This is a genomic window from Pseudomonas sp. IPO3747 (assembly GCF_013385245.1).
Lineage (GTDB): Bacteria > Pseudomonadota > Gammaproteobacteria > Pseudomonadales > Pseudomonadaceae > Aquipseudomonas > Aquipseudomonas edaphica.
The window spans coordinates 1-230,686 of record NZ_JACAQL010000025.1 but is presented as its reverse complement, the minus strand read 5'-3'; the positions used below and the strand labels follow the sequence as shown (position 1 = coordinate 230,686).

Here is a 230,686-nt window from a genome sequence, read left to right as displayed (position 1 = left end):
CTGACGGGGGAGTGGAAGATGAGTTTTTAACCGCGCCGATCGGTAAATTTCAGGCAAAAAAAAGGGGAGCACCTGCCCCCCCGAGGATTAAGCGGTAGTGTCGAAGGCTGGGTCAGCCTTCGATTTCAATCAGGATTTCGCCAGGGTTGACCCGGTCGCCCTTGGCCACGTGAACGGCAGTTACCTTGCCGGCAATCGCTGCCTGCACTTCGGTTTCCATCTTCATGGCTTCGGTAATCAGCACGGCCTGGCCCGCTTTGACCACGTCGCCTTCCTTGACCAATACGTCGACGATGTTGCCCGGCATCGCCGTGCTGACATGGCCCGGCTCGGTCGCGTGCTTGCGCTTGCTGCCGCCACTGCTGACAAACTCATTGAGCGGTTCGAACACCACTTCTTCGGGCATGCCGTCGATGGACAGGTAGAAGTGCCGTTTGCCCTCGGCTTTCACGCCAACACCGGTGATATCCACGCGGTAGCTTTCGCCGTGCACGTCGATGACGAACTCGGTCGGCACGCCTTCACCACCGGCACGCGCCACGCCGCCGGCTTCAGGGATCGGCAACAGCACTTCAGGCGCCAGGGTGCCGGCGTCGCGCTCTTCGAGGAACTTGCGGCCGATATCCGGGAACATGGCGTAGGTCAGCACGTCTTCTTCGGACTTGGCCAATGCGCCGATTTCGCCGCGCAACTTGGTCATCTCCGGCTTGAGCAGGTCGGCTGGGCGATGATCGATCACCTCTTCGCTGCCAATGGCCTGGCGACGCAGCTTCTCGTTCACGGTGCCCGGCGCCTTGCCGTAGCCGCCTTGCAGGTAGAGCTTCACTTCGTTGGTGATGGTTTTGTAGCGCTCGCCGGCCAGCACGTTGAAGAACGCCTGGGTGCCGACGATCTGCGAGGTCGGCGTGACCAGCGGCGGGAAGCCAAGGTCTTCACGCACACGCGGGATTTCGGCCAGCACTTCGCTCATGCGGTTGAGTGCGCCCTGCTCTTTCAACTGGTTGGCCAGGTTGGAAATCATCCCGCCCGGCACCTGGTTGACTTGCACGCGGGTGTCGACGGCAGTGAATTCGCTTTCGAACTGGTGGTACTTCTTGCGCACGGCGTAGAAGTACAGGCCAATTTCCTGCAGCAGTTCCAGGCTCAGGCCAGTGTCGAATTCGCTGCCTTTAAGGGCGGCGACCATCGACTCGGTGCCCGGGTGGCTGGTGCCCCAAGCGAAACTGGAAATGGCGGTGTCGATATGGTCGGCACCGTTTTCGATCGCCTTGAGTTGGCACATCGCAGCCAGGCCGGCGGTGTCATGCGAGTGGATAAAGATCGGCAGGCTTTGCTCGGCTTTCAATGCCTTGACCAGCTCGCCGGTGGCGTACGGAGTCAGCAGCCCGGCCATGTCCTTGATCGCTACCGAGTCACAACCCATGGCTTCCATTTGCTTGGCTTGGGCCACAAAAGCGTCAATGGTGTGCACCGGGCTGGTGGTGTAGGCGATGGTGCCCTGGGCATGTTTGCCGGCAGCTTTGACCGCTTCGATAGCCACGCGCAGGTTACGCACGTCGTTCATGGCGTCGAAAATGCGGAACACGTCGATGCCATTCACAGCAGCCTTGGCGACGAAGGCTTTGACCACGTCGTCGCTGTAGTGGCGGTAGCCCAGCAGGTTCTGGCCACGCAGCAGCATTTGCAGGCGTGTGTTAGGCAACGCGGCGCGCAGTTTGCGCAGGCGCTCCCACGGGTCTTCTTTCAAAAAGCGCACGCAAGCGTCGAAGGTCGCGCCACCCCAGACTTCCAGGGACCAGTAGCCGACTTTATCGAGCTTGTCGCAGATCGGCAGCATATCGTCGGTGCGCATGCGGGTCGCCAGCAACGATTGGTGTGCGTCGCGCAGGATGGTGTCGGTGACAAAAATCTTTTTGCTCATTGTTATATTCCTCACAGGCCTGCGTGGGCGGCGATGGCGGCGGCGATGGCCAGGGCCAGCTCTTCGGGTTTGCGCTTGATCGAGTAGTTGGTCAGCTCAGGGTGGCTTTCCACGAAACTGGTGTTGAACTGGCCGCTGCGGAATTCCGGGTTGCGCAGGATTTCCTGGTAGTAGGCGGCGGTGGTCTTCACGCCTTGCAGGCGCATGTCGTCCAGGGCACGCAGGCCGCGGTCCATGGCTTCTTCCCAAGTCAACGCCCACACCACCAGTTTCAGGCACATGGAGTCGTAGAACGGCGGGATGGTGTAGCCGGTGTAGATCGCCGTGTCGGTCCGCACGCCGGGACCGCCGGGCGCGTAGTAACGGGTGATCTTGCCGAAACTTGGCAGGAAGTTGTTCTTGGGGTCTTCGGCGTTGATGCGGAACTGCAACGCGAAACCACGGTGCTGAATGTCTTCCTGTTTCACCGACAGCGGCAGGCCCGAGGCGATGCGGATCTGTTCACGCACAATATCGATGCCGGTGATTTCTTCGGTGATGGTGTGTTCCACCTGCACGCGGGTGTTCATTTCCATGAAGTACACCTCGCCCTCGGCGAGCAGGAACTCCACGGTGCCGGCGTTCTCGTAACCCACGGCCTTGGCCGCGCGTACCGACAGGTCGCCGATATAAGCGCGCTGTTCAGGCGTCAGTTGCGGGCTTGGGGCGATTTCAATGAGCTTCTGGTTGCGACGCTGGATCGAGCAATCGCGCTCGAACAGATGCACCACGTTGCCAAAGCTGTCACCGAGAATCTGCGCCTCGATATGCTTGGGATTGACGATGCATTTTTCCAGGAACACTTCCGCCGAACCGAAGGCCTTGGTGGCCTCGGAAATAACACGGGGGAAGGCTTGTTCAAGTTCTTCACGACTGTTGCAGCGACGGATGCCGCGACCGCCACCACCGGAGGTGGCCTTGAGCATCACCGGGTAACCAATGCGGTCGCCTTCGGTGAGGGCTTCGGCGATATCAGCCACGTTGCCTTCGGTGCCTGGCGTGACCGGCACACCAGCCTTGATCATGCTGCGGCGCGCTTCGGTCTTGTCGCCCATGCGGCGGATCACTTCGGCCGACGGGCCGATGAACTTGATCCCGCGTTCGGCGCAAATGTCTGCCAGCTCGGCGTTTTCCGACAGGAACCCGTAGCCTGGGTGCAAGGCGTCACAACCGGTTTCCACGGCCAGGTTCACCAGCTTACGCGGGTTCAGGTAACCGGCCAGCGGCTCGGCACCAATGCTGTGGGCTTCGTCGGCACGTTTAACGTGCAACGCGTGGCGGTCGGCGTCCGAGTAAACCGCGACCGAGCGAATGCCCATCTCGGCGCAGGCACGCACGATTCGTACGGCAATTTCACCACGGTTGGCGATCAGGATCTTTTTTATCACTTGGAAATTCCCTTGAGCCGATTGCTGCGTTCTACGACCCGTTGGATCCGGGTCGGCGCGTGACCAAATGTTTCATGACAGTCGCGAGACACACACTAGGCGCAAAGGAGGATTAACAAAAATCAATAATTATTGGGTTGTGTATAAGTAAAGACTTATAGTTGGACGGACGGCCTTGGGCGAGAGGATTTAAATAATGCGTAAGTCATTGATGCGTATGACATTGCGTCAATTGCAGATTTTCAATGAAGTGTGTGATTTGCGCTCCTACAGCCGCGCGGCCGAGGAAATGTCTCTCACGCAACCCGCCGTCAGCCTGCAAATTCGCCAGCTTGAAGAGCTGATCGGCCAGCCGCTGTTCGATTACGTCGGCAAAAAGCTCTACATGACTGAAGCCGCCGAGGCCTTGCAGCGCGCCAGCCGGGATATTTTCGGGCGCCTGGAAAACCTCGATATGCAGCTGTCGGACATGCAGGGCTCGCTGCAAGGCCAACTGAAACTGGCGGTGGAATCCAGCGCCAAGTACTTCGTGCCGCACCTGTTCGCGGCCTTTAAACGCCAGCACCCGGAGGTGCAGTTGCACCTCACGGTGGTCAACCGCGCCCAGGTGATTCGCAGGCTGTCGGACAACCGCGACGACCTGGTGATCATGTCCATGGTGCCCCAGGACATGGGCCTGGAATTCCTGCCGTTCCTGAACAACCCGATTGTTGCCGTGGCGCCGCTCGATCACCCGTTAAGCCTGCAAGGGCCGCTGCGCCTTCAAGACCTGGAACCCTACACGCTGCTCATCCGCGAACCAGGTTCCGGCACGCGACTGGCCTGCGAGGAGTACTTCAAGGAAAAACGCGTGCACTTCACCCAAACAGTGGAAGTAGCCTCGGCCGAGGCGCAGCGCGAGTGCGTGAATGCAGGGTTGGGCGTGGCGTTGCTGACGCGCCACGCAGTCAACCTGGAGCTGGCCACCGGCGGGCTCAAGGAGCTGCCGGTAGAAGAGCTGCCGCTGTACCGCAGTTGGTGCCTGGTGCAAGCCAAGGCCAAGCGCCTGTCACCGGTGGCCCATGCGTTCCTGGGCTTTATCCGCAGCGAACGCGTACAGATCAGCGCGCTGGCTGAGCGTTTCGCTGGGCAGCCGCGGGTGCCTGCCAGTGGAGTTCCGGGTAGTCACTGATGCTCTGGAGCAGCTGGCGCTCCTCGCAGCGGTCTTCGATTGCGCGACGGAACGCCATGCGGCGCTGGTCTTCTTGCTGACGACGGGTTTTGACGGTGCTGCTGTCTTCGTAGTGCCGGGCCATTTCGAGTCTCCCAATGCGAGTACGGGGAGTACAGGATGGCCTTGGGCGATGACGGTTTGGCGGCGCGAGGGTTACAGGACGATGAATCTTCTGAAATAAGCGCAAAACCAAGGTGGGAGCTGGCTTGCCTGCGATAGCGGTGGGTCAGCCGACATATCCGGCGACTGATACCCAGCCATCGCAGGCAAGCCAGCTCCCACATTTGACCGAGGGCGACCTCGAATCAGTCGTCGAGGGCTTTGACGGACTTGGGTGACAACCGCAGGCTGCGCAAGCTGCGCTTCACGCTCTTGAGGTGGTTGACCAGGCTCGGCCCGCGCGCCATGGCCACGCCCATCGCCAACACGTCGATCACCACCAGATGCGCAATACGCGAGGTCAGCGGCGTGTAGATCTCAGTGTCTTCGTGCACGTCGATCGCCAGGTTGACCGTGGACAGCTCTGCCAACGGCGTCTGGCTCGGGCACAGGGTGATCAACGAAGCGCCGCTTTCACGCACCAGGTTGGCGGTGATCAGCAGGTCTTTGGAGCGTCCGGACTGGGAAATGCAGATGGCCACGTCGGTCGGCTTCAAGGTCACCGCCGACATTGCCTGCATGTGCGGGTCGCTGTAGGCCGCGGCAGTGAGCAGCAGGCGGAAGAATTTGTGCTGGGCATCAGCGGCGACGGCTCCCGAAGCACCAAACCCATAAAACTCCACGCGCTGGGCTTGGGACATGGCGGTCACGGCCTTTTGCAGCTCAACCGGATCGAGCTTCTCACGCACTTCCATCAGCGTGTGCAAGGTGGTGTCGAAGATTTTCAGGCTGTAGTCGGCGACGGAGTCGTCTTCATGAATCGCAAACTGCCCGAAGCTCGCACCGGCCGCCAGGCTTTGCGCCAGCTTGAGTTTCAAATCCTGGAACCCGGAACAACCGATGGCACGGCAAAAGCGCACGATGGTCGGCTCACTGATGCCCACGCTGTGGGCCAGGTCGGCCATGGAACTGTGCATCACGGCCGCAGGATCAAGCAGCACGTGATCGGCAACCTTGAGTTCCGATTTGCGTAACAGGTGGCGCGACTGGGCGATATGTTGCAACAGGTTCAAAGGGCAGGACTCTTGTTATTGGCAGACGCCAGGGATGTAGCAAGCTTGTAGTTATACTACAAGAATTACCGTTTTGCCCGCCCGATGCATCACTAAATCGCCCTGATGCCCTTTGAATCAGCGGGCAGCCGCCTTGTAGCCACAGGGGCGGCGTAGCGGTCTTTAAGGAAAGTCTGCATTTTTTCGTAATAAATCTGCCAACCCTTCAGCAGCCATCGGCCGACTGATCAAGTAACCCTGCACTTCATCGCAGCGTTCGCCGCGCAGGAAATCCAGCTGCTGCTGGTCTTCCACACCTTCGGCCACCACCTTGAGCGCCAGCCCGTGGGCCATGGCGATGATTGCGCGAGTGATGGCCGCATCTTCCCGGCCCTGACCAAGCCCCCGGATAAAAGTCTGGTCGATCTTCACGTAATCCACGGGGATGCGCTTGAGGTAGCTGAGGGACGAATACCCGGTGCCGAAGTCATCGATGGCCAACTTCACGCCCAAATCGCGCAATTGCTGGAAGGTGGCAATGATGTGCTCAACGCTGTCGAGCAGTTGGCTCTCGGTCAGCTCCAGCTCCAGGTATTGCGGGTCCAGGCCGGTTTCTTCCAGCACCTGGCGCACCAGGCTGACCAACTTGCCCTGGCGCAGTTGATGCACCGAAAGGTTCACCGACACGCGAATCGGCGCCAGCCCTTGGCGCTGCCATTCGCACGCCTGCCAGCACGCCTGACGCAGCACGAATTCGCCCAGCGGCACGATCAAGCCGGTTTCTTCGGCCAGACCAATAAAGTCCCCCGGCGGCACCATGCCCCACTGCGGGTGCTCCCAGCGCACCAGCGCCTCAGCGGCGTTCAGCTTGCCCGTGGCCAGGCACAGTTTCGGTTGGTAGAACACCGTGAGCTGGCGCTCGTCGATGGCCTTGCGCAGGTGGTTTTCCAGCTGCAAACGCTCCAGCGTGCTGGCTTGCAGGCTGTCGGTGTAGAACTGGAAATTATTGCCGCCCAAATGCTTGGCGTGCTGCATGGCCATGTTGGATTGGCTGACCAGCGCAGAAATTTCCCGCGCATTATCCGGCAGCAAGCTGACGCCCATGGAGGCACTGACCACCAGCTCATGCCCCTCCACCGTCACCGGCACCCGCAATTTGGCGAGCAGCCGCGTGGCCACCCGTGCCAGGCTCGACAGGCTGCCGTAGGCATCGAACAGCACGGCAAACTCATCACCGGACAGGCGTGCGATGGTGTCGGCTTCGGGCAAGGCATTGATCAGACGACGGGCCATTTTCTGCAACAGTTGGTCGGCGACTTCATGGCCGAGGCTGTCGTTGAGCAGCTTGAAGCGGTCCAGGTTGATATGCAGCAGCGCCAGGCTGCGCCCGCCTTGGCGCACCCGCGCATGGGCCTCACGCAGGCGTTCGCGAAACAGCGAACGGTTGGCCAGGCCCGTCAGCTCGTCGTAGTGAGTGAGGTAGCGCATGCGCTCCTCGGATTCACGCCGCGCGGACAAATCGGCGAAGAAGCCCACAATATGGCTGACTTTTCCCCGAGCATCGCGCACCACATTCAATTGCAGCCACTGCGGGTACAGCTCGCCGTTCTTGCGCGTTTCCACCAACTCGCCCTGCCAGGTGCCATGGCTGAGCAGGGCCTGGCGGATCACCGGGAAGTGACGGCGGGCGTCACGGCTGCTGGGCAGTTCGACGACATTGCGGCCGATCATGTCGTCGATTTCAAAGCCGGTGACGCGACTGAAGGCCTGGTTGACGGCGATCAGCACGTACTCAGGGTCAAGAATCACGATGCCTTCGCTGGCCGCTTCGAACACCGTCGAGGCCAGGCGTTGCTGTTCCTCCAGTGCCTTGTCGGCGCTGATGTCGCGGCGCGTGCCGAGCATGCGCGTGACGCGGCCGCCGGGCGTGCGCTCCACGGCGCGGCCACGGTCTTCGATCCACACCCAATGGCCGTCGCCATGGCGCACGCGGTATTCCACCTGGTAATCGTCGCTGCGCCCTTTGAGGTGCTCCACCAACGCACGCTTGAGCAGCGGCAGGTCTTCGGGGTGCAGGCGCGGCTTGAGGTGGCTGAGCATCGCCGTGACGTACTCCGGCTCCAGGCCAAACAACTCTTTGAGCTGGGTGTGATGCACCTCGTCGGTTTGCAGGTTCCAGTCCCACAGGCCCAACTCACTGGCTTGCAGGGCCATGGCCAGGCGCGCTTCACTTTTATTCAGGGCCAGGCTGGCGGCGTCCAGTTCCTGGCTGCGTTGCGTCACGCGGTCTTGCAGGCCGATCTGCGCGTCGCGTAATTCCTGTTCGGCCTGGCGACGTTGGCCGACTTCGCGCACCAGTTCCTGATTCAACTGCTCGCTGCGTTGCTGCGCTTGCTGAAGATGCTCGATCAGCGCCTGGTTCTGGAAGCGCCGCAACAAACCGCGCTGGATCAGGCGGTTGACCTGCCACGCCACCAGGCTCAGGGACGCCAGCAAGATCAGGCCGAGCACGCCCCAGCCTTGCTGCTGCGAGGCGCCGTTCCAAAACAGATAGACGATGGGCGGCACCAGGCACGGCACCGCAAAGGACAGGAACGCCGGCAAGCTCACGGCATAGGCCACGCTGGCTGACAACGTCGCGGCGCCAATCAGGCCGAATACCCAGGCCTGCTGCATAAAGCTATTGGCCGGCACCAGGGCAATGGCGGCGGTGGCCAGGGTCAGCCCGCTGACCGCCGAGCCGAGCATGAACATGCGCCGCCAGATCGGCTGGGCCTGGCGACTGGGCATCGCCGAATCAAAGGCCGCCACCTGGATGACGCGCAGGGCTACCAGGGCGAGCAGCCAGACCAGCCAGATGCTGTCCAACAGGTATTGCTTGGGGTTCCACAGCAACCAGGCGCAGACCAGGCCGTTGACCAGCATCAGTAACGTCGGCAGCAAGGAGCCTTGATACAACAGGCGAGTGCGTTCGACCGCCATCTCGGTTGCGTAATGTTTACGGATGACCTGCGCAGGCGCCACCGAGGGGCCAAACAGGTCGGGACTGAGGGTCATAGGCAGTGTTCTTATAATGGTGAGCCCGAAACGTGGACGGAGCATACACAAGCAAGCGCTTGGGCCAAACTGCTCCAAGTCATAAAAACCACACGGTTTTTACACACAACCTTCGTGGCCAAAGCGCTTGAGCTAGACCCTGCGCGGGCTGTGAGCCATGACTTACCGGTCATCACCGCCAGCAGAATGTTTGCGCGGCCAGGATCACCCGGAATGTTTTGTATCGACCACCCGGCATTGGGATTTGCCCGACTCCCCGCAGCACCCTAGAATGCGCCGATGCGCGATGATCTCTCCCTTTTGCTGAACTCCCTCAACGATGCCCAACGCCAGGCTGTTGCAGCCCCCGTTGGCCGTCAGTTGGTCCTGGCCGGTGCTGGCTCCGGTAAAACCCGAGTGCTGGTGCACCGTATCGCCTGGTTGATCCAGGTCGAAAACGCGTCCCCGCATTCCATCCTGTCGGTGACCTTCACCAACAAGGCCGCTGCCGAGATGCGCCACCGCATCGAGCAGTTGATGGGCATCAGCCCGGCCGGCATGTGGGTGGGCACGTTCCACGGCTTGGCGCACCGCCTGTTGCGGGCGCACTGGCAGGAAGCCGGGTTGAGCCAGACCTTCCAGATTCTCGACAGCGACGACCAGCAACGCCTGGTCAAGCGGGTGATCCGCGAGCTGGGCCTGGACGAGCAACGCTGGCCGGCGCGCCAGGCGCAATGGTTTATCAACGGTCAGAAAGACGAAGGCCTGCGCCCGCAACATATCCAGGCCAGCGGCGATTTGTTCCTGGCCACCATGCGCAGCATTTATGAAGCCTACGAGGCCGCCTGCGTGCGCGCCGGTGTGATCGACTTCTCCGAGCTGCTGCTGCGCGCCCTCGACCTGTGGCGCGACAATCCAGGCTTGCTGGCCCATTACCAGAAACGCTTCCGACACATTCTGGTGGACGAGTTCCAGGACACCAACGCCGTGCAGTACGCCTGGTTGCGCCTGCTGGCCAAGGGCGGCGACAGCCTGATGGTGGTGGGCGACGACGACCAGTCGATCTACGGCTGGCGCGGCGCAAAAATCGAGAACATCTACCAGTATTCCGACGACTTCCCGGACGCGATCACCATCCGCCTGGAACAGAATTACCGCTCCACCGCCGGCATCCTCAAGGCCGCCAACGCCTTGATCGCCAACAACACCGGGCGCATGGGCAAAGAGTTGTGGACCGACGGCGGCGAAGGCGAAGCGATCAACCTGTACGCCGCGTTCAATGAACACGACGAAGCGCGCTACGTGGTGGAAACCATCGAAAGCGCGCTGAAAACCGGCCTGGCGCGCAGCGATATCGCGATTTTGTACCGTTCCAACGCCCAATCGCGGGTGCTGGAAGAAGCCTTGCTGCGCGAGCGCATTCCGTACCGCATCTATGGTGGCCAGCGTTTCTTTGAACGGGCCGAAATCAAGAACGCCATGGCCTACCTGCGCTTGCTGGAAGGCCGTGGCAACGATGCGGCGCTGGAGCGGGTGATCAACATCCCGGCGCGTGGCATCGGTGAGAAAACCGTTGAAGCGATTCGCGACCACGCCCGCCACGCCGATGTGTCGATGTGGGAATCCATGCGCTTGCTGATCGCCAACAAGGGCCTGACCGGCCGCGCCGCCGGGGCATTGGGCGTGTTTGTCGAGCTGATCGAGAACCTGGCGGCCAAATGCGCGGAAATGCCGCTGCACTTGATGACCCAGACCGTGATCGAGCAGTCCGGCCTGATCGCCTATCACGAAGCGGAAAAAGGCGAAAAAGGCCAGGCCCGGGTAGAAAACCTTGAGGAACTGGTCAGCGCGGCCCGCGCATTCGAAAACACCGAGGAAGACGAAGAGCTGACGCCGCTTGCCGCCTTCCTCGGCCATGCGTCGCTGGAAGCCGGTGATACCCAGGCCGATGAGCATGAAGACAGCATCCAGCTGATGACCTTGCACAGCGCCAAGGGCCTGGAATTTCCGTATGTGTTCCTGGTAGGCATGGAAGAAGGCCTGTTCCCACACAAGATGAGCCTGGAAGAGCCCGGCCGCCTTGAGGAAGAACGCCGCCTGGCCTACGTGGGCATCACCCGCGCCATGCAGAACCTGGTGATGACCTACGCCGAGACCCGACGCCTGTACGGCAGCGAGACCTACAACAAGGTGTCGCGCTTCGTACGTGAAGTGCCGAAGGGGCTGATCCAGGAAGTGCGCTTGTCCAACAGCGTCAGCCGACCGTTCGGCGGCGGCCAGCAGCAGAACTCCAGCAGCATGTTCGCCGGTTCCGAGATTCCGGAAACACCCTTCAGCCTTGGCCAGCAGGTCAAACATGCGATCTTCGGTGAGGGTGTGATCCTTAACTTCGAGGGTGCCGGCGCCCAGGCGCGGGTACAGGTGAACTTCGCCGAAGGCAGCAAGTGGCTGATGATGGGCTATGCAAAGCTCGAAGCCATCTGACAATCGCTTGTGGCGAGGGAGCTTGCTCCCGCTGGAACACGAAGCGCTCCGATTTTGCGCCGTGCCAATCTATCAGGCTGCGTTTGCCAGTCAGGGGCTGCTTCGCAGCCCAGCGGGAGCAAGCTCCCTCACCACATAAGCCAATATGATGAAACTTCGCGTTACATGAAGGTTGATGGCCCGCCCTTGTTTTTACCAAGCGCGGGCCAATATCTGAGATAAGTCCTACGGGCCATTCTGAATCGGTCTTACGCAAAAGCCCGAAACATTATGTCGCTAGCCACTGTCACGACACCTGTGCAACATGGCGCGCGTGCAATCCACAAATGGGAATTCCCTTTATGAAACGTTTTCTTAGCATCGCCATGGCGTTGTGCATCGGCCTGACGATGAGCCTCGACGCCAACGCCAAGCGCTTCGGTGGCGGCAAAAGCATGGGCTCGGCTCCGACTCACCAGACCAGCCAAATGGCTCCTTCCGCCGGTGGCATGGGCGGCGCAGCTGCGACCGCTGGTGCAGCCGGTGCCGCTGGCGCTGCTGCCAAGGCCGGCGGTGCTTCGCGCTGGTTAGGCCCTCTGGCCGGTATCGCCGCCGGTGGCCTGCTCGCTTCCATGTTCATGGGCGGCGGCTTCCAGGGCATGCAGATCTTCGACATCCTGATCCTGGCGGTCATCGCGTTTGTGATCTTCCGCTTTATCGCCGCCCGTCGACGCAAGCAGCAGGAGCACCTGGCGCCAGCCGGCGCGCCGATGCAGCGTGAAGTGTTCGAGCAAAAACCAGCCATGGGTTCGATCTTCGGTGGTTCGGCTGCGCCTGCCGCCGCCCGCCCGGTGATCAATGCACCGGCCTGGTTCAACGAAGAACGTTTCGTCGAAGCGGCCCGCAGCCACTTCCAGTCCCTGCAGCAGCACTGGGACGCCAACGAAATGGACAAGATCGCCGAGTTCGTGACCCCGCAACTGCTGGAGTTCCTCAAGCGCGAACGCGCCGAAATCGGTGATGCGTTCCAGTCGACTTACATCGACGACCTGCGCGTGCAGCTGGACGGTGTGGATGATCGCGCCGACAAGACCATCGCCACCCTGACCTTCAGCGGTGTGTCGAAGACCTCGCGTTTCGACCAGGGTGAAGTGTTCAGCGAAAGCTGGAACATGGAACGCCCGCAAGGCGAGAACCAGCCTTGGCTGGTCGCAGGTATCCGCCAGAACGGCTGATAACCCTACGCTTGAGCACTTGGTAATAAAAACCCCGGACATGTTCCGGGGTTTTCTATTTCGCGGTTGCACTTATAGCGAGCTACTGTATAAAACGCCCTATTAACCGCGCCAACTAGCAAGAGGATCCCGGCCGTGGAAGAAATCATCGAACAATTGCGTGAAGCCAACGAACCGGTCCCGGTTCCTCTGGAGCTGCCTGACGAAGACCAGATTGTGGAAATCGAAGAACAACTGTTCATCGACATCCCGTTTGTATTCCGTGAATTCCTGCTGACCGTCAGCGACGTGGTGTACGGCAGCCTGGAACCGGTGACCGTCACCGACCCGCAGTCCCACACCTACCTGCCGGACGTTGCCGCCAACGCCTGGGACGCCGGTGTTGACCGCAGCATGATCCCGATCTGCCAGGACGGCGATGACTACTACTGCGTCGAAGAGGACGGCACCGTGGTGCTGTGGTCCGGCGAAGAAGAACTGGTCACCGAAGAAACCTGGGAATCGGTGTGGCACTGGGCGCGGGACGTCTGGCTGGAAAGCTGACGCTTTTTGTGGCGAGGGAGCTTGCTCCCGCTGGGCTGCGAAGCAGCCCCAACCAGGGCAACGCGTTTTTCCAGGTGTGGCGAGGTGACTGTTTTAGGGCTGCTGCGCACCCCAGCGGGAGCAAGCTCCCTCGCCACAATGACATCAGTGCTCTGGCGTATCTTTGTGGTTATCCAGGGTCTCCAGCAAGGCGACCTGCATCCGCGTATGCACGCGGATGAACCACCGCCAGAGCACCGCCGCCACCGCCGCCGTGACCACGGCAATCAGCACCAGCAACTTGTTGGTCGGCAAAATACTCGCCGACAAGGCTGCCAATAGCAGGAAGATCACCAACAGCGACAGGATCGGGATCACCTCCGCGATCACCCGTCGCACACGCTGGGTATGCCGCCCGGCCATCTCCGGTTTCACACTCATCTCCGCCAGCAACATCGACAGCGCCTTGAGCTTGCGGTACGCCGCAATCAGAAACGGCAGCGACAGCAGCAACGCCCCACCCCAGATCAATGCCTTCTGCCAGCTCGGATCACTGATCCAGCCTTCCAGGTACCCGCCAATGCTCGCCGCGAAGAAGCTGCCGGCAAAGAAGATCGCGATCACCAGTGCCAGGTTCACGCCCACTTGCAGGATGATCTTGCGAATCATCGACGCCAGCATCGCGCCCTCACCTTGAGGCTGAATACTGCGCAACCATTCGCCATACAGGCCGAACACCCGGCTCATGCGCTTGGACATTACCGCGGCAATCTTTAACGACAATGGGTCAGCGCCGCGAATCAGGTACGGCGTGAGCAGCGTGGTGATCGCCGAAACCGCCACCGCCACTGGATAGAGGAAGTCACTGGTCACCTGCAAGGTCATCCCCAGCGCGGCGATGATGAAGGAAAACTCGCCAATCTGTGACAGCCCCATACCCACACGCAGTGAGGTACGGCCATCATTGCCGGCAATAAACGCCCCCAGGCCGCAGGACAGCATCTTGCCCAGCACTACTGCCACGGTAATCACCGCGATGGGCCAGGCGTACTGCAGCAGGATCTGCGGGTCGATCATCAAGCCGATGGCGACAAAGAAGATCGCGCTGAACATGTCGCGAACCGGCTCTATCAGGCGTTCAATTTTAATCAACTGGCGAGATTCTGCCATGATCGCGCCGATCAGGAACGCGCCCAGCACCATGCTGTATTCGAGTTTGACCACCAGCAAGCAAAAGCCGAAACACAGGCCCAACACGGTGATCAGCAGCATCTCGTTACTTTCAAACTTGGCCACATAGGCCAACAGGCGCGGCACCAGCAAAATGCCGATGACCAACGCCACGATCATGAACAGCGACAGCTTGCCAACCGTAGAGAACACCTCACCGGAACTCACCGTGCCGCTGACGGCGATGCTCGACAGCAAGGCGATGATGCCGATGCCCAGGATGTCCTCGACGATCAGCACGCCAAAAATCAGTTGGGCAAAACGCTGGTTCTTCATCTTCAGGTCATTGAGCGCCTTGACGATGATGGTGGTCGAGGAAATCGCCAGGATCGCGCCGAGGAACAGCGAGTCCATGGTGTTCCAGTCGAACCAGCGGCCGATCTCGTAGCCGATCCAGATCATCAGGATGATTTCCAGGAAGGCCGCGATAAACGCCGTGGCGCCGACCTTGAACAACTTGCGCAGGCTGAACTCCAGGCCCAGGCAGAACATCAGGAAGATCACCCCCAGCTCAGCCAGGGTCTTGATGGTGTCTTCGTCGTGGATCAGGCCGAACGGTGGCGTGTGAGGGCCAATGATGAACCCCGCGACGATATACCCCAGCACCACCGGCTGCTTGAGGCGGTGGAACAGGATGGTGACAACCCCTGCCACCAGCATGATCACGGCCAAGTCCTGGATAAAGCTGATGGCGTGCATGGCGAGGGGCTCCTTGAGGGGTACTGGCGCTTTTCCCACTTCCACACGCGCCCTTGAACAGTCGCTAAGCGCGGAAGGAAAAGTCTGCCTTGATCGTAAGAAATGCCCTGGGATGGGCTTTTGAAGGTTAACACCACGACTTCCGGCAGAAAGCCGGTGCAATATATGGAAACAGATCGGCGTTCGCGTGACGGCAAGCCGCCCACTGGCGTCCCGTTAGGGAGAGCGCTGTAAAGATTCCAGCACCCGTAGAGGTGTCCCCCAACCAATGCCTACAACCCGTGAGTGTGCTATGGAACCCGGAAACGCCCAGCTGTCGATGACGGTATTGATGACCCCTGACATGGCCAACTTCTCAGGCAATGTGCACGGCGGCACCCTGCTCAAATACCTCGACGAAGTGGCCTACGCCTGCGCGAGCCGTTACGCGGGCCGTTATGTGGTCACGCTGTCGGTCGACCAGGTGATTTTTCGCGAGCCGATCCATGTCGGCGAGCTGGTGACCTTCCTGGCCTCGGTCAACTACACCGGCAACACATCGATGGAAGTGGGCATCAAGGTGGTGACCGAAAACATCCGCGAGCGCTCGGTGCGCCATACCAACAGCTGCTTCTTCACCATGGTGGCCGTGGACGACCAGCGCAAACCCGCCGCCGTACCGCCGCTGCAGCCACAGAACAGCGAAGACAAGCGCCGCTTTGTGCAGGCGCAGCAGCGTCGGCAGATTCGTCAGGAGCTGGAGAAGCGTTATCGGGAAATCAAGGCAGACGGGCCATAAATCCCGAGCTGTAAACCCAATCGAATGTGGGAGCTGGCTTGCCTGCGATGAGGGCCTGACAGTCGACATCTTTGTCGCCTGACACACCGCTATCGCAGGCAAGCCAGCTCCCACATTGGGTTTTGTGTGCTTACAGGCCGATGGGTGTTGCCTCAAAGCGTACGCGAGGATGCGCGATACGATCCTGAGCCCGTACCAGCTCCAGCTCGTAACTGGCGCAGGCCTGGGTTTCCAGCAGCACTTCATGCACCGCTGCGGCGGTGAATTCGAAGGCCGCCAACAGGCTGTCACCCAACAGCACACGCGCCAGGAATAACCCCGACGTCAGGTCGCCCACGCCCACCGGCTGACGCGGGAACGCCAGCAACGGCCGGCGTAAGTGCCAGCTGCCGTCTGCTGTGACCAGCAGCATCTCGAAACCCTCCGGCAGCTTGCCCGGATAATCCAAGTGTTTGACCAATACCGCCTTCGGCCCACGGGCCAGCAGCGCCTTGGCCATCGCCAGGCAATCGAACAGCGATTGCGGCTTGCGCCCGGCGAAGCTGTCCAGCTCCAGTTGGTTGGGGCACAGGAAATCCGCCATGGCCGCCGCCTCGTCCAGCAGGAAATCGCTGACTTCCTGGGGCACGATGCAGCCTTTTTCCGGATGGCCCATGACTGGGTCGCACAGGTACAGGGCCTTGGGGTTGATGGCCTTGATACGGGCCACGCCGGTAAGAATCGCTCGGCCCTGGTCGGCACTGCCCAAGTAGCCGGACAGTACCGCATCGCAGTTGCCCAACTCGCCAATCGCGGCAATGCCTTCTACCAACGCCGGAATTTGCTGCGGCGCCAGCACTTCGCCCGCCCACTGGCCATACTGAGTGTGATTGGAGAACTGCACCGTGTTCAGCGGCCAGACGTTCACCCCGACCCGCTGCATGGGGAACACGGCGGCGCTGTTTCCGGCGTGGCCAAAGACCACATGAGACTGGATCGCAAGCAGATGAGGTGTGCGTTTCATGCGGGAGATTTCCGTAAAGCCGTTTGAATTCTGGCCGCGCAGTATGCGACTAAACCCAGCCTGTACGACAGACCAGAGACACAGTTAAGCTGCTCTCACTTTGTTGGAGTTCATCGCATGCTGACCCTGGGAAATATCTTCGTGTTGATGCTGTTGGCGACCGGTGCCGCCTGGGTGTGGCACAACCACGGCCTGCGTGAACGGGCGCTGGAGCGGGTCAAGCAGCATTGCGCCAAACTGGATATCGAACTGCTCGACGGCGCAGTGGCGTTAAAACGCATCGGTTTTGTGAAAGATGCCAATGGTCGACGGCGTCTGGCACGCATTTACAACTTTGAGTTCACCGTGACCGGCGAAGCCCGCCACCCCGGGACTATCACTCAGTTTGGCGCCCACAGCGCGCAGATCGAATTGGCGCCCTACCCGTTCGAGATCAAGACACCGCAGCCCAGCGCCGAAGTCATCGAGCTGAGCCAATGGCGCCAGGACCACGCCAGCAAGACCCGTCACTGACGGCACGCGGCCAGCGCGCTCTGTAGCCCAGCCACGTCCTGTGGCTGGCTGAAGATCAATTCAATACGTGAATCGCGGCGCCACTCGCTGGGTTGCCAGGCAAGTGGACCATTATCCACAGCGTTAGCGGACATCCAGGTATCGCCGCTGTGGATAACCAGCTTGGCGCGGCGCCATTCAAGGCCAGAAAGCCAGCTGTGCAGGCGCGCAATGTCGAACGACTGGCTTGGATGCCAGCGCCAACCGATACTCCAGCCACCTTCCTGGGCCTGACTCAGGCAAATGGGCAACGCAGGATCAACCCAGACGGCCGGCATCTGTACCACACCTTTGGGCACCTCGAAGTTATCCACAGCTGCGCCAGCCTGTGCATCCAGGCCGGGCAATTGCTTGAGCGGCAACTGCGCCTGGCGTGTCCAGTAAATCGGGCAAGCAGGCAGTTGCTGTTCTATGGCCTGGCGCTGTGCGGCATCCAACGATTCATCTTTGTTCAACACCAACAAACCGGCGCTGGCCAGCGCTTCCTGCTGCGCTTGCGGCAATGCTTTGCCCGCTGCCAATGCTTGGGCATCCAATACCAACACACACGGCTGAACTGCGAGTACGCCCTGCCATGGCGCCTCGCGCAACTGCTTGAGCAACTGCGCCGGATGCCCCAGGCCCGAGGGCTCGATAAACAGCCGATCCGGCTTGGCCTTACGCAACAGGCGGCCAAGCCCTACCTGGAACGGTGCACCATTCACACAGCACAAACAGCCTCCGGCCACTTCGCCCAGCGCAATGCCGTCGTCGTCCTGTGTTAGCAAGGCAGCGTCCAGGCCGATTTGCCCGAACTCATTGATCAACACGGCCCAGCGCTCGTTGGCCGGGCGTTGGGCCAACAGGTGTTTGATCAGGCTGGTCTTGCCGGCGCCCAAAGGCCCGGCAATCACGTGGGTAGGAATGTTCTGCAGCATGGGGCTTCATTCAGGCCGGGTAGAGCGCTTGATCCTACGCGGTTATGCGAGCCAATCCAGCGTCAGGATCAACCGGCGCTCGTCGGCCTTGAGCGCGGGTGAGCGATGGATCAAGCCATGGTTCTCGTTGCCGTGCCATTTTGTGCCCTTGAGCAAAGCCACTTCACCGCAGTGGACCTGCTCGATACGCTCGGTAGGTTCCGCGTCGGGCTGGCTGAGTTTACGCCGGTCCATCACGCCTTCGCGCAGCCACTGGCTGCCGATGCCGGCGTAGGTGGTGATCAGTCGAACCGGCACATGGTCGACGTGAAAACGCGGGCACATGGCCTTGTCCAACAGCCGCAAACGCACGCCAATCCTCTTGGCACCGAGCAGGCAAGCAAACGCGCTGACCAGCCAGGACACATCGGCGATAAAGCCTTCGTAACCTTCAAGATCACGGCAACTGGAGGCCAAACCCTGCAAATTGGGCACAGCCTCCTCATTGTCGAGCTCAATCACCAAGGAATCCGCCAACGGCTCATTGAGCGCCACCAGCAAGGCGCCAAATTCGGCGATATGCAGGGGCAACTGGCGCTGCCACAGCGCCAGGTTGACGTCGTTTTCGAGGATGTCCGACAGCGCCAGCGGGGTTTCACCACGGGTTTGCCGGATCACCGGGCGTAAGGGGATTACCGGGGCCAGCATCAGGCTACCTGCTCATACCAAGGGCCAAAAGGGTCGGCCAACTGGCGCCAGCCTTCGACGCCCTGGGCCATTTCTTCATCGTTAAGCAAGCACGCGTCCAGCTCGGCGCGCATCTGCGCGAAGTCGATGTTTTGCCCGATAAACACCAGTTCCTGACGGCAGTCGCCGGTGCTCAATTGCCAGTTGCCCATGATCGCCGCTACGCTTTCTTCGTCCTGCGGCCACTGGCTTTTCGGCACAAAACGCCACCAGCGCCCGGCAAAACCATGGCGCATCAAGCCACCGGCCTGGGACCAACTGCCGGCATCCTGATGCTTGCTCGCCAGCCAGAAAAAGCCCTTGGAGCGCAGCAGTTTGCCGTTCACCCACGGGCGATCGATAAAGTCGAAGAAACGCTGCGGATGAAACGGGCGACGCGCGCGGTAAGCGGTGGAGGCGATGCCATATTCTTCGGTTTCCGGCACGTGCTCACCGCGCAACTCCTGCAACCAGCCCGGCGCTTGCGCTGCGCGTTCGAAGTCGAACCGGCCGGTGTTGAGGATCTTGTTCAGCGGCACTTCGCCCATCACCATCGGGATGATTTCCGCCTGGGCATTGAGGCGCTCAAGGATGGCCATCAACTCCTCGCGTTCGCGGCTACTGATCAGGTCGATCTTGCTGATCAGGATCACGTCGGCGAATTCGATCTGCTCGATGAGCAAATCGGTGATGGAGCGCTCGTCGTCTTCGCCCAGGGTTTCACCCCGGGAAGCGAGGCTTTCGGCAGCTTGGTAATCGAGCAGGAAATTCATGCCGTCGACCACGGTGACCATGGTGTCCAGGCGTGCGATATCGGCCAGGCTTTGCTCGTTTTCATCACGGAACGTGAAGGTTTCGGCCACGGGCAGCGGCTCGGAAATGCCGGTGGACTCGATCAACAGGTAATCGAAGCGCCCTTCCTTGGCGAGCTTTGTGACTTCTTCCAGCAAGTCTTCACGCAAGGTGCAGCAGATGCAGCCGTTGCTCATCTCCACCAGTTTTTCTTCGGAGCGATTCAGCGTGACGTCGCGCTGAACCTCACTGCCGTCGATATTGATTTCACTCATGTCGTTGACGATCACCGCCACCCGCAGGTTTTCGCGGTTGCGCAGAACGTAGTTGAGCAGCGTGCTTTTACCAGCGCCGAGAAAGCCGGACAGCACGGTAACGGGAAGGCGATTAGTCATCAGGTAATCCTCATCAGGGTTGGCCGGTCAAATCGCCCGTTTATGGCGTTCGCGCAGCTCTTCACGTTCTTTGGCTTCGATAGACAGGGTGGCAGTGGGGCGCAGCAGCAGGCGTTGCAGGCCGATGGGCTCGCCGGTTTCGCGACACCAGCCATATTCGCCGCGGGCCAGCAGTTCGAGGGCATCGTCGATCTTGTCCAAGAGCTTTTTTTCACGCTCCAGCAGGCGCAGCTGCCACTGGCGCTGCTCTTCGGCGCTGCCGATATCGGCCAGGTCGCTGTTGGTTTCCTGCTCGCGCAGCACCAGGAATTCAGCCTCGATACGCGCCTGCAGTTCGTAGCGCTGCGTCAGCAGCAGCGCTCGGAAGAAGCCTTGCTGAACGTCATTCATGTAATCGGCGGGCAGTTGGGCCAGGAGCTCTTGTTCAGTCATGGGAAGCGGTTCACGGGTCAGGCTGTTTTTTAATGTTATAGTATAACAACACAAATAAGCCAATCCCGGCTTGCTCGCCACGACGAAGGGCGCAATGCTGGAACACTTTCTTGCCCGAGAGGCACTATGAAATATCTGGTGTATGCCCTGTTATTGGGCGTGGCAGGATCTGCCTGCGCGCAAACGCCGAGCCCGTTGGCGAGCTGCACGCGCAGCGCTAATTTGCTGGCCTGCGTAGACCCGCTGGGCAATGCCTACAGCGTGGCGACGGTTGGCAGCACTACGTATTTGCGCGGTTTTGAAGTGATCGGCAAACGCTATTGGGCACAGACCAGCAGTCGCTATGGGCAGCTGACGTTCTTTACCGGGTTGGCGTCCGATGGTGAGGCGTGGGTCGGCTACGCGCGCCGCGTGGGCTGGACCACCATCAACCGGTTTTCCAGTTCGGGTGGCGCCAGCGCCAAGTTCACGTGCAGCCGTATAGCCGGCTGTTAGACCTGGCCGCTCTTCTGTTCCTGAACCCAGGCCATGTAGCTGTTCATCGGCGGGTTCTTCTCGAAGTATTTTTTCAGGCCGTCGAACAGGCCATCCGCCACGGCTTGTTGATGACGCGCCGTCACCAGCCGCTGGGCGTCCCGAGTGTTGGAGATAAACCCGGTTTCCACCAGGATCGACGGCACGTCAGGTGATTTGAGCACCGCAAACCCGGCTTGCTCCACGCGCTTCTGGTGCAACGTGGTGATGCTTTGCAGGCTGCCCAACACCGAGCTGCCCAGTTGCAGGCTGGAGGCGATGGTGGCGTTCATCGACATATCGAGAATTACCCCGGCGAGCATCGGGTCCTTGTCCTTGAGGTTGAGCAATGTCGTGGCGCCCAACAGGTCGGCGCCGTTTTCGCGCTGCGCCATGAAGCGCGCGGTGGCGGAGGTGGCACCGCCTTCGGACAACGCATACACCGAAGCCCCGGAGGCGGTGAGGCGCGGCGCGGCGTCGGCATGCACCGAGATAAACATATCGGCCTTGTGCTGACGAGCGATGTCCACGCGCTTGCGCAGCGGCACGAAGAAGTCGTCGTTGCGCACCAGCTTCACGTCAAAGCCCTTCTCGCGCTTCAAGCGTTTGGCCAGCAGTTGGGCGATGGACAGCACCACATCCTTTTCGCGCTGGCCCTTGGAGCCGATGGCGCCAGGGTCTTTGCCGCCGTGGCCAGGGTCGACCACCACGATGATGTCGCGCTTGGGGTGCGCTTTATCTACTGGAGCCACCAGCGGCGCCGGCTGCGCAGCAATCTGGCGCGGCGCGTGGGTGGCGTTGGTCAGGTCGAGTACCAGGCGATGGCCTTGACCATCCTGTGGCGGCAATAAAAAGCTGTTGAGCTGCATCGGCGAGGCCAGGTCCAGCACGATGCGCGTATCGCTCTTGCCGAAATGCCCCGAACGAATCGAAGTAATCCCACTGTCCTTCAGCGCCAACTGCGAAAAATCACCACTGAGCCCGGCGCCGCTCAGGTCGATGATCACGCGCTCCGGCGACGTCAGGGAGAAGGTCTTGTATTGCACCGGGCCGCTGAGGTCGAACACCAGCCGCAGTTTGTCGTCGGAGCGCCACAAGCGCGCATTACGAATCTGTGTGGCGAACGCCCCCAATGGAAAGGTGAACAGAGGGCTGACCAGCAGCAGATTGAGAAGCTGACGTCTGTGCATGAAAAACACCGCAAATAAAGGAGCGTCCCTGCTCGACATGACTGAAGAAAGACTGGAGCAGAAAAATCATCGTCGACTTAATCGTTATAATATAACATGTCTTTTTATTGCCAACGATGGACCTGCTCATGAATGCGCTGACTTTGCCGGATATCGCCGCGCAGGCTTCACGGCAAGCCTTGCCACTCGACTGGGTGGGGATGTGCGGCATCGCCCTGCCAATCCTCATCGACGGCCAACGCCTGACTGCCACCGCCGATGCAGGCGTAAGCCTGGACGATGGCGAGGCCCGTGGCATTCATATGTCGCGCCTGTACCTGGCCTTGGAAATGCTCGACCAGCAGCTTCTTACACCTGCACTTCTGCGTAATGTACTGCAGCGCTTTCTCGAGAGTCATGAAGGATTATCTAAGAACGCCTACTTGCGCATTCACACGGATTTGTTACTCAAACGCCCGGCGCTGGTCAGCCCGCTGGCCGGTTGGAAAGGCTACCCGGTGTGCATCGAAGCGCGTCTGGAAAACCAGATGTTCCACGTGGAACTAAAAATTGACGTTACTTATTCCTCAACCTGCCCATGCTCAGCTGCGCTCGCCAGGCAGTTGATTCAGCAGCAATTTCTTCAGGACTTCGCCAACAAGCCGGTGCAGCACGAAGACGTATTGACCTGGCTCGGCAGCGCCAACGGCATCGTGGCCACGCCTCACAGCCAGCGCAGCAGCGCCCAACTGTCGATCCAACTGGACGCCAGCCAGAACACGCTGCCGCTCACAGACCTGATCGACACCGTCGAAGCCGCCCTCGGCACCGCCGTGCAAACCGCTGTAAAACGGGCGGACGAACAAGCCTTCGCCTTGGCCAATGGGCAGAACCTGATGTTCTGCGAAGACGCCGCCCGCCGCCTGAACCTCGCCTTGAAACGCTCGGATGCCGTCAAAGCCTTCCACCTGAAAGTGATCCACGCCGAAAGCCTGCACGCGCACGATGCCGTGGCTGAAAGCCGCTGGACGAGAGACTCTGCATGATCACCTGCAACGCTTTGCGCTGGGGCGCCCCCGGGCAACCACTCACCCCTGCGCTGGATCTGCGCCTGGAAAAAGGCAGCCTCACCGGCATCATTGGCGCCAACGGCACGGGCAAGAGCAGCCTGCTCAAAGTCATCGCTGGGCTGCAAAAGCCGTTGGCGGGCAACGTCAGCGTGGATGTTCCACGTCGTGGCGGCTTATCGTTCCTGCCACAGCAGCAACACCTGGACCGGCAGTTTCCGATCAGCCTGCAAGAGTTGGTCGCGGCCGGTTTCTGGGGTACCAAACTCAGCCCGGAACAACGCAGCCAGCGTCTGCACGCAGTGCTGGAAGACTGGTGCCTCAGCGGCCTGGAGCATCGACCGTTGATGGCGTTGTCTGGCGGCGAACTGCAGCGCGCGCTGCTGGCACGCATGAGCCTGGCTGAAGCGCCAGTATTGCTGCTCGACGAGCCCCACGCCGCCCTCGACGAAGAAGGCCAGGCGCTGTGCTGGAACCATGTGCACGCCTGGCACGATGAAGGCCGCACGGTGGTGATCGTTTGTCATGACCTTGCCTCCGTGCGCCACCACACTCAGCAAGTAGTGCAAATCAAAAGCTCTGGCTGCGTGTTCGGCCCCAGTAAAGAACTGATCCGCCCGCAACCTCACATGCAGGTGGCCTGATGCACTTCGCCGCCCACCTGTGGATGCCCTTTCAAGATTTCGTTTTCATGCGCCGTGCCCTGATTGGAGGGCTGGTGCTTGCCTGCAGCACCGCGCCGCTGGGTGTGTTTTTGATTCTGCGGCGCATGAGCCTGATCGGTGACGCCGTCGCCCACGGCATCCTGCCCGGTGCCGCACTGGGCTTCTGGTTCGCCGGCATCAGCCTGCCGGCGCTGACCATCGGTGGCCTCGGCGCTGGGCTGAGCATGGCCGGATTGTCGGCGTGGATCACCCGCCGCACCGGCCTGCGTGAAGATGCCAGCCTCGCGGCCATCTACCCCATTTCGCTCGCCGCGGGTGTGCTGATCCTGGGCATCGCCGGCAAGCGCCTGGACCTCTTGCACCTGCTATTTGGCTCCGCCCTGGCGGTGGATGAAAACACCCTCACCGGCATGCTCTGGGTCTCGGGTTTCAGCCTGATTGCCATGGGGCTGATCTACAAACCGCTGCTGCTGGACACCCTCGACCCGCTGTTTCTGCAAACCGTAAGCCGCCTTGGCCCGCTCGCCCACGGGTTATTCCTGACCCTGGTGGTGCTGAACCTGGTGATCGGCTTCCAGGCTATCGGCGCGTTGATGGTGGTGGGTTTGATGATGTTGCCGGCGATTGCTTCACGCTTCTGGAGCCGGCGCCTGCCGGTGTTGATTGCAGTATCGGCGGTGCTGGGATGCCTGTCGGTGTGGCTTGGTTTGCTGCTGTCGTTCTACTACTCACTGCCCAGCGGCCCGGCCATCGTGCTGGTGGCTGGCGGCGGGTATCTGCTGTCCGTGGTTTTCGGCCCGGTGCACGGCTTGCTGCGCCGCCCGCCCTCTCTTACATCCCAATGAGGTGTTTCCCGATGCGCGCTTTACTCGTGCTGTTCAGTCTTCTGCTGCCCTTGTCGATGGCCCAGGCCGCCGACAAACTCCAAGTGGTCACCAGTTTCAGTATTCTCGATGACATCACCCACCAGATCGGTGGCGACCACATCCAGATCAGCAACATGGTCGGCCCTGACTCCGACGCCCACACCTATGAGCCGACGCCGGACGATGCCAAAGCCTTGCTCAAGGCCAAGGTCATCATCAAGAACGGCCTGGGCTTCGAACCCTGGCTGGACCGCCTGGTCACCAGCACCGAAACCAAAGCTACTGTGGTCACCGCCAGCAAAGGCGTGATTTCCCACACCATGGAAGAAGACGGCGAAACCATTCCGGACCCGCACGCCTGGCACAACCTGGCCAACGCCGAAATCTATGTGAACAACATCACCAAGGCACTGGTGGCGGCCGACCCGGCCAACAAGGCTGACTACCTGAGCAACAGCCAGGCCTACCTGAAACAGATCTACCGCTTGCTGGCCGAAGCCAAGACCAAGTTCGGCGCGCTGCCAGCCGGCAACCGTCGCATCGTCACCTCCCATGACGCCTTTGGTTACCTGGGCCAGGCCTATGGCATTCAGTTCCTGGCACCACAAGGTCTGTCGACCGAACGCGAACCTTCGGCCGCCGAAGTCGCCGCGCTGATCACCCAGATCCGCAAAGACAAAGTCAAAGCTGTGTTCATGGAAAACATCAAGGACTCGCGCCTGCTCAAGCAGATCGCTGACGAAAGCGGCGCGCAAATCGGCGGCACGCTGTACTCCGACGCCCTCGCCGCCGAAGGCCCGGCCAGCACGTTCACCGGGCTGTTCGAGTACAACCTCAACACCCTGTGCGCCGCCCTGAGCAAGCCATGACCCTGAGCATGCTCGACCTGGAAGAGGCTGCCCTTGGCAGCCGCTTTCCACTCGAACCCGTGCTCGACGCCCTGCCGTGGAACAGCGATGGCCTGATCGCAGCCATCGCCCAGCAACACGGCAGCGGCGATGTGCTGATGCTGGCCTGGATGAATCGCCAGGCGCTCACCGAAACCCTGGCCAACGGGCACGTCTGCTACTGGTCACGCTCGCGCCAGCGACTGTGGCGCAAAGGCGAAAGCTCCGGCCACTGGCAACAGTTGATTGAGGCGCGCCTGGATTGCGACGGCGACGCCGTGCTGCTGATCGTCGACCAGCTAGGCCCGGCCTGTCACACCGGGCGGCCGACCTGTTTCTACAACGCCATTGTGGGCGACCACGTTCACATTATTACGGAGCCTGTTGCATGATCCGCAAAAACCCCTCCGGCGACCTGCCGGTGATTGCCGAGTCGGCCTACGTCGACAAGACCGCGATCATCTGCGGCAAGGTCATCATCGGCGAGAACGTGTTCGTCGGCCCCTACGCCGTGATCCGCGCCGACGAAGTCGACGCCACCGGCGACATGGACCCGATCACCATCGGCGCCAATTCCAATATCCAGGACGGCGTGGTGATCCACTCCAAATCCGGTGCGGCGGTGACGATTGGCGAGTTTACGTCTATTGCGCATCGCTCCATCGTCCACGGCCCGTGCACCGTGGGCGACCGCGTTTTCATCGGCTTCAACAGCGTGCTGTTCAACTGCGCCGTCGGCGATGGCTGTGTGGTACGCCACAACTCGGTGGTCGATGGGCGCGACTTGCCCGCCGCCTTCTACGTGCCCTCCACCACCCGCATCGGCCCCAATACCGACTTGTCGCAATTCCCGCCGGTGAGCGTCAGCGCCTCGGAGTTTTCCGAAGACGTCGCGCGTACCAACGTCGACCTGGTACGTGGTTACAAAGCCCTGCAAAACGAGTTCTGAACCATGAGCCGCCTGCTGATCCGCAACGCCCGCCTCGTCAATGAAGGCCAGGAATTCGACGCCGATGTGCTGGTCGCCAATGGCCGCATCGAGAAGATTGCCGGCAGCCTTGAAGGCTACAACGAGCCAGTGGAAATCGACGCCCAAGGCCAATGGCTGCTGCCGGGCATGATCGACGACCAGGTACACTTTCGCGAACCCGGCGCGCCGGACAAAGGCAGCTTCTACAGCGAATCCCGCGCGGCAGTGGCCGGTGGCATCACCAGCTTCATGGATATGCCCAACACCAACCCGGCCACGCTGAATCTGGAAGCACTGGCCGATAAAAAGCGTCGCGCTGCGCTGCATTCGGTCGCCAACTACGGCTTTCACTTTGGCGTGAGCAACGACAACCTCGACGTCGTCGCCGCCCTCGACCCACGTGAAGTGGCCGGGGTCAAAGTGTTCATGGGCGCCTCCACCGGCAATATGCTGGTGGACGACCCACGGATTCTGGAGCGGCTGTTTGCGCAAGTGCCGACCATCCTGCTCGCCCACTGCGAACACACGCCGAGCATCCTGGCCAATGAGCAACGCCTGCGCGAGCGTTTCGGCGAGCACATCCCGGCGGTCGCCCACCCGCTGATCCGCGATGCCGAAGCCTGTTATCGCTCGTCGTCCCTTGCCGTGGAATTGGCCAAGCGCCATGGCACGCGCCTGCATGTGCTGCACCTGACCAGTGCCCGCGAACTGGCATTGTTCGAAGACAAACCCTTGGCCGAAAAGCGCATCACTGCCGAAGTCTGCCTGCACCACCTGCTGTTCGATGACCGCGACTACCATCGCCTCGGCCACCAGATTAAATGCAACCCGGCGATCAAGACCCGCGCCGACCGCGACGCGTTGCGCCTGGCCTTGTTGAGTGATCGTCTGGATGTGATTGGCACTGACCATGCGCCGCATACCTGGGCGCAAAAACAGTTGGGCTATCGTGAAGCGCCGTCCGGGTTGCCGCTGGTGCAGCACGCGTTGCCGGCGTTATTGGAATTGGTCATCGACGGGCATTTACCCCTGGCCACGCTGGTGGCAAAAACCAGTCACCGGGTGGCCGATTTATTCGCCATCCCGGACCGTGGTTACTTGCGTGAAGGCTATTGGGCCGACCTGGTGCTGATCAAACCCGAGCCCGAAGGCAAACCGGTGAGCAGCCAGCCGATCCTCGCCCGCTGTGGCTGGACACCCTTCGCCGAACGCAGCTTTCGCCACAGCGTGAGCACCACGCTGGTGTCTGGCCACCTGGCGTGGCACAACGGCCAGGTGGTCGACAGCTGCCAGGGCTTGCCCTTGCATTTTCTGCGCTGACCGACGCCAGCGGGCTTGCCCTAATACCATTCAGTCAAGAAGGCTGAAGGGTAAAAAGTAACCTGTGGCGAGGGAGCTTGCTCCCGTTGGACTGCGCAGCAGTCCCATGCTTTTAAAGCAAAGAGCAGGGGCCTCTTCGCGGCCCAGCGGGAGCGAGCTCCCTCGCCACAGAGAAGGTGGCAACCTTCAATAGTTGTGCACCTGTGCTGCGATCAAGCCAACTCCCACAGCTTAAGCGCGGGGTTTTACCGTACCGCAATCGTTGCCCAGCCACTGGGCGTGGGTGTCCAGACTGCCCTTCTGCTGGACGCCGGTGGCATTGAAAGTACCGTTTACCTTGGTAGTGAATTCCTGTTGGCTTTGGAAGGTTGCAACGCCAGTGCCCTGGGCTTTCGGGCAGCTGAAACGGAATTTCCATTGGTTGCCGGTCTTGTCAGTCACTTCTTGCTTGCAGCCCGATTGCGGGTCGGTCAGCGGGATAGAATCAGAGGCGACCTGGGCAGGCGTCAGGCATACCTGCACGCCTTTACCGGCCATGGTGATGCCCTGTTTTTCCAGCATCGCACGCTGCTCAGGGGTCATCTGTTGCTTGAGCTGACCGAGGATCAGCGACAGGTCCGGCAAGTCCTGGTTATCGACTTTCATATTGCTGGTGGTCAATTCCCACAAGCCCGGCGCCAGCATCTGCGCCTGAGCCGCCACGGGCAGCGTCAATCCAACAACCATGGCCAAACCAAGCAGACGAGCATTCATCGAGTAACTCCTGGGTAATTGTGGGCGTTAGACGCCGCAAAGCCGCCAGTGTTGCACGGCAAATAAAATAGCGACATTCGCTGTGGAACATGGTCTGTTAGGCACTCGATTGCCTGGAGTAATGTAGTTCATGGATTTTTTTGGCCCGCACCTGCTCGCCTACTTCATTGCCACGCTGCACTTTCTCGGCACGCTGGCCGCGATCCACGCGGTGCTGACGGTCAGGACCGCCCAAGGCTCGATCGCCTGGGCCTTGTCGCTGATGTTCATGCCTTACCTGACGCTGATCCCATACCTGATCTTCGGCCGCAGCACCTTCGACGCGTACATCCAGGCACGTCGGCAGGCCAACCAGGAAATGCACACCGCCATCACCGAGCTGAACTGGCGCCCCTGGGTCGATGAAGCCCTGGCCGCGCGCAACTCCAGCGCCTACGGTTCCTTGCGCGCCATGCCCAAACTGGGACGCATGCCGTGCCTGGCCAATAATGAAGTGCGTTTGCTGATCAATGGTGAGGCCACTTTCAGCGCGATTTTCGACGCCATTCGCAATGCCAAAACTGCGGTGCTGTTCCAGTTTTTCATCATTCATGACGACGAGCTTGGCAGACAGCTGCATGCACTGCTGAAGGAAAAAGCTGCCGAAGGTGTAGACATTCACGTGCTCTACGACCGCATCGGCAGCCACGCCCTGCCCCACCGTTATGTGCAATCGCTGCGCGACGCTGGGGTCAAAGTCAAAGCGTTCGCCACCCGCAGCGGCTGGCTCAACCGTTTCCAGGTCAACTTTCGCAACCATCGCAAAATCGTGGTGGTGGACGGCATTACCGGCTTTGTCGGCGGGCACAACGTCGGCGATGAATACCTGGGCAAAAAGCCGCCGCTGGCACCGTGGCGCGACACCCATGTGCAGGTCACCGGCCCAGTGGTGGCGTGCCTGCAGGAGTCGTTTGCCGAAGACTGGTTCTGGGCGGCGCGCGAATTGCCACCGCTGATTTTGCCGGACACTTACCCCGAAGACGGCGTGCTCTGCCAATTACTCGCCAGCGGCCCGGCTGATCCGTATGAAACGTGTTCGCTGTTTTTTGTCGAAGCCATTCATGCGGCCACCGAGCGCGTGTGGATCACCAGCCCGTATTTCATCCCCGATGAAGCAGTGTTCTCGGCCTTGCGCCTGGCCGTGCTGCGCGGAGTCGACGTGCGCCTGTTACTGCCATCGCGCCCAGACCATCGCATCGTCTACGCCGCGTCCAGCCTTTATGCGATCGAAGCGGTACGCGCAGGCGTGCGGGTGTTCCGCTACAAGCCAGGCTTTTTGCATCAGAAGGTCGTGTTGGTGGACAGCGAAATCAGCGCCATCGGCAGTGCGAACATGGACAACCGTTCGTTCCGGCTGAATTTTGAAGTGATGTTGCTGACGGTGGACGAGGCGTTTGCCAGCGAAGTGGAGCAGATGCTGCTGGACGACTTCGCCCTTGCCCATGAAGTCAGCCAGGAAGAAAGCCGCGAGACTCGGCGCCTGCAACAGCTGGGCATGCGCGTGGCGCGGCTTATTTCACCCATCCTCTAAGCAACAACACCATACAACTGTGGGAGCTGGCTTGCCTGCGATGGCGGTGTGTCAGGCAACTATCCAGTCCTGATACACCGCCATCGCAGGCAAGCCAGCTCCCACAGTTTTAGATCTTCAGTGCGTCTGAATCAGCGGTAAATATCTTCCCGCGTCCACGGCAGTTCATGGCTGCCATCGGCGTGAGGCTTCACCGCCAATATCTGATGCAAATTGATCCAGCCCCGCGCAAACGCATACGCGCAACCGGCCAGGTACAGCCGCCAGATCCGCAATGCCTGCTCCGGCACCATCTTCGCCGCCGCTTCGAGGTTGTCTTCCAGGCGCTCGCTCCAGTGGTCCAGGGTGCGCGCGTAGTGCAGGCGCAGGCTTTCGACGTCGACCACCTCCAGCCCGACTTCGCTGATTTCGGCAGTCATCATCGCCAGGTGCGGCAGCTCGCCGTTGGGGAATACGTAACGCTCGATAAACTCCCCGGCGCCACGCCCCACAGGTCGACCGTCGGTGTGCTTGGCGGTGATGCCGTGGTTCATCACCAGGCCGCCTTCGCGTACCGCGCCAAACAGCGTCTTGCAATACTCCGCCAGGTTGGCGTGGCCGACGTGCTCGAACATGCCCACGCTCACTACTTTGTCGAAGCGACCGTCTTGCGGCAGGTCGCGATAGTCGAGCAGTTGCAGGTCGACCTGATCTTCCAGCCCTTCAGCCTTAACCCGTTCCCGAGCCAGCGCCAGCTGCTCCTTGCTCAAGGTAATGCCAAACACTTTGACTCCGAACTCGCGCGCCGCAAACCGCGCCAGGCCGCCCCAGCCACAGCCTACATCGAGCAAATACTCACCCGGCTGCAGCCGCAACTTGCGGCACAGATGGCGAAATTTATCTTGTTGGGCCTGGTCGATGGATTCGCTGCCGGTTTCGAAATACCCGCAGGAATACGCCATGTCCTGGTCCAGCCATAGCTGGTAGAACTCGTTGGACAGGTCGTAATGGTAGGAAATAGCCGCTGCGTCTGTAGCCTTGTCGTGGATCGAGCGCACCGGATGACTCCCCTCGTCGTCGTCGATCAGGGCGTGACTCAACTCGTCACATACCCGGATAACCTCGGAGATGGAGCCTTCCAGTTCCAACTTGCCCTCGACGAAGGCTTCGCCCAAAGCATCGAGCGTTGGATGAGTCAGCTTGGACACGACCGTGGGGTCCTTCACCACGATGGTCACACTGGGCTCGGGGCCCAAGTTGAATTCATGGCCGTCCCAGAGTCGAAGACGCAGCGGTAGCTGAAGATTCTGTAAGGCCGGTGGAAGTTGCGCGAGCATGAGTAGTCCCCCCTTGTTTCAGACGTCTGGAATGAGGGTAGACCATCAGAAGACAAAGTAGGAGGCTATCGATTTAATAGCCTTCTTCTATGGGGCTCGGCGCTCGAGCAAACCGTCCTGAATCCACTGTTTCAGCCATGTCACCGCCTGCAGTGGCGCACCCTCTGCATAAGTGACTACCAGCGCTTCGCACAGTTCTGAAAAATTCCAGCCGGTGGTCACCATTCCCGCCAAGGCACTGGCTTCCGCTGGCTCCAGGCTGCGGTAATGGCATACGTTCTGGTGGCGCCATACCAGGCAAATCTGCGCCAGCTCCAACGCGTGGCTGTCGGGAAAGTCCGACTCATCCTTGCTCGCCCGCCAGATTGCCACGGTATTGAAGTGACACAGCATCTGCTGCACCGAAGGTGCCAGGTTCACCTGCAACCCAGGCCAGTCTTCAGGCGCCAATTGCGCCATATCAGCAAGGGCCAGCGGCTCACCCTGCGGGGCATCAAACGCCAGGGTAAACGCCCATTCCAACCGCGCCAGCTCAGCCAGCGGCGCGCTCTGCTCAGCCACCAGGTGCTCAACGATAAACGCCGGGAACCGCTCCCCCAGCCAGCGCAGGCTGTAATGGGCGGAGGGATATCGGCGCAAATAGGCTTCTGTCAGTAATGCGAACTCATCATCGCCGAGCCAATACCAAATGGCACCGAAGTCATGGCGCAGTACTTCCTGCAAGCGCGACAGGTAGGCGTTGTGATAAATCGCCAGGCCCGTGTCCACATCCAGGGTCGGCCCACCCAGCAAGGTCGCGGCGAAGCCGCTGTTGGCGGCTGAGTCTTCAGATAACAAGTGCTGCTCAAAAGCCAACTGCCAATCGGTCAAGCGCATAACGACCTCCGGGCCAAGGCGGTCGCGCCCAGTTCACGGGCCTTGCTCAACTCGGTGAGCAGTTCTTCGAACGGTGGGAAATGGTCATCGCGTTCCAGCAAGGTCGACACCGGCCCCAGATGCTCAAGCGTCTGCTGATAAAGCGCCCAAACCGGGTCGCACACTGGATGGTCATGGGTATCGACCACATAGTCGCCGTAGTCCATATGCCCGGCCAAATGCAGCTGGCGGATACTCTCGGGCGGCAAACTACGGATAAAGGTCCAGGCATCAAACCCGTGGTTGCGCGAGCTGACATACACGTTGTTCACGTCCAGCAGCAGCTGGCACCCGGTCAGATGGGCCAGGGCATTGAGGAATTCCCACTCAGTAAATTCATCGGCCTTGGAGCGCACATAGCTGGAGACGTTTTCCAGTACCAATGGGCGCTGCAACACATCCTGCACTTGGCGCACGCGGGCAGCCACGTGGTAAAGGCTTTCTTCGGTGTAAGGCAGCGGCAGCAAATCGTGCAACTGATGGGCACTGCCGCGGCTCCAGCACAGGTGATCGGAGATCCACGCGGGCTGAATGCGCTCGGCAAGTTGTTTGATTTGTTTCAGGTAATCGCTATCGAGGGCATGCGGCCCACCGATGGACAGGGACACACCGTGCATCACCAGGGGATAACGCTCGGCTATCGCGTCCAGGTAGTACAAGGCTTTACCGCCCTGGACCAGATAATTCTCGGAGATCACTTCGAACCAATCCACGGCCGGCGACTGTTCAAGGATCTGCTGGTAGTACTCACTGCGTAAACCCAGGCCGTAACCCAGACTTGTAAGGGAAGCGGACATCACACACTCCTGGGCAAAGTGCCCGCAGCGGCGGGGGGCGTCCGCTGCGGTTGCACCCGTTGCCGGTTATTCGCCGACTTTGCCACCAGCCTTGGTGCAAGCGTCTGCACTGGCCATAGCCTTGAAGCCCTGACCTTTGCACGAACCTTGACCTTTGCAAGCGTGGTCCTTGGTTTTGCAATCGTTCTGGCCTTTGCAAGCGTTGATGCCGTAGCAGTGCACAGCGGTGTCAGCGGCTTGAGCCTGAGTGACAACACCAGCAAACATGGTAGCGGCGGCCATTGCGAGGGCGGCACCAGCAGCAGCGGATTTAAAGTTCATTTTTGTATTCCTCATGATCGGTAGTGGAATCGGTCTGAACGGATTGTTCAGTCTCGACATACCACTAGAGTGAGGTCCATCACTGGCGTTACAGCTGTGTGCAAATATTTCTGAAAATTATTCATCCAGCTTCAAAAGCGGCTCCTGGAAGCGTAGCAAACGCCCGGCATTACCCAATACCAGCAGGGTGCTGAGGTTATGCAACACCGCCGCGATCATTGCGCCTGCTGCGCCCAGCCAGCCAAAAGCAGCAAACACCACGATGGCCAGCGTCCAGCCCAGGCCGATGATCACGTTGACCTGCAACGTATGTCGGCACTGGCGGCTCAAGCGCACACAGGTGCCAAGGCGACGCAGATCGCTGCCGATCAACACCACGTCCGCCGATGCCAGGGCGATGTCCGCCCCGCCGGCGCCCATGGCGACACCGACCACACCCGCCTTGAGCGCCAGGGAATCGTTAATGCCATCACCGACGACCATCGGCCGGAAACCGCTGCCAATTTCCCCCAGCACGCGGTTGAGCTTGTCCTCCGGCAAAGCCTGCGCTTCGACGTCGCTGATACCTACGTCGAGCGCCAGGCTGTCGGCCACGCTCTGGCGGTCGCCGGTCAGCAGCAGTTGGCGGCCCAGGCCGAGGTCGCGCAGCTCTTGCAGCGCTTGGCGTGCTTCCGGCTTGACGCTGTCCGCCAGCAACAGCCAGGCCAGGAACTGCCCGTTCAAGGCCAGCCCGGCAATCGGGCCGTCATGGTTCGGGACTGTCGTCGTGACAATACCCAACTGCTCGAACAACTCCGGTCGCCCCAGCGCCGCCTCGCCCTGCCCGGTTTGCGCCACGACGCCAAGCCCCTGGCGTTCGTGAATATCCGTCAGCACCAGCATTTGCTCTTGCGTGGCCAAACCGGCCAGCGCACGGCTGACCGGGTGACTGCTGGCCGAACCCAGGCTGGCGGCAAGATTCAACAACACTTGCCGATCCGGCGCTGTGGTTTCAATGGACTGCAAACGCAGCGTGCCGAAGGTCAGCGTGCCGGTCTTGTCGACCACCAACGAGGTCAGGTCCGCCAACTCCTCCAGAAACGCCGAGCTGCGAATCAAAATCCCATGGCGCGCCGCCACCGCAATCCCGGCAATCGCTGTGGCCGGCGCCGACAACACCAGGGCACACGGGCACGCCGCCACCAACACCGCCAACATTGCCTGAGCGTCATTGGTGACAAACCAGGTCACCGCCGCCAGCAGCAATACCAGCACCATATAGCTGCCGGCGTAACGCTCCAGCAGCCGCGTGATCGGTGGCTTGGAGCGTTCAGCGTTTTGCATCAGGGCGATGACCTTGCCCAAGGTCGATTCATCGCCGGTGCGGGTCACCTGCAAGCGCAGCAACCCATCCAGGTTGATCGCACCGCCAAACACCTGCACACCGACGCTCGCTTCCAGCGGCACCGACTCACCGGTGATAGGCGCCGTGTCCAGGCTCGCCTGGCCCGACAGCACCACGCCGTCGGCGGGCACGCGATCACCGGCGCGCACTTCGACAATGTCGCCGGTGTTCAGCGTGCCGTTATCCACTTCAATAATGCTGCCATCGGCCTGCACCAACCGCGCATGGCTGCGGGTCAGTTTGCCCAGGGCGTGAATCGCTTCCTGAGAGCCGATCACGCTGCGCTCTTCCAGCACATGGCCGAAGATCATGATGATCGGCAACAACGCGGCGGTCAGCAGATCACCGGTGGCCCAGGCACCCAGCATCGCCAGGGCGATCAATTGGTCGGTGATGCCATGCAGGCTGGGGTAACGCAGGCTGTACCAGGCCGAGCGCATCACCGGCACGGCCACCAGCAAGGACGCCACGCCGAGGAGTAATTGGCTGACACCGGTCTGGTCCGGCGCGAGCCAGCGCCAGACCAGGCCGAGCACAAGTAAACCCAGAGCCAGCATGGCCAGGGTCAATTGCCGGGCAGCGCTGCGCTGCTCGGCGGAGGTCAACATGGGTGCGCTCATTGCTCGGCTCCCTGAATGATCAAGCGGGAGTCGTCTTTAGGGTCGACGGTGGTCACAGAACCTGCCTGGCCCAGAATCTTCGGCAAGCGCTCGCGATAAAGACGCAGCAACAAGCCAGGGTCTTTGACTTGAGCCAGGCTGGCGACGGTCGCGGTTTGCGCCTGGGCGTTGGCCAAGCGTTCACTGGCCTGGGCGTGGGCAACCTGCACCAGCCGATCGGCTTCCTGGTTGGCGGTCTGGGTGAGCTTTTCCGCTTCGGTGCGCGCATTGGCCACGGCTTTGTCGGCCTGCTGGCTGGCCGTCAGCACGGCGTTAAAAGCATTGACGGCCGGGCCTGGCAGACTTGATTGCACGTCGACGCGAGTGACTTCGATGCCCAAGCCCAACCCCGTCGAAGCCAGCTCCGCCAGGCGTTTATTGATGCCTTGCACAAGATCACCGCGCAGCCGCTCACGGCGCTCGGCGGCGCCGTTGTCGGTGCCGATCAGTTCAGGGCGCGCCACCAGAATCGTGTCCAGGTCGCGCGCGGCGGTCAGGGCCACCGCGCTGCGCGTCACCAGCCGATCCAGGGCCGGCAGCACATGCTCGCCCTGCAACACAAACGCGTAAGGCTCGGTGACCTTATAAAACACCCGCACATCCAACTGCACCACGCCGGCATCGCCCGTCAGCAAATAACCGGAGCCAGCCAGCGCGTCACTCAAGGGCGTGGCAAAACTGGCCACGCGGTCGGCCTGGATCGCCGCCTCGGAGCGCAACAAGTTCTCCACTCGCCGCTCGATCACACGGTCCGCCGCCGGCAACAGCACCACTTGCTCGAAGGGCTGCGGCCACGCAAGCAAAAGCCCGGCGTTCTGGATGCGGTCAAGCGCGCCGAAGTGCAACACCACGGCGCGGTTCTGCGGGTCGATCTGGCGCACATTCGAAAACGCCCAGGCCAACGCCGCCAATACCGTCACCGCGTACAACGCCAGGAAGGTCAGACGCCCGGCCTGGATCCACGGGCTGTCCGGGCCGTCACGCTCGGTCATGGCTGAACGTCCTTAGGCCCGTCTACCAGTGCACGGAACGGCGCAGCATCGGTGCGCAGGATGATCTTGGTGCCCGGCGTGACCACCGTGCCCAAGGTATCGAGCGAACGCAGCAGGTTGTACAGCTGCGGGTTGCCTGCATAGGCACGCCCGTAAATCTGCGCTGCCTCAACCCGCGACTGGGCTTCGATATCAGCGGCCTTCACCGTGGCATCGGCCTGCACGATGCGCGCATCACGCTCGGCAGCGGAGCGAATCTGCGCCGCTTCACGCTTGCCCACGGCGGTGCGTTCAGTGGCGATGGTTTCGCGCTCGGCACGCATGCGGTCGACGGTGGCGGTCAGGGTGACGGAAGGCAACGTCAGGCGCTCGACACCCACTTGCGCCACGCGCACGCCATAGGTAGTGAGCAATTGTTGATCAATCTGTTGGCGCAGCTGTGCTTCAAAATCAGCAATGCGCACCTGGCTGGCGTCGGTGTTGATCAGGCTGGACAGGTCGAAGCTGGCAGCGGTGGTTTCCAGCGCCGAGCCGACGAAGGTGCGAATCTGCCGCGCCGCTTCATCAGGCTGGTTCTGCACCGCACGCATAAAGCGCTGCACATTGTCGGCATCGCCTTGCACCTGCCACGCCACGTAGGCCTGCACGATGATGCGCAGGCCATCGCGGGTGCCCACATCCTGCAAACCGCTGGAGGTGGTGCGCAGGCGCAAGTCCACCGGGATCGCCGCTTCGAACGGCGCCGGCCAGCGCCAGCCCAGGCCCGGCTCCAGCAGTACCCGCGCCGGGTTGCCGAAGCGGGTAATCACCGTGGCTTCACCGGAGCGCACCTGCACCAGGCTCGCCGCAGCAACGGCAAACAACACCAGCAATACCGCCCAGGCCATGCGCCGCCATGGGAATGGGCCAGCAGCCTGTTCGTCGCCATGATGGTGATGGTGGTGGCCATGATGATGGTGATGACCGTGATCGTGAGAATGAGCGCTCAACAGACAGACTCCTTATTGAACGGCTTTACGCGGCGCCATCGGGTCGGCCGGCAAAGTAAAAGAACGCAGATCGATCGTCGGCGCGCCATCGGCGCCCAGGCGGTGATCCAGAATAAGCAGCTTGGCGTGGGCCAGGCCTTGGCTGAGTTGGCCCAGGTACTGTTCCAGCACAAAGGCACGACCCGCAGTGGCGTAGGCTTTTTGTTCGGCGGTAAAACGCAGGTCGGCCGCCTGGGCACCCGCGTTCACTTCACGGGCAGTGGCCACCGCCTGATCGCGAGCAGTGCTGGCTTGCAACAACGCCTGGTTGGTTTGCTCGCTGGCAGCCCCGCGTTCGCGGGAGATCAGCGCCTGGGCGCCAATTTGTGCCGCCTGCACACCGTGATAAGCGTTGGCAGCACCGGCTGGTGGGTGAATCGCTTCTACGACCGTGGCCAAAATCTCCACGCCGCTGTCGAGCTTTTGCAGGTCTGCCTGCACGGCGCGACCCACTTCATCGGCGAGGCTGGTGCGTTGCTCACCGAGCAATTCGTCGAGGGTACGCGAAGCAAAGTCATGCACAAGGATGCGGCTGGCGGTGCTGCGAATCAGCGTCGGTATATCCGCGCTGTTATAGGTGGCGGCCAGCGCGGCCTTGTCCGTCAGGCCGATGCGGTAGACGAAACGCACATCCATATTGACGATCTGGAAGCTCTGCTTGTCGCCGCTGCTGCTGGCGATCACTTGGGACTTGTCATTCACATGGCTGGCGTCCCACAAACGATTGGCGATGAGCGGCGCCGGGCCTTCCGCCGAGGCCAACTCCGGTGCGGCGGCCTCGCTGACGCTGGTCGCCAGTTCATGCACCACGCCGTTTTCCACGCTCAGCACGCGCCCCAATGGCCAAGGCAACCCGGCATGCAAGCCTGGCCCGAAGACTTCCACGGGTTTGCCGAAGCGCTCATAAATCCCACGGCCTTGCAGGGGCACTTCGTGCACGCCGGTCAGCGCCCAGCCTACCGCCAGCACCACCAGCAGCACCGGCAAAAACGCCCGACGCATGTAGGTAAACGCCCAGATCTGACGCAGATCGATGCCAAAGCGGTTGTGCAATTCGTGCTGCAACGCCAGCAAAGGTTGTGGTGGCCAACGCAGCAGGCCCGCGATAAAGCTTTGCGCCATCAAGCGCGGTTCGAGGCGCGGCTGGCGCGGGCTGAACAGTGACAGCACGCCCCTTAGCAGAAACTCCAGCGCCACCAGCGCGGGCAACAGCCCCGTCAACACAGCCAGACGCAGCGGCCACACGGATTCGGCACCGGCAAACAGCAGGCAGATCGCACTAACCACCAGGCTGATAATCGCCACGCGGCTCAACTGCGCCAGCTGTGACGCTTCCGGCCATTGCGCGGCGGTTTCCTGGGCCAAGCGGCGCTCGAACACCAGCAAGCCAAAGGCCAACGCCAGGGCCACCGCCGCGCCGATGCTCGCCGATTGCCCCACCGCCGCGGCGGGCAAGGCCAGGTTCCAGAATTCGATGATGCTGATCAGCGCCAGCAACGACCAGCCGCACAGCCACAGCACCGGCGCGCCGATCTGTGCCAGCACGCCGCTGCCAAACCGATTGATCGCCCGTACAAGCGCGCCAACCTCTTCGTCGGGAGCTTCGATCAGTTCAGCCGTGGGCGTTTCCAGCGCCTGGGCGCGCCAATCCGCCACCCACCACGCCGACTGCAACCCGGCCACCAGCACCAGCAAGGCCGACGCGCAATTGATCAACACCACCGGCCAGATCGACAGCGGCGCAAACAGTGCCACGAACAGCGCCAGCACCCAACCGGCCAAGGCCAGGGCCGTCAGGCTGATGCCCGCCTGGCGCAATCGGCGGGCATGGAACAACCCTTGTTGAAAACGCGGAAGGCCTTCAACCGAAGCGCCGTCAGCTTCCAGATCCACTTGCATCCACTTAACGTCCGCTACACACAATTGGTTACGATATAACACGGAGCGTGAAATTTTTGTCCGAAAACAGCGCAAATCCCCGGTGGGAGCGGGCTTGCTCTCGATAAAGGTCTGCCAGTTTTTAATGGTTGGAATGATGTACCGCCATCGCAGCATAGGTATCTACACAACTTTGAAGGCCGCCACTTTCTCCTGTGGCGAGCAGGCTTGTCGAATCGTCGCACCGCCTGCGTTGGGCTGCGAAGCAGCCCCAGTGAAGGCACTGCAATTTTCCTGAAAGTACTCAGTGTCTGGGTTTGGGGCCGCTTCGCAGCCCAACGCAGGGCAAGCCTGCTCGCCACAACGGCTCACCTGCCACAGATTTCGTGTCAACCGGCTGTGTAGATACCTATGCCCATCGCAGGTAAGCCAGCTCCCACATTTATTCTGTGGTGCTCTCTGGAAAGTGATTAAACCCCCAGAAACACAAGCCATCACTGGTGCAGGCACAGATTAATCGGCACACTCCAAAACAGTTTTTCGCGGGCCCATGGACAAGGAAGCGTCATGATTTCGATCTACCAGCTAAAACCGCGTTTTCAGAACCTGCTGCGCCCTCTTGTGCAGCGTCTCTACGACAATGGCACCACCGCCAACCAGATTACCGTGCTGGCCGGCGTCGTTTCCTTGCTGGTCGGCCTGCTGATCGCCAGCTTTGCCCAACACCTCTGGCTGTTTGCGCTGATCCCGCTGTGGATGATCCTGCGCATGGCCCTCAATGCCATCGACGGCATGCTCGCGCGCGACTTCGGCCAGCAATCACGCCTGGGCGCCTACCTCAATGAACTGTGTGACGTGATCGCCGACAGCGCCTTGATCCTGCCCTTTGCGCTGATTCCGGGCGTGAGCCTGGCGCCGGTGCTGCTGGTGGCGTTGCTCGCCGTGTTCAGCGAATACGCCGGTGTACTGGGGCCGATGGTGGGTGCCTCACGGCGCTATGACGGGCCGATGGGCAAAAGTGATCGTGCGTTCGTGCTCGGTGTGCTCGCCACTGGCGTGGCGTTGGGCTGGCTCGGCGCGGGCTGGGTCGATGCGGTGATGTGGCTGGTCGCTGCCCTGCTCGCCTACACCTTGGTCAACCGGGTGCGTCAGGGCCTCAAAGAACAACAAGAAACCTCTCCGATTGCATAAGGATTTTTGCGATGCGCGAACAGCAAGAGCACACCTTCAGTACCCATGATGACGTCGAGCTTTTTTATCGGCACTGGCCGGCCACTGCGCCTGCGGGCGACGAGCCGCGCAAGGCGATCCTGCTGTTCCATCGCGGCCATGAGCATTCGGGCCGTATTGCCCACCTGGTCGATGAACTCGACCTGCCGCAATTCGATTTCTTTGCCTGGGACGCCCGTGGCCACGGCCAATCGCCGGGCGCCCGCGGTGACAGCCCAAGCTTCGCCACCAGCGCCCGCGACGTGCAGACCTTCTGCGAACACATCGGCGCCACTTACGGCATAGAAGAACAAAACTTCGCCGTTATCGCCCAAAGCGTCGGCGCGGTGATCGCGGCCACTTGGGTACACGACTACGCGCCAAAAATCCGCGCACTGGTGCTCGCCTCCCCGGCGTTCAAGGTCAAGCTGTACGTGCCCTTTGCCCGGCCTGGGCTGGCGTTGATGCGCAAGTTTCGCGGCAACTTTTTCGTCAACAGCTACGTCAAGGCCAAGTTCCTCAGCCATGACCCTGAGCGCGTCGCGTCCTACGACAGCGACCCGCTGATCACCAAAGCGATTTCGGTGAATGTGCTGCTCGGTTTGTACGAAGCCGCCGACCGGGTAGTCGCCGATGCCCAGGCGATCCAGGTGCCGACGCAATTGCTCATCTCCGGCTCCGACTTCGTGGTGCACCGCAAACCCCAGCAGCAATTTTTCGACCGGCTTGGCAGCCTGAAAAAAGAGCTGCACATCCTGCCCGGTTTTTTCCACGACACCCTCGGCGAGCGCGACCGCGCCACGGCCGTAAGCAGCGCTCGACGTTTTATCCTGCAGAACTTCGCCCATCCGCTGGACCGCGCGGCCCTGCTCGACGCCGACAAACTCGGCGCCACGTGCGCCGAATCCGAAGCCCTCGCCGCGCCGCTGCCGCGTAATTCCCTGCGCGACCTGTACTGGCGCATCACCCGCGCCAGCATGGGCCTGGGCAAGAACCTGTCGGACGGGGTGAAACTGGGTTTCGACACCGGCTTCGACTCCGGCAGCACCCTGGACTACGTGTACCGCAACACGCCCACCGGCAAGGGCGGCTTGGGGCGGATGATCGACACCAACTACCTCAACTCCATCGGCTGGCGCGGCATTCGCCAGCGCAAGCTGAACGTCGAGGAACTGCTACGGCTGGCCATGGCCAGGTTGCGCGATGAACATCGCGAGGTGCGCATCGTCGATATCGCCGCCGGCCACGGGCGCTACATTCTTGAAGCCTTGCAAGGCGTTTCGCCGCTGCCGGAATCAATCCTGTTGCGCGACTACAGCGACATCAACGTGCGTGACGGCGGCGCGCTGATTCGTGAAAAAGGTTTGGGGGATATCGCGCAGTTCGTCAAAGGCGATGCATTTGATAGAGCTGACTTGGCGTCACTGGCGCCCAAGCCGACCCTGGCAGTGGTGTCCGGCCTGTATGAGCTGTTTGCCGATAACGGCATGGTCGGCGGTTCGCTGGCCGGTCTTGCCGAAGCGGTGGAGCCCGGCGGGTACCTGGTCTATACCGGCCAGCCGTGGCACCCGCAACTGGAATTGATCGCCCGCGCGTTGACCAGCCATCGCCAGGGCCAGGCCTGGGTAATGCGCCGTCGCAGCCAGGCAGAGATGGATCAATTGGTCGAGGCGGCGGGCTTTCGCAAAATCACCCAGCGTGTGGATGAGTGGGGCATTTTCACCGTGTCCCTGGCACAGAAGATCTGAGCATGCGCGAACCCGGTTTATTAAAACCCGCAGTCCTGTGGCTACTGCTGTTGGCGCCGCTGTTTTTCAGCACCTACGGCTTTGCCACCTGGGTCACCAGCCAGCGCAGCGATGTGGGCACGCTGGTGTTCGGCTGGGAAACCCATATGCCGTTCTGGGCCTGGACCATCGTGCCCTACTGGTCCATTGACCTGCTGTACGGGTTTTCACTGCTACTGCCCAATACTCGCCATGAGCTGAAACAACACGCGTTGCGCCTGCTCAGTGCGCAGGTCATTGCCGTGAGCTGCTTTTTGATCTGGCCGCTGCGTTTCACCTTTGAACGGCCGGAGCTGGATGGCGTATTCGGCTGGCTGTTTGCAGTGCTGGCCGGGTTCGACAAACCCTTTAACCAGGCGCCGTCGCTGCATATCGCGCTGCTGGTGATTTTGTGGGTCATGTATCAGCGCCACACCCAAGGGTTTTGGCGTTGGCTGGTGCATGGCTGGTTTGCGTTGATCGGTATTTCGGTGCTGACCACTTATCAACATCACTTTATCGACTTACCCACAGGCGCCCTGGCCGGTTGGTTGTGTGTGTGGCTGTGGCCGGTGGAACATCCAAGCCCGCTGTTGAATGCACGGCTGACGCGGGACACAAAACGATGGCGACTGGGCATGCGCTACGGCCTCGGCGCTTTAGTGCTGGTAATCCTGGCCTTGGTGCTGCGCGGCGGGTGGTTGTGGCTGCTTTGGCCAGCGGTTTCCTTGGGTTTGATCAAGGCGAACTACTTTGTACTCGGCGCGTCGGGCTTCCAGAAGCGCAAAGACGGCCGGCTCACTCCTGCCGCGCGCTGGCTGTATGCACCGTATTTGGCGGCCGCGTGGATAAATTCCAGGCTGTGGACACGTAAACATCCACAGCCTGACCAAATTGTGGATAACGTCTGGCTTGGTCGAATTCCCGCCAACGGCGAGCAAGGTTCCTTCAAGGCTATCGTCGATCTGTGCGCCGAATTGCCGATTAATCCACAGGGCCGCGCCTATGAATGCGTGCCCGTGCTGGACCTGATTGCCCCGTCTCCCGCCGAGTGCCAGCAAGCCGCCGAAGCCATTGAACGCCTGCGTTCAAACGGCCCGTTGCTGGTGTGCTGCGCCCTCGGCTACTCGCGCAGCGCCACCGCCGTCGCCGCGTGGCTGCTGCACAGCGGACGCGCCGCAACGGTCGACGAGGCACTGGCTATTATTCGTACAGCACGGGCCGAAGTGGTCCTGCATCCTGCTCACCGTAAAGCGTTGGAGGGTTTGCCCCATGCCCGCTGATATGGAACTTCAGGTCGTTGCCAGCCTGCTGCGCCGTGGCCGTTCGCTGGATCAGTTATCCACAGGCCTGACCGTGGCTGGCGTGTTATTTGGCCTCGCACAGTTGCTGTTGGCCAGCGTTTCGACCCTGTGCCTGCTGCTCAGCCTGTGGATGATTATTCTTGGCTTGCTGCAAAAGTACTGGGCCTTGCGCGTGGCCTTCGACGCCGACCTGTTCGCCCTGCTGGCCCGCGACACCGAGCGCACGGCCGATCTCGACCAAGCCTTGCAGACCCTCGGCCTGCAATCGCCCAAACGCGCCGGCCGGCCCTGGATCGAACGTCGTCGCGGCGCGCTCAAACTGCTGCGTAAACAAGCCTGGTTGCTGGGCGCGCAAGCGCTGCTGACCCTGGCCGTCATCCTCGCCAGCCCTTGGCTACCTTTCGCCGGATAAGGAATTCCCATGTTCGAACCCGTGGTCGCCACCCTGATTACCTCGATGGCCCGCACCGTCACCGGCGCCCGCAGCCTGTGGCTGGGCTGCGCACCGGTGCCGGTGCAGCGCATCTACTTCGCCAACCACAGCAGCCACGGTGATTTCGTCTTGTTATGGGCGTCATTACCGCAGAACCTGCGCAAATTCACGCGCCCGGTGGCCGGCAGTGATTACTGGAACCAAAGCGCACTGCGCCGCTACATCATCAACCGCGTGTTCAACGGCGTGTTGATCGACCGCGAGCGCAAAGACCCTGTGGATAACCCCTTGCAGCCGATGTTGGCCGCGCTGGAAGGCGGCGATTCCTTGATCATCTTTCCCGAAGGCACGCGCAACCTGGAGGACGGTTTGCTGCCGTTCAAAAGTGGCCTGTATCACCTGGCAAAAAGTTACCCACAGGCCGAATTGATTCCGGTGTGGATCGCCAACCTCAACCGGGTCATGCCCAAGGGCCGCGTACTGCCGCTGCCGTTGCTGTGCACCACCAGTTTTGGCGCGCCGCTGCAATTGGAAGACGGTGAAGACAAAACCGCCTTCCTCGCCCGCACCCGCGACGCCCTGCTTGCCCTCGCCCCGGAGCATGTCTGACATGGATAGCCAAACCCTGATGCTGTTCGGCGGAATCGGCGCGATCCTGGTGCTCGCCTCGCTGATCGGCCTGATCCTCAAACTGCGCACCCGTGGCACACCGAATGCGGTGGTCGACAACCTTAACGCCCGCATCAATGCCTGGTGGGTGATGGTGGTGGTGATCGGTATCGCCTTCTGGCTCGGCACCGGCGCGGTGATCCTGCTGTTCTACGCGGTGTCGTTCTACGCCCTGCGCGAATTTCTCACCCTCACGCCCACCCGCCGCAGCGATTACCCAGCGCTGGTGGCGGCGTTCTATCTGGCGCTGCCGCTGCAATACCTGCTGATCTACGCCGACTGGTACGGGCTGTTCTCGATCTTTATCCCCGTGTACGTGTTCCTGCTGCTGCCGATCCTCGCCTCACTGGGCGGCGACAGCACGCACTTTCTGGAGCGTGCGTCGAAGGTGCAATGGGGCCTGATGATCGCGGTGTTCTGCGTGTCGTTCGTGCCCGCCCTGCTGACGCTCGACATTCCCGGCTACGAAGGCCGCAACCTGTTGCTGATCGCTTACCTGGTGATCGTGGTGCAGCTGTCGGACGTGCTGCAGTACGTGTGCGGCAAGCTGTTCGGCAAACACAAGATCGCGCCCAACCTGTCGCCGTCCAAAACCGTGGAAGGCTTTGTCGGCGGGATTCTGCTGTCGTCCCTGATCGGCGCGGCGCTGTGGTGGACCACGCCGTTCAACCCGTGGCAGTCATTCCTGATCGCGCTGCTGATCAACCTGCTGGGCTTCGCCGGCGGCATCGTGATGTCGGCGATCAAGCGCGACCGGGGCGTGAAGGATTGGGGGCACATGATCGAAGGCCACGGCGGGATGCTGGACCGCCTGGATTCGGTGTGCTTTGCCGCGCCGATTTTCTTCCACCTTGTGCGCTACTGGTGGACCTGAGGAACACGCTCTCTTAAGCCCAACACAGATCAATTGTGGGAGCTGGCTTGCCTGCGATAGCGGAGTGTCAGCCAGCATCACTTTTTGGTGTGCCACCGCCATCGCAGGCAAGCCAGCTCCCACAGGGTTTTGTGGTGTATTGGGAGGCCCCCGCTCAATCCGAAACCTTGCTTCGCGGCCAACCTTTCGATCGGTTTTGCGGTACGCCTCACCTTTGTGCAACACACCTGAGCACGCTGACCACTTCACGTCATCTTTTGTATCAAAGACGCGTGTAAGATAGGCCGCACTTTGCCAGGGATGCTCACCATGTTCGATTCGTTGAAAGCGATCAGCCGCCGAATTCTCGGTGCTTTACTGACTGTGGTGAGTGCCATCTTTGGCCAATGGCAGCCGCCCGCCTGGCTGCGAGCCACGGGCCGTGGCGTGGGGAACCTGGGCAGTAAAGCCCGCGCCTATCCGCGCCAGGCGGGTGCCGGGGTCTTGGGCCTGGTGCTGCTGGCCGCTGCTGGTTTCTACGGCTGGCACTGGTATTCGAATTTGCCGCAGCCCCACACCGTGGGTTATTCGCTGCATAAGCCGAACCTGACCGATTACACCCAGCAGCCTCCGGTTGTGGATAACTTGCAGGTGCGCTTTGCCGAGTCCGTGGCTCCGCTGGCGGCCATTGGCAAGCCGGTCACTGAAGGCATTACCCTTAAACCCGCTGTAGCCGGTGCCTGGCGTTGGTCTGACGACCGCACGTTATTGTTCGTGCCGGAAAAAGACTGGCCTGTGGATGCCCATTACACGCTCGACCTGGCCAAGAAACAGCTGCTGGCTGACGGCGTGCTGCTCAGCCAATACAGCAGCCAGTTCTCCACCCAACCGTTCCGCGCCACCCTGGCGCAAAACGAGCTGTACCAAGACCCGTCCAACCCCACACTGAAACAGCTGGTGGCGACCTTCCACTTTTCCCACCCGGTGGATGAAGACAACCTGCGCAAGCGCGTCTCGGTAACCCTCGGCAAAGGCCTGGCCTACCGCGACGCCCAGCTGCCCAACCGCCCGGAAATCACCTTCGACGACCTCAAGCTCAATGCTTACGTGCGCTCCGCCGCCCTGGCCACGCCACTGGAAAGCACGCCGGTCAGCGCCAAGCTCGATGAAGGCATCAAAGCCCGTGACGGCGGCAATGCCAGCAACGCGCCACTGGTGGCGGAAGTCACCGTGCCCGGCCGTTATCGCCTGACGTTTACCGGTGCCGAAGTCAGCTTTGTCGACAACGAGCGCGGCGAACCGGAACCGGTGTTGATGTTCAGCAGCTCCAGCGCCGTGGCCGATGACACCATCGCCGGTAAGGTCCAGGCCTGGCTGCTGCCGGCCAAGGCTGAAGACGACACGCGCCCTTACACCAGCAACGACATCGACGACGCGATGCTGGCGCGCAGCACCAAGGTCAGCCTGACCCACGTGCCCAGCGTCGAGCCGCTGAACACCCTGCATGCGTTCAAGTTCAAGGCTCCGGCCGGCCGCGCGCTGTATGTACGCGTGCCCGCCAACCTGGAAGCCATTGGCGGTTATCTGGCGAAAAACCCTACCGCTTCGCTGATCAGCATGCCGGCGTACCCACGCACCTTGCAGTTCCTGTCGGACGGCGCGCTGCTGAGCCTCAACGGCGAAAAACGCCTGGGTTTCATGGCCCGTGGCGTGCCCGGTGCCCATGTGGAAATCGCCCGCCTGCTGCCCAACCAGTTGCAGCATTTGGTCGACCAAAGCAGCGGCAGCTTCGCCCGGCCGAATTTCGGCAATGAATACTTCGACCGCATGGTTGAGCGTCAGTCGCTGGATATTGCGTTGTCGTCCAATGACCCGGCGAAAACCGTCTACGACAACGTCGACCTCAGCCACTACCTCACTGCCAATGGCGGCCGTCGCGGTATTTTCGTGCTCAAGCTGAGCCCGCAGGATGACCCGGCCGAGCGCACGTTCGAGTACGAACGCAACAGCACCAGCGACCTGCGTTTTATCGTGGTTACCGACCTTGGCATCATCGCCAAGCGCTCCAGCGACGGCAGCCACGATGTGTTTGTGCAGTCCATCGGCAACGGCTCGCCGGTCGCCGATGCACAAGTCGATATCATGGGTCGCAACGGTCTGCCGGTCGCCAGCGGCCGCACTGATGCCGAAGGCCACGCGCATTTCGCCAAGCTGGATGAACTGCGCCGTGAGAAAACGCCGCTGATGTATGTAGTCACGCGCGGCAATGACCAGTCGTTCCTGCCGATTGCCCGTCAGTCCCAGCAGTTGGACTTTTCACGCTTCGATGTAGGCGGTTTGGAAGAAGACGGCGCGATTAATCGCCTCAGCGCGTATATGTTCACCGACCGTGGCCTGTACCGCCCGGGCGAGACCGCGCACCTGGGCATGATCGTGCGCAGCGGCGACTGGAAAGGTGCCTTGCAAGGCCTGCCGGTTGAACTGCAAATCACCGACCCGCGCGGCCTGGAAGTGATTCGCCAGCCGCTCAAACTGTCCACCAGCGGCTTTGAAACCTTTGATTTCCCCAGCAGTGAAGTCGCTCCCGCCGGTGAGTACACCGCGACGTTGCAACTGATTGGCCAGAAAAATACCCGCACCGACCTGGGCAGTGTCAGCTTCAAGGTCCGCGACTTCGAGCCGGACCGCATGAAGGTCAGCCTGAGCCTGCACGACACGCCGGTGTTGGGCTGGATTCCACCGGACCAGGTGGTGGCCAAAGTCACCGCGATGCACTTGTTCGGCGCGCCGGCAGCCGGCCGACGCGTCACGGCGAAGATGTCCCTGAGCCCGACGCTCGCGGCCTTTGACCGTTACCCCGATTACCGCTTCCGCCTCAACGACGCCCTGGAAGAAGCCAGCACCGAAGACCTGGCTGAAACCACCGTCGACGACAACGGCCAGGCCGTACTCGACCTCAACCTGCAACGCTTTGCCAGCAGCACCTATCGCCTGCAGGTGATGACCCAGGTGTTCGAGGCCGAAGGTGGCCGCAACGTGGCGGCGCAAAGTGCGCTGCTGGTGTCGTCCGCGCCTTATCTGGTCGGTGTGAAAAGTCAGGACTCGCTGTCGTACGTCGCCAAGGACGCCCCGCGTCAGGTGCAATGGCTGGCCGTCGCGCCGGACCTCACGCCGATGGCAGTGGATGGCCTGACCAGTGAAGTGGTCGAACACCGTTACGTATCGGTACTGGTGAAACAGTCCAACGGCACCTACAAATACGAGTCGCGCATCAAGAACATCAGCCAGCCGGCCTCACCGCTGACGATGACCAAGGACGGCGCCAAGCAGACCCTGAACACCGGCACGCCGGGTGATTTCACCCTGCAGGTCAAAGACGCCAATGGCCGCCTGCTCAACCAGATCGACTACAGCGTGGCCGGGCGCGGCAACACCTCGCGCTCGCTGGAGCGCAACGCCGAGCTGCAACTGCGCCTGGATAAACGCAGCTATGCCACCGGTGATGAGATAGCGATCAGCATCCGCGCGCCTTACACCGGTGCCGGCTTGATCACCATCGAGCGTGACAAGGTTTACACCCAACAGTGGTTCAAGGCCGACAGCACCAACAGCGTGCAACATATCCGCGTGCCTGCCGGGCTTGAGGGCAATGCCTACGTCAACGTGCAGTTTGTGCGCGACATGGGTTCGCCTGAGGTCTATATGAGCCCGCTGTCCTACGGCGTGGTGCCGTTCAGCATCAACCTGGATGCACGGCGCATGGCGCTCAAGGTTGAAGGCCCGGAGAAGATCGAGCCGGGGCAGACCCTGGATATCAAGGTAACTGCCGACCGCCCAGGCCGCGCGGTGGTTTACGCGGTGGACGAAGGCATCCTGCAAGTGGCGCGTTACCAGACGCCCGACCCGTTGGGCTTCTTCTTCCAGAAACGCGCATTGGAGGTTGGCACCAGTCAGATCCTTGACCTGATCCTGCCGGAATTCAGCCGCCTGCTCAGTGGCGCAGCGCCCGGTGGTGACACCGAAGGCGCGCTGGCCAACCACCTCAACCCGTTCAAGCGTAAACACCAGCCGCCCGTGGCCTGGTGGTCCGGGTTGGTTGACCTGCCGGCCGGTGAAACCGTGCTGCATTACCAGGTGCCGGACAGCTTCAACGGCAAGCTGCACCTGTTTGCGGTGGCAGTGGACAGTGACAGCGTGGGCGTCAGCGAGGCCAATACCGAAGTGCGCGGGCCGATTGTGATCACGCCGAACGTGCCGGCCTTTGTGGCGCCGGGGGACGTGTTCAATGTGAGCGCCGGGGTGTTCAGTAACCTCGACGCGGCAGCGGACGTGAAGTTTGAAGTGCAGACCAGCGACGGGCTAAACGTGCAGGGCGACAAAGGCAGTACCCTGTCGCTGCAACCGCGCAAGGAAGGCACTGCCGAGTTCAAGATCAAGGTCGGTGAAACCCTCGGCTCCGCGGACCTGCGTTTTGTCGCGGTACTGCCGAACGGCAAACGTATCCAGGTCGCAGAAACCACGTCGATCCGCCCACTGAGCGAGCATCGCGTGGCCTTGAGCCTGGGCCGGTTCGACAGCGCCAGCAAAGAGCTGAAACCGACGCGTGAGCTGTTCAGCCAATTGCGCGATGTGCAACTGGGTGTGGCTGCCTCGCCGCTGGTATGGGCCAACGGCCTCAAGCATTACCTGGATGACTATGGCTACGCCTGCACCGAGCAATTGGTGTCCAAGGCCATGCCGGCGTTGATCTGGGGCGGTACCGCACCAGAAGCCGAACAAGCCTTCAGCGGCGCGGTGCGCATGCTGCGCCAGCGCCAGAACTCGGCCGGTGGCTTTGGTTTGTGGGCCGCCAACCCGGACGTGGCGCCGTATGCCAGCCTGTACGCCACCGACTTCCTGATCGAAGCCAAGGAACGCGGGCTGCCGGTGCCGGAAGACCTGCTGGCGCGCTCCAACGCCTACCTGACCGACTTGGCCAATGGCCCAAGCGAAGGTCTGTCGGAATTGCGCAACCGTGCCTACGCCAGTTACCTCTTGAGCCGTCAGGGAATTCTGGTGAGTGGCGCCTTGAGCGACATTCGCGAGCGCTACGAGAGCTACTTCAAAGATACCTGGCAAAACGACCTGGGCGCCGCTTACCTGGCGGCCAGTTACAAGCTGCTCAAGCAGGATCGTCAGGCCGATACCCTGTTCCGCAAAATCCCGTGGCGTTCGCTGGTGGATAAGTGGGACAGCGACGGCCTGTATTACGACCCGCTGGTACACGACGCCGAGCACTTGCACCTGCTGGCGCGCCACTTCCCCGAGTTGCTTGACGATGTACCGACGGCGCTGCTGGATAAACTCGGCAAGCGCCTGAACGAACAGCGTTACAACTCGCTGTCGGCCGCCCTGCTGCTGCGCGCCCTGGACAATTATGGCCAGCGCGCCCAGAGCGACATGACCCTCAAGGCGACCGCCTGGCTGGGCGACAAGCAACAGCAATTGCTGGAGATGGCCGGCCAGCCACCGCGCGCCGCCGTGCCGGGTAAAACGCAGAAGCTGGTGATGGAAAAAACCGACGGACCGGCCGCCTTCTACATGCTCAGCGAAGCCGGTTTCGACAAGGGCGCCAAGCTCAAGCCCATTAACAATGGCCTGGAGATCATCCACGAATACCTCGACCTCAAAGGCGAGCCAGTGAGCAAAGTCGCGGTGGGCGACGAGTTCCTGGTGCGCCTGCGCCTGCGCGCCACCGACCGCGACCAAGTGCAGCAAGTGGCCGTGGTCGATCTGCTGCCCGGTGGCGTCGAGCCTGTGTATAACTTGCCGCCGGAGCCGGAAGCGGCCGCCAGCAACGAAGAAAGTGAAAGTGAAGGCGACGATTCCGAGTACGTGGAAACCGCAGACGGTGACGAAGCCGATACCTGGCAGGCGCCGATCGGCGAAACCGAGCTGAGCAACTGGCAGCCGGACTACGTGGACGTGCGCGATGATCGGGTGGTGTTGTACGGCACCGCGCTGCGTGATGTAGGCACTTTCGTGTACCGCGTGCGCGCCACCAACGCAGGGACGTTCAATACGCCACCGGCCTACGCCGAAGGCATGTACGAAACCACCCTGCAAGGGCGCGGCAAAGTAGGCCAGCTTGAAATTACCAAGCCTTAAACGCCTGACGCCGCTGCTTGCAGCGGCGCTGCTCGTTACAGGCACGCTGGCGGGGCTGCGATGGTGGCCCCATGCCCCGCTGGAACAGGCCGTCACCTCGTCCCGCGTGGTGTTGGCCGATGACGGCTCGCTGCTGCGCATGACCTTGGCGCAGGACGGGCAATATCGCCTGTGGCTGCCGCTGGAGCGCATGTCGCCGTCACTGGTCGAGGCCTTGCTGCTAAAGGAAGACCGCAATTTCTATTGGCACCCGGGCATCAACCCCCCGGCGTTGCTGCGCGCGGCCATGGCCACCTACAGCGGCGGCCAGCGTCAGGGCGGCTCGACCTTGAGCATGCAGCTGGCGCGGCGGCTGTGGGACCTCAACACCCGCCAAGTGCCGGGCAAATTGCAGCAGATGGCCCTGGCGCTGTGGCTGGAAGCGCGCTACAGCAAGCACGATATCCTTGAGGCTTACCTGAACCTGGCGCCCATGGGTGGCAATATCGAGGGCGCCGAAGCGGCCAGCCGGATTTACTTTGGCAAGTCGGCGGCGCAGTTGTCGTTGTCCGAAGCCTTGGCGCTGGCGGTGATCCCGCAGCAACCGGGGCGACGCGCGCGCTTCGGGCCGTCGCTGCAACATGCGCGGCTGCGCTTGATGGCCGACTGGCGCGAAACTTATCCACAGGACCCGCGTAACGACAGTTTGCTCGACTTGCCTCTGGAGGCGCGCAACCGCCAGCAGATACCGTTTCTGGCACCGCACTTGAGCGAACAGCTGCTGGCGTCGCAACCCGGCAACGAACTCAACTCAACCCTCAACCTGCCTTTGCAGCAACTGCTCGAACGCTTGATCACAGGCTTTATTGCCGAGCGGCGCAGTACCGGTGTGGAAAACGCCACGGCCATCCTTGTGGACAGCCGCGACCAGAGCGTCAAGGCGCTGGTAGGTTCGGCGGATTACTTATCCACAGGCATCCACGGGCAGGTCAACGGCGTGTTGTCGCGGCGCTCGCCGGGGTCGACGCTCAAGCCGTTTCTGTATGGGTTGGCGCTGGATCAGGGGGTTATCCACCCCATGAGCATCCTCAAGGATTTACCCAGTAACTTCGGCTACTTCCAGCCGGAAAATTTCGACGGCAGTTTTGTCGGGCCACTGACAGCGCGGGATGCGTTGATCCGTAGTCGCAATATTCCGGCGGTGTGGCTCGCCAGCCAAGTGCAGTCGCCCTCGCTGTATGGCTTGCTGCAACGCGCCGGTATCAAAGGCTTGCGTGGGGAAAGCCACTACGGTTTGGCCCTGGCCTTGGGCGGCGGCGATATGACGCCGGAGGAACTGGCCCGCCTGTATGTGATGCTGGCAGGTGACGGGCATTTGCGGCCTTTGCGCTATTTGCAGGAACAGCCGCAAACCACCGGCGCGCAACTGCTCACGCCCCAAGCAGCCTTTATGGTGCGCGACATGCTGCGCCGCAACCCACGCCCGGATGGCCTGCCCGCCCGCCACTGGCGCACCGCGTGGAAAACCGGCACCTCATGGGGCTTTCACGATGCCTGGAGCGCGGGCCTGGTGGGGCCGTATGTGCTGGTGGTGTGGGTGGGTAATTTTGATGGGCGGCCGAACCCGACGTTTATCGGCGCCAAAACCGCCGCGCCGCTGTTCTTCCGTATCGCCGACGCCCTGCCGCTGGCCTTGCCCAACGTGGTGATCAAGCCCGACAAGCCGCCCGCCGGGCTGGTGCGCATCGACGTGTGCGCGGCCTCCGGCGAATTGCCCAACCGCTGGTGCCCGCAAACCCGCAAGACCTGGTACATCCCCGGCGTGTCGCCAATTCGCGTGTCCAACCTGCACCGCCCGGTACTGATCGATACCCGCACCGGCAAGGCCGCGTGCCCGCCGTTCGACCCGCAATACACCCGCGAAGAAGTCTTCGAATTCTGGCCCAGCGACGTGCAGCGCCTGTACCGCGCCGCCGGCCTGCCCCGGCGCACGCCGCCGAACGTGATGAAAAATTGCCAGCCCAACCGCATCAGCGACCAAAGCGAAGCGCCGCAAATTCGCTCGCCGCTGACCCAAGTGAGCTACCAGTTGCGCCTGTCCCAGCCGCAGGAAAGCATTCCGCTCAATGCCAACGCGGCCAGTGATGCGACCACGCTGTACTGGTTTGCCGACCAGACCCTGATCGGCCAAGGCCCGCCGCAAACCACCTTGAACTGGCGGCCGGGCAAGTCGGGCGAGTATCGGTTGCGGGTCAGTGATGATCAGGGCCGCAGTGCGAGCCGCGGGCTTAAAGTGGAGTTTGTGCCCTGATCACAGATCCCCTGTGGGAGCGGGCTTGCCCGCGATAGCGGTGGGTCAGCCAACATCACTGCTGGCTGGGCCGACGTCTTCGCGGGCAAGCCCGCTCCACACAGTTAATCTCCTGTGCGACTCGCTGATCAGGCGTCTTCGTCGCCGAAGCTGGCTTTGCCCACACGCTTGGCGTAATGGTTGTACGCCGCGCCGAGCTTTCTCTGCTCGAAGATCGAGAACACCAGGGTGCCCAGCAGGATCAGCATCCACACCAGAAACAACTTCATCGTATCCACATGGGCAACGAACAGCAGCAGGGTCACTACGCCGCCAATCACCATGCCCAAGCCCATCCATGCCCCCAGTACGCGCCCCACGGCCAGGCGCATACCTTTGGGCAAGACCAGCCGCGTGGCCATCATGACGACGATAAGGGCCAGAAAGAAACCAAACGCGGCCATGAACGGAATCTGAAAGCCGCCCTCGCGGTACAGCCAGGCGAGCAACTGATAGAACGGACCCCGTTCGGCCATCTGTGGATAAGTATCGGGGCCGGGCAAATGCAGTTGAGCGAAATGCGCAGGGGTCATGGCCATGACGCCAACCCCGAGCAGCGCAATCACCGCGCCATAAAAACCACCGGCGCGCCATAAAGGCGCCAGCACTCGGCGGTTTTCCACATCGTCGGTCAATGCCACGCCAAACACCGCCTTCGGGTGTTTGCCCTGTGAGATTACCGTCAGGCCTTCACGCTCACCGGCGTCGCCAATCAGCATCACGTCCAGATCCTGGACCAACAGGATTTCACCCTGGCGGCGGGAACTGCCCAGCAGTTCGTACTCGTCTGGCGATTTATTGCCAAACAGGTCAATCCCTTCGGCAATCACGCGGACCTCACCGCTGGCGTCCTGCAGCCGGAAGTCATGACAGCGCGCCTCACCCAACACTCGGCTCCAACTCCAATCGCCATCCTTGTCTTTGGTCCCCTCTTCGACAATCAACACGTAACCCACGCACAGCTTACCGTAGACCGGCGACAGCATGGTCTGGTCGGCAACCACCTTACCGCGCACTTCCACCAGGCCCATGGCCAGCGAACGAATCTGACTGGTAGCCAGGCGCTGCTCGGTTTTGTAGAAACTGGGGCCAAAGCTGACCAGCAAACCGACCAGAATGCCCACGGGGAAAAACAGCGCGATCAGGATGTTTGGCGCGTAAACCATCAAGGCGATAAAGCCGGCCAGGACCACCAGCGCCAGCGCGGTTTTCCACTTTGGCTTTTTCACCACAACGCCCGCCTGGGTGGTTTTCATGCCCCCGGCACCTCTAGCTTCACGCCGTCGTAGCGGGTTTCTTCGGCGCTGATGGCCAACAGCGGAATGCGCTGATAGCTGAGCATCCGCGCAAAGAACAGGTCGGGGAACACTGCGATGGCGATGTTGTAGAGGTTCACCGACTCATTGAAGAACTCACGCCGGTCGGCAATGCGCTCCTCCACGGCCGAGATAGCTTGTTGCAACTCGACCATGTTCGGCCCCGAAATCAGCGCCGGATAACTCTCCGCCACCGCAATCACCGACTTGAGCGCCGCGTTGAGTTGGTTGGAGGCATCAACCTTATCGTTGAGGCTGCTGGCGTTCAGGTATTGAGTGCGCGCATCACTCAAACGCGTGAACAGCGCGTTCTCATGGTTCATGGCGGTCTGCACCACGCGCATCAGGTCGGGGATCTGATCGGCCCGTTGCTTGAGCAGCACGTCGATGTTGGTGAAAGCTTTATCCACATCGTTGCGCCGCATCACCAGGCCGTTGTAGACGCCGACCATCCAGCCGACCAGGCCGACGACAATGATCAGCACGACGATACCGGCGATTAGCAGTTCTATGTTCATGGTGAAGGCATTCCCTGGCTGAGTTATCCACAGGGGAGCATTCTAGGGCTAAAGCGCAGTGAGGCGCCCGGACTTAGCGCACAGAACCGACAAGCGCGTCGTTCAAGGTTAGAAACGTCTGTGCAAATCAGGAAAGATCAACTGTGCAAACCACACAGGCAGTCCCGGAAAAATCGACCGTGATTTTGCTGAAGAGGCTTCAACTACCCCCAAATCAATGAGTTTTCTGAGTTGCTCACTGGCGACTCGGTCGTGCAGGCCGGAAAACGTCTTGAAGTCGGCTCGAAGAATCTCGCCTTGGGTCAGCAAGATATGGATCGCTTTGGCCATTTCTTGCTTCACGCCTGCCTGGATAAATCGCGGCTCAAGCCCGACAACCCGTTCCAGCCGGTGCCGCAAGGACACAAGGTCCATGGCTTGCTCGACATAGTCCATTTGATCGATGCAAACCTGCAGCATGAATTCCACAAAGCCAAACAAACCCGCTTGGGTGAGTTGACCCCGACCATCCAGATCGCCTCGGCGAGGCTGATCCGCTGCGCGCAGATGGGCATAGTATTCATCCTGCTTACGCGCCAACCCTCTGGACAGTGACCACAGTGGGGAAGCAAGCCCAAGCCGCATCAGTTGCAGATGGGTCATCATGCGTACAACCCGGCCATTACCATCTTCAAAGGGGTGCACGAAAGCAAGGCGATGATGGTAAGCCAGCGAGCCAAGGATTCGCGGGGTCAGGTCAGGTTGTCTGCCATAGACCTGCTGAAGCCGAGTGAGCATGGGCGTTACAGCTTCCCAGGCTGGCGCAGCATGGTCACCCACCAGAACATTTCGCTGCGCAGCGTCACGCAGTTGGCCAGGCACCAGCAGGTGCCCGTCACCCAGCCGCAAATCTTCATCACTCGCCTCGCGGAAAAGGCGGCGATGAACAACAGATACCAGCTCTGGCGCGAAGAAAAGATCCCAAGGGGCGTCCCTGGATTGGGGCCGTCGCAAGGCTCTCTCCAACAATTCCTGAACACCAATATGACTTTCGGCAAGAGCTCGGAGCTCCTTGGGGTCACGCCTGGGCACGCGAGCCGACAACGTGACCGGCTCCGTAAACTGGCCCTCGATCAGGTTGCTGTAATAGCTACTGGTGATCCGCATCAAACCGCCTATGCGGTCGGCCGTTTGCCTGGGCAAGAGCCCTGTCAGCTTTCCAGCGCGAAAACCGAGGGACTCTGCCGTACGCACTGTCGACGCAGGAAACCCCGGAGAAGGCCAAATAGGCTCAAGCCAATGGTTTCCAGAGATAAATTCCTGCGCCATTACGGTTACCTTTTTCCGATTTTTTTTCCGATATCTTTTTTCACAATGATCAATATTAGCTGGGCTTGTTCGGGTTTTAACACCCATATTTAGATTTTTATTTCCGATATTTTTCCCTATTTTTCAATCTAGAAAAAATCTGCATTTAATGCCATACGTATTTCCTCATCCGGTACGAGTTCGATATAGCTGGATTTCCCGCCGCCGGTCGCACCCGACAGCCAGCCCCATTCGAAGCCCAGCGTAGTACGCCCGACATCGTCAGTGCCGACAGTGCCACGGGACCAGCCGGCAAGGATCTCTCCTTGCGTGGTCAGGCACTGGTACAGAAGCTCGATGGAATTTGGGCCTGTCACGCGCCCGACTTGCTGACCCAGGTGGATTCGGCCGCCTTGGTAAGTGCCGGTAATAGCGTCACCCTCGACCAGGTAGTGAAATACCGTATCGGAGCCGGAAAGCCCGTGGGTGTTGTTTGCGACAGCGAACCTGCGATTGTTCAAACGCTCGCTGATCGTTGAAAAGGAAGGTTGCTTCAAAAACGATTCCTTTCGTAGGAAGGGTGCATTTCGACTGCAAACTGGAGACCCCAAGTGATTTTAGAGAATTAAAACTGTCGCTAAAAGGGTGCGTGTTCCGGGGCCTACAGCACTTTTCGGAGGAAGCGCAAAACTGTCGCAATCACTCGAAATTCGAGTTTTGAGACATGCTCTAGAGAATTAAAACTGTCGCAGCCAAGGCTCACGCAGCTTTGCGGCATTTCCGCTTGCTATTGCACCCTTGATTTTTTGTACTTCTTCTAAGTTCAAGGCTCGACTCGATGGTGGGCTGTAGTAGTCAACAATTCCCGCACAAAGAATTGAGTTTTCTTCCGCAATCTCCAACGGTGCGAAGCTGTTGTGCTGATGCGGCCCTGTCCAGTTGTAACGCTGAATGAGATATACGCTCCACAACGACCTATTCGCTTCGAAAAAAGAGGTCAATGGTATTGGATAGTCCTGCATTGCTGGTTGACTAGTGGACTGAGCGGTTAATTCATTTATCTAATGGTAACGATATACTGTGCGTCCAATGTCATGGATTGGTTATGCGCATGGCCCGATAGCCATTGATCACGCCGAGAATACCAGCGGCCAACTCGTGCTTTTCCAGCAGGCGACGGAAGTTGAGGATGGTAGTTTCATCTGGGATCCGCTCCAGGCTCAGACCGGAAAACTGGCGCAAGATCGTCGTCTCGTACAGCGCTTCTTCCATCGCAGGATCGCTGTAACCGAACCGGTTCTGCATGAGATGAACCCGCAGCGTCGCCATCAAAGGATAGGCCGGACGACCACCTTCGCCCTTCGGGTAATGAGGTTAGATCAGGGCAATCAAGCCCTTCCAGGGTACGACCCGATCCATCTCGATCAGGAACAATTCCTTGCGGGTCTGCTTACGCTTACCGGCATACTCGGCATCGGCGAAGGTCATTTGTTTCATTGAAAAGCTCGGCGATTGGTGTCCGGGGATTTTGCCAAATCATGAAGTCTTTTTCAGGATTTCCTTAGCTATTACCGCAGTGCTGATTGTATCTGTTGGAATAAAAGTACAATTGGGAAGTCTACGAGATAATTAACCTGATTGAGTACTTTATCATGTGTGGATAATTAGATTGCGATCAGGATCATGCATAGAATGGATTAAAGTCTACTTATTTTTGGCTTCGATCTCGGAGAAATTGTTAAACCTGAAAATCAGTAATTGGAGCGTGGGAATAACTTAATTGCAGGGAAGTTGCTAATTTTCAGGTCGGGATGCTTCGAGGTATTGCTGAGTTGTACGAGAGTGTCGTGTTGGCAAGTTACATCGCCATCAGCCCAGCGCTTGATATCACTCAATTTTGGCGACCTGATGCCCGTACTCAATATATTCTTGGTTGTGTATAGGCTGATCTTAGCTTTGTCACCATCATGACTTTCTATCTGAATTAGCGTGTTGTTGATCAACAAGCCTTCTGAAAGAAACTTTTGAGTGATCTCACCTTCTTTACGCTCACCGTCAAACTCACTTAATACGATGACCGGATTTCCTGAATATGTCTCATATTCCATACACTGCCTTGCCATGTGCCTTATGGTTCGATAAGTATCGGAGGACCCCGTCTTGCTAATGAAACTGCCGTCTAAGGATGATTTGCTGTTTTTCAAGTCGCTGACGGTTATGGCGCATCCGCTAAGTGATATAGACAATAATATTGTAGTCAGGGCCAAGTATTTCAATTTGTGCTCCATTATTCTGGTAAATGTCCTACGCATGATTAGGGCTAAAATTGCGTTCTCTTTCAGACGGAATTGTGATTTGGGATATCAACAATAACCATGAGCCCACCTTCTGCAGACGTACTTAGTAAAACACTGCTGTTGTGTTGCTGCGCAACCGCTTTGACTATTGCAAGCCCCAATCCACTCCCGCTTTGTATCTGATTGGGATCACGAAAAAATCTGTCGAACACCCGCTCCTTCAATTCAACCATGATTCCGGGCCCTGCATCTGAGATACGCAATTGAATGGATTTTTCTAACGATCGTACCTCTACTTCAACCCGCCCGCCTTCAGGACTGTACTTCACAGCATTTTCAATTAAGTTATCGATCAGCGACATCAGGCGTTCCCTGACACCTGTAATCCAGACTTCATCATGAGAGTAGAATTCAAGCTCAATTCGGCTCTCAGCAGCTAGCGGTGCCAACTCAGCCATTCGCTCTTGTATGAGCGTCGTCAGCGGCACAGGCTCCATAGCAGTGTCAATGCGCGCTTCACTATGCATCAGCAGCAGCAACTGATTGACGAGACGAGCAGCACGGCTATTGCTACGAATAATCCCTGCAAGCAATTCCTGTCGACTAACGTTGCTTACATCGGACTGCAAAGCTTCAACATTGACTCGCATTGCAGCCAGGGGAGTACGCAGTTCGTGAGCGGCATCTGCAATGAAAGTCCGTTCCCTTTCAGTGCTTTCTCGTACCCTGGCAAGGAATATATTAATCGCGTCGACTATTTGGCGAAGCTCCTTGTGCTTTGGAACTGCTTTTAAGGGAGAAAGATCTTCTGGTGTTCGTAAGGAAACTTCATTTGCCACCTTGTTCCAGGGACGCATTGCAATGCGGATTGACAGCCACGCAGGAAACAAAAGAAAAGGAATGCATACCAGTAGCGGTAATATGTAGTATCCGCGCGAGTTCAGGTATATGAAAAACTTCCAACCGCCAGCAGGAGTGAGCAGTGTCACCTCTGTGTCGGATCTCTTAGACTTCAGAGTACGACTAGTCCAGGTGCGGCCGTTACTCTGAACACTCTGAATCATCCCATAACCGGTGTTTGTCACTCCTACTGGAGCGCCATCAGATGAATAAATTATCTCTTTATTCTTCCGAACGATTAGGCTGATTGACATTTTTGGGTCTTCACCTCCGCCATAGCCTTCCCGCAATGCCTTGCTGAATGTTTCCAGCACATCGGTTAGATCGTGCGGGCGATCCCCCATACGATCCACCAATATCAGGATGGTTTCATAGGTTTGGTTGCCTGATAGCATTGGAGGGCTGCGTAAGTTATTCCATAAAATGTAGGTCAGAAAAATACACCAAAGCAGCGTGAGTAATAGCATCTGGGCGAACATAATTCGCCGTATGAGCGTTGGAATTCTCAGATAGCGCCAAAAATTACGCATCAATCTGCCCCCTTCTGAATGGGTACGGTTTCAATGACAAACCCCACACCTCTCACCGTTCGCACATAGCCGTCACCAATTTTGCGACGCAAATTTCCCATATGTACATCGAGCGCATTACTCATATTTTCTTTTGCACCGAAGATCCTTTCTTCCAGAAAGCTACGGGTCAGAACACGGTCAGAACGCAACATTAACGTTTCAAGCAGCGCGTATTCACTTGCCGTCAAATCAACATGACTTTCGCTCACTGTCACGCGACGAGTCGACACATGGAGAGATAGCCCTCGAATCTCTATCACCTCATTCTGAAAACCGTAACTGCGCCGCACAAGTGCTCTCACCCTGGCCAATAACTCAGCGAGAACAAAAGGTTTGACGAGATAGTCGTCTGCACCGGCATCCAGCCCAGTCAAGCGATCTTGCAGAGTGCCCCGAGCAGTCAGGATGATGACGGGGATCCCCTTGAGCTGGTGACGCAGACGCGCCATCAGGCTCATGCCATCACCGTCGGGCAGGCCGAGGTCGAGCAATACAAGTTCTGGCACGCATAGATCGAGTTGATGCAGAGCATCCACTTTACGGCGAACCCATATGACATCTAATCCTTGGTCTGTAAGGGCAATACGTACGCCATTGCCGAGATCGATGTCGTCTTCGATTAGGAGAATTTTCACAATAGTGATTTTATCAACAGTGAATGAAGAACGTCTGAAGAAAAAAACGGTGTCAGTAAATCTATCAGGTTTGCAGAACTGGTAGTAGCTTCAGTATTTCTTCATTTTTGGCTCATGAGAACTTCAGGGTTGGCATTCAAACTGAGCGTTCTGGCGTTTAAAACCGCTTGTATCGTAGCCAGTTGAACCCACAAGGACTTCCTTAATGAGAAGCATCGAACTGAGTCATAAGTTTCCCCATTCACTTTCGGGGCATACCCTGGAAAAATTTTTGTCAGGATTTGTCCTCGCGTTATTGGCAACCCCAATACTGGCAGCAGAACAGAAACAGGGCAACGAGTTGACCCTAGGAGGAAGCGTAGATGTTGCGCCACGTTATTCTGGTTCGGATCAAAGCCGAATCACGACGGCCCTAGTGATTGATTACTCTATGGTAAATGGTTTCTTCGTCAGCTCCACGCGTGGTATCGGTTACGGTAACAACATCGGCAAATTTGATTACAGCGCTGCGCTGAGTTATCGCGCAGGCAGAAAGGATCGTGACGTGGATAGCGATTCGCTCAGCTACGGTAGCGACTACTTGCGAGGTATGGGTGACGTTAAGGGCTCAGCTATCGGTTTGCCTGGCCTAGGATACGAGGTGACCGACTGGCTTAATTTGCAATTGCAGGCTGAAGTGCCGATTTCTCAGCGAAGCAATGGTGAGGCCCTGCATTTAAGTATTGCCAGCCCGCTCTATACGTCATCGAAAAACGCTGTGACGCTGGCGCTGACCAGTAGTTGGGGGACCAGCAAGTACATGCAGACTTACTACGGGGTAAGTGCATCACAGTCGGCCGCATCGGGGGTTACTCGATATGATGTCAAGTCTGGAATTTATTCCTATTCACTGAATATGGACTGGATGCACAAGCTTAATCAAGACTGGAGCTTAGTTGCGGCAGCAGGTTTTACGCAGTTGGCTGGCGATGCACGAAATAGTCCAATTGTTCAACGAAAAACATCGCCCACTGGCAGCCTGAAGGTGACATATAGCTTCTGATCGTTGTTCGGCGTGTGCTTCTAGGTAGCTTGTGGCTATGCACTGTCAATAAATACAAATTCGCCTCGCCCCAGTTCAGATGATGGGGCGCTACTCAACTCACCAAATCGCCTTGATTATGCCATGTCACTCAGAGCTATGTTATTAACTATGCTTAGTTTGAGGAGCAATAAATGAATTTAAAACTGACTGGGAAAGTGGCTCTAGTTGACTGAGCGGTTAATTCATTTATCTAATGATAACGATATACTGTGCGTCCAATGTCATGGATTGGTTATGCGCATGGCCCGACCGACTTCCCCCTTCGCTTTAATGCCTTATGATCTCATCGCCCTGCAAGGTTGGTTGCGTATGAGTACGCTGGAACAGAGCCTCGCCCAGCGAGCGCGCATCCTGCTTCTACTGGCTAACGGATTGACGCCCAAGGCCGTCAGCGAGCAGTTGCAAGTCACGCCGCCGACGGTATTCAAGTGGCGAAAACGTTATCTGGAGGCGGGAATCAAAGGGTTGAGCGATCTGCCGCGCAGCGGCCAGCCACTCAAACTTGGGCCCGATAAAATCAACGAAATCCTGACACTGACCACCCGGCGTGTACCCCAGGAAGCCACTCACTGGAGCGTCCGTTTGATGGCCAAGTATGCGCGGGTCACCACGTGGCAGGTTCGGCAGGTCTGGGCCGCTTCCGACCTCAAACCCCATCGTCTGAAGACCTTCAAAATCAGCAACGATCCTCATTTCGCCGACAAGGTAGTCGACGTGGTCGGGCTCTATCTGAACCCACCGGATAATGCCCTGGTGTTGTCGGTTGACGAGAAAACCCAGATCCAGGCGTTGGATCGCACCCAACCGATGCTCCCGCTACGCCTAGGTCAAGTTGAACGCCGGACGCATGATTACAAGCGCCATGGTACGGCGAGTCTGTACGCGGCTTTCGACATCATGACCGGCCAAGTAATCGGACGGATTACCCAGCGCCATCGAGCCAAGGAGTTTCTGGCTTTTCTGCAACAGATTGAAAGCAGCACGCCAGCGGGACTGGATCTGCATGTGATTCTAGATAACAGTTCGACCCACAAAACGGCTGCAATCAAGCAGTGGCTGGAAAAGCATCCGCGTTTCAAATTGCACTTCACACCAACCAGCGCCTCTTGGCTGAACGCCGTGGAAGGCTGGTTTGCACAACTGGAAAGACGAGCGCTATACCGGGGTGCCTTCACCAGCGTCGCCGACCTAAAGGTGGCTATCCGTCAATTTATCGAGTCTCATAATGAGCATTCAGCCAAGCCGTTCAAGTGGAATAAAACGGCTGAGGCCATCATTAGCTCGGTACATAAAGCGAAGCTGAGCGTGATAAAAAATAAATTAATGGATTAACCGCCCAGTCCACTAGGCTTGGATAGAATCAGTCGAAGTCACAGTCCAAATGGCTATGAAATGAGTGTCCAAGTATTCATGAAATGAGCATCCAAATGCTCATGGAGTCCTTATTCCACTCTCATTAATGGCTTCCAGCCACTAAATTACCTTCCGACCCGCTTTCTCCCGTGATAAAAGCCAATCACAACCACAGAACGCTCGGACTGCCTTACGCCATCCGGGGCAGGCTTTCCAACAGGACGGAGAACCAAGATGCATTTGAAGCGGATCAGGGCGTCAAATTTTCGGGCATTTGGAGACGGTACGGTTGCCCCCTCACTTGATTGGGATCTTGCCCCCGGACTCAACATCCTTGTCGGGGAAAACGATTCCGGCAAAACGTCTGTAATCGACGCGATTCGCTACGTGCTGTGGACAACCAGCTACGAGTTCATTCGCCTCTTCGAAACCGACTTTCACATCACGGGCACAGCACGAGCTCGCTCCCTGTTCATTGAAGCCACTCTTGTGGACCTAGACCCCGCGCAAGAGGCCTCGGTTCTCGAATGGATGACCCACGAAGCAGACGGATCTCATAGTTTGATCGTCTATCTGCAGGCGCGTTGGATACCTCCGAAGGCCAACAAACCTGGACGGGTCGAGGCAATCACCTGCTCGGGCCCGAACGGCACGGGGCCAGAGATCGGCACGGCGGTTCGCGAGCTCATCCGAGCCACCTACTTGCGCCCCCTTCGAGATGCCGAAGCCGAGCTACGCCCTGGTCGCCAGTCTCGGCTGTCCCAAATTTTGGGCGCTCATAAGCGAATTGATGGGCAGGAGCAAAATGACTTCGACCTAGCGGCTCCAGCTACCGTCCCCAGCAACCTGGTCGGGCTGATGGCGTTTGCTCAGCACCACCTAGGCGAGCATCAGGTCATCAGAGATGTCCAGGACGACATCAACGACAACTACCTGAACAAGTTCGCGTTTGCCGGCGATGCCCTATCCTCACGTATCCAGATCGCTCCGCAGTTGGGCCTGCAGCCCATTCTGGAACGCTTCGAATTGGCGCTGCTGCCATCCTCCACCATCGATCCAGGTGAACGGTGCATTCGGGGACTCGGCTATAACAACGCTCTGTTCATGGCGACCGAACTGGTTCTGCTGAGGGAAGGTGATGAACTCGGACTGCTGCTGATCGAGGAGCCCGAGGCCCATCTCCATCCGCAACTGCAGGAGCGCGTTCAGCAGCTCCTTGAACGTACCTCCAAGGCGGCGGAGCCAGATAGCCGCCCTGTTCAGATCATCATGACTACCCACAGCCCATCTCTGGCGGCGGGTGCGGACATCGCAAGCCTGACCTTGGTAAACCGTGCCCACCTATTCAGCCTAGCTCACGGGAAGACCAAACTGCTGAAAAGCGATTACGAGTTTTTGAGGCGCTTTATCGATGCCACCAAAGCGAATCTGTTCTTCGCTCGCGGCGTTGCGATTGTGGAAGGGCCAGCAGAAGCGCTGCTGCTGCCCGCTCTGGCTGCAGCTTCAGGATACTCGTTCAACGAACACGGCATTTCTTGCATTAACGTCGGCGGAGTTGGGCTTTATCACTACGCGCGAATCTTGCAGCCGATTGATGGCTCGGCGATTCCAATTCCTGTTGCCTGCATCACGGATCGTGACATCGTTCCCAATGAGGCCACCTACATATCTCCTCCCAAGAACAACCGTAAACGATTCGAAAAAGACTACACACCAGAGGAAGTCGAGGCACTGGTCAAAACGAAGGTCGACCGCGCCCAGGGTGGTAGCACAATTGTCTGCGTATCCAACAACTGGACGCTGGAATTCGATCTCGCCCTTCATGGATGTGCCCAGTTGATGCATGATGCAATTCACCTGGCGAAGAAGGCTGATTCGAGGGGTGAACGGCTGACGGAGGACGACGAGAAGAAAACGATCGTCGAGGCAGGCGAGCGTTGGAAAGAACTCTCGAACGCCGGACACTCGCCAGTGGAGCTGGCGTCACTCATCTACCAGCCGCTCGTTGAAAAAGAGGCATCAAAAGCGATCACCGCCCAATACGCTGCTCACCTGATTTCAACAGGCGACTATGGGAAAGGCGATGAGCTGTTCAATAAGCTGCCGCCTTACCTACAGCAGGCGTTACGGCATCTGACTGGCAGGGCTGAGCCATGACAGTCCCTGTGATCAATGCTGCCGATCTTGCGGCTCTACGCGAACTGACACCCGACTTGAACTTCGATGATCAAGAGCGGCGTGCCGTATTGCTGGAGAACCAGTCTCGTGACATCAACGCCGCGCCAGGCAGTGGCAAGACCACGGTACTAGCCGCGAAGCTCCTGATGCTGAGCCGCAGATGGACGTCAAGCCGCGCAGGCGTTTGTGTGCTCAGTCATACCAATGTCGCCCGTGATGAGATTCAACATCGGCTAGGTACAAGTCATGACGGGAGTCGCCTGCTCACGCATCCCCACTTCATCGGGACGATTCACGCCATGGTGAATCAGTTTCTGGCTCTGCCCTACCTGCGAAGCAATGGGATGACTGTCGATGTGATCGACAACGATATCTTTGCTCGCCGGGCATTGGCGTTAGCCCAAGCTAATTTTGGCTTGAAGCTTTACATGCAAAAGAATGCGAGCGTCGCGCCCATGCTAGAGGGGCTGGTCTACAAAGGTGCCTCTCTGGACCTCGCCAGCGAGTTTGGCTCGCTTCCTAAACCAGGCGCGAAAACCCTTCCGACAATCGTCAGTATCAAAGAAAAACTCTCCGCTGAAGGGGTTTTCCGGCACGCGGACATGTTCGCGTACGCAGAACGTTTGTTGACCCTTTTCCCTAAGGTTCGCACCCAGCTGTCCCGACGGTTCCCTATCGTCTTCATCGACGAAATGCAGGACACGTCCTGGGAGCAAGAGCGTTTGTTGCAGCTGATGTTCGATGAGACCGTCACCATTCAGCGCTTCGGCGACATCAACCAACGAATCCTTGGAAGCTCGGAAGGCGCGGAAAACCTGACTTTCCCTCGAGGCGACGTACTTCCGATCTCCTCTAGCAAGCGCTTCGGTCCCCACATCGCTAAGTCCGTGTCTAGAGCCCAGCTGGCAGGTACCGCTATTACCGGAGAGGGCGAAGACCGTCACGCGTCTATGCTGATCGTCTATAGCACCGGACGAGTGCAGGAAGTGATCTCGACGTTTGGAGATCATGTACTAGACCGGTTCAGCGATACCGATCTGGCTAGTGGAAAAGTCAAAGCCCTTTGCGCTCGCAAACAGGGGGATGCCGTAACACAGTTAGCAGGCCGAACTCTCTTAGACTACTGGCCGGCCTCGGGTGGCGACCAATCACCCGGACTCAAGCTTGTGCGAATCTGGGCGCTGCTCGGGGGGCCCAAGCCTGCTGTAAACGCATCATTTTCATCAAGATTTGAGGAGATCCGCAGAGCACTATTTCTGGTACTACGCGCAGCCAAGGCAGAGATTGTCGAAGGCTTAAAAACCGATCATCAGCTAATTCGAAAACTCCGTGATGCTGATGGAGATGTTTCAGCCTTCCGGCTACTGATTCGTGATCTGTGCATGGCAAACGTGAGCGATGCGGATGAAGCTAGGCGTATCCGTATCGTGAATTCTTTATACGTCAGACTGCGTCCGTTGCTACCTAATCACATGACGCCACAGATATTCGCCGCGCTCCCGGTTTTTGAGCGATCAGAGGCCATGGCTATTCAAGGAGCCCACCGGTCCATGTGCTCTATCGAAAAAAATGGTCGCAGCTTAGGTATTCATATCGGTACCCTCGCCTCGATGAAAGGCGAAACGCATCTGGCGACCCTCGTCATGGAGTCACTAGGCCATCCAAGTCGTCGCTTCGACCTGGAGCTAGCATTGCCCATCATCGCTGGGATTGGCACTCGCTCCGGGAAAATGCCTGAGACTCAGCTTTCTCAATTTCGAAACCTGTATGTCGGTATGTCGCGACCTACCAGCTTTCTATGCTTGGCAGTCAACGCAGAACGGGTTTCGGACGAGTGTAAAACGGCATTGGCCGATCAAGGGTGGGCCATCACCCATTTGCTTTAGCAGGACAAGGAGTACAGCCTTCGAGAGCGAGGGCATCCTGACAGGCATTGAGCCATTAGCACTTCATCGTCCAGAACTGATCGAGCCGTGTCGAGTACGGCTGGCTCATCATCTCCCTATGCATACCTCAGTTGGGAGCAACCAATACGTAGGCAAAGCGCATCGTGCCTCTGCCCCAGCGCCGTTGGTGGTGTTCATTTCCTGCAAGAACTGATCGCAGACAACCGTCTGACTGGTCGCGAGCCGGTATTCTGCAAACTCGTCTGGTTGGCGTAGGTCGTTCAGCACGATCTCTGCCTTCCTGGGGGCACAAAAGCTAGTGATACTATCGGTGATCGCCCGATTTGTTCACGAATGGGTATGTTCCAGCATGAACAGAATCTGAATCGGTCGGACTCAGCCTATCAGGCTGCGGGCACGGGCGTGATAGCCTGCTGGCCTACAAAAAGCTCCCTGTAACCACGCAAAAAGTATTTGTTCGGCTCCTTCTTCTTGACGTCCTCCGAATGCTCTCGCGACAAGTTGGCCAGAAGGCCGCAGTTGATGAGAAACGCGTTTGCTCGGGGAATGCGCTTTTCGGGCACGCCTGTCTTTTCGCAGATCGTTTCGAACGACGCCATCGTGTATGGCGTTTTGTTATCCCGGGCGAAAGCAAAATAAAGGAATAGTTTGAGCGCATCGAGTTCGCAAACCGACCGCTTCTGGAACAACTGGAAGGGCTCGATCAGCGTCTGTTTCAGCGGAATGTACAGTGCCCTAGCCGGCAGCTTGCACCAATTGCCGCTGAAGTCGTAGCCGGTAATCAGGTACCGACATTTCCGGCCTTGTTTCTCACTCGTGATCCGGCCAGCCTTCACCAAACCCTCCAGACCTGCTGCGACCAGCTGCCGACTTAGATTGGCGATCCGCATCAGATCGCTGTACGTAATGTCTGCAACCAGTTTGCAGCCATCAGTCCGCCAGTCCTCTTCTGCGACAGTCATCAGTGCGATGTACAGCTGCAACGCTGCGATGGCTGAGGAACGCGACACATTGCTCGTGTTAGCCCACCCGAAGTCTCGCAGTCCCCCTGCCTTAATCCAAAGTGCTGGCATCTTCACCCAGGGAAGAATTCTCATTTGCCTAATCCTTGTTGCAAACCGATGACGATGATCGCAGCGAAGATTGCAAAAGACAGAACGAGCGGTACTAGTTTGTCTGCCTTAGATGCGAGTCTTTCCAGTGCTTCTACAGCTTTGCGAAAGTTATTCATTTTGGTAGATCTCAAAATGGCTTCTGATGAGACCTTTCTACCGAATTCGGAACAGCTCTCTCTAGATATAGGTGACACGTCTTTTCAAAAAAAATACAAAAAAATACTTTAAAATCATAAAGTTGCTAGAGAAAATCAAAGTCTTCTGTGATGTTGAATTGGTTCACGAACGATGATTTTTTAGCTTTTCATCCCCAAATATTGTTGGCGTCGGCGCCGAATTGACACAGTTGCCGAAATATCACTGACCCGGGCAGACTCCTTGCGAACCACTACTTTTACTGGATTTGTGTTGACTTGAGGGTGGGTATCCCACGTAAGCACGTGGATCAATTCAGCGTTGGCGTTAACAGCTTACTCTCATATGGGACGTGGTGGCATTTGGCCGTGCGTTAGAAAACCTATGAATTCTCAAACGTAAATCGCCGAGCTCCGGCTTTTAGCTGAATGCCAGGAGCGCCTCGTAGCATGGCGACCAAGGAAAGGAACAGGAACTGTGACCCCCAGAGATCCGCTAAAAACACAGCGCAATCGTCGGATTGCTGAGCTCACAGCACAGATAAACCAACTCAAGGAAGAGGTTCTAGAGATTACCGGTTACCGGAACGAACATTCATTGAATGCCACGTATGGCGGGAAGCACGCCGATTACATCGACATTAAACACGAAGTCATCGACTCACCGGGGCAGTTCATCGCGCTCTATCTCCGCGGTTTCCTCAATTATCTCTATGAGCTCGGACCTGTAGCACGGCCGGGCAATACTTATTTCGATGCCCATGCGCATATCAAGCACTCAAAAGTGGTGCGGACTTGGTTCAAATTGTTCCTCACCCGAACATACCTACGTCAATTTGATGCCCTCGCCCGCAAGCGACCGGAAGTAGAGGACGCTGAAATTTGGTTAGGTCAGAAAAATGCGTCCTACGGCATTCTGGTTACCCCCCGGTTCAAGAATGGAGCTTGGGAGAATGATAAGAGCGAGATTCGGCATTTCAAGCCGAATTACTGGACCATCGGCCACATCCTGCAGACCGGTTTCGTGATACCCGACGAGAAAGACTGCATTGAGTTTTCATCCGTCGATCAATACCTGAAGTTCTTCCGCCAGACCTTGGTTCGTAACTCTGGGTCAGAGCACGAAATGGCCATAGCAAAGCGCTATTGCGAATTCGTGTCCAATAGCGAACATCCGCTGGACGTACCGCTGCTGATTCCGGAGTTGCGCTACGGAGGAAAATCGGCGCGCCATGAGCACCGCTTGGATTTCACTATTATTGATCCCTTCACTTTGTCAAAGGTCGGATTCGAACTTTCGCCTTGGTCAACTCACGGCAGGCTAGAGGGAACCAGCGGCAAGACCCAGAAGCAAATAAATGAAGAAGCTCAGGCGAACTTCGAGAAGGAAATGCGCAAGCTCAAGGCCTACTTCCGCAAACAGGGAATCCCTATCATCGTCTACACAGATTCAGACCTGAAGGACTACGATGCCATCTTCGACGAAATGGCCGCATACTTGTCCACGACCCGAAAAGCCAAGCAGTTGGAGTTCCATGCAATGGAAGACTTCCTGGCTTTCAAACCCAGTCGCTAGCGACTGTGTCAACGTGTCGAACGCACCTCAAGTCGATTAAAACACCTTGACTTTAGGTTTTTCCAGGTACTGCAAGTGTCCACGATCCATGGAATGTGGACACCTACCTTGTTTCCGGTGATTCAGAGTTTGAGCTAAGTGGTTGCCCGATCGCAGCTGGCAAACCGGTAAACTGGATGACCAACCAAGCTACCGAACACGTACATTGAAGAAATTGTGAACACGGAGGCGCTACCCATGAAACTCTCGGACTTCGCGATTTATTTGGGAACAGGTGAGCCTATGTCAGGTTGTTCTTTGCCTCTAGAGGCAGCAACGGATCTGGCTAAGACGCGATGTCCCGATCACCCCTTCTGCTTGGTTTCGGACTGGATACTCTTTGACGTCACGATGACGCCTGAGCAGATAGAGGCCGTTCACTCAGCTGGGCAAGAGCCTTCAGCTGTCTATGCGCGCAAAGTTGTTTTGGACAGTAGAGGTAGATTTCAGGAAGGCGACTGGGTAGTGAGCACTTTAAAGGTTTGGTGCGAGTACGAAGGGCTTTTTTGTACACGTAACACGCTCTACATACTTTTAGGAAATGGACGCCGACATTCGCTTACGCTCACAGACTATTTATCACTTATCTGAAAGCGGCCTGCCCGGCCCACATGGTCATGGACTGATGGGCTAGTAGCCTGTCCGGTTTTGTGGCGGCAAGTCCATGTTGTTTGAACGCTACTGCCCAACGCGCGTAACGATCTGATTTCATCACATAGAAAAGACCCAAGCCGTTTTACACATGACAAAGGAATCGCTATTTGGGCTTCGTCGGCTTGGGCGGTGCTACCGTATCGATGTAGTCGAAGAATGCACTCGCTTGCTCCTCTGCCGACAGTTGAACTAATGAGGTGGACCGCCGTTTTTTGGATAGTTGGGGATCTGTCTGAACGAGAACGTCCACAGACTTTTGAGCCGCTCGTTCGTGCTCAGTCGGCGCTGAATCGAACACCTTAGAAATGGCACTGTAAGCGTCTGCCAAAGTCACCTTGTATGACTCAGAACGGTATAAGCAGTCCTTCAGAAAGCCGTAGGACGGCTGATAATCCATGGCCTGACCTCATCCGGCGTCATGAAAAGCCTCGTTTATCGCGTTGAGCAAAGTAGCCCTTATAGGCGCGTCACCCTCTCACCTACCAATCCTCAAATACCCGAAAGTCATTCTCTCGGGCATTTGAGCATCCGGTAAAAAAACTTGTAACTCAGTTCACCTTGAACCGTCCCACCAGCCCCTGCTGTTGCTCGGCCAAGCGGGCTAACTCGCGGCTGGTGACGGCGGTTTGTTCAGCACCGGCGCTGACCTGGATAACCAGAGTGTTGATGTCGTTTACGTTGCGGTGGATCTCCTCGGCAACCTGACTCTGTTGTTCTGCCGCCGAGGCGACCTGTATGTTGCTGTCGCTGATGGTCGCGATGCCCTCGGCTATTTCTTCTAGCAACTCCCCTGCGCGCACTACGTTGCTCGCGCCTTCTTGAGCCTTCCCTAGAGTTTCCTGCATGGAAGTGGCGGCACGGTCGGAGCCGGATTGCAGATTGGCGATCATCTTCTGGATACTGACGGTGGAATCCTGAGTCTTTTTGGCCAGATTCCGCACCTCATCGGCGACCACGGCAAATCCACGACCCTGCTCACCGGCACGGGCAGCCTCAATGGCAGCGTTCAAAGCTAGCAGATTGGTTTGCTCTGCTACACCACGAATCACATCCAAAACCGAGGAGATGGAATAGCTTTCACCCTTGAGCTCCTCAATGATTCGGGATGTTTGTTCGGCCTGAACCTCAAGCCCTTTGATCAAGCTGATGGTGTTCTCGATTTCAGCCTTGCCCTGCATAGTGCTGGCATTAACGCGCTGCGACATCTCTGCGGCGTCGGTAGTGCTGCGCGCCACGTCTTTGACCGTGGCGCTCATCTCGCTGATGGCAGTGACCACCTGATCGGTGCCTTGACGCTGCTGGACGACGTTATTGCTAGTTTGCAGGGCCACAGCCGAAGACTGCTCGGCGGCGGTCGCGACCTGCGCCGTGGCACTCCCGATCTCACGGATCACTTCACCGATCTGTATGGCCATGTTATCCAGGTTACGCGAGATCTCGCCAAACTCGTCTCTGCCGGTGTAACGGGTTCTGGCAGTTAGGTCACGCGTGGATAGCGAAATAAGGGTGCGGTTCACGTCGACCACAGCGATTTTGATATTGCGAATAATCACCGAAGCGAGCCACAGCACCGCAATCAACATCAGAATGACGGTGGCTATTGCGACATACAGACTGCGCTGGGCATCGGTACGCGCGACATTGGCTAGGCTCACGACCGTCTGGCCCAGTTCAGCCTCGACCTGAGCCATCATGTCGATACGGCTGGTGGAAAGGTTGAACCAGTCTTCGGGTTTGATATTAAGCGGATCGCCTAGAGGCGTATCAAATCCGAGTTTTTGCAGGCGAGCTACATCGACGGATGCGGGCTGTTGTAGAACCGCATCCAGCTTATTTTTGAACACGGCAGGAGCCCAGCGTTGAAAGGCCTCGAAATAGCCGGAGAACTCGCCCATGTTGCGGCTGAAACGTGACAACAGCGGCGCATCAAAACGGTTTTGGTTGAATGCCAGGCCAAGCAGTACACGCTCTCGACCAGAGCGCTCTTTCATGTCTACGAACTGATTGAGTGAACTCAGCCCACGCAGGATTTCCGGATCCTCAATGCTGGTTTCCAGTGAGTAAGAGAAGCCGATCAAATTTTTGATAAGATCGGTGAATCGGGTGCCGGACTCGCCGTTATTGATTGCGAGCGTGTCCACCTGCTGACGCAGTCCGGCCAAACCATCAATTGCGCGCAGCATCTTGTCAGGCGCGATAAGACCCTCGGTCGATTGCGCATGCATCGCGCTCACCGCACGGTCGGTTTCTTGGCGTAAGACTTTCAACTTGTCCTGCATCGTCTTACCACCGCTGCCCAGAAACACGCCGCTTGCGCCGCGCTCACGCTGGATAGTGGTTACTACGTCACTGAGTTTCTGCGCGGTGCCGGTAGCGGTGACCGCTCGGTTCATCTCGCTCAGTGTCTCTCGTTTGTCAGCTACAAAAATCCCGGCGAAGACCAGAAAGCCCAACAGGGGAAACATCAAAATAAGCAGTAGCTTTGTACTCAAAGGAGCATTTCTAAGCATGGCAGGCCTCAGGGCTTGAAGATGTTGTTTAAAGCTATCCAAGGCGAACGTTCTATGAAGTCGACGTCTGATAGAACCCAGGATGGTTCAGTAGTAGCCTGCCGTAGCCAGTTTTTTCTCCGTTCGGAATGTTTCGGCTGAAACCAGCAAAGCTTTACCTGTAGCTAAGCAGGCGCCCAGCTATGTGGTAGCAGTCGCTCGATCTCGCTGGCCCGCTGCGTCGGCAGCTGCGTCAGCACATCCTTGAGATAAGCATACGGATCATGCCCGTTCATACGTGCCGACTGGATCAGGCTCATGATCGCCGCCGCCCGTTTGCCGCTGCGCAGCGACCCAGCAAACAACCAGTTCGACCGCCCAAGCGCCCACGGCCGGATCAAGTTCTCGATCTGGTTGTTGTCGATGGGCACAGCACCATCGTCCAGGTAGCGCGTCAGCGCTACCCAGCGTTTAAGGCTGTAATCCAGGGCCTTGGCCGTAGCAGAGCCCTCGGGCACAAGTTCGCGTTGGGCCAGCATCCACTCATGCAGTTTTTCAGCGATGGGCACCGCCGTTTCCTGGCGTAATCGCCAACGGTCTTCGTCGCTCATTTCCTTAGCGTGTCGCTCGACTTCGTACAGCCCGCCAATCGAGTGAAGCGCCTGCTCAGCCAACTGGCTTTTATTCGCGACGTGCAGGTCGAAGACTTTGCGGCGCGCGTGGCCCGGCGGTTGGCAAAGAGGTAGGCGCAGTGCGGCTTCGCCGCACCGAACACGGCAACCACCCGGGCCAGTGCAGTGTCAGTGCCGGCTCGCATGTCCATGGGCTGGGTGGCGAGCCAGATGGAGTCGATACGAATCATTGGGCCAGGCCACGGATAAAACACGCGCAGCCGTCCGGATCTGAGGCTGGCCATTTTACGGTGACGGATTTATCGCCCAGAACCAGTGAGATGATCACCGTCTCTTCTGTTGCGCGCTTGGGTGCAGCTTGTACGGGGATGAAGGCCGGCAGAGTTGCGGGTGATTGATCCCGGTAAATCGGTAGCCACTTGCGGATCACGTTGGCGTTGATGCCGTGATGGATGGCTACGCTGGAAATCGTCGCTCCAGGTTGCAAGCATTCCTGGACGACCTGGGCTTTAAATGGTTTGGGGTAAGAGCTGCGTTGGCGCATGGAAATCCTGGCGATAAGGGTGATCGCGTCCGCTTAAAATACGCGGACACCATCGCCCTAAATACTGGAGTTCGGTAGGTGTGATCGCCATCCGCTTACATGGCACTCTGTCGGCGCCGATGCCGAGGTGACACAGTTGCCGGCATTTCACTGCCACAGCCTGACTTCTCGTGAATCACTGTCTGCTGGATTTTTGCAGGTTTGGAGATTGGGCAGTCTTACGTCGGCAACTGGATCAATCTGGGGGCAGCGCCAACACATCGCCCTCATCGAAGGGATCGCTTGGTGACTTTGGCGGAGCATTACAGAATGGTGACATGCGGCAGATATCCGAAGTCTTCAGATTAAAATCCTGCCCGTAAAAACAAAAAACCGCCGCTGGTAGCGACGGTTATTAGATTGTGTGGCCTAGTAAACGATAACCACATCGATTATGCACAGCTAGAACGTTCGCGCGCTTGCTTAGCGAGCTTATCTTTCTTTTCTGCGCGCTCATGCTCTCGATCGTTCAGAAAGTCGCGAAGGTGGCTCTGGTGATACTCACTGGCAATGGCTGCTGCTTCAAATACAGGATCCAACACATACTCATCGACAGGCTTCGCCTTCTTCGAGTAAACCGATTTACCACCAACGTAAAGGGTTATAGCCATGAATTTGATCCTTGGAGAATGAAATCAAGATCTCTCCGCCGTAAATATTCGACTGCCGACTCCTGGATGCGTTCAATGCATTCCAAGATGTCATCGTAAGCCTGCTCAAGGGAATCATCGAAAGGCATGGTTCCGTCGATGATTATAACGATTGGCCTAATTTTCGCCATCTCCCCGTGCATTTTGCCGAGGAACGGCGCTTTAGGGGGTGGCGTGAGTACCTTTGCTATCGGAAGCCAGGGGCGGGGCGTGACACGGAAGCACATGAACCATTTAACCTGGTCCCACATCTTATCGAGAGCGTGCAGTTCCATATCTTCATCCCAAGGCAGCGCCGCCACCACCGCCCCCTCTGACCAGGCAATACCAGCTGCTGAGCCGATAAGAGGCAGCGTAATCTTGCTATCCGGGTGATGATCCATAAACCCTGCCTGAGAAACTAAAGATAGGCTATTCATGGCACCCGCACGCTGTGCACCTATCGCAACCCTGATAGTGTGCCCCTCTATCGCTTCACTGAACCATCGGCCGCGATAATTGGCCAACTGTGCGATTATCCCCGCCTGCAAAACGTTTGTGGCATCGCTGATAACGTCCGGATATGTCGTCAGTTCCCGACGAAGCTGATGGTGCACTTGATTTCGCGAGCGCCGGACCTCTTCATAAATTTCGTCGATAGGTGCGTCGAAATCGAGCAGACCAAGTCGGCATCGAAGCGGTATTTTAATAATTCGACCCACTGCCCGGGTGTGGATTTCGCCGGTACCCGAAACGATCGCATTAATCACAGACCCTAGCCAATGCTTGGCCTTGCTTGCTGCAGCCGTCGGGACGTTTGGGCTAATCCCTAGCGCGATTGTCGTTGTTCCGGGGTAAATCAATCTCTCCTCATCGAATGGCCACGCAGGCAAATTCGACATAAGTCCGCCATCGAAAAAACTACCCGATACATTTCGGTCGAGGTTTTCCGTACCGCGCCTGAACTTGAGCGGCCAAGGACTGAATATAACGGGAAGGCAGATAGACGCAGCTACCGCATCGGCAACAGGCGTATCGGGGGTCCGCTCAAAACAGAACAACTCAAGACATTCTCCAAGGATATTCGTGGAGATGATTTTAAGAGGCAGCCCTCCGTTGTCCTTAAGGTCACGGAAAGTGATGTTGTGCTTTTCGACTCCTAGCTTCTTTCTGATTGCACCATCTATAAGGCGGCGAACCTCCCCTACGGTCGAAATTCCGCCCGACACCCACCGAAGAGCTACGCCAAGAGCTATAACGCCCAACGTGGAAAGGCCGGCGACAAATTGCGCGATAGTTGGACAGGTCGCCAGCAAAATGAAAAACAGAGCCAAGGCACCGTAGAACCAATAGATGTTCGGTTTGCCGCCAAGGTAGGGGGCGATCATCTTGAGGTAGAAGGTTTTAAAACTGCGGATATGAGCTGGCAATGACCTGCCAATTGTCAGAATTCGCCAAGCTTTTTTGGAAAAAATATCTGTAGCTCGATGAATACCAAGCTCAGGCGTTATGGTCTGGAAAAGGTGCTTTTCTTCATCAGGATCTACAAGCTCCTTTCCCGTATAGCCAGATGCGATGAGTGCCGCGATCATCGATCCGGCGGATGTGCCAGCTACACCCTTGATTTCTAAATCAAGATCATTTATCGCCAGTAAAGCCCCAGCATGCACGACACCTTTGGCTCCTCCGCCCTGAAAAGCGAGAAATACAGGATGTCTACTTTCCATAGTGATGACCTTGGCGTTATTCGAATGATGGTTGATGCTTATGAAATAGGAGGAGGCTAACCGACCGTCATGAGAAAAATAGTGGCGCAGAGTTAACTAGTTTAAATTCAGCCAGATCAAGAAGCAGAATTGTATTCTACGCAGTGGCAATCTGCTATAGATTTACCGATATGAACCCCATGTGGGCATCAAGGATACGATGCCATCGGAGTGCTTCCTCATAAAAATTGCGGTGAACAAATGCAAGAGCTGACAGTGCTTGATACGCCCGCCACCCGGCTTCAAGGGATGGAGCTTTCAGATGGCTGGATTGTAGAGGAGCTGATTGCTTGTGGCAGAGGCGGCACGCACGCCGATTGCTCTGGTGGCACATACTCAGTCGCCTACCGAGTCCGAAAAGGAAACTCGGTTGCATTTCTCAAAGCTCTGGATCTCGACAGCGTTATCACAGATGACGGCGATGATGATTTCGTCGATAGCATCAACCGTGCAACCCAAGCATTCGGAGACGAAAGACAGCTAAATGAGCTGTGTGCCAAGAGTAGGATGCGCCAAGTCGTTACCATACTCGGCCATGGGACTGTGAAGGTTGATCGCAAGCCAGAAGACCATGTTCCACGAGTGGCATACCTGATTTTGGAGCTGGCGGATGGCGGTGATGTTCGTAGCCACATCACTCAAACTTCAAACACAGATTACGCTAAAAAATTTAGCTACCTTAAAGATGTGCTTTTGGGAATTGGGCAGCTTCACAATGAAGAAATCAGCCATCAAGACCTCAAACCATCGAATGTAATGGTCTTTAGCCAGTTCGGTGCAAAGGTCGGCGACCTAGGTCGCGCAACGATTAAAGGATACGGCAGAGGCGCCTTTGAACAGGACAGCATTGCAGGAGACTACGGTTACGCGCCACCCGAGCAGCTGTACGGGCACGTCCCTACCGAGTGGATTGACCGCAGGCAGCGGGCCGACCTTTATCAATTCGGCTCGCTCGTCTGCTTCCTCGTTTTAGGGTTCACGGTCAATGCCTTGATTAAAGAAAGACTTCCAGCGGCAGTTGGTCCCAAACACTGGTTTCCCGATCAAGCGGGAGGAAGCAGCTATACGCAAGCACTTCCTTACCTGGAATCTGCGTTCTACGAAGGTTTGCAGGATTGCAAAATGACCTTGCCTGCATGGGCAGCAGATAAGGTTGTCTCACTTATCAGTCAGTGCTCAAATCCAGATTACTCGAAGCGCGGAGCCAAGCAACTGCTCGGAAACGCAGGGCTGGGGCTGGGATTAAATCGTTTCATTAGTGCGCTGGAGAACTTGAGAACAGAGGCAAAGAAGCAAGCGATCCTTGAAGGAAGAAGGCAGAGCATATGAGCTTTGGCAAGGAAGAAGCGGACAGGAAAGTTATTCCAATTTGGGACAAATCCAGGCTGGCCTCAGCCCTAGAGGAAAACTCGGCCATCAAACCCGTGGCTCACCGGACGTCAAATTTTTCAGAATCTAGCAGGCTGATCAATGAGCTCGCCAGGTCCTCACTTGTTGGTACGGCAGTAGAGTTGTTGAGCTCGGCAACGCTGGAGAACAATTACGAAGGCCTCAACGTAGCGTCCAGGCGGATTATTGAAGACGGCAGCCTCCCCAAGTCCGTTCTTAGTATGGCTAGGAGAGTATTGGATCAGACTGAGATGGAGTCACCGGTAACCGAACCGAAGATCCGTATCGCTTCACTTCGAAATAGTCTTCGTACAAGCCCGCGCAATACTTTGGCATGGGTAGACCTAGCGCGGGAGTACCTTTCCCTAGGTCAAACCAAACCCGCAGAGCGCGCCATGACTGTGGCTTTGAATCTCGCTCCAAGCCATCGTTGGGTATCCCGTGTTGCTTCAACGTTGTTTATCCACCTTGAAGAGTACGAAAAGTCCCATTTTTTGCTCGCAAAACACCCTGCCTTAAGAAGTGACCCATGGATTGCTTCCGCCGAGCTATCGGTAGCTCAATTGATGGGTAAAACAAGCCGGAATTTGTCCGCCGCGCGCCGAATACAGGAACAAGGTTTACACCCTCGCCATACTACTGAGCTCGCGAGCTCATTGGGTACGCTAGAAATTGAAAGCGGCGCAATGAAACGAGGGAAAATGTATTTACGAAATTCGCTGCTGTACCCCAATCGAAATACACTGGCTCAAGCAGTTTGGGCAGAGCAACGACATGACATCAAATACGCCTCGCACACTCAAGTGCAAAGCCTGGAGATCGCTTACGAGGCCAAAGCGAGGGAAAGCTTCATCCAAGGTGAAGCAGATTCAGCGATAAGCCACGCTCTGGACTGGTTAGAAGCGGAGCCTTTTTCAAGCAAGCCTCCTGTACTGGCCAGCTATATCGCATCATTAGATGATAGGTATGAGCAAATGCTCCAGATCACCACGAGAGGGCTGATCGCAAACCCGGGCAACTCAATCTTAAAGCTCAACCGAGCCTATGCAGAGCTCGCTCTTATAACGCCACTCCAACCGACCTCCAAGGACGTCGCAAAAATAACCGAGTGGACATCACTTTTCGACAGTGCGCTTAAAGAGGGCGGCGCCAATCACGCCCAGGCTCTCGCGAATTACGGCATGTTGTGCTATCGGATGGGCGCTTTGGAGCAAGGTAGAAAATATTATGAGGCTGCAGAAAAGGTTTGTCAGTCAGACAGTTACCACGATCCAGTTCTCTGCACTATCTACCATGCACGTGAAGCGATACTTGCTAAAGCGGAATGGGCCTCGATGGTGCTGGTGCGAGCCCAAGCTGTAACTCTGAAGATTAGCGACGTGGGAAAACTAGAAGGAACAGACAGCCTAAGCAAGATTATTCGCTTACATGAAAATCCAGATGGTTACCGAGAAATTTTCAAGCTGCCGGTCGAAAACCATCAGGCTACAGGAGAGCCTTCGGGACATCTTAAGTTTGCTGACTCTATCTACCATGGCTTGAGCTTCCATCTCCCTGAAGGATTCGAGCGTATTTGATAAAAGTAAATCGCCTCTAGGGGAGCAAGTAAACCAGGGATCTGAAAGCGGCCTGCCGCGGCCCACATGGTCATGGACTGATAGGCTCGTAGCCTGTCCGGTTTTGTGGCGGCAAGTCCATGTTGTTTGAACGCTACTGCCCAACGCGCGTAACGATCTGATTTCATCACATAGAAAAGACCCAAGCCGTTTTACACATGACTAAGGAATCGCTATTTGGGCTTCGTCGGCTTGGGCGGTGCTACCGTATCGATGTAGTCGAAGAATGCACTCGCTTGCTCCTCTGCCGACAGTTGAACTAATGAGGTGGACCGACGTTTTTTGGATAGTTGGGGATCTGTCTGAACGAGAACGTCCACAGACTTCTGAGCCGCTCGTTCGTGCTCAGTCAGCGCTGAATCGAAGACCTTAGAAATGACACGCTGATGACGGTCATCACGCGTAAACTTCACAACGTTCGACTTCATCGGCTCGGGCACATCAAACGGGCATACCAAATGCAGCTGCGCTTTCTTAGGCCGCCCGCCTATTGCCAAGTATTGCAATTCCTCCACCTGACCGGCGCCTACTGTGTAGGCGGTAGACCGGTACGCGTTAAGGATGTCTATAACATTCACCGACTGCCGACCCGCGCTGCGGCATTCCACATATGCAAGCTTCAAAAGCAGCGTTACCAATCGCTTGATCCCAAAAGTACAACGGTATACCTCCTCAGCAAGCTCAACGATGTCCGCGCTAATGTAACCATTGCTCACCCGCAGGCATTCAGCGATGTAATCTATCCAATCCTGGCTATTGGGCTCTTCCGGTAACATCAGTCGAGGAGCAGCAAGCAGCCGCTGAGTATCTTCGCTGTTTCGCTTAAGAAGCTTGTGGGCCAGACTGTAGTTGCACACGAAAACCATGGGTGGGCCAATCGCTGCCATGGTCAACAGGATATCAGTCACCATTGCGGCCCCAGACCCCGTGCTGATGTGTTGCATCTCCTCCAGTATCGTGAGAGAGACCCCATGCTTGTTAGCCGCTCGTCGCGACTCCTTTAGAAGTATGGCAACAGTGCTCATGCGAAGCTTCGGGTTATCTCCAAAAACAAAGTTCTCAAGAAGAGCTTTGCCGCTCGCCTTACCTCTAGCACTCGCATACCAATGCGACAGCAGGGGCACGGTGCCTTGGTAAAGATCGCACGACAGCTCTGTTGGCTGCGGTAGTACCTTGCGCAACGCCGCAATGGTTTGGCTTTTTCCAATCCCGGCCAACCCCGTTAAGCACAGGGGGGATACTTCGACCTCTGGTGGGTTGAATACCCTCGCTGAGTATTGGGCCTCGCTCGAGAAGAGCTGCTGGCTGTGTAATGACGCCCTGCCCACCATCTCTTTGATGAATGCCAGGGAAAACTGATTGGGGATAAAAATTTGTTTAAGCGTACTTTCCAACAGCTCAGCTGCAATCAGAGGATCGAGGGATTCCAGTCCCGCTGCAGGCTCTGGTCTTACGGTGACCTTGGTACGGATCTTTTCTGAGTCCAGGCAATCACTGAACCGGGTGTCGGTTAGAGTGTTCATCCGGTTTTACCTGTTAAGCGATCATAGTCGTCTGAATCTCGCCGCGCCGACGAGTCTTTTGGAGGACGCCCCGGTTTTCGACTACCGCCGAATGCGTCCTCCCCTGTGTTCTGCTTGAACTTGTCCCACATATGCTGGTTCGTGGCTGGGGTTTCGTCGCGAAGCACAGCCTTACCTTCGTGTCTCATTTGATCAATGACTTGGAGATCCCGTAGCGAAATATCCCCGAACCCCTCACGGGTCCTTTGAGAGCGGAGGAAGTCGAGCTCATAGAGCGTGCCGTTTACCTCAATCCATATGTGCCGTACGCACATTGTGAGGGTGTAGGCTGATGTAGAAATCACGCCGTTCTTCGCTACCCGATCAAATACACCTGTCTCGACCAGCGATTGAGATCTGTACTTACGCCCGTAAAAGTACACCGCATCCTTCTGGATTGTGGCTGGTCTTTCCGCCAGGAACTTCCTGACAGCAGTATCGGGATGCATCGTTTGGCCTGAGTTTCTGGCGCGCTTGTCCCAGTACTGAAAGATCGCAACCGGTGTAGGCTTAACTCCCGCCAGTACCAGCTCCTCATCCATTCGACGACTGGCGTCTGACACACGATTATCCAGTAGTACCTGTACGATTTCTCGTTTCGCCATCTGTACGAAATTCAGCGTGCTGTGGAAATAGCTGGGTTGATCCCATGTTTTCTTGTCTCTCGGGTGGGATGACTCCACCGTCGCTTTGGATTGTCCAGAGAACACAGGAGTATTCTCAAAGGTGCCTAGCCAACTGATTTCGGGCTCCACGTCGTAGTTAGCTCCCGGACCGCGATCGAATACGAGCGCCCCAGATAGCCCCTGACTTGGCCAATCATCCGACTCAATGGTAATCCCGAATAGCTCACAATATTTGACCTTATCGCTAGCCATCGAATACAGGCACATTCTGTAGGCGTCCATGCTTTCCTTTCCATCAGCGAAACCGATGCCCAAGATTAGTCCCGAGAGTCCACACACGGCTCGAACGACGCAAAAGCTATCGACCGCGCTACCCTCCGTTACTCCGGAAAGCTTCTCGGAGATGTAATAGCCATCAAATTCGACACGCTGATTCACGTTGAGCAGTCGATCCGCGAAGCTTCCCAGAGATCCCGAGATAGCACGCGTCTTGTGCGTCCCTCTAACCCCAATGGATCGCTGCTTAGGATTGATCGACTGTTCAATCTGATATCGGACTTGGGAAAACGTGGGAAAAGGTTCACCGTTGGGATGAATGAACCTGATGCCATCGCTACCTTTCTTCGCCACACACCCAAACACCTTGGTAAGAATTTCCGCATAAATGGTGTTTGCAGTTTTGTAGGGAGAACGGTAAGCGATATATCCGGAAAGAATCTTTTCTTTCATCGCTTGGTCGGACCGAAAGCCCCAGCTCTTACCATGTAGCGATGGGCGCCCTAATTTGCGGACGTATGACGGATTATCTCGATTCCACCCACCAATACGATGCAGCGGCGGCATCAGCGCCCATTTGTTGTGGCCGAACACGATGTAGGTATAGAACCAGAGCCGTAGGCGAGCAGCATTTTGCTCAGGCTTGTGAGCCTTGGCGTGTGCATTGATGATGGCGTCTGGGCTGTCACTGGAGAGTATTTCGGCGAGTCTTAAGACCAGATCAGAAATGGCAGCGAAACGACGGTTGACCTTCTGATCATAGCTTTCCTTGGAAGACACACGTCGGCTCTCTCGATGCGATATGGAAATGCCTCCAACAGGCTCAAGCCATGGGGGAGTATTGTCTGTTATACCGACCTCGAGTATCAGTCCATCCTCAAGCGCGTCTTCAAATTCGATTCGCGTCAGCGTAATGAGAAGTGAGGCAAGCTCATGATTGCCGTCATAAAACTCAACCAGGCGGACTCGGTTGGTACTGCCGTCACTGTGGAGGAAGTGGTAGATCTTCCCCCTTTCCAGAGACAAAAAACCCTCAGGCGCGATCAGTCTAGCGCCCGAGATCACGACGCTATCCCCTGAAAAAGTGATGCGTATATCTGAAGAAGATCACCTCCTTCCATGTCGAGAGGCTGATCGATGAGTATTGGTTTTAAGAAGTTGACCAGGAGCTTGCGTTGCCAGATGTCCTGGTAGATTTTCGCAATGAATTGATCCCGACTCGCCCAGCATTTCGCGTATCTGATCGCAACGTACGCTACAGGCTCGCCGGCAAAAGCTGCTTCCTGGACCGAAGAGCTAAAGTCATCTAGCAAATTAGGACATAGCGACAACGGCAGCTCGTGGGTCATGAATAGCAGGTCCAAATTGGCAATCACTGTAGGGGACAGCTCATCCATGGACATCTGCACAGTTCTGACGCCAGCGCTGGCGTAGTAGAGCTTTTCCAACTCGGTTCGAAGGGAAGCGTGCGCGCGATCTTTCTTTTGCTGCACCGGGGTTTTTGCAGCCGTGATCCGACGTTCACCGAATGCCGCTTTGCTGTCCTTCACCGTCCAGTTGATCGCATATGGAATGCCTTCCTGGTCCTTCAGATACAACAGAAGGTCTCCTTGGTAGGGGAACGGCATTTTCACCCGCCGCCCATCGGCCAAGTCCACACCGATCTCGTGATGCTTAAATCCCAACTCCTTGGCTATCTCTACCGTCCCAGTGACTGGACAGAGGAAGTGGCCCTTCGTGAGTGGATGACCGCGGAGCGGATGCCCGGAGCTCAACGGCCACAGCATTTTCTGCTCGTGAAGGTCGATCAAATCGGGATGGTAGAGCGCTAACTGACTAAAGACCTTTTCTGGAGTCGAAAGAGCATGTATTGCGCGGCCCAGCCTTCGACTATTGAGCCGGCTTATGCGAGATCCCTTTGGTGCCTCCCGGGGAATTGCTAACGTCGCCGGGATGTACGTGTCGCCCCATTCGAACCGACCTTGTCGGCTCATTATGAGCTCCATTCTTTTCTGCGGTGTCATACAGATAGTCCAATTTCTATAGGGCACCACTCAGTCATAAAAGCTGGGGATAAAATCAATGACTTACGTGGAGCCCTTGCCGTTCGGGCACGAGTACATCAGCGCTTCTGTGGATAAAGCGCATTTCTTGTGGATGAACGAATCCTTGCGAGGCTTGACGCCTCACAACCAGAAATAGAGAATGGAATGGTCAGCCGGTTAAATCTGACTTATCCACAGGGACTCAAGGTCGCACTTGAGTCCCTGTCTCTAATTAGTTCGTAACGTAGAAATTTAATAGTTAATCATCGGTAGCCTCGGTGATTCCGCCATTGCTTACCCCATAGTCAGTTATCACTCTACCTTCTCTGGGTTTAAACGCGCATAGAAGAAGCATATTACCGTTAGGACGGCGACAGTGACAACAGATAGCGTTGTTCCCGTCGGTGGGTGTTCGTGGGCTATAAGAGGTTAATCGACAAGCTCTCATAATCATTTCTTACTTAAAATATCCAGTTATACGATTTGGAAATTAAAAGCCTAATTAAGAATTTTGGAATACCACTGTTATAAAAATAAATCTCCCTCCGTGTAGAAGCATTTCCTAGTCTTAATGCTCTATCGAGGATGGACTAATGAGCATCTGCATTTCAACAGCGCCCACAGAAGTGCTCAAATGGTTTGAAGATGAAACCTTCTACAGCCTTTGCAGCCGCCAGCACTGCTGGTTGGGGCATATGGATACGCCGGCAACGCTAGAGTGGCTCTATGGCCCTAACTACCGCTCAGTAACTCACGATTTCCCTGGCAATCTCGATGCGCTAAGCAGCCGTCTTACAGATTGCTGGGGCGACGTAGAGTCCATAATCTATGGACACACCATCTTCCCGTTATTTCGCCCATTCCAGTGCCAGACACAGATCCAAAGTGTAGAGACGTTGATGAGAGGTCCATCAGTCGGCTCACTGAAATATCGTTTAGGGTTGCTAACAGGCCGATTCGGGGCTGAGCACCCCTTGAAAGGATGTTCCATCTGCATGGGCCGAGATCTGAGTCTACATGGCGTAGCTTACTGGCATAGGAGCCATCAATATCCAGGAGTGCTTTTGTGCCCAATACACCATTCGCCTCTGCTGGTAAGTGCAATCAATCGCCCATGGTCAGGGCGCTTTCGCTGGGTCCTTCCGGAAGAGCAATATCTGGAACCCTATACATCAGTCCTTCAATCGAACAGTGCAGCGCGGTCTATTGGAGGCGCTGTTTTGGATCTGGCATCCCTCCCATTATCGAGACGTTTTGAACCATCCATAGTCTGCACCGTGTATCGAGGCTTTATAGATAGACCTGCGCATAACCTATCAACTTTTTTGGAACACACTAACTTACTGCAGCCGTATTCACCGTTCACATCACTCCCTACTACTAATAAGCAAGCGAAGATGTTCATCTCGCAAATGTTAAGAGCCCCACGTGGCCACCACCATCCATTGAAGCACTTGACGTTAATAACTTTCCTTTTCGACAGCTTCGCTGAATTCGTAAGTGCGTATGATCGCATGGTAATTTCGCACGATGAGCAACCCCATTTCAGAGTTAGTGCTAATAAGCGCCTCAAAACAACGCGAGTTTTAACATCCCCGAATCGCCAGACTATAGCTCGCAAGCCAAAAAAGCTAAAACCTCCTATACGGGCTAGCATAGTTCGGCTCTTGTTAACAGGATTACCAAAGCAGGATATTTGCTATAAATTCGATATCACTATCTGTACGCTAAATCGGATTATCCGAGAAGAAGAAGGCCTAAAGTATAAAAGGAAAGAAATTGAGCTGGAGTTAAATCTACAAGCGTATCAATCAGCGTGGACAAATGCAGTCTCTTTAAATAAAGATGCTAGTGCCAAAAAAATACGATGTGTTATTCCTGAAACCTATGCTTGGCTATATAGAAATGATCGAGAATGGCTGAATACGCAAATCCGCAAATTGCCGTCAGGGCGTTGCGGAAACAATTCTAGATTGAATTGGGATGAGCGTGACGTGTCGCTTGTCTCTCTGGTCGAGACCGTCTTAAAAGAAAGCGCTCAAAAACCGGATGGAGCACATATTAAAATGAATGATATTTATCGTTTGGTGCCTATATTGTATCGATCCCTCGAGATAAAGGACCGCTATCCGAAGACTAGAGCATTAATCCGCGAAATTATTTGTGGACGATATTAGTTCTTATAAACTCCGCTTACTCTGATGTTTGACGTTCAAAATTATGCATCGCTATAAACAAGCGGTTTTTTTGGGGCGGGAAAGTCGCAGCACGTATACCTTGCCTTTTTTCTACGGGCGAGACTATCTAAACTTTCAGATTCCGCAAAATCTTTAAACGGATACGGACAAGACCAATACCCCATGCCATGCGCTTCATCCTCTTGTACAAACTGAAGCGACTCGAATCCACCAGAGTTATAAGTATGCCAAAGAGAGTCTATAGGACGAAAGCTAGCGCTGGCTGCTCTCAGGCTATTCAGAAAATGATCGAAGCTGTCAAAATAAACTATTACCATGTCAAAATAAGAGAAGCTCAGCACATTGACCATCAGTCCGTTATTTTGGGACTTGGCACAGCTCATCGAATGTATGCGCTTATCGAGCCATTCTAGGTCACTTTCAAGTTGATCGATACGTTCAGACGTTGTAGATCTAAGTTGAATCAGTCTTTCTATTAAAACGCAAATGGCTTTTTCAATTGGAATATGGAATGAGCATTGATAGAAACCCACTACGAAAGAGGCCAATTTAGCATCCACTTCATCAACACCGGTGTCTGCAACTACCTCATTCAGATATCTGCCATTGCAGCCACTCCACATTACTTCCAGCCCATGATTATCGACCGAAAAATGTTCACCACAAAATGGACAGTTGTGAACCAGCTTGGTTGAATGCTTTGTACAAACATTCACATCGCTGTGCAAGGGACGGCGCCAGTACGAATAGCCCAATGACTTTATGTCGTCTGATAAACAATCAGGGCAGAACGAGTGTGAAAGCGCGCTGCTCTCAATTACATATCTAGAATTGGTGTAGCTGGCTAGCGAATATGAAATGTCATGATCATCCTTGAAAACTGAGTTCATTGGATAGTTAGTATGCTCATGCAGAAGCCGATTAAACCCATGACATCCTGACCAGCCAAGGATGGAAGCAATCTTTCTAACATCCTTGGTTAGGATATTCCCATTGGCTAACGAGGAAAGCTCATGTTTTCCGAAATTCAGGTACAGAGTCCGCGCTACGTATGAACGCAAAGACTCACCACGCTGGATTCTGAGACGCATCGAATCCCCAGTGATTGGCATTTCTTTCACCACGACACAACCGACGATCAAGAAATGTCGAGAGGCTACCTAGCCTGGCAGCCCCATCGACAGTTTTAATTCGCAAGCGACAGCTTTAATTCACAAAGACCACAAGGGCCTCCAGGGTATGGCCTATTACTCCACCGTCACCGACTTCGCCAGGTTACGCGGCTGGTCAACGTCAGTGCCCTTGAGCACAGCAACGTAATACGACAGCAGCTGCAACGGGATGGTGTAGAGGATCGGCGACAGGGTGTCGTGGATGTGCGGCATGTTGATGACGTGAGTGCCTTCGGCGTTGGTCATGCCGGCCTTTTCATCGGCAAACACGATTAGCTGACCACCACGCGCGCGTACTTCCTGCAGGTTGGATTTGAGCTTTTCCAGCAGTTCGTTGTTCGGCGCGACGGTGACCACCGGCATGTCGTCATCCACCAGGGCCAAGGGGCCGTGTTTGAGCTCGCCGGCCGGGTAGGCTTCGGCGTGGATGTACGAGATTTCCTTGAGCTTGAGTGAGCCTTCCATCGCTACCGGGTATTGCGCGCCACGGCCGAGGAACAGGGTGTGGTTTTTGTCGGCGAACAGTTCGGCGACTTTTTCCACGGTGCTGTCCATGGCCAGGGCTTCGCCCAGACGGGCCGGCAGGCGGCGCAGTTCTTCGACCAATGTGGCTTCGACGCCTTCGGCGAGGGTGCCGCGCACCTGGCCCAGGGACAGGGTCAGCAGCAACAGGCCAACAAGTTGGGTGGTAAAGGCTTTGGTGGACGCCACGCCGATTTCGCGACCGGCCTGGGTCAACAGGGTCAGGTCGGACTCGCGCACCAGCGAGCTGATGCTGACGTTGCAGATCGCCAGGCTGCCAAGGAAGCCGAGTTCTTTGGCATTACGCAGCGCGGCCAGGGTGTCGGCCGTTTCGCCGGACTGGGAGATGGTCACGAACAGGGTGTCGGGCTGCACCACCACCTTGCGGTAGCGGAACTCGCTGGCGACTTCGACCTGGCACGGGATGCCGGCCAGTTCTTCGAGCCAGTAACGGGCAACCATACCGGCGTGGTAGCTGGTGCCGCAGGCGACGATCTGCACATTGCGCACTTTGGCGAACAGCTCGGCGGCTTGTGGGCCGAAGGCGTTGACCAGCACTTGGTTCTGGCTCAGGCGGCCTTCCAGGGTGCGTTGCACCACAGACGGTTGCTCGTGGATTTCCTTGAGCATGAAGTGGCGGAATTCACCTTTATCAGCGGCCTCGGCACCGTCGCGGTATTGCACAGCTTCGCGCTCGACCGGCACGCCGTTGACGTCCCAGATCTGCACACTTTCACGGCGAATATCGGCGATATCGCCTTCTTCGAGGTACATGAAGCGGTCGGTAACCTGGCGCAGCGCCAATTGGTCGGAGGCAAGGAAGTTTTCGCCCAGGCCCAGGCCAATCACCAACGGGCTGCCACTGCGCGCAGCCACCACGCGGTCGGGTTGGCTGGCGCAGACCACGGCCAGGCCGTAGGCGCCGTGCAGTTCTTTGACCGTAGCCTTGAGCGCGACGGTCAGGTCGCCGAGGTCCTTGAGCTTGTGGTTGAGCAGATGGGCGATGACTTCGGTGTCGGTGTCCGAGGTGAACTCGTAGCCCAGGCCCTTGAGCTGTTCGCGCAGCACTTCGTGGTTTTCGATAATGCCGTTGTGCACCACGGCCAGGTCGCCGGAGAAATGCGGGTGAGCGTTACGTTCGCACGGTGCACCGTGGGTGGCCCAACGGGTGTGGGCGATGCCAAGACGACCCACCAGCGGCTCGCCGAGCAAAGCTTGTTCCAGCTCGCTGACTTTGCCTGGGCGGCGCATGCGCTCGAGCTTGCCGGCGTTGGTAAATACGGCTACGCCAGCGCTGTCATAGCCGCGGTATTCCAGACGTTTGAGGCCTTCAAGCAGGATGGCGGTGACGTTGCGTTCAGCGACTGCGCCTACAATTCCACACATGGTGTATCTCCTAGATGATTGCCGCGCATATCAGCGTAATGCCGCGGGCTTGGATCTGGTCGCGGGCCTCAAGCGGCAGGCGATCATCGGTAATAAGGGTATGGACGCTGCTCCAGGGCAGCTCCAGGTTGGGGATCTTGCGGCCGATCTTGTCGGATTCGACCATCACCACCACTTCACGGGCGACCTCGGCCATTACACGGCTCAGGCCCAGCAGTTCGTTGAAGGTGGTGGTGCCACGTTCCAGATCGATGCCGTCGGCGCCGATAAACAACTGATCAAAATCATAGGAACGCAGCACTTGTTCGGCGACCTGGCCCTGGAATGAATCCGAATGCGGGTCCCAGGTGCCGCCGGTCATCAATAACACCGGCTCATGTTCCAGCTCGCTCAGCGCGCGGGCCACGTGCAGGGAGTTGGTCATCACCACCAGGCCCGGCTGGTGGCCGAGCTCCGGGATCATGGCGGCGGTGGTGCTGCCGCTGTCGATGATGATGCGCGCGTGTTCACGCAAGCGCATGACGGCCGCCCGGGCGATGGCGCGCTTGTAGGCCGAGATGGGCTGGGCAGCGTCGCCGACCAGTTCCTGGGGCATGGTGATCGCGCCACCGTAGCGGCGCAGCAGCAGGCCATTGCTTTCGAGGGCGGCGAGGTCCTTGCGGATGGTCACTTCCGAAGTTTCGAAACGTTTGGCCAATTCGTCCACGCTGACTTCGCCCTGTTCATTGAGCAGGGTCAGAATGTTGTGGCGTCGTTGGGGTGTATTTCGTTTCGACATGGTAGTGATAAGTTTCGTTTCGAAAGATAACGAAGACAATCAAAACCTATTGGCGAAAGATCGTCAAGCGGCAAGCTGTAATTTTTACGCTGATTTTTACTAACACCACTCAACCAATGTGGGAGCTGCCTTGCCTGCGATGGCGGAGTGTCAGGCAACATTCATCGTGAATGCCAGACCGCTATCGCAGGCAAGGCAGCTCCCACAGGAGATAGCATTAGCTGGTGAGGTTGTGGATAACTCAGGTCTTTTTGATTTTGACCGGGCGTTTCCAGCCGTCGATGTTGCGCTGGCGGGCGCGGGCAACAGCCAGTTGGGACTTATCCACATCCTGGTTGATGGTCGAACCTGCCGCAGTGTTTGAACCATCCCCAATGGTGACCGGCGCAATCAGCGAGTTGTTGGAGCCGATAAATACATCCTCACCAATGGTGGTCTGGTACTTGTTGGCGCCATCGTAGTTGCAGGTGATCGCACCGGCGCCGATGTTGCTGCGCGCGCCGATCACCGCATCGCCGAGGTAGGCCAAGTGACCGGCCTTGGCGTCGTCGCCCATTTTCGCGTTCTTGAGTTCAACGAAGTTGCCGACGTGCGCACGGGCACCCAGCACACTGCCCGGACGAAGGCGCGCAAACGGACCGGCATCACTACCCTCGCCCATCACTGCACCCTCAAGATGGCTGTTGGCCTTGACCACCACGCCTTTGCGCAAGGTGCTGTCCTTGATTACGCAGTTAGGGCCAATTACCACGTTATCTTCGATGATCACACGACCCTCGAGGATTACGTTGATGTCGATCAGCACGTCGCGGCCCACGCTGACTTCACCGCGCACGTCGAAACGCGCCGGATCACGCAGGGTTACGCCCTGGGCCATCAGGCGGCGACCTTCACGCAGTTGGTAGTGGCGCTCAAGCTCGGCAAGCTGCTTGCGGTCGTTGGCGCCCTGCACTTCCATCGGGTCATGGGGCTGCTCGGTGGCAACCAGCAGGCCGTCACTGACGGCCATCTCAATGACGTCGGTGAGGTAGTACTCGCCCTGGGCATTGTTGTTGGACAAGCGGCTCATCCAGTCCGCCAGCATGTTGGCCGGCACGGCGAGAATGCCGGTGTTGCCTTCAGTTATCGCGCGTTGGGCTTCGCTGGCGTCTTTGTGCTCGACGATGGCCGCAACCTTGCCGCTCGCATCGCGCACGATGCGGCCGTAGCCGGTTGGGTCATCCAGCTCAACGGTGAGCAGGCCCACCTGGCCAGGTAGCACTTGCTTGAGCAGGCGTTGCAGGGTTTCGACTTCGATCAGCGGTACGTCGCCGTAGAGGATCAGTACGGTGTCGGCGCTGATGAACGGTACGGCCTGCGCAGTCGCGTGGCCGGTGCCCAGTTGTTTGTCCTGCAACACGAAATTCAGGTCATCCGCGGCCAGGCGTTCACGCACCACGTCGGCGCCGTGGCCGATCACCACGTGAATACGCTGGGGGTCCAGTTGCCGGGCGCTATGGATAACATGACCGAGCATGGAATTGCCTGCGACCGGATGCAGAACCTTGGGCAGAGCCGAACGCATGCGGGTGCCCTGGCCTGCGGCGAGAATGACGATTTCAAGAGACATGAATGGCTACCAATCCTGGGCGGTCCGACTTCAGACCAGAGAAGTGTTTTGCTGAAAAAGAAAAAGGGTAGCCGAGGCTACCCTTTTTAATCAATCGCGCTAGAAGTATTGCGGCTAGGCCGCTTACTTCTTGCGGATCTGCTGGAGCGTGCGCAGCTGGGCTGCAGCCTCGGCCAGACGTACAGCAGCAGCGCTGTAGTCGAAGTCCGCACCCTTTTCGTTCAGGGCCTTCTCGGCAGCCTTGACGGCTTCCTGAGCGGAGGCTTCATCCAGGTCGCCAGCACGTTGCACGGTGTCGGCAAGTACCTTGACCATGTTCGGCTGAACCTCGAGGAAACCGCCGGAGATGTAAAACACCTCACGTTCCCCGCCTTGCTTGGTCAGAGTGATCGGACCTGGCTTCAAGCTGGTGATCAACGGTGCGTGACCCATGGCGATACCAAGATCACCCAGATCGCCGTGTGCAATCACCATTTCTACCAGACCGGAGAAGATTTCCCCTTCCGCGCTGACGATATCGCAATGGACTGTCATAGCCATCTGATTGCCTCAACCTGATGAGCGCCCGTTTCCGGGCGCCGAGATTACAGTTTCTTGGCTTTCTCGATCGCTTCTTCGATGCCGCCGACCATGTAGAACGCTTGTTCTGGCAGGTGGTCGTAGTCACCGTTGAGGATGCCTTTGAAGCCAGCAATGGTGTCTTTCAGGGAAACGTATTTACCCGAAGCACCGGTGAAGACTTCAGCCACGAAGAACGGCTGCGACAAGAAACGCTGGATCTTACGAGCACGGTTTACCAACTGCTTGTCGGCTTCCGACAGCTCGTCCATACCCAGGATCGCAATGATGTCCTTCAGTTCTTTGTAACGCTGCAGCACGTACTGAACGCCGCGAGCGGTGTCGTAGTGCTCCTGGCCGATCACGTTCGGGTCCAGCTGGCGCGAAGTCGAGTCGAGTGGATCGACCGCTGGGTAGATACCCAGGGAAGCGATGTCACGGGACAGAACGACGGTGGCGTCCAAGTGGGCGAAGGTGGTCGCAGGCGACGGGTCAGTCAAGTCATCCGCAGGTACGTATACCGCTTGGATCGAGGTGATCGAACCTTCTTTGGTCGAAGTGATACGTTCTTGCAGAACGCCCATCTCTTCGGCCAGGGTCGGCTGGTAACCTACTGCGGAAGGCATACGGCCCAGCAGTGCGGATACTTCAGTACCGGCCAAGGTGTAACGGTAGATGTTGTCGACGAACAGCAGAACGTCGTTACCTTCGTCACGGAACTTCTCGGCCATGGTCAGGCCAGTCAGTGCTACGCGCAGACGGTTACCCGGCGGCTCGTTCATCTGACCGTAAACCAGTGCCACTTTGTCCAGAACGTTGGAGTCCTTCATCTCGTGGTAGAAGTCGTTACCCTCACGAGTACGCTCACCCACACCGGCGAACACGGAATAACCGCTGTGCTCGATGGCGATGTTACGGATCAGTTCCATCATGTTTACGGTTTTGCCTACACCGGCACCACCGAACAGACCGACTTTACCGCCTTTGGCGAACGGGCAAACCAGGTCGATAACCTTGATACCGGTTTCGAGCAGATCGTTGCCGCCAGCTTGTTCGGCGAACGAAGGTGCTGGACGGTGAATGCCCCAGCGCTCTTCGGTGTCGATCGGGCCAGCTTCGTCAATCGGGTTGCCCAGTACGTCCATGATCCGGCCCAGGGTCGCTTTACCGACCGGTACGGAGATGGCAGCGCCAGTGTCGACAACGTCCAGACCGCGCTTCAAGCCTTCGGTGGAACCCATCGCAATGGTACGAACCACGCCGTCGCCCAGCTGCTGCTGAACTTCCAGAGTGGTTTCCGCGCCTTGTACTTTCAGCGCGTTGTAGATGCTCGGTACGCTGTCGCGTGGGAATTCCACGTCGATAACGGCGCCGATGATTTGAACGATACGTCCGCTACTCATAGCTGGATCCTCTGAATATTTGAACCGTTAAACCGCGGCAGCGCCGCCGACGATTTCCGAGATCTCTTGGGTGATCGCAGCCTGACGCGCCTTGTTGTAGATCAGCTGCAAATCGCTGATCAGATCACCGGCGTTATCGGTAGCGTTTTTCATCGCGATCATCCGCGCCGCTTGTTCAGCTGCGTTGTTCTCGACCACCGCCTGGTACACCTGCGACTCCACGTAGCGCACCATCAAGCCGTCAAGCAGCTCTTTGGCGTCTGGTTCGTAGAGGTAGTCCCAGTGGTGCTTGAGTTCCTGATCCGGAGTCGCCACCAGTGGAATCAATTGCTCCACGGTTGGCTGCTGGGTCATGGTGTTGATGAACTTGTTGGATACCACGGACAGGCGGTCAATCCGGCCTTCCAGGTACGCATCCAGCATCACCTTCACACTGCCGATCAAATCATTGATCGACGGCTCTTCACCCAGGTGGCTGATAGCTGCAACGACGTTACCGCCGAAGTTGCGGAAAAAGGCCGCACCCTTGCTACCAACTACACACAGATCGATCTCGACGCCCTTTTCGCGGTTTACCGCCATGTCCTTGACCAGGGCCTTGAACAGGTTGGTATTCAGACCACCGCACAAACCACGGTCACTGCTCACTACTACATAACCCACACGCTTAACTTCGCGGTCGATCATGAACGGGTGGCGGTATTCCGGGTTGGCGTTAGCCAAATGCCCAATTACCTGGCGGATACGCTCCGCATAAGGACGGCTAGCAGCCATGCGCATTTGTGCCTTGCGCATTTTGCTGACCGCCACTTTTTCCATGGCGCTGGTAATCTTTTGCGTGCTTTTGATGCTCGCAATCTTACTGCGAATCTCTTTTGCGCCTGCCATGTAACACCTATCAGGTTAGCAAGCGGGAGCCTTGCGGCTCCCGCTGCGGCTTACCAGGTTTGGGTGGCCTTGAACTTCTCGATACCGGCTTTCATGCCAGCGTCGATTTCGTCATTGAAGTCACCCTTCACGTTGATCTTGGCCAACAAGTCGGCGTGATCGCGGTTGAAGTAAGCAATCAGCGCTTGTTCAAAGCTGCCGACCTTGGTGATTTCGACGTCAGTCAGGAACCCACGCTCAGCGGCATACAGCGACAACGCCATGTCAGCGATCGACATTGGGGCGTATTGCTTCTGCTTCATCAGCTCGGTAACGCGCTGACCATGCTCAAGTTGCTTACGGGTCGCTTCGTCCAGGTCAGAAGCGAACTGGGCGAATGCCGCCAGTTCACGGTACTGAGCCAGAGCGGTACGGATACCACCGGAGAGCTTCTTGATGATCTTGGTCTGAGCGGCACCACCCACACGGGATACCGAAACACCGGCGTTCACAGCAGGACGGATCCCGGAGTTGAACATGGCCGATTCCAGGAAGATCTGACCGTCGGTGATGGAAATCACGTTGGTCGGAACGAACGCGGAAACGTCGCCAGCCTGGGTTTCGATGATCGGCAGTGCGGTCAGGGAACCGGTTTTGCCGGTCACTGCGCCGTTGGTGAACTTCTCTACGTATTCTTCCGAAACGCGGGATGCGCGCTCCAGCAGACGGGAGTGGAGATAGAACACGTCGCCTGGGTAAGCTTCACGGCCTGGTGGACGGCGCAGCAGCAGGGAAATCTGGCGGTAAGCCACTGCTTGCTTGGACAGATCGTCATAAACGATCAGCGCGTCTTCACCGCGGTCGCGGAAGAATTCACCCATGGTGCAACCGGAGTACGGTGCCAGGAATTGCAGCGCAGGAGATTCCGAAGCACTGGCAGCCACGATGATCGTGTTGGCCAGGGCGCCGTTTTCTTCCAGCTTGCGAACCACGTTGGCGATGGTCGATTGCTTCTGACCAATGGCTACGTAGACGCAGAAAATGCCGCTGTCTTTCTGGTTGATGATCGCGTCGATCGCCAGAGCGGTTTTACCGATCTGACGGTCACCGATGATCAGCTCACGCTGGCCACGGCCGACTGGGATCATGGCATCGACAGCCTTGTAGCCAGTCTGTACAGGCTGGTCTACCGACTTACGCCAGATCACGCCTGGAGCAACTTTCTCGACCGCGTCGGTCTCGGTGTTGCCCAGTGGACCTTTACCGTCAACAGGGTTACCCAGTGCGTCGACTACGCGACCCAGCAGTTCCTTACCAACCGGAACTTCCAGGATGCGGCCTGTGCACTTGGCGCTCATGCCTTCAGCCAGACTGGTGTACGCGCCCAATACAACGGCACCTACGGAGTCTTGCTCCAGGTTGAGGGCCATACCGTAGACGCCGCCCGGAAACTCGATCATCTCGCCGTACATGACGTCGGCCAGACCGTGAATCCGCACGATGCCGTCAGATACGCTGACGACAGTGCCTTCGTTACGGGCTTGGGAGGTCACATCGAGCTTGTCGATGCGGCCCTTGATAATTTCACTTATTTCGGAAGGATTGAGTTGCTGCATTGCTCTGCTGCCCCTTCAAACTCAAGATTTCAATGCTTCGGCAAGTTTCGCGATTTTGCCGCGAATCGAGCCATCGATAACCAGGTCGCCGGCACGGATAACAACACCACCAATCAGGGATGCGTCCTCCGAAGCTTGCAGGCGCACTTCCCGATTGAGTCGTGCACTGAGAACCTTGGCGAGTTTGTCTTGCTGTTCTTGGTTCAATGCAAAAGCACTGGTCACTTCAACGTCTACCGATTTCTCTTCTTCGGCCTTGTACAGGTCGAACAGAGCGGCGATCTCCGGCAAAAGCGGGAGACGGTCGTTTTCGGCAACGACGTGGATGAAGTTCTGTACCTTCACATCAAACTTGTCGCCGCACACTTCAATAAAAGTGGCGGCCTTGTCTGCGCTCGTCAGTCGCGGGGCCTTGAGCACGCGCTGCATGGTGTCGTCTTGCGACACTGCTGCAGCCAGGCCGAGCATGGCTGACCAAGAGGCCAGCTGCTGGTGGGCCTGGGCGTGCTCGAAGGCTGCCTTAGCGTAAGGTCGGGCCAACGTGGTCAATTCTGCCATGATCGCCCTCGCTTAGATTTCAGCAGCCAGTTTGTTAACCAGCTCCGCGTGCGCGTTTTGATCGATTGTGGCACCCAGGATCTTCTCAGCACCGCCGACGGCCAGAGCACCCAGTTGGGCACGCAGCGCATCTTTGACACTGTTCAATTCCTGCTCGATCTCGGCCTGAGCCTGAACCTTCACACGGTCAGCGTCGATACGGGCTTTTTCAACAGCCTCTTCAACAATCTGATTACCGCGTTTCTTGGCTTGCTCAATGATTTCAGCTGCCTGTGCCTTAGCATCGCGCAGTTGATGGCCCGCTTTCTCTTGGGCCAACTCCAGGTCGCGAGCTGCACGGGTGGCAGCGTCCAGTCCATCCGCGATCTTCTTCTGACGTTCGTGCAAAGCTGCGATGACCGGAGGCCATACGAACTTCATGCAGAAAACGACAAAAATCAAGAACGCTAAGGACTGACCAATAATGGTTGCATTAATGTTCACGCCAATACCTCGCTCGTTCGTTGCACAACACACCAATCACTCGAAAAAACGAGTGATTAACCGGCGAGTTGACCAACGAAGGGGTTCGCGAAGGTGAAGAACAGAGCGATACCAACACCGATCATGGTCACGGCGTCGAGCAGACCGGCAACGATGAACATTTTAACCTGCAGCATTGGGACCATTTCTGGCTGACGCGCTGCGCCTTCCAGGAACTTGCCGCCCAGCAGGCCGAAACCAATGGCAGTACCCAGGGCGCCCAGGCCGATCAACAGTGCAACAGCGATAGCGGTTAGACCAACTACAGTTTCCATCTTTCCTCCCGACTTTTACGTCGTATGGTTTAGGTTTTTTAGATTTTAAAGCGGTAAAACAAATCGTTTCATAGCCCTGGTGGGCCACCTTCCCGTTTCACCGGGAAGGACATCAGACTAGTCGAGACCGGTCTTAATGGTTCTCTTCGTGCGCCATCGACAGGTAGACGATGGTCAGCATCATGAAGATGAAGGCCTGCAGGGTGATGATCAGGATGTGGAACACAGCCCACGCCCACTGCAGAACAATGCCCAGGCCGCTAAGCCAGAGCAGACCACTGCCGAACATCACAGCGATCAGAATGAACACCAGCTCGCCGGCATACATGTTGCCGAACAGTCGCAGAGCCAGGGAGATAGGCTTGGCGATCAGGGTGACGAACTCCAGCAGGAAGTTCACCGGGATCAGCAGGGCTTGAACGAAAATGTTCTTGCTGCCGAACGGGTGCAGGGTCAGTTCGCCGATGAAGCCGCCGATGCCCTTGATCTTGATGCTGTAGAAAATGATCAACGCGAATACCGACAAGGCCATGCCCAGGGTAGCGTTAGGGTCAGTGGTCGATACGGCACGGAATGGAATATGCGGATCGCCGCTGATCGCCATGGCGAGCTGAGGAATCCAGTCAACCGGGATCAGGTCGACGGCGTTCATCAGGAACACCCAGACGAAGATGGTCAGTGCCAGCGGTGCAATCACCGGGCTACGGCCATGGAAGCTGTCTTTCACGCTGCCATCGACGAATTCGACCAATACTTCAACGAAGTTCTGCAAAGCACCTGGCTGACCGGAAGTCGCCTTTTTTGCCGCCATGCGGAAAATCAGGACGAAGATCAGACCCAATGCGACCGACCAGCCCAGAGTATCCAGGTGGAAAGCCCAGAAACCCATTTCTTTGGCTTCTGCTGCGGTGTGGGCGAAGCCCCAGCCGCCGTTGGGAAGCTGACCGAAGGTCAGGTTCTGCAAGTGGTGCTGGATATAGCCCGAAGCGGTTGTTTCTGCCATGGTTGCCTCAAACGCCCTAAGGTTTCGAAAGTCTTGTTTTCATTAGCAGGGGAGCGAACCAGCTGACCAGTTGGGTCAACACGAAGACGCCGAATACAGCCAGCGGCGCCAATGGCTTCACACCTGCAAAGGTCAGTGCAAACAGCACTGCCGTCAAAATCAGTTTCCCCGCCTCGCCGGCATAAAATGACCGGACGATAGCCTGGGCTGCTCGGGCGCCGGAAAACCGAAAGGCCCTGTGAGCAAAATACATATTGGGCAGCAAGGCTATCAGGCCTCCGCAGAGTCCTGAATATCCGGCTACGACTCCATGCCAGTACCAAAGCGCCAACGCGGCGATCAGTAGAATGACAAATTGAGCCAATAAAACCGGGAAAACGGCCAAGCGATGGAACGGCAACGTGTTTGGCGTGCGGGTTTCCATCACTTTTGCTCCTCAATGGTCGGCTGCCGAGAATCAATAACTTGGCATAATTTGTGCCGACAAAATGCGCGCAGAGTATAGGGGCGGTTCAGCCCCTATTCAACTGTCGGGTAGTGTTTTCCGATCGCGCGCTACATAAGCAAATGTTTCAGCGGATGTGGGCAAGGACGCCCTGAAGCTCGTCAAGCGAGTTATATCCGATAACCAATTGCCCTTTGCCCTTCTTGCCGTGGCGAATTTGTACCGCAGAGCCCAGCCGCTCGGCCAGGCGCTGCTCGAGGCGTGCGATATCCGGATCAGGTTTGGCGGTTTCGACCGGTGCAGGTTTGCCGCTCAGCCACTGGCGAACCAGCGCCTCAGTCTGACGCACCGTGAGCCCTCGTGCGACAACGTGTCGCGCCCCTTCAACCTGTTGATTTTCCGGCAAACCGAGCAAAGCACGGGCATGACCCATTTCCAGGTCGCCGTGGGACAACATGGTCTTGATGACTTCCGGCAACGCGATCAGACGCAGCAAGTTGGACACCGTGACGCGGGATTTACCCACCGCGTCGGCCACTTGTTGCTGGGTCAGCTGGAATTCCTGCTGCAAACGCTGCAACGCGATCGCTTCTTCAACCGGGTTGAGGTCTTCACGCTGGATGTTTTCGATCAACGCCATGGCGATGGCGGTTTCATCCGGTACATCGCGCACCATCGCCGGGATGGTTTCCTTTCCGGCCTGCTGGCTTGCGCGCCAGCGGCGTTCGCCGGCGATGATTTCAAACCGACCGCCGCCGATCGGGCGCACCACAATCGGCTGCATCACGCCCTGGGCCTTGATCGAGTTGGCCAGTTCTTCCAGCGCCTGGGGGTCCATATCGCGGCGTGGCTGGTATTTGCCGCGCTGGATCAAGTCCAGCGGCAAATGTTGCAGCTCGCGCTCGTCGGCCTGTACCGCTTGTTCTTCAAGCGAAGTGACAGTCGGACCACTCAACAGTGCATCCAGTCCACGTCCGAGACCTCGTTTCTTGACGGCCATGGGGATTCCTTAAGTTGGCTGGGCTGCAGCGGTGCGTGAGTTGTGGCGTTGACGGCGAACCATCTCGCCGGCCAGTGCCAGGTAGGCAATGGCGCCACGCGATGATTTGTCGTACGCCAGCGCGGGCATGCCGTAGCTTGGCGCTTCGGCCAGGCGGATGTTGCGTGGGATCACGGTGTCGTACAACTGATCACCAAAGTGTTCCTTGAGCTGTGCCGACACATCGTTCATCAGGCTCAGGCGCGGATCGAACATCGTACGCAGCAGACCCTCGATCTGCAGGTTCGGGTTCAGCAGCTCAGCGATTCGCTTGATGTTATCCACAAGGTCGCTCAAGCCTTCCAGTGCGTAATACTCGCACTGCATGGGGATAATCACCCCATCGGCGGCAACCAATGCGTTGAGCGTGAGCATCGACAGCGACGGTGGGCAGTCGATCAAAATGTAATCGTAATTCTCGCGGATCGGCGCCAAGGCGCTGCGCAGACGGCTTTCTTTCATCTGCATTTCGAGCAGCACCACTTCCGCCGCGGTCAAATCGCGGTTGGCCGGCAGCAGTTGATAACCACCGTGCTCGGAGTAGTGCATGGCCTGGGCCAGGTCACACTCGCCGATCAGCAAGTCGTAGACCGAATTTTCCAGGCCGTGTTTATCCACACCGCTACCCATGGTGGCGTTGCCCTGTGGATCGAGATCGATCAACAGCACCCGACGCTTGGTGGCGACCAGGGATGCTGCGAGGTTGATGCAGGTGGTGGTTTTGCCCACGCCACCTTTCTGGTTCGCTATCGCGAATACCTTAGCCATTCTTGCTTGTGTTCCCAATCATGCCGTGCGGCGCAGTATCAGCAGATGGCGTTGGCCTTGGCAACCGGGTACGGCCAAGGCGTGTTCGCTATCGAGGTGGAAGTCTGTCGGCAATGCTAACAGCTCGTCGCTTGGATGAACGCCCTTCATTGCCAGCCAGCGGGTGTCGCGGTCGCCCAGGTGGCGCGTCCAATTGCTGAAGTTCTCCATGCTGCTGAATGCCCGGGAAACAATTCCATTGAAAGGCAGTTCAGGTGTGAACTCTTCGACCCGACTGTGGATAACTTGCAGGTTTTCCAGCTTGAGCTCGAGTTTTACCTGGGTCAGGAAGCGGGTTTTCTTGCCGTTGCTGTCCAGGCACGTCACTTGCGACTCGGGAAACAGGATCGCCAGCGGAATGCCTGGCATTCCACCGCCACTGCCCACGTCAAGCCAACGGCCGTTTTCGATAAACGGCATCACGCTCAAACTGTCGAGCAAATGACGCGAAACCATTTCGTCGGGGTTACGCACCGCAGTCAGGTTGTAAGCCTTGTTCCATTTGATCAACAGGGCCAGGTAGCCGAGCAGTAATTCGTGCTGGGCTGCGGTCAGGTCCACGCCTAACTGGCGCGCACCTGTGGATAATTCTTCGGCGTGTTGCGAGGTGACCAACGAACTCAAGCGCTTTGCTCCAACTGACGGCCCGCGCCGCGTTTTTTCAAATGAATCATCAACAGCGAAATCGCTGCCGGAGTGACGCCGGGAATACGTGAAGCCTGACCAAGAGTCTCCGGCCGAGTTATCCCCAGCTTGCTTTGGATTTCTTTCGACAACCCCGAAATCCCGGTGTAATCGATATCCACAGGCAGCTTGGTGTCTTCACTGGCGCGCAGGCGAGCGATCTCATCCTGCTGGCGGTCAATGTAACCGGCGTATTTGGTCTTGATCTCGACCTGCTCGGCAACCTGTGGGTCTTCTGCGCCCTGGCCTGTCACTTCGACCAAGCCAGCGTAGTCGATTTCCGGACGGGACAGCAGGTTCAGCAGGTTGTATTCGTGGGTCAGCGGCGTACCGAATTTTTCCGCAATCGCATCGCCCTGCTCCGTGCCTGGGCGAACCCAGGTACTTTTCAGACGTTGCTCTTCGAGCGTGATGCTTTCGCGTTTTTTGCAGAAGGCTGCCCAACGCGCGTCATCGACCAGGCCCAGCTCGCGACCTTTTTCGGTCAGGCGCAGGTCGGCGTTGTCTTCGCGCAGGATCAAACGGTATTCCGCCCGGGACGTGAACATCCGATACGGTTCCTGGGTGCCCAGGGTAATCAGGTCATCGACCAATACGCCGATGTACGCTTCATCGCGACGCGGGCACCAGCTGTCTTTGCCCTGCGCGCGCAGTGCTGCGTTGGTCCCGGCCAGCAAACCTTGGGCGCCGGCTTCTTCGTAACCGGTGGTGCCATTGATTTGGCCAGCGAAAAACAGACCGGCAATGACTTTGGTTTCGAGGCTGTACTTCAGATCACGCGGGTCGAAGTAGTCGTACTCGATGGCGTAGCCCGGACGCACGATGTGGGCGTTTTCCATGCCGCGAATCGACTGCACGATCTGAATTTGCACGTCGAACGGCAAGGACGTGGAAATCCCGTTCGGGTACAGCTCATGGGTGGTCAAGCCTTCGGGCTCGATGAAGACCTGGTGGCTTTCCTTGTCGGCAAAGCGATGGATCTTGTCTTCGATCGAAGGGCAATAACGCGGGCCAATGCCTTCAATCACCCCGGAATACATCGGCGAACGGTCGAGGTTCGCGGCAATGATCTCGTGGGTGCGGGCGTTGGTGTGGGTAATCCAGCAGCTCACCTGTTTCGGGTGCTGCTCTTTGGAACCCATGAACGACATGACCGGGATTGGTGTATCACCGGCTTGTTCGGTCATCACCGAGAAATCCACAGAACGCCCGTCGATACGCGGCGGGGTACCTGTTTTCAAGCGACCGACTCGCAGTGGTAACTCGCGCAGGCGTTTTGCCAGGGCAATCGATGGCGGATCACCGGCGCGACCGCCGGAATAGTTCTGCATACCGATGTGGATAAGTCCGCCCAGGAATGTGCCGGTGGTCAACACCACGGATTCTGCGAAGAAACGCAGGCCCATCTGGGTGACAACGCCCTTCACCACGTCCTGTTCGACGATCAGGTCATCGGCAGCCTGTTGAAATATCCACAGGTTCGGCTGGTTTTCCAGGGTTTCACGTACCGCAGCCTTGTACAGGATGCGGTCTGCCTGTGCCCGAGTAGCACGTACGGCCGGGCCTTTGCGGCTGTTGAGCACGCGAAATTGAATACCACCTCTGTCGGTAGCCATGGCCATGACACCGCCAAGGGCATCAATTTCTTTAACCAGATGGCTTTTGCCGATCCCACCGATGGCGGGGTTGCAACTCATGGCACCGAGGGTTTCCACGTTGTGCGTCAACAACAGGGTTTTAACGCCCATGCGTGCTGACGCCAGTGCTGCCTCGGTACCGGCATGACCGCCGCCGATGACGATCACTTCAAAACGGGAAGGGAAATCCACCACGCACCTCGTGCCTGCTTATGTAGGTAATCAGGAATTGTTTGTTGAAAGAGTTTTAGAGCTATGGCGGCAAGTATAGGGACTTAGCCCTTCCTAAAGAACCCTTTGCACAAAATTTAACCAGCTGTGGATGAATCACAGACAATAGAAATTAAAAAAGAAGAAATTTATAAGATCTTTGTTTTTATGTTTATTTCTACTGAGCCTACTTTCTGTGGATAGATCTCTACAAGCCTCTATTTACGTCGTGTACAGAGATTCAAAAGTCTGTGGTCATGTGCCAATGAGGCCCTTGGATAAGTGCTTTAAGCCTGTGGATTAAAGGGGTGGTTATCCACAGAGGGGGTTTTGCTCAGGTTTCAAGCCCTGTTATCAACTGGGCACAGGTGCGGTTATTCACAGGGCTTAATCCATAGAAAATGGCTTGCATGGCCAAATCTCGCCCACGCAAAAGCCACCTGCCTTTTAGGTAATGAGTCAAAAATGGGAATTGAATGCCCTGAGGCGGGCGAAACAGGCAGGCGCGAATGGCCTGCCTGTGGACAACGAAGGGTTATTTACCGATGCAGAAGCTGGAAAAGATCCTTCCGAGCAGATCATCGGAGCTGAAAGCGCCGGTAATCTCACCCAACAGCTGCTGCGCCTGGCGTAAATCCTCAGCCAGCAGCTCGCCAGCCCCCGCCAAGGTCAACTGAGCCCGACCGTGCTCCAACGCCGCGCTGGCATGGCGCAGCGCTTCCAGGTGCCTGCGGCGTGCGCTGAAGCTGCTTTCGGAAGTCTGCTCATAGCCCATGCAGGCTTTGAGGTGGTCGCGCAGCAATTCCAACCCATCGCCCGCTGACTTTGCGCTCAGGCTGATGGTCACGTGGCCATCGTCGCTGGTCTCCATGGCAATGGCTTCACCAGTCAAATCGGCCTTGTTGCGGATCAAGGTGACTTTGGCCGGGTCTGGCCGTTGCTCGAGAAATTCCGGCCACAGGGCAAATGGATCCGCAGCCTCTGGCGCAGTGGCATCCACCACCAGCAATACGCGGTCCGCTTCACTGATCGCCTTGAGCGCACGTTCCACGCCGATCTTTTCCACCTGGTCGTCGGTATCGCGCAAGCCGGCGGTGTCGACCACGTGCAGCGGCATACCATCGATGTGGATATGTTCGCGCAAAATGTCCCGGGTGGTGCCGGCAATCTCGGTGACGATCGCAGCTTCACGGCCAGCCAGCGCATTGAGCAGGCTGGACTTGCCGGCATTGGGTCGCCCGGCAATCACTACCGTCATGCCGTCACGCAGCAAAGCACCCTGCCCGGCTTCGCGCAGGACGGTGGATAACTCATCGCGAACTTTATCCAGCATCGCCAGGACGTGGCCATCAGCGAGGAAGTCGATTTCTTCCTCTGGGAAGTCAATCGCAGCCTCAACGTAGATACGCAGACTGATCAACTGTTCGGTCAAGTTATGCACACGCAGGGAAAAAGCGCCCTGCAGTGAGCGCAACGCATTGCGCGCCGCCTGTGCAGAACTGGCCTCGATCAAATCCGCAATCGCCTCGGCCTGGGCCAGGTCCAGTTTGTCGTTAAGGAATGCCCGCTCGCTGAATTCGCCTGGGCGCGCCAGACGGCAGCCCAATTGCAGGCAACGCTGCAGCAACATATCCAGCACTACCGGGCCACCATGGCCCTGCAGTTCCAGCACGTCTTCGCCGGTGAACGAGTTAGGGCCGGGGAAATACAGCACCAGCCCCTCATCCAATACTGTTTCATCAGCATCCAGGAACGGCCCGTAATGGGCATATCGGGGTTTCAACTCACGGCCGCTGATGGCCTGGGCCGCCACGCTGGCCAGCGGCCCGGAAATTCTAACGATACCAACACCGCCGCGACCTTGAGCGGTAGCGACAGCAGCGATGGTTTCACGAGGAGCGCTCATCAGCAGGTTCCAGAACAAAAGTGACAGAAAGCAAAACGCCCCACTAGGGGGCGTCTTGAGTGGTTATCCACAGAGTAAATTACGCCGCAGCTTTTTTGGTAGCCGCTTCGATTTTACGTGTGATGTACCACTGTTGAGAGATCGACAACACGTTGTTGACCACCCAGTACAGAACCAGACCGGCTGGGAACCACAGGAAGAAGAAGGTGAAGATGATTGGCATCATCTTCATGACCTTGGCCTGCATCGGGTCCGGCGGAGTCGGGTTCAGACGCTGCTGGATAAACATGGTCGCGCCCATGATGATCGGCAGAATAAAGAACGGGTCTTTAATCGACAGGTCAGTTATCCACAGAATGAACGGTGCCTGGCGCATTTCGACGCTTTCCAGGAGAACCCAGTACAGCGACAGGAATACCGGCATCTGCACCAGAATCGGCAAGCAACCACCCAGCGGGTTGATCTTCTCTTTCTTGTACAGCTCCATCATGGCCTGCGACATTTTCTGCCGGTCGTCACCATGTTGCTCTTTCAGAGCGGCCAGTTTCGGCGCAACGGCACGCATGCGCGCCATCGACTTATAGCTGGCTGCCGACAGAGGGAAGAAAATCCCTTTGATCAGCATGGTCAGGAAGATGATCGAGAAGCCCCAGTTACCCACAATGCTGTGGATATGTTGCAGCAGCCAGAAAATAGGCTGGGCAATGAACCACAGAATGCCGTAATCCACAGTCAGTTCCAGACCTGGGGACAACTCTTTGAGCACAGCCTGGCTTTTCGGGCCGGCGTACAGGGTAGTGCTGGTTTCAGCCTTGGCACCTGGAGCGACGGTCAACGCCGGGCCAGTAAAACCAATGATGTAGTTGCCTTGGCTGTCTTTGCGGGTTTGAACCAGGTTGGCTTCACCCTTGTTCGGGATCCATGCGGTCACGAAGTAGTGTTGCAACCAGGCAACCCAGCCACCTTGGACGGTTTCTTTCAGCGCGCCCTTGTCGATATCTTTCATCGACACTTTTTTGTACGGCTCGCTACTTGTCCACAGGGCGGCGCCCAGGTAAGTCGCAGTGCCGGTGGCGGTGCTGGAAGAAGGATCGGCGCTGTTGTCACGCTTGAGCTGGGCAAACAGGTTGCCCGTCCATGGCTTGGCGCTTTCGTTGTCGATCAGGTAAGTGACCTTCAAGTCGTACAAACCACGGGTGAAGCTGAAACGCTTGATGTAGTTGACGCCGTCGAGGCTGAATTTCAGGTCGACATTCAACTGGTTCTGGCCATCAGCCAGTTGATAAGTCTTCTGTTCGGTCGAATAAACCGGACGACCGGTAGCACGAGCATCAGGACCGTCAGTGCCGGTCAGGCCGCTTTGCGCCAGATAAATACGTTCACCACCGTTATCGAACAGTTGGAACGGAACATCTGGATGGTCTTGGCGACGTGGATACAGCGGCAGTTTCAACTGCGCGATATCACCACCTTGTGGGTCGATAGCCAGGTCGAGCACATCCGTTTTCACGTGGATGAGATCTTTATTGGTGACCACTGGCGTTTCTAGAGGGGCGCTTGTCTCGCCATTCGCGCTGGGAACATCGGCACTCGCGGACGCATTGTTACCCAGCGGGGTGTCCGGAATAGCCGGCGCAGCCTGATTGGTAGCAACATTCTGAGTCGGCAGGGCAGCCTGGCCGTAGTCCTGGTTCCACTTAAGAACCATGACGTAGGACACGATTGCCAGGGCGACGATCAGGATCGTGCGTTTAATATCCATGATTACTCGGCCATCGAAGAAGAACGGGAGGTAGGGATAGGTGGAACCGGGTCGAAACCACCGGGATTCCACGGATGACAGCGGCCTAAACGACGAAAGGCCAGCCAGCCACCGCGCAGAAGACCATGATTTTCTATGGCCTCTAACGCGTAGCAGGAACAACTGGGGTAGAAACGACAGTGGTCGGCCATCAGAGGACTAATGGCATAACGGTAAAACTGGATCGGAACGAGTGCCAGTTTACGCATTGGTGCTGTCTACCCCTACAGTTTCGGTGCTGACTGCTGGTGCTGGCTTGTTGGTACGCGCCAAACGTTTCCAGAGCTTGCCGAAATGCTGAATCAATTCGGGGTTTTCTACATCCCCCAAGCCTTTGCGCGCGACGATAACAATATCCCAACCAACCAGAGTGTCCTGGTGGAGGCGAAACGATTCGCGCATCAGACGCTTGAGGCGATTGCGCTCAACGGAGAGCTTTACGCTCTTCTTGCCGATCACCAACCCGAGACGGGGGTGATCCAGATCGTTGTTACGCGCAAGGAGCAGGAGATTTTTCCCCGGAACCTTGCCGGTGGGGGAGTCAAAGACTGCCTTGAAATGCCGGGGGGTTAGCAGACGCTTTTCCCGACTGAAGTCCTGACTCACCACCAGTACCGGATTATCAAACTGCCAGACGCGCACGACCTTTGGCGCGGCGACGCGACAGGACAGCACGGCCGTTCTTGGTAGCCATGCGAGCACGGAAGCCGTGAGTACGGGCGCGTTTGATGGTGCTTGGTTGGAAAGTACGTTTCATGGCGTTGTTACCTGGTTCGTCCACAACGGGCCGGAATGGCCCCCGTTTTAAGAGACCGGCGATTCTAGAGAAAGCAAGCCTCTAGGTCAATTTCCAACCAGCTTTTCCTTCAATTAGATCTTCTACAGGTAATCGGTCCTTTTCTGTCGGCCGGGCTTTCACGAGCAATGCCATAGATATAAAAATAAAGAAGGAAGTTATTTAAAGCTTTTCTGTAAAGCTTATAAAAGCTAGGCAGGCGATCATCTGTGGATAACTGCCTTGAGGCCATATTCCACCTGCTGTACAGAGAATGACAAGTACGGGGGAAAACGGTGCTCTGCCTGTGCTGCGCTGTCGGATAAGCTGTGGGTGGAATGGGTTGTTATCCACAGGCCAGTTACCCACAGACTTTCGACCCCACTTGTGCAACGAGCTTAGGTGCGCTTATCCACAGAGCTTATGCACAGACCATTGGTCGGCTTTTTTGCACTTAACACGTTGATTTTGGCTGCTCTGTGAGCAACCTACATGTGGATAAGTGGGCGTCTGGCCGCTACAATGGCGGCTGTTTTTGCCTCACCGGCTTTCAACTTAGGGGATATCCGTGTCAGTGGAACTTTGGCAGCAGTGCGTGGAGCTTTTGCGCGAAGAGCTGCCTGCCCAGCAATTCAACACCTGGATCCGTCCGCTACAGGTCGAAGCCGAAGGCGACGAGTTGCGTGTCTACGCGCCGAATCGTTTTGTTCTCGACTGGGTCAACGAAAAATACCTGAGCCGCGTTCTCGAATTGCTCGATGAACACGGCAACGGCATCGCGCCCGTGCTTTCCTTATTAATAGGCAGCAAACGCAGCTCTGCACCTCGCGCTGCGCCGAATGCGCCGCTGGCTGCTGCTGCGTCGCAAGCCCAAGCAGCACCGGCACCTGTTAATAACTCGCCGGCGCCCGTGGCCCAGGCGCCGTCGAAATCCTCGTCGCAGAAAAACGCGCCTATAAATGAAGAACCGTCGCGTGACAGCTTTGACCCGATGGCAGGCGCCAGCTCCCAGCAAGCACCGGTTCGCGCTGAGCAGCGCACCGTGCAGGTGGAAGGTGCGCTCAAGCACACCAGTTACCTGAACCGCACCTTTACCTTTGAGAACTTCGTCGAAGGTAAATCCAACCAGTTGGCCCGCGCGGCCGCCTGGCAGGTTGCCGATAACCCCAAGCATGGTTACAACCCGCTCTTCCTTTATGGTGGCGTTGGCTTGGGTAAGACCCACTTGATGCATGCTGTGGGTAACCATCTATTAAAGAAGAACCCGAATGCCAAGGTTGTGTACCTGCACTCGGAGCGCTTCGTGGCTGACATGGTCAAGGCCTTGCAGCTCAACGCAATCAACGAATTCAAGCGTTTCTACCGTTCTGTGGACGCTTTGCTGATCGATGACATTCAATTTTTCGCTCGCAAGGAACGTTCCCAGGAAGAGTTTTTCCACACCTTCAACGCGCTGCTCGAAGGCGGCCAACAGGTCATCCTGACCAGTGACCGTTACCCGAAGGAAATCGAAGGCCTGGAAGAACGCTTGAAGTCACGCTTTGGCTGGGGCCTTACCGTTGCGGTAGAACCGCCGGAGCTGGAAACCCGCGTGGCGATCCTGATGAAAAAGGCCGACCAGGCAAAAGTCGACCTGCCCCACGATGCAGCCTTCTTTATCGCCCAACGCATTCGTTCCAACGTGCGTGAGCTGGAAGGCGCGCTCAAGCGGGTCATTGCACACTCGCACTTTATGGGCCGCGACATCACCATCGAGTTGATTCGCGAATCCCTGAAAGACCTGTTGGCTCTGCAAGACAAGCTGGTGAGTGTGGATAACATTCAGCGCACCGTGGCTGAGTACTACAAGATCAAGATTTCAGACCTGCTGTCCAAGCGCCGTTCGCGCTCGGTGGCACGTCCACGTCAGGTGGCGATGGCGCTCTCCAAAGAGCTGACCAACCACAGCCTGCCGGAAATCGGTGATGTGTTTGGCGGTCGCGACCACACCACGGTCTTGCACGCGTGCCGCAAGATCAATGAACTTAAGGAATCCGACGCGGATATTCGCGAGGACTACAAGAACCTGCTGCGTACACTGACTACCTGATGACACCAGCGCAGCTTATTAAGGCAAGGGACTAGACCATGCATTTCACCATTCAACGCGAAGCCCTGTTGAAACCCCTGCAACTGGTCGCAGGCGTCGTCGAGCGCCGACAGACCTTGCCGGTGCTTTCCAACGTATTGCTGGTGGTCGAAGGCCAGCAATTGTCCTTGACCGGTACCGACCTGGAAGTCGAACTGGTGGGTCGTGTGCAGCTGGAAGAACCGGCTGAGCCCGGCGAAATCACTGTGCCGGCACGTAAGCTGATGGACATCTGCAAGAGCCTGCCCAACGATGCGCTGATCGACATCAAGGTTGATGAGCAGAAGTTGGTGGTCAAGGCCGGTCGCAGCCGTTTCACGCTGTCGACCTTGCCAGCCAATGAATTCCCTACCGTCGAAGAAGGCCCAGGTTCGCTGACCTGCAGCCTGGACCAAAGCAAGCTGCGCCGTTTGATCGAGCGCACCAGCTTCGCCATGGCCCAGCAGGACGTGCGTTACTACCTCAACGGCATGTTGCTGGAGGTCGCTGAAGGCGTTATCCGTGCAGTGGCTACCGACGGTCACCGCTTGGCCATGTGCTCGATGCGTGCTGACATCGGCCAGCCGGACCGTCACCAGGTCATCGTGCCGCGTAAAGGTATTCTGGAACTGGCGCGTCTGCTCACCGAGCCGGATGGCAATGTCAGCATCGTCCTGGGTCAGCACCACATCCGCGCCACCACCGGCGAATTCACCTTCACGTCCAAGCTGGTTGACGGCAAATTCCCGGATTACGAGCGTGTGCTGCCAAAAGGTGGCGACAAGCTGGTGATCGGCGATCGTCAGGCGCTGCGTGAAGCGTTCAGCCGTACCGCGATTCTGTCTAACGAAAAGTACCGTGGTATTCGTCTGCAACTGGCCAACGGTCAGCTGAAGATCCAGGCCAATAACCCGGAGCAGGAAGAAGCGGAAGAAGAAGTCGGCGTTGACTACAATGGCGGCTCGCTGGAGATCGGCTTTAACGTGAGCTACCTGCTGGACGTACTGGGCGTGATGACCACCGAGCAGGTTCGCCTGATTCTGTCGGACTCCAACAGCAGTGCCCTGGTGCAAGAATCCGACAACGACGACTCGGCTTACGTTGTTATGCCGATGCGCCTGTAATCATGCTCAGCAGAAGCTAGATGTCCCTCAGTCGCGTCTCGGTCACCGCGGTGCGCAATCTGCACCCGGTGACCTTCTCCCCTTCCCCCCGCATCAATATCCTTTACGGCGCCAACGGCAGCGGCAAAACCAGCGTGCTGGAAGCCGTCCATTTGCTTGGGCTTGCCCGTTCCTTTCGTAGTGCTCGCTTGTTGCCGGTGATTCAATACGAACAACTGGCTTGCACCGTGTTTGGCCAGGTTGAACTGGCAGAAGGTGGGCACAGCGCCCTGGGGATATCTCGAGATCGCGGCGGTGATTTCCAGATTCGCATTGACGGGCAAAATGCTCGCAGTGCTGCACAGTTGGCAGAAATCCTGCCGCTGCAACTGATCAACCCAGACAGCTTTCGCCTTTTGGAAGGTGCGCCGAAAATCCGCAGGCAGTTCCTCGATTGGGGAGTGTTCCACGTGGAACCGCGCTTCATGGCCACTTGGCAGCGCCTGCAGAAGGCCCTGCGGCAGCGGAACTCATGGCTGCGGCATGGTACACTTGACGCCGCTTCGCAAGCGGCCTGGGACCGGGAACTGTGCCTGGCCAGTGACGAAATAGATGAATACCGCCGCGCCTATATCAAAGCCTTGAAACCAGTCTTTGAGCAGACCTTGAGTGAGTTGTTGGATCTCGAGGGCCTGACGCTGAGCTACTACCGTGGTTGGGATAAAGAACGTGAGCTGAGCGCAGTGCTCGCCACGTCCTTGCAGCGGGATCAGCAAATTGGCCATACCCAGGCAGGCCCACAACGTGCTGACTTGCGCCTTAGATTAGGCGCACACAATGCCGCGGATATTTTGTCCCGCGGTCAGCAAAAGTTGGTGGTGTGTGCACTGCGTATTGCCCAAGGGCATTTGGTTAGCCAAGCCCGGCGCGGTCAGTGTATTTATCTGGTGGATGACTTGCCGTCCGAACTCGACGAGCAGCACCGCCGCGCGTTATGCCGCTTGTTGGAAGACTTACGCTGCCAGGTGTTTATCACCTGTGTAGACCACGAATTATTGAGGGAAGGCTGGCAGACGGAAACGCCAGTCGCTTTGTTCCACGTGGAACAGGGCCGTATCACCCAGACCCACGACCATCGGGAGTGAAGGCATGAGCGAAGAAAACACGTACGACTCGACCAGCATTAAAGTGCTGAAAGGTTTGGATGCCGTACGCAAACGTCCCGGTATGTACATCGGCGACACCGATGATGGTAGCGGTCTGCACCACATGGTGTTCGAGGTGGTCGACAACTCCATCGACGAAGCTTTGGCCGGTCACTGCGACGACATCAGCATTATCATCCACCCGGATGAGTCCATCACCGTGCGCGACAACGGTCGCGGTATTCCGGTCGATGTGCACAAAGAAGAAGGCGTATCGGCGGCAGAGGTCATCATGACCGTGCTTCACGCCGGCGGTAAGTTCGACGACAACTCCTATAAAGTCTCCGGCGGTTTGCACGGTGTAGGTGTGTCGGTGGTGAACGCTCTGTCCGAAGAGCTGATCCTGACTGTTCGCCGTAGCGGCAAGATCTGGGAACAGACCTACGTGCATGGTGTTCCACAAGAACCGATGAAAATCGTTGGCGACAGTGAATCCACCGGTACGCAGATCCATTTCAAGCCTTCGGCAGAAACCTTCAAGAATATTCACTTCAGCTGGGACATCCTGGCCAAGCGTATTCGTGAACTGTCGTTCCTTAACTCCGGTGTGGGTATCGTCCTCAAGGACGAGCGCAGCGGCAAGGAAGAGTTGTTCAAGTACGAAGGCGGCTTGCGTGCGTTCGTTGAATACCTGAACACCAACAAGACTGCGGTCAACCAGGTGTTCCACTTCAACATCCAGCGTGAAGACGGCATCGGCGTTGAAATCGCCCTGCAGTGGAACGACAGCTTCAACGAGAACCTGTTGTGCTTCACCAACAACATTCCACAGCGCGACGGCGGTACTCACTTGGTGGGTTTCCGTTCCGCACTGACGCGTAACCTGAACACCTACATCGAAGCGGAAGGCTTGGCCAAGAAGCACAAAGTGGCCACTACCGGTGACGATGCGCGTGAAGGCCTGACGGCGATTATCTCGGTGAAAGTGCCGGATCCAAAGTTCAGTTCCCAGACCAAAGACAAGCTGGTGTCTTCCGAAGTGAAGACCGCAGTGGAACAGGAGATGGGCAAGTACTTCTCCGACTTCCTGCTGGAAAACCCGAACGAAGCCAAGCTGGTCGTCGGCAAGATGATCGACGCGGCGCGTGCCCGTGAAGCGGCGCGTAAAGCCCGTGAGATGACCCGCCGTAAAGGCGCGTTGGATATCGCCGGCCTGCCGGGCAAACTGGCTGACTGCCAGGAGAAGGACCCTGCCCTCTCCGAACTGTACCTGGTGGAAGGTGACTCTGCTGGCGGTTCCGCCAAGCAGGGTCGTAACCGTCGCACCCAGGCTATCCTGCCGTTGAAGGGTAAGATCCTCAACGTCGAGAAGGCCCGCTTCGACAAGATGATTTCCTCTCAGGAAGTCGGCACCTTGATCACGGCGTTGGGCTGCGGTATTGGCCGCGATGAGTACAACATCGACAAACTGCGTTACCACAACATCATCATCATGACCGATGCTGACGTCGACGGTTCGCACATCCGTACCCTGCTGCTGACCTTCTTCTTCCGTCAGTTGCCGGAGCTGATCGAGCGTGGCTACATCTACATCGCTCAGCCGCCGTTGTACAAAGTGAAAAAGGGCAAGCAAGAGCAGTACATCAAAGACGACGACGCCATGGAAGAGTACATGACGCAGTCGGCCCTGGAAGATGCCAGCCTGCACTTGAACGACGAAGCCCCGGGCATTTCCGGTGAGGCGCTGGAGCGTTTGGTTAACGACTTCCGCATGGTAATGAAGACCCTCAAGCGTCTGTCGCGCCTGTACCCTCAGGAGCTGACCGAGCACTTCATCTACCTGCCTTCCGTGAGCCTGGAGCAGTTGGGCGATCACGCCCACATGCAGAATTGGCTGGCTCAGTACGAAGTACGTCTGCGCACCGTCGAGAAGTCTGGCCTGGTTTACAAAGCCAGCTTGCGTGAAGACCGTGAACGTAACGTGTGGCTGCCGGAGGTTGAACTGATCTCCCACGGCCTGTCGAACTACGTCACCTTCAACCGCGACTTCTTCGGCAGCAACGACTACAAGACCGTGGTTACCCTCGGCGCGCAATTGAGCACCCTGTTGGACGACGGTGCTTACATCCAGCGTGGCGAGCGTAAGAAAGCGGTCAAGGAGTTCAAGGAAGCCCTGGACTGGTTGATGGCTGAAAGCACCAAGCGCCACACCATCCAGCGATACAAAGGTCTGGGCGAGATGAACCCGGATCAACTGTGGGAAACCACCATGGATCCTGCTCAGCGTCGCATGCTGCGCGTGACCATCGAAGACGCCATTGGCGCAGACCAGATCTTCAACACCCTGATGGGTGATGCGGTCGAGCCTCGCCGTGACTTCATCGAGAGCAACGCCTTGGCGGTGTCCAACCTGGACTTCTGATCAGGCTACCCGCTAAAACAAAAAGGCCAACGCTAAGCGTTGGCCTTTTTTATTGGGTGAAACTTAAGCGTTTTACAATTGCTCCACGTGGAACATCAGCGTTTTTAACCTTGGGCAGCCGCCACACTCTCCAACCGATAGCCGTACCCGTAGATGGTCAGCAGCTGCCAACCCCGGTCGGCGGTCAGCCCCAGCTTGTTACGCAGCCGATAAATATGTGTATCCAGTGGCCGTGAGGAGACCATTTCTTCATGGCTCCAAAACCGCTCATACAGGTATTCCCGAGACAGTGGCCGAGCCAGGTTGGCGAACAAGCAACTGGCCAGGCGGTATTCACGCTCAGTGAGATTGATCGGCTTACCCGCGCGCGTCACCGTCAGTTCGGCATCATCAAAGGTCAGGTCGTTGAAACTCTGCACCTCATTAGTCGCTGGCTTTTGCAGCCCATGGCGGCGTAGCACGGCGTTGACCCGAGCCTTGAGTTCGTTTGGCCGAAACGGCTTGCTGACGTAATCATCCGCCCCGCTGTTGAGTGCGGTGACGATATCGCTCTCGGCATCGCGGCTGGTCAACATGATTACGGCGGGTGGTGAGTCCATGTGCTCGCGGGTCCAGCGCAACAATGCGATGCCTGTGATGTCCGGCAGTTGCCAGTCGAGGATCAACAGGTCAAAGGTTTCGCGGCGCAGTTGGCGCAGCAGGTCTTCACCGCGTTCGAAGAAATGCAGGGACCAGGGTTGCTCTGCGGTGCTGGGGATCTGTCGCAGCGTCTGTTCAACCCGACGCAATTCAGCGGGTTCGTCGTCCAGTATTGCGACACGCATGGGTGGGTCCTTTCTACAAAAAATACGACAGCCGACGGTCTGTTCAATCGCGTAGGTAATGCACAGATGCCTGTGGTTGAATCTGAATAATTATGGCCAGACTCAATGCTCACAGGATCTATCGGTACGCTGATATCAAAGGGCCGTAAACCCGTTTAAAGTCTTGCGTACCTACCAGGCGAAAGATACCGGCTCCTACCCTTGAGGAAAAGGATCAGCCGACACATGCGCTGCCGTAGACCTGTATGTGCTGAGGTCAGATGCCGTCTGAAACTACTCGGGTGATGAGCTCCATGACCTGTTCTGCCTATCGATTATGCTGTGCCCTACCCGCGTTACTGGCCCTGGTCATCAGTACAGCTCAGGCTGCAACGCCCTATCGCCCTGCTTATATTGACGAGCCGTTCCTGTGCCGTGCGCACCCGTTGCCAGCAGTTGTGCAGCATTTGACGGGTGAAGCCTGGAAGCTCGATGCCAAAGGCGGGGCGCAGCATCTACTGGAAGGGATGAGCATTGATGAGCAAGAAGGCGTGAAGACTTCGACATCGGCTTTCGTCAGCCTGCGCCTGGGTGATGGTTCCAGTGTGGTGCTGCCCTCCAGTTCACAGGTGCGTCTGCACCTGGTGCAAAAACAGGCGATTCCCCAGGTCATTCTGGAACAGGGCCAGGTCGAGACCTATGTGATCAAACGGGCCAGTGACTACGACCGTTTTCAGATCGTGACGCCCGTCGGCGTTCTGGGCGTGCGTGGCACGCACTTTCGCGTGCGCAATGACGGCGAGCAATCCGTGCTGGAGGTGCTGAATGGCCAGGTAGCGGTTAACCGTGCAGCAGGCAGCGCCGCAGCCGAAGTGAAGGTGGACGCACGCCAAGGTCTGCTGATCAGACAACAAGGTGAACTCAAGCCCGTGGCGCTTTTGCCCGCACCTGTATTAATCGGCCAGGATGGCCAAAAAGGTCAGTCGCCAGTCTGGAGCCTGTACCTGCGGCCATTACCCGGTGCACAGCGCTACCGCGCCCAAGTCGCGACCGACTCAGCCTTTATGAACATCAAGCAGGAAAACTTTTCCAGTGAGCCGAAAATGCGCTTCACTGGGCTCAAAGCATCGTTTTACCACGTGCGTTTGTCCGCCTACGACGCGCTGGGCCTGGAGGGAGAAACCGGGGTCTATGACATTTTCTATTACCCACCCGCCACTCAGGCACAGGCCAGTGGTGGTTAACCCATGATGCTTTGGCGCAAGGCCGAGAAACGCCAGCCCACTCATGCCCAGCGCTTGTTCCACGGCCTGGTGCGCGAGTGGTTGTGGATAGGTTTGCTGTTATTGCCAATGACGGCCTACCTCTCGTTGAGCCCGGGCCTGGCGCTGAACAACCCGCTGTATGACAGCCTCAGGCGCCTGGCGCCGTTGCCGGTAGACCCGCGCATCGTGCTGGTGACCATTGACGATCCTAGCCTGAAAGAGTTGGGTCGCTGGCCCTGGCCGCGCAGTTTGCACGCCGACCTGATCGACCGCCTGAGCGCCGCGCAGCCAGCGGCCATCCTCTTCGATGTGATCTTCAGTGAGCCCGGTGTGCCTGCCAACGACCAACGCCTCGCAGCCGCCGTGTGCAACGCCGGCAACGTGGTACTGCCGTTGCTGCGTGAGGAAGCGGCGAACTACAGCACGCCGGACGCGCAAATGTTGCCGCTGCTCAAGTGTGCTAAAGGTCTCGGGCATATCAATGTTGAAGCCGACAGTGACGGCGTGGTGCGCAGCCTGTTTATGCGTGAAGGTCCACCCGGTGACACCACGCCGCAGTTGGCGTGGGTGGCCTATGCATTGAGCGGCCAGGCCTCTGAGATGCCAGGGGAACCCCAGCAACCGATTAACCCGTCCTGGCACCGGGAGCACGCCATTCGGATCCCGTTCATCGCTGCCGACACCCGCTTTCCTACGGTCTCCTACGCCAGCGTTATACGCGGTGAGGTCGAACCTGAACGGCTGCGGGGTCGGCTTATTCTGGTAGGCGCCACTGCGTCCGGCATGGGCGATCGTTTCGTCACCCCACTCTCCTCGACTGTCGGCACCACGGCGGGTGTTGAGATCCAGGCCAACGTGCTCAACGGCCTGCTGCAAGGGCGCAGCATCGTTGATCTACCCGGCGCGGTGTCGGCCTTGATGGCGACTGCCTGGGTGGCATTGTTACTGGGCCTGTTGTTGTATCGCCCACGCTACGCGCTCTGGATGACCCTGGGCTGCATGGCCACCGCATTGCTCGGCGCGTGGGTGTTGCTGCGCCAGGGCCACTGGTGGTCACCGGCCGCGTGCCTGATTGGTTTGCTGCTCAGCTACCTGATATGGAATTGGCGGCGCCTCAGCGTGATCCTGGCCTACTTCGGCTGGGAGCTTGCGCGGCTGGATAACGAACCCAAAGTACTGCCCGAGCGTCGTCGTGCGCCCGCGAGCAAGGGCGATGTGCTGCAAGCGCGGATCTTTGCCCTGGAACAAGCGGTAAGCCGTACACGCGATACCCGGCGGTTTATGGCCGACGGTCTGGAGTGCCTACCGGTGGCGACGCTGATTACCGATCCCAAAGGCAGCATCCTGCTGGCCAACCGGATTGCACGTGAGGTGTTCAGTAATGAGTTGGTCAACCAAAACCTCCTCGAACAACTCGGCGACCTGGGTTATCCGCCGCTGCACAATGGCGTGCGCCCTGCTCTCTCAGCGCTGGAACTCGTTGAGTTTCGCGACATCCATCAGCGCAGCCTGCGCATTGAGCTTGCCCCTTTGCTGCCGGCTGAAGGCGACGTCGCCCTCGGCTGGCTGATGAGCCTCACAGACTTGAGCAAAGAGCGCGAAGCGCAGCAGCACCGCGAAACCATGCTGCGCTTCCTGTCCCATGACCTGCGTGCGCCACACTCGGCGATCCTGGCGCTGCTGGATGTGCATGGCGGTGAGTCGCCGGTGTTTGCTCAGATCGAGCAACAGGTCAGGCGCGCGCTGAGCCTGACTGAATCCTTCGTACAACTGGCCAAAGCTGAGGCCGATGGCTACCAGTTTCAGCCCACGCTGTTTGCCATGCTGGTTATGGATGCTTTCGATCAAGTGGCGGTCATTGGCCAACTTAAAGGCATCCACCTGGTTCATGATCTGGACGAAGCCGATGAAGGCATGGTGTACGCCGATCAATCGCTGCTGACCCGAGCGTTGTTCAACGTGCTGGAGAATGCGATCAAGTATTCCCCTTCCGGTACTACCGTCACCTTGAGCCACGGCAGCGCGCAAGGATGGCTGGAATGCCGCATCAGCGATCAAGGACCCGGTATTGCGCCAGAGGATTTGCCCGAGCTATTCAGCCAATACCGACGCTTCGATTCGGCCCAAGGCAGTGAAGGTTTGGGGTTGGGGTTGACCATGGTCAAAGCTGTAGTGGAGCGCCATGGCGGTCGCATTCAGTGTGAAAGCGAGGTGGGTAAGGGTTCGACTTTCAGCCTGCAACTGCCGTTACTCGAGGATTGAAAAACGTACTTTTTCACGGTGCATAAAAAACCGGTCACAAGGACCGGTTTTTTTATGCGGGAAAAACTTATGCACGTTTTTCGCGATTTTATGAGCTTTGGAAATATGTAAGTAAATCAGCTTGTTATGAGGAAAAAACACCATTTCGCCAACAAACCGTACACAGGTTATCCACAGATCACTAAATCGCAGGTGTCTCGACTACAACCGGCTCTGGAGGCAGCGAACCCATGGCCCGTTGCTGCGCTTCATTCCACGCCTGTGCGCGGTCATTGAGTGCGGCAATGGCGCGTGGCCCTTCACCTTCGGCGTACATGGGCTCGCCAATGACCACAGTGATAGTGCCTTCACGCTTGGCCCACCCGGTCTTCGGCCAGAACTTGCCGGCGTTATGCGCAATCGGCAGCACGGGCAGATGGGCGTTGACCGCTAATGCAGTACCGCCGCGCGAGAACTTGCCCACGGTGCCAAACGGCACACGCGTACCTTCCGGGAAGATCAGCACCCAAACACCATCCTTGAGCAGCTCGTCACCCTTCTTGGCCACGTGTTTGAGCGCCGCCTTGGGGTTGTCACGGTCGATGGCGATCGGCCGCAGCATGGCCATCGCCCAGCCGAAGAACGGCACGTACAGCAGCTCACGCTTAAGCACCTGGCTCAGAGGCGAGAAGTACGCGGACAGGAAGAACGTTTCCCACGTGCTCTGGTGATTCGACAGAATCACGCAGGGCTGGTCCGGGACGTTTTCAGCGCCCTTGATCTCGAAACGGATGCCCAGGAATACCTTGGTCAGCCACAACGCACAGCGGCACCAATAGACGTTGATAAAACGATAACGCGCCTTGAACGGCAGGAACGGCGCGATAAAAAAGCTCAGGGTGCACCACAGAAACGAACTGGTGCCCAGCAGCAGGTAAAAGAAGAAGGTTCTGATGGCCTGCAAAATCGACATGGCAGCATTTACCGTTGCGGGACATGGCCCGCCTGCTAAAAGCACACTCCCGAGCAATCCTTGTTCAGGAAGTCGAGGGCGGCTAGTTGTTAATAAGTTCTGCGGCAACCGCCGCCAGATCGTCAAAAATCAGAGTGCCCACCGGCAGGTTTTTCGCCTGGGTCTTTTCGCCTTTCCCGGTCTTAACCAAAACTGGCTGAGAGTCGACGGCTTTGGCCGCCTCCAGGTCACCGAGGCTGTCCCCGACGAACCATAGCCCAGCTAACGGCACCTTGTAATGTTCTGCAATGGTTTTCAACATGCCAGGCTTGGGTTTGCGGCACTCGCAGCCCTCATCCGGCCCGTGGGGGCAGTACACCACCAGCCCCACCTCACCGCCCTGCTCGGCCACTAACGCGCGCAAACGCGCGTGCATGGCGTCCAGGGTGGCGATGTCGTAATAACCGCGGGCGATGCCGGACTGGTTGGTGGCGATGGCCACCGTCCAGCCGGCTTTGCTCAACTGCGCGATGGCCTCGATCGAGCCGGGCAGTGGAATCCATTCCGCCACCGACTTGATGTAAGCGTCGGAGTCGTAATTGATCACCCCGTCCCGATCGAGAATCAGCAGTTTCAACATGGTCAGCCCAGTACAGAAATGTCAGCGATGTTGATGAACAAGCCGCGCAGGCGTGCCAGCATGGCGTAGCGGTTTTTCCGCACACCAGCATCTTCTGCATTGATCATCACCGCTTCAAAGAACGCATCCACCGGCTCACGCAAGGTGGCCAGGCGCGCCAGTGCTTCGGCGTAATTGCGTTCGGCGAGCAGCGGCTTCACCGCGTTTTCCGCTTTGGCGATGGCCGAGTTCAGCGAGAACTCCTTGGCATCGGCAAACAGGCCAGGGTCGACTTCGGCATTGCCGAGGTTGTCGGCCTTGCTCAGCAGGTTCGACACACGCTTGTTCACGGCGGCCAGAGCCTCGGCTTCCGGCAGCTTGCGGAAGGCTTGTACGGCCTGTACGCGCTGATCGAAGTCCAACGCCGAGCCCGGTTGCAGGGCACGTACCGACAGGTAGACGGAAACGTCCACGCCTTCGTCTTCATAACGCGCACGCAGGCGGTCGAACACAAACTCCAGCACTTGCTCGGCCAACCCGGCTTGCTTGACCTTGGCGCCAAACTGGCCGACTGCAAACACCACGGCCTGGGTCAGGTCGAGGTCGAGCTTTTTGTCGATCAGGATACGCAGCACGCCCAAAGCCGCACGGCGCAGGGCATACGGGTCTTTGCTGCCGGTAGGCAACATGCCGATACCGAAGATACCGACGAGGGTGTCCAGCTTGTCAGCGATGGCCACGGCCGCACCGGTCAAGGTGCTCGGCAGCTCAGCGCCAGCGCCGCGCGGCATGTACTGCTCGTTCAGAGCCAGGGCCACATCGTCCGGCTCGCCGTCGTTGAGGGCGTAGTAGTAACCGGCAACGCCTTGCATCTCCGGGAACTCGCCGACCATTTCGGTGGCCAGGTCGCACTTGGACAGCAAGCCAGCGCGGGCTGCCCAGGCAGCGTCACCGCCAATGCGTGGGGCAATGTAGGCGGCCAGCTTGGAAACGCGCACGGCCTTGTCGTAGACGCTGCCGAGTTTTTCCTGGAACACCACGTTTTGCAGGCGCAGGTTGAAGTCTTCTAGCTTCTGCTTCTTGTCTTGCTTGAAGAAGAACTCGGCGTCAGTCAGGCGCGGGCGCACGACTTTCTCGTTACCGGCGATGATCTGCTGCGGGTCTTTGCTTTCGATGTTGGCCACGGTGATAAAACGCGGCAGCAGCTTACCGTCCACATCCAGCAGGCAGAAATACTTCTGGTTGTCCTGCATGGTGGTGATCAGCGCTTCTTGCGGCACGTCGAGGAAACGCTCCTCGAACGAGCACACCAGCGGCACCGGCCATTCAACCAGCGCGGTCACTTCGTCGAGCAGGCTTGGCGGCACGATGGCGGTGCCTTCCTGCAGGCGGGCCAGCTCTTCGGTGCGCTTGCTGATCAGCTCGCGACGCTCGTTGGCATCGGCCAGCACGTAAGCGGCACGCAGGTCGGCGGCGTAGTTGGCCGGCGAGGTGATGCGCACGGCTTCTGGATGGTGGAAGCGGTGACCACGGGAATCACGGCCAGCCTTCTGGGCGAGGATCGTGCAGTCGATGACTTGGTCACCGAGCAACATCACCAGCCACTGAGTTGGGCGCACGAACTCTTCCTTGCGAGCACCCCAGCGCATGCGCTTGGGGATAGGCAAGTCGTTCAGGGAGTCTTCAACGATGGTCGGCAACAGGCTTGCCGTTGGCTTGCCGGTGATGACCTGGCTGAAGCGCAGTTTCGGGCCGCTCTGGTCGATCTCGCTCAGCTCGACGCCACACTTCTTGGCAAAACCAAGGGCGGCTTGAGTCGGATTGCCTTCAGCATCAAAAGCCGCCTGGCGCGGTGGGCCGTCGAGGTTGATGCTGCGGTCCGGCTGCTGGGTTTCCAGCGCGGTCAGCAACACCGCCAGGCGACGTGGCGCGGCGTAGACTTTTTTCGCGGCGAACTTCAGGCCAGCGCTGTGCAGGCCTTTTTCGATACCGGCCAGGAACGCATCGGCCAGGGTGTTCAGTGCCTTGGGTGGCAGCTCTTCGGTGCCCAGTTCAACCAGGAAATCTTGAGCACTCATTGTGCAGCCTCCAGCTTAGCCAACACTTCATCACGCAGGTCCGGGGTTGCCATCGGGAAGCCCAGCTTGGCGCGAGCCAGCAGGTAGGCTTGGGCGACGGAACGCGCCAGGGTGCGTACACGCAGGATGTATTGCTGGCGCGCGGTCACCGAGATGGCACGGCGGGCGTCCAGCAGGTTGAAGGTATGGGAAGCCTTCAACACCATTTCATAGCTCGGCAACGGCAGCGGCTGGTCGAGTTCGATCAGGCGCTTGGCTTCGCTTTCATAGAAGTCGAACAGTTCGAACAGCTTGTCGACGTTGGCGTGTTCGAAGTTGTAAGTGGATTGCTCCACTTCGTTCTGGTGGAACACGTCGCCGTAGGTGACTTTGCCGAACGGGCCGTCAGCCCACACCAGGTCGTAGACCGAATCCACGCCTTGCAGGTACATGGCCAGGCGCTCGAGACCGTAGGTGATCTCGCCGGTCACCGGGTAGCACTCGATGCCGCCGGCTTGCTGGAAGTACGTGAACTGCGTCACTTCCATGCCATTGAGCCAGACTTCCCAGCCCAGGCCCCAGGCGCCCAAAGTTGGCGATTCCCAGTTGTCTTCGACGAAACGGATGTCGTGCACCAGTGGGTCCAGGCCGACATGTTTCAGCGAGCCCAGGTACAGCTCCTGGAAGTTATCCGGGTTCGGCTTCAATACCACCTGGAACTGGTAGTAGTGCTGCAGACGGTTCGGGTTTTCGCCGTAGCGGCCGTCAGTCGGGCGACGACTGGGCTGCACATAAGCGGCGTTCCAGGTTTCCGGGCCGATGGCCCGCAGGAATGTAGCGGTGTGGAAAGTGCCGGCGCCTACTTCCATATCGTAGGGCTGAAGTACCACACAACCTTGCTCGGCCCAGTATTGCTGGAGGGCGAGGATCAAGTCTTGGAAGGTACGCACGGCTGGCGTAGGCTGGCTCACGAAATTCACCTGTTACTTGGGCTGCGATTTAAAGAGCGGGAGTATACCCGATTCGGCCCTGCCACCACTCCCTGGAGCCTTATGCCACGCTGCTTTTGGTGTTCTGAAGATCCGCTGTACATGGCTTATCACGATCAGGAGTGGGGAACGCCGCTGCGCGATGCGCAGGGTTTGTTCGAGTTGCTTTTGCTCGAAGGGTTCCAGGCGGGCCTGTCCTGGATCACCGTTTTACGCAAACGCGAGCATTATCGAAAGGTCTTGTTCGGCTTTGATGCGCAGCGTTTGGCCAGGCTGACCGATGCTGAAATCGAAGCACTGATGCTCGATCCAGGCATCGTGCGTAACCGCCTAAAGCTCAACGCCACCCGCCGCAACGCCGCCGCCTGGCTGGCGCTGGAAGATCCGGTGGGGTTGCTCTGGTCCTTTGTTGGCGGCGTGCCCAAGGTCAATCACTTTACCGATCGTAGCCAAGTCCCGGCGATTACCCCCGAGGCTGAAGCCATGAGTAAAGCGTTGAAAAAAGCCGGTTTCACCTTCGTCGGCCCGACCATCTGCTACGCGTTCATGCAGGCCTCGGGCATGGTCATGGACCACACTCAGGACTGCGACCGTTACGCGGACTTGGCCAACGCCGGTTAGAATGCCCGCTTTGCGCACCACACACGATCAGGAGTGACCTGTGGAAAAGTTTAAAGGCGCCTTGCTGGTAGGCGCTCTTCGGTTGTTTGCCCTGCTGCCCTGGCGCGCTGTCCAGGCCGTCGGCACGGCGATTGGCTGGATCATGTGGAAAACCCCCAACCGCTCCCGCGACACGGTGCGGATCAACCTCTCCAAATGCTTCCCGGACATGGACCCGGCCGCCCGCGAGCGTCTGGTGGGCCAAAGCCTGATGGACATCGGCAAGTCGCTGACCGAAAGCGCTTGCGCCTGGATCTGGCCGGCACAGCGTTCCATCGACCTGGTGCGCGAAGTCGAAGGCCTGGAAGTGCTGCATGAGGCATTGGCCTCGGGCAAAGGCGTGGTTGGTATCACCAGCCACCTGGGCAACTGGGAAGTGTTGAACCACTTCTATTGCAACCAGTGCAAACCGATCATTTTCTACCGCCCGCCCAAGCTCAAGGCGGTGGATGAGTTGCTGCAAAAACAGCGGGTGCAGTTGGGTAACCGCGTGGCGGCGTCCACCAAGGAAGGCATCCTCAGTGTGATCAAGGAAGTGCGCAAAGGTGGTCAGGTGGGTATTCCGGCTGACCCGGAGCCGGCGGAATCTGCGGGCATCTTCGTGCCGTTTTTCGCCACCCAGGCGCTGACCAGCAAGTTTGTGCCGAACATGCTCGCAGGCCACAAGGCTGTTGGCGTGTTCCTGCATGCCCTGAGGCTGCCGGACGGTTCGGGTTACAAAGTGATTCTGGAAGCAGCGCCGGAAGATATGTACAGCACCGACACGGCTACCTCCTGCGCGGCGATGAGCAAGGTGGTGGAGCGTTATGTCGGCGCCTACCCGAGCCAGTACATGTGGAGCATGAAGCGCTTCAAGAAACGCCCGCCGGGTGAAGAGCGCTGGTACTGACCACGTGATCGTTCCCACGCTCCGCGTGGGAACGCCGCCTGTGACGCTCCGCGTCACGGTTTTAAGGGCAGGCGCAGAGCGCCCAGGGCTGCATTCCCACGCAGAGCGTGGGAACGATCATAAACTCGGTTTTTCAGCCATACCGAGGTGATGCTATCGCAGGCAAGCCAGCTCCCACAGGGATCAATTCAGGCCAGGCGATCGAGTTTCTTCAGGAACACCGTCATCTCTTTTTCAGCCTGTTTGTCGCCATGTGCCAGGGCTGCTTCTATGCCCTTTTCCCAAGCTAACCGTGCTGCAGCGTTATCACCCTGCCCTTGCTGAGCCTTGCCCAACAGCTTCCACGCCGCCGAATACTTCGGGTCGAACTCGACGCATTTCTGCAAATGCTCGGCCGCCTTGGCGTTGTCCTTCAAGTCCAGATAACCCTTGCCCAAGCCAAAGCGCAGCAATGAATTATCCACACCCTTGGCGAGCATTTTTTCCAGGGATTCGAGCATTTATTATCACCTTGAGCGAAAAAAGGCTGTTGTGGCGAGGGAGCTTGCTCCCGTTGGATTGCGCAGCAGTCCCCCAACATTTTGCGAGCGCTTCGCACTCGAGCGGGAGCAAGCTCCCTCGCCACAATGAAATATTCCTGCCTAGAAAAAACTCAGCCCCACGTGAAACAGCTTCTCCACATCGCGAATATGCTTTTTATCCACAAGGAACAGAATCACATGGTCACCCGTAGCGATCATCGTGTCGTCATGGGCGATGATCACTTCTTCATCACGAATAATCGCACCAATGGTGGTGCCCGGCGGCAGGCCGATATCGCGGATCGCCTTGCCGATCACTTTGCTCGACTTTGAATCACCATGGGCAATCGCTTCGATGGCTTCTGCCGCGCCCCGGCGCAGGGAGTGCACGCTGACGATATCGCCACGGCGCACGTGGGCCAGCAAGGTGCCGATGGTGGCCAACTGCGGGCTGATGGCGATGTCGATGTCGCCGCCCTGGATCAGGTCGACGTAGGCCGGGTTGTTGATGATGGTCATCACCTTCTTCGCCCCCAGCCGCTTGGCCAGCAACGAGGACATGATGTTGGCCTCGTCGTCGTTGGTCAGGGCCAGGAAGATATCGGCGTCGGCGATGTTTTCTTCCATCAGCAGGTCACGGTCCGAGGCGCTGCCTTGCAAGACCACGGTGCTGTCGAGGGTATCGGACAAATGCCGGCAGCGCGCCGGGTTCATCTCGATGATCTTGACCTGGTAGCGGCTCTCGATGGCCTCGGCCAAGCGCTCGCCGATCTGCCCGCCGCCGGCAATGACGATGCGTTTGTAGCTCTCATCGAGTCGACGCATTTCGCTCATCACTGCACGAATATTCGCTTTGGCAGCGATGAAAAACACTTCGTCGTCCGCTTCGATCACCGTATCGCCCTGGGGCAGGATCGGCCGGTCGCGACGGAAAATCGCCGCCACGCGGGTTTCCACATTCGGCATGTGTTCGCGCAGTTGGCGCAGTTGCTGGCCCACCAGCGGACCGCCGTAATAAGCCTTTACCGCCACCAGTTGCGCCTTGCCTTCGGCAAAGTCGATCACCTGCAAGGCACCGGGAATTTCGATCAGGCGCTTGATGTAGTGGGTCACCACTTGTTCAGGGCTGATCAGCACATCCACCGGAATCGCATCGTTGTCGAACAGACCGGCGCGGGTCAGGTAGGCGGCTTCGCGCACGCGGGCGATCTTGGTGGGCGTGTGAAACAGGGTATGGGCGACTTGGCAGGCGACCATGTTGGTCTCGTCACTGTTGGTCACCGCCACCAGCATATCGGCATCGTCGGCACCGGCCTGGCGCAGCACCGTCGGGAATGACGCGCGGCCTTGCACGGTACGGATGTCCAGGCGGTCGCCCAGGTTGCGCAGGCGCTCGCTGTCGGTGTCGACCACGGTGATGTCGTTGGCTTCGCTGGCCAAATGTTCGGCCAGTGTGCCGCCGACCTGCCCTGCACCAAGGATGATGATTTTCATCCGGTCACTCCCTTAAACCCATTAGCCGCGCGCGGCAGCAATCTTGATCAGTTTGGCGTAATAGAAGCCATCGTGTCCGCCTTCCTGCGCGAGCAGTTGGCGGCCGTGGGGCTGCTTGATACCGGCCGCCGTGGCGAGGTCCAGCTCCCGTGCGCCACTGGTGCGGGCGAGGAAGGCTTGGATCACCTCGGTATTTTCTGTCGGCAGCGTGGAGCACGTGGCGTAGAGCAGGATGCCGCCGACTTCCAGCGTTGGCCACATTGCATCGAGCAGTTCGCCTTGCAGCACGGCCAGGGCGGCGATGTCGTCGGGTTGGCGGGTGAGCTTGATATCCGGGTGACGGCGGATCACGCCAGTGGCGGAACATGGCGCGTCGAGCAGGATGCGCTGGAACGGCTTGCCGTCCCACCACGTGGCGGTGTCGCGGCCGTCGGCGGCGATCAGCTCGGCGCTCAGGCCCAGGCGTGCAAGGTTTTCACGCACGCGCACAAGGCGCTTGGCTTCCAGGTCGACGGCGACTACACCGGCCAGGTCTTTTTCGACTTCCAGAATGTGACACGTCTTACCGCCCGGCGCGCAGCAGGCGTCCAGTACGCGTTGGCCTGGGGCCAGGTCGAGCAGGTCGGCGGCCAATTGTGCGGCTTCGTCCTGCACGCTGATCCAGCCTTCGGCAAAGCCCGGCAGGCTGCGCACGTCGGTGGCCGCTTCCAGCACGATGCCGTCGACGCTGTACACGCACGGCGCGGCGCTGATGCCGGCACCGGTGAGCAATTGCAGGTAGGCGTCACGGCTGTGGTGGCGACGGTTGACCCGCAAAATCATCGGCGGGTGCGCATTGTTGGCGGCGCAAATGGCTTCCCATTGCTCGGGCCAGAAGGCTTTCAGGGATTTTTGCAGCCAGCGCGGGTGCGCTGTGCGCACCACCGGGTCATGTTTCAGTTCGGCCAGCAGCGCTTCGCTTTCACGCTGGGCGCGACGCAGTACGGCATTGAGCAAGGCCTTGGCCCACGGCTTCTTCAGCTTGTCGGCGCAGCCGACGGTTTCACCGATGGCGGCATGCGCGGGCACGCGGGTGTAGAGCAGTTGATAAAGGCCGACCAGCAGCAGCGCCTCTACATCGGCGTCGGCGGCCTTGAACGGCTTTTGCAGCAGCTTGGCCGCCAGGGCCGACAAGCGCGGCTGCCAGCGGGCGGTGCCAAAGGCCAGGTCCTGGGTGAAACCGCGATCACGGTCTTCAACCTTGTCCATTTGTGTAGGCAACGAACTGTTCAGCGAAGCCTTGCCGTTGAGTACGGCAGCGAGCGCCTTGGCGGCGGCCAGACGCGGGTTCATTGAGCGACCGCCCCGAGAACCGTGCCCAAGGCAAATTTCTCACGACGGCTGTTGAACAAGTCGCTGAAATTAAGCGCCTTGCCGCCGGGCAATTGCAGGCGGGTCAGGCACAGCGCCTGTTCACCGCAGGCGACCAACAGGCCGTCCTTGCTGGCGCCGATGATTTCACCCGGAGCACCTTTGCCATCCACCAAGGTGGCGGCCAGCACTTTCAACGCTTCGCCATTGAGGGTGCTGTGGCAGATCGGCCACGGGTTGAAGGCACGCACCAGGCGTTCCAGCTCAACGGCCGGGAGGTTCCAGTCGATACGCGCTTCGCCTTTATTCAGTTTGTGTGCGTAGGTGGCGAGGCTGTCGTCCTGTACTTCGCCTTCCAGCGTGCCGGCCGCCAGGCCAGCGATGGCCTGGATCACGGCGGGCGGGCCAAGTTCGGCCAAGCGGTCGTGCAGGCTGCCGCCCGTGTCTTCAGCCGTGATTGGGGTGGCAACCTTGAGCAGCATCGGGCCGGTATCCAGACCCGCCTCCATGCGCATCACGGTCACACCGCTTTCAAGGTCACCGGCTTCGACGGCGCGCTGGATCGGCGCCGCACCGCGCCAACGCGGCAGCAACGAAGCGTGGCTGTTGATGCAGCCCAGGCGCGGGATATCCAGCACGACTTGGGGCAGGATCAAACCGTAAGCCACTACCACCAGCAAGTCGGGCTTCAACGCCGCCAGTTCCGCCTGGGCATCGGCATTGCGCAGGGTTGGCGGTTGCAGCACAGGGATGTTGTGCTCAAGCGCCAACTGCTTGACCGGGCTTGGCATCAGTTTTTGCCCGCGACCGGCCGGGCGATCCGGCTGGGTGTACACCGCCACGATGTCATAAGGGCTGGCAAGCAGCGCCTTGAGGTGTTCGGCAGCGAATTCGGGAGTGCCGGCAAAAACAATGCGCAGTGGCTCGGTCATGGGAGTTCTCGGTTAAAAACAGTCACAAAAGAAAAAGGCTTGCCGCAGCAAGCCTTTGGAAGAAGGGCATCAAGCTTGCTGGCGATGCTTTTTTTCCAGCTTCTTCTTGATCCGGTCGCGTTTAAGCGTGGACAGGTAATCAACAAACAGCTTGCCGTTGAGGTGGTCGCATTCATGCTGAATGCACACTGCCAGCAAGCCTTCGGCGATCAGTTCGTAGGGCTTGCCGTCACGGTCCAGGGCCTTGATCTTCACGCGCAGCGGGCGTTCGACGTTCTCGTAGAACTCCGGCACTGACAGGCAGCCTTCCTGGTATTCGCCCATCTCTTCGGTCAGCGGTTCGAACTCGGGGTTGATAAACACCCGCGGCTCGCTGCGATCTTCCGACAGGTCCATGACCACGACGCGCTGATGCACGTTGACCTGGGTCGCGGCGAGGCCGATGCCCGGGGCTTCATACATTGTTTCAAACATGTCATCGACCAACTGACGAACCTTGTCGTCCACTACGGCCACCGGTTTGGCGATCGTGCGCAGGCGCGAGTCGGGAAATTCGAGGATGTTCAAAATAGCCATAAGCGTAATTGCTGCACATGTGAGGTAGAGGCAAATCGGCGTTGGGATGGACCCAGACCGCCGGTGTGAAAGGTTCGAAAGCCGCTAAGGCTCTGGCATTTCACGCGAACGCACATAATAAAGGAGATTGACCCCATGAGGAAATCGCTACTCGTCTTGCTGTTGTGGGCGCCGCTCGCCATGGCCCTGGTTTCCCAGCCCGGCCCGCGCCTGGAACAGGCGACGCAACAGGCCATCCGCCACTTCTTGCTGCACAACCGCATTTTCGATACACCCCAGGACCTGGACAACGCCCCTTACATTGTTGCCGCCGACGCGGGGCGAGTCCTGGGCGCCAACGGTGAGCGCGTGCATGCCCGCGGTGACCTGGACCCGGCCCAGCCGGACTATGGGATCTTTCGTCGCGGCAAAACCTACACCGACCCGCAAACCCAGGAGCTGCTGGGCATCAATGCCGACGACATCGGCAGCGCACGCTTTGTATTGGCGGGCGACCTCAGCACCCTGGCCGTGCAAAGGGTGACCCAGGAAGTGCGCCCAGGCGACCGCTTGCTACGTGCCGAACCGCCCGTCGAATGGGCTAACCGGGAGCCTGTGCCTTTCATCGAAGGGCATATTATCGATATTCCCAAGGGTGTCACCCAGATCGGCGTAATGGATGCCGTGACCTTGAACAAGGGCCGCCGTGACGGTCTGGCCGAAGGCCACCTGCTCACGGTGATCAAGGCCGGCGTGAGCGTACGCGACAGCCTCTCTGGCGCCCCGGCCCAACTCCCCGATGAAGATGCTGGCACGCTGCTGGTGTTTCGCACCTACGAAAAACTCAGTTATGGCCTGGTGCTCAGAGCCTCGCGTTCACTCGCGGTCATGGATCGATTCGAGACTGCCCGACAAACGCAATAAATAGCCTGCTAAATAAGTTACCAACAGAGTTATCCACAGCTTGTTCAGATCAAGGACGATCAAATGTATCCGACAAACAGCCCTGAAATTTCCCCTGCAGAACTGGAAGCCCGACTACGCTTGCACAGGCTGCCGGAACTGGGCCCCAAGCGTTTTCGCGTATTGATTGACGCATTTGGTTCTGCCTCCAAGGCCATCAGCGCCCCGGCGAGTGCCTGGCGTTCTCTCGGGTTGCCACCCATTAGCGCCGATGCCAGGCGCAGCCCTGAAATTCGAGATGGCGCCAGTGATGCGCTCGCATGGTTGGAGCGCCCGGCCCAGCATTTACTGATGTGGGACCAGCCTGAGTACCCTGCGTTACTGGCGCAGATCGACGATGCACCGCCGTTATTATTCGTTGCCGGCGAGCCAAGCATTCTCGAAAAGCCGCAGTTGGCCATGGTCGGCAGTCGCCGTGCATCACGCCCTGGGATGGACACTGCCGCCGCCTTTTCGCGCAGCCTGGCAAGCGCCGGTTTTGTCATCACCAGTGGCTTGGCCTTGGGCATCGACGGTGCTGCGCACCAAGCGGCATTAGATGTCGGGGGGCAGACAATCGGCGTGCTTGGCACCGGCCTCGAAAATTTTTATCCACAACGCCACCGCCAGCTCGCCGCCGCGATGATTGCCCAGGGCAGCGCGGTGGTTTCCGAGTTTCCGCTGGACGCCGCGCCCCAGGCCGCCAACTTTCCACGGCGCAACCGGATTATCAGCGGCCTGTCGCTGGGGGTGCTGGTGGTGGAAGCCAGCATGGCCAGTGGTTCGCTGATCACCGCCAAGCTTGCCGCCGAGCAAGGGCGTGAGGTGTATGCGATTCCGGGCTCCATTCATCATCCGGGCGCCAAGGGCTGCCATCAGTTGATTCGCGACGGTGCGACGCTGGTGGAGTCCATCGAGCACATCCTGGACGGCTTGCGCGGTTGGCAGGCGTTGTCCCGCCCGGCGCCGATGCCGGTCACCCATCCGCTGGTGGCGCTGTTGCACGCGGCGCCCCTCACCAGCGAGGCCTTGGCGATTGCCAGCGGGCGGCCGTTGTCCCACACACTGGCGGCGCTTACCGAGCTTGAGCTTGAGGGCCAGGTGATCTGCGAAAGCGGGCGCTGGCTTGCGCGCGGCCCGCTTATGTAATTAGTTTTTGCAAAGAACATCGGTAAACTGCCCACAGCTTTAGTCCGGAGAGTGAGCAATGGTCAACAGGTGGCGTGTGCTGGAAGCCGCACGAGAAATTCGCGCAGGCGCGGTGATTGCCTATCCGACCGAAGCGGTCTGGGGCCTGGGCTGCGACCCGTGGAATGAAGACGCGGTGGACCGGCTGCTGGCGATCAAGAATCGCTCGGTCGACAAGGGGCTGATCCTGGTGGCGGACAATATCCGTCAGTTCGATTTTCTGTTTGAAGACTTCCCGGACACCTGGATCGACCGCATGGCCAGCACCTGGCCGGGGCCGAATACCTGGCTGGTGCCGCATCAGGGCATGTTGCCGGAATGGGTGACCGGTGTGCATGACACCGTGGCGCTGCGGGTCAGCGATCATCCGTTGGTTAGGGATTTATGCGCGCAGGTGGGGCCGTTGATCTCTACCTCAGCCAACCCGCAAGGCCGCCCGGCGGCGCGTACGCGCATTCGCGTGGAGCAGTATTTCCGTGGCCAAGTGGATTTGGTGCTGGGTGGTGCCCTGGGTGGGCGCAAGAACCCCAGCCTGATTCGCGATTTGGCGACGGGTGAGGTAGTGCGGCCGTCTTGAGACCGAGGCGCGGCCATCGCGGGCAAGCCCGGCTCCCACAGGGGAGTGCATTCCAAATGTGGGAGCGGGCTTGCCCGCGATGGGGCCCTTACAAACGCGGAAGATCTTAGAGACTTATGGCAGCAAAATGGTCGACCCGGTCGTCCTGCGCCCCGACAACTCCGTCTGCGCCTTCGCCGCATCCGCCAGCGCAAACCGCTGGTTGATATCAATACGCACCTTGCCGCTCTTGATCATCGAGAACAGATCATCGGCCATCGCCTGCAAGTCTTTCGGGTTGCTGGCGTAAGTCGCCAGTGTCGGCCGAGTGACATACAACGAGCCCTTCGCCGCCAGAATCCCCAGGTTCACGCCATCCACCGCGCCCGACGCATTGCCGAAACTCACCACTAAACCCCGTGGCGCCACGCTGTCCAGCGAGGTCAGCCAGGTATCTTTGCCAACGCCGTCGTACACCACCGGGACTTTTTTGCCGTCGGTCAATTCCAGCACGCGCTGTGCGACGTTTTCCTTGCTGTAGTCGATGGTTTCCCAGGCGCCGAGGGATTTGGCCAGTGCGGCTTTTTCCGGCGAACTCACGGTGCCGATCAGCTTCACGCCCAGCGCCTTGGCCCATTGGCAGGCCAGCGAACCCACGCCACCGGCAGCGGCGTGGAACAGAATGGTTTCGCCACCCTTCAACTCGTAGGTCTGACGCAGCAGGTACTGCACGGTCAGGCCCTTGAGCATCGCGCCAGCCGCCTGTTCGAAGCTGATAGCGTCCGGCAAGTGCACCAGGTTGGCGGCAGGCAACACATGCAGTTGGCTGTACGCACCCAGTGGGCCACTGCCGTAGGCCACGCGGTCACCGACCTTGAACTGCGTGACCTCGCTGCCAACCGCATCCACCACGCCAGCGCCTTCTGCGCCAAGGCCCGATGGCAAGGCTGGCGGCGCATACAGGCCGCTGCGGAAATAGGTGTCGATGAAGTTCAGGCCGATGGCCTCGTTCCGTACACGCACCTGCTGTGGCCCAGGTTCTGCCGGGGTGTAGTCCACATACTCAAGCACTTCGGGGCCACCATGGGCGCTGAACTGGATACGTTTGGCCATCTGCACTTCTCCTGAGGTCGAATCGCGTAGCCCCCTATCCCACTCCTAAGCTTGATCTTCGTCAACTGCGGCGCGGTCGGGTGCAGTGGTATCCTGTGCGCCCATTTGCCGCCGACGCCCAATGGCCTCGCGTAGCTTTGCCCGATTCAAGGTGATGCCATGACTACCCGCACCGAGGCTGTAAAGGCCTACCTGCTTGACCTGCAAGACCGCATTTGCAGCGCCCTGGAAACCTTCGAGACGGATACTCGCTTTATCGAAGACGCCTGGACCCGGCCTGCCGGCGGCGGCGGTCGCACCCGTGTGATCGAAAACGGTTCGGTGATCGAAAAAGGCGGCGTCAACTTTTCCCACGTCTTCGGCAGCGGCCTGCCACCGTCCGCCAGCGCGCATCGCCCGGAACTGGCTGGGCGTGGCTTTGAAGCCCTCGGCGTGTCGCTGGTGATCCACCCGCACAACCCGCATGTGCCGACGTCCCACGCCAACGTGCGCTTTTTCATCGCCGAAAAAGACGGCGAAGAGCCGGTGTGGTGGTTCGGTGGCGGCTTCGACCTCACGCCCTACTACGGCAATGAAGAAGACTGCATCCACTGGCATCGCGTGGCCGAGCAGGCCTGTGCGCCGTTTGGCGCGGATGTGTATTCGCGCTACAAGGCCTGGTGCGACACCTACTTCCATATCAAGCACCGCAACGAACCGCGCGGCATCGGCGGCCTGTTCTTCGATGACTTGAACGAGTGGGGCTTTGACACCTGCTTCGCCTTCATCCGTGCCATCGGCGATGCCTACATCGACGCCTACCTGCCGATCGTGCAGCGTCGCAAGGCCATGGCTTACACCGAGCAGCAGCGCCAATTCCAGGAATTCCGTCGTGGCCGCTACGTCGAATTCAACCTGGTCTACGACCGGGGCACCCTGTTCGGCCTGCAATCGGGCGGGCGTACCGAGTCGATCCTAATGTCGCTGCCGCCGCAAGTACGCTGGAGCTACGACTGGAAAGCCGAAGCCGACAGCGAAGAAGCGCGCCTCACTGATTACTACCTGCAAGACCGCGACTGGTTGGGCCTTGCTGCGCCCAAGGCGGCTGTCTGATGGACCGTTATGTGGTGTTCGGCAACCCCATTGGCCACAGCAAGTCGCCGTTGATTCACCGCATGTTCGCCGAGCAGACCGGTGAGCAACTGGACTACAGCACCCTGCTCGCGCCGCTGGAGGATTTCACCGGCTGTGCCCGTGAGTTCTTTGCACAAGGCCGTGGCGCCAACGTCACCGTGCCGTTCAAGGAAGACGCCTACCGCCTGGCCAACAGCTTGACCGAACGCGCCCAGCGCGCAGGCGCTGTGAACACCCTGAGCAAGCTTGCCGACGGCACCTTGCTGGGCGACAACACCGACGGCGCCGGCCTGGTGCGCGACCTCACGGTGAACGCCGGGCTTAGCCTGCAAGGCAAACGCATCCTGCTGCTGGGCGCCGGTGGCGCCGTACGCGGGGCGTTGGAGCCATTACTGGCTGAGCAACCTGCGTCGCTGATCATCGCCAACCGCACCGTTGAAAAAGCCGAACTGCTTGCCGAGCTGTTCGACGATTTGGGGCCGGTGTCGGCCAGCGGTTTCGATTGGCTGCGTGAGCCGGTGGACGTGATCATCAATGCCACGTCTGCCAGCCTGTCAGGCGATGTACCGCCAATTGCGGGCAGCCTGATCGAACCGGGCAAGACCTTTTGCTACGACATGATGTATGCCAAGGAGCCGACCGCGTTCTGTCGCTGGGCTACCGAGCAAGGCGCGGCGGTGGCGATGGATGGTTTGGGCATGTTGGTGGAGCAGGCCGCAGAAGCCTTCTTCCTGTGGCGCGGCGTGCGCCCGCAGTCGGCGCCGGTGTTGGCTGAGTTGCGACGGCAGTTGGCTGCGGCATAAATCTGAATGTGAACACGGTCAAAATGTGGGAGCTGGCTTGCCTGCGATGGCGGTGTATCAGATACAGATGTGCTGGCTGATTCACCGCCATCGCAGGCAAGCCAGCTCCCACAGTTTTAACCGTGTTTATTCTTCAAAATGGATGGGGCATTTATCGGCCCCTTCCAGCTTTTTCAGTTCCTCGACGACTTGCGGCCGCGCCCGGCGCAACGTCAGGCTACGCCCCATACCCGCCAACCGCCGCGCCTCCTGGTGCAGCATCTCCACCCCGGAATAGTCGATAAAGTTAATTTGCTGCGCCTCGATCACCACCCGCTCGCCCTGCAGGCTTTGCAGCCGCACTTGCAGGTAATGGCTGGCGCCGAAGAAGATCGAACCGCCTACCCGCAACACATCCTCATCACCGTCGCGCCATTGCTGAACCCGCGGCTGTGAGGTGCGTTTGAGGTAGAAAAACAACGATGCCAGCACGCCCGCGTAAATCGCCGTTTGCAGCTCCAGCAGCAAGGTCGCGACGCACGTCAGGCTCATCACCACAAACTCGGCGCGGCTGACGCGGAACAGCGCGCGAATGCCACGATGATCCACCAGGCCCCAGCAAATCAGCAGGATGCTTGCGGCCATGCTCGGGATCGGGATGTGCGCGATCAAGGCCGCGCCAAATAACGCAAACAATGCCACCCAGAGCGCGGAAAACACGCCGGCCAACGGCGAGCAGGCGCCTGCTTCATAACTCAGGCCGGAGCGGGTAAAGGAACCGGCCGACAAGTACCCGGAGAAAAAGCCCCCGACGATATTGGATAGACCCTGCGCACGGACTTCCTGATTGGCGTCGAGCAATTGCTGTGAACGCGCCGACAACGAGCGTGCAATCGACAGGCTGGTGACCAGCCCAAGCATGCCCACCGCCACGGCGCTGGGCAGCAGGCGCAGAAGTATATCCAGGTCCATCGGCAGCGGGCTGAACGGTGGCAGTTTGCCGATAAACGAACTCACCCGCGCCACATGCCCGAACATCGCCGGCCACAGCCACGCCACCAGGCTGCCCAGTGTCAGGGCAATCAACAGTGTTGGCCAACGCGGGACCAGGTATTTGAGCAGCGCGCCCACCAGCAAGGTGCCCAGGCCCAGCGTCAGTGAGGCGTGGTCCCATTCACCGGCATGGTCCACCAGTGCCAGCAAGCTATTGATCGCCGTGGCCTGGCTGGGCAAATCCAGCCCCAGCAAGTTGGGCAATTGCCCCAAGGCAATCACCACGGCAGCGCCCAAGGTGAACCCAAGCACTACCGAATGAGAGACGAAATTCACCAGCGCGCCAAAGCGCAGCATGCCCAGCAGCCACTGGAACACACCGGCGAGGAATGTGAGCAACAGGATCAGCGTGATGTAGTCCTGCGAGCCAGGCACGGCCAGCGGACTGACGCTGGCGTACAGGACGATGGAAATCGCCGCCGTCGGGCCGCAGATCAGGTGCCAGGAGGAGCCCCACAGGCAGGCGATCAAGACGGGGATGATGGCGGCATACAGGCCGTATTCGGGTGGGAGCCCGGCGATCAGCGCGTAGGCAATGGACTGCGGCAAGGCGAGCACGGCGCCGCTGAGCCCGACAATCGCGTCCCGGCCGACGCTGGCGCGGGTTTGGCGCGGCAGCCAGCCAAGGAAGGGGAAGAGAGTGTGGCGGTTGGGCCGGGGCATCGCAGACTCGGTAGAAAGGTTTAGCTCAGAGTATCAGTACACCTAAGTCTCTGTGGGAGCTGGCTTGCCTGCGATAGCATCACCTCGGTCTGTCTGGCAGACCGAGTTGTCTGTATCGCAGGCAAGCCAGCTCCCACAGGGATGCGCGGCGGCCCTTAGAGTTTGGCTTTTACGGCAGACAGTGCGTCTTTACCGTCGAGGGTTTTTACGCCATCCAGCCATGTGTCCAGTACCGCCGGGTTGGCTTTGATCCACGCTTTTGCCGCGTCGGCATTGCTGACTTTATTGTTGGCCACCTCGGCCATGATGCTGTTCTCCATCTCCTGGGTAAAACTCAGGTTGGTCAGCAGTTTCCCAACATTCGGGCAGGCCTGGGCATAACCCTTGCGGGTCAAGGTATACACGCTGCCGGTGTCACCAAAATATTTCTCGCCGCCTTTGAGGTAATGCATTTTCAACTGCACGTTCATCGGGTGCGGCGTCCAGCCGAGGAAGGTCACGAACTTCTGCTTTTTCACCGCCCGCGACACTTCGGCCAGCATCGCCTGCTCGCTCGACTCGATCAGCTTCCACTGGCCCAGGTCGAAGTCGTTCTTCTTGATGATCTCCTGCAGCGAAATATTCGCAGGTGCGCCGGAGCCAATGCCGTAGATCTTCTTGTCGAACTTGTCGGCAAATTTGTTCAGGTCGGCAAAATCATGCACACCGGCGTCCCACACATAGTCCGGCACGGCGAGGGTGAACTCGGTGCCGTCGAGGTTTTTCGCCAGTTGCACCACATCGCCATTGGCCACGAACTTGTCGTAGAAACCCTGCTGCGCCGGCATCCAGTTGCCCAGGAACACATCCACCTGGCCATCCTTGAGCCCGCCAAACGTGATCGGCACCGCCAGGGTGTCGACCTTGGCCTTATAGCCCATGCCGTTCAACAGGAAACCGGTGATGGCATTGGTGGCGGCGATATCGCTCCAGCCTGGATCGGCCATTTTTACCGTTTCGCAGCTAGCGTCTGCGTACACATTGGCGCTGCCCAGCACCAACATACTCAGTACCACGGTCAACTTTTGCATGGCCTTCCCTCTGTCTATTTATTGGTTTTGGCAGGGTTGTGGATAACGTGCCTTGCGCTCCAGGTCGTCGAGGTCGATATGGTTGCGCATGTATTGCTGACTGGCGTCCACCAGTGGCTGGTGATCCCAGCTCTTCAGCTTGCCTTGGGTCAGTGCCTCGAACACCAGGCGGCGACGGCGTTGGCTGGCGAGCACCTGCTGGTGGATCGCCGGGATGTCCCATTTGGCCCGCGCCTCATTCAAAAACGCCTCGAACAGTGGCCGGTGTTCCGGTGACTGGCTGAGGTCTTTCCGTTCATGCGGGTCGTTGTGTACATCGAACAGTAGACAAGGGTCGTCTTCGCTGTAGATGAATTTGTAGGCGCCGCGCCGAATCATCATCAGTGGGCTGATGGTGCCTTCGGCCATGTATTCGCCAAACACTTCGTCGTGCCCGCCCTGCCCTTGCAGGTGCGGGACCAGCGAGCGGCCGTCCAGCGCCAGGCGCGGGTCCAACTCGCCGCCGGCCAGTTCCACCAGGGTGGGCAGCAGGTCGGCGGTGGATACGGCGTTGCTCACGCGGCCCGCCGCAAACTGGCCTGGCGCACTCACCAGCAGCGGTACGCGGGCGGCCATTTCAAACCAGTGCATTTTGTACCAGAGGCCACGCTCGCCAAGCATGTCGCCGTGGTCGCCGGAGAAGATGATGATCGTGTCGTCGGCCAGGCCGGTGTCTTCCAGGGTTTGCAGGAGTTTGCCGACGTTGCTGTCGATATAGCTGCACGCGCCGAAATACGCGCGGCGCGCATCGCGAATCTTGTCCACAGGCAGCGGCTTGTCCCACAGGTCGTAAACCTTGAGCAGGCGCTGGGAGTGCGGGTCGAGATCGCCTTGCGCGGGGGTTGCCGGCATTGGGATGTCGTTGTCGTCGTACAGGTCCCAGAACGGCTTGGGAATGGTGTACGGGTCGTGTGGGTGCGTCATCGACACGGTGAGGCAGAACGGTTGGTTGCCGTCTTCACGGATATGGTCAAACAGATACTGCTGGGCTTTGAACACCACCTCTTCGTCGAAATCCAGCTGATTGGTGCGCACGCACGGCCCGGCTTGCAGCACCGACGACATGTTGTGGTACCAGGTGGGGCGCACGTGCGGCTCATCCCAGTTCACCGCCCAGCCATAGTCGGCCGGGTAGATGTCGCTGGTCAGGCGTTCTTCATAGCCGTGCAACTGATCTGGCCCGCAGAAATGCATCTTGCCCGACAGTGCCGTGCGGTAACCGAGGCGGCGCAGGTAGTGGGCATAAGTGGGTACATCGGCGGGGAAATCGGCGGCGTTGTCGTAGGCGCCAATCTTGCTCGGCAACTGGCCGCTGACCAGGGTGAAACGCGAAGGCGCGCACAGCGGGCTATTGCAGTAGGCGGCGTCAAACACCACGCCCTGTGCAGCCAGGCGGCTCAGGTTCGGCAACTTGATCGGGGAAGGTCCGTAGAACGGCAGCATCGGCGCGGCCATTTGATCGGCCATGATGAAAAGAATGTTCTTGCGCTTCATGATCTATCGGCATTCCATAGGCGGTGTTTATGCGAATGAGCATGCAGCCCATGGAAAATGGGGTAAAGCCCATGGAAAGCAATGTCTAGGATAAGCACAGCTTATGTATGAAGCCCTCGGTGATCTGTCCCTCGACCTGCTGCGTGCCTTTGAAGCCGCGGCGCGCCATCGCAGCTTTACCGCCGCCGCGATGGAGTTGGGCACTACGCAGCCGGCCATCAGCCAGCAGATCAAGCGCCTTGAAGAGCAACTGGCGATCCGCCTGTTCGATCGCATCTACCGAGGCATCGAACTGACGGATGCGGGCGCGCTGTTGTTTGAACAGGTGCAAGGCGGTTTGCAGGCCATCAACCAAGGCCTCAGCACGATCACCCAGCAGGACCAGCACGAAGTGCTGCAAGTGGCCACCGACTTCGCCTTCGCCGCCTACTGGCTGATGCCGCGCCTGCATCGCTTTCACCAGGCCAACCCGCAGGTGGATGTGAGCCTGGTGACCAGCGAACGCAACCACGCGACTTTGCGCAGCGATATCGACGTGGCGGTGTTGTTTGGCGATGGGCGTTTCAAGCAGGGCGAGAGCTTGTGGCTGTTCAACGAGGAAGTGTTTCCGGTGTGCAGCCCGCAGTGGCTCAAGGCTCAATCCACGCCACTGACGGTGCAAAATCTGCACGATTACCCGCTGCTGCACCTGCGCCAGGAAAACAACAGCCAGTGGTTCGACTGGAGCGGCGTGTTTCGTGAGTTGGGCATCACCACGGCGCCCACGCCTGGGCAATTGCGCTTCGACAATTACACCCTGCTGATCCAGGCTGCGATTGCCGGCCAGGGCGTGGCCATCGGTTGGCGGCACTTGGTGGATAACCTGCTGGAACAGAACTGGCTGTGCCGGCCGATCAATGACACGGTGATCTCGCGCTTCGGTTATTACGTGGTGCAGCCCCAGCGCAAACGCCGGGGGCAACTGGTCGAGCGCTTTGTCGACTGGCTGGTGGCCGAGCAAGCCAGCAGCGCGCAGTCGTTGACCGGGCTGGCCCTGCCGTCGATTGCGGTCTAGGATCGGCGCATATTGGATCCGGATTTCGCCATGCAACGTATCAAGGGCTACCACGCCCATATCTACTTCGACGCCAGCACCATCGACCAGGCGCGCAAGCTCTGCGAGGACGCAGCCAAGCTGTTCCCGCTGAGCATGGGCCGTGTACACGAAAAGCCGGTCGGCCCCCACCCGGACTGGAGCTGCCAGCTGGCATTCGAGCCGGAATACATCGGCGTGGTGTTGCCCTGGCTGGCGCTGCATCGCGATGGGTTGGTGGTGTTCCTGCACCCGGATACCGGTGATGACCTGAAAGATCACACCGATTACGCGATCTGGATGGGCGCGATGCGTGAGCTGAACCTGTCTATTTTTTAACCACTGCTGCACCTGATCCCATCACCCTGAGCAAAGGCGATGGGATTTTTATTACAAAAACCCAATATATGGGACCGTTATTTATATATTGAGATATCGCCAGTCATAGGTTTATATTCGCCCATCAGCTTTTTCAGCACCCACTCATTTCAGGTGAAGCGATGCAGGCGCAATTGATCGCGCTCGACTGGGGGACCAGCTCCCTTCGTGCTTACAAACTCGGCCCGGCTGGCTGTGTGCTCGAACAGCGCGCGTTGGCGTTCGGCATCATGCACCTGCCCAGCGAACCCCGGGTCATTGCTGGCGTGCTGTGCAGTGACGGCTTTGAGTTGGCGTTCGATGCGGCCTGCGGCGACTGGCTCGACGCGCAGCCCGGCCTGCCTGTGATTGCCTGCGGCATGGTCGGCAGCGCCCAAGGCTGGAGCGAAGCGGCCTATCGGCAAACGCCCGTCGACGTCGCCAGCCTCGGCCAGGCCTTGCACCCTGTGCGCAGCCTGCGCGGGGTGCAGGTGCATATTGTGCCGGGTGTGATCGAGCGGGTCGGCTTGCCCAATGTGATGCGTGGCGAAGAAACTCAAGTGCTGGGTGTGCTGCAAGGCCTGGGCGCCGACGTGTTGATCGGCCTGCCGGGCAGCCATTCCAAATGGGTCGAGGTGGTTGAAGGCTGCATCACCCACTTCGACACGTTCATGACCGGCGAGCTGTTTGCGGTACTCAGTAAACACAGCATTCTCGGGCGTACCCAGCAACAGTCCGAAAAATTCCAGGTCGCGGCGTTTGATCGTGGCGTCCACGTGGCGCTGTCAAACGACGGCCAGCGCGGCGTGCTGTCGACCTTGTTCAGCGCTCGTACCCTGGGGTTGACCGGCGAACTGGCGCCAGACGAGCAGCCCGATTATCTGTCCGGCCTGCTGATTGGCCACGAACTCGCCGGCTTGCCGCAGCAGGCCAACCACAAGCCTATCGTCCTGGTCGGCGCTGCCGACCTCTGCGCCCGCTACCAACGCGCCCTTGCCCTCTGCGGCTTCGCCCACGTCAGCCTCGCGCAGGAAGCCACCGCGCGCGGCCTGTGGCAGTTGGCCGTCGCTGCTGGGCTCACTCAACCTGTACAGGAGGCCTGACATGCTCAAGCAAGCACTCGCACACAACGGTTTGATCGCAATCTTGCGCGGCGTGCGCCCGGATGAAGCGCAGGCGGTCGGCCAGGTGCTCTATGAGGCCGGTTTTCGCGTGATCGAAGTGCCACTGAATTCGCCGGACCCTTACACCAGCATCCGCACCCTGCGCGACACCTTGCCCGCCGATTGCCTGATCGGCGCGGGCACCGTGTTGACCCCGGAACAGGTCGAGCAGGTCAAAGCCGCCGGCGGCCAAGTCATCGTCATGCCCCACAGCGATGCCAAGGTATTGCGTGCCGCCAAAGCGGCGGGGCTGTTCCTGTCGCCGGGTGTGGCGACGCCGACCGAGGCCTTCGCCGCGCTGGCCGAAGGCGCGGATGTTTTGAAGCTGTTCCCTGCCGAGCAAATGGGCCCGGCGGTGATCAAGGCGTGGCTGGCGGTATTGCCGACCGGCACCTTACTGCTGCCGGTGGGCGGCGTGACCCCAGGCAACATGCAGGTGTACTTCGACGCTGGCGCCAAGGGCTTTGGCCTGGGTTCCGGGTTGTTCAAACCGGGCATGTCGGTGGACCAAGTGGCGAGCAATGCCCAGGCCTATGTCGCGGCCTGGAACGCGCTTAACTGAACTCAAGGTTTGCGCCCCTGGCGCTGCATCGATAAGAGAGATAAGAAGATGAAAATCACCAAACTGACCACCTTTATCGTCCCGCCGCGCTGGTGCTTCCTCAAGGTCGAGACCGACCAGGGCGTGACCGGTTGGGGTGAGCCTGTGGTGGAGGGCCGCGCCCACACCGTGGCCGCCGCCGTTGAAGAACTTTCCGACTATTTGATCGGCAAAGACCCACGCAATATCGAAGATATCTGGACCGTGCTCTATCGCGGCGGCTTTTACCGTGGCGGCGCGGTGCACATGAGTGCCCTCGCCGGTATCGACCAGGCGCTGTGGGACATCAAGGGCAAGGCGCTCGGCGTGTCGGTCAGCGACCTGTTGGGTGGCCAGGTGCGTGACAAGATCCGCGTGTATTCCTGGATCGGCGGCGACCGCCCCGCCGACACCGCCCGTGCCGCCAAAGAGGCCGTGGCCCGTGGCTTCACCGCCGTGAAAATGAATGGCACCGAAGAATTGCAGTTCGTCGACAGCTTCGAGAAAGTCGACCTGGCATTGGCCAACGTTGCCGCCGTGCGCGATGCGGTCGGGCCTAATGTCGGCATCGGCGTCGACTTCCATGGCCGCGTGCACAAGCCCATGGCCAAGGTGCTGATGAAAGAGCTGGACCCGTACAAGCTGATGTTTATCGAAGAGCCGGTGCTCAGCGAAAACTACGAAGCGCTCAAGGAACTGGCGCCGTTGACCAGTACGCCGATTGCCCTGGGCGAGCGGCTGTTTTCCCGTTGGGACTTCAAGCGTGTGCTCAGCGAAGGTTATGTCGACATCATTCAACCGGACGCGTCCCACGCTGGCGGCATCACCGAAACCCGCAAGATCGCCAACATGGCCGAAGCCTACGACGTGGCCCTGGCCCTGCACTGCCCGCTGGGCCCGATTGCCCTGGCGGCGTGCCTGCAATTGGACGCGGTTTGCTACAACGCGTTTATTCAGGAGCAAAGCCTGGGTATTCACTACAACGAGAGCAATGACCTGCTCGATTACGTGCGCGATCCAGGCGTGTTCGACTATGACAAAGGCTTCGTGAAGATCCCCAACGGGCCGGGCCTGGGCATTGAGATCAACGAGGAATACGTGATCGAACGCGCCGCCATCGGCCACCGCTGGCGTAACCCGATCTGGCGGCATGCCGACGGCAGCTTTGCCGAGTGGTGATTCCTTACTGAAGGAACCGGATCAACTGTGGGAGCTGGCTTGCCTGCGATAGCGGTCCGCCTGTGCCAGATCAGTTAGCTGATGCACCGCCATCGCAGGCAAGCCAGCTCCCACAATGACCGCGCCCCGTCCTCAATAAACATAAGAAGAGGCAACCCCATGCACCCTGAATCCTTCACCGGGCAGGCTTCTCTCGTCACGCCTAGCAGAAAGCGTTTCTTCATCATGGTGCTGCTGTTTATCACCGTGGTGATCAACTACCTCGACCGCAGCAACCTGTCGATTGCCGCCCCGGCGCTCACCAGCGAACTGGGGATCGACCCGGTGCATGTCGGGCTGATCTTTTCGGCGTTCGGCTGGACCTACGCCGCCATGCAGATTCCCGGCGGCTGGCTGGTGGACCGCGTGCCGCCGCGCATTCTCTACACGGCTGCCCTGCTGTTGTGGTCTATCGCCACGGTAATGCTGGGGTTTGCGGCCAGCTTTATCGCGCTGTTCGTGCTGCGCATGGCCGTCGGCGCCCTGGAAGCACCGGCCTATCCGATTAACAGCCGCGTGGTCACCACCTGGTTCCCCGAGCGTGAGCGTGCCACCGCGATTGGCGTTTACACGTCCGGGCAGTTTGTCGGGCTGGCGTTCCTCACGCCGGTACTGGCCTGGCTGCAACACGCGTTTGGCTGGCACATGGTGTTTGTCGCCACCGGTGGCGTCGGCATCCTGTGGGCGTTGATCTGGTACGCGGTGTACCGCGAGCCGAAAGATTTCAAAGGCGCCAACGCGGCAGAAATCGAGCTGATCCGCGAGGGCGGCGGCCTGGTGGATATGCAGGCGAAAGCGGTCAAGGCGCCGTTCAGTTGGGTCGACCTCGGGACAGTGCTGAGCAAGCGCAAGCTGTGGGGCATCTACCTGGGTCAGTTCTGCCTGAACTCGACGCTGTGGTTTTTTCTGACGTGGTTCCCGACCTACCTGGTGAAATATCGCGGCATGGACTTCATCAAGTCCGGCCTGCTGGCCTCGCTGCCATTCCTCGCTGCGTTTATCGGTGTGCTGTGTTCGGGGATTTTTTCTGATTGGCTGATTCGCCGGGGCACGTCGGTAGGGTTTGCGCGCAAGCTGCCGATCATTGGTGGGTTGCTGATTTCCACGGCGATCATCGGCGCCAACTATGTGGACTCGACGGCCTTGGTGATCGCGTTTCTGGCGCTGGCGTTCTTTGGGAATGGCCTGGCATCGATCACCTGGTCATTGGTGTCGACCCTGGCGCCTGCGCGGTTGTTGGGGCTGACGGGTGGGGTGTTTAACTTCATCGGTAACTTGTCGGCGATTACCACGCCGATAGTGATTGGCTTTTTGGCCAGTGGGGATTCGTTTGCACCAGCGATTACCTATATCGCAGTGCTGGCATTGCTGGGGGCGCTGTCCTACGTGTTGCTGGTGGGCAAGGTTGAGCGCATAGAGCTGTAAATCCATTGTTTGAGTGGACCGAAACCCTGTGGCGAGCGGGCTTGTTGTGGCGAGCGGGCTTGCCCCGCGTTGGGCTGCGCAGCAGCCCCAATAAGGCCACTGCGTTTTTTCCTGATGAAACCGTGTTGTCTGGTTTTGGGGGCGCTTCGCACCCCAATGCGGGGCAAGCCCGCTCGCCACACAGCTCGCCCGCCACAAAAGCTTTGCTGGGCTAGTAGAGGGCGCCATCCAGGATTTGATAGACGATGCTGGTGCCGATGGCGATCAACACGATATCGCCGCCGGAACGACGCCATTCATACCCTGGGTATTGCGGCAGATGGGCCAAGGCGCGGTTGTCGAGGCGTTCGCCGTAGTAGTTGCGTGGCAGCGGTTGGCCCCGCACCAGGCGCACGCCAGGAGGTGGTGGCGCGCCACGGCGGAAGTCGTTGTGGTTGTCACGGATCACCTGGCGCACGGGGCCGAAGTCCTGTGGCGGGCCACGACGGTTATCCTGCGGGCCGCGATGGTCGTCGCCGCGTTGCTCGTACTGGCCTTGCGGGCCGCCACGGCCTGGGCCATCGCCGCGTTGGTCGGGCGGCGCGGCCTGCGCCAGGGCACTTGCGCCGAGCATCAACACGCCAAGACCTGCGATCAAGCGTTTAGGCATTTTCATGGGGGCTTTCCTCAGTACTGCACGAACAAAAAAGGGATTTCGAACGAGGCTCGAAATCCCTTGGTCTTGTCAGTTTAGGTACTGGATTGCCCGGATGATTCCTCTGTATCAGGAACTTTACCCATTGCTACACGCCGCTTACGTACGGGCGTTACGGACACCTTCCGACAGCGCCGCGCAGAGGCTCAATACGCCATCAATTGCTTGCTGATCATTTTTCGCATTGGCGATGTGATCGATCAGCGCCGAACCCACCACCACACCGTCTGCCAGGCGTGCGATAGCGGCGGCTTGTTCCGGTGTGCGAATACCAAAGCCGATGCTGATCGGCAGGTCGGTATGCCGACGCAGGCGCGTTACCGCTTCCTCGACGTGTTCCAGGGTGGCGGCACCGGCACCGGTCACACCGGCCACCGACACGTAATACACAAAACCGGAGCTGCCGTTAAGCACGGTCGGCAGGCGCACGTCATCAGTGGTCGGCGTGGTCAGGCGGATAAAGTCGATGCCTGCCGCCTGGGCCGGGTCGCACAGCTCGCCGTTATGCTCGGGCGGCATGTCGACCACGATCAGGCCGTCGACACCGGCTTCTTTGGCGTCAGCGATAAACGTGGGCACGCCGTATTTGTGGATCGGGTTGAAGTAACCCATCAGCACCAGTGGCGTGTCCTGGTTGTCTTTGCGGAACTCGCGAACCATCTGCAGGGTTTTCAGCAGGTTCTGTTTGGCTTCCAACGCACGGATGTTGGCCAGTTGAATCGCCGGGCCGTCGGCCATCGGGTCGGTGAAGGGCATGCCCAGCTCGATCACGTCGGCACCGGCGGCGGGCAAGCCCTTGAGGATCGCCAGCGAGGTGTCATAACCCGGGTCGCCGGCGGTGACGAAAGTCACCAGGGCGGCGCGGTTTTGTTCTTTCAGTTGCGCAAAACGGGTTTGCAGGCGGCTCATCAGTGTTTCTCCTGCTTTGACTGCTCTTGTTGAGAGTGTTCCATATGGTGCATCACGGTCTGCATGTCTTTGTCGCCACGGCCGGACAGGTTGACCACCATCAGGTGATCTTTCGGCAAGGTCGGTGCGCGCTTGAACACTTCAGCCAGGGCATGGGCGCTTTCCAGTGCAGGAATAATCCCTTCCAGGCGGCAGCATTTGTGGAAGGCTTCGAGGGCTTCGTCGTCGGTCACCGAGGTGTACTGAACACGGCCGATATCATGCAACCAGGCGTGTTCAGGGCCGATACCTGGGTAGTCGAGGCCGGCGGAAATCGAGTGGGCGTCGATGATCTGGCCGTCGTCGTCCTGCAACAGGAAGGTGCGGTTGCCGTGCAGCACGCCCGGTACACCGCCGTTGAGGCTGGCGGCGTGCTTGCCGGTTTCGATGCCGTGGCCGGCGGCTTCAACGCCGATGATTTCGACGCTGGTGTCATCCAGGAACGGGTGGAACAGGCCCATGGCGTTGGAACCACCGCCGATGCATGCCACCAGGCTGTCCGGCAGGCGGCCTTCCTGGGCTTGCAGCTGGTCGCGGGTTTCCTTGCCGATCACGGCCTGGAAATCGCGCACCATCGCCGGGTACGGGTGGGGGCCGGCCACGGTGCCGATCAGGTAGAAGGTGCTGTCGACGTTGGTCACCCAGTCACGCAGGGCTTCGTTCATCGCGTCTTTAAGGGTGCCGGTGCCGGCGACCACCGGGATCACTTCTGCGCCCAGCAGCTTCATGCGGAACACGTTGGCCTGCTGGCGCTCGATGTCGGTGGTGCCCATGTAGATCACGCAATCGAGGCCAAAGCGCGCCGCCACGGTGGCGGTGGCCACGCCGTGCATGCCCGCGCCGGTCTCGGCGATGATGCGTTTTTTGCCCATGCGCCGCGCCAGCAGGATCTGGCCGATGCAGTTGTTAATCTTGTGCGCGCCGGTGTGGTTGAGCTCTTCACGCTTGAGGTAGATCTTGGCGCCGCCACAGAACTCGGTCAGGCGCTCGGCGAAGTACAGCGGGCTTGGGCGCCCGACGTAGTCGCGTTGGAAGTAGGCCAATTCTTCGTTAAAGGCCGGATCGATCTTGGCCGCTTCGTATTCGCGGGCCAGGTCGAGGATCAACGGCATCAGGGTTTCAGCGACGTAGCGGCCGCCGAACGCGCCAAACAGGCCGTTGGCGTCGGGGCCGTTGCGAAGGTCGGTCTGGGACTGAGTCATGGGGCGCTCCAGGAAAGAAGGTGAGGAGAGGCAATGACGGCCACTCTACCCCTGACGCGCCAGGCTGAAAACCGATAAGATCGCCACAACCTGTCAGGAAAACTCACAGATGAGCCGAGACCTACCGCCCCTCAATGCCCTGCGTGCGTTTGAGGCCACCGCCCGCTTGAACAGCGTCAGTCAGGCAGCCGAGCAACTGCATGTGACCCATGGCGCGGTCAGTCGCCAGTTGAAGGTGCTGGAAGAGCACTTGGGTGTCAGCCTGTTCGCCAAAGACGGGCGCGGCCTTAAACTCACAGATGCAGGCGTTCGGCTCAGGGATGCCAGTGCCGAAGCGTTCGAGCGTTTAAGGGATGTTTGCGCCGAACTGACCCAGGCCAGCGCCGATGCGCCTTTTGTGCTCGGCTGCTCGGGCAGCTTGCTGGCGCGCTGGCTGATTCCGCGCCTGGGCCGCTTGAACGCAGACTTGCCCGACTTGCGTCTGCACCTGTCGGCGGGTGACGGCGACCTCGACCCACGGCGCCCCGGCCTGGATGCCCTGCTGGTTTTTGCGGAGCCGCCATGGCCAGCGGACATGCAGGTGTATGAGCTGGCCAGCGAGCGCATTGGCCCGGTAATGAGCCCGCGCTTCGCCGGTTACGAACGCCTGCGCCAAGCGCCGCCCCACGCCCTGTGCGGTGAAGCCTTGTTACACACCACCTCGCGCCCGCAGGCCTGGCCCATCTGGGCGCAGCAACATGACATCGAGCCCGGCGCGTTGAAGCACGGCCAGGGTTTTGAGCATTTGTATTATTTGCTGGAGGCGGCGGTGGCGGGTTTGGGTGTGGCAATTGCGCCCGAACCGCTGGTGGCAGAGGACCTGCGAGCGGGTCGCCTGGTGGCGCCGTGGGGTTTCAGTGAAACCCCGGCGCACCTGGCGTTGTGGCTACCCAAGCGCGCCGCAGACGGGCGCGCGGGTCAGTTGGCGCAGTGGCTCAAGGCTGAGCTGTTGCGCCAGCCAGTTTAGTCACCGCGTTTGCACAGCAGGTAAGCCGCCAGCAGGCCCAGCGCGCCAACGGCAACGCCGGCGGTAGTCCATGGGTGCTCTTGTGCGTAGTCACGGGTTGCCGCGCTGGTTTCGCGGATTTTGACTTTGCTTTCTTCGTAGGCATCGCTGATCAGGTGGCGGGAATGCTTGAGGGCATTCTCGGCATTGCTTTTCAGGGCCTTCAGCGTTTTGCGCGACTCATCGGACGCATCGTCCTTGAGGCTCTCAAGGGATTTGAGCAGGCTCGAAATCTCGGCTTCCATGCTTTCCAGCGACGCTTTGCGTAAAGAAGTGTTGGCCATGTGGAACTCTCCTGAAGTGATTGAGTGGCATGTGTAGATACCGACTCCACGGTTTTCAGAAAGTGCAGTAAATCTGAACTTTCGAGTGGGATTGGTCGCCAGAAGCAGTACGAAGATTCACTGCTACGCTCACTAGAGACCTCAGGAGAAACGTTATGTCTGATCATCACACCTACAAGAAAGTCGAACTGGTCGGCTCCTCGACCACCAGCATCGAAGACGCCATCAACAACGCCATCGCTGAAGCGCACAAGAGCATCAAGCACCTGGAGTGGTTCGAAGTGACCGAAACACGCGGCCATATCAAGGACGGCAAGGCCGCGCACTTCCAGGTCACGCTCAAGGTGGGATTCCGAATTGCCAGTAGTTGATCCCGTGAGTTGAACTTGCTGACTGGCCGATTGCCATAACCTGCGCTACAACCATTGGGTGCCGACGCCATAAGCGTCGGCACGCACTTTTCGATCAGCGCAAGGAAAGTAACGGATGAAGAAGTTCCTGTTAGCGGTAGGTTTGTTGAGCATTGCGGGCACTGCCCTGGCGGCGGGCAAGCCTTGTGAAGAGCTGAAAGGTGAGCTCGCGGCAAAGCTCGACGCTAAAGGTGTTCAGCATTATTCGCTGGATGTTGTCGACAAAGGCGCGGCGGCCGATGGCAAAGTGATTGGCAGCTGCGAAGGCGGCACCAAGGAAATCGTCTACAAGCGCGGTTAATCCCGTGCAGACATGAAACGACGCACCTGTGGCGAGGGAGCTTGCTCCCGCTGAGTGCGCAGCGCTCCCTTTCTTTTGGGGCCGCTACGCAGCCCAGCGGGAGCAAGCTCCCTAGCCACAGGTGCGTCGTTTTTTTCGCCTGCGGGTAATCAGCCCTTCATCACCTGCGCCAGCAGCTCGTAGGAATGAATCCGGTCGGCATGCTCATACAGGTCGCTGGTAAAGATCAGCTCATCGGCGCCGGTTTGCTCGATCAACACTTCCAACTTCGCACGGATCTTCGCTGGGCTACCGACCATGGCCAGGCCAAGGAAGCTGCCCACCGCGTCTTTTTCATGGGGCAGCCACAGGCCGTCCATGGTTTTCACCGGCGGGCGTTGCACCAGGCTTTGCCCGCGCATCAGCGCCAGGATGCGTTGGTACACGGAAGTGGCCAGGTAGTCGGCCTGCTCGTCGGTATCGGCGGCCACCAGCGGAATGCCAAGCATCACGTAGGGCTTGTCCAGCACGGCTGAAGGCTTGAAGTGATTGCGGTACACGCGAATCGCCTCGTGCATCAAGCGGGGTGCGAAATGGGAGGCGAAGGCGTAGGGCAAACCACGCTCACCGGCCAGTTGTGCGCTGAACAGGCTGGAACCGAGCAGCCACACCGGCACGTTGGTGCCGGTACCGGGTACGGCAATGATCCGTTGGTCGGGCGTGCGTGGCCCCAGGTAGGCCATCAGTTCGGCCACATCTTCCGGAAACTCGTCAGCGCTGCCGGAGCGTTCACGGCGCAGGGCGCGGGCGGTCATCTGGTCGGAACCGGGGGCGCGGCCCAGGCCCAGGTCGATACGGCCGGGGTACAGGCTTTCCAGGGTGCCGAACTGCTCGGCAATCACCAACGGCGCGTGGTTGGGCAGCATCACACCGCCGGAGCCGACGCGAATCGTTGAGGTGCCACCGGCCAAATAACCCAGCAGCACCGAAGTGGCCGAGCTGGCGATGCCGTCCATATTATGGTGTTCAGCTACCCAGAAACGGTTGTAGCCGAACTTTTCCACGTGCTGGGCCAGGTCCAGCGAGTTGCGCAATGACTGCGCGATGCTGCCGTTGGCGCGCACGGGCACGAGGTCGAGGGTCGAGAACTTCACGTCGGACAGCGATTTCATAAGCCTGCTTCTCCATTAGGTGCGCAGGCTTATAGACGAACCAAAACCTGCCGCTTCATGTGCATGCTCTATGCAATGAGGGCATATACCCGAGATTCAATAGCAACTGCGAAATTTCCTACTAAATCGCTAGGTTTCTCCGACAAGATGAACTTTGCCGGGCCGTCTATCCTCAGAACCCTTACTGACGCAAAACCACCGTTCGAGGAGAGAGCTATGAGTATTGTTAAAAAAGCATCCGCGCATTGGGAAGGTGATCTGAAGACGGGCCTGGGTTCCATCTCCACGGAAACCGGCGTGCTGCGCGAAGCACCCTATGGCTTCAAGGCCCGTTTCGAAGGCGGCAAGGGCACCAACCCTGAAGAGTTGATCGGCGCGGCCCACGCTGGCTGTTTCTCCATGGCATTTTCCATGATTCTGGGCGATGCCGGCCTTAAGGCTGACAGCATCGACACCCAGGCTGAAGTGACCCTGGACCAGGTGGATGGCGGTTTTGCGATTACCGCCGTGCATTTGGTCTTGAAAGCCAAGATCCCCGGCGCAAGCCAGGCGCAGTTCGAGGAACTGAGCAAAAAGGCGAAGGAAGGCTGCCCAGTGTCGAAAGTGCTGAACGCAAAAATCAGCCTGGATGCCACGCTGGTCTAACTGACACAGCAAGATCCCCTGTGGGAGCGGGCTTGTGTGGGAGCCGGGCTTGCCCGCGATAGGTTCACCTCGGTTATCCAGTTGTATCGAGGCGTTGCCATCGCAGGCAAGCCAGCTCCCACAAAGGCCCGTTCCCACATTTTGTTCTGCGTTAAATCAGAACTCGCGTTTAGATCGTTCCCACGCTCCCGCGTGGGAATGCAGCCCGTGACGCTCTGCGTCACACCTGCGCAGAACTTGAATGCTGTGGGCGGGACGCGGAGCGTCCCAGGCGGCATTCCCACGCAGAGCGTGGGAACGATCTGATTCCCTGTGGGAGCGGGCTTGTGTGGGAGCCGGGCTTGCCCGCGATAGGTTCACCTCGGTTATCCAGTTGTATCGAGGCGTTGCCATCGCAGGCAAGCCAGCTCCCACAAAGGCCCGTTCCCATAGTTTGTTGTGCGTTAAATCAGAACTCGCGTTTCCAAAATGTGGTCGAATAGCCTAGGCGCACACCCGTGCGTAGTGCATTCAGGGAGCTTCACACATGAAACGTTTTGCCTTGGCGATCATTTGCGGTGTATTGGCCACTTCGGCCGTGGCCGCGCCAAAAGATTGTGAAGAGCTCAAGCAAGAGATCGAGGTAAAGATCCAGGCCAAGGCGATTCCGTCTTACACCCTGGAAATCATCACCGCCGAAGAAGCCAAGAATCATGACAGCGCCATGATCGTCGGCTCCTGCGAAAACGGCACCAAGCGGATCATCTATCAGAAGAATAGCGACTGATCAGATGCAATTAACGCTGCGCTCCTCCGCCAACAGCTGACGCGCCGCGTTGTACAGCCGGATATTGGGCGTAAAAGCCAGCGAGCGCCCCTCCAGCACATAGCGTTGGTCTGCCTGGAAGTTGTCGTATTGCAGGGTCATGAAGCAGGTTCGGTCATGGGTCTGGTCCAGGCCGCCAAAGCCCGCCCCGGTGTTCACTTCGAAATCAAAGCGCACCATCAGCTCATGGCTGCCCGGTGGCACCTGAAAGAAACGTCCGTCGTTGAGGTTCTTGCCGTCCAGGCGCTGGGCCATCACCAGTTTGGCGCCGGGTGTCGGCGTGGCGAAATCGATCCAGGCCTGGTGCGGGTCGACCGGCGGGATTGGGGTCGAAGCGCAGGCGCCCAGAAACAAGGCGGTGACGGGGAGCAAGAGCTGGCGCATGGCGGGCACTCAACGGTGGGTAAGAATTCAACCTGGCAGCCTGTGGCAACAGACGCTGTATCAGTATAAACACGCCACGGCATGGAAAAATTCCGTGCAGGCAGGATAGTCTGGCGGGCCAATAACCCAGGAGCGGTCGGTGCATGGTCAGGCGTTTTCTTCCAGGGTTGATGGTGCTGCTGCTCAGCGGCTGTTCCAGTGTGAGTTACTACAGCCAGTTGGCCAGCGGCCAATGGCAGTTGCTGCGGGCTCGGGAGCCGGTTGCCGAGGTCATCGCCGACCCTGCTCGCCCACAGGCGTTGCGCGCCCACCTGATGCAATCGCAGCAGGCCCGCACCTTTGCCAGTGAGCACCTGCACCTGCCTGACAACCAGAGTTACCGCCTGTACGCCGACATTGGCCGGCCTTACGTGGTCTGGAATGTGTTCGCTACGCAGGAATTTTCTCTCTCGCCCCAAGCCCACTGCTTCCCTATCGCTGGGTGTGTGGCCTATCGCGGCTATTACAGCCAGGGCGCAGCACGCGGCGAAGCGGCGCTATTGCAGCAACAAGGCATGGATGTGTCGATGGGCGGCGTCGAAGCCTATTCCACCCTGGGCTGGTTCAACGACCCGATCATGAGTTCGATGATGCATTGGGGGGATGAGCGCCTGGCCACGCTGATCTTCCACGAGCTGGCGCACCAACGCTTTTATGTGAAGGACGACACCGAGTTCAACGAGTCCTATGCCAACTTCGTCGAGCAGGAAGGCACCCGTCAATGGCGTGCGGCGCGGGGCTTGGCGCCGCTGAGCAATGCGGCGTTGCAGCAGCGCGACCAATTTATCCGGCTGGTGCTCGATACCCGCAAACGCCTGGAGGCGTTGTACGCACAGCCCTTGGCGGCGGATGTGATGCGCCAGGCCAAGGCGGCAGAGTTCGAGCGCCTGCGCAGTGAGTACCGGCACATGCGCGACAGCCAATGGGGCGGCGACAAGCGTTATGACGCGTGGATCAACCAGCCGATGAACAATGCGCGGTTATTGCCGTTCGGGCTGTATGACCAGTGGGTGCCGGCGTTTGCGGCGTTGTTTGCGCAGCAAGGCGGGGATTGGGTGAAGTTCTTTGCGGCGGTGGAGAAGCTGGGTGGGTTGCCGGTTGAGCAGCGTAAGGCGGCGTTGCGGCAGTTGGAAGGTGGTGGCCGGTAGGGCCTCATCGCAGGCAAGCCAGCTCCCACATTTGACTGCGTTCACAATTCAAACTGTGGGAGCTGGCTTGCCTGCGATAGCGGTCTCAGCCGCGCTGCAAAAACGCCTGATGCATCTGCTCCAGCGTCTCAAAATGCAAGGTCGGCGCCTCGGCATTCAGTTCTTCAAAACTGCCAAACCCATAACCCACCGCCGCCGAATCCAACCCATTGCTGCGCGCCCCGATCAAGTCATGCTTGCGATCACCAATCATCAGGGTAGTCGCCGGGTCCAAACCCTCTTCGTTCATCAGGTGCGCAATCAGCTCAACCTTGTTGGTGCGCGTGCCATCCAGTTCGCTGCCGTAGATCACTTTGAAGTGCTTGGCAAAATCAAAATGCCGGGCAATCTCACGGGCAAACACCCACGGCTTGGATGTGGCGACATACAGCTGGCGGCCCTGGCCGTTCAGCTCCTCAAGCAACGGCATCACGCCATCGAATACGCGGTTTTCATACAGGCCGGTGACCTTGAAGCGTTCGCGATAAAAATTCACCGCTTCCCAGGCTTTGGCCTCATCGAAGTCATAGAACTGCATAAAGGCTTGCAGCAACGGCGGGCCGATAAAGTGTTCCAGCTTGGTCAGGTCCGGCTCGTCGATACCGAGCTTGCCGAGGGCGTACTGGATCGAGCGGGTGATGCCTTCACGCGGATCGGTCAGGGTGCCGTCCAGGTCGAACAGCACGGTTTGGTATTGCTGGGTCATAGATCGAATCCTTCAGCCAGGTGCAGGTCTTTGAGCTTCACGTAGTTCGCGGCGCTGTAGGTGAAGAAGGCCCGTTCTTTGTCAGTCAGTGGGCGGATCTGTTTAACCGGGCTGCCCACGTACAAAAAACCACTCTCAAGTTTCTTGCCGGGCGGCACCAGACTGCCGGCGCCGATGATCACATCGTCTTCGACCGCCGCGCCGTCCATCACGATGCTGCCCATGCCGATCAGAATGCGATTGCCGACCGTGCAGCCGTGCAGCATGACTTTGTGGGCGATGGTCACATCATCGCCAATAAGCAGTGGAAAGCCGTCCGGGTTGAATGGCCCGGCGTGGGTGATGTGCAGCACACAGCCGTCCTGCACACTGGTGCGCGCACCGATGCGGATGCGGTGCATGTCGCCGCGAATCACCGTCAATGGCCAAACCGAGCTGTCGGTGCCGATTTCGACATCGCCGATCACCACCGCCGAAATATCGACAAAAGCCCCGGCGCCCAGGGTTGGCGTGTGGTTCTGATAGGTGCGAAGGGTCACGATAGCCTCTCTCTTATAGGTTGATAGCTGCGGTGGGTGTTGATTGTAATTAAGATGGCCCCATCTTTGTCTTATCAGTTTCTTCAGCCAAGGTGCCCACCGTGAGCGCGAACAACCCACTTTTGCAGTCCTACGACCTGCCGCCGTTCTCGGCGATCCGTGCCGAGCACGTGCAGCCGGCCATTGAACAGATCCTCGCCGATAACCGCGTTGCCATCGAAGGCATCCTGCAAAGCCAGGGTAAAAACCCTACGTGGGCCGGTCTGGTTTTGGCCATGGACGAACTGAATGACCGCCTGGGCGCCGCCTGGAGCCCCGTCAGCCACCTCAACGCCGTGTGCAACAGCGCCGAACTGCGCGAAGCCTACGAGGCGTGCCTGCCGGCATTGAGCGCCTATTCCACCGAGATGGGCCAGAACCGCGAACTGTTCCAGGCCTTCGAAGCCCTGGCCAACAGCCCGGAAGCCGCCGGTTTCGATGTGGCGCAAAAAACCATTCTGGAACATTCACTGCGCGACTTCCGCCTGTCGGGTATCGATTTGCCGCCTGAGCAGCAAAAACGCTACGCCGAAGTGCAGAGCAAACTGTCTGAGCTGGGCAGCAAGTTCTCCAACCAATTGCTGGACGCCACCCAGGCGTGGACCAAGCATGTCACCGACGAAGCCACCCTCGCCGGCCTGACCGACTCGGCCAAGGCGCAAATGGCCGCCGCCGCCCAGGCCAAAGGCCTCGATGGCTGGCTGATCACCCTCGAATTCCCAAGCTACTACGCGGTGATGACCTACGCCCAGGACCGCGCCCTGCGTGAAGAAGTCTATGCGGCCTACTGCACCCGTGCGTCAGACCAAGGCCCGAATGCCGGTAAGAACGATAATGGCCCGGTGATGGAGCAGATCCTCGACCTGCGTCAGGAACTGGCCAAACTGTTGGGCTACGCGTCGTTCTCCGAGCTGAGCCTGGCGACCAAAATGGCCGAGTCCAGCGACCAGGTGCTGAGCTTCCTGCGCGACTTGGCCAAGCGCAGCAAACCCTTTGCCGCCCAGGACCTGCAACAGCTCAAGGCGTACGCCGCCGAACAAGGTTGCGCCGACCTGCAAAGCTGGGACAGCGGTTTCTACGGCGAAAAACTCCGTGAGCAGCGTTACAGCGTGTCCCAGGAAGCCCTGCGCGCCTACTTCCCGATCGACAAAGTGCTGAGCGGCCTGTTCGCCATCGTGCAGCGCCTGTACGGCATCGAGATCGCCGAGCAAAAAGGCTTCGACACCTGGCACCCGGATGTTCGCCTGTTTGAAATCAAGGAAAACGGCCAGCACGTCGGCCGCTTCTTCTTCGACCTGTACGCCCGCGCCAACAAGCGTGGCGGTGCCTGGATGGACGGTGCGCGCGATCGCCGCCGTACTGTCGACGGTGTGCTGCAAAGCCCGGTGGCGAACCTGGTGTGCAACTTCACCCCGGCCGACAGCGGCAAGCCTGCCCTGCTGACCCACGATGAAGTGACTACGCTGTTCCACGAATTCGGCCACGGCCTGCACCACCTGCTGACCCGCGTTGAACACGCGGGCGTGTCCGGCATCAACGGCGTGGCCTGGGATGCGGTGGAGCTGCCGAGCCAGTTCATGGAGAACTGGTGCTGGGAGCCGGAGGGCCTGGCACTGATCTCCGGCCACTACGAAAGCGGCGAGCCGCTGCCTCAGGACCTGCTGGAAAAAATGCTCGCGGCGAAGAACTTCCAGTCTGGCCTGATGATGGTGCGCCAGTTGGAATTCTCGTTGTTCGACTTCGAACTGCACGCAACCCACGGCGATGGCCGCACGGTGGCTCAGGTGCTTGAAGGCGTGCGCGATGAGGTCTCGGTGATGCGTCCACCAGCCTACAATCGCTTCCCCAACAGCTTTGCGCACATCTTCGCTGGCGGTTATGCCGCGGGTTACTACAGCTACAAGTGGGCCGAAGTGCTGTCTGCCGACGCCTTCTCCAAGTTTGAAGAAGACGGCGTGCTCAATGCCGAAACCGGCCGGGCATTCCGTGAAGCGATCCTGGCGCGCGGTGGCTCCCAGGCGCCGATGGTGCTGTTCGTCGACTTCCGCGGACGTGCACCGTCGATTGACGCACTCTTGCGCCACAGCGGCCTGAGTGAGGACGCAGCAGCATGAGTGATGGGCCTGTGGTGACCAAGAAGCAATTTATCGCCGGGGCGGTCTGCCCGGCGTGCGAAGAGTTGGACAAGTTGAAAATGTGGACCGAAGACGATGTGCCGCACCGCGAATGTGTGGCCTGCGGCTATTCGGACACGCTGAATGAACAAGGCAATTCGGTGCCCAAGGAATTGGGCACGCGGGTCAATACGTCGGCGTTGAAAGCGCCCGCGGACCCGAAGGTGCAGGCGGTGCAGTTTTTCCCTAATCCCAAGCTGAAAAAGGACTGATACCCGACGCCTGCTTCTGCTTGGGGCGGGCTTTTTGTGGGAGTCGGGCTTGCCCGCGATGCAGGCACCGTGGTGTGTCATTCACACCGCGTTGAAGCTATCGCAGGCAAGCCAGCTCCCACAGCCAGCTCCCACAGAAAGGCGCGCTACAGTTGCCCTTCGGCCTTGTCTGTCGTGGTGATCCAGCTTTTTACCGAGCACAGTGCAAAGGCACTGGTGCTGCAGTCGCCATTGGCCAATGCTGTACGCAACTTGTCGATATCTGCCTTCATCATGTAGCGAACGCCGTCTTTAAAGCCGTTACTTGAACCAAAGCCGCCCAGCGTCATCTCGTTCAGCGCATCCTCTTTGCTCCAACCCTGAATCACCACCCGATACATCGCCGCCATCAGGCCAGTGCGATCGGAGCCGTGCTTGCAGTGCATCAGCACCGAGCCATGGGTTTCGGCTTCTTGAATGGCCCGGAGTGCCGCCAGCACGTCGGCATCGTCGACATGGTTGGTGCGATACGTCAACTGCACCTGTTTGATATCAGACGTCTTCAGCCAGGGCGCATCAGATTCCGGCAGGAAGTTGATCACCGTGCCGATCTTCAAATTTTGCAGCACAGGCAGCGCAGTGCTGTCCGGCAACGCACTGCGATACAGCGTGGGTGTCATCTGGTGCAGGTTGAATTGGTTGCCCACTGGCTGTGCCCACTCGGCAGAGCGGATAGACGTAGCCTCGTCGGCGTGGGCCTGCAGCGTGGTGAACAATGCCATGAACGCCAGGCCAAGGGCGGGCAGCAATCGAATCGTGAACATGCGCGTAGAGACCGAATGGGATAGGGCTGATGGGCTAAATATTCGCCTGCGAGGGGTCAATGCCATGTGAGGTGGCTGTCAAAGAATCGTGAATCCGCCCATCTGATCCGCTGTTTTTCGCGCTGAATCGATTTCTCTTAATGCTTAGGCTGCTATCATTTGTAACTATTGATTGCCAGTGTGTGATATCCCTTTGGATCCAATGCCCTGGCAAACCATCACGCTGCTCCCAGAAGCGGCGGATAAACCCGTGACCACATGATGAGGTGCACCTATGTCTGATCAAGATCAGGACAACCCGCGGCGTGACTTTTTACGCAAATCCTTGACCTTGATCCCGGTGGTCACGGTTGCCAGCACTGGCCTTGGCGGCTCGATGTTGATGGCCACACCGGAGCCGGTGCAGGCCGCTCCCGCCAAAACGCCCGCCAGCGACAAAGCCTACGAGCCGAGTTACTTCACGGCCGAAGAGTGGGCGTTTATCAACGCTGCCGTCGCCCGCCTGATTCCCGCGGATGCCCAAGGCCCAGGCGCCCTGGAAGCCGGCGCGCCGGAATACATCGACCGCCAGATGAACACGCCGTATGCCGCTGGCGCGCTGTGGTTCATGCAAGGCCCGTTCAACGCCGATGCGGCGCCAGAGATGGGCTGGCAGAGCAAATTGGTGCCCAAAGACATCTATCGCCTGGGCATTGCCGCCACGGATGCCTGGTCGAAGGCGTTCAACGGTAAAGCTTTTGCTGCGCAAGACAGCGCTACCCAGGATGACATGCTGCGGCGTATGGAAGCGGGCGGCGGCGAGATGACCGCGCATTTCGAGGCAGTGCCGGCGAAGATGTTTTTCAACCTGTTACTGCAAAACACCAAGGAAGGCTTCTTCTGCGACCCGATCCACGGTGGCAACAAAGGCATGGTCGGCTGGACCATGATCGGCTTCCCCGGCGCCCGCGCCGATTTCATGGACTGGGTTGAACGCAACGAGCAATACCCCTTCCCGGCTGTTTCCATTCGCGGCGAGAGGGCATAAACGTGGCGACCATCATGAAGAAAGTGGACGCGGTGATCGTGGGTTTCGGCTGGACCGGCGCGATCATGGCCAAGGAACTGACGGAAGCTGGCCTCAACGTGGTAGCGCTGGAGCGCGGCCCGATGCAGGACACCTACCCGGACGGCAACTATCCCCAGGTTATCGACGAACTGACCTACAGCGTGCGCAAAAAACTCTTTCAGGACATCTCCAAGGAGACGGTGACCATTCGTCATAGCGTGAATGATGTTGCCCTGCCCAACCGTCAGTTGGGTGCGTTCTTGCCGGGCAATGGCGTGGGTGGTGCGGGCCTGCACTGGTCGGGCGTGCATTTTCGCGTCGACCCTATCGAGTTGCGCATGCGCAGCCACTATGAAGAGCGCTACGGCAAGAACTTCATCCCCAAGGACATGACCATCCAGGACTTCGGCGTGAGCTATGAAGAGCTGGAGCCGTTTTTCGACTACGCCGAAAAAGTCTTCGGCACCTCCGGCCAAGCCTGGACCGTAAAAGGCCAGTTGGTGGGTGAAGGCCGTGGCGGCAACCCGTATGCGCCGGATCGCTCCAACCCGTTCCCGCTGGAATCGCAGAAAAACACCGTGTCTGCGCAGTTGTTTCAGAAAGCGGCTACCGACGTCGGCTACAAACCCTACAACCTGCCATCGGCCAATACGTCGGGGCCGTACACCAACCCCTACGGCGCGCAGATGGGGCCGTGCAACTTCTGCGGTTTCTGCAGTGGCTACGTGTGCTACATGTACTCCAAGGCCTCGCCGAACGTAAACATCCTGCCGGCGCTGCGTCAGGTGCCGAACTTTGAGCTGCGGGCCAATTCCCATGTGCTCAAGGTCAACCTCGACAGCACCAAGAGCAAGGCCACCGGCGTGACCTATATCGACGCCCAGGGCCGCGAGTGTGAGCAGCCGGCGGACCTGGTGATCATCGCCTCCTTCCAGTTCAACAACGTGCGCCTCATGTTGCTCTCGGGCATCGGCAAACCCTACGACCCGATTACCAATGAGGGCGTGGTGGGCCGCAACTTTGCCTACCAGAACATGGGCACCATCAAGGCCTTCTTCGACAAGGACACCCACACCAACAACTTCATCGGTGCGGGCGGCAATGGCGTGGCCATCGATGACTTCAACGCGGACAACTTCGACCACGGCCCGCACGGCTTTGTGGGCGGCTCGCCGATGTGGGTCAACCAGGCTGGCAGCCGGCCGATTGCCGGTACGTCCAACCCGCCGGGCACGCCGGCGTGGGGCAGCGCCTGGAAGCGTGCCACCGCCGACTACTACACCCACCAAGTGTCGATGGACTCCCATGGTGCGCATCAATCCTACCGGAGCAACTACCTGGATCTGGACCCGGTTTACCGCGACTCCTACGGCCTGCCGCTGCTGCGGATGACGTTCGACTGGCAGGAAAACGACATCAAGATGAACCGCTTCATGATGGAGAAAATGGGTAAGGTCGCCGCGGCGATGAACCCCAAGGCCATTGCTGTGCTGGGCAAAAAAGTCGGTGAGCAATTCAACACCGCGTCCTACCAGACCACCCACCTCAATGGCGGCGCGATCATGGGCACCGACCCGAAAACCAGTGCGTTGAACCGTTACCTCCAAAGCTGGGATGTACACAACGTGTTTGTTCCGGGTGCATCGGCTTTCCCACAAGGCCTGGGCTACAACCCGACCGGCCTGGTGGCAGCGCTGGCCTATTGGTCGGCGCGAGCGATCCGCGAGCAGTACCTGAAAAACCCCGGCCCACTGGTTCAGGCATAAGGAGCGATGACCATGAAAGCACTTGTTATCGCCAGTTTTGCCCTGTTCAGCAGCTGCTCGGTGAGCGCTGCCGAAACCGATTTGATCAAGCAGGGCGAATACCTGGCCCGTGCCGGTGACTGCGTGGCCTGCCACACCGCCAAGGGTGGCAAACCCTTCGCCGGTGGGCTGCCGATGGAAACCCCGATCGGCGTGATCTATTCCACCAACATCACCCCGGACAAAACCGGCCTGGGCGACTACAGCTTCGAAGACTTCGACAAGGCCGTGCGCCATGGCGTCGCCAAGAACGGTAGTACGCTTTACCCGGCGATGCCGTATCCGTCCTACGCGCGTGTCAGCGACAGTGACATGCAGGCGTTGTATGCGTATTTCATGAAGGGCGTGGAGCCCGTCGCCCAGGAGAACAAGGACAGCGATATTCCCTGGCCCTTGAGCATGCGTTGGCCGTTGGCGGCGTGGCGCTGGATGTTCGCGCCGGCGGTCGAGGCGCATCAGGCGCAAGCCGCCACCGATCCGGTGGTCGCTCGCGGTGCCTATCTGGTTGAAGGCCTCGGCCACTGCGGCGCCTGCCATACACCGCGTGCCCTGACCATGCAGGAAAAAGCCCTCAGCGCGACTGACGGCAACGCGTTCCTGTCTGGCAGTGCGCCGCTGGAAGGCTGGATCGCGAAAAGCCTGCGCGGCGACCACAAGGACGGCCTTGGCAGTTGGAGCGAGGAGCAACTGGTGCAATTCCTCAAGACTGGCCGCAGTGACCGCAGCGCAGTGTTTGGTGGCATGAGTGATGTGGTCGTACACAGCATGCAGTACATGTCCCAGGACGACCTCACCGCGATCGCCCGCTACCTCAAGAGCCTGCCGGCGGTGGATCCTGAAGACCAGCCGCATCAGTACGACAAGCAGGTGGCCGAGGCGCTGTGGAAAGGTGACGACAGCAAGCCGGGCGCGTCGGTGTATATCGACAACTGCGCGGCGTGCCACCGTACCGACGGCCATGGTTACACGCGGGTGTTCCCGGCGCTGGCAGGTAACCCGGTGTTGCAAACGGCGGACGCCACCTCGTTGATCAACATCGTGTTGAACGGCGGCACCTTGCCAGCCACCCACACGGCGCCGTCGACTTTCACCATGCCGGCGTTCGCGTGGCGTCTGTCGGACCAGGAAGTCGCGGATGTGGTCAGTTTCGTCCGTGGCAGCTGGGGCAATAAAGGCGCGCCAGTCAAAGCCAGTGACGTGGCAGATCTGCGCAAGAGCGATATGCGCACCACATCGGGTGACGATTTGGGGCAGGTAACGCAAAAGCACTGATCCTGCCCTGGCCGCCAAACGGCACTGGTCAGAAACCTCGCGCCTCGATACTGTATATAAAAACAGTATCGAGGCGTTTTCATGACTACTGCGCTGCCGCCCAGTGGCCGGGGCACGGCCACTAACCTGCACAACCGCTTTGCGCCGACCGTCAGCGTGGCCGAAGACGACGGCTGGTTCCAGGAAGTGCCGCCGACCCAGGGCACCGAAGTGCGTATCGAAACGGCCAAGAGCATCATCACCCGCAACAACTCGCCGGATTTGCCGTTCGACCGCTCCATCAACCCCTATCGCGGCTGCGAGCATGGCTGCATCTACTGCTATGCGCGGCCCAGCCACGCCTATTGGGACATGTCGCCAGGGCTGGATTTCGAAACCAAACTGATTGCCAAGACCAACGCCGCCGACGTGCTGGAGCAACAGCTGTCGAAGCCAGGTTATGTCTGCGCACCGATCAACCTGGGCTCCAATACCGACCCGTACCAGCCTATCGAACGCGACTACACAATCACCCGGCAAACCCTCGAAGTGCTGCTGCGCTATCGGCACCCGGTAACCATCATCACCAAGGGTTCGCTGATCTTGCGCGACCTCGACCTGCTCACCGAGTTGGCGCGTCAGCGGCTGGTGGCGGTAATGATCAGCCTCACCAGCCTGGACGACGAACTCAAGCGTATCCTGGAGCCGCGCACGGCGGCGCCCAAGGCGCGGTTACGGGCGATTCGGGTGATGCGCGAGGCGGGTATCCCGGTGGGCGTGCTGTGCTCGCCAATGATCCCGATGATCAACGACAGCGAGCTGGAAAGCCTGCTGACCGAGGCCCACGCTGCCGGTGCGCAGAGCGCCGCCTACATGATGTTGCGCTTGCCCTTGGAAGTGGCGCCACTGTTCGAGGAGTGGCTGGCGGCGCATTACCCGCAGCGCGCGGCCCATGTGATGAGCCTGGTGCGCCAGGTGCGCGGTGGTGAGGTGTACGACAGCCGCTTCGGTGTGCGCATGCGTGGCGAGGGGCCGTTTGCTGATTTGTTGGCGCAGCGTTTCAACAAAGCGATCAAGCGGCTGGGGCTGAATCGACGGGAAGGGTTTAATCTGGATTGCACGGCGTTTTGCCCGCCGGGCAGGCAGATGGCATTGTTGTAAACTGAACAGAACGAAGGCGCCATTGCTGTGGAAATAGTCGCGTTTTGATATCACTGAAACCCTCGTTCTAGAGCGGTTCATTCAGTTTGAGTTAAGTTTCGCCGGTTACCTTGTTCAGCGAGTGACTGGTGAGTCGACGCCTTGGTTTGTTTAGTTTTTCAACTTTTCCGATAGCCAGACGTCGAACTGACCTGAACACTCCCCTGCATTAATAAAGAGGATGAATCATGAGTGACAAGGATAAACAGCCGTTGGCTGCGTCGGCTTCAGCCACTCAGGTGGCGGAGTCTGCCGATGCAGCGTTAAAGCACATCGTTGACGGCTTTTTGCATTTCCATCACGACGTCTTCCCGCAGCAGGAAGAACTCTTCAAGAAACTCGCCACGGCCCAGAGCCCACGGGCGATGTTTATTACGTGCGCCGATTCGCGCATCGTCCCCGAGCTGATCACCCAAAGTTCCCCCGGCGATTTGTTCGTGACGCGTAACGTCGGCAACGTGGTGCCGCCCTACGGCCAGATGAACGGCGGGGTTTCCACCGCCATCGAGTACGCGGTACTCGCCCTGGGCGTACAGCACATCATCGTGTGCGGGCACTCCGATTGCGGCGCCATGCGCGCGGTACTCAACCCCGACAGCCTGGAAAAGATGCCGACGGTACGGGCCTGGTTGCGTCACGCCGAAGTCGCCAAGTCCATGGTCGAAGACAATTGCGACTGCGCCAACGAAGGCGAGAGCATGAAGGTGCTGACCGAAGAAAACGTCATCGCCCAATTGCAGCATTTGCGTACCCACCCTTCCGTGGCTTCGCGCATGGCCAATGGTCATTTGTTCATCCATGGTTGGATCTACAACATCGAGACCAGCGAAATCCGCGCTTACGATGCGGACCAGGCGGCATTCAGACCGCTGAACGGTACCGAGCCGATTCCTTGCGCGACGCCTAGAGCGCGCTTCTAAAACACTTCCCTGCCGGGTCAAGCGGTGGCTGCCATGGACGCAGCCAGGCTTTACCGCGCCCGGCGAATCCCTCGGGAGAGCCATCATGCGTGCTGCTCAATTGAAAGCTGTATTGCCACGGGAGCTGCTGGCCTCGGTGGTTGTGTTTCTGGTCGCCCTGCCCTTGTGCATGGGCATCGCGATTGCGTCCGGCATGCCGCCGGCCAAGGGGCTGATCACCGGGATAATCGGTGGCCTGGTAGTGGGTTGGCTGGCGGGTTCGCCACTGCAGGTCAGTGGCCCGGCGGCGGGGCTGGCGGTGTTGGTGTTCGAGTTGGTGCGCCAGCACGGGATGATGATGCTCGGGCCGATTCTGTTGCTGGCGGGTTTCCTGCAACTGGTGGCCGGGCGTTTGCGCCTGGGCTGCTGGTTCCGGGTCACGGCTCCGGCGGTGGTGTACGGCATGCTGGCGGGTATCGGCGTATTGATTGTGCTGTCGCAGGTGCATGTGATGCTCGACGGCGCGCCTAAACCTTCGGGGTTGGATAACCTGGCGGGCTTCCCGGCGGCCATGGCCGAAGCGATCCCGACGCTGGGCGGCGGTCTTGGTTGGCAGGCTGGTTTGCTGGGCCTGTCGACCATGCTGGTGATGTACTGCTGGGATAAATTCCGGCCGCAAACATTGCGCTTCGTACCGGGCGCGTTGTTGGGTGTGGGCCTGGCGACGGTGACCAGCCTGGTGCTGGCGTTGCAGGTCAAGCGCGTGGAGGTGCCGGAAAACCTCGCCGACGCCATCGACTGGCTCCGCCCCAGCGACCTGCTGAACCTGGCCGATCCGCAACTGCTGATCGCCGCCTTCGCCGTCGCGTTTATTGCCAGCGCCGAAACCCTGCTTTCTGCGGCAGCGGTCGATCGGATGCACAGCGGCCAGCGCTCCGATTTCGACAAGGAATTGTCAGCTCAAGGCGTGGGCAACATGCTCTGTGGTTTGGTTGGCGCCTTGCCGATGACCGGCGTGATCGTGCGCAGCTCGGCCAACGTGCAGGCCGGTGCTACTACGCGTCTGTCGGCGATGTTCCATGGTGTGTGGCTGCTGGGCTTTGTGTTGCTGCTGTCGAGCGTGCTGCAAAGCATTCCGGTGGCGAGTTTGGCGGGCGTGCTGGTGTACACCGGGATCAAGCTGGTGGACGTCAAAGCCTTTCGCGCGCTGGGCCGCTATGGTCGGATGCCGATGTTTACCTACGCCGCCACGGCGCTGGCAATCATCTTCACCGACCTGTTGACCGGCGTGTTGGTGGGCTTCGGGCTCACGTTGCTGAAGCTCGCGTTTAAAGCTTCGCGATTGAAAGTCAGCCTGATCGATTTGCCCCAGGACGGTGAGATGGAGCTGCGATTGACCGGTGCCGCGACCTTCCTGAAAGTGCCGGCGCTGACTCAGGTGCTGTCGACGGTGCCTGCGGGGACCACCTTGCATGTGCCGCTGAGCAACCTGAGCTACATCGACCATTCGTGTCTGGAGTTGCTGGAAGAATGGGGCCGGGCCAATGCGGCCAAGGGCTCGACGCTGGTGATCGAGGCGCGGGGGTTGAAGCGCAGGCTCGAAGGCCGAGTGCGGACGACGGTGGGGATAGGTTCGGCGCCTGCCTGAACACCACAAAAATTGTGGGAGCCGGGCTTGCCCGCGATGGCGGTGGATCAGCCAGCTAATGTGCTGACTGACACTCCGCCATCGCGGGCAAGCCCGGCTCCCACAGTGGTTCTATGTTCACTCGGAAAATCAGGCTGGCTGATCCAGCGATAACTCAACGCCCAGTTGCCGCGACAGGCACGGCCAGCGCTTCCACGCCGCTTCCGTTGCCGGGCTTTTGAGCTGTTCGCGATACGCCTCGACCGACTCCAGCGCAAAGCTCTCCTCGTTGAGCATTTCATCTACCGCCAAGTGCACGGCTTCATCCAACTGATTGGCAAATGTTTCACCAATCAGTTGATGGGCAATCAAGTTAGCCACAGTGGTATCCGCCGGAATCAATGGCTGGCCGAAATGCTTGATATACAGGTCGTTGACCTCTTCAACCAAGCGGTGAGCCAGGTAGGCCTCATCCAGCAAGCCGTCCAGGCCTTCATGGCCGGCCAGGATCGCAGGCGGCTGCAGGAAGAAATGCTCGGCGATTTTCAACACCGGTTTGATCTGGCTTTCGATACCGGCTTCGCGGGCCACATCGTTGGCGGCTTCGAGCAAGTCCGGAACCAGTTCGATGTAGGCGGTGACAAAGCGGGTCATGACAATGTTGCGATCACCGTCAGCCAGGGAGATGGCCGAATGCAGGTGCGGCAATTGTTTTTCCAGTTGCTGGGCAAGCTGGCCCGTAGTGGCTTCGTGTTGATGGGCACGGAAAATCTGCTCGCGCAATGCGGCGGTGTTCATGAAGGCTCCAGTGAAACAGGCGTAGGAAAAGGGAGAGGATAAGGTAGCTCGTTTATACGAGCGCCTAAGACGCATTTGTCATAATTATTTCATGGTTATGCGTGTGCGTTATATCGAAATGCCATCGTTCGTCGGATAAACGTTTGCGCGCCCGGTTTTATTGGGTCCGCCCGTCTGTTTTTGCTCATTTGCCCCTACACATTGCGGGGTCGCCCCGGCTGTCTATACTCGGATTTGTACGCAATTAGCTGATGACGCCCAACTGCATGACGCAGGCAAGGCTTGGCGGTTGTAAGCAGTATGGAAGCCGCTCCCTTCGCCGCAGGTGCAAACCGGCGGGATAACAAGAAACATAAAGGGGAACCCGCAATGACGCGACATCCACACGTTTGGATGGGCCTACTATTGTGGTCAGTATTCGGCCAGGCGCACGCCGCCTGGACAACGAATATGGCGCCAGGGGCTACTGAAGTCAGTCACGCCGTGTTTGACCTGCACATGACCATTTTCTGGATCTGTGTGGTGATCGGCATCGTCGTGTTTGGCGCGATGTTCTGGTCGATGATCCTGCACCGCCGGTCTACGGGCCAGGTGGCGGCCAAGTTCCACGAGAGCACCACCGTGGAAATTCTCTGGACCGTAGTGCCCTTGCTGATCCTGGTGGCCATGGCCATTCCGGCGACCAAAACCCTGATCAATATCTACGACAGCAGTGAGTCGGATATCGATATCCAGGTCACCGGCTATCAGTGGAAGTGGCACTACAAATACCTGGGCCAGGACGTGGAGTTCTTCAGCAACCTGGCCACGCCCGCCGAGCAGATCCATAACCAGGCCACCAAGGGCGAGCACTACTTGCTCGAAGTCGACCAGCCGCTGGTGCTGCCGGTGGGCGCCAAGGTGCGCTTTCTGGTGACGGCCGCCGACGTGATCCACTCCTGGTGGGTGCCGGCCTTTGCGGTCAAGCGCGATGCGATCCCCGGCTTCGTCAACGAGGCCTGGACCCGGGTCGAGAAGCCCGGCATCTACCGTGGCCAGTGCGCCGAGCTGTGCGGTAAGGATCACGGCTTCATGCCGATTGTGGTCGAGGTCAAATCCAAGGCCGACTACGACACCTGGCTGGGCGAGCGCAAGGCAGAGGCCGCCAAGCTCAAGGAGCTGACGTCCAAAGAGTGGACGCTGGACGAGCTGGTGGCCCGTGGCGACAAGGTTTACCACACCACCTGCGTGGCCTGTCACCAGGCCGAAGGCCAGGGCTTGCCGCCGATGTTCCCGGCGCTCAAAGGCTCGCCAATTGCCACCGGCGCCAAAGAAGACCACCTGCACCGCGTGTACTTCGGCAAACCCGGCACCGCCATGGCGGCGTTCGGCAAACAGCTGTCGGAAGTCGATATCGCCGCCGTGGTCACCTACGAGCGCAACGCCTGGGGCAACAACAAAGGCGACATGGTCACGCCCAAAGACGTGCTGGCTCTGAAACAGGCGGAAAGCAAATGACGGCCTCAACTGCGTATGCCCTGAACCGCACAGCCCATTCCTTTGCAGGAGAACGGCCATGAGCACTGTGATCGACCATGGTCATGCCGACCATGCCCACGGCCCCGCCAAAGGCTTGATGCGCTGGGTGCTGACCACCAACCACAAAGACATCGGCACCATGTACCTGTGGTTCGCCTTCACCATGTTTCTGCTCGGCGGTTCGTTCGCCATGGTGATCCGCGCCGAGTTGTTCCAGCCAGGCCTGCAAATCGTGCAGCCGGCGTTCTTCAACCAGATGACCACCATGCACGGCCTGATCATGGTGTTTGGCGCGGTGATGCCGGCGTTTGTCGGCCTGGCCAACTGGATGATCCCGCTGATGATCGGCGCGCCGGACATGGCCTTGCCGCGCATGAACAACTTCAGTTTCTGGCTGCTGCCGGCAGCGTTCCTGCTGCTGGTCTCGACGCTGTTCACGCCGGGCGGCGGGCCGAATTTCGGCTGGACCTTCTACGCCCCACTCTCCACCACCTACGCGCCGGAAAGCGTGACGTTCTTCATCTTTGCCATTCACCTGATGGGCATCAGCTCGATCATGGGCGCGATCAACGTGGTCGCCACCATTCTCAACCTGCGCGCGCCTGGCATGACCTTGATGAAAATGCCGCTGTTCGTATGGACCTGGCTGATTACCGCCTTCCTGCTGATCGCGGTGATGCCGGTGCTGGCCGGTTGCGTGACCATGATGTTGATGGACATCCACTTCGGCACCAGCTTTTTCAGTGCGGCCGGTGGCGGTGACCCGGTGCTGTTCCAGCATGTGTTCTGGTTCTTCGGCCACCCCGAGGTGTACATCATGATCCTGCCGGCGTTTGGCGCCGTCAGCTCGATCATCCCGACCTTCTCGCGCAAGCCGCTGTTCGGCTACACCTCGATGGTCTACGCCACGGCGAGCATCGCGTTTCTGTCGTTTATCGTGTGGGCGCACCACATGTTCGTGGTGGGTATTCCGCTGGTGGGCGAGCTGTTCTTCATGTACGCCACGCTGCTGATCGCGGTGCCCACGGGCGTGAAGGTGTTCAACTGGGTGAGCACCATGTGGCAAGGCTCGCTGACTTTCGAGACACCGATGTTGTTTGCCGTGGCTTTTGTGATTCTGTTCACCATTGGCGGTTTCTCCGGGCTGATGCTGGCAATTGCCCCGGCGGACTTCCAGTACCACGACACCTACTTTGTGGTGGCGCACTTCCATTACGTATTGGTGCCCGGGGCGATCTTCGGCATCTTCGCCTCGGCCTACTACTGGCTGCCGAAATGGACCGGCCACATGTACGACGAAACCCTGGGCAAGCTGCACTTCTGGCTGTCCTTTGTGGGCATGAACATGGCGTTCTTCCCGATGCACTTTGTCGGCCTGGCGGGCATGCCGCGCCGGGTGCCGGACTACAACCTGCAGTTCGCCGACTTCAACATGGTCTCCTCGATTGGCGCGTTCATGTTTGGCGCCACGCAGATCTTCTTCCTGTTTATCGTGATCAAGTGCATCCGTGGCGGCCCGCCGGCGCCGGCCAAGCCGTGGGATGGCGCCGAAGGCCTGGAATGGAGCATCCCCTCGCCTGCGCCGTATCACACGTTTACGACGCCGCCGGAGGTCAAGTGAACGCCTTGATGCAGGTCGACTCGGTCTCCTGTGGGAGCTGGCTTGCCTGCGATAGCGGTGTGTCAGGCACAGAATGTATTGCCTGCCAGGGCCTCATCGCAGGCAAGCCAGCTCCCACAGAAAAACCAGAAGCGGGTGAGCGCCATGCTTGAATCCGTCCCCATCAAGCGCCTGGTCACTCGCCTGCTGATCCTGGTAGTGGCCATGTTCGCCTTCGGCTTTGCCTTGGTGCCGATCTACGACGTGATGTGCAAGGCGTTCGGCATCAACGGCAAGACCGCCGGGCAGTACGAAGGCGAGCAGGTGGTGGACCCCACGCGCCAAGTGCGCGTGCAATTCATGTCCACCAATGCCATCGACATGGTCTGGGAATTCCACTCCAAGGCCGATGAGGTCGTTGTCAACCCTGGCGCTGTCACCGAGATGCTGTTCGTGGCCTTCAACCCCACAGATAAACCCATGACCGCCCAGGCCGTGCCGAGTATTTCCCCGGCCGAAGCGGCGATGTATTTCCACAAGACCGAATGTTTTTGCTTCACCCAGCAAGTGCTGCAGCCAGGTCAGCGCATAGAAATGCCCGTGCGCTTTATCGTCGATCGCGCCATGCCCAAGGATGTGAAGCATTTGACTCTGGCATACACGCTGTTTGACATCACTGCGCGTCAACCGCCGGTGGCCGTCCATACCGGCGGTTAGCTACTGTTTGCCCCCTCAATCAGGAGAGCGAATACATGTCGTCTCATGATACGTACTACGTACCAGCGCAAAGCAAATGGCCAATAATTGCTACGTTTGGCATGTTGATCACGGTGTACGGCCTGGCCGTGTGGTTCAACGACCTCAAGGCGGCGCGCCCGGAATCCCACGGCCCGTGGATCTTTTTCGTCGGCGGGCTGTTGCTGGCCTACATGCTGTTCGGCTGGTTCGGCGCGGTGATCAAGGAAAGCCGCGCCGGTTTGTACAGCCCGCAGATGGACCGCTCGTTCCGCTGGGGCATGACCTGGTTCATCTTTTCCGAGGTGATGTTCTTTATCGCGTTCTTCGGCGCACTGTTTTATGTGCGGCATATGTCCGCGCCGTGGCTGGCAGGTGAAGGCTCCAAGGGCGTCGCACACATGCTGTGGCCGAACTTCGAATTTGCCTGGCCGTTGCTCAACAACCCTGACCCGAAAATGTACCCGCCGCCCGAAGGCACCATCAGCCCGTGGGGCTTGCCGCTGGTCAATACGATCTTGCTGGTCAGCTCCAGCGTGACCATCACCATTGCCCACCATGCGTTGCGCAAGGGCCATCGCGGCGCGCTGAAAATCTGGCTGGCGCTGACGGTGCTGCTGGGTTGGGCCTTTTTGGGCTTTCAGGCCGAGGAATACATGCACGCTTACAAAGAGCTGGGCCTGACCCTTGGCTCGGGCGTGTACGGCGCGACGTTCTTCATGCTCACCGGCTTTCACGGCGCCCACGTGACCATCGGCACCATCATTCTGTTCGTGATGCTGATGCGCATCCTCAAGGGGCACTTCAACGCCGAGCACCAGTTCGGTTTTGAGGCGGCCAGTTGGTACTGGCACTTTGTGGATGTGGTGTGGATCGGCCTGTTTTTCTTCGTTTATGTGCTGTGAGGCGTTTTACCACGGTGCATGAGAGACCAACTGGCCGCTGAAAAAGCCCCAGGCGATCAAGCCTACGGTAATCGCGGCCAGTACAACACGCACGGTCAAGGCAGTGACGAGGCGGTTGGAGTTGCCCTCGTCCTTGACCAGAAAGAACAAGCCACTGAACAGGCTCACGACAGTCGCGATCAGCATCAGGGCAATGGCTGCTTTGAGCATGGTCAGGTTCCATTCGGATGGGCGGGCAATGAAAAGGCGGGCAATGAAAACAAGTATAGCCAGCGCCATAAAAGACTTTCGCCCAGGGCTCGCTCCCACGCTGGTGGTGCTGGTATTGCTGCCGCTGATGGTGGGCCTGGGGTTCTGGCAACTGGCTCGCGGGCATGAAAAACAGCTGTTGGTGGACAGCTATGCCGAACGGCGTGTGGCTGAGCCGGTCAGCAGTGTGCAGCTCGAGGGCATGGCTGACCCGGCCTTTCGCCGGGTGCGCCTGCGCGGCCAGTTCGATGCTGAGCACAGCGTGCTGCTCGACAACCGCATGCGCGACGGCAAGGCCGGTGTTGAACTCCTGCAGCCCTTTCACGACCAGGCCAGCGGCGAATGGCTGCTACTCAATCGCGGCTGGTTGCCGTGGCCGGACCGGCGCACGCCGCCCGTGTTCACCACGCCTGAACAACCTCTGAATCTGGATGCCTGGGTGTACATCGCGCCCGGCGAAACCTTCCAACTGCACGCCGACCCCGCCACCACGCAATGGCCGCGCTTGCTGACTGCGTTGCATCCCGCCGCGCTCTGGGCGGAGTTGGGCCGCAGCGGTTTCGCCTATGAGTTGCGCGCCGAACCTGGCCCCGGCACCTACGACACTACCTGGCCGGTGGTTGCCATGGGCCCGGAAAAACACTTGGGCTACGCCGTGCAGTGGTTCGCCATGGCACTGGCGTTGCTGGCGCTTTACCTCTACCTCGGATGGCATAACAAAAAGGAGAAACCCCATGGGAGCGGCCATGAATCCACCCAGCACGTCTGAGGCACCCGACCGGCGCAAAGGCCGCTGGCAGCTTATTTTGATCCTGATGATGGTGATCGGCCCGATGGCGCTGGCCACCTTTATGTACAAGTTGCAGTTCTGGGTGCCCGACAGCCGCAGTTACCACGGCGAGATGATCGGCAACGGCCAGACCCGCGCCGACATCGGCGTGCAGGCCGATGAAGATCGCTGGCAACTGTTGGTTACCGCGCCCACCGCCTGCGCCGCTGAGTGCCAGCAACTGGTGTACCTGGCGCGCCAGCTGCAAATCAGCCTGGGCCGCGATGCCTCCCGCGCCAGCCATGCCCTGGCCAGCGCGCAGCCGGTGAGCACGGATTACGACGCCAAGCTCAAGGCCGAATACCCACAACTGCAGCGCTACCCGCTGGACCTGACCACCTTCAGTAAAAACGCGGCTGCGCCGGGTGAGGCGCAACTGTGGATCGTCGACCCGCACGGCAACCTGGTGCTGCGCTACGACGCCAAGGTCAAGGGCAAGGACTTGCTCAACGACCTGCGCTTGCTGCTGAAACTGTCGAACATCGGATAAGGGCATCGTCATGGCCAAACCTGGATTTCGCCTCGCGTTGTTTGCCACCTTGCTGGCGCTGCTGGTCGTGCTGCTCGGCGCCTACACGCGCCTGACCCACGCTGGCCTCGGCTGCCCGGACTGGCCGGGCTGCTACGGGTTTATCAGCGTGCCGCAAAGCGAAGCCCAGCTGGCGCATGCCGAGCTGCATTTTCCCGATACGCCGGTAGAAGCCGACAAGGGCTGGGCCGAGATGACCCATCGCTACTTCGCCGGCACCTTGGGCTTGCTGATCGTGCTGCTGGCGGCGCGCTCGTGGAGCCATCGGCGTGATCCGGGGCAGCCAGTGAAACTGCTGCTGTTTGTGTTGGCGGTGGTGTTTGCCCAGGCGGCGTTCGGTATGTGGACGGTGACGCTGAAGTTGTGGCCGCAAGTGGTCACGGGGCATTTGCTTGGCGGCTTTGCAACCTTGAGCCTGCTGTTTCTGCTCATCTTGCGACTGTCCGGCGTGTTGCCCGCTTTGATCGTGCCCAAGCGCCTGCAGTATTGGGCCACGGCGGGCCTGGTGCTGGTGATCGGGCAGATCGCGCTGGGCGGTTGGGTCAGTTCAAACTACGCGGCGGTGGCCTGTGTCGACCTGCCGACGTGTCATGGCGAGTGGTGGCCGGCGGCGGACTTTGCCAACGGGTTTCACCTCACCCAGCATATCGGCCCCAATTACCTCGGCGGCCAGCTCGACAGTGAGGCGCGCACGGCCATCCACCTGACCCATCGCATCGGTGCTGTGCTGGTGACGCTGGTGCTGCTGGGGCTGGCCTGGCAATTGCGCGCCGTGGGCATGACGCGGCTGGCAGGCCTGCTGCTGATCGCCCTGGCGGCGCAAATCTGCCTGGGCGTGAGCAATGTGGCGTTCGGCTTGCCGCTGCCGGTGGCGGTCGGGCACAACGCCGGTGGGGCGGGGTTATTGCTGACGCTGGTGCTGGTTAACTACCACGCCCGTACCAGCCTCGTCCGGGTGCGCAATCAGTTGCCGTTTGGCTGGCGTTTTATCCCGCGCAAACACGTATCGGGCCTCATCACCCTTAAAGGAGAGATGCCATGGCGACCTTGATCGGCGCGCGTCACGATCGGGCGATCTGGCGGGATTACCTGGAGCTGACCAAGCCGAAAGTGGTGGTGCTGATGCTCATCACGTCCTTGGTGGGCATGTTCCTCGCGACCCGCGCCGGGGTGCCATGGACGGTGCTGGTGTTCGGCAATTTGGGCATTGCCCTGTGCGCCGGAGGTGCGGCGGCGGTCAACCATGTGGTGGATCGGCGCATCGATGCGGTGATGGCGCGCACGCATAAACGGCCGTTGGCAGAAGGGCGCGTGTCGCCCGTGGCGGCATTGGCGTTTGCATTGTTTCTGGCAGTTGCAGGTTTGGCCTTGTTGCTGGCTTTCACCAACCCGTTGGCGGCCTGGCTCACGTTGGCCTCATTGCTGGGTTACGCGGTGATCTACACCGGTTTTCTCAAGCGTGCCACGCCACAAAATATCGTGATCGGCGGCCTGGCCGGTGCGGCGCCGCCGCTGCTCGGCTGGGTCGCGGTTACCGGGCATGTCAGCGCCGAGCCGCTGCTGCTGGTGCTGATCATCTTCGCCTGGACCCCGCCGCACTTCTGGGCCCTGGCCATTCACCGCAAAGAGGAATACGCCAAGGCCGATATCCCGATGCTGCCGGTCACCCACGGCGAGCACTACACCAAGGTGCATATCCTGCTCTACACCTTCGCCCTGCTGGCGGTGAGCTTCATGCCCTATGTGATCCATATGAGCGGCCTGCTGTACCTGGCGTGTGCGCTGGTATTGGGCGGGCGCTTTCTGCAATGGGCCTGGGTGCTGTACCGTGGCAGCAAGCCGCACGCGGCGATCAACACGTTCAAGTACTCTATCTGGTACTTGCTGCTGCTGTTTATCGCGCTGCTCGTCGACCACTACCTATTGTTGAACCTATGACTCGAACTCAAAAAACCGTCTTCATCCTGGTGGCCATCGTCGCGTTGATCATGGGCCTGACCGTTAACAAAGTGCTCAGCGGCAAAGGCCAGGGCGACCCTACCGCGCTGATCGACGCCGGCATTATCCTGCTGCCGCAAAGCCGCCAGCTGCCGCCGGTGACCATGACCAATCAGGACGGCCAGCCGGTGGTGGTCAACGAGTTGAAAGGCAAATGGAGCCTGCTGTTCTTCGGTTACACCTTCTGCCCCGACATCTGCCCGACCACCCTCGCGCAACTGCGCCAGATCAAGAGCGAGCTGCCTAAAGAGGCGGTGGATAAGTTGCAGGTGATCCTGGTCAGCGTTGACCCGAACCGCGACACGCCGACCCAGCTCAAGCAGTACCTGGGCTACTTCGACCCGCAATTCGAAGGCCTGACCGGCGCGAATGTAGCGGATGTGCAGAAGGTCTCGAATGCGGTGAGCATTCCGTTTATTCCGGCCGATACCAGCAAACCCAACTACACCGTGGACCACAGCGGCAACCTGGCGCTGATCGGCCCGGACGGCACGCAGCGTGGGTTTATTCGTGCGCCGTTGAATAATCAAAAGCTGGTGGCGCAGTTGCCGGGTTTGCTACAGCGCAAGTAGGCCAATCACCAAGCTAACCAACAACACAAATAACCTGTGGGAGCTGGCTTGCCTGCGATAGCGGTGGGCCTGCTTGCATCTCAGTTGCTGACCCACCGCCATCGCAGGCAAGCCAGCTCCCACAGTGGTTTTGTGCAAGGTTTGAACAGGGTGTCGTCGGAGATTTCCCACGTGTTGTCGCGCTGTGCGTGAACTTGTTGGACGGTCTTGGGGTGGCTAGTCTTTGGCCTGTCGCTGCAAATTCAGTGACAGGGCGTAGGAACCCTTTTATGTACCCTTGGCGTCATAGCGCCACCGTCTGATTGCGGCGTTTTTTTTGTGCCCGTACTATCAGTCGCGGCGGCTATGCGCGGGCACGTTTCGACGTGGCTGAGATCCCTGGGTACTCGGTTCCTACCCCGCGTATGGCTGCCACCCATGCCCGTAGGAAGGCTGTTGGAAGCTCCTGTTCATACCCGGAGTTGTCCCAATGCAATCACTTACCCCTGATCCACCGATCACACCCAAAGTCTTCACCCGCCACCATCACCAGCTGCACGCTGTGTTGATAGACAACCAGCCATGGTTCAGCGCCTGCGACATCGGCCACCTGATGGGCCTGCACCTGAACCCTGCGCTACTGCGCAAGCTCGATCCCGACCAACAACACACCCTGGCGCTGATCACTCATGGCCACTGTGCGCCGACGTTGATGGTCAGTGAGTCTGGCGTCTACGCGCTGCTTATCTACCACTACTACCCGGAGAATCGGTGCCTGCGCCAATGGTTGACCCATGAGGTGGTGCCAGCCCTGCGCTGACAGCAAAAGCCACGCAAAGCTGGTGGCAGAGTTGCCGGTTTTGCTCCAGCGCAAATGATCGTTCCCACGCTCTGCGTGGGAATGCCTCCTGTGACGCTCTGCGTCGCGGCCTCAACAGCGGGACGCAGAGCGTCCCGGGCTGCATTCCCACGCGGAGCGTGGGAACGATCACAACACAAAACAAATGTGGGAGCTGGCTTGCCTGCGATAGCGGCAGGCCAGTCAACATCTTCAGTGACTGACACTCTGCTATCGCGGGCAAGCCAGCTCCCACATTAGGTTTACGGTGTAGCTCTGGATCAGAACGCCGGCAGAATCGCGCCTTTGTACTTCTCAAGAATGAACGCTTTCACTTCTGGCGTGTGCAGGGCTGCAACCAGCTTCTTCACCGCGTCCGAATCCTTGTTGTCGTCGCGGGTCACCAGGATGTTCACGTAAGGCGAGTCGTTGCCTTCGATCACCAGCGCATCCTTGGATGGATCCAGCTTGGCTTCCAGGGCGTAGTTGGTGTTGATCAGCGCCAGGTCGACCTGGGTCAGCACGCGCGGTAGGGTGGCGGCTTCCAGTTCGCGGAATTTCAGGTTTTTTGGGTTGCCGCTGATGTCCTTGATGGTCGACAGGATGTTGGTCGGGTCCTTCAGGGTGATCAGGTTGTGCTTGGCCAGCAGCAGCAGGGCGCGACCGCCGTTGGTGGCGTCGTTAGGGATCACGACGTTGGAGCCGCTTGGCAGGTCTTCCAGCTTTTTGTACTTGCTGGAGTAGGCGCCCAGTGGCTCCAGGTGTACCGCGGCAACGCTTACCAGGTGAGTGCCCTTGGTTTTGTTGAACTCATCCAGGTACGGCTGGTGCTGGAAGAAGTTGGCGTCCAGGCGTTTTTCAGCCACCTGTACGTTCGGCTGCACGTAGTCGGTGAAGACTTTGACCTGCAAATTAACGCCTTCTTTGGCGAGTGCAGGCTTCACGAATTCGAGGATTTCCGCGTGGGGCACCGGCGATGCAGCGACTGTAATAGTCTCGGCAGCATGGGCAGAAAACGCGGCAACGGCGGCGAAAGCAACCAGTAGTTTTTTCATCCAACAAGCTCCTTGTTCGGGCATGTGCCGGCGGGGGCCGGCAATGGCGGTTATTTTCGAGAGTAGTGTGTCACCAGCTTATCGCCGATGGTTTGCAGAATCTGTACCAGCACAATCAACATCACGACGGTGACGACCATCACGTCGTCCTGGAAACGTTGGTAACCATAGCGGATCGCCAGGTCGCCCAGCCCGCCAGCACCCACGACGCCTGCCATGGCGGTGTAACCCACCAGAGCAATAGCGGTGACGGTGATGGCCGCAATGATGCCGGGTTTAGCCTCTGGCAGCAGTGCCTTGGTGATGATCTGCCGAGTGGTGGCGCCCATGGCTTGAGTCGCCTCGATGATGCCGCGATCCACCTCGCGCAATGCGGTTTCCACCAGGCGCGCGAAGAACGTCGAAGCGCCCACCACCAAAGGTGGAATCGCGCCGGCCACACCGAGCGAAGTGCCGGTGATAAAGATCGTCGTAGGGATCATCACAATCAGCAGAATGATAAACGGCAGAGAGCGTATGGCGTTGACGATAAATGCCAGCACGCCATAGGTGGCTTTCTGCTCGAGCAACTGACGTGGGCTGAACAGAAACAGCAGAACGCCCAGCGGCAAGCCAACCAGTACGGTGAACACCAGCGAGGTGCTGAGCATCAGCATGGTGTCGCCGGTGGCAACCCAGATGTCGGCCCAGTCAACTTTGTCGAAGTAATGCAGTAACACGTCCATTAACGCAGGACCTCCATATGCACATCGGCTGCGGTAAAGCGGGCGAAGGCCGCTTCCATGTCACCGCCGGTGATGGCCAGGGTCAGTTGCCCGTAGGGGGTATCTTTGATGTGGTCGATGCGACCGGCAAGGATGCTGTAGTCCACTCCCGTTTCGCGGGCGACGGTCCCCAGCAATGGCGCGTAGGTCGCTTCGCCCTGGAACGTCAGGCGCACGATGCGGCCCGGTACATGGGCAAACACATCACGCTGCTCGCCTTCATCGACTTGCTCGGCTTCTTGCACAAAGCGCTTGGTGGTCGGGTGCTTGGGGTGCAGGAACACCTCGGCCACCGAGCCTTGCTCGACGATCACGCCGGCGTCCATCACGGCGACCTGGTCGCACACGCGGCGGATCACGTCCATTTCATGGGTGATCAGCACGATGGTCAGCTTCAACTCGCGGTTGATCTCGGCCAACAATTTGAGCACCGAGGCGGTGGTCTGCGGGTCGAGGGCGCTGGTGGCTTCGTCGCACAGCAGAATTTTTGGCTTGGTCGCCAGGGCGCGGGCGATGCCGACGCGCTGCTTCTGGCCGCCGGACAACTGCGCCGGGTACTTCTTGGCATGGTCCGACAGGCCCACGCGGGCGAGCAGTTCAGCCACGCGCAGGTCGATGTCTTTACGCGACAATTCGCCGGCCAGGGTCAGCGGCAATGCCACGTTGTCGGCAACGGTCTTGGACGCCAGCAGGTTGAAGTGCTGGAAGATCATCCCCACTTGCTGGCGAAAACGGCGCAGGCCGTTGGCGTCCAGGGCGGTGACTTCCTCACCGTCGACGTTGATCTGACCGCCGCTGGGTTGTTCCAGGCGATTGATCAGGCGCAGCAGGGTACTTTTGCCCGCACCGGAGTGGCCAATCAGGCCGAACACCTGGCCGTTTTCGACGCGCAGGCTGGTGGGGTGCAGGGCGGGGATTTCCTTACCGGCGACGCGGTAGGTTTTATGGACGTTATGAAACTCGATCACGTAGCGAACCTTGTGGGGCGCATTGAAAAGGGATCAGCGGTTAGCCGGGCGCGCATTTTAGCCTGTCCGTATAGCGTTTCTTAGCATTTATTTCGCATTCAACCAGCGATTTGGCAATAACGCGATCAAAGGTCATAAAAAAGGAACGGCCCAAAACCCCATCAGTCACTACTTAAGCAACTCAATTTCCCAGGTGCCGTGCCTGGGGGTTTGCTCAAACGAGCCGGGGACCGCTCTGGCCACTTTGAATAAGGAGTTTTGACTGATGAGTACCAAGAAGCCAGCTACCCCGCCTAAGAGTGAGCTTGCGGGCACCGATACCCTGGACCGTGGCAACACCAACGCCAAGCTGCAGGCCCTGGAAGAGTTTCGCTCCGATGCGACCGGCCAGGCGCTGCGCACCAACCAAGGCGTAAAGATTTCCGATAACCAGAACACCCTCAAAGTCGGCGCCCGTGGCCCCTCGCTGCTGGAAGACTTCATCATGCGTGAAAAAATCACGCACTTTGACCATGAGCGTATCCCGGAGCGCATCGTGCATGCCCGTGGCACTGGCGCCCATGGTTATTTCCAGACCTATAAGAACCATTCTGCGCTGAGCAAGGCCGGGTTCCTGCGTAACCCGGAGCATAAAACCCCGGTGTTCGTGCGCTTCTCCACCGTGCAAGGCCCGCGTGGTTCGGGCGATACCGTGCGTGACGTACGCGGCTTTGCCGTGAAGTTCTTCACCGACGAAGGCAACTTCGACCTGGTGGGCAACAACATGCCGATCTTCTTCATCCAGGATGCGATCAAGTTTCCGGACTTTGTGCATGCGGTAAAACCTGAGCCCCATAACGAAATTCCTACCGGCGGCTCGGCCCACGATACGTTCTGGGATTTCGTCTCGCTGCAGCCGGAATCGGCGCATATGGTGCTGTGGGCCATGTCTGACCGTGCCATTCCAAAAAGCCTGCGTTCCATGCAGGGTTTTGGTATTCACACCTTCCGGTTGATCAATACCGAAGGCAAGTCCAGCTTTGTGAAATTCCATTGGCACCCGAAAGTCGGCACCTGCTCGCTGGTGTGGGACGAAGCGCAAAAGCTTGCCGGTAAAGACACCGACCACCACCGTCGCGACCTGTGGGAAGCGATCGAGGGCGGCGACTACCCTGAGTGGGAGTTGGGCGTGCAAATCGTTGCCGAAGAGGACGAACACAAGTTCGACTTCGACCTGCTTGACCCGACCAAGATCATTCCCGAAGAGCTGGTGCCGATTACGCCGCTAGGCAAAATGGTGCTTAACCGCAACCCGGACAACTTCTTTGCCGAGGTCGAGCAGGTCGCCTTTTGCCCGGGCCATATCGTGCCGGGTATCGACTTCACCAACGACCCGCTGCTGCAAGGCCGTCTGTTTTCCTACACCGATACGCAGATCAGCCGACTCGGTGGCCCGAATTTTCATGAGCTGCCGATCAACCGGCCGGTCACGCCTTTCCATAACGGCCAGCGTGATGCCCAGCACCGCACCGTGATCGATAAGGGCCGTGCGTCCTACGAGCCGAACTCGATTGATGGCGGTTGGCCCAAAGAAACGCCAGCGGCGGCTCAGGATGGCGGGTTCGAGACTTATTACGAGCGCGTCGACGCCAACAAGGTACGTGAGCGCAGTGAGTCGTTTGGTGACCACTTCTCGCAAGCCACGCTGTTTTTCCACAGCATGAGCCACCACGAGAAAGAGCACATCATCGCGGCCTACAGCTTCGAGTTGGGCAAGGTGGAGCGTGAGTTTATCCGCGCGCGTCAGGTCAACGAGATTCTGGCCAATATCGACCTGGAGTTGGCCAAGCGCGTTGCGCAGAACCTCGGCCTGCCGGCGCCGACCAAAGGCACGGTACCGCCGCGCAAGACGTCGCTGAAAGAGTCGCCGGCGTTGAGCCAGGTGAACCTGCTGTCGGGCGACATCAAAACACGCAAAGTCGCAATTCTTGCGGCTAACGGTGTGGATGGCGCAGCGATTGCGGCGTTGAAGAAAGCGCTGGCCGCCGAAGGTGCGCACGCCAAGGTGCTGGGGCCGACGTCGGCACCGGTGAAGACTGCGGATGGCAAGAGCCTGCCGGTGGATGCGTCGATGGAAGGCATGCCGTCGGTGGCGTTTGATGCGGTGTTCGTGCCGGGCGGTAAAGAGTCGATCAAGGCCTTGAGTGGCGACGGCGTGGCGTTGCACTTCCTGTTGGAGGCGTACAAGCATCTGAAGGCGATTGCGCTTGCCAGTGATGCCAAGCCGTTGCTGGAGCAGCTTAAGCTGGAGGCGGATGCGGGGTTGATCGTGGGAGCGGATGCCAAGGCGTTCAAGGCATTCTTTGCGGCGATTGCGCAGCATCGGGTGTGGGCGCGGGAGCCTAAGGCCAAGGCGATTCCGGCTTAAGAAGTGGGTTGTTTGTTAGACCGCTATCGCAGGCAAGCCAGATCCCACATTTGACTGTATTCACAGTTCAAAAGGTGGGAGCTGGCTTGCCTGCGATGGCTTTACTCGGTTTTGCGCGGAATCAACACAACCTGCGCCGGGATGTGTTTCACAATCTGCCGGTGAATCTTCAGGTCATACGCCGAATCAATGCGCTTCACCCGTTTGGTCAGCAGTGTGGCCAGCCATGGGTAATCCTGGGTGCGCGGCGCCTGAATGGTCACGTCGCACTGGTAATTCACCACATCGGTGGCGATCGCATCCAACTGATGGCGAAGTTCTTCAATATCGGTGAGGTTCAACGCAACCGTGGTGCTTTGAGCCGCCGGGTCGATGACCTTGGCGGGTGGCTTGGCCTCGGCAGCTTTCAAGGCGGCTTCGGCTTTATCCAGCTCGGCTTTGCGGGCGTGGCTGATGGCGCTGTTGACGCCGCCAGTAAGCGCCGGAGCCTTGGGCATCAAGGCGCGTGCGCGGCTTAACGCCGTAGCGGCGGCATTTACATCACCTTTTTGCAATACGATCTGGCTGCGTTGCAAGTAGGCTTCGGCCAATTGGCGCTGGTAGGTTTCCAGGGCTGGGTCGTTGGGCGACTGGGCCTGTAATGCGGCCAGCTCGTCTTCGGCGGTGGCCAGTTCACTGCTGGCCAGGTTTTGCTCCAGCTGCGCGATGGCCGCAGCACGCGGGTCCTGCGCCTCGGGGGCGGCGGGCGGTGTGCTTTGGCAGGCGCCCAGCAGCAGGGAAAATGCGGCAAGGAGCAGATAACGGGAGTTGAACGGCTTCATTCCTGCGACTCTCTATTTGCGCAAAAAGCGAGCAAGTCTACACCCCTCGACGGGGCAGGACAAAACTCAGCAGAAACAGGGCGGCGGCCGTGACCACAATCGACGGCCCGGCCGGCGTGTCCTTGAACCAGGACAGCGCCAGGCCCCCGCACACGGCGAGCATGCCCAGCAGGCTGGCGCCGACCGCCATCTGCTCCGGTGAGCGGGCATGGCGCTGGGCGGCGGCTGCGGGAATGATCAGCAGCGACGTGATCAACAATACGCCGACAATCTTCATTGCGACAGCAATCACCACGGCGATCAACAGCATCAGGGTCATGCGCAGCGCCGGTACGGGCAAACCTTCGACGGTGGCCAGCTCTTCGTGCACGGTAATTGCCAGCAACGGGCGCCACAAGGCCACCAGCAGCACCAGCACAGCGGCGCTGCCACCGAGGATCCAGGCAAGGTCAGTGGGGCTGATCGCCAGCAAATCGCCGAACAGGTAGGCCATCAGGTCGATGCGTACTTCATGCATGAAGCTCAGCACCACCAGGCCCAGCGACAGCGTGCTTGGCGCCAGAATGCCCAGCAGCGTGTCCGAGGCCAGCGGCTGGCGCTGTTGCAGGGTTACCAGCAGCACTGCCAGTAATAGGCAGCCCACAGTGACGGCGATGGTCGGGCTCACATCCAGCAGAAAGCCCATGGCCACGCCCAGCAGCGCGGCATGCGACAACGTGTCGCCAAAGTAGGCCATGCGCCGCCAGACCACGAACGAGCCCAGTGGGCCCGCCACCAGTGCCAAAGCCAAGCCTGCCAGCAGGGCGTAGAGCAGAAAATCAGCCATGCTTGCAGCTATCTCCATGAACGTGGGGTTGAGGCGTAGCGGGATCGTCGACCACAGCGCCATGCAAATCATGGGCGTGATCGTGATGGTGGTGATAGATCGCCAGGCTCTGCGCGTTTTTGCCGAACAGCTCGACGAATGCCGGGTCGCCGCTCACCTGTTCCGGGTGGCCGGAGCAGCATACGTGGCGGTTGAGGCACACCACTTGATCCGTGGTGCTCATCACCAGGTGCAAGTCGTGGGAGACCATCAGCACGCCGCAGCCATGGCGGTCACGCAGGCGGGTGATCAGGCTGTACAGCTCGGCCTGGCCGGCAACATCCACGCCTTGCACGGGTTCATCAAGTACCAGTAGCTCGGGTTCGCGCAACAAGGCGCGCGCCAGCAGTACGCGCTGCATCTCGCCGCCGGAGATGCTCTGCACCGGGCTGTCGATAACCTGTTCGGCACCGACTTCCTTAAGCGCCGCTTGTGCGCGTGCGCGGTCGACGCCAGGCACCAGGCGCAGGAAGCGCAGTACCGACAGCGGCAGCGTTGGATCGACGTGTAATTTTTGCGGCATGTAACCGACGCGCAGCTTGGGCTTGCGCCACACGCTGCCGCTGTCGGGCTTGAGCAGGCCAAGCACGGCGCGCACCAGCGTGGTCTTGCCGGCGCCATTGGGGCCGATCAGCGTCACGATCTGCCCTGGCTCCACGCTCAATGCGATGTTATCCAGTACGTTTTGCCCGGCGAACGTGACCCCAACCTGCTCCAGGCGGATTAACGCGTTGCTCATCAAGCCCCCTGGCAACCGGAGCAGAGCCCGACCACTTCGACCGTTTGCCCTTCGACCTTGAAGCCCACGTCGGCGGAGCTTTTGATGATGGCGTCGCTGATGCTTTTTTGTTCAAGCTCGATGGCGGCGTGGCATTCGCGGCAGATCAGGAATTGGCCCTGGTGCGCGTGTTCCGGGTGGCTGCAGCCGACAAAGGCGTTGAGCGATGCGATGCGATGCACCAGGCCGTTTTCCAGCAGGAAGTCCAGCGCGCGGTACACCGTCGGCGGTGCGGCGCGGCGGCCGTCCTGCTCGCTGAGCACGCCAAGAATGTCGTAGGCGCCCAGGGGCTTGTGACTTTGCCACACCAGCTCCAGCACCCGACGACGCAGGGCAGTCAGGCGCAAGCCTTTCTGCGCGCACAGGGTATCGGCCTCCGACAGCGCGGTGTGTACGCAGTGAGAGTGGTCGTGGGGACGGCTGGCAAGCGGTGTTTTAGGCATGAGCGGCGACAGACATTTGATAGAGACGTTATTATGTTACCTGTTCCTACGCCATTGAGTGGTCATCGTGTCCCGACTTTTTCCCGTTTTTGTCGTATTTGTCACCAGTTTGTTCATCACCGGGGCCGCTCAGGCTGAGGTCAAGGTGCTGACCAGCATCAAACCGTTGCAGTTGATCGCCGCCGCTGTGCAGGACGGCGTGGCGATTCCAGAGGTGCTGTTGCCGCCTGGCGCATCGCCGCATAACTATGCCTTGCGCCCATCCGACGTACGGCGCGTGCAGTCGGTAGACCTGCTGTATTGGATCGGCCCGGACATGGAGAGCTTCCTGCCACGCGTGCTCAAGGGGCGTAGCCTGCCGACTGTGGCCGTTCAGGACTTGCCTGGGATGAAGTTGCGTCGGTTCGCCGAAGATAGCCACTCGCATGCCGATGATGCCGACGAACACGACCACGATCACCGCCCTGGCAGCCTGGATGCGCACTTGTGGTTGTCGACGGTCAATGCTCGGGTCATTGCAGCGCGTATGGCGTCTGACCTGAGTACTGCCGACCCGGCCAACGCCGCGCGTTATCAAAGTAACGTGAAGGCATTCGATGAGCGCCTGGATGCGTTGGATGCGCGATTGAAGGCTCGCCTGTCCAGCGTTGGCGACAAGCCGTACTTCGTATTCCACGAGGCATTTGACTACTTCGAAGACGCTTACGGGCTCAAGCACACCGGCGTGTTCAGCGTGGCCGCCGAAGTGCAGCCGGGCGCTCAGCATGTTGCCGCGATGCGTACGCGTTTGCAGGAAGTGGGTAAGACGTGCGTGTTCAGCGAGCCGCCGTTGCGTCCGCGTTTGGCCGAGACTTTGGTGGCGGGCTTGCCGGTGAAGTTGGCAGAGCTGGATGCGTTGGGTGGCTATACCCCGGCGACGGCGCAGGGTTATGAGCAGGTACTGGAAAAGCTGGGGAATGACTTGGCCGGGTGCCTGGAGTCGCTCTAACTGCAAATACATAACCCATGTGGGAGCGGGCTTGCTCGCGAATGCGGTGGATCAGTAATAGATGTATTTACTGACACTGCGCATTCGCGAGCAAGCCCGCTCCCACATTTTAAAGTGCGAACGGCAGGTGGACTGTGACCTGCTGGCGCTGCGCCAGCCGATGCTCGAACTCCGCCGGGTCATGGATCAACACATCCTGCCCGGCAAACGATTCTGCGGCGATCAGGCGTGACAGCCAGAAACGCACGCACGCAACGCGCAGCAGGGTCGGCCACAGCTCGGCCTCCTTGGCGGTAAACGGCCGCAGCCCCGCGTAGGCGCCCAGCAACGCGCGGGCGCGTTGCCCATCAATCACGCCATCGGCGTCGGAGCACCAGTCATTCAAGGCGATTGCCACGTCGTAGAGCATCGGGCCTGAGCAGGCGTTGTAGAAGTCGATCAAACCGGTGAGGTGGGTGCCTTCGAACATCGCGTTGTCGCGGAACAGGTCGGCGTGTACGTTGGCGCGCGGCAGGGCGAGGATGTCGGCCTTGTGGGCTTCGATTTCGCTCAAGGACGCTTGCAGCAGACGCTGCTGGGCTTCGTTCAGGTGTGAAATAAGCTGCGCGCCTTCAGTGAGCATCCACTCCAGGCCGCGATCGGTCTTGCGCTCCAGCACTTTATCGCCTTGCGTCGCCAGGTGCAGGTGGCCGAGCAGGTCGCCGACCTGGGCGCAATGCTGCGCGTTGGCGTCCTTTATGTGCTTGCCGGCCAGGCGCGGCTGCAACAGCGCCGGTTTGCCTTTGAGTTCGCGAAGCGCCATGCCATCGGTGGTACGCAGTGCGTAAGGCACCGGCAGGTCGGCGTCGTGGAGCACGTCTAGCAGTTCGATGAAGAACGGCATTTCCGCCACTGGGCCGCGCTCAACCAGAGTCAGGACGAATTCGCCCTGTTCCAGGCTGATGAAAAAGTTGGTGTTTTCGCTACCGGCGGCAATCCCCTGGAAATCAAGCAGGCGGCCGAGCCCGTAAGGGGCGAGAAAGGTTTCCAGCTCGGGCCGAGCCAGGGGGGTGAACACAGACATGTTTAAGCTGCCAGTACGGGCGCCGCAGTGCGCGGCGCCAATTTAAGTTAAGAAATCATTTCCATTCGAAGATCTTCCATGACGGGATCAGCATATCCGGCTGGTCAGAGCGGATGAAGTTCGCATCGGTTCCGTCCGCGCGCACCAGGAAATACGGTGGAAAGCCTTTTTGCGTCACCTTAATTGCGTACAGGAAGCCATTCTGGCGGTATTCCTGAATGGTCTTGTCGCCTTCCGTGCGAATGGTAACTTCCGGGTCGCCCGACGGCGCAGTATCCGCCGCCATGGCCACTATCGGGGTGAGTGCAATCAAGCCGGTCAACAACAGGCGATTTACTGTACGCATGATAACCTTGTCCCTTTGTCGTCATTGGTCCGGCTATTCTAGCGCCTGACCCGCCGAAAAGGTTGATCCTGCTCATGAGCCAAGCCCCCCTCGTCCTGGTGGACGGTTCTTCTTATCTGTACCGCGCCTTCCACGCGCTGCCACCGCTGACCACCTCCAAAGGCCTGCCGACCGGTGCGGTCAAGGGCGTGTTGAACATGCTCAAAAGCCTGCGCAAGCAGTACCCAAACAGCCCGTTCGCGGTGGTGTTCGACGCCAAGGGTGGGACCTTTCGCGATGAGATGTACGCCGAATACAAGGCTAACCGCCCCAGCATGCCCGATGACATGCGCCTGCAAATCGAGCCACTGCACCAGAGTGTGATCGCCCTGGGCTTCCCGTTGCTGTGCGTTGAAGGCGTCGAGGCCGATGATGTGATCGGCACGCTGGCCCGCAGCAGCGCGGCGGCTGACCGTCCGGTAGTGATTTCTACCGGCGACAAGGACATGGCGCAGCTGGTGGACGGGCACATTACCTTGGTCAACACCATGACCGGTAGCTCGATGGACATCGAGGGCGTGAAGGAGAAATTCGGTGTCGCTCCGGAGCAGATCATCGATTATCTGGCGCTGATGGGCGATTCGTCCGACAACATCCCAGGCGTGCCGGGGATTGGTCCGAAGACGGCTTCCGGCTTGCTGGTGGGCGTGAATGGCGGCATCAAAGAGCTGTATGAGCAGTTGGATATCGTGCCGACCTTGCCGATCCGCGGGGCCAAGACCCTGCCGGCCAAGTTGGAAGAGCATAAGGAGATGGCATTCCTGTCCTATCAACTGGCGACGATCAAGGTCGACGTGCCGCTGGATGTGGGCCTGGATGATTTGCACCTGATCGAACCGGACCGCGAAAAGCTGCTGGAGCTGTACACGCTGCTGGAGTTCAAGAGCTGGTTTGATGAAATTCAGCGCGATGCCAAGCGCGTTGAGCTCAAGGCTGCCCCTGTTGTTGAGGAGGCCATCGAAGTGGTGGCACCCGCAGAAGCGTCTTACACCACCATCCTCGACCAGGCGACATTCGACGCCTGGCTGAAAAAACTCAACGCGGCAAAATTGTTCGCGTTCGACACCGAAACCACCGGGATCGATGCGCAACAGGCGCAATTGGTCGGGGTTTCCTTTGCCGTGCAGCCCCATGAAGCAGCTTACATCCCGCTGACCCATTCCTACATCGGCGCGCCGCAGCAACTGGACCGTGACACGGTACTGCTGGCCTTGAAGCCATTGCTGGAGGACGCGACCAAGCTCAAGGTCGGCCAGCACGCCAAGTTTGATATGAACATCCTGGCCAACTGTGCCATCGGCGGCGACCAGGCCAACGGTATTACCGTGCGCGGCATCGCTTTCGACACCATGCTCGAATCCTATGTGCTGAACTCCACCGCGACCCGGCACGACATGGACAGCCTGGCCAAGAAGTACCTGGACTACGACACTGTCAGCTTCCAGGACATCGCCGGCAAGGGCGCCAAGCAGCTGACGTTCGACCAGATCCCGCTTGAGCAAGCCGGCCCTTATGCGGCCGAAGATGCCGACGTGACGCTGCGCCTGCACCAGGCTTTGCATGCGCAGCTTGAAGCCATTCCAAGCCTTGCCAGTGTGCTGACGGACATTGAAATACCCTTGGTGCCGGTGCTGGCGCTTATCGAGCGTCAAGGCGCACTGGTGGATAAGGCGCTGCTGGGCATCCAGAGTATCGAGCTGGGCAACAAGATGGTTGAGCTGGAGCGCCAGGCGTTTGAGATCGCCGGTGAAGAGTTCAACCTGGGCTCGCCCAAGCAACTCGGGGCGATTCTTTACGAGAAGCTCGGTTTGCCGGTATTGAAAAAGACCGGCAAAGGCCAGGCGTCCACGGCTGAAGAAGTATTGGCCAAGCTGGCCGAAGATGACTTCCTGTTGCCCAAGGTACTGATGCAGTACCGCAGCATGAGCAAGCTCAAAAGCACCTACACCGACCGCCTGCCGGAGCAGATCAACCCGCGTACCGGGCGTATTCACACGTCTTATCATCAGGCGGTGGCGGCGACCGGGCGTTTGTCGTCCAGTGATCCGAACCTGCAGAACATCCCGGTGCGCACCGCCGAAGGGCGGCGCATTCGCCAGGCGTTTGTCGCGCCTAAAGGCTACAAGTTGCTGGCGGCGGACTATTCGCAGATCGAACTGCGGATCATGGCGCATTTGTCCAAGGACGAGGGGCTGATGAATGCCTTCCGTAATGACCTGGACGTGCACACCGCCACCGCCGCCGAAGTGTTCAAGGTTGAGCTGACAGAGGTCACGTCCAACCAGCGCCGCAGTGCCAAGGCGATCAACTTTGGCCTGATCTACGGCATGGGCGCGCAGAAGCTCGGCAAGGACATTGGCGTGGATACCAAGACCGCCAAGGCCTACATTGATGTGTACTTTGCGCGCTACCCAGGCGTGCGTGAATACATGGAGCGCACCCGCGCCCAGGCGGCCGACCAGGGTTATGTCGAAACCTTCTTTGGGCGTCGGCTGTATCTGCCGGACATCAACTCCAACAAGCCTCAGGAGCGCGCGGCCGCAGAGCGCACAGCGATTAACGCGCCGATGCAGGGTACGGCGGCGGACATCATCAAGAAAGCCATGGTGCTGGTGGACAACTGGCTGACCGAGTCGGGCCTGGATGCCAAGGTGATCCTGCAGGTGCACGATGAATTGGTGCTTGAGGTGCGAGAGGATCTGGTGGCGCAAGTCAGCGAGAAGATCCGCGAGCATATGAGCGCGGCGGCCAAGCTTGACGTGCCTTTGGTGGTAGACGTGGGCGTGGGCGATAACTGGGACGAAGCACACTGACAGCGCGGCTCTGCCATTGCCGAGGGTGATGGCAGAGCGCTTTAGATCAAAAGGCGTCGCAGGTTATTTCCAATAGTTTTTTTGACCTGCCGGAACTTAACCCGTGAACTGCTACTCAGAGTTACTGAATGGGTGGTGAAGCCCTTCAATGCTCCTATGTTGTGTTAAGTGTTGGCAGATATCTGGACCCCGCCCTAGCGGTCCGGAACTTGGACCCCGAACTTCCCCTCCCCATACGAAGTCCGGGGTTTTTTTTGCCTGCGCAAAAGTTATTCGGCGATTTCCGCGCCCTTGTCAGCTAATTCCATCCAGCCGGCCAGCACGGTGTAAGCGTCTTCCAGGCCCATGCGCTTGGGCGCCGAGAACAACTGGATGGTGATCGCGTCGCCCCAACCTTTACGGATTTCGGACTGCACTTTGAGCAAGGTGTTCTTGGCTGCGCCGTAGGTCAGCTTGTCGGCCTTGGTCAGCAGGATATGCATCGGCATGCCGCTGGCGACGGCCCAATCGAGCATCAGCAGGTCGAAATCGGTCATTGGATGACGGATGTCCATCATCAGAATCAAGCCCTTCAAACTCTCGCGGCCACCCAGGTAAGCCTCAAGGTGACGCTGCCAGTGCAGCTTCAACGGGATGGGTACTTTTGCATAACCGTAGCCCGGCAGGTCGACCAGACGCCGATCATCGTCTAGCTTGAAGAAATTGAGCAGCTGCGTGCGGCCCGGGGTTTTCGAGGTGCGCGCCAGGCTGGCGTGGGTCAGGGTGTTCAGCGCGCTGGACTTACCGGCGTTGGAACGGCCGGCAAAGGCGACTTCAAAGCCCTCGTCATCGGGGCATTGGTCCACTTTGGCGGCGCTGAGCATGAACGTGGACTGTTGGCACAGGCCGAGGATGGGATTCTTGAGTTGCATGAGATTTCCGATGTGGGCGGTGCCGAGAAAGGGTGCGGCAAGCGGTGTCGTTTCCGTTTCAGTAGCGCCAGTATATAATGCCGCAGATTTTGTGTGTGCTTTGTCCCAGCGAAGGATGAAGTTCACGGGAGCGAAAGACCTTCATTGCGCATTAGAACGCAAAACGCTCTCAAACCCTGAAAAGGTCGATGTATGACCCGATGGTTATGCGCTTTTGGTGTCCTGATCGCGCTTTTAGGCGCTCAGGCTACACAGGATCCAGAGGCGCTGTACAACCGAGTTTGCATGGCTACGCTGATGCAACACGTGACTCAGGGTTTCAAGGCAATGCCGCCGCGTGGTTTGTGCATGGACTGCAGTACTGAGGATTACCAGGCCATCAACGCGTTGATGGTGAGTAAACCCGGTAGATAACTCTTAAACCCTTAGCCGTAGTTGGATTAGCTGATGAACAAACTGATCGTGAGTCTGCTGTTGACCTTGGGCATCACTGGCGCTGCCGTCGCTGCAGAGGGCCCCCTTAAAGGTGATGCCACTGCCGGTCAAGCGAAAGCCGCCGTATGTGGTGCTTGCCATGGACCGGATGGCAACAGCCCGGCGCCGAACTTCCCCAAACTGGCAGGCCAGGGTGAGCGTTACCTGACCAAGCAGATGCACGACATCAAGGACGGCAAGCGCACGGTGCTGGAAATGACCGGCTTGCTGACTAATCTCAGCGATCAGGACCTGGCGGACATCGCGGCGTATTTTGCCAGCCAGAAAGGCAGTGTGGGAGCTGCTGATCCGAAGCTCGTTGATAAAGGCCAGGCGTTGTTTCAAGGCGGCAAACTCGCTGAAGACCAACCTATCGGTGGCATGCCTGCCTGTAAGGCTTGTCACATCGCAGGTGGCAGTGGGCTGGCCGAGGCGGGTTTTCCCCACCTGAGTGGTCAGCACGCCCAATACACAGCCAAGCAGTTGAAGGACTTCCGCGAGAAGGTTCGCTCCATCGATGGCGATGCCAGCAACAAAATGATGACTGACATTGCGGCGAAACTTTCGGATAAAGATATCGAAGCGCTGTCCAGCTATATTCAGGGCCTGCACTGATTGGACCTGCGACGTTAACGCTCGATTAATCCATCGATGCAAGCATAAAAAGGGTGGCTTAGGCCGCCCTTTTTTGTGGCCGGTGCCGTTACACTAACGAACTCATGCCCGCGTAGACCTGTCACAACTAAAGGTCGCGTGAGGCGACTTTATTTGTCCAGGAGTAAAGCATGCGTAATCTGATCCTCAGCGCCGCTCTCGTCACTGTCAGCCTTTTCGGCATGACCGCGCAAGCTGCCGACGTGCCGCTTGAAGCCGGTAAAACCTACGTTGAATTGGCCAACCCGGTTCCGGTCTCGGAGCCAGGCAAGATCGAAGTGGTGGAGCTGTTCTGGTATGGCTGCCCGCATTGCTACGCCTTTGAGCCGACTATCAATCCTTGGGCCGAAAAACTTCCGTCCGACGTTAACTTCCGACGCATCCCGGCCATGTTCGGCGGCCCATGGGATGCCCACGGCCAACTGTTCCTGACCCTGGAAGCCATGGGTGTCGAGCACAAGGTTCACAACGCTGTATTTAATGCGATTCAAAAAGAAGGCAAGCGCCTGACCAAGCCTGACGAAATGGCTGACTTTGTTGCCACCCAAGGCGTCGACAAGGACAAGTTCCTGGCCACCTTCAACTCCTTCGCTATCCAGGGCCAAATCAAACAGGCCAAGGAACTCGCCCAGAAGTACGGCGTACAAGGCGTACCGACCATGATCGTCAACGGCAAATACCGTTTCGACCTGGGCACTACCGGTGGTCCTGAGCAAACCCTCAATGTTGCCGACCAACTGATCGCTAAAGAGCGCGCAGCCAAGTAAGGGGGCCATCATGCGCGGCTGGGGTACTGAACGTAGCGTTGGCCTGCATGAACCGCGGGTCAACGAACACCACCTGGAGTCCACGGGCTTGCCGGCAGACAGTCGTCTGCGGCTGCTCAGCTTCAATATTCAGGTGGGCAACAGTACCGAGAAGTATCGGCACTACCTCACCCGTGGCTGGCAGCATCTGCTGCCGCACAAAGGGCGTACCGGTAATCTGCAGAAAATCGGCGACCTGCTCAACGACTTCGATCTGGTCGCCTTGCAGGAAGCCGACGGCGGCAGCATGCGCTCCGGTTATGTCAATCAGGTGGAGCATCTCGCCCATCTCGGTGCTTTCCCTTATTGGTATCAGCAACTCAACCGCAACCTCGGGCGCCTGGCACAGCACAGCAATGGCGTGCTCAGCCGCTTGAAGCCGACAGCCATCGAAGATCACCCGTTGCCCGGCCCAAAAGGGCGCGGCGCGATTCTTGTGCGTTTCGGCGAAGGCCCGGAAGCCTTGGTGGTGGTGATGATGCACCTGGCGCTTGGAGCGCGTACACGCAACCTCCAGTTGGCCTACGTGCGTGATCTGATCGGCAACTACAAACACCAGGTGCTGATGGGTGACATGAACACCCATGCCACCGACCTGTTGCAGAATTCCCCGTTGCGCGACCTCGGGTTACTGGCGCCGCAAGTCGAAGCCACGTTTCCCAGCTGGCGCCCGCAACGCTGTCTCGACCATATCCTGCTCAGCCCCAGCCTTACACTGGAAAGTGTGCAGGTGCTGGCGCAGCCCATTTCCGATCACCTGCCCGTCGCGGTAGAGATTCGTCTGCCGGGTTCGCTCACGGCTGATGCATTACCCGCGTTGAGCCCAGGCCCACGCGGACCCCTTGCATGAGCGACGACGCCCAGCGCTGGAAAGAGAAATACCTTAAAAGCGTTGAGCAGCAAGATAAGCTCGAACGCCGCTGGGCTGCCCGCCTCGACCTGTTGCGCCGAGGCCTGGTGCGCAGCACGCTGGCGGCGGAAGGCACCGACCGTGCGGTTGATCAATGCATGAAAGAAATGCGCGATGTGGTGCGTACCGACGACATGGACGCTGCCCTCGCCGCCTTGCTGCCACGCCTGGAAAAAGCCGTGCTCGACTCGGAGCAGCGCCGCGAAACCCGGGTCGACCAGATCAGCACTGCGCTGACTGCCTTAGTTGCGCAGTTGCAGAAACTGCCTCTGCCGCGTGAAGTCGCCCGCCCGCTGAAAACCTTCGCCAAACAGCTTGATGGCCGAGTCGGCCAGGCGCGTGAGATCCCGCTGCTGCTCAGCGAATTGAGCAGCCTGCAAGGGCAGGCGCTAAATAACCTGGAGCCTGAAGGCGAAGCTGCGCGCCCTGGACCAGGCCTGCTGCAACGCCTGTTTGGTGCAAAGGATGTGTCGAATGAGGCGTCGGTGGTTGAATCTGCCCCGCTCTATGCACCGCAACCGCCGGCGTCGAAACCTGCTGCTGCCAAAGCCGCGCCCGAGCCACTGGAGCCCGTGCAATCCGAAGAGCTGACCCAAGCCTTGCGCGCTTTTGCGCCATTGCCGGTAACGCCGGCCGCCGCGCAGCCTGAACCCGCTGAGCCGGTCAAAGTGGCTGAAGTCGCCCGCGAAGCCTTTGCCTTTGAGGCACCGGCGCCGGAGCAAGCCCCCGTCGGGCCTGACGAAGTCTCTGAGCCAGAGATGCCCGAGCCAGCACTAGAGGAAGCCGCGCCCGAAAGCGCCCTTGCTGCATTTATCGAAGAGCCGCAGGTTGAGGTCGACACGCCAGATCAAACGCTCATAGGCAGCCTGTCGCTTCCGCCCGTGCTGGAACCCTGCGAGCCCGATCCCGATGCGCTGCAACCGGACGGCACCTACGCCCTGCCCGACTCCCCCGAGCCGTCCTACAGCTCGGTCGCCAAGCATATCGAAGACACCTTGCTTGGCTTGCTGGAGGATCTGTCCTTACCCGAGCGCCACCGGCCCCAGGCCGAAGCCATGCGCGAGCGCTTGGCCCACGGCTTGAACTGGTACGAATTGCTGCCGATCCTCGATGACCTGGCGGTGCTGATGCTGGCGATTACCGACAGTGGCCAGCATGAGTTCGAGGCCTACCTCAAGCAGCTTAATGAACGCCTCGAAGCCTTCCAGGGCCATCTGCAGGTGGCCAGTGAGGGGCACGCCGACAGCCGCTCGGCCGCACGGGAGCTGGATACGCAGATCCGTGAACAGGTCGACGGCCTGCAAAGCAGCGTGCAGGAAGCTGCTGACCTGGACAGCCTCAAGCATGTGCTGGAAAGCCACCTTGAAGGCTTGCTCGGCACCATGGACGAACACCGGCAGCAGCGTGACCAGCGCGAGCAGGAAGTCGCGGCGCGGCTCAAAAGCCTGGCCGAGCGGGTGGCGAACATGGAGCAGGAAGCCCAAGGTTATCGCGAGCATTTGGAAGTGCAGCGCCAGAAGGCCTTGATCGACCCGCTCACCGCCCTGCCCAACCGTGCGGCCTGGAGCGAGCGCCTGGATCATGAAGTGAATAGCTGGCATCAGCGCGGCAACAGCCTGTCACTGGCCATGCTCGACCTGGACCACTTTAAGCGCATCAACGATGGCTACGGCCACTTGGCCGGCGACAAGGTGCTGAAGATCATCGCCAATGTGTTGCGCAAGCGCCTGCGCTCCGGCGATTTTATCGCGCGATTTGGGGGTGAAGAGTTTGTATTGTTGATGCCTGACTCAGGTTTGGCAGATGCTTTGGACGTGGGTGAGGTGCTGCGTTCGGCCATCGAGGCATGCCCGTTCCACTTCAAAGGCGAGCCGGTGACCATCACGGTGTCCATGGGCGTGGCACAGTTCCTGCCGGGAGAACGCAGTGACCTGGCGCTAAAGCGTGCCGATGAGGCGTTGTATCGGGCCAAGGCCGCTGGACGCAACCGGGTGCAGGCGGCGTAAAAGATGTTCCATTTTGTGATTTGACCGTCGAGCCCCGAACCATCCGTTACACTGTTGCATTATCGTCTTCTGCGTACTGTCTTCCGCCATGAAATCCTTTTGCATTGCCTTTGTGCTTCTTTTGCTCGCCGGCTGCGCCAGCGGCCCGCGGCTGAACACCAGCCACCCTTCTTTGAACCACGACAACCGCGTGCAGTTCGTCATTGTCCATTACACCTCCGCCAGCCTTGAACGCTCCCTGGCGCTGCTCACGCACGGCCAGGTCAGCAGCCATTACCTCATTGGCGATGATGCTTCAGGCACCATCTACAAGCTGGTAGACGAGAGCCAGCGCGCCTGGCACGCCGGTGAAAGCGAATGGGCGGGCCGCACCTGGCTCAATTCCAGCTCCATTGGCATCGAGATCGTGAACCCAGGTTATACAGACGCGCCGACCGGCCGCCTGTGGTACCCGTACTCCGAGGCCCAGGTGCAGTCGTTGGTGGTGTTGCTCAAGGACATCAGCAAGCGCAACGGCATCGACCCCAAAAACATTATCGGCCATAGCGACATTGCGCCATTGCGCAAGCTCGACCCAGGCCCGTTGTTTCCGTGGAAGCGCCTGGCGGCTGAAGGTTTGGGCGTGTGGCCGGATGCACAGGCGGTGGCTCGATTCCAGCAACAGTATGCCGTTAGCCTGCCGAGTATTACGTGGTTCCAGGAAGAACTGGCGCGCCTGGGCTACCAGACGCCGCAGACGGGTGAACTGGATGTGGCCACGCGACATGTGATCGCGGCGTTCCAGATGCACTTCCGGCCATCACGGTTCGACGGCACGCCGGATGCGGAAAGTGCAGCTATCCTGAGCGCATTGAACCGCCGCTAAAGGTGTAACCCCATACAAATGTGGGAGCGGGCTTGCCCGCGATGACGGAGTGTCAGTCAACAAAGTTTTGGCTGAACCACCATCATCGCGGGCAAGCCCGCTCCCACATTTTTTTGTATCCAGGCTACAACGGCAGTGCCATATAGAACTGCGTACCCTGCCCCGGCCGCGAATACACGCCCATGCGACCGCCGTGCAACTGTACGATCTCCTTGCACAACGCCAGCCCCAGGCCAGCGCCGCCTTTCTTGCGGCCTACTTGTACGAAAGGTTCAAAGATGCGCCCCTGTTGGCCATAGGCAATACCCTCGCCGTTATCTTCAACGCTGATAATCACCCGTTCGCCGTGGCGACGCGCCTGCAAGCGAATCTGGCCACCATTGGCGGTATGTCGCAAAGCATTGCCTAGAAGGTTATCGAGTACACGCTCGAGTTGAACCTGGTCGGCGTACAGCCTGGGCAATTCCGATTGAGCTTCCACCAGCAGTTCGATGTGTTGTGCGTTCGCGGGCTCCGTGAACCGGGCTCGTGCGTGCTCGAGCAAATCAGTGACATCGCATGGCCCGAGCGTGAGTTTTTGCAGGCCGTTCTGGTAGCGCGAGAAGTTGAGCAGGTCGTTGATCAACTGCATCAGGCGCTGCATTTCTTCATTGACCGTATCCAGCAGGTCGGCCTCACGGGACTCGGCGGGAAACTTCGCCCGTTCGCGAAACAGCCCGAAGGCCATGTGCATGCCCGTCACCGGCGTGCGTAATTCGTGGGAGGCGCGCAATACGAACTCGCTGCGCACACGTTCGAACGCGCGTTGTTCGGTGACGTCATGCAGCACCATCACCGCACCTAGAATATGCCCTTGGGTATGGCTGACCGGCGTCAGGCTGTAGGTCAGCAGGCGCAGTTCGCCTTCGACTTCCACTTCCAGATCGTCCGGCGCGCGCTCCAGGTTGCCGCCGCGCAGCACCAGTTGCAGCTGCTCATCCATTTCAGGGCGACCCAAGGCTTCACCCAAGCCTTGGCCGAGGCGCTCTTCGTCCCAGCCCAACTGGCGCTGTGCCACGGGGTTAAGGTGTTCCAGACGGCCTTGGCGGTCAATCATCAGCAAGCCGTCGTCGATGCTGTCGAGCACTGCTTGCAGGCGTTGCTGGCCGGCCAGCAATTCATCGATATTGGTCGCCTGATGCTGACGCAGTGCTTCGGCCATGATGCCGAAACGACGGGTCAGCTGATTCATTTCTGCCGCCGATGAGATCGGCAGCGTCACTTCGAAATCGCCTTGCCCGATCTTGTCGGCGGCCTTGGCCAAGGCTTCAATTGGCCCGCCAAAGCGCCGTGCGATGCCATGGGCGGTGACGAAGCCGATGATCAACACCGCCAGGCCGACCAGCCCCAGCAAGCCGGCGATTAACAAGGCGCGATTGCGCGACTTGTGCTCGCTGTCGTTGATATTTTCCAGGGCGCCTTTGTGTTCAGCGATCAGTCCGTTACGCAGTGCATTGAAGGTTTCGGTGAGTTTTTCGTTTTTATTGTTGGCCAGTGAGCTTTGCTGAGCTTCGTCAAACGCCTTGAGGAAATTCAGGTAGTCGATGCGTGCCTGGCTGAAACCACTGGTTCTGCCGTCCTGCTGCTCATGGGCGATGCCCTGGTCCAGCAGGGCAAAATAGTTCTGCTTGGACGTCTGCAGGGCAGCGGGGTCGGGCTGCTCCTCCAGCATCAGGATCAACTGGTCGCCCAAGGTCTGGCGCAGCTTGAGGCCCAGGTCCAGGGTGATAAAGTTGCTGCGGATCAGCGACTCCTGGCTCTTGGCCATTTGCATGACGCTGACCAGTCCCAGGACCAGTCCCAACAGGGCGACGGTTATCAGCGCTGAGATACTCAGAAACAACCGAGTGCGCAGTTTCATCGCAAGCTTCATAAGGTGCAGCTCACAGGTTGTACTGTTTACGTTTGCGGTACAGGGTCGACGCGTCGATGCCCAGCGTGCGGGCCGCTTGATCCAAGGTGTCGCTGGTAGCGAGAACGGCGCCGATATGGGCTTTCTCCAGTTCGTCCAGGCTCAGTGCTGCGCCAATACGCGGGGCATTGTTGGTCGGCTGTTCGGCCATCCCGAGGTGGCTGATTTCAACCTTTTCCTGCGGGCAAATGATGCTGGCCCGCTCCACCACGTTACGCAGTTCGCGGATATTGCCCGGCCAGCGGTAGTTAAGCAGCGCTTCACGGGCGGCATCGCTGAAACCGCGTGCAGGTCGGGCATACTCCTTGACGAAGCGCGCCAGGAAACGGTCGGCCAGAGTCAGGATGTCTTCACTGCGCTCGCGCAGGGGCGGCAGGTGCAGGGTGATGACGTTGAGGCGGTAGAGCAAGTCTTCCCGGAAACGGCCGTCGCGCACCATGTCTTCCAGGTTCAGGTTGGTGGCCGCGAGGATGCGCACATCAGCACGTCGAGTGACCGGGTCGCCTACGCGCTCATATTCCTTGTCTTGAATGAATCGCAGCAGTTTTGGCTGCAACGTCAGGGGAAAGTCGCCGATCTCGTCGAGAAACAGCGTGCCGCCGTCGGCTTGGTTAACGCGGCCCAGCGTGCTCTCACTGGCGCCGGTAAACGCGCCACGGCTATGGCCGAACAACTCGCTTTCCATTAGCTCGGCTGTCAGTGACGGACAGTTAATGGTCACGCAGGATTTTTTCGAGCGTTTGCTCCACCCGTGAATGGCCCGGGCCAGCTCGCCTTTACCGGTGCCGGACTCACCGAGGATCAAAATATTGGCATCGGTGCCAGCCACCTGACGCGCAGTTTCCAGTACCACCATCATCGCCGGGCTGTGGGAATCGAGGCCGTCCTTGGGTTGGCGCACTGCGCCTTCCAGTGCTTCCAGGCGTGCGGAGAGCTGGCGCACTTCCAACTGCTTGGCGGTGGCCAGGCGCAGTTGATCGGGGCTGCACGGCTTGACCAGGTAGTCGGCGGCGCCGGCCTGGATCGCGTCAACGGCGGTGTCTACAGCCGAATGCGCGGTCACAATCACCACGCGCATCCATGGCGCCTGGATGCGCATCTGGGCCAACACATCCAGGCCATTGTCTTCACCCAGGCGCAGGTCCAGGAAGCACAGGTCGAATACCTGACGCTGCATCAAGGCATCGGCTTGGGCGGCGCTGTTGGCAGTGGCTACGCTGTAGCCTTCATCTTCCAGGCAGTAACGGAAGGTGCGGAGGATCGCGGATTCGTCATCCACTAAAAGAATGCGGCCTTGAAGTTCCTTGGCTGATTCCATCTGTCCCGCGCTCCTTAACTATAAATGATGGTGTTTAGTCCCGGATTAATCGGGCAAGTTGCATGGTTTATTCTGATTCATAAAAGGCATCTTCGCGCAGGTATCTTCACGTTCCCCTACAAAGGCGCCGATTGATGGCGTTTTCTTGCCTTCTTGCCAATTCGGCAACGCCCGCGGTTGTTTCGATCCATTGACCCGACCACTGACCATCGTGCATTTCGCACGGCCTGCAAAGGGGCATCGTGCAGGATGCTGTTCGCTACTGTATTGGTGTATCTATAACTAATTGATTTTATTGAGTTTTATTTTGTAAAAAAACTGGCATGCACTCTGCAATAGCTCTCCCAACGAATAATCAAAATGCGGGAGAAATGCAGCATGACTCGCCAAAGCCTCAGCCAACTACGTGTATCGCCACTGCGCTTGCAGCAAGGTCTGTTCGCCAGCCTGGCTTTGATGGTCACGTTGATTGCCGGCCAGCAGATGCAGCATTGGCAGCAAAGTCAGCAGCAAACCGCGCAATTCGAACGTCCGTCGATGACCCAAACCCATTTCCGTTCCGTTGGCAGCGCCAGCGCTACTACTGAAGTAACCGCCCCGCAATTGAGAGTGGCAGGCCAGGATTCAACCCTGGGTGAATTGCCAACCCAAGAGCGCTGGGTGTTCTAAGCAAGAAAAGGTCGCTTGTGTTGAGCGGCTGCACGGCACTACCGCTGTTACCCCTATAAAAGCGTAAGGAGAATCACCATGTTGAGTTGGGCAATCACATTTCTGATCATCGCCATTGTGGCTGCAGTCCTGGGCTTCGGTGGTATCGCGGGCACCGCCACGGGTATCGCAAAAATTCTGTTTGTGGTCTTCCTGGTGATGTTCATCGCTTCGTTCTTCTTTGGTCGTCGCGGCCGAGGCTGAATATGACCATTTTGTCCTTTAAAGCCATGGCTGCCGCCCTGCTCTTGGGCGGCAGCGGGCTGGTGATGGCCGCCAATGACGGCCAATCCCGAGCCAACGAATTGCTTAGTGCGGATAAGCAGTACCGCGAAACCTGGCAAAGCGTGGTGAAGAAAGAACAGCGCTTGCCGGAATGGGTGATGAACCTGTCCGGTACGGCCGAGCAAATGAATGCCGTTGAAGAAGATGGCGACAAGTATTTGGTGGGGCCGCTCTGTGAGACTGCAGATACGTGCCTGAACAAGCGCCTGATCGTTGCCTTTAGCCTCGACAAGGAAGATGCCTACGCCATGTTGGTGGAAGTCCCGGCCGGTTTGCCGGCAGACAAATCCCCGACACGGCACGCCGATTACCGTTTTATCGGTAAGCCGAACGAAGGCATGCAAAAGCTGCTGATGGAGCAGCTTAAGAAAGATCCGAATTGGTACTAGGTTCCGTCTGATGCGTCTGTCGTCTGCGGCGCCGGCGTCCATAGAAAGAAGCCCCTCGCTTCTTTCTGTCTGCATCGCCCGCCAAGGGTGATGCATGACCAGGGGGCCGGGTTGCTCTGATCAATCGAGATCGGCGTGACCTACGGGTACAGGGAGTGCCTGCGCAAGGGCCGGGTCAGGTGAAAAGCTGCGACGCAAGTTCACAAGCCCTCACGCTTGCTGAACTTGCGACGGGCTTGTCACTCTCATGCTCCGCTTCTTATACGGCTCATAGCCGACAATTTCTCTTTTGCGCGCGCCTAACCATTACTTGGTGTTTCGTGGCGACCATCTATCGAGAAAATTTTGGCTGCGCCATAGGACATTTCTGGCGCCAGGTCAGTGAATTCCCAGGCATTTTCGCCAACCTGTATAAGTCGTCCAACATCTCTGAGCGAGCCGGTATTGGCCGGTTAACGGCATATTCACGGGCTTTAATGGCGGATTTGAACTGACCGTTCGGACAGCTAATTTCAAAAAAAGTCATGCCGATTCGGCATAGGGTAGGCGTTTACGGCATTAGACGTCGAACCCTTGCATGGGAATAGTTGCGCCTTTTTTCGCCTGCCAGTAAGCCATTTCGGCCATGCTGCGGTGACCTTCCATGGAGGCAAATGCGCACACTTTTTCGCTTCCGAGCGTTGCGAGTGGCGCATTTGCCTTAAGTCCACTTGAAGTAAGGGTAATGACATGAAGAAGGCAAAGCTAAGCCTCGCCTGGCAGATCCTCATCGGTTTGGTACTGGGGATCGCAATCGGTGCAGTGCTCAACCATTTCAGTGCTGAAAAAGCCTGGTGGATCAGCAATGTGTTGCAGCCAGCGGGCGATATCTTTATCCGCCTGATCAAGATGATCGTGATCCCGATTGTGATTTCCTCGCTGATTGTTGGCATCGCCGGCGTAGGGGATGCGAAGAAGCTGGGGCGGATCGGCGTCAAAACCATTCTTTACTTCGAAGTGGTCACCACCATCGCCATTGTGGTCGGCCTGTTGCTTGCCAACCTGTTCCACCCGGGCGCCGGCATCGACATGAGTACCCTGGGTACCGTCGACATTTCCAAATACACCGCCACCGCCGCCGAAGTGCAGCATGAGCATGCGTTCATCGAAACCATCCTCAACCTGATCCCATCGAATATTTTCGCTGCCGTTGCCCGTGGTGACATGCTGCCGATCATCTTCTTCTCGGTGCTGTTCGGCCTGGGCTTGTCGAGCCTCAAGCCTGAGCTGCGCGAACCGCTGGTGACCATGTTCCAGGGCGTGTCCGAGAGCATGTTCAAAGTGACCCACATGATCATGAAGTACGCCCCAATCGGTGTATTTGCCTTGATCGCGGTAACCGTCGCCAACTTCGGTTTCGCCTCCTTGCTGCCGCTGGCCAAGCTGGTGATCCTGGTTTACGTCGCCATCCTGTTCTTCGCCTTTGCGGTACTGGGCCTGATCGCCCGCCTGTTCGGCTTCTCGATTCTCAAGCTGATGCGCATCTTCAAGGATGAGTTGGTACTGGCCTACTCCACCGCCAGCTCCGAAACCGTGTTGCCGCGTGTGATCGAGAAGATGGAAGCCTACGGTGCGCCGAAGGCCATCTGCAGCTTCGTAGTGCCAACCGGCTACTCGTTCAACCTTGACGGTTCGACCCTGTACCAGAGTATCGCGGCCATCTTTATCGCCCAGCTGTATGGCATCGACCTGTCGATCGGCCAGCAACTGATGCTGGTGCTGACCCTGATGGTCACCTCCAAAGGTATCGCCGGCGTGCCGGGTGTGTCCTTCGTGGTGCTGCTGGCGACTCTGGGCAGCGTGGGCATTCCGCTGGAAGGCCTGGCCTTCATCGCCGGCGTCGACCGAGTGATGGACATGGCGCGTACCGCACTTAATGTGATCGGCAACGCCTTGGCTGTTCTGGTCATCTCCCGCTGGGAAGGCATGTACGACGATGCCAAGGGCGAGCGCTACTGGAACTCGCTGCCGCACTGGCGCAGCAAAGAAGCCGCACCGACCGCACAAGCTACCCGCGGCTGATAGCACCGCTGCTTTGAAACAAACCCCGGAAAATTCCGGGGTTTGTCGTTTCTGCCAGCCCCGCTATCATTCGCCCCATCTTTCGGGGGATTCAACTGATGCTCAATGGCCTGTGGCTTGGCTTCTTTGTCGTGGCAATGGTGTCAGCACTGGCGCAATGGCTGGTTGGCGGTAATGCCGGGATTTTTGCGGCGATGGTCGAAAGCATTTTCGCCATGGCCAAACTGTCGGTGGACGTGATGGTGCTGCTGTTCGGCACCCTGACCTTATGGCTGGGCTTTTTGCGCATCGCCGAAAAAGCGGGCATCGTCGATTGGCTGGCCAAGGCGCTCGGCCCGCTGTTTCGCCGTTTGATGCCGGAAGTGCCCGCTGGCCACCCGGCCATCGGCTTGATCACCCTCAACTTCGCCGCCAATGGCCTGGGCCTGGACAACGCCGCCACACCGATTGGCCTGAAAGCCATGAAGGCGTTGCAGGAACTCAACCCCATCCCCAACACCGCGAGCAACGCGCAGATTCTGTTCCTGGTGCTTAACGCGTCCTCGCTGACGCTGTTGCCGGTGACGATCTTCATGTACCGCGCCCAGCAAGGCGCCGCCGACCCGACGCTGGTGTTCCTGCCGATCCTGCTGGCCACCAGCGCCTCAACGCTGGTGGGCCTGTTGTCGGTGGCTGTCATGCAGCGCCTGCGCTTGTGGGACCCGGTGGTGCTGGCGTATCTGATTCCCGGCGCGCTGATGCTGGGCGGCTTTATGGCGTTGCTGGCGACACTGTCCGCCACGGCGCTGGCGGGCCTGTCGTCGATCCTCGGCAACCTGACGCTGTTTGGCTTGATCATGCTGTTTCTGGTGATCGGTGCGTTGCGCAAGGTGAAGGTGTATGAGGCATTTGTCGAAGGTGCCAAAGAGGGCTTCGATGTTGCCAAGAACCTGCTGCCGTATCTGGTGGCGATGCTCTGCGCCGTGGGCGTATTGCGCGCCTCCGGGGCGTTGGACTTTGGCCTGGAGGGGATTCGCCATGTGGTGGCCTGGACGGGCATGGACACGCGCTTTGTCGATGCATTGCCGACGGCGATGGTCAAGCCGTTCTCCGGCAGCGCGGCGCGGGCGCTGTTGATCGAGACCATGCAGGCCAAGGGCGTGGACAGCTTCCCGGCGTTGGTCGCGGCGACGATTCAGGGCAGTACCGAGACCACCTTTTATGTGTTGGCGGTGTACTTTGGTTCGGTGGGCATCCAGCGCGCGCGGCATGCGGTTGGATGTGCGTTGCTGGCGGAGTTTGCCGGCGTGGTGGCGGCAATTTCGGTGTGCTACTGGTTTTTTGGTTAAGGCTTAGTTACCTGTGGCGAGGGAGCTTGCTCCCGCTGGGCCGCGAAGCGGCCCCAACAGGGTTTGGCAGGTGTGTCAGTTAAAATTCATGGGCGGGTTTTGGGGCTGCTGCGCAGCCCAGCGGGAGCAAGCTCCCTCGCCACAAGTGCAGCATTGCCCTGCTGCACCACCCACTCCACCACCTGCTTATTCAACCGATCCCCCGCCTGCCCAAACGCCGCCACTACCGCGGGCACTTTTGTATCGCCGACCGGCTGCTTCACCTCAAACCGCCGACTGGCAATAATCCGCTGATCACTGCCACGCACCAGACGCGCATCCAGGCGGATCACCACCTCCACCGCACTGCCATGGTACTCACTCTGAAACGCCTGCAACTGCCCGCCCAGCTCGTAATCGGCCTGCAGGTTGGTCTCGTCGGTACTCAGCAGCGTCACCCGCCCATCGCGCTGGAAACCGTCCATAAACCGATTTCGCAGCAACACCGGCGTCGGGTCGCTCCAGCGTGAGTTCGCGTAGCTGCTGATCAGGTCGCCGTTTGGCACTACGGCGATGCGCGGGCTGTCGAGGAACTCGCTGCTCTGCGGCTTGGACACACGCAGCGACCAGCTCACCGGCGCGCCTTGGGTGCTGGTTGGCGCCGACGCCAGGCGGTACACGTCAGACGGATCCGGCTTGGGCAGGATCGAGCAGGCGCTGATCAGTACCAAGGCCAGCGGGGCGATTATTTGGTAAGCACGCTTCATGGCGTGAACTCCTTGTTCTTGTCGCTGCCCAGCAGGTAACCGCTGGGGTTGGCTTCGAGGCGGCGGGAGATGGCGCGCAGCGAACCGAGGGTTTCGCGCAGTTCGCGCACGGCCGGTGCCAGTTCGTTGAGGCCCTGCATGCCGCTGTTCACCGAGTCTTTGTTGTTGGTCAGCAAGGTGTTGATGGTCGTGGTGCTTTGTTCCAGCGACTTCATGGCCTGCTCGGCACTGCCGAAGGCTTGCTTGCCTTGGTCATTGAGCAAGCCGTTGGCATTGCGCATCAACGTGGTGGTTTGCTCCAGCGCGGCGCTCGCCTGCTTGCTCACCTGCATCAACTGTTGCATCACCACCTTGATATCACCGCGTTGGTCGGCAATGGCGCCGGTGGTTTGTTGCAAGTTGTCCAGGGTGTTGCTCAGGCGCTCGACGTTCTCCCGCGAGAACATGTGGTTGGCGTTGTGCAGCAGCAGGTTGATGCTGGTCATCAGGTCGTTGCTGTTATTGAGCAGGCGCGCAATGGGGGACGGCGAGGCGATGATTTCCGGCAGGTTGCCGTCCTTGCCCTTGAGCTCCGGGCTTTGCGGCGTACCACCGCTGAGCTGGATGATCGAGGTGCCAGTAATGCCGGTCAGTGCCAGCTTGGCCTGGGTGTCTTCCTTGATCGGTGTCTGCCCGGCCAAACGGATGCGCGCCAGTACCCGGCGCGGGTCTTTCGGGTCCAGGCGCAGGCTGGTGACATCGCCCACCTTGATCCCGCTGTATTGCACCGAACTGCCCTGGGACAGGCCGCTGACGGCCTCGTTGAACACCACCTCGTATTCCTGGAAGGCGCTATCGACGCTGGACTTGGCCAGCCACAGGCCGAACAGCATGGCGCCGACCACCACGATCACGCTGAACAGACCGATCATCACATGATGGGCTCGGGTTTCCATGTCATACCTCGTTAAGCGATTGAGCGGCATCCAATGCCGCGCGGCCACGGGGGCCGTGGAAATATTCGTGAATCCAGGCGTCGTCCGTTTCCGAGACGACATCGATGGCATCGGCCACCAGCACTTTCTTCTGCGCCAGCACCGCCACACGGTCGGTGATGGTGTAGAGCGTGTCGAGGTCGTGGGTGACCAGGAACACGCTCAAGCCCAGCGCATCGCGCAGGGTGAGGATCAGTTGGTCGAATTGCGCTGCGCCAATCGGGTCGAGGCCGGCGGTGGGTTCGTCCAGGAACAGAATGTCCGGGTCCAGGGCCAGGGCGCGTGCCAGGGCCGCGCGCTTGATCATGCCGCCGGACAGTGACGCCGGGTATTTATCCGCCGCCGACAAAGGCAGCCCCGCCAGGGCTAGCTTGACTGCCGCCAAGTGTTCGGCGTCGCGACGGCTGAGACCGGCGTGTTCGATCAACGGCAGGGCGACGTTTTCGGTGACCGTCAGCGAGGAAAACAGCGCACCCTTCTGGAACAGCACGCCAAAGCGCCGTTCCACCAGCGAGCGTTCATGTTCCGACAAATTGGGCAGGTTCTTGCCGAATACCCGCACCTCACCTTCGCTGGGCCGCCGCAGGCCGACGATGCTGCGAAGCAGTACCGACTTGCCGCTGCCGGAGCCGCCGACCACCGCGAGGATCTCGCCTTTGTACAAATCCAGATCGAGGTTCTCGTGCACGCTCTGGCTGCCAAAGCGATTGCACAGGCCGCGCACTTCGATCACCGCCTCAGTGGGCGCACGGTGTAGACGACTCACCAGCCCATCTCCATAAAGAACATCGCGGCGACCGCATCCAGCACAATCACCACGAAAATAGACTGCACCACGCTGGAGGTGGTGTGCGCGCCGACCGATTCGGCGCTGCCGCTGACCTTGAAGCCTTCGAGGCAGCCAATCGCCGCGATCAGGAAGGCGAAAATCGGCGCTTTCACCATCCCCACCAAAAAGTGCTGCACGCCAATGTCCGATTGCAGCAGCGAGAGAAACATCGCCGGTGAAATATCCAGGGCGACGGCACACACCACGCCGCCGCCGACAATCCCCGAGAGCATCGCCAAAAATGTCAGCATCGGCAGCGACACAAGCAGCGCCATTACCCGTGGCAGCACCAACAGTTCCATTGGGTCCAGGCCCAGGGTGCGGATCGCGTCGATTTCTTCGTTAGCCTTCATCGAGCCGATTTGCGCGGTAAAGGCGCTGGCCGTTCGGCCTGCGATCAGGATGGCGGTAAGCAATACGCCGAATTCTCGCAGGAAAGAAAACGCCACCAGGTCCACGGTAAAAATCGTCGCACCGAAGCTTTTGAGCACGGTGGCGCCGAGGAACGCCACCACGGCGCCCACCAGAAAGGTCAGCAACGCGACGATGGGCGCAGCGTCGAGGCCGGTTTGTTCGATATGCGCGACCATCGGTGTGATGCGCCAGCGCTTGGGGCGTAAAACGCCACGGGCGAAGGTTTCGAGGATCAGGCCGATAAAGCCCAGCAGTTTCATGCCGTCCTGCCATACCGTGTCGACAGCTCGACCGATACGCGCCAGCACTTGGATACCGGCGGCTTCTTCCGGCTCTTTGTCGGGTACGCAGAAATCGTTCAGGGAGCGGTAGACGGTTTTGAGCAGTGCCCGGTCGGCGGTAGACAAGCTGCAATCGGTCTGCTCGGCGGAATGCTCGATGCGCTCCGGGCCCAGCAACTCGACCAGCAGCGAGGCACCCGCGGTATCCAGGGCGCCGAGGCCATTGAGGTCGATGCGTGCACCGGCGTCGTATTGGCCGTCGAGCTTGTCGCTCAGCTTTTTAAGATTGGCGTAGTGGGCAAGCGTCCAGTCCCCCGTAATCCTGAGCAACGGGGGAACGCTGGAGGTGTCGAGGTGGGCTGCGCCGGCCGTGGTACGAGTGGTCATAAGCTCCGAGCTTGTTTGGCTATCCACAATTGCTACGTAATAGCACGATACGGCCTACTTTGGGTTGTCCGTTTGTGCTGGGTCAGTGACTTTAAAACGCAGCACGCCGATGACTTGCCCATCCTCCGTCAACACCTGCACCTGCCAGCGCCCGACCGCGTCGGCCGGGAAGTTCTGCTTGTGGGTCCAGGCGCGATAGCCTTCCTTGCGTCCGCCATGGATATCCAGGGCGATGCGGTCGACCTCTTGGCCGTTGAATTTCCACACATGGTAAATCCGCTCATCCAGCCCGCGTGGCGCGTTGATCGCGGTGTAAGCGTACAGCCCGCCGCTGCGCAGTTGCGCGGCGGTGACTTCCTTGAGGTCATCGCCCGGTGTGCGGTCTTGCAGCTGGGTGCTGATCGCCACTTCGGTCATCCACAATGTGGCCGGCGGCACCCAGCTGCGCAGGAACCAACCGGCGCAGCCGATGGCGGCCGTCACCCCGAGCAGCATCGCCCAGCCTTTGACGCTGCGCAGCGGCAGGCTCGCGGCCAGGCTCGGGATCGACAGCGCCATGGCCACGCCGAGCGCCAATTTGTAACTCTCGGCGGTAGTCAGGTGCATGATGATGGGCAGTGCGGTGAGCAGTGCCGCGAACAAGGTCAGGGTGTGCAGCGCCAGGAACAGCGAGCGCTTGGGTGCCAGCCACTTGTAGTACAGCGGGTCGGTGATCGACACCAGCGCCGCCGCGCCGAGCAGGCCAGTGAATACGGATTGGCCGCTGTTCCAGGCGGTGGTGACGAAAAAGAACGGCAATACGAAGAACAGGCTTTCCTGGTGGATCATCTGGGTCGCGTAGCGCAGCAGCGGCTCGGGGATTTCGCGCTTGAAGACTTTGGCGAACAGCTGGGTAAAGCTGTTTTCCAGCATCAGCCACAGCCAGCTCACCAGCATGATCACCGCGATCCAGCTGGCCATGCCCTGCTGGCGGTCCACCAGGATGAAGCTGCACACACCGGATATGAAACCGCCGAGTGCGATCACCCCTGGATAGCGCTTGATCAGTTCGATAATGCGCTGGATAAGGGGCGGTAGATTTGGCATTGGCGATTCACAATTGGTGTAGGAAAAATCCCAGACAGAATAACGTCTTAGCCCTGTGTTCGGTGCCTCATTACGTGATCCGTTTGCGATAAAGGCGCACGCCGATCAACACACTGGCGATCAGCACGAGTACACCGGCACCGATCCAGCTCAGGGCGTCATAGCTCAGCAAGGGTTTTTCGATGCGCCAGTAGCCCTTCTGGTTAAACACCTCGCGCATGGCCTGGTTGGTTTGCACCAGGTTGACGGCCTTGATGCGCTTGGCCGGGTCGCTGATATGGCCATCGGCATAGTCGCCGGCAGCGCTCCAGTAATAGTCGGCTAGCGCGCTGTTACCCTGCACCGCCCAGGCTTGGCGCGCGATGGCAGCTTGCTGCAGGCGGGCGAATACCGCTGGGTCGAGGCCGTCCTTGAGCAGTTGTGCCGTGAGGTTCTGCAACACCTGTTCAGCCTCAGGGAGTTTGTCGCGCTCAAGGTCGGCATTCAGGCTGAGGAAGCCGACGCCGCCGAGCACTTCGCGCTCACTCCATGGGCCGTAGGACAAACCGTGCTTGAGGCGCAGCTGACGGTACAGCGCCCAGTCGAGGTAGTCCTTGAGCAAATCGTAGGTTTCATCGTGTTGGTCGTCCAAAACCGGTTCGGGGAACAGCCAGTGCAGTTTGGCGCTGTCACCAACCCAGCCGTGGATAAGGTCGCGATGGCTGGCGGCGGTGTGCTGGATTTCCGGCAGCGGCCGGTGCTCGGTGGGTTCGACCGGATCAAGTTGACCGTAAGTGCGCTCCAGGTACGCCGGAAGCAGTTTGTCGAGGTCGCCGACGATAATCAGGGTCATGTTGTTGGGCGCGTACCAATGTGTGCGCAGGGTTTGCAATTGATCACGGGTCAGTTGGCTGACTTCGGCACGTTCGGCGCATTTGAGCCCCAGTTCGACGGCCAATTGGTTGCTGGCGGTGTGACCCAGGTCCTGGCGGTCGAGCAAGCGTTGCAGGTGCGAGTAATGGCCGCCGTCTTCGCGCTCGACCACTTTTTTGGCGGCATTGATGTTCGCGTCGGTCAGTTCGGTGCGGGTGAGGATCGCCAGTAACAGGTCCAGCACCTTGCGCTGGTTTTGCGCGGGTGCCTCGATCACAAAGGTGGTATCGGCATTGCTGGTGTAGGCGTTCCATTCGCCGCCGAGGGCTTGCATGCGGTCCTCAAGGTCGCCTTCACCACCGCCGTCGATGCCGCTGAACAGCAAGTGTTCGAGCAAGTGCGGCAGTTCTTTTTCGTCGCAGGGAAAGTCATCCAGGCCTACGCCGACCACCAGGCGGATCGCCACGTGCCCACGCTCGGTGCCCGGCTTGAGCAGCAATTGCAGGCCGTTGGGCAAGGTGTAGCTTTCGACTTGCAGGCGGTCGAAGGCAAAGGTGTGTGCCGAGCCCATGAGCAGGCAGGCAAGTAACAGGCGACGCATAACAAGCTTCCTGGCGGGTGAGGTCCATTGTTAACTGACTTCACGGGCCATCGTATGTTCAGGGCGAATGAGTGATGTCGGCAATATCTTCGGCAGAGAGTGCGCCGGTGTCTGAGGTTTCCAACACTACATAAGCACTGCTGCAAAACAACGAGTTCAGGCGTTTCATGTCGGCAATCAGCTCCAGGTGCAGGGAACTGGTCTCCATGCTCTGTACGATTTTACGCTGCAGACGGCTGACGTGGGCGTGGGCCAGGCGGCGCTCCTGGGCGCGGAAACGGCGCTTTTCACGCAGCAGTTGGCGGGCGCTTTCGGGGTCGGCGCTGAGAAACACCGACAGGCCCAAGCGCAGGTTGGCAATCAACTGGCTGTGCAGGCCGGTGAGTTCTTCCAGGCCGACTTCGGAGAACTGTCGGCGCTGTGAGGTTTTCTGCTGCTGGACTTTGCGCAGCATACGTTCGATCAGGTCGCCGGCCAGCTTGAGGTTGATCGACAGCTCGATGATCTCCGCCCAGCGGCGGCTGTCCTGTTCACTGAGGTCTTCGCGGGGCATTTGCGCCAGGTAAAGCTTGATCGCGCTGTAGAGGGCCTCGACGTCATCGCTGAGGCTGCGCATTTCCTGGGTAATGGCGGTTTGCTTGCCACGCAGTACTTCGAGCATGGCGGTGAGCATGTTGTCGATCAGGTCGCCCAGGCGCAGGGTCTCGCGGGCGGCGTTGGCCAGCGCCAGGCTTGGGGTGGCGAGCGAGGCCAGGTCCAGGTGACGTGGCCTGGCTTTGCCGTTGGTCTCCTGTTGTTCCGGCAGCAACCAGGCGCACAGGCGCGCCATTGGCCCGATGGTGGGCAGCAGGATCAGGCAGCGCGTGGTGTTGTAGAGCACATGGAAGGTGATGACCATGCCTTGGGCGCTGTAGTCCAAACCATCCATCCAGCGTACGAGAGGGTCGAGCACCGGAATAATCAGCAACAGGCCGATCAGTTTGTACAACAAGCTGCCCAGCGCGACCTGGCGGCCGGCAGCGTTCTGCATGTTGGTGCTGAGGAAGGCCAGCACACCACTGCCGATGTTGGCGCCGATCACCAGGCCGATGGCCACGTGCAAGCCGATCACACCGGCACCGGCGAGGGTGGCGGTCAGCAGTACGGCGGCCAGGCTGGAGTAGGAAATCATCGCAAACAGCGCGCCGACCAAGGCATCCAGCAGAATATCGCCGGTCAGCGAGGCAAAGATAACTTTGACGCCTTGGGCATGGGTAATCGGCCCGGCGGCTTCGACGATCAGTTGCAGGGCCAGAATGATCAGGCCCAGGCCGATACCGACGCGGCCCATCTGCCCCGCCCGCGTCTGTTTACGCGAGAGGAAGAAAATCACCCCAAGAAAAATCAGCAGTGGCGACAGCCAGGACAGGTCGAAAGTCAGTACCCGCGCCATCAACGCCGTGCCGACGTCGGCACCGAGCATGGTCGCCAGCGCCGGCATAAGGCCCATCAAGCCCTGGCCGACAAACGACGTCACCAGCATCGCCGTGGCGTTGCTGCTCTGCACCATGGCCGTCACCAGGATACCGGCGATAAACGCCAGCCAGCGCTTGGACATGTTCTGCCCGATGACTTGGCGCAAGTTGGAACCGTAGACCCGCAAGATGCCGGTACGGACGATGTGCGTGCCCCAGATAAGCAGGGTCACGGCGGAAAGCAGATTGAGCAAGGTCAGCATGCTCGGCCCCCCGTGTGGGTGTGCTCCAGAAAGAGCAAATGAGAATTGCCGCGTGCCGTTCTACGTCTTGTACTTAAGCTGTAGTTGGCGAATGGGCTCTGCGCCAGCATCGCATAGCTAAAGTGGGGATTGAAACAAAACTGTCATGAAGATCGTTCCCACGCTCTGCGTGGGAATGCATCCCGTGACGCTCTGCGTCGCTTTGAGGGCGGACGCGGAGCGTCCTGAGGCGGCATTCCCACGCGGAGCGTGGGAACGATCAACAACGATCAACAGCAGCGGGTCAGGTTTATTGACCCGGAATGTCCTTGCGCAGTTTCACAGGATCCTGCTGTTTCTTCTTTTTCGCGATAGCGGTACGCATCTTGATGTTTACCGCTTCTACTGCCAGCGAGAACGCCATGGCGAAGTAGACGTAGCCTTTTGGCACATGCACGTCGAAGGATTCGGCGATCAGCACCGTACCCACCACCAGCAGGAACGACAGCGCCAGCATCTTCAGCGACGGGTGCTTGTCGATGAATTCGCTGATGGTGCCCGCAGCCAGCATCATCACCAGTACGGCTACCACGATCGCAGCGACCATGACCGGCACATGGGAAACCATGCCGACCGCAGTGATCACCGAGTCCAGGGAGAACACGATGTCGATGATCGCGATCTGGATGATGGTGTAGATGAACTTGCCACCCTTGCCGCCCGGCTCGTCGTGGGTTTCGTCTTCACCTTCGAGGGCGTGGTACATCTCTTGGGAGCTTTTCCACAGCAGGAACAGGCCACCGAAGAACAGGATCAGGTCGCGACCGGAGATGCCCTGGCCGAAGACCACGAACAGGTCGGCGGTGAGTTGCATGACCCAGGTGATCGACAGCAGCAACAGGATTCGCGTGACCATGGCCAGGGCCAGGCCGAAGATCCGGGTGCGCGCCTGCATATGCTTGGGCATGCGGCTGACCAGGATCGAAATCATGATGATGTTATCGATACCCAGGACGATCTCGAGGGCCGTCAGGGTGAAGAAGGCAATCCAGATTTCCGGATTGGTCAGCCATTCCATGTGTATTCCTTTGAGCAAATGTGAAGCCGCGCAAGCTGCAGCGCCGCGCGGTCAGGTCGTTACGATTATAGAGTGCTGAACAGCGGAAAAATCCCCATCAGCAAAGCGGCGAACATTATGCACAGGCACACCAGCACTGCCCACTTGAGGGTAAAGCGTTGGTGATCGCCAAACTCGATACCGGCCAGGGCCACCAGCAAGTAAGTCGAAGGCACCAGCGGGCTGAGCAAATGCACGGGCTGGCCAACGATGGACGCGCGGGCCATTTCCACGGCGGTGATACCGTAATGGCTGGCTGCTTCGGCGAGTACGGGCAGTACGCCGTAGTAGAACGCGTCGTTGGACATGAAGAAGGTAAACGGCATGCTTACCAGCGCGGTGATCACTGCGAGGTACGGGCCCAGCGCTTCCGGGATAACCGCCAGCAAGCTCTTGGACATGGCATCAACCATGCCGGTACCGGACAGAATGCCGGTGAAGATGCCCGCGGCGAAGATGAGCCCGACGACTGCCAGCACGCTGCCGGCGTGGGCGGCGACGCGGTCTTTCTGCTGTTGCAGGCACGGGTAGTTGACGATCATCGCGATACTGAACGCCACCATGAACAGCACTGGCAGCGGCAACAGGCCGGCAATCAGGGTGCACATCAGCGCGAAGGTCAGTGCGCCGTTGAACCAGATCAGCTTGGGGCGACGGGCGTCCGGGAATTGCGACACGCTGATCTCGCTGTGATCGATCTCGTCGCCCTGCAGGTGCAGTTCACCCAGGCGGGCACGTTCGCGTTTGCCGTACATGTAGGCAATCACCAGGATCGCCACGACGCCGACAGCCATGGCCGGGATCATCGGTACGAAGATGTCCGACGGGTCTACATGCAAAGCACTCGCGGCGCGGGCAGTCGGGCCGCCCCACGGCGTCATGTTCATCACGCCGCCGGCGAGGATGATCAAGCCGGCCATGATCCGCGGGCTCATGCCGATGCGCTGGTACAGCGGCAGCATGGCGGCCACGCAGATCATGTAAGTGGTGGCGCCGTCACCGTCCAGGGACACCACCAGGGCAAGCACGGCGGTACCGACCGAAACTTTCAGCGGGTCGCCCTTGACCATCTTGAGGATCTTGCGCACGGCCGGGTCGAACAGGCCGGAGTCGATCATCAGGGCAAAGTAGAGAATGGCGAACATCAGCATTACGCCGGTCGGCGCAAGCTTGGTGATGCCCGCAAGCATCATCGGGCCGATCTCGGGGGCAAAACCACCAAACAGGGCGAACAGGATTGGCACAATGATCAAGGCAATCAGCGCGGACAGGCGCTTGGTCATGATCAGGTACATGAACGTGATGACCATGGCGAAGCCAAGGAAAGTCAGCATAGGAATACTCCGGGCGTAGCGCGGCTAGGGAATGGCGAACCGGGTTGGGGTCAGCGCAGTACGAAAGGCACGTAGCGTACGAGTGGAGTTGGAGCGAACAGGCGGGTAGTAGCGGACATCAGGAATCACCATTGTTGTTGTTTACAGCCGGTCTGTTGCCGGCAGTGGGGGCGATCCTAGACGGGGAAGCTTTCAGCCAGCTTTCGCTGTGTAAGTCAGATGATGGAAGGTTTGTAGGAATTTTCTTTTAGGCGGTTCAGGGCAGTTCCAAACCGCCCGAGGCTTTGTGCAAGGCGCGCAGGTGCTCGCCCATCTGCTTGAGGTTGGCTTCGCAGGCGGCAATCTCGTCGGCGCGTGAAGGGTCCAGCAGCGCCCTCACCTCTTTATCCAGATCGCCGGTCAACGATTGCAGTTGCTTCTGGCGCTCGGCGCTTTCCGATTCCAGGCGTTTGGCTTCCGAAGGTTGCGGCAGGCCGTAGCCGCCGCTGTCGAGCAATTCCGCCGGGCGGCTTAGAAAACCGCTGTTGGCGAGGATCTGTTGCAGTGTGTTGTTGGCTTTTTCCATGCCGCCGTTTTTCAGCTCACGGGCATTGAGGTAGCGCTGCTTGACTTCGTCCTGGGCCAGCATCAGTTGTTTGCGATAGCTGGCTTGTTCCAGCAGCAGCAGCGCGGCGCTGGTGCGCAGGTCGGCCTGGATGAACCACTGGCGGCGTTCTGCGGCACTGAGGGCGAGCCAGTCTTCGACTTGGGTCTGCTTGATCGGCAGGTGTTTGCGCAGCACGTCGAACATCGCCTGGTAGCGCTCGCGGAACGAGTCGAAGTGATAACCCAGGCGCAAGGCTTCGCGCTTGTCGTCTAGCACACTGGTATCAGCCAGGCCGCGGGCACTGAGCACCTCGAGCAAGCCGTTGGGGGTGATGTTGTCCAGGCCGGTCAGTTGCGGGTTGGCGCTGCCGCTGCGTAGCAGCTTGAGGCTCTCCACCGCGCAGTTGTTGGAGATAAAAAAGTAATTGCCGTCGTAGCTCCAGTGCATCTCGGCGGCATGTTCGACGGTGTCGTTGATCTCTTGGCGGGTGAGCTTGAGCGGCACCGAGGCCAGGCCGCGCAGTTCAGTCTTGGTGTATTCGTCGATCACCTGCGCCAACGGCAGCACAAACAGCCGTGACGGGTACTTGCCCACCAGCCCATCCCAGCTCGAGAGCTGTACGTCACCGACGAAAGCGCGGTAAGACAATACCAAGTGCTGGTCCAGGTCCAATCGGCAATCCGGGCCACGCGGGCGGCCGGGTGCGCAGATCACCAGGCGCAACATGCTGTGGCCCCAGCGGCTCACCAGATTTTGGTTGGCCTCGGCCAGCAAGTAGTCGATTTCATAAACGCGCTCCGGGTCGATCTGGCCCAGCGGCGTTTTGGCGAAGTCATTGCCGGCGTTCAGGAACGCGTAGGTCTTGGCGCAGGTGTCTTGTTCGGGCGGTGCCCAGCCGAAGTGTTCCTTGTAATAGCGAAACAGCGCGGGGCGACGGCAGGCATAGCTCGGGTCAAGTAGGAAATACTCCATATTGACCGCCACGAACTCCAGCGGGCTGGTGGTTTCGTAGATATCGGGGCTGCGGGCGACCTGGTGGTTATGTTGCTCGCGCTCGCCGCGACGGCCCACGTATTGGGGCCAGCCGGCAATGTCCAGCAGGCGCGGGTCGTCACTCAGGGTGAAACGACGGTCGTTCTGGCCACGGCATTGATCGGGCAGGCCGATCAGGCCGGTGATGTTGTTCTGGCGGCTGCAGCGTTGGATCAGGCGGCGCTCGTCTGTGGACCACAAGCGCGCACGGTCATAGATGTGGGTCAGCTCATGCAGCACGGTGGCGAGCATTTCGCGGCGCACAGTGCCATGGGGGCGATTGGTCTTCTGGGTGGCGGCGCTGCCGTCGGTGAGGCTGGCGAGCAGGTTGCTGTTGAGGTCCAGTTCGGACACCAGAGAAGCCTGGCCATAGGCGTTTTCAGGCATCTTGTCGGTCCAGCCGACATCAATACGCCGGTCCAACTGCTCGATAAAGCGCGGCGGCAGAGCGCGCATCGCTTCGTCGAGCAACGCCTGGCTGGCCTGCTGTTCGGCCGGGCTCAAGCCATCGGTCTTGAGCCGCAGTTGCAGGCTGGCCTGGGCTGCGCCTGCACAGAGCAGCACAGTCCCGGCCAGTAGCCAGGCGAACAGGCGCCTCACAGAGCGAGGATAGCTTCGGCGAGGGTCTGGTCACTGGCGTCGCGGGCTTCCGGTACGCGGGTGCGCAGGGTATTGAAGGCTGCTTCCAATTGTGCGCCGCGGATTTCGCCGTTGGAGGCGACGAAGCTGGCAGCGTCATCGTGGGCTTCGCGCACGATTTTGGAGTCGCGGATGGAAGTGGTGGTGTCCGAAGTGAAATCAATGGTGCGCGCCGAGGCACGCACGATGATGTTACTGGTGGCTTTCAGGGTTTGCGCGTGGGCGACATCGGCCAACAACAGCAGGCCCAGAGCGGCGGCGATCAGCGGGCTACGCATGGAATGACTCCGAAATACAAAGATAGAAATATACGATGATTATTGGACGAGAATTGCCTGCGCCAGTTCAAGGTCGCTGACATGAAGTTTTGGCTGGGTTCGGCGCAGATACTCCAGCGCAGATTCCAGACGAGCTCCCCGCCATTGGCCGTCAGTGGCGATAAAAGCGGCAGCGTCATCCTGGGCGGCCAGTATCAATTTTCTGTCAAAGGGCGCTGACGTCACCTTGCTGGTGGCGTAGGCACTGATGACGGTGCTCTGGGTGGACACATCAAAGGCCGAAGCCAAGGGTGGCCAGCAGGCAGAAAACAACACGGGAACAATCAACAGGCGGTATGAAAAAGCCATGGGACTCGACAACTGAAAGCGAGCGCCAAGGCTAGCGCAACGCCCGGGCGAGAGCCAGCGCTGACACATTTGGTAGCGGCTGGCATGCCCTGGCGTTACCGGATCATCAAATGGCCAGAATCGCCTGGGCCAGTTGTGCGTCGGTCGCTGTGTTCAGTTGTGGGGCCTGTTGGCGAATCTGGGCCAGGGCGCTTTCCAGTTTCACACCACGAATGGCGCCTTCGCTGGCAACAAAGCTGGCAGCGTCGTCACGGGCGGCTTGCACGACTTTGTTGTCACGCAGGGACGACGTGGCATCGGAGCTGGCATCGGAAGTGGCTTTGAGGGCGCCGACGATCGAGTCGGTGGTCACGATAAGGCTGCTCGCGTTGGCGTTGGCGGCCAGGGCCAACAGGGTGGCAGCACTCAGCAGGCGAAGACGGGACATGGAAAAACTCCTGTAGAAGATCAAATAAAGCGGCGCGATGCGGCCACTGTGAAACGGACATTGTTGCGGATTAAGCATCAGACGTCCGTTCTACAAGGTTCGCCACGTAATAACGGGATCTTAAGCTGCCGCTTATCCGTTCGGAAAGCCTCTATCTGCCTAGTCACGCCAGAAAGGTTTGGACAGCTCGGCAGTACGGTCGCCCTGGCTGATGCCGGCGTCGGCTAATTCACGTGGGTCAAGTTGTGCAAGTTGGCGGCGTTCATGGGCCTGCCGCGCCCATCTGCCCAGGGCGCAAGCCATTCGAATGATCAACTGTTTGTAACGCGAGGTCTGTGTGTTCATGACGACGGCCTTCCATGAGGTCTTGGAACACCATCTTGGGCGGCCAGCTTTTACCAATACAGATACACCAAAGTTAAATTGTACCGTCTAATTGTTATGTTATTTAAACTGTACTGGTCCTTATCTATGGGGTCTGTTTTAGCCGTGTAAAGTTTGAAACCCGGAAACAACAAAGCCCGCCTCCGGTTTCCCGGGGCGGGCTTTGTTTTGTTAAATCAGGGTGCTGGCGGTGGACCCGGCGGGTCAGGGCCAGCGGGCGCCAATTAGCGCCAGAACGGCTTGCTCAGCTCTTCGTAGCGTTGAGCTTCGCTGATACCGGCGTCAGCCAGCAGACGCGAATCCAGACGAGCCAGTTGGTGGCGGCTGGAGATGCGGCGCTGCCACAACATCAGGTTGGCGAGAACGCGCAAAGGCATAGAAGCCTGGGTGTTTACAGCTTTTTCTTCGAAGAACAGATCGGAACTGAGTGTACGTTCCATGATGACATCCTTCCGCTTGTGGCGGGATTAGGTAGTGGTTTAACTGATGCCAATGATCCTCCTCCGACGCAAGACTCTCTAGATACAGTTCACCTGTATTGTGAGGGGCCAGTTAACTGTTTATAGCGGCTGTACTGTACGGAAATGGGGCAACTGTACCTGTCTGCACTTTATTGGTGCGAAATTGGCATTTGCGGTGGGGTTCGTAGGAGAATTCAATAGGAAATGACCGGTACAGCAGTACAGTTTTTTCAAAATGTACGGCTGTGGTCACCGAGCTGAACAAACTGTGTTTGCATCAGCTCGGATCTGTATCAATCAAGCCTTGAGCATATGCCCGGTTTCTTCCAGGTTGATGTGCCAACTCAGTGCTTCGCGCAGGATGTGCGGAGTATGCCCACCGATCGCGCAGGCAGCGTTGAAGTAACTGTTCAGCGCATCGCGGTAAGCCGGGTGCACGCAATTGTCGATGATCACCCGTGCGCGCTCGCGTGGCGCCAGGCCACGCAGGTCAGCGAGGCCAACCTCGGTCACCAGAATGTCCACGTCATGCTCGGTATGGTCCACATGGCTGACCATCGGCACCACGCTGGAGATCGCGCCGCCCTTGGCAATCGACTTGGTGACGAAAATCGCCAGGTGCGCGTTACGCGCGAAGTCTCCGGAGCCGCCAATCCCATTCATCATCCGCGTGCCGCAGACGTGGGTGGAGTTGACGTTGCCGTAGATGTCGAACTCAAGCGCAGTGTTGATACCGATAATGCCCAGGCGCCGAACCACTTCAGGGTGGTTGGAGATTTCCTGTGGGCGCAGTACCAGCTTGTCCTTGTAGTGTTCCAGGTTACCGAACACGTCGGCGTTGCGTCGCTCCGACAAGGTGATGGAGCTGCCGGAAGCAAAGCTCAGCTTGCCCGCATCGATCAGGTCGAAGGTCGAGTCCTGCAACACTTCCGAATACATGGTCAGGTCTTCGAATGGCGATTCGATCAGGCCGCACATCACCGCGTTGGCGATGTTGCCGATCCCGGCCTGCAGCGGGCCGAGCTTGTTGGTCATGCGCCCGGCGTCGACTTCCTGCTTGAGGAAGTTGATCAGATGGTTAGCGATGCCTTGGGTGTCGGCGTCCGGTGGTGTCACGGTTGAGGCGGAGTCGGCCTGATTGGTGATCACGATGGCGACGATCTTCTCCGGCGGGATCGGAATCGCGGTACTGCCGATGCGGTCGTCGACCTTGACCAGTGGGATTGGCGTGCGCGTCGGCCGATAGGTCGGGATATAGATGTCGTGCAGCCCTTCCAGGTTCGGGTTGTGCGCCAGGTTGATCTCGACAATCACTTGTTTGGCGAAAATCGCAAAGCTGGCCGAGTTGCCCACGGAGGTGGTGGGCACGATGTGTCCTTGTTCGGTAATCGCGACGGCTTCGATCACGGCGATGTCCGGCAACTTGAGCTGGTTGTTGCGCAGTTGCTCGACGGTTTCCGACAGGTGCTGGTCGATAAACATCACTTGGCCTGCGTTGATCGCCTTGCGCAGTGTGCTGTCGACTTGAAACGGCATACGGCGCGACAAAACGCCGGCCTCGGTCAGTTGCTTGTCCAAGTCATTGCCCAGGCTGGCACCGGTCATCAGGGTGATTTTCAGCGGCGAAGTCTTGGCGCGTTCGGCCAGGGCGTGGGGGACGGCCTTGGCTTCACCGGCACGGGTGAAGCCGCTCATGCCGACGGTCATGCCGTCCTCGATCAGTGCGGCGGCATCTGCCGCGCTCATGACCTTGTTCAACAACGAAGGCAAGCGGATACGATCACGGTACATGAATTGTTATCTCAGGCTACGGAAGCAAGGTGGGCAGTGTAGTGATTTCAAACAAATTCGGCCCGCTACCATGGTCGAATGCCAGGCAGCGATTTAGAGCCTTTGGTCGGGTTTCACGTGAGTACAAAGCGGAACGCCGAGCATTCCCGGATGCATTCCCACGCAGAGCTTGGGAACAATAAAAAAACCCCAGCCTACTGGAGGCCAGGGTTTCGTGTATTGCGCTGGCGCAGTGTTATTCGACGGCTTTGACCATATCTTCGATGACTTTCTTGGCATCACCGAAGACCATCATGGTCTTGTCCAGGTAGAACAGCTCGTTATCCAGACCGGCGTAGCCGCTGGCCATCGAGCGCTTGTTGACGATGATGGTCTTGGCCTTGAATGCCTCAAGGATCGGCATACCGGCAATCGGTGAGTTAGGGTCGTTCTTGGCGGCCGGGTTGACCACGTCGTTGGCGCCCAACACCAGCACCACGTCGGCCTGGCCGAACTCGGAGTTGATGTCTTCCATCTCGAACACTTGGTCGTAAGGCACTTCCGCCTCGGCCAGCAGCACGTTCATGTGCCCAGGCATACGGCCCGCTACCGGGTGGATCGCGTACTTCACGGTCACGCCACGGTGTGTCAGCTTTTCGGTCAGCTCTTTAAGGGCGTGTTGCGCCCGAGCGACTGCCAGGCCGTAGCCGGGAACGATGATCACGGTGTCGGCGTTGGTCAGCAGGAACGTGGCGTCGTCCGCCGAACCGGATTTCACCGGACGCGCTTCTTTGGAGCCTGCCGCTGCGCCGGCATCTGCTGTGTTGCCGAAGCCACCGAGCAGCACATTAAAGAAGGAGCGGTTCATTGCCTTGCACATGATGTACGACAGAATCGCGCCGCTGGAGCCCACCAGGGAGCCGGCGATGATCAGCATCGAGTTGTTCAGCGAGAAGCCGATGCCCGCCGCTGCCCAACCGGAGTAGCTGTTGAGCATCGAGACAACCACCGGCATGTCGGCGCCGCCGATCGGGATGATGATCAGCACGCCCAGCACGAAAGCCAGGGCCAGCATCAACGCGAACGCAGTGAGGTTGCCGGTGAACATGAACGCCAGGCCCAGGCCCAGGGTTGCCAGGCCGAGCACCAGGTTCAGTTTGTGCTGGCCACCGAACTGTACCGGTGCGCCCTGGAACAGGCGGAACTTGTACTTGCCCGAGAGTTTGCCGAATGCGATCACCGAACCGGAGAAGGTAATTGCACCAATGGCTGCGCCGAGGAACAGTTCCAGGCGGTTGCCCGCAGGAATCGAGTCGCCCAGGTGTTTGACGATGCCCAAGGATTGCGGCTCGACCACGGCGGCAATCGCGATGAATACCGCCGCCAGGCCGATCATGCTGTGCATGAAGGCAACCAGCTCTGGCATCTTGGTCATTTCTACGCGCTTGGCCATGATCGAACCGGCGGTGCCGCCGATCAGCAGGCCGACGATCACGTAACCGATACCGGCTGTTGCAAGCTCAGCGCCGAGCTTGTAGATGAGGCCCACGGTCGTCAGCACCGCCAGCGCCATGCCGAGCATGCCGAACAGGTTGCCGCGTCGCGATGTGGTTGGGTGCGACAGGCCTTTGAGGGCCTGGATAAAGCAGATCGACGCGATCAAGTAGAGCGTCGTAACCAAATTCATGCTCATTACTTTGGCGCCTCTTCTTTTGCTTTCGGGGCTTTCTTCTTGAACATCTCCAGCATCCTGCGCGTGACCAGGAACCCGCCGAATACGTTAACCGCCGCCAAGGCCACGGCCAGGGTGCCCATGGTTTTACCCAGTGGTGTCACGGTGAGGGCTGCGGCGAGCATGGCGCCGACGATTACGATCGCAGAGATCGCGTTGGTCACCGCCATCAGTGGTGTGTGCAGCGCGGGTGTGACGTTCCAGACCACGTGGTAACCGACATAAATCGCCAGCACAAAGATGATCAGGTTGTAGATACCGGGGGAGATAAGCTCTTCCATCGTCTGAATCCCTGCTTAGGCGTTTTTGCGGATGACTTGGCCGTCGCGGCACATCAGGCACGCGGCGACGATGTCGTCTTCGAGGTTGATTTCAAACTGCCCTTCCTTGGTGAAGACCAGCTTCAGGAAGTCCAGCAGGTTGCGCGCATATAAAGCAGAAGCATCGGCGGCGACGGCACCGGCCAGGTTGGTCGGGCCGCAAATGGTCACGCCGTTTTCCACCACGACTTGGTCGGCGACGGTCAGCGGGCAGTTGCCACCCTGGGCGGCGGCGAGGTCGATGACCACCGAACCCGGCTTCATTTGTGCGACGGTTTCGGCACTGAGCAAGGTCGGGGCTTTGCGGCCCGGGATCAGCGCTGTAGTGATGACAATGTCCGCTTGTTTGGCGCGTTCATGCACGGCCAGGGCCTGGCGCTGCATCCAGCTCGATGGCATCGGGCGCGCGTAACCGCCGACACCGACCGCGCATTCACGCTCCTCATCGGTTTCGTAGGGCACGTCGACGAACTTGGCGCCGAGGGACTCGATCTGCTCTTTTACGGCAGGGCGCACGTCAGACGCTTCGATCACGGCACCCAGGCGTTTCGCTGTAGCGATGGCTTGCAGGCCTGCGACACCCGCGCCGAGGATCAGCACGCGCGCGGCTTTGACGGTGCCGGCGGCAGTCATCAGCATCGGCATGAAGCGTGGGTAGTGATGGGCTGCCAGCAATACGGCTTTATAGCCGGCAATGTTTGCCTGTGACGACAGCACGTCGAGGCTTTGGGCTCGCGAGGTACGTGGCGCAGCTTCGAGCGCGAAGGCGGTAATGCCTCGCTCTGCCAGCTTGGCGATGGTTTCGTTGCTGAACGGGTTGAGCATGCCCACCAACACGGTGCCGCTTTTGATCAGCGTCAGTTCGCTGTCGCTGGGGGCAACCACCTTGAGAATCAGCTCGGCGCCAAACGCGTCGCTGGCGCTGCCAATGGTTGCGCCTGCCGTTTCATAGGCACTGTCGACGATGCTGGCGGTAATGCCTGCGCCGCTTTGTACAGTGACCTTATGGCCCTGGCCGATCAGCTTCTTGATGGTTTCCGGGGTGGCAGCCACCCGCGTTTCACCGGTCTGGGTTTCGAGAGGAACACCAATGTGCACGTCAAATCTCCTGCATGATCTTTTTGCTTTTGATCTTTTTGTAAAAAGGCCAGTGCACCGTGAGGGGCGCAGCTGGGGCGGCCGATCAGCACGATCCCGCTGAAATGACAGCGGGGCGCGGCATTTTGCAGGCGAACTTTACGGCCTTCAAGGGATTATGACGGGTGACGAAAAATTAACTACAAGTCACCCTGTGACTGATTGTCGCAACATGGCAAAATAACCTCTTTAAATACAGGTATTTAAAGGGTTTTAGAGGGCTGTAAACGGTTTTCCTATCTTTCCCGTGAATGGTCGGGCATTGGCAGCTGATAGTCGCTACAAGCCTTGTCAGTCATGGCGTTAAGCTCATTTTTACGCTGAGAGGTACAGTCTTCCAAAACACGACATATAGTTACATCTGTAGGCGCTTAATTTATTTGACTACAAGGTCAATAAAATGACCTTGCCCTTTAAATGCTGGGGTTATAGCGCTGTGACTGGTCGATCAGCCAATCTCTAAACGCGTGCAGCGACGCAGACTCGACTTTTCTTTCGGGAATCATCAGGTAGTAAGCCTTTGTGCTGCTCAGCGCTTCGAGGCTTGCGATCACCAGATGCTTCTCCTCCAGCTCGCGCTGGATGAGGAAAGGCGGAATCAGCGCGATCCCCATGTCATGCATGGCTGCCTGCGACAACATCGAGAATAGCTCGTAACGCGGGCCTGTCATGTCGCGAGGTATGTTCAGTTGTTGCGCGCTGAACCACTGGCGCCAGGCATATGGCCGAGTGGTTTGTTGCAGCAGTGGCAGTTGGGCGATCTCTTCCGGGCTGAAGTGGGCACGGCTGCCCAGTAAGCGCGGACTGCACACGGGAACGGGGTTTTCGCCCATCAGTCGGTGGGATTCGGTGCCCGACCAATCGGCATCGCCAAAGTAGATGGCGGCGTCGAACTCGGTGTCGGCAAACAAAAAAGGGCGCGTGCGGTTGGTGAGGTTCACCGTGACTTCCGGGTGTTGGTGCTGGAAGTCCTTGAGCCGTGGGATCAGCCATTGGGTGCCGAACGTTGGCACCACTGCCAGCTCGATGACATTCGCACCTTGCTGCCCCATGACCGACAAGGTATCGCGCTCTACGGCGTCCAGTTGCATGGCAACGCGACGGCTATAAGAAAGCCCCGCCTCCGTCAGCTTGACGCCCCGCCGTGAGCGTCGAAATAGCTCGACACTCAAAAACTCCTCCAGACTGGCGATCTGTCGACAGATGGCGCCTTGAGTGAGTGAAAGCTCGTGCGCCGCCTTGGTAAAGCTCTCGTGGCGGGCCGCTGCTTCAAAGCTGACCAGGGCGGTGGTGCTGGGAATTTTTCTGCGCATGTACGTTGTACTCACTCATAAAGCGCATTTGTGCGCTTCTAGCTCATTACGAAGTGAGAAATTAGCACAACCCTATGCATAAACCTCGTTTGCCCTCTGCGGTTGCTAGGCCTAGGCTGCATCCACGACTTCTGTTTTCTTCCCCGAGGACTTATTCATGGCTGGCAAGGCAAGCTTCAACTGGATCGATCCGCTGTTGCTGGATCAACAGCTCACCGAAGAAGAGCGCATGGTGCGCGACAGTGCTGAGCAATTCGCCCAGGACAAGCTGGCGCCGCGTGTGCTCGAAGCCTTTCGCCATGAAAAGACCGACCCTGCGATTTTTCGCGAGATGGGTGAAACCGGCCTGCTGGGCGCGATGATCCCTGAGCAGTACGGCGGCAGTGGCCTGAACTACGTGAGCTACGGGCTGATTGCCCGTGAGGTGGAGCGTGTCGACTCCGGTTATCGCTCAATGATGAGTGTGCAGTCGTCATTGGTGATGGTGCCGATCAACGAATTTGGCACCGAGGCGCAAAAGCAGAAGTACCTGCCAAAGCTGGCATCGGGCGAGTGGATCGGCTGTTTCGGCCTGACCGAGCCTAACCACGGTTCTGACCCGGGTGCGATGATTACCCGTGCACGTAAGGTCGATGGCGGCTACAGCCTGACCGGCGCCAAGATGTGGATCACCAACAGCCCGATCGCCGATGTGTTTGTGGTGTGGGGTAAGGACGATGCGGGTGATATCCGTGGTTTTGTCCTGGAGAAGGGGTGGAAGGGGCTGAGCGCTCCGGCGATTCACGGCAAGGTCGGCCTGCGGGCTTCGATTACCGGTGAGATCGTCATGGATAACGTGTTTGTACCCGAGGAGAACATCTTCCCGGACGTGCGCGGCCTGAAGGGGCCTTTCACTTGTCTTAACTCGGCACGCTATGGCATTTCCTGGGGGGCGCTGGGGGCTGCCGAGTTTTGCTGGCATACCGCTCGCCAGTACACCCTGGACCGTCAGCAGTTTGGGCGGCCCTTGGCGGCTACCCAACTGATCCAGAAGAAGCTGGCAGATATGCAGACCGAAATCACCCTGGCCTTGCAAGGCTGCCTGCGTTTGGGGCGCATGAAGGATGAAGGGACGGCGGCGGTTGAGATCACGTCGATCATGAAGCGCAACTCGTGTGGCAAGTCCCTGGATATCGCGCGCATGGCGCGGGACATGTTGGGCGGCAACGGTATTTCGGATGAGTTCGGGGTGGCGCGTCACCTGGTCAACCTGGAGGTGGTCAATACCTATGAGGGCACCCATGACGTGCACGCCTTGATTCTTGGGCGCGCGCAGACCGGTCTTCAAGCGTTCTATTAATAGGAGAACGGCATGGGTGCGCTTTCACATCTGCGGGTATTGGATTTGTCACGAGTGCTGGCCGGCCCGTGGTCCGGACAGATCCTTGCAGACCTTGGGGCCGAGGTGATCAAGGTTGAGCGGCCGGGCAGTGGCGATGATACGCGGGCATGGGGGCCGCCCTTCCTTAAAGACGCCTATGGCGAGAACACCAGTGAGGCGGCGTATTACCTGTCGGCCAACCGTAACAAGGAGTCGGTGACCATCGACTTCACGCGCCCGGAGGGGCAGAAGTTGGTGCGCGACCTGGCGGCCAAGTCCGATATCCTGATCGAGAACTTCAAGGTGGGTGGTCTGGCGGCGTATGGGCTGGACTATGAATCGCTCAAGGAAATCAATCCAGAGTTGATCTATTGCTCGATCACAGGCTTCGGCCAGACGGGGCCTTATGCGACGCGTGCAGGCTACGACTTTATGATCCAGGGGCTGGGTGGGCTTATGAGCCTGACCGGTCGGCCCGAGGGTGATGAGGGAGCTGGGCCGGTAAAGGTGGGCGTGGCGTTGACGGATATCCTGACGGGGCTGTACTCGACCGTGGCGATCCTGGCGGCGCTGGCTCATCGGGATCATGACGGCGGTGGGCAGCATATCGACATGGCGTTGCTGGATGTGCAGGTGGCGTGCCTGGCCAATCAGGCGATGAATTACCTGACGACGGGTATCGCGCCCAAGCGCCTGGGCAATGCTCACCCCAATATTGTGCCTTACCAGGACTTTCCCACGGCTGATGGCGACTTCATTCTGACGGTGGGTAATGACGGACAGTTTCGCAAGTTTGCTGAGGTGGCCGGGCAGCCGCAGTGGGCGGATGATCCGCGCTTCGTGACTAACAAGGTGCGGGTGGCTAACCGTGCGGAGCTGATTCCGCTGATTCGCCAGGCCACAGTGTTCAAGACGACGGCTGAGTGGGTGTCGCAGTTGGAGCAAGTAGGCGTGCCGTGTGGGCCGATCAATGATCTGGCGCAGGTGTTTGCCGACCCGCAGGTCAAGGCGCGTGGGTTGGCGATGGCGTTGCCGCATGCATTGGCGGGGATGGTGCCTCAGGTCGCCAGTCCGATGCGGTTGTCCAAGACGCCGGTGGAATATCGTAATGCGCCTCCTCTATTGGGCGAGCATACGGTGCAGGTGCTGCAGGGGGTGTTGGGTCTGGATTCGGCGAATGTGGCTGCGCTGAAGGCTGCGGGCGTTATCTGAAGCTGCTCTTCTATATAAGTAGTTTGATCAAAGAGCGTTGGTCTGGTTGTTTTTTGATCAATTCTAACTTATTGATAGAGGCGCTAAATTAAGTGTTGACGGCAGATTCTAGAAGTCTATAATTCGCCCCACTTCCGGCGCAGTCGAAACGGAAAACTCCTTGGTAAACAACGAGTTACGAAGTTTTCGGCAGCAAGTTGCTTCAGTTCATCGAAGCCAAAAGGAAGTTGAAAAAGAGGTGTTGACAGCAGCGTGTAACGCTGTAGAATTCGCC

The 230,686-nt window shown here is 58.9% G+C and carries 207 protein-coding genes and 3 pseudogenes (1 of these 210 cut by a window edge); 92 read left to right on the top strand and 118 right to left on the bottom strand.

What is annotated here, in order from left to right; genetic code table 11:
* Positions 1-30: the 3' end of an autotransporter domain-containing protein gene (locus HX790_RS26685; RefSeq protein WP_176992481.1), read on the top strand. It extends 1,242 nt beyond the left edge of the window; the window shows 30 of its 1,272 coding nt (coding positions 1,243-1,272); its start codon lies beyond the left edge, outside the window; it ends in the stop codon at positions 28-30.
* Between the two features lie 82 nt (positions 31-112).
* On the opposite strand, the gene oadA is transcribed toward HX790_RS26685, so the two are convergent.
* On the bottom strand, positions 113-1,921 hold the full coding sequence (gene oadA / locus HX790_RS26680; protein ID WP_017135777.1) for a sodium-extruding oxaloacetate decarboxylase subunit alpha: 1,809 nt from the start codon (positions 1,919-1,921) through the stop codon (positions 113-115).
* Positions 1,922-1,932: 11 nt separating this feature from the next.
* Positions 1,933-3,348, bottom strand: a complete 1,416-nt coding sequence (locus HX790_RS26675) for an acetyl-CoA carboxylase biotin carboxylase subunit (protein ID WP_003213442.1) — start codon at positions 3,346-3,348, stop codon at positions 1,933-1,935.
* 196 nt (positions 3,349-3,544) lie between these two features.
* Here HX790_RS26675 and HX790_RS26670 point away from each other — a divergent pair, with 196 nt between their 5' ends.
* On the top strand, positions 3,545-4,519 hold the full coding sequence (locus tag HX790_RS26670; protein WP_017135776.1) for a LysR family transcriptional regulator: 975 nt from the start codon (positions 3,545-3,547) through the stop codon (positions 4,517-4,519).
* On the opposite strand, the gene HX790_RS29695 is transcribed toward HX790_RS26670, so the two are convergent.
* From HX790_RS29695 to HX790_RS26660, 3 genes are all read right to left on the bottom strand, one after another.
* Entirely contained in the window at positions 4,449-4,643 is a 195-nt protein-coding gene (locus HX790_RS29695) for a PA3496 family putative envelope integrity protein (RefSeq protein ID WP_017135775.1), read from the bottom strand. The two genes, HX790_RS26670 and HX790_RS29695, sit on opposite strands and share 71 nt — an antisense overlap.
* Positions 4,644-4,866: 223 nt before the next feature.
* The gene (gene hexR / locus HX790_RS26665; RefSeq protein ID WP_003177007.1) at positions 4,867-5,733 is read right to left on the bottom strand and encodes a transcriptional regulator HexR; all 867 of its coding nucleotides are present in this window, start codon (positions 5,731-5,733) and stop codon (positions 4,867-4,869) included.
* A gap of 162 nt (positions 5,734-5,895) precedes the next feature.
* Positions 5,896-8,769, bottom strand: coding sequence for a GGDEF domain-containing phosphodiesterase (locus HX790_RS26660; RefSeq protein ID WP_176992480.1), 2,874 nt, complete (start codon positions 8,767-8,769; stop codon positions 5,896-5,898).
* A gap of 279 nt (positions 8,770-9,048) precedes the next feature.
* Here HX790_RS26660 and uvrD point away from each other — a divergent pair, with 279 nt between their 5' ends.
* The 3 genes from uvrD to HX790_RS26645 all read left to right on the top strand — a co-directional run bounded on the left by uvrD (position 9,049) and on the right by HX790_RS26645 (position 12,989).
* Positions 9,049-11,232 (top strand): DNA helicase II, encoded by a 2,184-nt coding sequence (uvrD, locus tag HX790_RS26655; RefSeq protein ID WP_176992479.1) that lies wholly within the window; start codon positions 9,049-9,051, stop codon positions 11,230-11,232.
* A gap of 341 nt (positions 11,233-11,573) precedes the next feature.
* On the top strand, positions 11,574-12,446 hold the full coding sequence (locus HX790_RS26650) for a Tim44 domain-containing protein (RefSeq protein ID WP_056860905.1): 873 nt from the start codon (positions 11,574-11,576) through the stop codon (positions 12,444-12,446).
* Between the two features lie 135 nt (positions 12,447-12,581).
* Positions 12,582-12,989 carry an SMI1/KNR4 family protein gene (locus HX790_RS26645; protein WP_017135771.1) on the top strand — a complete coding sequence of 136 codons (408 nt, stop codon included), beginning with the start codon at positions 12,582-12,584 and terminating at the stop codon, positions 12,987-12,989.
* 144 nt (positions 12,990-13,133) lie between these two features.
* On the opposite strand, the gene HX790_RS26640 is transcribed toward HX790_RS26645, so the two are convergent.
* A complete protein-coding gene (locus tag HX790_RS26640; RefSeq protein WP_176992478.1) occupies positions 13,134-14,897 on the bottom strand; it encodes a cation:proton antiporter in 1,764 nt (587 codons plus the stop codon).
* Positions 14,898-15,189: 292 nt separating this feature from the next.
* Between HX790_RS26640 and HX790_RS26635 the strand changes: the two genes are divergently transcribed.
* Positions 15,190-15,675 carry an acyl-CoA thioesterase gene (locus HX790_RS26635; protein WP_017135769.1) on the top strand — a complete coding sequence of 162 codons (486 nt, stop codon included), beginning with the start codon at positions 15,190-15,192 and terminating at the stop codon, positions 15,673-15,675.
* Positions 15,676-15,805: 130 nt separating this feature from the next.
* Here the strand turns inward: HX790_RS26635 and pdxY are convergent, their stop codons facing one another.
* Entirely contained in the window at positions 15,806-16,678 is an 873-nt protein-coding gene (pdxY, locus tag HX790_RS26630) for a pyridoxal kinase PdxY (RefSeq protein ID WP_017135768.1), read from the bottom strand.
* 117 nt (positions 16,679-16,795) lie between these two features.
* Here pdxY and HX790_RS26625 point away from each other — a divergent pair, with 117 nt between their 5' ends.
* Positions 16,796-17,191, top strand: a complete 396-nt coding sequence (locus HX790_RS26625; protein WP_017135767.1) for a DUF3301 domain-containing protein — start codon at positions 16,796-16,798, stop codon at positions 17,189-17,191.
* On the opposite strand, the gene HX790_RS26620 is transcribed toward HX790_RS26625, so the two are convergent.
* The 4 genes from HX790_RS26620 to dksA are packed head-to-tail and all read right to left on the bottom strand — an operon-like array spanning position 17,185 to position 20,471.
* A complete protein-coding gene (locus tag HX790_RS26620) occupies positions 17,185-18,147 on the bottom strand; it encodes a GTP-binding protein (protein WP_017135766.1) in 963 nt (320 codons plus the stop codon). The two genes, HX790_RS26625 and HX790_RS26620, sit on opposite strands and share 7 nt — an antisense overlap.
* A 42-nt stretch (positions 18,148-18,189) precedes the next feature.
* Positions 18,190-18,834: a DUF1826 domain-containing protein gene (locus HX790_RS26615; protein WP_017135765.1), complete on the bottom strand. Its 645-nt coding sequence runs from the start codon at positions 18,832-18,834 to the stop codon at positions 18,190-18,192.
* A complete protein-coding gene (zigA, locus tag HX790_RS26610; RefSeq protein WP_017135764.1) occupies positions 18,834-20,039 on the bottom strand; it encodes a zinc metallochaperone GTPase ZigA in 1,206 nt (401 codons plus the stop codon). The genes HX790_RS26615 and zigA overlap by 1 nt, the downstream gene beginning before the upstream one ends.
* A gap of 27 nt (positions 20,040-20,066) precedes the next feature.
* Entirely contained in the window at positions 20,067-20,471 is a 405-nt protein-coding gene (gene dksA, locus HX790_RS26605) for an RNA polymerase-binding protein DksA (protein WP_138450729.1), read from the bottom strand.
* A gap of 126 nt (positions 20,472-20,597) precedes the next feature.
* Here dksA and HX790_RS26600 point away from each other — a divergent pair, with 126 nt between their 5' ends.
* Positions 20,598-20,966 (top strand): glutamine synthetase, encoded by a 369-nt coding sequence (locus HX790_RS26600; RefSeq protein ID WP_176992477.1) that lies wholly within the window; start codon positions 20,598-20,600, stop codon positions 20,964-20,966.
* On the opposite strand, the gene HX790_RS26595 is transcribed toward HX790_RS26600, so the two are convergent.
* Positions 20,963-22,174: an N-acetylmuramoyl-L-alanine amidase gene (locus tag HX790_RS26595; RefSeq protein WP_099550222.1), complete on the bottom strand. Its 1,212-nt coding sequence runs from the start codon at positions 22,172-22,174 to the stop codon at positions 20,963-20,965. The two genes, HX790_RS26600 and HX790_RS26595, sit on opposite strands and share 4 nt — an antisense overlap.
* 128 nt (positions 22,175-22,302) lie before the next feature.
* On the opposite strand from HX790_RS26595, the gene folE2 reads away from it, so the two are divergent.
* From folE2 to HX790_RS26560, 7 genes are read left to right on the top strand one after another with little or no spacing between them, the layout of a single operon-like run.
* Positions 22,303-23,199 (top strand): GTP cyclohydrolase FolE2, encoded by an 897-nt coding sequence (gene folE2 / locus HX790_RS26590; RefSeq protein WP_099550221.1) that lies wholly within the window; start codon positions 22,303-22,305, stop codon positions 23,197-23,199.
* Positions 23,196-23,864 carry a metal ABC transporter ATP-binding protein gene (locus HX790_RS26585; protein ID WP_099550220.1) on the top strand — a complete coding sequence of 223 codons (669 nt, stop codon included), beginning with the start codon at positions 23,196-23,198 and terminating at the stop codon, positions 23,862-23,864. Before folE2 ends, HX790_RS26585 begins: the two co-directional genes overlap by 4 nt.
* Complete coding sequence (locus HX790_RS26580) at positions 23,864-24,730, top strand: metal ABC transporter permease (RefSeq protein ID WP_176992476.1); 867 nt, start codon at positions 23,864-23,866, stop codon at positions 24,728-24,730. The genes HX790_RS26585 and HX790_RS26580 overlap by 1 nt, the downstream gene beginning before the upstream one ends.
* An 11-nt stretch (positions 24,731-24,741) precedes the next feature.
* Complete coding sequence (locus HX790_RS26575) at positions 24,742-25,620, top strand: metal ABC transporter substrate-binding protein (protein WP_017135758.1); 879 nt, start codon at positions 24,742-24,744, stop codon at positions 25,618-25,620.
* Entirely contained in the window at positions 25,617-26,030 is a 414-nt protein-coding gene (hisI, locus tag HX790_RS26570) for a phosphoribosyl-AMP cyclohydrolase (protein WP_017135757.1), read from the top strand. Before HX790_RS26575 ends, hisI begins: the two co-directional genes overlap by 4 nt.
* The gene (locus HX790_RS26565) at positions 26,027-26,587 is read left to right on the top strand and encodes a DapH/DapD/GlmU-related protein (protein WP_017135756.1); all 561 of its coding nucleotides are present in this window, start codon (positions 26,027-26,029) and stop codon (positions 26,585-26,587) included. The genes hisI and HX790_RS26565 overlap by 4 nt, the downstream gene beginning before the upstream one ends.
* Positions 26,588-26,590: 3 nt before the next feature.
* Positions 26,591-27,928, top strand: a complete 1,338-nt coding sequence (locus HX790_RS26560) for a dihydroorotase (RefSeq protein ID WP_017135755.1) — start codon at positions 26,591-26,593, stop codon at positions 27,926-27,928.
* Between the two features lie 231 nt (positions 27,929-28,159).
* Here the strand turns inward: HX790_RS26560 and HX790_RS26555 are convergent, their stop codons facing one another.
* Positions 28,160-28,681: a DUF3617 domain-containing protein gene (locus HX790_RS26555; RefSeq protein WP_017135754.1), complete on the bottom strand. Its 522-nt coding sequence runs from the start codon at positions 28,679-28,681 to the stop codon at positions 28,160-28,162.
* A 130-nt stretch (positions 28,682-28,811) separates the two neighbouring features.
* Here HX790_RS26555 and cls point away from each other — a divergent pair, with 130 nt between their 5' ends.
* Positions 28,812-30,251: a cardiolipin synthase gene (gene cls, locus HX790_RS26550; RefSeq protein WP_017135753.1), complete on the top strand. Its 1,440-nt coding sequence runs from the start codon at positions 28,812-28,814 to the stop codon at positions 30,249-30,251.
* Positions 30,252-30,382: 131 nt separating this feature from the next.
* Here cls and cfaB read toward each other — a convergent pair whose 3' ends face one another.
* From cfaB to hflK (HX790_RS26510), 8 genes are all read right to left on the bottom strand, one after another.
* Entirely contained in the window at positions 30,383-31,567 is a 1,185-nt protein-coding gene (gene cfaB, locus HX790_RS26545) for a C17 cyclopropane fatty acid synthase CfaB (protein WP_017135094.1), read from the bottom strand.
* 87 nt (positions 31,568-31,654) lie between these two features.
* Positions 31,655-32,443, bottom strand: a complete 789-nt coding sequence (locus HX790_RS26540) for a DNA-binding domain-containing protein (protein WP_099550217.1) — start codon at positions 32,441-32,443, stop codon at positions 31,655-31,657.
* Positions 32,434-33,279, bottom strand: a complete 846-nt coding sequence (locus tag HX790_RS26535; protein ID WP_017135096.1) for a DUF692 domain-containing protein — start codon at positions 33,277-33,279, stop codon at positions 32,434-32,436. Before HX790_RS26535 ends, HX790_RS26540 begins: the two co-directional genes overlap by 10 nt.
* 66 nt (positions 33,280-33,345) lie before the next feature.
* Positions 33,346-33,600, bottom strand: coding sequence for a membrane protein (locus HX790_RS26530; protein WP_017135097.1), 255 nt, complete (start codon positions 33,598-33,600; stop codon positions 33,346-33,348).
* A 117-nt stretch (positions 33,601-33,717) separates the two neighbouring features.
* Positions 33,718-35,604 carry a cation-translocating P-type ATPase gene (locus tag HX790_RS26525; protein WP_058421072.1) on the bottom strand — a complete coding sequence of 629 codons (1,887 nt, stop codon included), beginning with the start codon at positions 35,602-35,604 and terminating at the stop codon, positions 33,718-33,720.
* Positions 35,601-36,635, bottom strand: coding sequence for a protease modulator HflK (gene hflK / locus HX790_RS26520; RefSeq protein ID WP_017135099.1), 1,035 nt, complete (start codon positions 36,633-36,635; stop codon positions 35,601-35,603). The genes HX790_RS26525 and hflK (HX790_RS26520) overlap by 4 nt, the downstream gene beginning before the upstream one ends.
* Entirely contained in the window at positions 36,632-37,627 is a 996-nt protein-coding gene (gene hflC, locus HX790_RS26515; protein WP_170037021.1) for a protease modulator HflC, read from the bottom strand. Before hflC ends, hflK (HX790_RS26520) begins: the two co-directional genes overlap by 4 nt.
* A gap of 9 nt (positions 37,628-37,636) precedes the next feature.
* Entirely contained in the window at positions 37,637-39,562 is a 1,926-nt protein-coding gene (gene hflK, locus HX790_RS26510; RefSeq protein ID WP_176992475.1) for a protease modulator HflK, read from the bottom strand.
* Positions 39,563-40,108: 546 nt separating this feature from the next.
* On the opposite strand from hflK (HX790_RS26510), the gene HX790_RS26505 reads away from it, so the two are divergent.
* The 8 genes from HX790_RS26505 to pbpC all read left to right on the top strand — a co-directional run bounded on the left by HX790_RS26505 (position 40,109) and on the right by pbpC (position 54,212).
* Positions 40,109-40,732, top strand: a complete 624-nt coding sequence (locus HX790_RS26505) for a CDP-alcohol phosphatidyltransferase family protein (protein ID WP_138450386.1) — start codon at positions 40,109-40,111, stop codon at positions 40,730-40,732.
* Between the two features lie 11 nt (positions 40,733-40,743).
* The gene (locus HX790_RS26500) at positions 40,744-42,498 is read left to right on the top strand and encodes a bifunctional alpha/beta hydrolase/class I SAM-dependent methyltransferase (RefSeq protein WP_176992474.1); all 1,755 of its coding nucleotides are present in this window, start codon (positions 40,744-40,746) and stop codon (positions 42,496-42,498) included.
* Between the two features lie 2 nt (positions 42,499-42,500).
* Complete coding sequence (locus HX790_RS26495; RefSeq protein WP_138450382.1) at positions 42,501-43,799, top strand: phosphatase PAP2/dual specificity phosphatase family protein; 1,299 nt, start codon at positions 42,501-42,503, stop codon at positions 43,797-43,799.
* A complete protein-coding gene (locus HX790_RS26490; protein WP_176992473.1) occupies positions 43,789-44,232 on the top strand; it encodes a hypothetical protein in 444 nt (147 codons plus the stop codon). Before HX790_RS26495 ends, HX790_RS26490 begins: the two co-directional genes overlap by 11 nt.
* Before the next feature lie 9 nt (positions 44,233-44,241).
* Positions 44,242-44,862 (top strand): 1-acyl-sn-glycerol-3-phosphate acyltransferase, encoded by a 621-nt coding sequence (locus HX790_RS26485; protein ID WP_017135106.1) that lies wholly within the window; start codon positions 44,242-44,244, stop codon positions 44,860-44,862.
* Between the two features lies 1 nt (position 44,863).
* Positions 44,864-45,796: a phosphatidate cytidylyltransferase gene (locus tag HX790_RS26480; RefSeq protein ID WP_017135107.1), complete on the top strand. Its 933-nt coding sequence runs from the start codon at positions 44,864-44,866 to the stop codon at positions 45,794-45,796.
* A gap of 309 nt (positions 45,797-46,105) precedes the next feature.
* The gene (locus tag HX790_RS26475) at positions 46,106-51,922 is read left to right on the top strand and encodes an MG2 domain-containing protein (RefSeq protein ID WP_176992472.1); all 5,817 of its coding nucleotides are present in this window, start codon (positions 46,106-46,108) and stop codon (positions 51,920-51,922) included.
* A complete protein-coding gene (gene pbpC, locus HX790_RS26470) occupies positions 51,903-54,212 on the top strand; it encodes a penicillin-binding protein 1C (protein WP_176992471.1) in 2,310 nt (769 codons plus the stop codon). Before HX790_RS26475 ends, pbpC begins: the two co-directional genes overlap by 20 nt.
* A gap of 128 nt (positions 54,213-54,340) precedes the next feature.
* On the opposite strand, the gene HX790_RS26465 is transcribed toward pbpC, so the two are convergent.
* From HX790_RS26465 to HX790_RS29965, 8 genes and pseudogenes are all read right to left on the bottom strand, one after another.
* The gene (locus HX790_RS26465) at positions 54,341-55,507 is read right to left on the bottom strand and encodes a hypothetical protein (RefSeq protein ID WP_176992470.1); all 1,167 of its coding nucleotides are present in this window, start codon (positions 55,505-55,507) and stop codon (positions 54,341-54,343) included.
* Positions 55,504-56,085, bottom strand: coding sequence for a LemA family protein (locus tag HX790_RS26460; RefSeq protein WP_176992469.1), 582 nt, complete (start codon positions 56,083-56,085; stop codon positions 55,504-55,506). The genes HX790_RS26465 and HX790_RS26460 overlap by 4 nt, the downstream gene beginning before the upstream one ends.
* A gap of 108 nt (positions 56,086-56,193) precedes the next feature.
* Positions 56,194-57,231: a Fic family protein gene (locus HX790_RS26455; RefSeq protein WP_256349249.1), complete on the bottom strand. Its 1,038-nt coding sequence runs from the start codon at positions 57,229-57,231 to the stop codon at positions 56,194-56,196.
* A 290-nt stretch (positions 57,232-57,521) separates the two neighbouring features.
* Positions 57,522-57,929: a hypothetical protein gene (locus HX790_RS26450; protein ID WP_017135113.1), complete on the bottom strand. Its 408-nt coding sequence runs from the start codon at positions 57,927-57,929 to the stop codon at positions 57,522-57,524.
* 562 nt (positions 57,930-58,491) lie between these two features.
* Positions 58,492-58,869 (bottom strand): annotated as a pseudogene (locus HX790_RS26445) (transposase); the annotation flags it as partial.
* 254 nt (positions 58,870-59,123) lie between these two features.
* Complete coding sequence (locus tag HX790_RS29500; RefSeq protein ID WP_218174736.1) at positions 59,124-59,480, bottom strand: hypothetical protein; 357 nt, start codon at positions 59,478-59,480, stop codon at positions 59,124-59,126.
* A gap of 230 nt (positions 59,481-59,710) precedes the next feature.
* On the bottom strand, positions 59,711-61,099 hold the full coding sequence (locus tag HX790_RS26435; protein ID WP_176992467.1) for a HAMP domain-containing sensor histidine kinase: 1,389 nt from the start codon (positions 61,097-61,099) through the stop codon (positions 59,711-59,713).
* Entirely contained in the window at positions 61,099-61,776 is a 678-nt protein-coding gene (locus HX790_RS29965; protein WP_176992466.1) for a response regulator, read from the bottom strand. Before HX790_RS29965 ends, HX790_RS26435 begins: the two co-directional genes overlap by 1 nt.
* Positions 61,777-61,981: 205 nt before the next feature.
* On the opposite strand from HX790_RS29965, the gene HX790_RS26425 reads away from it, so the two are divergent.
* The 4 genes from HX790_RS26425 to HX790_RS26410 all read left to right on the top strand — a co-directional run bounded on the left by HX790_RS26425 (position 61,982) and on the right by HX790_RS26410 (position 68,277).
* Positions 61,982-62,818: a MipA/OmpV family protein gene (locus HX790_RS26425; RefSeq protein ID WP_176992465.1), complete on the top strand. Its 837-nt coding sequence runs from the start codon at positions 61,982-61,984 to the stop codon at positions 62,816-62,818.
* A 282-nt stretch (positions 62,819-63,100) separates the two neighbouring features.
* Positions 63,101-64,192: an IS630 family transposase gene (locus HX790_RS26420; protein WP_176992489.1), complete on the top strand. Its 1,092-nt coding sequence runs from the start codon at positions 63,101-63,103 to the stop codon at positions 64,190-64,192.
* Positions 64,193-64,447: 255 nt separating this feature from the next.
* Positions 64,448-66,370, top strand: coding sequence for an ATP-dependent endonuclease (locus tag HX790_RS26415; RefSeq protein WP_176992464.1), 1,923 nt, complete (start codon positions 64,448-64,450; stop codon positions 66,368-66,370).
* Between the two features lie 8 nt (positions 66,371-66,378).
* Positions 66,379-68,277 carry a UvrD-helicase domain-containing protein gene (locus HX790_RS26410; protein ID WP_176992463.1) on the top strand — a complete coding sequence of 633 codons (1,899 nt, stop codon included), beginning with the start codon at positions 66,379-66,381 and terminating at the stop codon, positions 68,275-68,277.
* 404 nt (positions 68,278-68,681) lie between these two features.
* Here the strand turns inward: HX790_RS26410 and HX790_RS26405 are convergent, their stop codons facing one another.
* A complete protein-coding gene (locus HX790_RS26405) occupies positions 68,682-69,395 on the bottom strand; it encodes a DNA-binding protein (protein ID WP_176992462.1) in 714 nt (237 codons plus the stop codon).
* A gap of 630 nt (positions 69,396-70,025) precedes the next feature.
* Between HX790_RS26405 and HX790_RS26400 the strand changes: the two genes are divergently transcribed.
* Both HX790_RS26400 and HX790_RS29960 read left to right on the top strand, forming a co-directional pair.
* Positions 70,026-71,123, top strand: a complete 1,098-nt coding sequence (locus HX790_RS26400) for a topoisomerase II (RefSeq protein ID WP_176992461.1) — start codon at positions 70,026-70,028, stop codon at positions 71,121-71,123.
* 237 nt (positions 71,124-71,360) lie between these two features.
* The gene (locus HX790_RS29960) at positions 71,361-71,753 is read left to right on the top strand and encodes a hypothetical protein (protein WP_371318510.1); all 393 of its coding nucleotides are present in this window, start codon (positions 71,361-71,363) and stop codon (positions 71,751-71,753) included.
* Positions 71,754-72,364: 611 nt separating this feature from the next.
* On the opposite strand, the gene HX790_RS26395 is transcribed toward HX790_RS29960, so the two are convergent.
* The 6 genes and pseudogenes from HX790_RS26395 to HX790_RS26370 form a co-directional block, all read right to left on the bottom strand.
* A complete protein-coding gene (locus tag HX790_RS26395; RefSeq protein WP_043205934.1) occupies positions 72,365-74,281 on the bottom strand; it encodes a methyl-accepting chemotaxis protein in 1,917 nt (638 codons plus the stop codon).
* A 209-nt stretch (positions 74,282-74,490) separates the two neighbouring features.
* Positions 74,491-75,027 (bottom strand): annotated as a pseudogene (locus tag HX790_RS26390) (IS66 family transposase); the annotation flags it as partial.
* Positions 74,913-75,167, bottom strand: a complete 255-nt coding sequence (gene tnpB / locus HX790_RS29955; RefSeq protein WP_176992460.1) for an IS66 family insertion sequence element accessory protein TnpB — start codon at positions 75,165-75,167, stop codon at positions 74,913-74,915. The gene tnpB and the pseudogene HX790_RS26390, both read right to left, overlap by 115 nt.
* Positions 75,164-75,481, bottom strand: a complete 318-nt coding sequence (locus HX790_RS26380) for a transposase (RefSeq protein WP_015885959.1) — start codon at positions 75,479-75,481, stop codon at positions 75,164-75,166. The genes tnpB and HX790_RS26380 overlap by 4 nt, the downstream gene beginning before the upstream one ends.
* Before the next feature lie 431 nt (positions 75,482-75,912).
* Entirely contained in the window at positions 75,913-76,131 is a 219-nt protein-coding gene (locus HX790_RS26375; protein ID WP_176992459.1) for a hypothetical protein, read from the bottom strand.
* Complete coding sequence (locus HX790_RS26370; protein WP_176992458.1) at positions 76,122-77,876, bottom strand: patatin-like phospholipase family protein; 1,755 nt, start codon at positions 77,874-77,876, stop codon at positions 76,122-76,124. The genes HX790_RS26375 and HX790_RS26370 overlap by 10 nt, the downstream gene beginning before the upstream one ends.
* Positions 77,877-78,086: 210 nt before the next feature.
* Here HX790_RS26370 and HX790_RS26365 point away from each other — a divergent pair, with 210 nt between their 5' ends.
* Together HX790_RS26365 and HX790_RS26360 are read left to right on the top strand one after the other, a co-directional pair.
* Positions 78,087-79,244, top strand: a complete 1,158-nt coding sequence (locus HX790_RS26365; protein ID WP_177037672.1) for a protein kinase — start codon at positions 78,087-78,089, stop codon at positions 79,242-79,244.
* Positions 79,241-80,881, top strand: a complete 1,641-nt coding sequence (locus HX790_RS26360; RefSeq protein ID WP_176992456.1) for a hypothetical protein — start codon at positions 79,241-79,243, stop codon at positions 80,879-80,881. Before HX790_RS26365 ends, HX790_RS26360 begins: the two co-directional genes overlap by 4 nt.
* A 212-nt stretch (positions 80,882-81,093) precedes the next feature.
* Here HX790_RS26360 and HX790_RS26355 read toward each other — a convergent pair whose 3' ends face one another.
* The 3 genes from HX790_RS26355 to HX790_RS26345 are packed head-to-tail and all read right to left on the bottom strand — an operon-like array spanning position 81,094 to position 85,378.
* Positions 81,094-82,443 carry a transposase gene (locus HX790_RS26355; RefSeq protein WP_176992455.1) on the bottom strand — a complete coding sequence of 450 codons (1,350 nt, stop codon included), beginning with the start codon at positions 82,441-82,443 and terminating at the stop codon, positions 81,094-81,096.
* Positions 82,440-84,449, bottom strand: a complete 2,010-nt coding sequence (locus tag HX790_RS29680) for a transposase (protein WP_256349247.1) — start codon at positions 84,447-84,449, stop codon at positions 82,440-82,442. Before HX790_RS29680 ends, HX790_RS26355 begins: the two co-directional genes overlap by 4 nt.
* Positions 84,446-85,378 carry a hypothetical protein gene (locus HX790_RS26345; RefSeq protein WP_256349246.1) on the bottom strand — a complete coding sequence of 311 codons (933 nt, stop codon included), beginning with the start codon at positions 85,376-85,378 and terminating at the stop codon, positions 84,446-84,448. The genes HX790_RS29680 and HX790_RS26345 overlap by 4 nt, the downstream gene beginning before the upstream one ends.
* A 644-nt stretch (positions 85,379-86,022) precedes the next feature.
* On the opposite strand from HX790_RS26345, the gene HX790_RS26340 reads away from it, so the two are divergent.
* On the top strand, positions 86,023-87,606 hold the full coding sequence (locus HX790_RS26340; RefSeq protein WP_176992454.1) for a TnsD family Tn7-like transposition protein: 1,584 nt from the start codon (positions 86,023-86,025) through the stop codon (positions 87,604-87,606).
* A gap of 41 nt (positions 87,607-87,647) precedes the next feature.
* On the opposite strand, the gene HX790_RS26335 is transcribed toward HX790_RS26340, so the two are convergent.
* The 22 genes from HX790_RS26335 to rpmH form a co-directional block, all read right to left on the bottom strand.
* A complete protein-coding gene (locus tag HX790_RS26335) occupies positions 87,648-88,718 on the bottom strand; it encodes a TniQ family protein (RefSeq protein ID WP_176992453.1) in 1,071 nt (356 codons plus the stop codon).
* A gap of 156 nt (positions 88,719-88,874) precedes the next feature.
* Complete coding sequence (gene glmS, locus HX790_RS26330) at positions 88,875-90,707, bottom strand: glutamine--fructose-6-phosphate transaminase (isomerizing) (protein ID WP_017135114.1); 1,833 nt, start codon at positions 90,705-90,707, stop codon at positions 88,875-88,877.
* Between the two features lie 10 nt (positions 90,708-90,717).
* Positions 90,718-91,485, bottom strand: a complete 768-nt coding sequence (locus tag HX790_RS26325) for a DeoR/GlpR family DNA-binding transcription regulator (protein ID WP_017135115.1) — start codon at positions 91,483-91,485, stop codon at positions 90,718-90,720.
* A gap of 241 nt (positions 91,486-91,726) precedes the next feature.
* Positions 91,727-93,094 carry a bifunctional UDP-N-acetylglucosamine diphosphorylase/glucosamine-1-phosphate N-acetyltransferase GlmU gene (gene glmU / locus HX790_RS26320; protein ID WP_017135116.1) on the bottom strand — a complete coding sequence of 456 codons (1,368 nt, stop codon included), beginning with the start codon at positions 93,092-93,094 and terminating at the stop codon, positions 91,727-91,729.
* A gap of 123 nt (positions 93,095-93,217) precedes the next feature.
* Positions 93,218-93,634 (bottom strand): F0F1 ATP synthase subunit epsilon, encoded by a 417-nt coding sequence (locus tag HX790_RS26315; RefSeq protein ID WP_017135117.1) that lies wholly within the window; start codon positions 93,632-93,634, stop codon positions 93,218-93,220.
* Positions 93,635-93,678: 44 nt separating this feature from the next.
* Positions 93,679-95,055 carry a F0F1 ATP synthase subunit beta gene (gene atpD, locus HX790_RS26310; protein ID WP_017135118.1) on the bottom strand — a complete coding sequence of 459 codons (1,377 nt, stop codon included), beginning with the start codon at positions 95,053-95,055 and terminating at the stop codon, positions 93,679-93,681.
* A gap of 27 nt (positions 95,056-95,082) precedes the next feature.
* A complete protein-coding gene (atpG, locus tag HX790_RS26305) occupies positions 95,083-95,943 on the bottom strand; it encodes a F0F1 ATP synthase subunit gamma (protein ID WP_010207685.1) in 861 nt (286 codons plus the stop codon).
* Positions 95,944-95,993: 50 nt separating this feature from the next.
* Complete coding sequence (gene atpA / locus HX790_RS26300; protein ID WP_017135120.1) at positions 95,994-97,538, bottom strand: F0F1 ATP synthase subunit alpha; 1,545 nt, start codon at positions 97,536-97,538, stop codon at positions 95,994-95,996.
* Positions 97,539-97,559: 21 nt separating this feature from the next.
* Positions 97,560-98,096: a F0F1 ATP synthase subunit delta gene (locus tag HX790_RS26295; RefSeq protein WP_017135121.1), complete on the bottom strand. Its 537-nt coding sequence runs from the start codon at positions 98,094-98,096 to the stop codon at positions 97,560-97,562.
* 12 nt (positions 98,097-98,108) lie between these two features.
* A complete protein-coding gene (locus tag HX790_RS26290) occupies positions 98,109-98,579 on the bottom strand; it encodes a F0F1 ATP synthase subunit B (protein ID WP_017135122.1) in 471 nt (156 codons plus the stop codon).
* A 56-nt stretch (positions 98,580-98,635) separates the two neighbouring features.
* A complete protein-coding gene (gene atpE / locus HX790_RS26285) occupies positions 98,636-98,893 on the bottom strand; it encodes a F0F1 ATP synthase subunit C (RefSeq protein ID WP_002555987.1) in 258 nt (85 codons plus the stop codon).
* Between the two features lie 133 nt (positions 98,894-99,026).
* On the bottom strand, positions 99,027-99,896 hold the full coding sequence (gene atpB / locus HX790_RS26280) for a F0F1 ATP synthase subunit A (RefSeq protein ID WP_017135123.1): 870 nt from the start codon (positions 99,894-99,896) through the stop codon (positions 99,027-99,029).
* Between the two features lie 16 nt (positions 99,897-99,912).
* A complete protein-coding gene (locus tag HX790_RS26275) occupies positions 99,913-100,320 on the bottom strand; it encodes a F0F1 ATP synthase subunit I (protein WP_010565865.1) in 408 nt (135 codons plus the stop codon).
* A 148-nt stretch (positions 100,321-100,468) separates the two neighbouring features.
* Positions 100,469-101,341: a ParB/RepB/Spo0J family partition protein gene (locus HX790_RS26270; protein WP_017135124.1), complete on the bottom strand. Its 873-nt coding sequence runs from the start codon at positions 101,339-101,341 to the stop codon at positions 100,469-100,471.
* Between the two features lie 9 nt (positions 101,342-101,350).
* The gene (locus tag HX790_RS26265) at positions 101,351-102,148 is read right to left on the bottom strand and encodes a ParA family protein (protein WP_176992452.1); all 798 of its coding nucleotides are present in this window, start codon (positions 102,146-102,148) and stop codon (positions 101,351-101,353) included.
* An 18-nt stretch (positions 102,149-102,166) separates the two neighbouring features.
* Positions 102,167-102,811 (bottom strand): 16S rRNA (guanine(527)-N(7))-methyltransferase RsmG, encoded by a 645-nt coding sequence (rsmG, locus tag HX790_RS26260; RefSeq protein WP_017135125.1) that lies wholly within the window; start codon positions 102,809-102,811, stop codon positions 102,167-102,169.
* Positions 102,808-104,700: a tRNA uridine-5-carboxymethylaminomethyl(34) synthesis enzyme MnmG gene (gene mnmG / locus HX790_RS26255; RefSeq protein WP_026013532.1), complete on the bottom strand. Its 1,893-nt coding sequence runs from the start codon at positions 104,698-104,700 to the stop codon at positions 102,808-102,810. The genes rsmG and mnmG overlap by 4 nt, the downstream gene beginning before the upstream one ends.
* 553 nt (positions 104,701-105,253) lie before the next feature.
* The gene (gene mnmE / locus HX790_RS26250; RefSeq protein ID WP_017135127.1) at positions 105,254-106,624 is read right to left on the bottom strand and encodes a tRNA uridine-5-carboxymethylaminomethyl(34) synthesis GTPase MnmE; all 1,371 of its coding nucleotides are present in this window, start codon (positions 106,622-106,624) and stop codon (positions 105,254-105,256) included.
* Positions 106,625-106,703: 79 nt separating this feature from the next.
* The gene (gene yidC, locus HX790_RS26245) at positions 106,704-108,386 is read right to left on the bottom strand and encodes a membrane protein insertase YidC (protein WP_176992451.1); all 1,683 of its coding nucleotides are present in this window, start codon (positions 108,384-108,386) and stop codon (positions 106,704-106,706) included.
* A 2-nt stretch (positions 108,387-108,388) separates the two neighbouring features.
* Positions 108,389-108,634 carry a membrane protein insertion efficiency factor YidD gene (yidD, locus tag HX790_RS26240; protein WP_073636650.1) on the bottom strand — a complete coding sequence of 82 codons (246 nt, stop codon included), beginning with the start codon at positions 108,632-108,634 and terminating at the stop codon, positions 108,389-108,391.
* Entirely contained in the window at positions 108,627-109,031 is a 405-nt protein-coding gene (gene rnpA / locus HX790_RS26235) for a ribonuclease P protein component (RefSeq protein WP_026013533.1), read from the bottom strand. The genes yidD and rnpA overlap by 8 nt, the downstream gene beginning before the upstream one ends.
* Before the next feature lie 16 nt (positions 109,032-109,047).
* Positions 109,048-109,182 carry a 50S ribosomal protein L34 gene (rpmH, locus tag HX790_RS26230; protein ID WP_003213577.1) on the bottom strand — a complete coding sequence of 45 codons (135 nt, stop codon included), beginning with the start codon at positions 109,180-109,182 and terminating at the stop codon, positions 109,048-109,050.
* Between the two features lie 586 nt (positions 109,183-109,768).
* Here rpmH and dnaA point away from each other — a divergent pair.
* The 4 genes from dnaA to gyrB are packed head-to-tail and all read left to right on the top strand — an operon-like array spanning position 109,769 to position 115,977.
* Positions 109,769-111,289: a chromosomal replication initiator protein DnaA gene (gene dnaA, locus HX790_RS26225; RefSeq protein ID WP_017135130.1), complete on the top strand. Its 1,521-nt coding sequence runs from the start codon at positions 109,769-109,771 to the stop codon at positions 111,287-111,289.
* Between the two features lie 38 nt (positions 111,290-111,327).
* Positions 111,328-112,431 carry a DNA polymerase III subunit beta gene (gene dnaN / locus HX790_RS26220; protein WP_176992450.1) on the top strand — a complete coding sequence of 368 codons (1,104 nt, stop codon included), beginning with the start codon at positions 111,328-111,330 and terminating at the stop codon, positions 112,429-112,431.
* Between the two features lie 20 nt (positions 112,432-112,451).
* Entirely contained in the window at positions 112,452-113,555 is a 1,104-nt protein-coding gene (recF, locus tag HX790_RS26215; protein WP_099488159.1) for a DNA replication/repair protein RecF, read from the top strand.
* Between the two features lie 4 nt (positions 113,556-113,559).
* Positions 113,560-115,977 (top strand): DNA topoisomerase (ATP-hydrolyzing) subunit B, encoded by a 2,418-nt coding sequence (gene gyrB / locus HX790_RS26210; RefSeq protein WP_017135133.1) that lies wholly within the window; start codon positions 113,560-113,562, stop codon positions 115,975-115,977.
* Positions 115,978-116,081: 104 nt separating this feature from the next.
* On the opposite strand, the gene HX790_RS26205 is transcribed toward gyrB, so the two are convergent.
* Positions 116,082-116,801 carry a response regulator transcription factor gene (locus HX790_RS26205; protein ID WP_017135134.1) on the bottom strand — a complete coding sequence of 240 codons (720 nt, stop codon included), beginning with the start codon at positions 116,799-116,801 and terminating at the stop codon, positions 116,082-116,084.
* Between the two features lie 293 nt (positions 116,802-117,094).
* Between HX790_RS26205 and HX790_RS26200 the strand changes: the two genes are divergently transcribed.
* Complete coding sequence (locus HX790_RS26200) at positions 117,095-118,024, top strand: FecR domain-containing protein (protein ID WP_176992449.1); 930 nt, start codon at positions 117,095-117,097, stop codon at positions 118,022-118,024.
* Positions 118,025-118,027: 3 nt separating this feature from the next.
* The gene (locus HX790_RS26195; protein ID WP_017135136.1) at positions 118,028-120,307 is read left to right on the top strand and encodes a CHASE2 domain-containing protein; all 2,280 of its coding nucleotides are present in this window, start codon (positions 118,028-118,030) and stop codon (positions 120,305-120,307) included.
* Between the two features lie 181 nt (positions 120,308-120,488).
* Here HX790_RS26195 and HX790_RS26190 read toward each other — a convergent pair whose 3' ends face one another.
* The 4 genes from HX790_RS26190 to glyQ form a co-directional block, all read right to left on the bottom strand.
* Positions 120,489-121,259, bottom strand: coding sequence for a 1-acyl-sn-glycerol-3-phosphate acyltransferase (locus HX790_RS26190; RefSeq protein WP_017135137.1), 771 nt, complete (start codon positions 121,257-121,259; stop codon positions 120,489-120,491).
* A gap of 82 nt (positions 121,260-121,341) precedes the next feature.
* Positions 121,342-121,878 carry a D-glycero-beta-D-manno-heptose 1,7-bisphosphate 7-phosphatase gene (gene gmhB, locus HX790_RS26185; protein ID WP_017135138.1) on the bottom strand — a complete coding sequence of 179 codons (537 nt, stop codon included), beginning with the start codon at positions 121,876-121,878 and terminating at the stop codon, positions 121,342-121,344.
* A gap of 2 nt (positions 121,879-121,880) precedes the next feature.
* On the bottom strand, positions 121,881-123,935 hold the full coding sequence (gene glyS / locus HX790_RS26180) for a glycine--tRNA ligase subunit beta (RefSeq protein WP_176992448.1): 2,055 nt from the start codon (positions 123,933-123,935) through the stop codon (positions 121,881-121,883).
* Positions 123,932-124,885, bottom strand: a complete 954-nt coding sequence (gene glyQ, locus HX790_RS26175) for a glycine--tRNA ligase subunit alpha (protein ID WP_003187265.1) — start codon at positions 124,883-124,885, stop codon at positions 123,932-123,934. The genes glyS and glyQ overlap by 4 nt, the downstream gene beginning before the upstream one ends.
* Positions 124,886-124,966: 81 nt before the next feature.
* Between glyQ and HX790_RS26170 the strand changes: the two genes are divergently transcribed.
* On the top strand, positions 124,967-125,524 hold the full coding sequence (locus tag HX790_RS26170; RefSeq protein ID WP_017135140.1) for a DNA-3-methyladenine glycosylase I: 558 nt from the start codon (positions 124,967-124,969) through the stop codon (positions 125,522-125,524).
* A gap of 40 nt (positions 125,525-125,564) precedes the next feature.
* Positions 125,565-126,452 (top strand): lysophospholipid acyltransferase, encoded by an 888-nt coding sequence (locus HX790_RS26165; RefSeq protein WP_017135141.1) that lies wholly within the window; start codon positions 125,565-125,567, stop codon positions 126,450-126,452.
* Between the two features lie 188 nt (positions 126,453-126,640).
* Here the strand turns inward: HX790_RS26165 and HX790_RS26160 are convergent, their stop codons facing one another.
* The 5 genes from HX790_RS26160 to def all read right to left on the bottom strand — a co-directional run bounded on the left by HX790_RS26160 (position 126,641) and on the right by def (position 131,325).
* Positions 126,641-126,952, bottom strand: a complete 312-nt coding sequence (locus tag HX790_RS26160; protein WP_065932011.1) for a lipopolysaccharide assembly protein LapB — start codon at positions 126,950-126,952, stop codon at positions 126,641-126,643.
* A gap of 141 nt (positions 126,953-127,093) precedes the next feature.
* Positions 127,094-128,467 carry a Trk system potassium transporter TrkA gene (trkA, locus tag HX790_RS26155; protein ID WP_099550193.1) on the bottom strand — a complete coding sequence of 458 codons (1,374 nt, stop codon included), beginning with the start codon at positions 128,465-128,467 and terminating at the stop codon, positions 127,094-127,096.
* A 21-nt stretch (positions 128,468-128,488) separates the two neighbouring features.
* Complete coding sequence (rsmB, locus tag HX790_RS26150; RefSeq protein WP_176992447.1) at positions 128,489-129,799, bottom strand: 16S rRNA (cytosine(967)-C(5))-methyltransferase RsmB; 1,311 nt, start codon at positions 129,797-129,799, stop codon at positions 128,489-128,491.
* On the bottom strand, positions 129,796-130,749 hold the full coding sequence (gene fmt, locus HX790_RS26145) for a methionyl-tRNA formyltransferase (protein WP_176992446.1): 954 nt from the start codon (positions 130,747-130,749) through the stop codon (positions 129,796-129,798). Before fmt ends, rsmB begins: the two co-directional genes overlap by 4 nt.
* 69 nt (positions 130,750-130,818) lie before the next feature.
* Positions 130,819-131,325 (bottom strand): peptide deformylase, encoded by a 507-nt coding sequence (gene def / locus HX790_RS26140; RefSeq protein WP_017135146.1) that lies wholly within the window; start codon positions 131,323-131,325, stop codon positions 130,819-130,821.
* Between the two features lie 135 nt (positions 131,326-131,460).
* Here def and HX790_RS26135 point away from each other — a divergent pair, with 135 nt between their 5' ends.
* The 3 genes from HX790_RS26135 (at position 131,461) to HX790_RS26125 (ending at position 134,011) form a co-directional block, all read left to right on the top strand.
* Positions 131,461-132,228, top strand: coding sequence for a peptidoglycan-binding protein (locus HX790_RS26135; RefSeq protein WP_176992445.1), 768 nt, complete (start codon positions 131,461-131,463; stop codon positions 132,226-132,228).
* A gap of 63 nt (positions 132,229-132,291) precedes the next feature.
* A complete protein-coding gene (gene dprA / locus HX790_RS26130; RefSeq protein WP_017135148.1) occupies positions 132,292-133,395 on the top strand; it encodes a DNA-processing protein DprA in 1,104 nt (367 codons plus the stop codon).
* 58 nt (positions 133,396-133,453) lie between these two features.
* Positions 133,454-134,011, top strand: coding sequence for an L-threonylcarbamoyladenylate synthase (locus HX790_RS26125; protein WP_017135149.1), 558 nt, complete (start codon positions 133,454-133,456; stop codon positions 134,009-134,011).
* 114 nt (positions 134,012-134,125) lie between these two features.
* On the opposite strand, the gene HX790_RS26120 is transcribed toward HX790_RS26125, so the two are convergent.
* Positions 134,126-135,103, bottom strand: coding sequence for an NADPH:quinone reductase (locus HX790_RS26120; protein WP_017135150.1), 978 nt, complete (start codon positions 135,101-135,103; stop codon positions 134,126-134,128).
* Positions 135,104-135,262: 159 nt separating this feature from the next.
* Between HX790_RS26120 and hemF the strand changes: the two genes are divergently transcribed.
* The gene (gene hemF, locus HX790_RS26115) at positions 135,263-136,195 is read left to right on the top strand and encodes an oxygen-dependent coproporphyrinogen oxidase (protein ID WP_017135151.1); all 933 of its coding nucleotides are present in this window, start codon (positions 135,263-135,265) and stop codon (positions 136,193-136,195) included.
* Entirely contained in the window at positions 136,195-137,019 is an 825-nt protein-coding gene (gene aroE, locus HX790_RS26110) for a shikimate dehydrogenase (RefSeq protein WP_017135152.1), read from the top strand. The genes hemF and aroE overlap by 1 nt, the downstream gene beginning before the upstream one ends.
* A gap of 126 nt (positions 137,020-137,145) precedes the next feature.
* Here the strand turns inward: aroE and HX790_RS26105 are convergent, their stop codons facing one another.
* The 3 genes from HX790_RS26105 to betC form a co-directional block, all read right to left on the bottom strand.
* Positions 137,146-138,714, bottom strand: coding sequence for a SulP family inorganic anion transporter (locus HX790_RS26105; protein WP_017137934.1), 1,569 nt, complete (start codon positions 138,712-138,714; stop codon positions 137,146-137,148).
* Positions 138,715-138,869: 155 nt separating this feature from the next.
* Positions 138,870-139,784 carry a choline ABC transporter substrate-binding protein gene (gene choX, locus HX790_RS26100; RefSeq protein WP_017137933.1) on the bottom strand — a complete coding sequence of 305 codons (915 nt, stop codon included), beginning with the start codon at positions 139,782-139,784 and terminating at the stop codon, positions 138,870-138,872.
* Between the two features lie 18 nt (positions 139,785-139,802).
* Complete coding sequence (betC, locus tag HX790_RS26095; RefSeq protein ID WP_017137932.1) at positions 139,803-141,317, bottom strand: choline-sulfatase; 1,515 nt, start codon at positions 141,315-141,317, stop codon at positions 139,803-139,805.
* A 103-nt stretch (positions 141,318-141,420) separates the two neighbouring features.
* On the opposite strand from betC, the gene HX790_RS26090 reads away from it, so the two are divergent.
* The 6 genes from HX790_RS26090 (at position 141,421) to HX790_RS26065 (ending at position 147,132) form a co-directional block, all read left to right on the top strand.
* Positions 141,421-142,371, top strand: coding sequence for a LysR family transcriptional regulator (locus HX790_RS26090; RefSeq protein ID WP_017137931.1), 951 nt, complete (start codon positions 141,421-141,423; stop codon positions 142,369-142,371).
* A gap of 30 nt (positions 142,372-142,401) precedes the next feature.
* The gene (locus tag HX790_RS26085; protein WP_026013770.1) at positions 142,402-142,728 is read left to right on the top strand and encodes a DOPA 4,5-dioxygenase family protein; all 327 of its coding nucleotides are present in this window, start codon (positions 142,402-142,404) and stop codon (positions 142,726-142,728) included.
* 161 nt (positions 142,729-142,889) lie between these two features.
* Positions 142,890-143,849, top strand: coding sequence for a 2-dehydro-3-deoxygalactonokinase (locus tag HX790_RS26080; protein WP_017137929.1), 960 nt, complete (start codon positions 142,890-142,892; stop codon positions 143,847-143,849).
* Between the two features lies 1 nt (position 143,850).
* Entirely contained in the window at positions 143,851-144,471 is a 621-nt protein-coding gene (locus tag HX790_RS26075) for a 2-dehydro-3-deoxy-6-phosphogalactonate aldolase (protein ID WP_017137928.1), read from the top strand.
* A gap of 48 nt (positions 144,472-144,519) precedes the next feature.
* A complete protein-coding gene (gene dgoD, locus HX790_RS26070; RefSeq protein WP_017137927.1) occupies positions 144,520-145,668 on the top strand; it encodes a galactonate dehydratase in 1,149 nt (382 codons plus the stop codon).
* A gap of 159 nt (positions 145,669-145,827) precedes the next feature.
* The gene (locus HX790_RS26065; protein ID WP_176992444.1) at positions 145,828-147,132 is read left to right on the top strand and encodes an MFS transporter; all 1,305 of its coding nucleotides are present in this window, start codon (positions 145,828-145,830) and stop codon (positions 147,130-147,132) included.
* 211 nt (positions 147,133-147,343) lie between these two features.
* Here the strand turns inward: HX790_RS26065 and HX790_RS26060 are convergent, their stop codons facing one another.
* The 3 genes from HX790_RS26060 to trpB all read right to left on the bottom strand — a co-directional run bounded on the left by HX790_RS26060 (position 147,344) and on the right by trpB (position 149,976).
* A complete protein-coding gene (locus tag HX790_RS26060) occupies positions 147,344-147,787 on the bottom strand; it encodes an anti-virulence regulator CigR family protein (RefSeq protein ID WP_017137925.1) in 444 nt (147 codons plus the stop codon).
* 138 nt (positions 147,788-147,925) lie between these two features.
* Positions 147,926-148,735, bottom strand: a complete 810-nt coding sequence (gene trpA / locus HX790_RS26055; RefSeq protein ID WP_017137924.1) for a tryptophan synthase subunit alpha — start codon at positions 148,733-148,735, stop codon at positions 147,926-147,928.
* Complete coding sequence (trpB, locus tag HX790_RS26050; RefSeq protein ID WP_058420548.1) at positions 148,735-149,976, bottom strand: tryptophan synthase subunit beta; 1,242 nt, start codon at positions 149,974-149,976, stop codon at positions 148,735-148,737. The genes trpA and trpB overlap by 1 nt, the downstream gene beginning before the upstream one ends.
* A 109-nt stretch (positions 149,977-150,085) precedes the next feature.
* Here trpB and HX790_RS26045 point away from each other — a divergent pair, with 109 nt between their 5' ends.
* Positions 150,086-150,982 (top strand): LysR family transcriptional regulator, encoded by an 897-nt coding sequence (locus HX790_RS26045; RefSeq protein ID WP_099550179.1) that lies wholly within the window; start codon positions 150,086-150,088, stop codon positions 150,980-150,982.
* Here the strand turns inward: HX790_RS26045 and HX790_RS26040 are convergent.
* A complete protein-coding gene (locus HX790_RS26040; RefSeq protein ID WP_003187304.1) occupies positions 150,979-151,305 on the bottom strand; it encodes a YqjD family protein in 327 nt (108 codons plus the stop codon). The genes HX790_RS26045 and HX790_RS26040 overlap by 4 nt on opposite strands.
* A gap of 155 nt (positions 151,306-151,460) precedes the next feature.
* Between HX790_RS26040 and HX790_RS26035 the strand changes: the two genes are divergently transcribed.
* Together HX790_RS26035 and HX790_RS26030 are read left to right on the top strand one after the other, a co-directional pair.
* Positions 151,461-151,676, top strand: coding sequence for a dodecin (locus HX790_RS26035; RefSeq protein WP_016969657.1), 216 nt, complete (start codon positions 151,461-151,463; stop codon positions 151,674-151,676).
* 115 nt (positions 151,677-151,791) lie between these two features.
* Positions 151,792-152,016: a DUF1161 domain-containing protein gene (locus tag HX790_RS26030; RefSeq protein ID WP_017137921.1), complete on the top strand. Its 225-nt coding sequence runs from the start codon at positions 151,792-151,794 to the stop codon at positions 152,014-152,016.
* A 149-nt stretch (positions 152,017-152,165) separates the two neighbouring features.
* Here the strand turns inward: HX790_RS26030 and HX790_RS26025 are convergent, their stop codons facing one another.
* Positions 152,166-153,167 carry an LLM class flavin-dependent oxidoreductase gene (locus tag HX790_RS26025; RefSeq protein WP_017137920.1) on the bottom strand — a complete coding sequence of 334 codons (1,002 nt, stop codon included), beginning with the start codon at positions 153,165-153,167 and terminating at the stop codon, positions 152,166-152,168.
* Between the two features lie 216 nt (positions 153,168-153,383).
* Between HX790_RS26025 and HX790_RS26020 the strand changes: the two genes are divergently transcribed.
* Together HX790_RS26020 and HX790_RS26015 are read left to right on the top strand one after the other, a co-directional pair.
* A complete protein-coding gene (locus HX790_RS26020) occupies positions 153,384-153,812 on the top strand; it encodes an OsmC family protein (RefSeq protein WP_017137919.1) in 429 nt (142 codons plus the stop codon).
* Positions 153,813-154,338: 526 nt separating this feature from the next.
* Complete coding sequence (locus tag HX790_RS26015) at positions 154,339-154,578, top strand: DUF1161 domain-containing protein (protein WP_017137918.1); 240 nt, start codon at positions 154,339-154,341, stop codon at positions 154,576-154,578.
* On the opposite strand, the gene HX790_RS26010 is transcribed toward HX790_RS26015, so the two are convergent.
* A complete protein-coding gene (locus tag HX790_RS26010; RefSeq protein ID WP_176992443.1) occupies positions 154,579-155,001 on the bottom strand; it encodes a hypothetical protein in 423 nt (140 codons plus the stop codon).
* Between the two features lie 143 nt (positions 155,002-155,144).
* On the opposite strand from HX790_RS26010, the gene HX790_RS26005 reads away from it, so the two are divergent.
* Complete coding sequence (locus HX790_RS26005; RefSeq protein WP_017137916.1) at positions 155,145-156,188, top strand: aminopeptidase; 1,044 nt, start codon at positions 155,145-155,147, stop codon at positions 156,186-156,188.
* An 85-nt stretch (positions 156,189-156,273) separates the two neighbouring features.
* Here HX790_RS26005 and HX790_RS26000 read toward each other — a convergent pair whose 3' ends face one another.
* Positions 156,274-156,933, bottom strand: a complete 660-nt coding sequence (locus tag HX790_RS26000; protein ID WP_176992442.1) for an HAD family hydrolase — start codon at positions 156,931-156,933, stop codon at positions 156,274-156,276.
* Positions 156,930-157,472 (bottom strand): gamma carbonic anhydrase family protein, encoded by a 543-nt coding sequence (locus HX790_RS25995; RefSeq protein ID WP_138450617.1) that lies wholly within the window; start codon positions 157,470-157,472, stop codon positions 156,930-156,932. The genes HX790_RS26000 and HX790_RS25995 overlap by 4 nt, the downstream gene beginning before the upstream one ends.
* Before the next feature lie 101 nt (positions 157,473-157,573).
* Here HX790_RS25995 and prlC point away from each other — a divergent pair, with 101 nt between their 5' ends.
* Positions 157,574-159,625 carry an oligopeptidase A gene (gene prlC / locus HX790_RS25990; RefSeq protein ID WP_017137913.1) on the top strand — a complete coding sequence of 684 codons (2,052 nt, stop codon included), beginning with the start codon at positions 157,574-157,576 and terminating at the stop codon, positions 159,623-159,625.
* Entirely contained in the window at positions 159,622-159,897 is a 276-nt protein-coding gene (locus HX790_RS25985) for a YheV family putative zinc ribbon protein (RefSeq protein ID WP_017137912.1), read from the top strand. The genes prlC and HX790_RS25985 overlap by 4 nt, the downstream gene beginning before the upstream one ends.
* A 146-nt stretch (positions 159,898-160,043) precedes the next feature.
* Here the strand turns inward: HX790_RS25985 and HX790_RS25980 are convergent, their stop codons facing one another.
* Positions 160,044-160,700 (bottom strand): dual specificity protein phosphatase family protein, encoded by a 657-nt coding sequence (locus tag HX790_RS25980; protein ID WP_017137911.1) that lies wholly within the window; start codon positions 160,698-160,700, stop codon positions 160,044-160,046.
* Positions 160,701-160,974: 274 nt separating this feature from the next.
* On the opposite strand from HX790_RS25980, the gene HX790_RS25975 reads away from it, so the two are divergent.
* The 6 genes from HX790_RS25975 to HX790_RS25950 all read left to right on the top strand — a co-directional run bounded on the left by HX790_RS25975 (position 160,975) and on the right by HX790_RS25950 (position 168,551).
* A complete protein-coding gene (locus HX790_RS25975; protein WP_017137910.1) occupies positions 160,975-161,727 on the top strand; it encodes a gluconate 2-dehydrogenase subunit 3 family protein in 753 nt (250 codons plus the stop codon).
* Between the two features lie 2 nt (positions 161,728-161,729).
* Positions 161,730-163,514, top strand: a complete 1,785-nt coding sequence (locus tag HX790_RS25970; protein WP_017137909.1) for a GMC family oxidoreductase — start codon at positions 161,730-161,732, stop codon at positions 163,512-163,514.
* A 12-nt stretch (positions 163,515-163,526) separates the two neighbouring features.
* Positions 163,527-164,825 carry a cytochrome c gene (locus HX790_RS25965; protein WP_176992441.1) on the top strand — a complete coding sequence of 433 codons (1,299 nt, stop codon included), beginning with the start codon at positions 163,527-163,529 and terminating at the stop codon, positions 164,823-164,825.
* Positions 164,826-164,906: 81 nt separating this feature from the next.
* On the top strand, positions 164,907-165,965 hold the full coding sequence (locus HX790_RS25960) for a PA0069 family radical SAM protein (RefSeq protein ID WP_176992440.1): 1,059 nt from the start codon (positions 164,907-164,909) through the stop codon (positions 165,963-165,965).
* Between the two features lie 227 nt (positions 165,966-166,192).
* Positions 166,193-166,924, top strand: coding sequence for a carbonic anhydrase (locus tag HX790_RS25955; RefSeq protein WP_017137905.1), 732 nt, complete (start codon positions 166,193-166,195; stop codon positions 166,922-166,924).
* A gap of 85 nt (positions 166,925-167,009) precedes the next feature.
* Positions 167,010-168,551 (top strand): SulP family inorganic anion transporter, encoded by a 1,542-nt coding sequence (locus HX790_RS25950; RefSeq protein ID WP_017137904.1) that lies wholly within the window; start codon positions 167,010-167,012, stop codon positions 168,549-168,551.
* 129 nt (positions 168,552-168,680) lie between these two features.
* Here HX790_RS25950 and HX790_RS25945 read toward each other — a convergent pair whose 3' ends face one another.
* On the bottom strand, positions 168,681-169,328 hold the full coding sequence (locus HX790_RS25945; RefSeq protein ID WP_176992439.1) for a hypothetical protein: 648 nt from the start codon (positions 169,326-169,328) through the stop codon (positions 168,681-168,683).
* Between the two features lie 369 nt (positions 169,329-169,697).
* Between HX790_RS25945 and coxB the strand changes: the two genes are divergently transcribed.
* The 4 genes from coxB to HX790_RS25925 all read left to right on the top strand — a co-directional run bounded on the left by coxB (position 169,698) and on the right by HX790_RS25925 (position 174,086).
* Positions 169,698-170,825 carry a cytochrome c oxidase subunit II gene (coxB, locus tag HX790_RS25940; RefSeq protein WP_017137902.1) on the top strand — a complete coding sequence of 376 codons (1,128 nt, stop codon included), beginning with the start codon at positions 169,698-169,700 and terminating at the stop codon, positions 170,823-170,825.
* Between the two features lie 58 nt (positions 170,826-170,883).
* Complete coding sequence (ctaD, locus tag HX790_RS25935) at positions 170,884-172,467, top strand: cytochrome c oxidase subunit I (RefSeq protein ID WP_017137901.1); 1,584 nt, start codon at positions 170,884-170,886, stop codon at positions 172,465-172,467.
* A gap of 144 nt (positions 172,468-172,611) precedes the next feature.
* Positions 172,612-173,163, top strand: a complete 552-nt coding sequence (locus HX790_RS25930) for a cytochrome c oxidase assembly protein (protein WP_170040734.1) — start codon at positions 172,612-172,614, stop codon at positions 173,161-173,163.
* Between the two features lie 35 nt (positions 173,164-173,198).
* A complete protein-coding gene (locus tag HX790_RS25925) occupies positions 173,199-174,086 on the top strand; it encodes a cytochrome c oxidase subunit 3 (protein WP_017137899.1) in 888 nt (295 codons plus the stop codon).
* A gap of 6 nt (positions 174,087-174,092) precedes the next feature.
* Here HX790_RS25925 and HX790_RS25920 read toward each other — a convergent pair whose 3' ends face one another.
* Positions 174,093-174,296 carry a twin transmembrane helix small protein gene (locus tag HX790_RS25920; RefSeq protein WP_016969525.1) on the bottom strand — a complete coding sequence of 68 codons (204 nt, stop codon included), beginning with the start codon at positions 174,294-174,296 and terminating at the stop codon, positions 174,093-174,095.
* Positions 174,297-174,339: 43 nt separating this feature from the next.
* Here HX790_RS25920 and HX790_RS25915 point away from each other — a divergent pair, with 43 nt between their 5' ends.
* From HX790_RS25915 to HX790_RS25890, 6 genes and pseudogenes are all read left to right on the top strand, one after another.
* The gene (locus HX790_RS25915; RefSeq protein ID WP_017137897.1) at positions 174,340-175,104 is read left to right on the top strand and encodes an SURF1 family protein; all 765 of its coding nucleotides are present in this window, start codon (positions 174,340-174,342) and stop codon (positions 175,102-175,104) included.
* Positions 175,070-175,654 carry a hypothetical protein gene (locus HX790_RS25910; RefSeq protein WP_017137896.1) on the top strand — a complete coding sequence of 195 codons (585 nt, stop codon included), beginning with the start codon at positions 175,070-175,072 and terminating at the stop codon, positions 175,652-175,654. Before HX790_RS25915 ends, HX790_RS25910 begins: the two co-directional genes overlap by 35 nt.
* A 10-nt stretch (positions 175,655-175,664) precedes the next feature.
* Positions 175,665-176,744, top strand: coding sequence for a heme A synthase (locus HX790_RS25905; RefSeq protein WP_176992438.1), 1,080 nt, complete (start codon positions 175,665-175,667; stop codon positions 176,742-176,744).
* The gene (cyoE, locus tag HX790_RS25900) at positions 176,732-177,631 is read left to right on the top strand and encodes a heme o synthase (RefSeq protein WP_017137894.1); all 900 of its coding nucleotides are present in this window, start codon (positions 176,732-176,734) and stop codon (positions 177,629-177,631) included. Before HX790_RS25905 ends, cyoE begins: the two co-directional genes overlap by 13 nt.
* Entirely contained in the window at positions 177,628-178,263 is a 636-nt protein-coding gene (locus tag HX790_RS25895) for an SCO family protein (RefSeq protein ID WP_017137893.1), read from the top strand. Before cyoE ends, HX790_RS25895 begins: the two co-directional genes overlap by 4 nt.
* Positions 178,264-178,732: 469 nt before the next feature.
* Positions 178,733-179,059 (top strand): annotated as a pseudogene (locus tag HX790_RS25890) (Bro-N domain-containing protein); the annotation flags it as partial.
* A gap of 302 nt (positions 179,060-179,361) precedes the next feature.
* On the opposite strand, the gene HX790_RS25885 reads toward HX790_RS25890, so the two are convergent.
* The 3 genes from HX790_RS25885 to HX790_RS25875 are packed head-to-tail and all read right to left on the bottom strand — an operon-like array spanning position 179,362 to position 181,867.
* Entirely contained in the window at positions 179,362-180,135 is a 774-nt protein-coding gene (locus HX790_RS25885) for a MetQ/NlpA family ABC transporter substrate-binding protein (protein ID WP_176992437.1), read from the bottom strand.
* Between the two features lie 50 nt (positions 180,136-180,185).
* On the bottom strand, positions 180,186-180,860 hold the full coding sequence (locus HX790_RS25880) for a methionine ABC transporter permease (protein WP_017139104.1): 675 nt from the start codon (positions 180,858-180,860) through the stop codon (positions 180,186-180,188).
* On the bottom strand, positions 180,860-181,867 hold the full coding sequence (locus HX790_RS25875) for a methionine ABC transporter ATP-binding protein (protein ID WP_017139103.1): 1,008 nt from the start codon (positions 181,865-181,867) through the stop codon (positions 180,860-180,862). Before HX790_RS25875 ends, HX790_RS25880 begins: the two co-directional genes overlap by 1 nt.
* Positions 181,868-182,132: 265 nt before the next feature.
* Between HX790_RS25875 and katE the strand changes: the two genes are divergently transcribed.
* Complete coding sequence (gene katE, locus HX790_RS25870) at positions 182,133-184,274, top strand: catalase HPII (RefSeq protein WP_017139102.1); 2,142 nt, start codon at positions 182,133-182,135, stop codon at positions 184,272-184,274.
* A gap of 101 nt (positions 184,275-184,375) precedes the next feature.
* Here the strand turns inward: katE and HX790_RS25865 are convergent, their stop codons facing one another.
* From HX790_RS25865 to HX790_RS25850, 4 genes are read right to left on the bottom strand one after another with little or no spacing between them, the layout of a single operon-like run.
* On the bottom strand, positions 184,376-185,095 hold the full coding sequence (locus tag HX790_RS25865) for a PA5502 family lipoprotein (protein WP_017139101.1): 720 nt from the start codon (positions 185,093-185,095) through the stop codon (positions 184,376-184,378).
* Positions 185,096-185,132: 37 nt separating this feature from the next.
* Positions 185,133-185,921: a zinc ABC transporter permease subunit ZnuB gene (gene znuB, locus HX790_RS25860; RefSeq protein ID WP_176992436.1), complete on the bottom strand. Its 789-nt coding sequence runs from the start codon at positions 185,919-185,921 to the stop codon at positions 185,133-185,135.
* Positions 185,914-186,699, bottom strand: coding sequence for a zinc ABC transporter ATP-binding protein ZnuC (gene znuC / locus HX790_RS25855; protein WP_017139099.1), 786 nt, complete (start codon positions 186,697-186,699; stop codon positions 185,914-185,916). The genes znuB and znuC overlap by 8 nt, the downstream gene beginning before the upstream one ends.
* Positions 186,699-187,181, bottom strand: a complete 483-nt coding sequence (locus HX790_RS25850) for a Fur family transcriptional regulator (protein WP_017139098.1) — start codon at positions 187,179-187,181, stop codon at positions 186,699-186,701. The genes znuC and HX790_RS25850 overlap by 1 nt, the downstream gene beginning before the upstream one ends.
* 58 nt (positions 187,182-187,239) lie before the next feature.
* Between HX790_RS25850 and HX790_RS25845 the strand changes: the two genes are divergently transcribed.
* Positions 187,240-188,169, top strand: a complete 930-nt coding sequence (locus tag HX790_RS25845; RefSeq protein WP_176992435.1) for a metal ABC transporter solute-binding protein, Zn/Mn family — start codon at positions 187,240-187,242, stop codon at positions 188,167-188,169.
* A gap of 109 nt (positions 188,170-188,278) precedes the next feature.
* Here the strand turns inward: HX790_RS25845 and HX790_RS25840 are convergent, their stop codons facing one another.
* On the bottom strand, positions 188,279-189,232 hold the full coding sequence (locus HX790_RS25840; protein ID WP_017139094.1) for a homoserine kinase: 954 nt from the start codon (positions 189,230-189,232) through the stop codon (positions 188,279-188,281).
* Positions 189,233-189,287: 55 nt separating this feature from the next.
* The gene (locus HX790_RS25835) at positions 189,288-189,578 is read right to left on the bottom strand and encodes a DUF2782 domain-containing protein (RefSeq protein ID WP_017139093.1); all 291 of its coding nucleotides are present in this window, start codon (positions 189,576-189,578) and stop codon (positions 189,288-189,290) included.
* Between the two features lie 74 nt (positions 189,579-189,652).
* Between HX790_RS25835 and polA the strand changes: the two genes are divergently transcribed.
* Complete coding sequence (gene polA, locus HX790_RS25830) at positions 189,653-192,430, top strand: DNA polymerase I (protein ID WP_176992434.1); 2,778 nt, start codon at positions 189,653-189,655, stop codon at positions 192,428-192,430.
* A 269-nt stretch (positions 192,431-192,699) separates the two neighbouring features.
* Here polA and yihA read toward each other — a convergent pair whose 3' ends face one another.
* Positions 192,700-193,341, bottom strand: a complete 642-nt coding sequence (gene yihA / locus HX790_RS25825) for a ribosome biogenesis GTP-binding protein YihA/YsxC (protein ID WP_042943980.1) — start codon at positions 193,339-193,341, stop codon at positions 192,700-192,702.
* 192 nt (positions 193,342-193,533) lie between these two features.
* Here yihA and HX790_RS29675 point away from each other — a divergent pair, with 192 nt between their 5' ends.
* From HX790_RS29675 to HX790_RS25800, 6 genes are all read left to right on the top strand, one after another.
* The gene (locus HX790_RS29675; protein ID WP_017139090.1) at positions 193,534-193,755 is read left to right on the top strand and encodes a cytochrome; all 222 of its coding nucleotides are present in this window, start codon (positions 193,534-193,536) and stop codon (positions 193,753-193,755) included.
* Between the two features lie 33 nt (positions 193,756-193,788).
* A complete protein-coding gene (locus tag HX790_RS25820; protein ID WP_017139089.1) occupies positions 193,789-194,430 on the top strand; it encodes a cytochrome c in 642 nt (213 codons plus the stop codon).
* Positions 194,431-194,600: 170 nt separating this feature from the next.
* On the top strand, positions 194,601-195,236 hold the full coding sequence (dsbA, locus tag HX790_RS25815) for a thiol:disulfide interchange protein DsbA (RefSeq protein ID WP_017139088.1): 636 nt from the start codon (positions 194,601-194,603) through the stop codon (positions 195,234-195,236).
* Between the two features lie 7 nt (positions 195,237-195,243).
* Positions 195,244-196,125, top strand: coding sequence for an endonuclease/exonuclease/phosphatase family protein (locus HX790_RS25810; protein ID WP_370589433.1), 882 nt, complete (start codon positions 195,244-195,246; stop codon positions 196,123-196,125).
* Positions 196,122-198,191, top strand: a complete 2,070-nt coding sequence (locus tag HX790_RS25805) for a diguanylate cyclase (protein ID WP_176992433.1) — start codon at positions 196,122-196,124, stop codon at positions 198,189-198,191. Before HX790_RS25810 ends, HX790_RS25805 begins: the two co-directional genes overlap by 4 nt.
* 88 nt (positions 198,192-198,279) lie before the next feature.
* Positions 198,280-199,056, top strand: a complete 777-nt coding sequence (locus HX790_RS25800; RefSeq protein ID WP_017139085.1) for an N-acetylmuramoyl-L-alanine amidase — start codon at positions 198,280-198,282, stop codon at positions 199,054-199,056.
* 124 nt (positions 199,057-199,180) lie between these two features.
* Here the strand turns inward: HX790_RS25800 and HX790_RS25795 are convergent, their stop codons facing one another.
* Positions 199,181-200,968, bottom strand: coding sequence for an ATP-binding protein (locus tag HX790_RS25795; protein ID WP_017139084.1), 1,788 nt, complete (start codon positions 200,966-200,968; stop codon positions 199,181-199,183).
* 10 nt (positions 200,969-200,978) lie between these two features.
* The gene (algB, locus tag HX790_RS25790) at positions 200,979-202,325 is read right to left on the bottom strand and encodes a sigma-54-dependent response regulator transcription factor AlgB (protein WP_017139083.1); all 1,347 of its coding nucleotides are present in this window, start codon (positions 202,323-202,325) and stop codon (positions 200,979-200,981) included.
* Positions 202,326-202,703: 378 nt separating this feature from the next.
* Here algB and HX790_RS25785 point away from each other — a divergent pair, with 378 nt between their 5' ends.
* The 5 genes from HX790_RS25785 (at position 202,704) to HX790_RS25765 (ending at position 207,096) form a co-directional block, all read left to right on the top strand.
* On the top strand, positions 202,704-202,994 hold the full coding sequence (locus tag HX790_RS25785; protein WP_017139082.1) for a hypothetical protein: 291 nt from the start codon (positions 202,704-202,706) through the stop codon (positions 202,992-202,994).
* Between the two features lie 78 nt (positions 202,995-203,072).
* Positions 203,073-203,237, top strand: a complete 165-nt coding sequence (locus HX790_RS25780; protein ID WP_003170804.1) for a DUF1328 domain-containing protein — start codon at positions 203,073-203,075, stop codon at positions 203,235-203,237.
* A gap of 2 nt (positions 203,238-203,239) precedes the next feature.
* Positions 203,240-203,707 carry an inhibitor of vertebrate lysozyme family protein gene (locus tag HX790_RS25775; RefSeq protein ID WP_169987972.1) on the top strand — a complete coding sequence of 156 codons (468 nt, stop codon included), beginning with the start codon at positions 203,240-203,242 and terminating at the stop codon, positions 203,705-203,707.
* Between the two features lie 729 nt (positions 203,708-204,436).
* Positions 204,437-205,768 carry a glutamate/aspartate:proton symporter GltP gene (gene gltP, locus HX790_RS25770; RefSeq protein WP_017139080.1) on the top strand — a complete coding sequence of 444 codons (1,332 nt, stop codon included), beginning with the start codon at positions 204,437-204,439 and terminating at the stop codon, positions 205,766-205,768.
* A gap of 98 nt (positions 205,769-205,866) precedes the next feature.
* Positions 205,867-207,096, top strand: coding sequence for a nucleoside recognition domain-containing protein (locus HX790_RS25765; protein ID WP_017139079.1), 1,230 nt, complete (start codon positions 205,867-205,869; stop codon positions 207,094-207,096).
* Positions 207,097-207,182: 86 nt separating this feature from the next.
* Here the strand turns inward: HX790_RS25765 and HX790_RS25760 are convergent, their stop codons facing one another.
* The 20 genes from HX790_RS25760 to HX790_RS25665 all read right to left on the bottom strand — a co-directional run bounded on the left by HX790_RS25760 (position 207,183) and on the right by HX790_RS25665 (position 227,840).
* Positions 207,183-207,842: an ABC-type transport auxiliary lipoprotein family protein gene (locus HX790_RS25760; protein WP_176992432.1), complete on the bottom strand. Its 660-nt coding sequence runs from the start codon at positions 207,840-207,842 to the stop codon at positions 207,183-207,185.
* On the bottom strand, positions 207,839-208,777 hold the full coding sequence (locus HX790_RS25755; RefSeq protein WP_017139077.1) for an MlaD family protein: 939 nt from the start codon (positions 208,775-208,777) through the stop codon (positions 207,839-207,841). The genes HX790_RS25760 and HX790_RS25755 overlap by 4 nt, the downstream gene beginning before the upstream one ends.
* Position 208,778: 1 nt before the next feature.
* Entirely contained in the window at positions 208,779-209,582 is an 804-nt protein-coding gene (locus HX790_RS25750) for an ABC transporter ATP-binding protein (protein WP_017139076.1), read from the bottom strand.
* Positions 209,579-210,727, bottom strand: a complete 1,149-nt coding sequence (locus HX790_RS25745) for an ABC transporter permease (RefSeq protein WP_017139075.1) — start codon at positions 210,725-210,727, stop codon at positions 209,579-209,581. The genes HX790_RS25750 and HX790_RS25745 overlap by 4 nt, the downstream gene beginning before the upstream one ends.
* 54 nt (positions 210,728-210,781) lie before the next feature.
* Positions 210,782-211,813, bottom strand: a complete 1,032-nt coding sequence (locus HX790_RS25740; RefSeq protein ID WP_017139074.1) for a DUF5924 family protein — start codon at positions 211,811-211,813, stop codon at positions 210,782-210,784.
* Positions 211,814-211,883: 70 nt separating this feature from the next.
* Positions 211,884-213,266 carry a pitrilysin family protein gene (locus HX790_RS25735; RefSeq protein WP_176992431.1) on the bottom strand — a complete coding sequence of 461 codons (1,383 nt, stop codon included), beginning with the start codon at positions 213,264-213,266 and terminating at the stop codon, positions 211,884-211,886.
* Positions 213,267-213,324: 58 nt separating this feature from the next.
* On the bottom strand, positions 213,325-214,983 hold the full coding sequence (locus tag HX790_RS25730; RefSeq protein ID WP_017139072.1) for a Na/Pi cotransporter family protein: 1,659 nt from the start codon (positions 214,981-214,983) through the stop codon (positions 213,325-213,327).
* A gap of 289 nt (positions 214,984-215,272) precedes the next feature.
* On the bottom strand, positions 215,273-216,040 hold the full coding sequence (locus tag HX790_RS25725; protein ID WP_017139071.1) for a TerC family protein: 768 nt from the start codon (positions 216,038-216,040) through the stop codon (positions 215,273-215,275).
* A gap of 65 nt (positions 216,041-216,105) precedes the next feature.
* Positions 216,106-217,413: a CitMHS family transporter gene (locus HX790_RS25720; RefSeq protein WP_017139070.1), complete on the bottom strand. Its 1,308-nt coding sequence runs from the start codon at positions 217,411-217,413 to the stop codon at positions 216,106-216,108.
* Positions 217,414-217,669: 256 nt separating this feature from the next.
* Entirely contained in the window at positions 217,670-219,631 is a 1,962-nt protein-coding gene (locus HX790_RS25715; protein ID WP_017139069.1) for a DUF4105 domain-containing protein, read from the bottom strand.
* Positions 219,628-219,948 carry a DUF2388 domain-containing protein gene (locus tag HX790_RS25710; protein ID WP_017139068.1) on the bottom strand — a complete coding sequence of 107 codons (321 nt, stop codon included), beginning with the start codon at positions 219,946-219,948 and terminating at the stop codon, positions 219,628-219,630. Before HX790_RS25710 ends, HX790_RS25715 begins: the two co-directional genes overlap by 4 nt.
* A 39-nt stretch (positions 219,949-219,987) precedes the next feature.
* Entirely contained in the window at positions 219,988-220,296 is a 309-nt protein-coding gene (locus HX790_RS25705; RefSeq protein ID WP_017139067.1) for a DUF2388 domain-containing protein, read from the bottom strand.
* A 106-nt stretch (positions 220,297-220,402) separates the two neighbouring features.
* The gene (locus HX790_RS25700; RefSeq protein WP_017139066.1) at positions 220,403-220,723 is read right to left on the bottom strand and encodes a DUF2388 domain-containing protein; all 321 of its coding nucleotides are present in this window, start codon (positions 220,721-220,723) and stop codon (positions 220,403-220,405) included.
* A 159-nt stretch (positions 220,724-220,882) separates the two neighbouring features.
* Complete coding sequence (locus HX790_RS25695) at positions 220,883-221,068, bottom strand: DUF1127 domain-containing protein (RefSeq protein ID WP_017139065.1); 186 nt, start codon at positions 221,066-221,068, stop codon at positions 220,883-220,885.
* Between the two features lie 263 nt (positions 221,069-221,331).
* Entirely contained in the window at positions 221,332-221,547 is a 216-nt protein-coding gene (locus HX790_RS25690; RefSeq protein WP_048721398.1) for a DUF1127 domain-containing protein, read from the bottom strand.
* Positions 221,548-221,865: 318 nt separating this feature from the next.
* Positions 221,866-223,359, bottom strand: coding sequence for an acetyl-CoA hydrolase/transferase family protein (locus tag HX790_RS25685; RefSeq protein ID WP_017139063.1), 1,494 nt, complete (start codon positions 223,357-223,359; stop codon positions 221,866-221,868).
* A gap of 235 nt (positions 223,360-223,594) precedes the next feature.
* Positions 223,595-225,031: an NAD(P)(+) transhydrogenase (Re/Si-specific) subunit beta gene (locus HX790_RS25680; protein ID WP_017139062.1), complete on the bottom strand. Its 1,437-nt coding sequence runs from the start codon at positions 225,029-225,031 to the stop codon at positions 223,595-223,597.
* A complete protein-coding gene (locus HX790_RS25675) occupies positions 225,031-225,351 on the bottom strand; it encodes an NAD(P) transhydrogenase subunit alpha (RefSeq protein WP_003220416.1) in 321 nt (106 codons plus the stop codon). The genes HX790_RS25680 and HX790_RS25675 overlap by 1 nt, the downstream gene beginning before the upstream one ends.
* Positions 225,352-225,366: 15 nt before the next feature.
* Complete coding sequence (locus HX790_RS25670; protein WP_099550154.1) at positions 225,367-226,488, bottom strand: Re/Si-specific NAD(P)(+) transhydrogenase subunit alpha; 1,122 nt, start codon at positions 226,486-226,488, stop codon at positions 225,367-225,369.
* A 452-nt stretch (positions 226,489-226,940) separates the two neighbouring features.
* The gene (locus HX790_RS25665) at positions 226,941-227,840 is read right to left on the bottom strand and encodes a LysR family transcriptional regulator (protein ID WP_017139060.1); all 900 of its coding nucleotides are present in this window, start codon (positions 227,838-227,840) and stop codon (positions 226,941-226,943) included.
* A gap of 157 nt (positions 227,841-227,997) precedes the next feature.
* On the opposite strand from HX790_RS25665, the gene HX790_RS25660 reads away from it, so the two are divergent.
* Together HX790_RS25660 and HX790_RS25655 are read left to right on the top strand one after the other, a co-directional pair.
* A complete protein-coding gene (locus tag HX790_RS25660; protein WP_003187423.1) occupies positions 227,998-229,179 on the top strand; it encodes an acyl-CoA dehydrogenase in 1,182 nt (393 codons plus the stop codon).
* Positions 229,180-229,191: 12 nt separating this feature from the next.
* Entirely contained in the window at positions 229,192-230,412 is a 1,221-nt protein-coding gene (locus tag HX790_RS25655) for a CaiB/BaiF CoA-transferase family protein (RefSeq protein WP_017139059.1), read from the top strand.
* Positions 230,413-230,686: the final 274 nt, after the last annotated feature.

Bases quoted from the DNA above. Each gene is read 5' to 3' on its own strand.
- oadA (WP_017135777.1), bottom strand. From the start codon at position 1,921: ATGAGCAAAAAGATTTTTGTCACCGACACCATCCTGCGCGACGCACAC.
- HX790_RS26670 (WP_017135776.1), top strand. From the start codon at position 3,545: ATGCGTAAGTCATTGATGCGTATGACATTGCGTCAATTGCAGATTTTC.
- HX790_RS29695 (WP_017135775.1), bottom strand. From the start codon at position 4,643: ATGGCCCGGCACTACGAAGACAGCAGCACCGTCAAAACCCGTCGTCAG.
- HX790_RS26660 (WP_176992480.1), bottom strand. From the start codon at position 8,769: ATGACCCTCAGTCCCGACCTGTTTGGCCCCTCGGTGGCGCCTGCGCAG.
- uvrD (WP_176992479.1), top strand. From the start codon at position 9,049: ATGCGCGATGATCTCTCCCTTTTGCTGAACTCCCTCAACGATGCCCAA.
- HX790_RS26650 (WP_056860905.1), top strand. From the start codon at position 11,574: ATGAAACGTTTTCTTAGCATCGCCATGGCGTTGTGCATCGGCCTGACG.
- HX790_RS26640 (WP_176992478.1), bottom strand. From the start codon at position 14,897: ATGCACGCCATCAGCTTTATCCAGGACTTGGCCGTGATCATGCTGGTG.
- HX790_RS26635 (WP_017135769.1), top strand. From the start codon at position 15,190: ATGGAACCCGGAAACGCCCAGCTGTCGATGACGGTATTGATGACCCCT.
- pdxY (WP_017135768.1), bottom strand. From the start codon at position 16,678: ATGAAACGCACACCTCATCTGCTTGCGATCCAGTCTCATGTGGTCTTT.
- HX790_RS26625 (WP_017135767.1), top strand. From the start codon at position 16,796: ATGCTGACCCTGGGAAATATCTTCGTGTTGATGCTGTTGGCGACCGGT.
- HX790_RS26620 (WP_017135766.1), bottom strand. From the start codon at position 18,147: ATGCTGCAGAACATTCCTACCCACGTGATTGCCGGGCCTTTGGGCGCC.
- HX790_RS26615 (WP_017135765.1), bottom strand. From the start codon at position 18,834: ATGCTGGCCCCGGTAATCCCCTTACGCCCGGTGATCCGGCAAACCCGT.
- zigA (WP_017135764.1), bottom strand. From the start codon at position 20,039: ATGACTAATCGCCTTCCCGTTACCGTGCTGTCCGGCTTTCTCGGCGCT.
- dksA (WP_138450729.1), bottom strand. From the start codon at position 20,471: ATGACTGAACAAGAGCTCCTGGCCCAACTGCCCGCCGATTACATGAAT.
- HX790_RS26600 (WP_176992477.1), top strand. From the start codon at position 20,598: ATGAAATATCTGGTGTATGCCCTGTTATTGGGCGTGGCAGGATCTGCC.
- HX790_RS26595 (WP_099550222.1), bottom strand. From the start codon at position 22,174: ATGCACAGACGTCAGCTTCTCAATCTGCTGCTGGTCAGCCCTCTGTTC.
- folE2 (WP_099550221.1), top strand. From the start codon at position 22,303: ATGAATGCGCTGACTTTGCCGGATATCGCCGCGCAGGCTTCACGGCAA.
- HX790_RS26585 (WP_099550220.1), top strand. From the start codon at position 23,196: ATGATCACCTGCAACGCTTTGCGCTGGGGCGCCCCCGGGCAACCACTC.
- HX790_RS26580 (WP_176992476.1), top strand. From the start codon at position 23,864: ATGCACTTCGCCGCCCACCTGTGGATGCCCTTTCAAGATTTCGTTTTC.
- HX790_RS26575 (WP_017135758.1), top strand. From the start codon at position 24,742: ATGCGCGCTTTACTCGTGCTGTTCAGTCTTCTGCTGCCCTTGTCGATG.
- hisI (WP_017135757.1), top strand. From the start codon at position 25,617: ATGACCCTGAGCATGCTCGACCTGGAAGAGGCTGCCCTTGGCAGCCGC.
- HX790_RS26565 (WP_017135756.1), top strand. From the start codon at position 26,027: ATGATCCGCAAAAACCCCTCCGGCGACCTGCCGGTGATTGCCGAGTCG.
- HX790_RS26560 (WP_017135755.1), top strand. From the start codon at position 26,591: ATGAGCCGCCTGCTGATCCGCAACGCCCGCCTCGTCAATGAAGGCCAG.
- HX790_RS26555 (WP_017135754.1), bottom strand. From the start codon at position 28,681: ATGAATGCTCGTCTGCTTGGTTTGGCCATGGTTGTTGGATTGACGCTG.
- cls (WP_017135753.1), top strand. From the start codon at position 28,812: ATGGATTTTTTTGGCCCGCACCTGCTCGCCTACTTCATTGCCACGCTG.
- cfaB (WP_017135094.1), bottom strand. From the start codon at position 31,567: ATGCTCGCGCAACTTCCACCGGCCTTACAGAATCTTCAGCTACCGCTG.
- HX790_RS26540 (WP_099550217.1), bottom strand. From the start codon at position 32,443: ATGCGCTTGACCGATTGGCAGTTGGCTTTTGAGCAGCACTTGTTATCT.
- HX790_RS26535 (WP_017135096.1), bottom strand. From the start codon at position 33,279: ATGTCCGCTTCCCTTACAAGTCTGGGTTACGGCCTGGGTTTACGCAGT.
- HX790_RS26530 (WP_017135097.1), bottom strand. From the start codon at position 33,600: ATGAACTTTAAATCCGCTGCTGCTGGTGCCGCCCTCGCAATGGCCGCC.
- HX790_RS26525 (WP_058421072.1), bottom strand. From the start codon at position 35,604: ATGAGCGCACCCATGTTGACCTCCGCCGAGCAGCGCAGCGCTGCCCGG.
- hflK (WP_017135099.1), bottom strand. From the start codon at position 36,635: ATGACCGAGCGTGACGGCCCGGACAGCCCGTGGATCCAGGCCGGGCGT.
- hflK (WP_176992475.1), bottom strand. From the start codon at position 39,562: ATGCAAGTGGATCTGGAAGCTGACGGCGCTTCGGTTGAAGGCCTTCCG.
- HX790_RS26505 (WP_138450386.1), top strand. From the start codon at position 40,109: ATGATTTCGATCTACCAGCTAAAACCGCGTTTTCAGAACCTGCTGCGC.
- HX790_RS26500 (WP_176992474.1), top strand. From the start codon at position 40,744: ATGCGCGAACAGCAAGAGCACACCTTCAGTACCCATGATGACGTCGAG.
- HX790_RS26495 (WP_138450382.1), top strand. From the start codon at position 42,501: ATGCGCGAACCCGGTTTATTAAAACCCGCAGTCCTGTGGCTACTGCTG.
- HX790_RS26490 (WP_176992473.1), top strand. From the start codon at position 43,789: ATGCCCGCTGATATGGAACTTCAGGTCGTTGCCAGCCTGCTGCGCCGT.
- HX790_RS26485 (WP_017135106.1), top strand. From the start codon at position 44,242: ATGTTCGAACCCGTGGTCGCCACCCTGATTACCTCGATGGCCCGCACC.
- HX790_RS26480 (WP_017135107.1), top strand. From the start codon at position 44,864: ATGGATAGCCAAACCCTGATGCTGTTCGGCGGAATCGGCGCGATCCTG.
- HX790_RS26475 (WP_176992472.1), top strand. From the start codon at position 46,106: ATGTTCGATTCGTTGAAAGCGATCAGCCGCCGAATTCTCGGTGCTTTA.
- HX790_RS26465 (WP_176992470.1), bottom strand. From the start codon at position 55,507: ATGAAAACCACCCAGGCGGGCGTTGTGGTGAAAAAGCCAAAGTGGAAA.
- HX790_RS26460 (WP_176992469.1), bottom strand. From the start codon at position 56,085: ATGAACATAGAACTGCTAATCGCCGGTATCGTCGTGCTGATCATTGTC.
- HX790_RS26455 (WP_256349249.1), bottom strand. From the start codon at position 57,231: ATGCGGATCACCAGTAGCTATTACAGCAACCTGATCGAGGGCCAGTTT.
- HX790_RS29500 (WP_218174736.1), bottom strand. From the start codon at position 59,480: ATGGAATATGAGACATATTCAGGAAATCCGGTCATCGTATTAAGTGAG.
- HX790_RS26435 (WP_176992467.1), bottom strand. From the start codon at position 61,099: ATGCGTAATTTTTGGCGCTATCTGAGAATTCCAACGCTCATACGGCGA.
- HX790_RS26425 (WP_176992465.1), top strand. From the start codon at position 61,982: ATGAGAAGCATCGAACTGAGTCATAAGTTTCCCCATTCACTTTCGGGG.
- HX790_RS26420 (WP_176992489.1), top strand. From the start codon at position 63,101: ATGGCCCGACCGACTTCCCCCTTCGCTTTAATGCCTTATGATCTCATC.
- HX790_RS26415 (WP_176992464.1), top strand. From the start codon at position 64,448: ATGCATTTGAAGCGGATCAGGGCGTCAAATTTTCGGGCATTTGGAGAC.
- HX790_RS26405 (WP_176992462.1), bottom strand. From the start codon at position 69,395: ATGAGAATTCTTCCCTGGGTGAAGATGCCAGCACTTTGGATTAAGGCA.
- HX790_RS29960 (WP_371318510.1), top strand. From the start codon at position 71,361: ATGAAACTCTCGGACTTCGCGATTTATTTGGGAACAGGTGAGCCTATG.
- HX790_RS26395 (WP_043205934.1), bottom strand. From the start codon at position 74,281: ATGTTTCCCCTGTTGGGCTTTCTGGTCTTCGCCGGGATTTTTGTAGCT.
- tnpB (WP_176992460.1), bottom strand. From the start codon at position 75,167: ATGATTCGTATCGACTCCATCTGGCTCGCCACCCAGCCCATGGACATG.
- HX790_RS26380 (WP_015885959.1), bottom strand. From the start codon at position 75,481: ATGCGCCAACGCAGCTCTTACCCCAAACCATTTAAAGCCCAGGTCGTC.
- HX790_RS26375 (WP_176992459.1), bottom strand. From the start codon at position 76,131: ATGGCTATAACCCTTTACGTTGGTGGTAAATCGGTTTACTCGAAGAAG.
- HX790_RS26370 (WP_176992458.1), bottom strand. From the start codon at position 77,876: ATGGAAAGTAGACATCCTGTATTTCTCGCTTTTCAGGGCGGAGGAGCC.
- HX790_RS26360 (WP_176992456.1), top strand. From the start codon at position 79,241: ATGAGCTTTGGCAAGGAAGAAGCGGACAGGAAAGTTATTCCAATTTGG.
- HX790_RS26355 (WP_176992455.1), bottom strand. From the start codon at position 82,443: ATGAACACTCTAACCGACACCCGGTTCAGTGATTGCCTGGACTCAGAA.
- HX790_RS26345 (WP_256349246.1), bottom strand. From the start codon at position 85,378: ATGAGCCGACAAGGTCGGTTCGAATGGGGCGACACGTACATCCCGGCG.
- HX790_RS26340 (WP_176992454.1), top strand. From the start codon at position 86,023: ATGAGCATCTGCATTTCAACAGCGCCCACAGAAGTGCTCAAATGGTTT.
- HX790_RS26335 (WP_176992453.1), bottom strand. From the start codon at position 88,718: ATGCGTCTCAGAATCCAGCGTGGTGAGTCTTTGCGTTCATACGTAGCG.
- glmS (WP_017135114.1), bottom strand. From the start codon at position 90,707: ATGTGTGGAATTGTAGGCGCAGTCGCTGAACGCAACGTCACCGCCATC.
- HX790_RS26325 (WP_017135115.1), bottom strand. From the start codon at position 91,485: ATGTCGAAACGAAATACACCCCAACGACGCCACAACATTCTGACCCTG.
- glmU (WP_017135116.1), bottom strand. From the start codon at position 93,094: ATGTCTCTTGAAATCGTCATTCTCGCCGCAGGCCAGGGCACCCGCATG.
- HX790_RS26315 (WP_017135117.1), bottom strand. From the start codon at position 93,634: ATGGCTATGACAGTCCATTGCGATATCGTCAGCGCGGAAGGGGAAATC.
- atpD (WP_017135118.1), bottom strand. From the start codon at position 95,055: ATGAGTAGCGGACGTATCGTTCAAATCATCGGCGCCGTTATCGACGTG.
- atpG (WP_010207685.1), bottom strand. From the start codon at position 95,943: ATGGCAGGCGCAAAAGAGATTCGCAGTAAGATTGCGAGCATCAAAAGC.
- atpA (WP_017135120.1), bottom strand. From the start codon at position 97,538: ATGCAGCAACTCAATCCTTCCGAAATAAGTGAAATTATCAAGGGCCGC.
- HX790_RS26295 (WP_017135121.1), bottom strand. From the start codon at position 98,096: ATGGCAGAATTGACCACGTTGGCCCGACCTTACGCTAAGGCAGCCTTC.
- atpE (WP_002555987.1), bottom strand. From the start codon at position 98,893: ATGGAAACTGTAGTTGGTCTAACCGCTATCGCTGTTGCACTGTTGATC.
- atpB (WP_017135123.1), bottom strand. From the start codon at position 99,896: ATGGCAGAAACAACCGCTTCGGGCTATATCCAGCACCACTTGCAGAAC.
- HX790_RS26275 (WP_010565865.1), bottom strand. From the start codon at position 100,320: ATGGAAACCCGCACGCCAAACACGTTGCCGTTCCATCGCTTGGCCGTT.
- HX790_RS26270 (WP_017135124.1), bottom strand. From the start codon at position 101,341: ATGGCCGTCAAGAAACGAGGTCTCGGACGTGGACTGGATGCACTGTTG.
- HX790_RS26265 (WP_176992452.1), bottom strand. From the start codon at position 102,148: ATGGCTAAGGTATTCGCGATAGCGAACCAGAAAGGTGGCGTGGGCAAA.
- mnmE (WP_017135127.1), bottom strand. From the start codon at position 106,624: ATGAGCGCTCCTCGTGAAACCATCGCTGCTGTCGCTACCGCTCAAGGT.
- yidC (WP_176992451.1), bottom strand. From the start codon at position 108,386: ATGGATATTAAACGCACGATCCTGATCGTCGCCCTGGCAATCGTGTCC.
- yidD (WP_073636650.1), bottom strand. From the start codon at position 108,634: ATGCGTAAACTGGCACTCGTTCCGATCCAGTTTTACCGTTATGCCATT.
- rpmH (WP_003213577.1), bottom strand. From the start codon at position 109,182: ATGAAACGTACTTTCCAACCAAGCACCATCAAACGCGCCCGTACTCAC.
- dnaN (WP_176992450.1), top strand. From the start codon at position 111,328: ATGCATTTCACCATTCAACGCGAAGCCCTGTTGAAACCCCTGCAACTG.
- recF (WP_099488159.1), top strand. From the start codon at position 112,452: ATGTCCCTCAGTCGCGTCTCGGTCACCGCGGTGCGCAATCTGCACCCG.
- gyrB (WP_017135133.1), top strand. From the start codon at position 113,560: ATGAGCGAAGAAAACACGTACGACTCGACCAGCATTAAAGTGCTGAAA.
- HX790_RS26205 (WP_017135134.1), bottom strand. From the start codon at position 116,801: ATGCGTGTCGCAATACTGGACGACGAACCCGCTGAATTGCGTCGGGTT.
- HX790_RS26200 (WP_176992449.1), top strand. From the start codon at position 117,095: ATGACCTGTTCTGCCTATCGATTATGCTGTGCCCTACCCGCGTTACTG.
- HX790_RS26195 (WP_017135136.1), top strand. From the start codon at position 118,028: ATGATGCTTTGGCGCAAGGCCGAGAAACGCCAGCCCACTCATGCCCAG.
- HX790_RS26190 (WP_017135137.1), bottom strand. From the start codon at position 121,259: ATGTCGATTTTGCAGGCCATCAGAACCTTCTTCTTTTACCTGCTGCTG.
- gmhB (WP_017135138.1), bottom strand. From the start codon at position 121,878: ATGTTGAAACTGCTGATTCTCGATCGGGACGGGGTGATCAATTACGAC.
- glyS (WP_176992448.1), bottom strand. From the start codon at position 123,935: ATGAGTGCTCAAGATTTCCTGGTTGAACTGGGCACCGAAGAGCTGCCA.
- HX790_RS26170 (WP_017135140.1), top strand. From the start codon at position 124,967: ATGCCACGCTGCTTTTGGTGTTCTGAAGATCCGCTGTACATGGCTTAT.
- HX790_RS26160 (WP_065932011.1), bottom strand. From the start codon at position 126,952: ATGCTCGAATCCCTGGAAAAAATGCTCGCCAAGGGTGTGGATAATTCA.
- trkA (WP_099550193.1), bottom strand. From the start codon at position 128,467: ATGAAAATCATCATCCTTGGTGCAGGGCAGGTCGGCGGCACACTGGCC.
- rsmB (WP_176992447.1), bottom strand. From the start codon at position 129,799: ATGAACCCGCGTCTGGCCGCCGCCAAGGCGCTCGCTGCCGTACTCAAC.
- fmt (WP_176992446.1), bottom strand. From the start codon at position 130,749: ATGACCGAGCCACTGCGCATTGTTTTTGCCGGCACTCCCGAATTCGCT.
- def (WP_017135146.1), bottom strand. From the start codon at position 131,325: ATGGCTATTTTGAACATCCTCGAATTTCCCGACTCGCGCCTGCGCACG.
- HX790_RS26135 (WP_176992445.1), top strand. From the start codon at position 131,461: ATGAGGAAATCGCTACTCGTCTTGCTGTTGTGGGCGCCGCTCGCCATG.
- dprA (WP_017135148.1), top strand. From the start codon at position 132,292: ATGTATCCGACAAACAGCCCTGAAATTTCCCCTGCAGAACTGGAAGCC.
- HX790_RS26125 (WP_017135149.1), top strand. From the start codon at position 133,454: ATGGTCAACAGGTGGCGTGTGCTGGAAGCCGCACGAGAAATTCGCGCA.
- HX790_RS26120 (WP_017135150.1), bottom strand. From the start codon at position 135,103: ATGGCCAAACGTATCCAGTTCAGCGCCCATGGTGGCCCCGAAGTGCTT.
- hemF (WP_017135151.1), top strand. From the start codon at position 135,263: ATGACTACCCGCACCGAGGCTGTAAAGGCCTACCTGCTTGACCTGCAA.
- aroE (WP_017135152.1), top strand. From the start codon at position 136,195: ATGGACCGTTATGTGGTGTTCGGCAACCCCATTGGCCACAGCAAGTCG.
- HX790_RS26105 (WP_017137934.1), bottom strand. From the start codon at position 138,714: ATGCCCCGGCCCAACCGCCACACTCTCTTCCCCTTCCTTGGCTGGCTG.
- choX (WP_017137933.1), bottom strand. From the start codon at position 139,784: ATGCAAAAGTTGACCGTGGTACTGAGTATGTTGGTGCTGGGCAGCGCC.
- betC (WP_017137932.1), bottom strand. From the start codon at position 141,317: ATGAAGCGCAAGAACATTCTTTTCATCATGGCCGATCAAATGGCCGCG.
- HX790_RS26090 (WP_017137931.1), top strand. From the start codon at position 141,421: ATGTATGAAGCCCTCGGTGATCTGTCCCTCGACCTGCTGCGTGCCTTT.
- HX790_RS26085 (WP_026013770.1), top strand. From the start codon at position 142,402: ATGCAACGTATCAAGGGCTACCACGCCCATATCTACTTCGACGCCAGC.
- HX790_RS26080 (WP_017137929.1), top strand. From the start codon at position 142,890: ATGCAGGCGCAATTGATCGCGCTCGACTGGGGGACCAGCTCCCTTCGT.
- HX790_RS26075 (WP_017137928.1), top strand. From the start codon at position 143,851: ATGCTCAAGCAAGCACTCGCACACAACGGTTTGATCGCAATCTTGCGC.
- dgoD (WP_017137927.1), top strand. From the start codon at position 144,520: ATGAAAATCACCAAACTGACCACCTTTATCGTCCCGCCGCGCTGGTGC.
- HX790_RS26065 (WP_176992444.1), top strand. From the start codon at position 145,828: ATGCACCCTGAATCCTTCACCGGGCAGGCTTCTCTCGTCACGCCTAGC.
- HX790_RS26060 (WP_017137925.1), bottom strand. From the start codon at position 147,787: ATGAAAATGCCTAAACGCTTGATCGCAGGTCTTGGCGTGTTGATGCTC.
- trpA (WP_017137924.1), bottom strand. From the start codon at position 148,735: ATGAGCCGCCTGCAAACCCGTTTTGCGCAACTGAAAGAACAAAACCGC.
- trpB (WP_058420548.1), bottom strand. From the start codon at position 149,976: ATGACTCAGTCCCAGACCGACCTTCGCAACGGCCCCGACGCCAACGGC.
- HX790_RS26045 (WP_099550179.1), top strand. From the start codon at position 150,086: ATGAGCCGAGACCTACCGCCCCTCAATGCCCTGCGTGCGTTTGAGGCC.
- HX790_RS26040 (WP_003187304.1), bottom strand. From the start codon at position 151,305: ATGGCCAACACTTCTTTACGCAAAGCGTCGCTGGAAAGCATGGAAGCC.
- HX790_RS26035 (WP_016969657.1), top strand. From the start codon at position 151,461: ATGTCTGATCATCACACCTACAAGAAAGTCGAACTGGTCGGCTCCTCG.
- HX790_RS26030 (WP_017137921.1), top strand. From the start codon at position 151,792: ATGAAGAAGTTCCTGTTAGCGGTAGGTTTGTTGAGCATTGCGGGCACT.
- HX790_RS26025 (WP_017137920.1), bottom strand. From the start codon at position 153,167: ATGAAATCGCTGTCCGACGTGAAGTTCTCGACCCTCGACCTCGTGCCC.
- HX790_RS26020 (WP_017137919.1), top strand. From the start codon at position 153,384: ATGAGTATTGTTAAAAAAGCATCCGCGCATTGGGAAGGTGATCTGAAG.
- HX790_RS26015 (WP_017137918.1), top strand. From the start codon at position 154,339: ATGAAACGTTTTGCCTTGGCGATCATTTGCGGTGTATTGGCCACTTCG.
- HX790_RS26010 (WP_176992443.1), bottom strand. From the start codon at position 155,001: ATGCGCCAGCTCTTGCTCCCCGTCACCGCCTTGTTTCTGGGCGCCTGC.
- HX790_RS26005 (WP_017137916.1), top strand. From the start codon at position 155,145: ATGGTCAGGCGTTTTCTTCCAGGGTTGATGGTGCTGCTGCTCAGCGGC.
- HX790_RS26000 (WP_176992442.1), bottom strand. From the start codon at position 156,933: ATGACCCAGCAATACCAAACCGTGCTGTTCGACCTGGACGGCACCCTG.
- HX790_RS25985 (WP_017137912.1), top strand. From the start codon at position 159,622: ATGAGTGATGGGCCTGTGGTGACCAAGAAGCAATTTATCGCCGGGGCG.
- HX790_RS25980 (WP_017137911.1), bottom strand. From the start codon at position 160,700: ATGTTCACGATTCGATTGCTGCCCGCCCTTGGCCTGGCGTTCATGGCA.
- HX790_RS25975 (WP_017137910.1), top strand. From the start codon at position 160,975: ATGTCTGATCAAGATCAGGACAACCCGCGGCGTGACTTTTTACGCAAA.
- HX790_RS25965 (WP_176992441.1), top strand. From the start codon at position 163,527: ATGAAAGCACTTGTTATCGCCAGTTTTGCCCTGTTCAGCAGCTGCTCG.
- HX790_RS25960 (WP_176992440.1), top strand. From the start codon at position 164,907: ATGACTACTGCGCTGCCGCCCAGTGGCCGGGGCACGGCCACTAACCTG.
- HX790_RS25955 (WP_017137905.1), top strand. From the start codon at position 166,193: ATGAGTGACAAGGATAAACAGCCGTTGGCTGCGTCGGCTTCAGCCACT.
- HX790_RS25950 (WP_017137904.1), top strand. From the start codon at position 167,010: ATGCGTGCTGCTCAATTGAAAGCTGTATTGCCACGGGAGCTGCTGGCC.
- HX790_RS25945 (WP_176992439.1), bottom strand. From the start codon at position 169,328: ATGAACACCGCCGCATTGCGCGAGCAGATTTTCCGTGCCCATCAACAC.
- coxB (WP_017137902.1), top strand. From the start codon at position 169,698: ATGACGCGACATCCACACGTTTGGATGGGCCTACTATTGTGGTCAGTA.
- ctaD (WP_017137901.1), top strand. From the start codon at position 170,884: ATGAGCACTGTGATCGACCATGGTCATGCCGACCATGCCCACGGCCCC.
- HX790_RS25930 (WP_170040734.1), top strand. From the start codon at position 172,612: ATGCTTGAATCCGTCCCCATCAAGCGCCTGGTCACTCGCCTGCTGATC.
- HX790_RS25925 (WP_017137899.1), top strand. From the start codon at position 173,199: ATGTCGTCTCATGATACGTACTACGTACCAGCGCAAAGCAAATGGCCA.
- HX790_RS25920 (WP_016969525.1), bottom strand. From the start codon at position 174,296: ATGCTCAAAGCAGCCATTGCCCTGATGCTGATCGCGACTGTCGTGAGC.
- HX790_RS25915 (WP_017137897.1), top strand. From the start codon at position 174,340: ATGAAAACAAGTATAGCCAGCGCCATAAAAGACTTTCGCCCAGGGCTC.
- HX790_RS25910 (WP_017137896.1), top strand. From the start codon at position 175,070: ATGGGAGCGGCCATGAATCCACCCAGCACGTCTGAGGCACCCGACCGG.
- HX790_RS25905 (WP_176992438.1), top strand. From the start codon at position 175,665: ATGGCCAAACCTGGATTTCGCCTCGCGTTGTTTGCCACCTTGCTGGCG.
- cyoE (WP_017137894.1), top strand. From the start codon at position 176,732: ATGGCGACCTTGATCGGCGCGCGTCACGATCGGGCGATCTGGCGGGAT.
- HX790_RS25895 (WP_017137893.1), top strand. From the start codon at position 177,628: ATGACTCGAACTCAAAAAACCGTCTTCATCCTGGTGGCCATCGTCGCG.
- HX790_RS25885 (WP_176992437.1), bottom strand. From the start codon at position 180,135: ATGAAAAAACTACTGGTTGCTTTCGCCGCCGTTGCCGCGTTTTCTGCC.
- HX790_RS25880 (WP_017139104.1), bottom strand. From the start codon at position 180,860: ATGGACGTGTTACTGCATTACTTCGACAAAGTTGACTGGGCCGACATC.
- katE (WP_017139102.1), top strand. From the start codon at position 182,133: ATGAGTACCAAGAAGCCAGCTACCCCGCCTAAGAGTGAGCTTGCGGGC.
- HX790_RS25865 (WP_017139101.1), bottom strand. From the start codon at position 185,095: ATGAAGCCGTTCAACTCCCGTTATCTGCTCCTTGCCGCATTTTCCCTG.
- znuB (WP_176992436.1), bottom strand. From the start codon at position 185,921: ATGGCTGATTTTCTGCTCTACGCCCTGCTGGCAGGCTTGGCTTTGGCA.
- znuC (WP_017139099.1), bottom strand. From the start codon at position 186,699: ATGAGCAACGCGTTAATCCGCCTGGAGCAGGTTGGGGTCACGTTCGCC.
- HX790_RS25850 (WP_017139098.1), bottom strand. From the start codon at position 187,181: ATGCCTAAAACACCGCTTGCCAGCCGTCCCCACGACCACTCTCACTGC.
- HX790_RS25840 (WP_017139094.1), bottom strand. From the start codon at position 189,232: ATGTCTGTGTTCACCCCCCTGGCTCGGCCCGAGCTGGAAACCTTTCTC.
- HX790_RS25835 (WP_017139093.1), bottom strand. From the start codon at position 189,578: ATGCGTACAGTAAATCGCCTGTTGTTGACCGGCTTGATTGCACTCACC.
- polA (WP_176992434.1), top strand. From the start codon at position 189,653: ATGAGCCAAGCCCCCCTCGTCCTGGTGGACGGTTCTTCTTATCTGTAC.
- yihA (WP_042943980.1), bottom strand. From the start codon at position 193,341: ATGCAACTCAAGAATCCCATCCTCGGCCTGTGCCAACAGTCCACGTTC.
- HX790_RS29675 (WP_017139090.1), top strand. From the start codon at position 193,534: ATGACCCGATGGTTATGCGCTTTTGGTGTCCTGATCGCGCTTTTAGGC.
- HX790_RS25820 (WP_017139089.1), top strand. From the start codon at position 193,789: ATGAACAAACTGATCGTGAGTCTGCTGTTGACCTTGGGCATCACTGGC.
- dsbA (WP_017139088.1), top strand. From the start codon at position 194,601: ATGCGTAATCTGATCCTCAGCGCCGCTCTCGTCACTGTCAGCCTTTTC.
- HX790_RS25805 (WP_176992433.1), top strand. From the start codon at position 196,122: ATGAGCGACGACGCCCAGCGCTGGAAAGAGAAATACCTTAAAAGCGTT.
- HX790_RS25800 (WP_017139085.1), top strand. From the start codon at position 198,280: ATGAAATCCTTTTGCATTGCCTTTGTGCTTCTTTTGCTCGCCGGCTGC.
- HX790_RS25795 (WP_017139084.1), bottom strand. From the start codon at position 200,968: ATGAAGCTTGCGATGAAACTGCGCACTCGGTTGTTTCTGAGTATCTCA.
- algB (WP_017139083.1), bottom strand. From the start codon at position 202,325: ATGGAATCAGCCAAGGAACTTCAAGGCCGCATTCTTTTAGTGGATGAC.
- HX790_RS25785 (WP_017139082.1), top strand. From the start codon at position 202,704: ATGACTCGCCAAAGCCTCAGCCAACTACGTGTATCGCCACTGCGCTTG.
- HX790_RS25780 (WP_003170804.1), top strand. From the start codon at position 203,073: ATGTTGAGTTGGGCAATCACATTTCTGATCATCGCCATTGTGGCTGCA.
- HX790_RS25775 (WP_169987972.1), top strand. From the start codon at position 203,240: ATGACCATTTTGTCCTTTAAAGCCATGGCTGCCGCCCTGCTCTTGGGC.
- gltP (WP_017139080.1), top strand. From the start codon at position 204,437: ATGAAGAAGGCAAAGCTAAGCCTCGCCTGGCAGATCCTCATCGGTTTG.
- HX790_RS25765 (WP_017139079.1), top strand. From the start codon at position 205,867: ATGCTCAATGGCCTGTGGCTTGGCTTCTTTGTCGTGGCAATGGTGTCA.
- HX790_RS25760 (WP_176992432.1), bottom strand. From the start codon at position 207,842: ATGAAGCGTGCTTACCAAATAATCGCCCCGCTGGCCTTGGTACTGATC.
- HX790_RS25755 (WP_017139077.1), bottom strand. From the start codon at position 208,777: ATGGAAACCCGAGCCCATCATGTGATGATCGGTCTGTTCAGCGTGATC.
- HX790_RS25745 (WP_017139075.1), bottom strand. From the start codon at position 210,727: ATGACCACTCGTACCACGGCCGGCGCAGCCCACCTCGACACCTCCAGC.
- HX790_RS25740 (WP_017139074.1), bottom strand. From the start codon at position 211,813: ATGCCAAATCTACCGCCCCTTATCCAGCGCATTATCGAACTGATCAAG.
- HX790_RS25735 (WP_176992431.1), bottom strand. From the start codon at position 213,266: ATGCGTCGCCTGTTACTTGCCTGCCTGCTCATGGGCTCGGCACACACC.
- HX790_RS25730 (WP_017139072.1), bottom strand. From the start codon at position 214,983: ATGCTGACCTTGCTCAATCTGCTTTCCGCCGTGACCCTGCTTATCTGG.
- HX790_RS25725 (WP_017139071.1), bottom strand. From the start codon at position 216,040: ATGGAATGGCTGACCAATCCGGAAATCTGGATTGCCTTCTTCACCCTG.
- HX790_RS25720 (WP_017139070.1), bottom strand. From the start codon at position 217,413: ATGCTGACTTTCCTTGGCTTCGCCATGGTCATCACGTTCATGTACCTG.
- HX790_RS25710 (WP_017139068.1), bottom strand. From the start codon at position 219,948: ATGCGTAGCCCGCTGATCGCCGCCGCTCTGGGCCTGCTGTTGTTGGCC.
- HX790_RS25705 (WP_017139067.1), bottom strand. From the start codon at position 220,296: ATGGCTTTTTCATACCGCCTGTTGATTGTTCCCGTGTTGTTTTCTGCC.
- HX790_RS25700 (WP_017139066.1), bottom strand. From the start codon at position 220,723: ATGTCCCGTCTTCGCCTGCTGAGTGCTGCCACCCTGTTGGCCCTGGCC.
- HX790_RS25695 (WP_017139065.1), bottom strand. From the start codon at position 221,068: ATGAACACACAGACCTCGCGTTACAAACAGTTGATCATTCGAATGGCT.
- HX790_RS25690 (WP_048721398.1), bottom strand. From the start codon at position 221,547: ATGGAACGTACACTCAGTTCCGATCTGTTCTTCGAAGAAAAAGCTGTA.
- HX790_RS25685 (WP_017139063.1), bottom strand. From the start codon at position 223,359: ATGTACCGTGATCGTATCCGCTTGCCTTCGTTGTTGAACAAGGTCATG.
- HX790_RS25680 (WP_017139062.1), bottom strand. From the start codon at position 225,031: ATGAGCATGAATTTGGTTACGACGCTCTACTTGATCGCGTCGATCTGC.
- HX790_RS25675 (WP_003220416.1), bottom strand. From the start codon at position 225,351: ATGGAAGAGCTTATCTCCCCCGGTATCTACAACCTGATCATCTTTGTG.
- HX790_RS25665 (WP_017139060.1), bottom strand. From the start codon at position 227,840: ATGCGCAGAAAAATTCCCAGCACCACCGCCCTGGTCAGCTTTGAAGCA.
- HX790_RS25660 (WP_003187423.1), top strand. From the start codon at position 227,998: ATGGCTGGCAAGGCAAGCTTCAACTGGATCGATCCGCTGTTGCTGGAT.
- HX790_RS25655 (WP_017139059.1), top strand. From the start codon at position 229,192: ATGGGTGCGCTTTCACATCTGCGGGTATTGGATTTGTCACGAGTGCTG.